Source organism: Pseudomonas sp. B21-056 (assembly GCF_026016325.1).
Lineage (GTDB): Bacteria > Pseudomonadota > Gammaproteobacteria > Pseudomonadales > Pseudomonadaceae > Aquipseudomonas.
The window spans coordinates 3,673,964-3,904,649 of sequence record NZ_CP087203.1 but is presented as its reverse complement, the minus strand read 5'-3'; the positions used below and the strand labels follow the sequence as shown (position 1 = coordinate 3,904,649).

The 230,686-nt window shown below is 61.4% G+C and carries 165 protein-coding genes and 4 pseudogenes (2 of these 169 cut by a window edge); 108 read left to right on the top strand and 61 right to left on the bottom strand.

Annotated elements, in window-relative coordinates; genetic code table 11:
• The 5 genes from LOY67_RS16310 to gloB form a co-directional block, all read right to left on the bottom strand.
• A protein-coding gene (locus LOY67_RS16310) for a microcin C ABC transporter permease YejB (RefSeq protein WP_265063474.1) crosses the window boundary here: on the bottom strand, positions 1-744 show its 5' portion. It extends 330 nt beyond the left edge of the window; 744 of the gene's 1,074 nt are visible here — the first part of the coding sequence; its start codon is at positions 742-744; the stop codon falls past the left edge of the window.
• A 4-nt stretch (positions 745-748) separates the two neighbouring features.
• Positions 749-2,602 carry an extracellular solute-binding protein gene (locus LOY67_RS16305; protein WP_265063473.1) on the bottom strand — a complete coding sequence of 618 codons (1,854 nt, stop codon included), beginning with the start codon at positions 2,600-2,602 and terminating at the stop codon, positions 749-751.
• Complete coding sequence (locus tag LOY67_RS16300; protein WP_265063472.1) at positions 2,599-4,431, bottom strand: extracellular solute-binding protein; 1,833 nt, start codon at positions 4,429-4,431, stop codon at positions 2,599-2,601. Before LOY67_RS16300 ends, LOY67_RS16305 begins: the two co-directional genes overlap by 4 nt.
• A 223-nt stretch (positions 4,432-4,654) precedes the next feature.
• A complete protein-coding gene (locus LOY67_RS16295) occupies positions 4,655-6,115 on the bottom strand; it encodes a transglycosylase SLT domain-containing protein (protein WP_265063471.1) in 1,461 nt (486 codons plus the stop codon).
• 99 nt (positions 6,116-6,214) lie between these two features.
• Positions 6,215-6,982 (bottom strand): hydroxyacylglutathione hydrolase, encoded by a 768-nt coding sequence (gene gloB, locus LOY67_RS16290; RefSeq protein ID WP_265063470.1) that lies wholly within the window; start codon positions 6,980-6,982, stop codon positions 6,215-6,217.
• Between the two features lie 65 nt (positions 6,983-7,047).
• Here gloB and LOY67_RS16285 point away from each other — a divergent pair, with 65 nt between their 5' ends.
• The 4 genes from LOY67_RS16285 to LOY67_RS16270 all read left to right on the top strand — a co-directional run bounded on the left by LOY67_RS16285 (position 7,048) and on the right by LOY67_RS16270 (position 10,245).
• On the top strand, positions 7,048-7,806 hold the full coding sequence (locus LOY67_RS16285) for a class I SAM-dependent methyltransferase (protein ID WP_258624941.1): 759 nt from the start codon (positions 7,048-7,050) through the stop codon (positions 7,804-7,806).
• A gap of 89 nt (positions 7,807-7,895) precedes the next feature.
• Positions 7,896-8,348, top strand: a complete 453-nt coding sequence (rnhA, locus tag LOY67_RS16280; RefSeq protein ID WP_030142629.1) for a ribonuclease HI — start codon at positions 7,896-7,898, stop codon at positions 8,346-8,348.
• Positions 8,349-8,597: 249 nt separating this feature from the next.
• Entirely contained in the window at positions 8,598-9,359 is a 762-nt protein-coding gene (gene dnaQ / locus LOY67_RS16275) for a DNA polymerase III subunit epsilon (protein WP_265063469.1), read from the top strand.
• Between the two features lie 271 nt (positions 9,360-9,630).
• Positions 9,631-10,245 (top strand): GNAT family N-acetyltransferase, encoded by a 615-nt coding sequence (locus tag LOY67_RS16270; RefSeq protein ID WP_265063468.1) that lies wholly within the window; start codon positions 9,631-9,633, stop codon positions 10,243-10,245.
• Here LOY67_RS16270 and LOY67_RS16265 read toward each other — a convergent pair.
• Together LOY67_RS16265 and LOY67_RS16260 are read right to left on the bottom strand one after the other, a co-directional pair.
• A complete protein-coding gene (locus LOY67_RS16265; protein WP_265063467.1) occupies positions 10,211-11,104 on the bottom strand; it encodes a LysR family transcriptional regulator in 894 nt (297 codons plus the stop codon). The two genes, LOY67_RS16270 and LOY67_RS16265, sit on opposite strands and share 35 nt — an antisense overlap.
• A 78-nt stretch (positions 11,105-11,182) precedes the next feature.
• A complete protein-coding gene (locus tag LOY67_RS16260; protein WP_047700962.1) occupies positions 11,183-11,416 on the bottom strand; it encodes a hypothetical protein in 234 nt (77 codons plus the stop codon).
• A gap of 182 nt (positions 11,417-11,598) precedes the next feature.
• Between LOY67_RS16260 and LOY67_RS16255 the strand changes: the two genes are divergently transcribed.
• From LOY67_RS16255 to LOY67_RS16245, 3 genes are all read left to right on the top strand, one after another.
• A complete protein-coding gene (locus LOY67_RS16255; RefSeq protein ID WP_265063466.1) occupies positions 11,599-12,156 on the top strand; it encodes an NADPH-dependent FMN reductase in 558 nt (185 codons plus the stop codon).
• A 250-nt stretch (positions 12,157-12,406) separates the two neighbouring features.
• A complete protein-coding gene (locus LOY67_RS16250; protein WP_265063465.1) occupies positions 12,407-12,757 on the top strand; it encodes a metalloregulator ArsR/SmtB family transcription factor in 351 nt (116 codons plus the stop codon).
• A gap of 34 nt (positions 12,758-12,791) precedes the next feature.
• A complete protein-coding gene (locus LOY67_RS16245; RefSeq protein ID WP_265063464.1) occupies positions 12,792-14,075 on the top strand; it encodes an arsenic transporter in 1,284 nt (427 codons plus the stop codon).
• Positions 14,076-14,207: 132 nt separating this feature from the next.
• Here the strand turns inward: LOY67_RS16245 and LOY67_RS16240 are convergent, their stop codons facing one another.
• Entirely contained in the window at positions 14,208-15,173 is a 966-nt protein-coding gene (locus LOY67_RS16240; protein WP_265063463.1) for a DUF1853 family protein, read from the bottom strand.
• Positions 15,174-15,276: 103 nt separating this feature from the next.
• Between LOY67_RS16240 and LOY67_RS16235 the strand changes: the two genes are divergently transcribed.
• The 11 genes and pseudogenes from LOY67_RS16235 to LOY67_RS16190 all read left to right on the top strand — a co-directional run bounded on the left by LOY67_RS16235 (position 15,277) and on the right by LOY67_RS16190 (position 28,054).
• Positions 15,277-16,167, top strand: a complete 891-nt coding sequence (locus tag LOY67_RS16235) for an NAD(+) kinase (RefSeq protein ID WP_024776985.1) — start codon at positions 15,277-15,279, stop codon at positions 16,165-16,167.
• Positions 16,164-17,138 (top strand): metallophosphoesterase, encoded by a 975-nt coding sequence (locus LOY67_RS16230; RefSeq protein WP_265067778.1) that lies wholly within the window; start codon positions 16,164-16,166, stop codon positions 17,136-17,138. Before LOY67_RS16235 ends, LOY67_RS16230 begins: the two co-directional genes overlap by 4 nt.
• An 87-nt stretch (positions 17,139-17,225) precedes the next feature.
• Positions 17,226-18,575 carry an AAA family ATPase gene (locus LOY67_RS16225; protein ID WP_265063462.1) on the top strand — a complete coding sequence of 450 codons (1,350 nt, stop codon included), beginning with the start codon at positions 17,226-17,228 and terminating at the stop codon, positions 18,573-18,575.
• Positions 18,575-19,060, top strand: coding sequence for a hypothetical protein (locus tag LOY67_RS16220; RefSeq protein WP_265063461.1), 486 nt, complete (start codon positions 18,575-18,577; stop codon positions 19,058-19,060). Before LOY67_RS16225 ends, LOY67_RS16220 begins: the two co-directional genes overlap by 1 nt.
• Complete coding sequence (locus LOY67_RS16215) at positions 19,060-19,983, top strand: tetratricopeptide repeat protein (RefSeq protein ID WP_265063460.1); 924 nt, start codon at positions 19,060-19,062, stop codon at positions 19,981-19,983. The genes LOY67_RS16220 and LOY67_RS16215 overlap by 1 nt, the downstream gene beginning before the upstream one ends.
• Before the next feature lie 21 nt (positions 19,984-20,004).
• The gene (locus LOY67_RS16210; protein WP_265063459.1) at positions 20,005-20,265 is read left to right on the top strand and encodes a YeaC family protein; all 261 of its coding nucleotides are present in this window, start codon (positions 20,005-20,007) and stop codon (positions 20,263-20,265) included.
• Positions 20,262-21,092, top strand: a complete 831-nt coding sequence (locus tag LOY67_RS16205; protein ID WP_265063458.1) for a DUF2797 domain-containing protein — start codon at positions 20,262-20,264, stop codon at positions 21,090-21,092. The genes LOY67_RS16210 and LOY67_RS16205 overlap by 4 nt, the downstream gene beginning before the upstream one ends.
• Before the next feature lie 13 nt (positions 21,093-21,105).
• On the top strand, positions 21,106-23,763 hold the full coding sequence (gene pepN / locus LOY67_RS16200) for an aminopeptidase N (protein ID WP_265063457.1): 2,658 nt from the start codon (positions 21,106-21,108) through the stop codon (positions 23,761-23,763).
• A gap of 364 nt (positions 23,764-24,127) precedes the next feature.
• A pseudogene (locus LOY67_RS28590) lies at positions 24,128-24,199 on the top strand (hypothetical protein); the annotation flags it as partial.
• Between the two features lie 383 nt (positions 24,200-24,582).
• The gene (locus LOY67_RS16195; protein WP_265063456.1) at positions 24,583-25,635 is read left to right on the top strand and encodes a WD40/YVTN/BNR-like repeat-containing protein; all 1,053 of its coding nucleotides are present in this window, start codon (positions 24,583-24,585) and stop codon (positions 25,633-25,635) included.
• A gap of 43 nt (positions 25,636-25,678) precedes the next feature.
• The gene (locus LOY67_RS16190) at positions 25,679-28,054 is read left to right on the top strand and encodes an efflux RND transporter permease subunit (RefSeq protein ID WP_265063455.1); all 2,376 of its coding nucleotides are present in this window, start codon (positions 25,679-25,681) and stop codon (positions 28,052-28,054) included.
• 208 nt (positions 28,055-28,262) lie between these two features.
• Here the strand turns inward: LOY67_RS16190 and LOY67_RS16185 are convergent, their stop codons facing one another.
• The 4 genes from LOY67_RS16185 to LOY67_RS16170 all read right to left on the bottom strand — a co-directional run bounded on the left by LOY67_RS16185 (position 28,263) and on the right by LOY67_RS16170 (position 37,065).
• Complete coding sequence (locus LOY67_RS16185) at positions 28,263-32,960, bottom strand: dermonecrotic toxin domain-containing protein (RefSeq protein WP_265063454.1); 4,698 nt, start codon at positions 32,958-32,960, stop codon at positions 28,263-28,265.
• A 134-nt stretch (positions 32,961-33,094) separates the two neighbouring features.
• Positions 33,095-33,814 carry a FadR/GntR family transcriptional regulator gene (locus LOY67_RS16180; protein ID WP_265063453.1) on the bottom strand — a complete coding sequence of 240 codons (720 nt, stop codon included), beginning with the start codon at positions 33,812-33,814 and terminating at the stop codon, positions 33,095-33,097.
• A gap of 106 nt (positions 33,815-33,920) precedes the next feature.
• A complete protein-coding gene (locus tag LOY67_RS16175; RefSeq protein WP_265063452.1) occupies positions 33,921-34,889 on the bottom strand; it encodes an IS110 family transposase in 969 nt (322 codons plus the stop codon).
• A 439-nt stretch (positions 34,890-35,328) separates the two neighbouring features.
• On the bottom strand, positions 35,329-37,065 hold the full coding sequence (locus LOY67_RS16170; RefSeq protein ID WP_265063451.1) for an IlvD/Edd family dehydratase: 1,737 nt from the start codon (positions 37,063-37,065) through the stop codon (positions 35,329-35,331).
• Positions 37,066-37,258: 193 nt separating this feature from the next.
• Here LOY67_RS16170 and LOY67_RS16165 point away from each other — a divergent pair, with 193 nt between their 5' ends.
• The 3 genes from LOY67_RS16165 (at position 37,259) to LOY67_RS16155 (ending at position 41,317) form a co-directional block, all read left to right on the top strand.
• Positions 37,259-38,581 (top strand): MFS transporter, encoded by a 1,323-nt coding sequence (locus tag LOY67_RS16165; protein WP_265063450.1) that lies wholly within the window; start codon positions 37,259-37,261, stop codon positions 38,579-38,581.
• Positions 38,582-38,730: 149 nt separating this feature from the next.
• Positions 38,731-39,723: an AraD1 family protein gene (gene araD1, locus LOY67_RS16160; protein WP_265063449.1), complete on the top strand. Its 993-nt coding sequence runs from the start codon at positions 38,731-38,733 to the stop codon at positions 39,721-39,723.
• Positions 39,724-39,736: 13 nt separating this feature from the next.
• Positions 39,737-41,317: an aldehyde dehydrogenase (NADP(+)) gene (locus LOY67_RS16155; protein ID WP_265063448.1), complete on the top strand. Its 1,581-nt coding sequence runs from the start codon at positions 39,737-39,739 to the stop codon at positions 41,315-41,317.
• 407 nt (positions 41,318-41,724) lie between these two features.
• Here the strand turns inward: LOY67_RS16155 and LOY67_RS16150 are convergent.
• Positions 41,725-42,872 (bottom strand): IS3 family transposase gene (locus LOY67_RS16150; protein ID WP_265063257.1). Its coding sequence is split into 2 segments (ribosomal slippage): positions 41,725-42,617 and positions 42,617-42,872, totalling 1,149 coding nucleotides; the frame shifts between segments, so codons are not numbered across the junction.
• Positions 42,873-43,163: 291 nt separating this feature from the next.
• Entirely contained in the window at positions 43,164-48,773 is a 5,610-nt protein-coding gene (locus LOY67_RS16145) for a putative Ig domain-containing protein (protein WP_265063447.1), read from the bottom strand.
• Between the two features lie 374 nt (positions 48,774-49,147).
• Between LOY67_RS16145 and LOY67_RS16140 the strand changes: the two genes are divergently transcribed.
• The 3 genes from LOY67_RS16140 to hemN all read left to right on the top strand — a co-directional run bounded on the left by LOY67_RS16140 (position 49,148) and on the right by hemN (position 52,381).
• Positions 49,148-49,591: a CopD family copper resistance protein gene (locus tag LOY67_RS16140; RefSeq protein ID WP_265067777.1), complete on the top strand. Its 444-nt coding sequence runs from the start codon at positions 49,148-49,150 to the stop codon at positions 49,589-49,591.
• Positions 49,592-49,685: 94 nt separating this feature from the next.
• Positions 49,686-51,008, top strand: coding sequence for a coproporphyrinogen III oxidase (locus tag LOY67_RS16135; RefSeq protein WP_265063446.1), 1,323 nt, complete (start codon positions 49,686-49,688; stop codon positions 51,006-51,008).
• The gene (gene hemN / locus LOY67_RS16130; protein ID WP_265063445.1) at positions 51,005-52,381 is read left to right on the top strand and encodes an oxygen-independent coproporphyrinogen III oxidase; all 1,377 of its coding nucleotides are present in this window, start codon (positions 51,005-51,007) and stop codon (positions 52,379-52,381) included. The genes LOY67_RS16135 and hemN overlap by 4 nt, the downstream gene beginning before the upstream one ends.
• Positions 52,382-52,861: 480 nt before the next feature.
• Here the strand turns inward: hemN and LOY67_RS16125 are convergent, their stop codons facing one another.
• On the bottom strand, positions 52,862-53,857 hold the full coding sequence (locus tag LOY67_RS16125) for an aldo/keto reductase (RefSeq protein WP_265063444.1): 996 nt from the start codon (positions 53,855-53,857) through the stop codon (positions 52,862-52,864).
• 115 nt (positions 53,858-53,972) lie between these two features.
• Here LOY67_RS16125 and LOY67_RS16120 point away from each other — a divergent pair, with 115 nt between their 5' ends.
• Positions 53,973-54,896 (top strand): LysR family transcriptional regulator, encoded by a 924-nt coding sequence (locus LOY67_RS16120; protein ID WP_265063443.1) that lies wholly within the window; start codon positions 53,973-53,975, stop codon positions 54,894-54,896.
• A gap of 85 nt (positions 54,897-54,981) precedes the next feature.
• Here the strand turns inward: LOY67_RS16120 and LOY67_RS16115 are convergent, their stop codons facing one another.
• A complete protein-coding gene (locus tag LOY67_RS16115) occupies positions 54,982-56,499 on the bottom strand; it encodes a CoA-acylating methylmalonate-semialdehyde dehydrogenase (protein ID WP_265063442.1) in 1,518 nt (505 codons plus the stop codon).
• Positions 56,500-56,611: 112 nt separating this feature from the next.
• Here LOY67_RS16115 and LOY67_RS16110 point away from each other — a divergent pair, with 112 nt between their 5' ends.
• The gene (locus LOY67_RS16110) at positions 56,612-57,550 is read left to right on the top strand and encodes a LysR family transcriptional regulator (protein WP_265063441.1); all 939 of its coding nucleotides are present in this window, start codon (positions 56,612-56,614) and stop codon (positions 57,548-57,550) included.
• Positions 57,551-57,615: 65 nt separating this feature from the next.
• On the opposite strand, the gene LOY67_RS16105 is transcribed toward LOY67_RS16110, so the two are convergent.
• Entirely contained in the window at positions 57,616-59,226 is a 1,611-nt protein-coding gene (locus tag LOY67_RS16105; protein WP_265063440.1) for an inorganic phosphate transporter, read from the bottom strand.
• 980 nt (positions 59,227-60,206) lie between these two features.
• Here LOY67_RS16105 and LOY67_RS16100 point away from each other — a divergent pair.
• The 8 genes from LOY67_RS16100 to LOY67_RS16065 all read left to right on the top strand — a co-directional run bounded on the left by LOY67_RS16100 (position 60,207) and on the right by LOY67_RS16065 (position 75,690).
• On the top strand, positions 60,207-71,390 hold the full coding sequence (locus LOY67_RS16100) for a filamentous hemagglutinin N-terminal domain-containing protein (protein ID WP_265063439.1): 11,184 nt from the start codon (positions 60,207-60,209) through the stop codon (positions 71,388-71,390).
• A 13-nt stretch (positions 71,391-71,403) separates the two neighbouring features.
• Positions 71,404-71,778 carry a barstar family protein gene (locus LOY67_RS16095; RefSeq protein WP_265063438.1) on the top strand — a complete coding sequence of 125 codons (375 nt, stop codon included), beginning with the start codon at positions 71,404-71,406 and terminating at the stop codon, positions 71,776-71,778.
• 264 nt (positions 71,779-72,042) lie between these two features.
• Positions 72,043-73,236: an IS4 family transposase gene (locus LOY67_RS16090; protein WP_265063437.1), complete on the top strand. Its 1,194-nt coding sequence runs from the start codon at positions 72,043-72,045 to the stop codon at positions 73,234-73,236.
• A 155-nt stretch (positions 73,237-73,391) separates the two neighbouring features.
• On the top strand, positions 73,392-73,595 hold the full coding sequence (locus LOY67_RS16085) for a hypothetical protein (RefSeq protein WP_265063436.1): 204 nt from the start codon (positions 73,392-73,394) through the stop codon (positions 73,593-73,595).
• A 93-nt stretch (positions 73,596-73,688) separates the two neighbouring features.
• On the top strand, positions 73,689-73,835 hold the full coding sequence (locus LOY67_RS16080) for a hypothetical protein (RefSeq protein ID WP_265063435.1): 147 nt from the start codon (positions 73,689-73,691) through the stop codon (positions 73,833-73,835).
• 127 nt (positions 73,836-73,962) lie between these two features.
• Complete coding sequence (locus tag LOY67_RS16075; protein ID WP_265063434.1) at positions 73,963-74,361, top strand: hypothetical protein; 399 nt, start codon at positions 73,963-73,965, stop codon at positions 74,359-74,361.
• Between the two features lie 411 nt (positions 74,362-74,772).
• Positions 74,773-75,063 carry a hypothetical protein gene (locus LOY67_RS16070; RefSeq protein WP_265063433.1) on the top strand — a complete coding sequence of 97 codons (291 nt, stop codon included), beginning with the start codon at positions 74,773-74,775 and terminating at the stop codon, positions 75,061-75,063.
• Positions 75,064-75,135: 72 nt separating this feature from the next.
• Entirely contained in the window at positions 75,136-75,690 is a 555-nt protein-coding gene (locus LOY67_RS16065) for a hypothetical protein (protein ID WP_265063432.1), read from the top strand.
• 147 nt (positions 75,691-75,837) lie between these two features.
• On the opposite strand, the gene LOY67_RS16060 is transcribed toward LOY67_RS16065, so the two are convergent.
• Complete coding sequence (locus LOY67_RS16060) at positions 75,838-76,110, bottom strand: hypothetical protein (RefSeq protein ID WP_024780354.1); 273 nt, start codon at positions 76,108-76,110, stop codon at positions 75,838-75,840.
• Between the two features lie 416 nt (positions 76,111-76,526).
• Here LOY67_RS16060 and LOY67_RS16055 point away from each other — a divergent pair, with 416 nt between their 5' ends.
• The 3 genes from LOY67_RS16055 to LOY67_RS16045 all read left to right on the top strand — a co-directional run bounded on the left by LOY67_RS16055 (position 76,527) and on the right by LOY67_RS16045 (position 80,282).
• Positions 76,527-78,416: an ATP-binding protein gene (locus tag LOY67_RS16055; protein ID WP_265063431.1), complete on the top strand. Its 1,890-nt coding sequence runs from the start codon at positions 76,527-76,529 to the stop codon at positions 78,414-78,416.
• Between the two features lie 178 nt (positions 78,417-78,594).
• A complete protein-coding gene (locus LOY67_RS16050; RefSeq protein WP_265063430.1) occupies positions 78,595-79,833 on the top strand; it encodes a hypothetical protein in 1,239 nt (412 codons plus the stop codon).
• Between the two features lie 11 nt (positions 79,834-79,844).
• Positions 79,845-80,282 (top strand): phosphate ABC transporter substrate-binding protein, encoded by a 438-nt coding sequence (locus LOY67_RS16045; RefSeq protein WP_265063429.1) that lies wholly within the window; start codon positions 79,845-79,847, stop codon positions 80,280-80,282.
• A gap of 4 nt (positions 80,283-80,286) precedes the next feature.
• Here LOY67_RS16045 and LOY67_RS16040 read toward each other — a convergent pair whose 3' ends face one another.
• The 5 genes from LOY67_RS16040 to xylA form a co-directional block, all read right to left on the bottom strand.
• A complete protein-coding gene (locus tag LOY67_RS16040; protein ID WP_265063428.1) occupies positions 80,287-82,659 on the bottom strand; it encodes a putative bifunctional diguanylate cyclase/phosphodiesterase in 2,373 nt (790 codons plus the stop codon).
• A gap of 401 nt (positions 82,660-83,060) precedes the next feature.
• A complete protein-coding gene (locus LOY67_RS16035) occupies positions 83,061-84,197 on the bottom strand; it encodes a sugar ABC transporter permease (protein WP_265063427.1) in 1,137 nt (378 codons plus the stop codon).
• Positions 84,198-85,754 (bottom strand): D-xylose ABC transporter ATP-binding protein, encoded by a 1,557-nt coding sequence (gene xylG / locus LOY67_RS16030; RefSeq protein ID WP_265063426.1) that lies wholly within the window; start codon positions 85,752-85,754, stop codon positions 84,198-84,200.
• Between the two features lie 174 nt (positions 85,755-85,928).
• On the bottom strand, positions 85,929-86,930 hold the full coding sequence (xylF, locus tag LOY67_RS16025) for a D-xylose ABC transporter substrate-binding protein (RefSeq protein WP_265063425.1): 1,002 nt from the start codon (positions 86,928-86,930) through the stop codon (positions 85,929-85,931).
• A 147-nt stretch (positions 86,931-87,077) separates the two neighbouring features.
• Entirely contained in the window at positions 87,078-88,394 is a 1,317-nt protein-coding gene (gene xylA / locus LOY67_RS16020; RefSeq protein WP_265063424.1) for a xylose isomerase, read from the bottom strand.
• Positions 88,395-88,545: 151 nt separating this feature from the next.
• Between xylA and LOY67_RS16015 the strand changes: the two genes are divergently transcribed.
• The 4 genes from LOY67_RS16015 (at position 88,546) to LOY67_RS16000 (ending at position 91,457) form a co-directional block, all read left to right on the top strand.
• On the top strand, positions 88,546-89,745 hold the full coding sequence (locus LOY67_RS16015; RefSeq protein ID WP_265063423.1) for a XylR family transcriptional regulator: 1,200 nt from the start codon (positions 88,546-88,548) through the stop codon (positions 89,743-89,745).
• 77 nt (positions 89,746-89,822) lie between these two features.
• The gene (locus LOY67_RS16010) at positions 89,823-90,155 is read left to right on the top strand and encodes a type II toxin-antitoxin system HigB family toxin (protein ID WP_024780344.1); all 333 of its coding nucleotides are present in this window, start codon (positions 89,823-89,825) and stop codon (positions 90,153-90,155) included.
• The gene (locus LOY67_RS16005) at positions 90,152-90,781 is read left to right on the top strand and encodes a helix-turn-helix domain-containing protein (RefSeq protein ID WP_265063422.1); all 630 of its coding nucleotides are present in this window, start codon (positions 90,152-90,154) and stop codon (positions 90,779-90,781) included. The genes LOY67_RS16010 and LOY67_RS16005 overlap by 4 nt, the downstream gene beginning before the upstream one ends.
• A 52-nt stretch (positions 90,782-90,833) precedes the next feature.
• Complete coding sequence (locus LOY67_RS16000) at positions 90,834-91,457, top strand: SMI1/KNR4 family protein (protein WP_265063421.1); 624 nt, start codon at positions 90,834-90,836, stop codon at positions 91,455-91,457.
• Between the two features lie 756 nt (positions 91,458-92,213).
• Here LOY67_RS16000 and LOY67_RS15995 read toward each other — a convergent pair.
• The 7 genes from LOY67_RS15995 to LOY67_RS15965 all read right to left on the bottom strand — a co-directional run bounded on the left by LOY67_RS15995 (position 92,214) and on the right by LOY67_RS15965 (position 100,642).
• Positions 92,214-93,104: an AraC family transcriptional regulator gene (locus LOY67_RS15995; protein ID WP_265063420.1), complete on the bottom strand. Its 891-nt coding sequence runs from the start codon at positions 93,102-93,104 to the stop codon at positions 92,214-92,216.
• Between the two features lie 140 nt (positions 93,105-93,244).
• Positions 93,245-94,192, bottom strand: a complete 948-nt coding sequence (locus tag LOY67_RS15990; protein WP_265063419.1) for a YiiG family protein — start codon at positions 94,190-94,192, stop codon at positions 93,245-93,247.
• On the bottom strand, positions 94,189-95,850 hold the full coding sequence (locus LOY67_RS15985; RefSeq protein WP_265063418.1) for a J domain-containing protein: 1,662 nt from the start codon (positions 95,848-95,850) through the stop codon (positions 94,189-94,191). The genes LOY67_RS15990 and LOY67_RS15985 overlap by 4 nt, the downstream gene beginning before the upstream one ends.
• On the bottom strand, positions 95,847-97,553 hold the full coding sequence (locus LOY67_RS15980) for a molecular chaperone HscC (RefSeq protein ID WP_265063417.1): 1,707 nt from the start codon (positions 97,551-97,553) through the stop codon (positions 95,847-95,849). Before LOY67_RS15980 ends, LOY67_RS15985 begins: the two co-directional genes overlap by 4 nt.
• 225 nt (positions 97,554-97,778) lie before the next feature.
• Positions 97,779-98,513: an ABC transporter substrate-binding protein gene (locus tag LOY67_RS15975; protein WP_265063416.1), complete on the bottom strand. Its 735-nt coding sequence runs from the start codon at positions 98,511-98,513 to the stop codon at positions 97,779-97,781.
• 16 nt (positions 98,514-98,529) lie between these two features.
• On the bottom strand, positions 98,530-99,870 hold the full coding sequence (locus tag LOY67_RS15970) for a GGDEF domain-containing protein (protein ID WP_265063415.1): 1,341 nt from the start codon (positions 99,868-99,870) through the stop codon (positions 98,530-98,532).
• Position 99,871: 1 nt separating this feature from the next.
• Complete coding sequence (locus LOY67_RS15965; protein ID WP_265063414.1) at positions 99,872-100,642, bottom strand: substrate-binding periplasmic protein; 771 nt, start codon at positions 100,640-100,642, stop codon at positions 99,872-99,874.
• 401 nt (positions 100,643-101,043) lie between these two features.
• Here LOY67_RS15965 and LOY67_RS15960 point away from each other — a divergent pair, with 401 nt between their 5' ends.
• The 34 genes and pseudogenes from LOY67_RS15960 to treA all read left to right on the top strand — a co-directional run bounded on the left by LOY67_RS15960 (position 101,044) and on the right by treA (position 150,857).
• Entirely contained in the window at positions 101,044-102,681 is a 1,638-nt protein-coding gene (locus tag LOY67_RS15960) for a methyl-accepting chemotaxis protein (protein ID WP_413776220.1), read from the top strand.
• Positions 102,682-103,033: 352 nt separating this feature from the next.
• A complete protein-coding gene (locus tag LOY67_RS15955) occupies positions 103,034-104,908 on the top strand; it encodes a TonB-dependent receptor plug domain-containing protein (RefSeq protein ID WP_265063412.1) in 1,875 nt (624 codons plus the stop codon).
• Entirely contained in the window at positions 104,905-105,441 is a 537-nt protein-coding gene (locus LOY67_RS15950; protein WP_265063411.1) for a YfiR family protein, read from the top strand. The genes LOY67_RS15955 and LOY67_RS15950 overlap by 4 nt, the downstream gene beginning before the upstream one ends.
• A gap of 4 nt (positions 105,442-105,445) precedes the next feature.
• Entirely contained in the window at positions 105,446-106,717 is a 1,272-nt protein-coding gene (locus LOY67_RS15945; RefSeq protein ID WP_265063410.1) for a sensor domain-containing diguanylate cyclase, read from the top strand.
• Between the two features lie 277 nt (positions 106,718-106,994).
• Positions 106,995-110,342, top strand: a complete 3,348-nt coding sequence (locus tag LOY67_RS15940; RefSeq protein ID WP_265063409.1) for a PAS domain S-box protein — start codon at positions 106,995-106,997, stop codon at positions 110,340-110,342.
• On the top strand, positions 110,339-110,968 hold the full coding sequence (locus LOY67_RS15935) for a response regulator (RefSeq protein WP_265063408.1): 630 nt from the start codon (positions 110,339-110,341) through the stop codon (positions 110,966-110,968). Before LOY67_RS15940 ends, LOY67_RS15935 begins: the two co-directional genes overlap by 4 nt.
• A 333-nt stretch (positions 110,969-111,301) precedes the next feature.
• Positions 111,302-112,846 (top strand): cellulose biosynthesis protein BcsE, encoded by a 1,545-nt coding sequence (gene bcsE, locus LOY67_RS15930; RefSeq protein WP_265063407.1) that lies wholly within the window; start codon positions 111,302-111,304, stop codon positions 112,844-112,846.
• Positions 112,843-113,037 carry a cellulose biosynthesis protein BcsF gene (gene bcsF / locus LOY67_RS15925; protein ID WP_265063406.1) on the top strand — a complete coding sequence of 65 codons (195 nt, stop codon included), beginning with the start codon at positions 112,843-112,845 and terminating at the stop codon, positions 113,035-113,037. Before bcsE ends, bcsF begins: the two co-directional genes overlap by 4 nt.
• Positions 113,030-114,607 carry a cellulose biosynthesis protein BcsG gene (gene bcsG / locus LOY67_RS15920; RefSeq protein ID WP_265063405.1) on the top strand — a complete coding sequence of 526 codons (1,578 nt, stop codon included), beginning with the start codon at positions 113,030-113,032 and terminating at the stop codon, positions 114,605-114,607. The genes bcsF and bcsG overlap by 8 nt, the downstream gene beginning before the upstream one ends.
• Positions 114,604-114,828 carry a cellulose biosynthesis protein BcsR gene (gene bcsR, locus LOY67_RS15915; RefSeq protein ID WP_265063404.1) on the top strand — a complete coding sequence of 75 codons (225 nt, stop codon included), beginning with the start codon at positions 114,604-114,606 and terminating at the stop codon, positions 114,826-114,828. The genes bcsG and bcsR overlap by 4 nt, the downstream gene beginning before the upstream one ends.
• A complete protein-coding gene (gene bcsQ, locus LOY67_RS15910; RefSeq protein ID WP_265063403.1) occupies positions 114,825-115,547 on the top strand; it encodes a cellulose biosynthesis protein BcsQ in 723 nt (240 codons plus the stop codon). The genes bcsR and bcsQ overlap by 4 nt, the downstream gene beginning before the upstream one ends.
• A complete protein-coding gene (gene bcsA / locus LOY67_RS15905) occupies positions 115,544-118,135 on the top strand; it encodes a UDP-forming cellulose synthase catalytic subunit (RefSeq protein WP_265063402.1) in 2,592 nt (863 codons plus the stop codon). Before bcsQ ends, bcsA begins: the two co-directional genes overlap by 4 nt.
• On the top strand, positions 118,132-120,396 hold the full coding sequence (bcsB, locus tag LOY67_RS15900; protein ID WP_265063401.1) for a cellulose biosynthesis cyclic di-GMP-binding regulatory protein BcsB: 2,265 nt from the start codon (positions 118,132-118,134) through the stop codon (positions 120,394-120,396). The genes bcsA and bcsB overlap by 4 nt, the downstream gene beginning before the upstream one ends.
• Before the next feature lie 5 nt (positions 120,397-120,401).
• Entirely contained in the window at positions 120,402-121,511 is a 1,110-nt protein-coding gene (bcsZ, locus tag LOY67_RS15895; protein ID WP_265063400.1) for a cellulose synthase complex periplasmic endoglucanase BcsZ, read from the top strand.
• Positions 121,499-124,654, top strand: coding sequence for a cellulose synthase subunit BcsC-related outer membrane protein (locus tag LOY67_RS15890; protein ID WP_265063399.1), 3,156 nt, complete (start codon positions 121,499-121,501; stop codon positions 124,652-124,654). The genes bcsZ and LOY67_RS15890 overlap by 13 nt, the downstream gene beginning before the upstream one ends.
• A gap of 37 nt (positions 124,655-124,691) precedes the next feature.
• The gene (locus LOY67_RS15885; RefSeq protein ID WP_265063398.1) at positions 124,692-126,611 is read left to right on the top strand and encodes a diguanylate cyclase; all 1,920 of its coding nucleotides are present in this window, start codon (positions 124,692-124,694) and stop codon (positions 126,609-126,611) included.
• 154 nt (positions 126,612-126,765) lie between these two features.
• Positions 126,766-127,407, top strand: a complete 642-nt coding sequence (locus LOY67_RS15880; RefSeq protein ID WP_265063397.1) for a response regulator transcription factor — start codon at positions 126,766-126,768, stop codon at positions 127,405-127,407.
• Positions 127,408-128,494: 1,087 nt separating this feature from the next.
• A pseudogene (locus LOY67_RS28585) lies at positions 128,495-129,124 on the top strand (methyl-accepting chemotaxis protein); the annotation flags it as partial.
• An 8-nt stretch (positions 129,125-129,132) separates the two neighbouring features.
• Positions 129,133-129,501: a response regulator gene (locus LOY67_RS15870; RefSeq protein WP_265063395.1), complete on the top strand. Its 369-nt coding sequence runs from the start codon at positions 129,133-129,135 to the stop codon at positions 129,499-129,501.
• A 22-nt stretch (positions 129,502-129,523) separates the two neighbouring features.
• Positions 129,524-129,832: an STAS domain-containing protein gene (locus tag LOY67_RS15865; RefSeq protein ID WP_265063394.1), complete on the top strand. Its 309-nt coding sequence runs from the start codon at positions 129,524-129,526 to the stop codon at positions 129,830-129,832.
• A 13-nt stretch (positions 129,833-129,845) separates the two neighbouring features.
• Complete coding sequence (locus LOY67_RS15860) at positions 129,846-132,002, top strand: chemotaxis protein CheA (RefSeq protein ID WP_265063393.1); 2,157 nt, start codon at positions 129,846-129,848, stop codon at positions 132,000-132,002.
• A 52-nt stretch (positions 132,003-132,054) separates the two neighbouring features.
• On the top strand, positions 132,055-133,698 hold the full coding sequence (locus LOY67_RS15855) for a methyl-accepting chemotaxis protein (RefSeq protein ID WP_265063392.1): 1,644 nt from the start codon (positions 132,055-132,057) through the stop codon (positions 133,696-133,698).
• A 4-nt stretch (positions 133,699-133,702) separates the two neighbouring features.
• Positions 133,703-134,227 carry a chemotaxis protein CheW gene (locus LOY67_RS15850; RefSeq protein WP_265063391.1) on the top strand — a complete coding sequence of 175 codons (525 nt, stop codon included), beginning with the start codon at positions 133,703-133,705 and terminating at the stop codon, positions 134,225-134,227.
• Positions 134,228-134,245: 18 nt separating this feature from the next.
• Positions 134,246-135,967, top strand: a pseudogene (locus tag LOY67_RS28580) (MCP four helix bundle domain-containing protein); the annotation flags it as partial.
• Between the two features lie 90 nt (positions 135,968-136,057).
• On the top strand, positions 136,058-136,840 hold the full coding sequence (locus LOY67_RS28575) for a methyl-accepting chemotaxis protein (protein ID WP_413776219.1): 783 nt from the start codon (positions 136,058-136,060) through the stop codon (positions 136,838-136,840).
• An 18-nt stretch (positions 136,841-136,858) separates the two neighbouring features.
• Complete coding sequence (locus LOY67_RS15840) at positions 136,859-137,902, top strand: chemotaxis protein CheW (protein ID WP_265063389.1); 1,044 nt, start codon at positions 136,859-136,861, stop codon at positions 137,900-137,902.
• An 803-nt stretch (positions 137,903-138,705) separates the two neighbouring features.
• Positions 138,706-139,476: pseudogene (locus LOY67_RS28570) on the top strand (methyl-accepting chemotaxis protein); the annotation flags it as partial.
• Positions 139,409-141,469: a methyl-accepting chemotaxis protein gene (locus LOY67_RS15830; protein WP_413776136.1), complete on the top strand. Its 2,061-nt coding sequence runs from the start codon at positions 139,409-139,411 to the stop codon at positions 141,467-141,469. The pseudogene LOY67_RS28570 and the gene LOY67_RS15830, both read left to right, overlap by 68 nt.
• Before the next feature lie 35 nt (positions 141,470-141,504).
• Complete coding sequence (locus LOY67_RS15825; protein ID WP_265063386.1) at positions 141,505-142,311, top strand: CheR family methyltransferase; 807 nt, start codon at positions 141,505-141,507, stop codon at positions 142,309-142,311.
• On the top strand, positions 142,304-142,816 hold the full coding sequence (locus LOY67_RS15820; protein WP_265063385.1) for a chemotaxis protein CheD: 513 nt from the start codon (positions 142,304-142,306) through the stop codon (positions 142,814-142,816). Before LOY67_RS15825 ends, LOY67_RS15820 begins: the two co-directional genes overlap by 8 nt.
• A complete protein-coding gene (locus LOY67_RS15815; RefSeq protein ID WP_265063384.1) occupies positions 142,813-143,874 on the top strand; it encodes a protein-glutamate methylesterase/protein-glutamine glutaminase in 1,062 nt (353 codons plus the stop codon). The genes LOY67_RS15820 and LOY67_RS15815 overlap by 4 nt, the downstream gene beginning before the upstream one ends.
• Before the next feature lie 82 nt (positions 143,875-143,956).
• The gene (locus LOY67_RS15810) at positions 143,957-146,494 is read left to right on the top strand and encodes a bifunctional diguanylate cyclase/phosphodiesterase (protein ID WP_265063383.1); all 2,538 of its coding nucleotides are present in this window, start codon (positions 143,957-143,959) and stop codon (positions 146,492-146,494) included.
• Between the two features lie 365 nt (positions 146,495-146,859).
• Positions 146,860-147,828, top strand: a complete 969-nt coding sequence (locus LOY67_RS15805) for an IS110 family transposase (RefSeq protein WP_265063382.1) — start codon at positions 146,860-146,862, stop codon at positions 147,826-147,828.
• A gap of 1,403 nt (positions 147,829-149,231) precedes the next feature.
• Entirely contained in the window at positions 149,232-150,857 is a 1,626-nt protein-coding gene (treA, locus tag LOY67_RS15800) for an alpha,alpha-trehalase TreA (protein ID WP_265063381.1), read from the top strand.
• Between the two features lie 54 nt (positions 150,858-150,911).
• Here treA and LOY67_RS15795 read toward each other — a convergent pair whose 3' ends face one another.
• Entirely contained in the window at positions 150,912-152,621 is a 1,710-nt protein-coding gene (locus tag LOY67_RS15795; protein WP_265063380.1) for an amidase, read from the bottom strand.
• Positions 152,622-152,990: 369 nt separating this feature from the next.
• On the opposite strand from LOY67_RS15795, the gene LOY67_RS15790 reads away from it, so the two are divergent.
• Together LOY67_RS15790 and arsJ are read left to right on the top strand one after the other, a co-directional pair.
• Complete coding sequence (locus LOY67_RS15790) at positions 152,991-154,001, top strand: ArsJ-associated glyceraldehyde-3-phosphate dehydrogenase (protein ID WP_265063379.1); 1,011 nt, start codon at positions 152,991-152,993, stop codon at positions 153,999-154,001.
• Positions 153,998-155,215: an organoarsenical effux MFS transporter ArsJ gene (arsJ, locus tag LOY67_RS15785; protein ID WP_265063378.1), complete on the top strand. Its 1,218-nt coding sequence runs from the start codon at positions 153,998-154,000 to the stop codon at positions 155,213-155,215. The genes LOY67_RS15790 and arsJ overlap by 4 nt, the downstream gene beginning before the upstream one ends.
• Before the next feature lie 4 nt (positions 155,216-155,219).
• On the opposite strand, the gene LOY67_RS15780 is transcribed toward arsJ, so the two are convergent.
• From LOY67_RS15780 to LOY67_RS15770, 3 genes are all read right to left on the bottom strand, one after another.
• Positions 155,220-155,639 carry a DUF6691 family protein gene (locus LOY67_RS15780; RefSeq protein ID WP_265063377.1) on the bottom strand — a complete coding sequence of 140 codons (420 nt, stop codon included), beginning with the start codon at positions 155,637-155,639 and terminating at the stop codon, positions 155,220-155,222.
• Positions 155,640-155,641: 2 nt separating this feature from the next.
• Positions 155,642-156,079, bottom strand: coding sequence for a YeeE/YedE family protein (locus LOY67_RS15775; protein WP_413776135.1), 438 nt, complete (start codon positions 156,077-156,079; stop codon positions 155,642-155,644).
• A gap of 72 nt (positions 156,080-156,151) precedes the next feature.
• Positions 156,152-156,604 (bottom strand): hypothetical protein, encoded by a 453-nt coding sequence (locus LOY67_RS15770; protein ID WP_265063375.1) that lies wholly within the window; start codon positions 156,602-156,604, stop codon positions 156,152-156,154.
• A 515-nt stretch (positions 156,605-157,119) separates the two neighbouring features.
• On the opposite strand from LOY67_RS15770, the gene LOY67_RS15765 reads away from it, so the two are divergent.
• The 4 genes from LOY67_RS15765 (at position 157,120) to LOY67_RS15750 (ending at position 161,096) form a co-directional block, all read left to right on the top strand.
• Positions 157,120-158,913, top strand: coding sequence for a PAS domain S-box protein (locus LOY67_RS15765; protein ID WP_265063374.1), 1,794 nt, complete (start codon positions 157,120-157,122; stop codon positions 158,911-158,913).
• Positions 158,914-158,915: 2 nt separating this feature from the next.
• Entirely contained in the window at positions 158,916-159,296 is a 381-nt protein-coding gene (locus tag LOY67_RS15760; RefSeq protein WP_265063373.1) for a response regulator, read from the top strand.
• 229 nt (positions 159,297-159,525) lie between these two features.
• Positions 159,526-160,044, top strand: a complete 519-nt coding sequence (locus LOY67_RS15755) for a hypothetical protein (protein WP_265063372.1) — start codon at positions 159,526-159,528, stop codon at positions 160,042-160,044.
• A gap of 101 nt (positions 160,045-160,145) precedes the next feature.
• Positions 160,146-161,096 (top strand): helix-turn-helix domain-containing GNAT family N-acetyltransferase, encoded by a 951-nt coding sequence (locus LOY67_RS15750; protein ID WP_265063371.1) that lies wholly within the window; start codon positions 160,146-160,148, stop codon positions 161,094-161,096.
• Here LOY67_RS15750 and LOY67_RS15745 read toward each other — a convergent pair.
• Entirely contained in the window at positions 161,062-161,991 is a 930-nt protein-coding gene (locus LOY67_RS15745) for a hypothetical protein (RefSeq protein WP_265063370.1), read from the bottom strand. The genes LOY67_RS15750 and LOY67_RS15745 overlap by 35 nt on opposite strands.
• Before the next feature lie 340 nt (positions 161,992-162,331).
• Here LOY67_RS15745 and LOY67_RS15740 point away from each other — a divergent pair, with 340 nt between their 5' ends.
• Genes LOY67_RS15740 through LOY67_RS15725 form a run of 4 tightly spaced genes read left to right on the top strand, consistent with a single transcriptional unit; the run spans position 162,332 to position 167,446 of the window.
• Positions 162,332-162,814 carry a formate dehydrogenase subunit gamma gene (locus LOY67_RS15740; protein WP_265063369.1) on the top strand — a complete coding sequence of 161 codons (483 nt, stop codon included), beginning with the start codon at positions 162,332-162,334 and terminating at the stop codon, positions 162,812-162,814.
• On the top strand, positions 162,808-164,367 hold the full coding sequence (locus LOY67_RS15735; protein WP_265063368.1) for a formate dehydrogenase beta subunit: 1,560 nt from the start codon (positions 162,808-162,810) through the stop codon (positions 164,365-164,367). Before LOY67_RS15740 ends, LOY67_RS15735 begins: the two co-directional genes overlap by 7 nt.
• Positions 164,364-167,240 (top strand): formate dehydrogenase subunit alpha, encoded by a 2,877-nt coding sequence (gene fdhF, locus LOY67_RS15730; RefSeq protein WP_265063367.1) that lies wholly within the window; start codon positions 164,364-164,366, stop codon positions 167,238-167,240. Before LOY67_RS15735 ends, fdhF begins: the two co-directional genes overlap by 4 nt.
• Entirely contained in the window at positions 167,237-167,446 is a 210-nt protein-coding gene (locus tag LOY67_RS15725) for a formate dehydrogenase subunit delta (protein WP_265063366.1), read from the top strand. The genes fdhF and LOY67_RS15725 overlap by 4 nt, the downstream gene beginning before the upstream one ends.
• Before the next feature lie 69 nt (positions 167,447-167,515).
• On the opposite strand, the gene LOY67_RS15720 is transcribed toward LOY67_RS15725, so the two are convergent.
• The 7 genes from LOY67_RS15720 to LOY67_RS15690 form a co-directional block, all read right to left on the bottom strand.
• The gene (locus LOY67_RS15720) at positions 167,516-168,211 is read right to left on the bottom strand and encodes an OmpW/AlkL family protein (RefSeq protein ID WP_265063365.1); all 696 of its coding nucleotides are present in this window, start codon (positions 168,209-168,211) and stop codon (positions 167,516-167,518) included.
• 405 nt (positions 168,212-168,616) lie between these two features.
• Positions 168,617-169,381 carry a Fic/DOC family protein gene (locus tag LOY67_RS15715; protein ID WP_265063364.1) on the bottom strand — a complete coding sequence of 255 codons (765 nt, stop codon included), beginning with the start codon at positions 169,379-169,381 and terminating at the stop codon, positions 168,617-168,619.
• Positions 169,378-169,638 (bottom strand): hypothetical protein, encoded by a 261-nt coding sequence (locus tag LOY67_RS15710; RefSeq protein ID WP_265063363.1) that lies wholly within the window; start codon positions 169,636-169,638, stop codon positions 169,378-169,380. Before LOY67_RS15710 ends, LOY67_RS15715 begins: the two co-directional genes overlap by 4 nt.
• A 364-nt stretch (positions 169,639-170,002) precedes the next feature.
• Entirely contained in the window at positions 170,003-170,284 is a 282-nt protein-coding gene (locus tag LOY67_RS15705; protein WP_265063362.1) for a fructose-bisphosphate aldolase, read from the bottom strand.
• Positions 170,285-170,870: 586 nt separating this feature from the next.
• Positions 170,871-172,010 carry an epoxide hydrolase family protein gene (locus LOY67_RS15700; protein ID WP_265063361.1) on the bottom strand — a complete coding sequence of 380 codons (1,140 nt, stop codon included), beginning with the start codon at positions 172,008-172,010 and terminating at the stop codon, positions 170,871-170,873.
• Between the two features lie 13 nt (positions 172,011-172,023).
• Positions 172,024-172,473 carry a GNAT family N-acetyltransferase gene (locus LOY67_RS15695; protein ID WP_265067776.1) on the bottom strand — a complete coding sequence of 150 codons (450 nt, stop codon included), beginning with the start codon at positions 172,471-172,473 and terminating at the stop codon, positions 172,024-172,026.
• Positions 172,474-172,591: 118 nt separating this feature from the next.
• A complete protein-coding gene (locus tag LOY67_RS15690; RefSeq protein ID WP_265063360.1) occupies positions 172,592-173,380 on the bottom strand; it encodes a nucleotidyltransferase domain-containing protein in 789 nt (262 codons plus the stop codon).
• 237 nt (positions 173,381-173,617) lie between these two features.
• On the opposite strand from LOY67_RS15690, the gene LOY67_RS15685 reads away from it, so the two are divergent.
• Positions 173,618-174,121, top strand: coding sequence for a DUF6998 domain-containing protein (locus tag LOY67_RS15685; protein ID WP_265063359.1), 504 nt, complete (start codon positions 173,618-173,620; stop codon positions 174,119-174,121).
• A 46-nt stretch (positions 174,122-174,167) separates the two neighbouring features.
• Here LOY67_RS15685 and LOY67_RS15680 read toward each other — a convergent pair whose 3' ends face one another.
• Positions 174,168-174,452: a hypothetical protein gene (locus LOY67_RS15680; RefSeq protein WP_265063358.1), complete on the bottom strand. Its 285-nt coding sequence runs from the start codon at positions 174,450-174,452 to the stop codon at positions 174,168-174,170.
• 180 nt (positions 174,453-174,632) lie between these two features.
• Here LOY67_RS15680 and LOY67_RS15675 point away from each other — a divergent pair, with 180 nt between their 5' ends.
• Positions 174,633-175,328, top strand: a complete 696-nt coding sequence (locus LOY67_RS15675; protein WP_265063357.1) for a tRNA (adenine(22)-N(1))-methyltransferase — start codon at positions 174,633-174,635, stop codon at positions 175,326-175,328.
• On the opposite strand, the gene LOY67_RS15670 is transcribed toward LOY67_RS15675, so the two are convergent.
• A complete protein-coding gene (locus LOY67_RS15670) occupies positions 175,309-176,571 on the bottom strand; it encodes an acyl-CoA dehydrogenase family protein (RefSeq protein WP_265063356.1) in 1,263 nt (420 codons plus the stop codon). The two genes, LOY67_RS15675 and LOY67_RS15670, sit on opposite strands and share 20 nt — an antisense overlap.
• Positions 176,572-176,947: 376 nt before the next feature.
• Here LOY67_RS15670 and msuE point away from each other — a divergent pair, with 376 nt between their 5' ends.
• From msuE to LOY67_RS15630, 8 genes are all read left to right on the top strand, one after another.
• Positions 176,948-177,511, top strand: coding sequence for an FMN reductase (gene msuE / locus LOY67_RS15665; protein ID WP_265063355.1), 564 nt, complete (start codon positions 176,948-176,950; stop codon positions 177,509-177,511).
• Between the two features lie 37 nt (positions 177,512-177,548).
• Complete coding sequence (sfnG, locus tag LOY67_RS15660) at positions 177,549-178,646, top strand: dimethylsulfone monooxygenase SfnG (protein WP_265063354.1); 1,098 nt, start codon at positions 177,549-177,551, stop codon at positions 178,644-178,646.
• A gap of 15 nt (positions 178,647-178,661) precedes the next feature.
• Positions 178,662-179,822, top strand: coding sequence for an AMP-binding protein (locus tag LOY67_RS15655; RefSeq protein ID WP_265063353.1), 1,161 nt, complete (start codon positions 178,662-178,664; stop codon positions 179,820-179,822).
• 12 nt (positions 179,823-179,834) lie between these two features.
• On the top strand, positions 179,835-180,617 hold the full coding sequence (locus tag LOY67_RS15650; RefSeq protein WP_265063352.1) for an ABC transporter ATP-binding protein: 783 nt from the start codon (positions 179,835-179,837) through the stop codon (positions 180,615-180,617).
• Positions 180,618-180,684: 67 nt separating this feature from the next.
• On the top strand, positions 180,685-181,566 hold the full coding sequence (locus LOY67_RS15645; protein WP_265063351.1) for a branched-chain amino acid ABC transporter permease: 882 nt from the start codon (positions 180,685-180,687) through the stop codon (positions 181,564-181,566).
• A gap of 11 nt (positions 181,567-181,577) precedes the next feature.
• Positions 181,578-182,645: a branched-chain amino acid ABC transporter permease gene (locus LOY67_RS15640; RefSeq protein WP_265063350.1), complete on the top strand. Its 1,068-nt coding sequence runs from the start codon at positions 181,578-181,580 to the stop codon at positions 182,643-182,645.
• Positions 182,646-182,698: 53 nt separating this feature from the next.
• Positions 182,699-184,024: an ABC transporter substrate-binding protein gene (locus tag LOY67_RS15635; RefSeq protein WP_265063349.1), complete on the top strand. Its 1,326-nt coding sequence runs from the start codon at positions 182,699-182,701 to the stop codon at positions 184,022-184,024.
• 57 nt (positions 184,025-184,081) lie between these two features.
• On the top strand, positions 184,082-184,876 hold the full coding sequence (locus tag LOY67_RS15630) for an ABC transporter ATP-binding protein (RefSeq protein WP_265063348.1): 795 nt from the start codon (positions 184,082-184,084) through the stop codon (positions 184,874-184,876).
• Here the strand turns inward: LOY67_RS15630 and LOY67_RS15625 are convergent.
• The 5 genes from LOY67_RS15625 to LOY67_RS15605 form a co-directional block, all read right to left on the bottom strand.
• The gene (locus LOY67_RS15625; RefSeq protein ID WP_265063347.1) at positions 184,868-185,971 is read right to left on the bottom strand and encodes a sigma-54 interaction domain-containing protein; all 1,104 of its coding nucleotides are present in this window, start codon (positions 185,969-185,971) and stop codon (positions 184,868-184,870) included. The two genes, LOY67_RS15630 and LOY67_RS15625, sit on opposite strands and share 9 nt — an antisense overlap.
• Positions 185,972-187,443: 1,472 nt before the next feature.
• Complete coding sequence (locus LOY67_RS15620; protein WP_265063346.1) at positions 187,444-188,478, bottom strand: HlyD family secretion protein; 1,035 nt, start codon at positions 188,476-188,478, stop codon at positions 187,444-187,446.
• A gap of 6 nt (positions 188,479-188,484) precedes the next feature.
• Positions 188,485-190,038: an MFS transporter gene (locus LOY67_RS15615; protein WP_265063345.1), complete on the bottom strand. Its 1,554-nt coding sequence runs from the start codon at positions 190,036-190,038 to the stop codon at positions 188,485-188,487.
• Entirely contained in the window at positions 190,035-191,504 is a 1,470-nt protein-coding gene (locus tag LOY67_RS15610) for an efflux transporter outer membrane subunit (protein WP_265063344.1), read from the bottom strand. The genes LOY67_RS15615 and LOY67_RS15610 overlap by 4 nt, the downstream gene beginning before the upstream one ends.
• 144 nt (positions 191,505-191,648) lie before the next feature.
• Complete coding sequence (locus tag LOY67_RS15605) at positions 191,649-192,038, bottom strand: response regulator transcription factor (protein WP_265063343.1); 390 nt, start codon at positions 192,036-192,038, stop codon at positions 191,649-191,651.
• A 457-nt stretch (positions 192,039-192,495) separates the two neighbouring features.
• On the opposite strand from LOY67_RS15605, the gene LOY67_RS15600 reads away from it, so the two are divergent.
• The 11 genes from LOY67_RS15600 to LOY67_RS15550 all read left to right on the top strand — a co-directional run bounded on the left by LOY67_RS15600 (position 192,496) and on the right by LOY67_RS15550 (position 208,325).
• Positions 192,496-197,964, top strand: a complete 5,469-nt coding sequence (locus LOY67_RS15600) for an ATP-binding sensor histidine kinase (protein ID WP_265063342.1) — start codon at positions 192,496-192,498, stop codon at positions 197,962-197,964.
• A 127-nt stretch (positions 197,965-198,091) separates the two neighbouring features.
• Complete coding sequence (locus LOY67_RS15595) at positions 198,092-198,700, top strand: lecithin retinol acyltransferase family protein (RefSeq protein ID WP_413776134.1); 609 nt, start codon at positions 198,092-198,094, stop codon at positions 198,698-198,700.
• A gap of 45 nt (positions 198,701-198,745) precedes the next feature.
• Complete coding sequence (locus LOY67_RS15590; RefSeq protein ID WP_265063340.1) at positions 198,746-199,396, top strand: response regulator transcription factor; 651 nt, start codon at positions 198,746-198,748, stop codon at positions 199,394-199,396.
• A 365-nt stretch (positions 199,397-199,761) separates the two neighbouring features.
• Positions 199,762-201,162 carry a GABA permease gene (gene gabP, locus LOY67_RS15585; protein ID WP_265063339.1) on the top strand — a complete coding sequence of 467 codons (1,401 nt, stop codon included), beginning with the start codon at positions 199,762-199,764 and terminating at the stop codon, positions 201,160-201,162.
• Between the two features lie 404 nt (positions 201,163-201,566).
• Entirely contained in the window at positions 201,567-203,288 is a 1,722-nt protein-coding gene (locus LOY67_RS15580) for a type I secretion system permease/ATPase (protein ID WP_265063338.1), read from the top strand.
• Entirely contained in the window at positions 203,281-204,651 is a 1,371-nt protein-coding gene (locus LOY67_RS15575; protein ID WP_265063337.1) for an HlyD family type I secretion periplasmic adaptor subunit, read from the top strand. The genes LOY67_RS15580 and LOY67_RS15575 overlap by 8 nt, the downstream gene beginning before the upstream one ends.
• 2 nt (positions 204,652-204,653) lie before the next feature.
• Positions 204,654-206,003 carry a TolC family outer membrane protein gene (locus tag LOY67_RS15570; protein ID WP_265063336.1) on the top strand — a complete coding sequence of 450 codons (1,350 nt, stop codon included), beginning with the start codon at positions 204,654-204,656 and terminating at the stop codon, positions 206,001-206,003.
• 218 nt (positions 206,004-206,221) lie between these two features.
• Positions 206,222-206,518, top strand: a complete 297-nt coding sequence (locus LOY67_RS15565) for a DUF5629 family protein (protein WP_265063335.1) — start codon at positions 206,222-206,224, stop codon at positions 206,516-206,518.
• Positions 206,505-207,680 carry a lactonase family protein gene (locus LOY67_RS15560; RefSeq protein ID WP_265063334.1) on the top strand — a complete coding sequence of 392 codons (1,176 nt, stop codon included), beginning with the start codon at positions 206,505-206,507 and terminating at the stop codon, positions 207,678-207,680. The genes LOY67_RS15565 and LOY67_RS15560 overlap by 14 nt, the downstream gene beginning before the upstream one ends.
• Before the next feature lie 156 nt (positions 207,681-207,836).
• Entirely contained in the window at positions 207,837-208,016 is a 180-nt protein-coding gene (locus tag LOY67_RS15555; RefSeq protein ID WP_024779691.1) for a hypothetical protein, read from the top strand.
• Between the two features lie 183 nt (positions 208,017-208,199).
• Positions 208,200-208,325 carry a hypothetical protein gene (locus tag LOY67_RS15550; protein ID WP_265063333.1) on the top strand — a complete coding sequence of 42 codons (126 nt, stop codon included), beginning with the start codon at positions 208,200-208,202 and terminating at the stop codon, positions 208,323-208,325.
• 130 nt (positions 208,326-208,455) lie between these two features.
• On the opposite strand, the gene LOY67_RS15545 is transcribed toward LOY67_RS15550, so the two are convergent.
• The 8 genes from LOY67_RS15545 to LOY67_RS15510 form a co-directional block, all read right to left on the bottom strand.
• A complete protein-coding gene (locus LOY67_RS15545; protein WP_265063332.1) occupies positions 208,456-212,097 on the bottom strand; it encodes an AAA family ATPase in 3,642 nt (1,213 codons plus the stop codon).
• The gene (locus LOY67_RS15540) at positions 212,094-213,338 is read right to left on the bottom strand and encodes an exonuclease SbcCD subunit D C-terminal domain-containing protein (RefSeq protein WP_265063331.1); all 1,245 of its coding nucleotides are present in this window, start codon (positions 213,336-213,338) and stop codon (positions 212,094-212,096) included. The genes LOY67_RS15545 and LOY67_RS15540 overlap by 4 nt, the downstream gene beginning before the upstream one ends.
• A gap of 262 nt (positions 213,339-213,600) precedes the next feature.
• Complete coding sequence (locus LOY67_RS15535; RefSeq protein ID WP_265063330.1) at positions 213,601-215,238, bottom strand: BatD family protein; 1,638 nt, start codon at positions 215,236-215,238, stop codon at positions 213,601-213,603.
• The gene (locus LOY67_RS15530; protein WP_265063329.1) at positions 215,235-216,968 is read right to left on the bottom strand and encodes a tetratricopeptide repeat protein; all 1,734 of its coding nucleotides are present in this window, start codon (positions 216,966-216,968) and stop codon (positions 215,235-215,237) included. The genes LOY67_RS15535 and LOY67_RS15530 overlap by 4 nt, the downstream gene beginning before the upstream one ends.
• Positions 216,965-218,044, bottom strand: a complete 1,080-nt coding sequence (locus tag LOY67_RS15525) for a vWA domain-containing protein (protein ID WP_265063328.1) — start codon at positions 218,042-218,044, stop codon at positions 216,965-216,967. Before LOY67_RS15525 ends, LOY67_RS15530 begins: the two co-directional genes overlap by 4 nt.
• Positions 218,037-218,531 carry a DUF4381 domain-containing protein gene (locus LOY67_RS15520; RefSeq protein ID WP_265063327.1) on the bottom strand — a complete coding sequence of 165 codons (495 nt, stop codon included), beginning with the start codon at positions 218,529-218,531 and terminating at the stop codon, positions 218,037-218,039. Before LOY67_RS15520 ends, LOY67_RS15525 begins: the two co-directional genes overlap by 8 nt.
• Complete coding sequence (locus LOY67_RS15515; protein WP_265063326.1) at positions 218,528-219,472, bottom strand: DUF58 domain-containing protein; 945 nt, start codon at positions 219,470-219,472, stop codon at positions 218,528-218,530. Before LOY67_RS15515 ends, LOY67_RS15520 begins: the two co-directional genes overlap by 4 nt.
• Positions 219,473-219,481: 9 nt before the next feature.
• The gene (locus LOY67_RS15510; RefSeq protein ID WP_265063325.1) at positions 219,482-220,441 is read right to left on the bottom strand and encodes an AAA family ATPase; all 960 of its coding nucleotides are present in this window, start codon (positions 220,439-220,441) and stop codon (positions 219,482-219,484) included.
• 318 nt (positions 220,442-220,759) lie between these two features.
• Here LOY67_RS15510 and LOY67_RS28565 point away from each other — a divergent pair, with 318 nt between their 5' ends.
• The gene (locus tag LOY67_RS28565) at positions 220,760-220,999 is read left to right on the top strand and encodes a DUF6124 family protein (protein ID WP_413776133.1); all 240 of its coding nucleotides are present in this window, start codon (positions 220,760-220,762) and stop codon (positions 220,997-220,999) included.
• A 235-nt stretch (positions 221,000-221,234) separates the two neighbouring features.
• Here LOY67_RS28565 and LOY67_RS15505 read toward each other — a convergent pair whose 3' ends face one another.
• From LOY67_RS15505 to LOY67_RS15495, 3 genes are all read right to left on the bottom strand, one after another.
• On the bottom strand, positions 221,235-222,944 hold the full coding sequence (locus tag LOY67_RS15505) for an ATP-binding cassette domain-containing protein (protein WP_265063324.1): 1,710 nt from the start codon (positions 222,942-222,944) through the stop codon (positions 221,235-221,237).
• 30 nt (positions 222,945-222,974) lie between these two features.
• Positions 222,975-224,147: a YcaO-like family protein gene (locus LOY67_RS15500; protein ID WP_265063323.1), complete on the bottom strand. Its 1,173-nt coding sequence runs from the start codon at positions 224,145-224,147 to the stop codon at positions 222,975-222,977.
• A 521-nt stretch (positions 224,148-224,668) separates the two neighbouring features.
• Positions 224,669-225,022, bottom strand: a complete 354-nt coding sequence (locus LOY67_RS15495; RefSeq protein ID WP_265063322.1) for a hypothetical protein — start codon at positions 225,020-225,022, stop codon at positions 224,669-224,671.
• Positions 225,023-225,451: 429 nt separating this feature from the next.
• Between LOY67_RS15495 and LOY67_RS15490 the strand changes: the two genes are divergently transcribed.
• Positions 225,452-230,317, top strand: coding sequence for an NAD-glutamate dehydrogenase (locus LOY67_RS15490; protein WP_265063321.1), 4,866 nt, complete (start codon positions 225,452-225,454; stop codon positions 230,315-230,317).
• A 195-nt stretch (positions 230,318-230,512) separates the two neighbouring features.
• On the opposite strand, the gene LOY67_RS15485 is transcribed toward LOY67_RS15490, so the two are convergent.
• Positions 230,513-230,686, bottom strand: the 3' portion of a protein-coding gene (locus LOY67_RS15485) for a cupin domain-containing protein (protein ID WP_265063320.1). Its footprint extends 231 nt past the window's final position; only the last 174 of its 405 coding nucleotides appear in the window; its start codon lies beyond the right edge, outside the window — the gene reads right to left on this strand; it ends in the stop codon at positions 230,513-230,515.

The following is a 230,686-nucleotide window of genomic DNA, read 5'->3' as shown; positions in this document are numbered from 1 at the left end:
CTTGTTGATCTCATCGAGGAAGCTGTTCTTGGTCAGCAGGGTCATGGTAGCGAAGTTGCCGATCACCAGGGCGGTCACCGGCAGGGCCAGGTGCCAGAAGTAGTCAAGGATCTTGCCGCCCCAGGTCAGTTGGTCGAAATTGTTCGAGGTCAGCCCGCGCAACGGGAACCAGTCGAAATAGCTGCCGCCGGCGAACACCACGATCAGCAGGATGGCAAACAGGAATGAAGGGATCGCATAGCCGACGATGATCGCCGAACTGGTCCACACGTCGAAATGGCTGCCATGCCGCGTGGCCTTGGCGATTCCCAGCGGGATCGACACCAGGTACATGATCAGCGTGCTCCACAGCCCGAGGGAAATGGACACCGGCATTTTTTCCTTGATCAGATCGATGACCTTGGCGTCGCGGAAGAAACTGTCGCCGAAATCCAGGTGGGCGTAGTTCTTGATCATGATCCACAAGCGTTCGGGCGCCGACTTGTCGAAGCCGTACATGCGCTCGATTTCCTTGACCAGCGTCGGGTCCAGGCCCTGGGCGCCGCGATAGGAGGAACCGGCCACCGACACCTCCGCGCCGCCGCCGGCAATGCGGCTGGTGGCGCCTTCGAAGCCTTCGAGCTTGGCGATCATCTGCTCCACCGGCCCGCCGGGCGCGGCCTGGATGATGATGAAGTTGATCAGCAGGATGCCGAACAGGGTCGGGATAATCAGCAGCAGCCGCCGGAAAATATAAGCCAGCATCGGGTTACTCCACGCTCGCCGGGGCAGCGTTGTTCTGTTGTTCGATCACTTGCTTTACTTCATCGGCAGGTTTGGTGTCCGGCTTGACCCACCAGGTGGTCGTGCCGATGTCATAGGTCGGCGTGACTTTCGGGTGGCCGATGTGGTTCCAGTAGGCCACGCGCCAGGTCTTGATGTGCCAGTTGGGGATCACGTAATAGCCCCATTGCAGTACGCGGTCCAGGGCCCGGGCATGGGCGACCAGGTTCTTGCGCGAATCGGCGTTGATCAGTTGTTCCACCAACTGGTCGACGGCCGGATCCTTCAGGCCCATGGTGTTGCGGCTGCCGGGCTTGTCGGCGGCGGCCGACATCCAGAACTCGCGCTGTTCGTTACCCGGTGAGCTGGACTGCGGGAAGCTGCCCACCACCATGTCGAAATCCCGGGAGCGCACGCGGTTGATGTACTGGGATACGTCAACCCGGCGGATCACCAGGTCGATGCCCAGGTCGCTCAGGTTACGCTTGAACGGCAGCAGCACGCGTTCGAATTCGGTCTGGGCCAGCAGGAACTCCAGCACCACCGGTTTGCCCTGGGCATCGACCATCTTGTCGTCGACGATGCGCCAGCCGGCTTCCTGCAGCAATTGATAGGCCTGGCGTTGGTGGTCGCGGATCATGCCGCTGCCGTCGCATATCGAAGGCTGGAACGCTTCGCTGAAGACTTGCTCGGGGATCTTGCCGCGCAGAGGTTCGAGGATCTTCAGTTCGTCTTCGCCGGGCAGGCCGGTGGCGGCCATTTCCGAATTCTCGAAATAACTGCGGGTGCGGGCGTAGGCGCCGTTGAACAGTTGTTTGTTGGTCCATTCGAAGTCCAGCAGCAGGCTCAGGGCCTTGCGCACCCGCACGTCCTGGAACACTGGGCGGCGCAGGTTGTAGACGAAGCCCTGCATGCCGGTGGGGTTGCCGTTGGGGATCTGTTCCTTGATCAGCCGGCCTTCGGCGACGGCCGGGATGTTGTAGGCATTGGCCCAGTTCTTGGCGGTCATCTCCAGCCAGAAATCGAATTGCCCGGCTTTCAGCGCCTCGACCGCGACGGTGTTGTCGCGGTAGTAGTCAGTGGTCAGCACATCGAAATTGTAGAAGCCGCGATTGACCGGCAGGTCCTTGCCCCAGTAGTCCTTGACCCGCTCATAGCGGATCGAGCGCCCGGCCTTCACTTCGGCGACCTTGTACGGGCCGCTGCCCAGGGGGATTTCCAGGTTGCCCTTGTTGAAATCGCGATCCGCCCACCAATGCTTGGGCAATACCGGCAGTTGGCCGAGGATCAGTGGTAGTTCACGGTTGTTCGTGTGCTTGAACTTGAACAGCACCTTGAGCGGGTCTTCGGCGATGACTTCGGCAACATCGTTGTAATAACCGCGGAACATCGGTGCGCCGTCCCTGGTCAGGGTCTGGAAGCTGAACACCACGTCTTCTGCGCGTACCGGATGGCCATCGTTGAATCGGGCTTCGGGGCGCAGGTAGAAGCGCACCCAGGCATTGTCCGGGGCTTTTTCGATTTTCTCGGCGATCAAGCCGTATTCGGTGAAGGGCTCGTCCAGGCCTTGCTTGGCCAGGGTGTCGTAGATCAGGCCGATGTCATCGGCCGGCACGCCTTTGCTGATGAACGGGTTGAGGCTGTCGAAGCCGCCAAAGCCACCCTGGCGGAATATCCCGCCTTTGGGCGCGTCCGGGTTCACGTAGTCGAAATGCTTGAAGTCGGCCGGATATTTCGGCGGCTCGTTGTACAGGGTCACGGCGTGCTGTGGCGCGGCACAGGCCAGCCCGGCGAAAAGCAGGCCGCCGGCCTGCAGGAGCAGGGCGCGTAAAGGCTTCATTGATCTTTCTCCGAAGATTTCAGCCACCACGCGCTCAGGCCCAGGGTGTAGGGCGGCGTGGTGACAAAGGCGAACCGGTTACGGTAGGCCAGGCGATGATAATTCAGATACCAGTTGGGAATGCAGTAGTGCTGCCACAACAGTACACGGTCGAGGGCTTTGCCGGCGGCGACCTGTTCGTCGCGGGTCTGGGCAGCGAGCAGTTTTTCCAGCAGGTGGTCGACCACCGGGTTGGCGATCCCGGCGTAGTTCTTGCTGCCCTTGACCCCGACCTGGCTGGAGTGGAAGTACTGCCATTGCTCCAGGCCCGGGCTGAGCGTCTGGTTCAGGGTCAGCAGGACCATGTCGAAATCGAACTGGTCCAGGCGCTGTTTGTACTGGGCGCGATCCACCGTGCGCAGGCGGGCCTGGATGCCAATGTTGGCGAGGTTCTCGACATAGGGCTGCAGGATGCGCTCCAGGTTCGGGTTCACCAGCAGGATCTCGAAACTCAGGGGCTTGCCGTCGGCATTCAACAGGCGCTGGCCGCTGAGGGTCCATCCGGCCTCTTTCAGCAACCCGAGGGCCTTGCGCAGGGTTTCCCGGGGAATGCCGCGACCGTCGGTATGGGGCAGGCTGAAGGGTTCGGTAAACAGTCGGGGCGGCAATTGTTCGCGGTACGGCTTGAGCAACAGCCATTCGTGGCCCAGCGGCAGGCCGCTGGCGGAAAATTCGCTGTTGGGGTAGTAACTGAGGGTGCGTTTGTAGGCGCTGCTGAACAGCGTGCGGTTGGTCCACTCGAAGTCGAACATCAACCCCAGGGCCTCTCGCACCTTGACCTCGGCAAACGTGCTGCGCCGGGTGTTCATGAACAGGCCCTGGGTCTGGGTCGGGATCTGGTGGGGAATCTGCGCCTTGATCACATCGCCGCGGTTGACCGCCGGAAAGTCATAGCCGTTGGCCCAGTTCTTGGCCTGGTGTTCGATGTAGATGTCGAACTCACCGGCCTTGAAGGCTTCGAAGGCTACGTCGCTGTCGCGATAGAACTCCACCTCCATCCGGTTGAAGTTGTACTTGCCGCGATTGACCGGCAGGTCCTTGCCCCAGTAATCCTTGACGCGCTCGAACACCAATTGGCGACCTGGCTGTACTTTGGTGATGCGGTAAGGGCCGCTGCCCAGGGGCGGCTCGAAGGTGGTGGCCTTAAAGTCGCGGTGTTCCCAGTAATGCTGGGGCAGCACCGGCAGCTCGCCCAAGCGCAGGATCAGCAACGGATTGCCCGCGCGCTTGAAGACGAAACGGATTTTCAGCGGGTTGAGGATATCGACCCGCAGCACTTCCTGGAGGTTGGTGCGGTATTGCGGGTGGCCTTCTTTGAGCAGCGTTCTGTAGGAGAACGCTACATCATAGGCGGTGATCGGCACGCCATCGTGAAACCGCGCTTCGGGTCGCAGGTTGAACACCACCCAACTGCGGTCGTCGCTGTATTCCACGCTCTGGGCGATCAGGCCGTAGCTCGAGGTGGGCTCATCGCCCGAGGGCGCGTACTGGCCCGTGCCGACCATCAACGGTTCGTTCAGCTCGTTGATGCCGTACTGCAGGAAATTGGGCGTGGAAACCGGGCTGCTGCCCTTGAAGGTGTAGGGGTTGAGTGTATCGAAGGTGCCGAATGCCATGACCCGCAAGGTGCCGCCCTTGGGCGCTTGCGGGTTGACCCAGTCGAAGTGGGTGAATCGGGCCGGGTACTTGAGCGTGCCGAATTGTGCGTAGCCATGGCTTTCGCTGATGGTTGCACTGGCGGGGAAACTCAGGGCCAGGCTGATCAGGAACAGGAGGAGGGGACGTATCAAGTCTGGTATCCGATCCAGGCGGCTTGGGCTTTTATGGCCTGTACAGTAACAGCTTGTATCGGCAGGAAAAAGCAGACCCTGTAGGAGCTGTCGAGTGAAACGAGGCTGCGATCTTTCCCCTGCCAGTTGAATCGAGAGTGGACGCTTGAAGAAACAAGATCAAAAGATCGCAGCCTCGCTTCGCTCGACAGCTCCTACACAGCTCCTACAAAACACTGCCCCATCAATGTGGGGAGTAGACCGTCAGCATCTGTCCAGGCTTGAGGGCCTTGCCCATGCGGGGGTTCCAGCGCTTGAGGTGCTGCATCTCGACGTTGAAGCGCTTGGCGACCACGTATAACGAGTCGCCCTGCTGGACCTTGTACTGGGTCTGCGGCTTCTTCTGGTCCTTGCTGTTGGCGGCCACCACGGTGTTGATGCGCTTACCCGTGGACTTGCTTGCCTTGGTGGTCTTGGCGTCCTGCATCACCAGGGTCTGGCCGACCTTGAGCTTGTTGCCGCTGAGCTTGTTCCAGCGTTGCAGGTCCTTGGTCTGGACGTTGTTGGCCTTGGCGATCTGGGCCAGGTTGTCACCACGCTTGACCCGGTAGCTGCGCCGGACGCCTTCCACTTCGCTGTCATCGGCGGTCTCGAAAACCGGTTTGAGCGAGCGCTGGCTGATCAGTTCTTCCGGGCGCATGGTCGACAGGCTGGCGGTCAGCAACTGGGCCTTGGAAGTAGGCACCAGCAGGTGCTGCGGGCCGTCGATGGTGGTGCGTTGCTTGAAGGCCGGGTTGAGCTGGAACAGCTCGTCTTCGTCGATGTTGGCCACCGCCGCGACCTTGGACAGGTCCATGCGCTGGTTGATCTCGACGACCTGGAAATAGGGCTCGTTGGCGATCGGGTTGAGGTTCACGCCATAGGCATCGGGGGCGAGCACCACCTGGGACAGCGCCAGCAGCTTGGGCACATAGGCCTGGGTCTCGGCCGGCAGCGGCAGGTTCCAGTAGTCGGTGGGCAGGCCAAGCTTTTCGTTGCGCTCGATGGCGCGGCTGACCGTGCCTTCGCCGGCATTGTAGGCAGCCAGCGCCAACAGCCAGTCACCGTTGAACATGTCGTGCAGGCGCGTCAGGTAATCCATGGCGGCCGTGGTGGAGGCGGTGATGTCGCGACGCCCGTCATAGAAACGGGTCTGGCGCAGGTTGAAGTAACGCCCGGTGGACGGGATGAACTGCCACAGCCCTACTGCGTTGGCCCGGGAATAGGCCATGGGGTTGTAGGCGCTTTCGATCACCGGCAGCAGCGCCAGCTCCAGAGGCATGTTGCGTTCTTCAAGGCGTTCGACGATGTAGTGCATGTACAGGCTGCCGCGTTCACCGGCACCTTCGAGGAACGAAGGGTTGCTGGCGAACCACAGCCGCTGTTGCTCGATACGCGGGTTGACCCCGGCGGTTTCCTGCAGCTGGAAGCCCTGGCGCATGCGCTCCCAGATGTCCTGGGGTACCTGGGGGGTAGGCTTCTCGCTGAGCCAGACCGGCTTCTGCTTGGCCCGGGCCGCCATGTTCTTCGGCGTGGCCGTGTCGGTCTGAGGCATCTGGCCCGAGCTCTGGCAGCCCGCCAGAATGGCGGACACAGCCACCGCGATGGCTTGAGCCAGGCGGGTCAATGAGGCTGACGGGACGGACCTGCGTATGGATGACGACATTGGCTGGAAGTAAGTTCCGGGCAAAAATGTCGGCCGATTCTAGAAAGCGCACCCCAACAGGTCAACCATTCAGAATTTTTGTATCAGTCGACAGGGACCTTAGAACTTATCTTTCCAGGCCCTCAAGGCCGCAAAAACCTCACTCGGCGTCCCGTTACGCTGGCCGTTCCGTTCGTCTGCTTTTTGTTTAACGGATGTTTCAGCGGTGCGCAGGAATGGATTGGTGAGTTTTTCCAGGGCCAGGGTCGAAGGCAGGGTCATCACGCCGTCGTTGCGTTGCCGGCTGACTTTTTCCAGGCGGGCGGCGATATCCGGGTTGTCCGGCTCCACCGCAGCGGCGAATTTCAGGTTGCTGAGGGTGTATTCGTGGGTGCAGTAGACCAGCGTATCCTCCGGCAGGGCGGCGAGGCGGCCGAGGGAGTGGTGCATCTGCTGCGGCGTGCCTTCGAAGAGCCGCCCGCAGCCGGCGGCGAACAGGGTGTCGCCGCAGAACAGCAGGCCATGGTGGTAATAGGCGATATGCCCCAGTGTATGGCCGGGCACGGCGTAGACATCGAAGTCCAGGCCGAGCACCTTGACCTGGTCGTTGTCCTCGAGCGCTATGTCTCGCGCCGGGATGTTCTCGCTGGCAGGGCCGTGGACGGTGGCGTTCGTCGCATTTTTCAGCGCCTGGACGCCGCCGACGTGATCATGATGATGGTGGGTGATCAGGATGTCGCTCAAGACCCAGCCCGGGTGGGCGTCGAGCCAGGCCTGGACCGGCGCGGCGTCACCGGGATCGACCACGGCGCAACGGTGGCTGGAGTGATCCTGTAACAACCAGATGTAGTTATCGGTGAAGGCGGGCAGGGCACTGATCTGTATCATCGCGGAATTCGCCAAGCGGAAAACAAAGGCGCATCTTAGAACTTCCTGACGCGTTGGAGAATGCAATGACTGACGAAGCGTTCGCTCAGGCCGATCCCGACTGGCTGGCGTTGATCAGCGCGGCCCGTGAGTGGCTGTCCGGCCCCGTCGGGCAATTTTTGCTGGAAGAAGAACGGCGCATGCTCGAAGACGAGCTGGGTCGCTTCTTCGGTGGTTACCTGGTGCATTACGGGCCGTCGGCGCAGACGCCGCCGTCGGCGCCGCAGGTCCAGCGCAACGTGCGCCTGGGCGCACCGCTGCCCGGGGTGGAGATCGTCTGCGAAGAGCAGGCCTGGCCGTTGAGCGAGCACGCCGCCGACGTGGTGGTGATGCAGCACGGCCTGGATTTCTGCCTGTCGCCCCACGGCCTGCTGCGTGAAGCCGCCAGCAGCGTGCGCCCGGGGGGGCATCTGTTGATCATCGGCCTCAACCCCTGGAGCACCTGGGGGCTGCGCCATGTCTTCGCCCACGATGCCTTGCGCCAGGCCCGCTGCATCTCGGCCTCCAGGGTGGGCGACTGGCTCAACCTGCTGGGCTTCGCGCTGGAGAAACGCCGCTTCGGGTGCTATCGTCCGCCGCTCGCGTCGCCCAAGTGGCAAGCCCGCCTGGCCGGGTGGGAGCGCAGGGCTGGCGACTGGCAACTGTCCGGTGGCGGCTTTTATCTGCTGGTGGCGCGCAAGATCGCGGTCGGGCTGCGCCCGGTGCGTCAGGTGCGACGCGAGCCGATGGGCAAGCTGATTCCCTTGCCGATGGCCAAGGTCAATCGTCGCCATATCGAGCCATAACCGTTTTCTGATGGCCTGCCCGGCATTGCCAACCTGGAGGTTGGCGGTCCCGACCGGCAGGCCTTTGCATTTTTTCTGGATGGATGGGCATGAGCGATAGCGTAGAACTTTTCACTGACGGCGCCTGCAAGGGCAACCCTGGTCCGGGCGGCTGGGGCGCGCTGTTGGTCTGCAAGGGCGTGGAGAAGGAACTCTGGGGCGGCGAAGCCAATACCACCAACAATCGCATGGAATTGATGGGCGCCATCCGCGGCCTGGAAGAGCTCAAACGCCCCTGCGATGTACTGCTGGTGACCGACTCGCAGTACGTGATGAAAGGCATCAACGAGTGGATGGCCAACTGGAAGAAGCGCGGCTGGAAGACGGCCGCGAAGGAACCGGTCAAGAATGCCGACCTGTGGAAACTGCTGGACGAGCAGGTCAACCGCCATAACGTCACCTGGAAATGGGTGCGCGGGCACATCGGCCACCACGGCAACGAACGGGCCGACCAGTTGGCCAACCGTGGGGTGGATGAGGTGCGGGGTTACAAGCAGGCTTGATGCAGCCCTGTTTAATTGGGCATGTATACCTTGTGGCGAGGGGATTTATCCCCGCTGGGGCGCGAAGCGGCCCCACCCAAATTTCCTGATACACCGAGATGTCAGGTTTTAGGGTTGCTTCGCACCCCAACGGGGATAAATCCCCTCGCCACAATAAATCCCCTCGCCACAAAAGCTGCGGCCAGCCATTTCCGTGAGCGTGTTACCATCCCGGCTTTTGCAAGCACGCCCGTTGAGAGCTGAACACTGATGGCCAACAGATCTGTTGTACTGGATACCGAAACCACCGGCATGCCGGTGACCGATGGTCACCGGATTATCGAGATCGGCTGTGTCGAGCTGATCGGTCGGCGACTGACCGGTCGCCATTTCCACGTCTACCTGCAACCGGACCGCGAAAGTGACGAGGGCGCTATCGGCGTCCACGGCATCACCAACGAGTTCCTGGTGGGCAAGCCGCGTTTTTCCGAAGTGGCCGATGAATTCTTCGAGTTCATCCAGGGCGCGCAGCTGATCATCCATAACGCGGCGTTCGACGTTGGCTTCATCAACAACGAGTTCGCCCTGATGGGCCAGCACGACCGGGCCGACATCACCCGGCATTGCACCATCCTCGACACCCTGTTGATGGCCCGGGAGCGGCACCCGGGTCAGCGCAACAGCCTCGACGCCTTGTGCAAGCGCTACGACGTCGACAACTCCGGCCGTGAACTGCACGGCGCCTTGCTCGACTCCGAGATCCTTGCCGACGTCTACCTGACCATGACCGGTGGCCAGACCAGCCTGTCCCTGGCCGGCAACGCTTCGGACGGCAATGGGGTCGGCGAAGGCTCGGGCGGCCAGGCCACGGAAATTCGGCGCTTGCCTGCCAACCGTCAGCCCGCCCGCATCATCCGCGCCAGTGAAACTGACCTGGCCGAACATGCCGCGCGCCTGGAAGCCATCGCCAAGTCCGCTGGTGCCCCGGCGTTGTGGACGCAGTTGGTTGAGTCGCAGTCCATGGCGAATTGAGGCAATTCCCTGTGGGAGCGAGCCTGCTCGCGATAGCGGTGGGTCAGCCACCGGTGATGTGACTGACCCACCGCTATCGCGAGCAGGCTCGCTCCCACAAGGGGGTGGTGTCATCGTTTATTGTTCATTTCTCGCCACAATCGTCAGTACCTTCTAACCTGAGGTAACGGCAGTCCAGGGGTAGCCGCTTGATGGGCACAGTTTCGAGAGGCAAAGGCAATGGATTGCAACGCGCCGTTGGTTGGCTCAAGGAATGAGGACGTTTCCCAGTATGCAGTCGGTCATGAATCCCAAACACCCCGGCCTGTCGGTGCGGGTCGTCGATGATGGCTTCGCTGCCTATATCTGGGGCAGTGATTTCAGTTTTGAAGTCGGCGCCTATGGCACTGCGCAGATCGGCCGTGCCGTGAGCCAGTGGCCAGTAACGCCCATTGTCCCGTATCAGAAGTGCTACGGCATCGATCCGGAAGAGTTCAGCAGCTTCCGCGACGCTCCGGACAGTGAAATCTTCATGGCCTACCTGGACGACCAGCCGGTGGGGCATCTGGTGGTCAGCACCAACTGGAACGGCTTCGCCCACATCGACGAATTGGCGGTGCATGCCCCGGCCCGTCGCCATGGGGTGGCCAAGGCCTTGCTCGACGTGGCGCAATTCTGGAGCCGCAAGAAAAAGCTGCCAGGGATCATGCTGGAAACCCAGAATAACAACCTGGGGGCTTGTCGGCTTTATGAGCGCTGCGGCTATGTGCTCGGCGGCATCGATCACCTGCGTTATCGCGGGATCGACCGGCACACCGCCGAAGTGGCCTTGTTCTGGTACCGGTTGTTCGACGATCCGCTGGGCATGTCGGTCAATGGCTCAGCAACGCCTCGGCTTGTTCCGTAACCAACTCCAGCAGCGATTGGAGCGTGGGTGAAGCGGGCGTGCCGGTCAGGCGCAGGGCGTAGAGGCAGATGGGAATGGCAGGCGACACCGGGCATACGTCCAGCCCGCCACCTTTGGCGCCCGAGGCGGTAAAGGGGTCGACGATGGCCAGGCCTTCGCCGGCCTCGACCATGGCGCGCATCATCTGATGGGTCTGCACACGGATCTGGATCACCGGCGCCGGGCGCAGCGCTCCGAGTTTATGGTCGAACGCAGGGCTCAGCGGGTCATGACCGTCCAGGCCTACCAGTGACTGGCCCGCAAGATCCTGAAGCGAAATGTACTTCTGTCTGGGTTGCAGCCAGCCGTGAGGGGCGAGCAATTGCAGTTTGCCCTGGGCGATCATCTGACAATGGATGTCGGGATGTTCAGGGTCATGCAGGCTCAGACCCAGGTCGCTGTCGCGCAGCAGCAGGCTGCGGACGATCTCCCGGGTCGGCTGGCTGAGCAGCGTGCAAGGCGCATCCGGATAGCGGCGGCGCAGGGCGGCCATGCTGCGGGGCAACAATTGCTGGGCCAGTGGCGGGGTGCAGATGATTCGCAGGGGCGGCGCCTGATAGTGTTTCAAGCTGCTGGCCAAGCGCTGCACCGGCTCGAGGGCGTCGTACACGCCCGTGATGCCGTCACGCAGTTCAAGGGCTTCGCGAGTGGCCTGCAAGCGTCCGCGCACGCTGGCGAACAGCATGAAGCCCAGTTGAGCTTCGGCATCGCGCAGGGTCGACTCGACTTCAGCGACCGGCAATTGCAGCCATTCGGCCGCCGTGCCGAGGTGGCCGGTCTGCAACAGCGCCTGGATCACTTCGATGTGGCGTAATCGCATGCAAGAAGTCCATGTGCGGCAGGTGAGCCATTGAATGGCTGAATCCTAACCCAAGTCCGGGCATGACTTCTGCTTATGTCATAAAGCTATTTGTGGTTCGGGTTCGCGCACCAGTTCGATACCGGACTGCACCAGCAGGAACCTGTCTTCATCGAGCTTGCTGACCCGATCACCGATGGCCAGTTTGTAAGTGGTGACAGGCTCCTTGCCGTTTCCGTCCGGCGACGGGGTCGATTCCTGGAATTCATGCACGGAATAGACGCGACCTTCGGCGTCCCGCGCATGAAATTGTCCGACAAGTACTGCTGCCATTGCTTAGAACCTCTGGAAATAGATCACTCGATTTGCGGTTCTGTAGACCCTGCTCATGCGCGGTAAGTTTTCCTACATAAAAAAAATAGTCCAGACGGCAGGTTTTCGGATTCCCGCTGGTCCAATAGTCCGCCCGATCATCTATAAGTAGATTCCCTTTAATCCCTGGACGAGAACATCTAATGAGTAATGTCTATACAGTGGCCGTTTTAGTGGGAAGCCTGCGCAAGGCTTCGATCAATCGCAAGGTGGCATTGGCCCTGGCGGATCTGGCGCCCGCCAACCTGAAACTGGAGATCGTCGAGATCGGCGACCTGCCGCTCTACAACGAAGACATCGATGCCTCGCCCCCGGCGGCCTATAGCACCTTCCGTCAGCGGGTGGGCGCAGCCGACGCCTTGCTGTTCGTCACGCCGGAATACAACCGCTCGGTGCCGGCACCGCTGAAAAACGCCATCGACGTCGGTTCGCGTCCCTACGGCCAGAGCTGCCTGAGCGGCAAACCGGGTGCGGTGATCAGCGCATCGCCGGGCGCTATCGGCGGGTTTGGCGCCAACCATCATCTGCGCCAGTCCCTGGTGTTCCTCGACGTGCCGTGCATGCAGCAACCGGAAGGCTACCTGAGCAATGCCGGCACGGCGTTCGACGAGGCGGGCAACCTGTCGGAATCGGTGAAGCCTTTTCTGCAGAAGTTCATCAATGCCTATGGCAAGTGGGTCGAGCAGCACAAAAAGGCCTGATGTCCCTGACACCTTAGGCAAACAACTTCCTCTGTGGCGAGGGGATTTATCCCCGCTGGGCTGCGAAGCAGCCCTGAAACCAGGCAACGCGGTGTTTCAGGCAGATTGAGTGAACTCTTATGGGGGCTGCTTCGCACCCCAGCGGGGATAAATCCCCTCGCCACAAGGGGGCTTGCAACACAATCGCTGCTTTACTGAATATTCGGGTTTCCATATATTCGTCCTTCGCTTACCCAGACCTTTTTCCGTCATGCCCAATCCCCACAATCCCGTCGATGTCTTCAAGGCCCTGGCCGACGACACCCGAACCCGCATTGCGCTGTTGGTGGCCCGTGAGGGGGAGTTGTGTGTCTGTGAGCTCACCGCCGCGCTGGACCTGAGCCAGCCGAAAATCTCCCGGCACCTGGCGCAGTTGCGGCATGCCGACCTGCTCAGTGATCGGCGGCAGGGGCAGTGGGTCTACTACCGTCTGCACCCACAATTGCCTGCCTGGATCAGCACGTTGCTGGAGCAGGCGTTGGCGGCCAATGCGGTCTGGCTGGCGGCGGACGTGGCGCGTCTGGGCGCGATGACTGATCGTCCGGTGGCGCGTTGCTGCTGATGTCTTTTCAATCCCTCCTGCAAGGCTGTAGTGCATGCTCGTCGCGTCATTGATTTTCCTCCTGACCATTACCCTGGTGATCTGGCAACCCAAAGGGCTCGGCGTCGGCTGGAGCGCGACGTTTGGCGCGCTGTTGGCATTGCTGAGTGGGGTGGTGCAGATCAGCGACATCCCGCTGGTGTGGCAGATCATCTGGAACGCCACCGGCACCTTCGTTGCGCTGATCATCATCAGCCTGTTGCTGGACGAGGCGGGTTTCTTCGCCTGGGCGGCACTGCACGTGGCCCGGTGGGGGCGGGGCAGTGGGCGCAAGCTGTTTGCGTACATGGTGCTGCTCGGCGCCCTGGTGTCGGCGTTGTTCGCCAATGACGGCGCGGCGCTGATCCTCACGCCTATCGTGATTTCCATGCTGCTGGCCCTGCGCTTTTCCCCGGCGGCGACCCTGGCCTTCGTGATGGGGGCCGGTTTCATTGCCGACACCGCGAGCCTGCCGCTGGTGGTGTCCAATCTGGTGAATATCGTCTCGGCGGACTTCTTCGGCATCGGCTTCAACCGCTACGCGGCGGTGATGGTGCCGGTGAACCTGGTGGCGGTGGCCGCCAGCCTGGCGATCCTGCTGTGGTACTTTCGCCGCGACATTCCCCGTGATTACGACCCGCATCAACTGGACGATCCGGCGAGCGCCATCCACGACACTGCTACGTTCTACGCCGGTTGGGCGGTGCTGGTGATTCTGTTGCTGGGGTGCTTTGCCCTGGAGCCCCTGGGCATTCCCATCAGCGCCATTTCGGCGGTCTGCGCCGCGTTGCTGCTGGCCGTTGCGGCGCGCGGTCACAAGATTTCCACGCGCAAGGTCATGAAAGAAGCGCCATGGCAGATCGTGATCTTTTCCCTGGGTATGTACCTGGTGGTCTATGGCTTGCGTAATGCGGGATTGACCGACTACCTGGCCCGCTGGCTCGACGCGTTCGCCGGTTATGGCGTGTGGGGTGCGGCCATGGGCACCGGGGTGTTGACGGCGTTGCTCTCGTCGGTCATGAACAACCTGCCGACGGTGCTGGTCGGCGCGTTGTCCATCGATGCCAGCCAGGCCACCGGGGCGGTGAAGGAAGCGATGGTCTATGCGAACGTGATCGGCAGCGACCTGGGGCCGAAGATCACGCCGATCGGCAGTCTGGCAACGCTTTTGTGGCTGCACGTGCTGGCGCGCAAGGATATCCGGATTGGCTGGGGGTATTACTTCAAGGTCGGGGTGGTGCTGACGGTGCCGGTGTTGCTGGTGACGTTGGCGGCGCTGGCTTTGCGCTTGTCTTTCTAGACCGTAGTGGCGCTATCGCGAGCAGGCTCGCTCCCACAGGGGATCCATGACAAACACAAAATGTGTGTTCACTGAAGATCCATTGTGGGAGCGAGCCTGCTCGCGATGGAGCCCGCCGAGGCGCTGCAAAGCTCAACCATTGCCCGGCACATCCGGCCACGGATCCGCCACCAGAAACAGCCGCTCGGCTTCTTCCCACTCACCCCCGGCGTTTTCACTCAGGCGCACCATCAATTGCGCCGGGGCCATCGGATCCAGTGCCAGTCGCCAGGCATCCAGTTGCCCGGTGGTCCAGGTCTGCTCCGCCGGATAGTGGGCCGGGGCCAACCAGGCGGCGCGGGGCAGGGGTTGCCAGCGGCCTGGCGGGCGCTGGGCGATGAACGCCGGCCAATCCCGCTGGCGCAACCAACTGCCGCGCAGGTGTCTGGGGTGCGCGCCGCTTGGCGGTTCGGCCTGTCCGGGCCAGGGATAGAGCAAGTAGCCCCCCAGCCAGAGCTCGGAGCGAAACAGCTCGAGGCCAGAGGGTTCAATGCCCAGTGCCGCCAAGGCGTCACGGCTTTCCGGGCGCGCCGAGATCGGCAGTTGATGGTCCCGCAGATGGGTCAGTTTGCGGTCGAGGCGGTCATGACAGCCCGGACCCAGCCATTGCGCGGTGTCCCGGCCATCGCCCTGTTGCGGCCCGAGGTACAGCTTGATTGCCAGTTCCAGATGATGAATGCCGTCCTTGTCGCGCAGCAGCAGGTCGAGTTCCCCCAGGGTATGGCCTTCGCGCCGGATCGGCAGGTTTGCGGCGATCAGTTCGATACCCGGCGCGTGCTGCACAGCAAATTGCCACAACCGTTCGTAATAGAGGCCCAGGCGCTGGGTCCGGCCCTGGGACAGCCAGTGCAGCAGCGGGTAGCTGTCGCGGTCCAGTTGCTGCAGCCAATGTTCCAGCCGGTGCGGGTGTTGCACCCAGTCGCTGCCGGTCAGGGGGTGGCGTTGGGGCCAGGGCGTGTCGATGAGCATCGGCGGGGCGAATATCACCCACGCAAGATCGCGCACCTCGGGATGGCGCAAGCGGCGGGGCAGGTCCAGCAGTTCGGGAAACAGGATCATTTTGCGAGCATAGCCTGTAGGGAAGGCTTAAAGAATTTTGTCTATGGGCCGCTTTCGCCCATAATCGGGTTTTTCGCCCGTCGCAGACCCTCGCAGGAGCCCCATGGAGCAATTTCGCAATATCGGCATCATCGGTCGCCTGGGCAGTTCACAGGTGCTGGACACCGTTCGCCGCCTCAAACGTTTCCTCCTGGAGCGGCATCTGCATGTGATCCTCGAAGATACCATCGCCGAAGTGCTGCCGGGCCACGGCCTGCAAACCTCGTCGCGCAAGATGCTCGGCGAAGTCTGTGACATGGTGATCGTGGTCGGCGGCGACGGCAGCCTGCTGGGCGCCGCACGGGCCCTGGCGCGGCACAACATCCCGGTGCTGGGGATCAACCGTGGCAGCCTCGGCTTCCTGACCGATATCCGCCCCGACGAGCTGGAAACCAAGGTGGCCGAGGTACTCGACGGCCACTACCTGGTGGAAAACCGCTTTCTGCTGCAAGCCGAGGTCCGCCGTCACGCCGAGGCCATCGGCCAGGGCGACGCCCTCAACGACGTGGTGCTGCACCCCGGCAAATCCACGCGCATGATCGAATTCGAGTTGTACATCGACGGCCAGTTCGTCTGCAGCCAGAAGGCCGACGGCCTGATCGTCGCCACGCCCACCGGTTCCACCGCCTATGCGCTCTCCGCCGGTGGCCCGATCATGCACCCCAAGCTCGACGCTATTGTGATTGTGCCCATGTACCCCCATACCTTGTCTGGGCGACCCATCGTGGTCGATGGCAACAGTGAGCTGAAAATCGTCGTGTCCAAGGATATGCAGATCTACCCGCAAGTGTCCTGCGACGGCCAGAACCATTTCACCTGCGCGCCGGGCGACACCATCACCGTCAGCAAGAAGGCGCAGAAGCTGCGCCTGATCCATCCGCTGGATCACAATTATTACGAAGTCTGCCGGACCAAGCTCGGCTGGGGCAGTCGATTGGGGGGCAGAGGCGACTGATGCTCGATCCTGCGCGCAGTTACGATCTGATCGGTGACGTGCACGGATGCGCCCTGACCCTGGAACACCTGCTGGACCGACTCGGTTACCACAAGCAGGGTGGGGTCTGGCGACATCCGTCGCGCATGGCCGTGTTCCTGGGCGATATCATCGACCGTGGGCCGCGGATCCGCGAGGCATTGCATATCGTCCACGACATGGTCGTGGCCGGCCAGGCGTTGTGCATCATGGGCAACCACGAGTTCAACGCCCTGGGCTGGAGCACGCCGGCACCGCCGGGCAGTGGCCAGCGCCATGTGCGTGAGCACACCCCGCGCCATGCCCGCCTGCTCAATGAAACCCTGACCCAGTTCGAGCAGCATCCCGGCGAATGGCACGATTTCCTGCAGTGGTTCTACGAACTGCCGCTGTTTGTCGACGCCGGCCGCTTCCGGGTCGTGCACGCCTGCTGGGATGCCGGCCTGATCGAACCGCTGCGCGGCCTGTTCCCGGACGGTCGGATCAACGAACCGTTTCTCCAGGCCTCGGCGCAGGCGGGCAGTTTCGCCTGCACGGTGTTCGACCGTCTGCTGCGCGGCACCGACATGCGCCTGCCCCACGGCCTGACCCTGACCGGTGGCGACGGCCTGACCCGTTCGTTCTTCCGCACCAAGTTCTGGGAAGACGATCCGAAAACCTACGGCGACATCGTCTTCCAGCCCGATGCCTTGCCCGAGCCGGTGGCCCGCACGCCGCTGTCCCCGGATGAAAAGAACAACCTGCTGCGCTACGGCGTCGATGAGCCCCTGCTGTTCGTCGGCCACTACTGGCGCAGCGGCAAACCCGCGCCGATCCGCTCGAACCTGGCCTGCCTGGACTACAGCGCGGTGCTCTACGGCAAACTGGCCGCCTACCGCCTGGACCAGGAAACCCAGCTGGATCCGCACAAGTTCGTCTGGGTCGATGTGGAGCGGCCGGAGGTGGTGAAATGAGCCCGCACTTGTGGGAGCCGAGCTTGCTCGCGATAGCGGCGGATCAGTCGACAACGATTGCCGCGAATGTTTTCTTGAGGATCTGCCATGGATGATTCGACGTTCGACCAACTGGAAGCCGCGCTTCTCGCTGCTCCTGGAAACGTTGCACTGCTGACGATGCTGGTGAAAGCCAGCATCGAGCGCAATGAATACGAGCGCGGACTTGAACTGTTGCCAACCGATCTCGAGCGCATGAGCGACGCCAGGGCCCTCAAGCTGGCAGCGGCCGAATTGTGTATCGCGGCAGGGCAGGCACAACGGGCTCTTCAGTTGATTGAGGGAGACGAGCCCGCCGCTCGGATGCTCAGGGCGAGGGCGCTCGCAGCCCTGGAGCAGCTCAAGGAGGCCCGGGTTGAGTACCGCGCCGCGGTCGATGCCAATCCGGCACTCGAAGACATGGCGCTGTGGCGCCGGTTGAATGTCTCCGTCACTGACTTTTCCGCCGCACAGGGGCGTCCGCGCCTGCGGGTGATTTCCAACGACGACACCGACCAGAGCGAGGTCAAGCGTCTGCTGGTGCCGGAAAAGGAAGTCCTGACCTTCGACGATATCGGCGGCCTGGACGAACTGAAGAAAACCATTCACAAAAAGATCATCCTGCCTTACCAGAAGCCGGGCCTGTTTCAGCGTTTTCGCAAACGGGTCGGCGGTGGCGTGTTGCTCTATGGACCTCCGGGATGCGGTAAGACCATGCTGGCACGCGCCACGGCGGGTGAGTGCAAGGCGACGTTTTTCAACGTAGCTATCTCCGATGTGCTTGATATGTATATCGGCGAATCCGAGCGCAAACTGCACGCATTGTTCGAACAGGCACGTGCCCAGGCGCCGGCGGTGATGTTTTTCGACGAAGTCGAGGCGTTGGGCGGCAAGCGTTCCAACACGCGGGACTCGACCTCTTCGAAGCTGGTCAGCCAGTTCCTGTCTGAGATGGACGGTTTCACCCAGGATAACCATGGTGTATTGATTCTTGCCGCAACCAACGTGCCTTGGTCGGTGGATTCGGCATTCAGGCGCCCGGGGCGGTTTGACCGGGTGCTGTTCGTGCCCCCGCCTGACCGACCTGCTCGGGAAAACATGCTCAGGTTGATGATGCAAGGCCGCCCGGTGGCCGAGGACATCGACTTTGCGTTCCTGGCGAAAAATACCTCGGGCTTTTCCGGCGCGGACCTCGGTGAACTGGTGGAGACCGCGGCTGACGAAGCGATCGAAGAGTCCATTGGCAGCGCCGCCGAGCAACCCATCTGCGACCGGCATTTCAAACAGGCGCTGAAAGAGGTGCGGGCGACGACCCTGGAATGGCTGACCACGGCGCGCAACTATGCACGCTACGCCAACGAAGGCAATCAGTACGACGAGGTGCTGGCGTTCCTCGACAAACACGGGAAGGGCCGCTGATGGCGCAGTACGGTGGGTATCGCATCGAAGACGAACCGCGTCCCGGCAGTCTTGCCAAATGGGCGGTGGCGCCGTTCTGGCCGTTGCTGGGGTTGATGCTCGGCGGTGCCTGGCTGGGCCTGCCATGGTTTGTCTTCAATTCCATTGCGGTAGGCAGCCCGACCCGCGTGCGGGAATGGTTGCTGGCCGCCGCCGGCCTGGTCGGCAGCCTGGTGATCGGCTGGGTGCTGATGCAATGGGTGGGCGCCGGTTATATCCAGAGTCAGGCGCAGATCCAATACGCCTTGCTGATCCTGGTGGTGTGGAAGCTTGCCATCGGCTATCTGCTGTTCATGCAGCAGAACGCAACGATTGAGATCTATCAATATTATGGCGGCGTGCTGAACCGCTTCGGTTTGCCGGTGGTCCTGGTTGGCGCGTTCGTGCTCAAGGGCATGGTCGTCAAGTGGGTGCCTGCCACGCTTTGGTATCTGGTGATGAGTTGATGAATAACGATTATCTGCTGCAACTGGCTTACCAGCGCCTGCAAGCCGATCAGCATGACGGCGCCATCGACACGTTACGCCAACTGCTTGCCAACGATCCGGATTCAGCCGAGGCCCATGCCTTGTTGGCCATCTGCCTGATGAACATGCGTCGGGTGTACGCGGCCAAACGCGAGGTGCAACTGGCGCTGACGCTCGATGCGCAACTGCCGTTGGCCCACTACGCAGCCACCCAGGTCGCCATTGCGTTGCGCAAATTCAAGCTGGCTCAGGAACACCTGACGCAGTTGCTGGATATGGAGCCGATCAACCCGCTGAACTACCGCACGCTGGCCGAGTTGTATCAATTGACCGGCCGCCTGGCACAAAGCCGCGAGCCGCTGGAAAAAGCGCTGGAGCTGGCCCCTGACGATGCAGCGAACCTGGTGGCCATGGCCCGGTTTCATCGCGCCAGCGGTGATCGGGAGCAGGCGTACCGGTTTGCCCGGCAGGCCTTGCAGGCCGATCCGGGAAATACCGCGGCAGTGGTGGTGCTCGGGCATCTACTGCTGCGTGAAGGCGACGTCGAGGGCGCTCGGGAGCATGCCATCTGGGCTTTGCAGGAAAATGCCAATGACCGCGCCGCGCTGCATTTGCTCACCGCCGTCAAGGCCCGCAGCAGTCTGTGGCTGGGAGCATGGTGGCGATACAACAGTTGGATGAGCGAGCGCAGTGCCAGTCGTGCCACCGTGGTGCTGCTGCTCATGTTCGTGGTCTATCGCGTGGTAGTCATCACCCTGACGGCCCAAGGCTATGGGCAAGTGGCCCAGGCCATTGATTGGTTATGGCTGGGTTTTGCCGCGTATACCTTTGCCGCGCCGCAGATGTTCCGGCGTTCCCTGGAGAAAGAGCTGGCGCAGGTCAAGCTGTCCAGGGAATTCTAAATAATTGGAGGTTGTTCAAATATGTCGTCTTTTGCCCAAATGATCGAAAACATCACCCCCGACATCTACCAGAGCCTGAAGCTGGCCGTGGAAATCGGTAAATGGGCCGATGGCAACAAGCTCACCGCCGAGCAGCGCGAGCTGTCCTTGCAGGCGATGATCGCCTGGGAGATCCAGAACCTGCCTGAAGAAGAGCGCACCGGCTACATGGGCCCGCAGGAGTGCCAGTCGAAATCGATCGAAGTGCCGAACATCCTGTTCAAGTCGGATGCAATCCATTGATCGAGATCGGCCGCGGTGCAATCAGCAAGATGTCGGCGCGCCTGGACGGGGCGACCGTTCAATATGCCTTCCGCCTGGGCGATGTCGAGGTGCCGGTCAACCCGTTGATCGGCAGCACGGTGCGCCTGGAGTTCCTTGGCGCAATCCATTGCAGCCACTGTGGACGCCGGACCAAGACCAGCTTCAGCCAGGGCTATTGCTACCCCTGCATGACCAAGCTGGCGCAATGCGATATCTGCATCATGAGCCCCGAACGCTGCCATTTCGAGGCAGGCACCTGCCGTGAGCCGGCCTGGGGCGAGCAGTTCTGCATGACCGACCATGTGGTGTACCTGGCGAACTCCTCAGGCGTGAAGGTCGGGATCACCCGCGCCACGCAACTGCCGACCCGCTGGCTGGACCAGGGTGCCAGCCAGGCGCTGCCGATCCTGCGGGTTGCTACCCGCCAGCAGTCGGGATTCGTCGAAGACCTGTTCCGCAGCCAGGTGGCGGACAAGACCAATTGGCGCGCCTTGCTCAAGGGCGATGCGGTTGCGGTGGACCTGCCGAAGATCCGCGATTCGCTGTTCGAAAGCTGCGCCGAGGGATTACAGGGGTTGCAGGAACGATTCGGCCTGCAGGCGATCCAGACCATAGCGGACGTCGAACCCCTCGAGATCCGCTACCCGGTTGAGCAGTACCCGGCCAAGATCGTCAGCTTCAACCTGGACAAGGACCCGGTTGCCGAAGGCACGCTGCTGGGGATCAAGGGCCAGTACCTGATTTTCGACACCGGCGTGATCAACATTCGTAAATACACGGCTTACCAGCTCGCCGTGCATCAGTAGAAGGATTCGACCCATGCGCACCGAACAACCGAAGATGATCTACCTGAAGGACTATCAGGCGCCCGAGTACCTGATCGACGAGACGCACCTGACCTTCGAGTTGTTCGAGGACCACAGCCTGGTCCATGCGCAACTGGTGATGCGTCGCAACCCCGAGCGCGGTGCCGGGCTGCCGCCGCTGGTACTCGACGGGCAGCACCTGGAGCTGGTCTCGATCAAGCTCGACGACGCCGACCTGGCCTCGGGCGACTACCAGTTGGACGACAGCCACCTGACCCTGCAACCCAAGACCCAGGCGTTCACGGTCGACACCACGGTGCGGATCCACCCGGAAACCAACACGGCCCTGGAGGGCCTGTACAAATCCGGCGGCATGTTCTGCACCCAGTGCGAGGCCGAAGGTTTCCGCAAGATCACCTACTACCTCGACCGTCCGGACGTCATGAGCAAGTTCACCACCACCGTGGTGGCCGAGCAGCACAGCTATCCGGTGCTGCTGTCCAACGGCAACCCGATTGCCAGCGGCCCCGGCGAAGACGGCCGGCACTGGGTGACCTGGGAAGATCCGTTCAAGAAACCCGCCTACCTGTTCGCCTTGGTGGCCGGTGACCTGTGGTGCGTCGAAGACACCTTCACCACCATGACCGAGCGCAGCGTGGCGCTGCGCATCTACGTCGAGCCGGAAAACATCGACAAATGCCAGCACGCCATGACCAGCCTGAAGAAGTCGATGCGCTGGGACGAGGAGGTGTACGGCCGTGAATACGACCTGGACATCTTCATGATTGTCGCGGTCAACGACTTCAACATGGGCGCCATGGAGAACAAGGGCCTCAATATCTTCAACTCCAGCGCCGTGCTGGCCCGCGCCGAGACCGCCACCGACGCCGCGCACCAGCGGGTCGAGGCCATCGTTGCCCACGAATATTTCCATAACTGGTCGGGCAACCGCGTGACCTGCCGCGACTGGTTCCAGCTGTCGCTCAAGGAAGGCTTCACGGTGTTCCGCGACGCCGGGTTCTCGGCCGACATGAACTCCGCCACCGTCAAGCGTATCCAGGATGTGGCCTACCTGCGTACCCACCAGTTCGCCGAAGATGCCGGCCCCATGGCTCACGCGGTGCGCCCGGACAGCTTCATCGAGATTTCCAACTTCTACACCCTGACCGTGTATGAAAAGGGCTCGGAAGTGGTCGGCATGATCCACACGCTGCTGGGGCCTGAGGGCTTCCGCAAGGGCAGCGATCTGTATTTCCAGCGCCATGACGGCCAGGCCGTGACCTGCGACGATTTCGTCAAGGCCATGGAAGATGCCAACGGCGTCGACCTGACCCAGTTCAAGCGCTGGTACAGCCAGGCCGGTACGCCACGGCTGGCGGTGAGCGAGTCCTACGATGCGACCGCCAGGACCTACAGCCTGACCTTCCGCCAGAGCTGCCCGCCGACCCCGGACAAGGCGGAAAAACTGCCCTTCGTGATTCCCGTTGAGCTGGGCCTGCTGGACAGCAAGGGCGCCGAGATACCCCTGCGCCTGAGCGGTGAAGCAGCGGCCAACGGTACGTCCCGGGTGATTTCGGTGACCGAGGCCGAGCAGACCTTCACCTTCGTCGACATCGCTGAAAAGCCATTGCCTTCGCTGCTGCGCGGTTTCTCGGCGCCGGTGAAGCTGAGCTTCCCGTACGACCGTAACCAACTGATGTTCCTGATGCAGCACGACAGCGACGGCTTCAACCGTTGGGATGCCGGTCAGCAGCTGTCGGTGCAGGTGTTGCAGGAACTGATCGCCCAGCATCAGCAGGGCACGAGCCTGGTGCTCGACCCGCGTCTGATTACTGCCTTGCGCACGGTGCTGTCGGACGAATCCCTGGATCAGGCCATGGTCGCGGAAATGCTCTCGCTGCCAAGCGAAGCCTATCTGACGGAAATCAGCGAAGTGGCCGACGTCGAGGCGATCCATGCCGCCCGTGAGTTCGCCCGCCAGCAACTGGCCGACAACCTGTTCGAAGCCCTGTGGCTGCGCTACGAGGCCAACCGCGACTTGTCGAAGCGCACGCCGTATGTGGCCGAAGCCGAGCATTTTGCCCGCCGAGCCTTGCAGAACATTGCGCTGTCGTACCTGATGCTGACCGACAAGCCCGAGGTGTTGAGCGCGACCCTGGAGCAGTTCGACAGCGCCGACAACATGACCGAACGCCTGACTGCGCTGGCGGTGCTGGTCAATTCGCCGTTCGAAACCGAGAAGGCCCACGCCCTGGAAGTGTTCGCGGAGAACTTCAAGGGCAACCCGCTGGTCATGGACCAGTGGTTCAGCGTCCAGGCTGGCAGCCCGTTGCCGGGTGGCCTGGCGCGGGTCAAGGCGTTGATGGAGCACCCGGCGTTCAACATCAAGAACCCGAACAAGGTGCGGGCGCTGATCGGTGCATTTGCCGGGCAGAACCTGATCAACTTCCACGCCGCCGACGGTTCGGGCTACCGTTTCCTGGCGGACCTGGTCATCCAGCTCAACGGTTTCAACCCGCAGATCGCCTCGCGGCAACTGGCGCCGCTGACCCGCTGGCGCAAGTACGACAGCGCCCGCCAGGCGCTGATGAAAGCCGAACTGGAACGCATCCTGGCGTCCGGCGGGCTGTCCAGTGATGTGTTCGAAGTGGTGAGCAAGAGCCTGGCTTGACTCGATTGATCGTTCCCATGCAGGAACACTGATCGTTCCCACGCTCCGCGTGGGAACGCATCTGGTGACGCTCTGCGTCACGCCCCAAAGCGGACGCGGAGCGTCCATGGCTGCATTCCCACGCGGAGCGTGGGAACGATCGATAACCGGAGCGCATCCTGGCGTCCGGCGGGCTGTCCAGTGATGTGTTCGAGGTGGTGAGCAAGAGCCTGGCTTGACTCGATTGATCGTTCCCATGCAGGAACACTGATCGTTCCCACGCTCCGCGTGGGAACGCATCTGGTGACGCTCTGCGTCACGCCCCAAAGCGGACGCGGAGCGTCCATGGCTGCATTCCCACGCGGAGCGGGGGAACGATCGATAACTGGAACGCATCCTGGCGTCCGGCGGGCTGTCCAGTGATGTGTTCGAGGTGGTGAGCAAGAGCCTGGCTTGATTCGATTGATCGTTCCCATGCAGGAACACTGATCGTTCCCACGCTCCGCGTGGGAACGCATCTGGTGACGCTCTGCGTCACGCCCCAACGCGGACGCGGAGCGTCCATGGCTGCATTCCCACGCGGAGCGTGGGAACGATCGATACCGACCCTCGTCTGAAATACAGCCATCACCCCACCGAATACCCCGCCATTCACCCCCCGCGCCAACCCCCCCTGGTTAACAAAAGATAACGCGGCGTCGATTGTCAGGCCTTCCGAAAGCCCGATAGGATAGGTCAGCTTCCGAAGTGGCTCTAGATTGCAGGTTTGCGCCCCGATCGAGTTGCTTACGGCGCCCTGAAAGGTCGAATGGCCTAACAATAATAATGGGGAAAAGGTCTATGAACGAGCCTGTCATGGCCGTGGGTCGCGCCCGCAAGCCGATGCTGCGCCGAGTCGCGTTGCTGGCCTCGGCGTTCTCGCTGCTGGGCTCTGTCGTGCTGTCGGCACCAGCGCTGGCCGTTGCGGCCACCACCACCGATGTCATCTATTCGGTCGAATCGGCCAAGGCCAGCAAGACTCTGATGCTCGATGTGGTCCACGCCGGTCAGCGCCTGGTGGCGGTCGGTGATCGTGGGCACATTGTCTATTCGGATGATCAGGGCAGTTCCTGGACCCAGGCCAAGGTGCCGACCCGCCAACTGCTCACCGCCGTATTCTTCGTCGATGACAAGCACGGCTGGGCCGTGGGGCATGATGCGCAGATCCTCGCCAGCGAAGACGGGGGCAGCACCTGGACCCGGCAGTTCGAAGACCTTACCCGTGAAGCGCCGCTGCTGGACGTATGGTTCAAGGACGCCAGCAATGGCTTCGCCGTAGGCGCCTACGGTGCGTTGCTTGAAACCACCGATGGCGGCAAACACTGGGAAAACGCCAGCGACCGCCTCGACAACGAAGATCAATTCCACCTCAACGCCATCGCCGCAGTGAAAGACGCCGGGCTGTTCATCGTCGGCGAGGCCGGCAGCATGTTCCGTTCCACCGACTGGGGCCAGACCTGGGAAAAGCTCGAAGGCCCGTACGAAGGCTCGTTGTTTGGCGTCATCGGCACCGCCGAGCCGTCGACGCTGCTGGCCTACGGCTTGCGCGGCAACCTCTACCGTTCCACCGATTTCGGCGGCTCCTGGGAGCAGGTCGAACTCAAGGCTGGCCGGGGCGCCCTGGAGTTCGGCTTGTCCGGGGCGACCTTGCTGGCGGACGGCTCCATCGTGATCGTCGGCAACGGCGGCAGTGTGCTGCGCAGCACCGACGACGGCGTGACCTTCAGTGTCTTCAACCGCCCGGACCGGATTTCCGTGGCAGCCGTCACGGCGGCGGGCAACGGCAACCTGGTCCTGGCCGGACAGGGGGGCGTGCGCATCACCACGGCCAACGGCGCTGAACTGAACAAATGAGCCGCGCATATGAGTCGGGCACAATAACAAGAAGGCGGACCCCATGAGCAGTCATCACCAAGACAAGGCGACGTTCCTCGAGCGCCTGATTTTCAACAACCGCCCGGCAGTGATCGTCATTTGCCTGCTGGTCAGCATTTTCCTGTTCTGGCAGGCCACGCTGATCCGTCCGTCCACCAGTTTCGAAAAAATGATCCCCCTCGAGCATCCGTTCATCGAGAAGATGCTCGAACATCGCAACGACCTGGCGAACCTGGGCAACACGGTGCGGATTTCCGTGGAAGCCACCAACGGCGACATCTTCTCCAAGGACTACATGGAGACCCTGCGCCAGATCCATGACGAGGTCTTCTACATTTCCGGTGTCGACCGTTCCGGCCTCAAGTCGCTGTGGAGCCCGAGCGTGCGCTGGACCGAAGTGACGGAAGAGGGCTTTGCCGGCGGCGAGGTGATTCCCCAGAGTTACAACGGCTCGGCCGACAGCCTCGACCTGCTGCGCAACAACGTGCTCAAGTCCGGCCAGGTCGGGCGCCTGGTGGCCAACGATTTCAAATCGAGTATCATCGACATCCCGCTGCTGGAGTCTTACCCGGACCCGCAGGACCAGGGCAAGTTGCTGAAGCTGGACTACCAGAAGTTCTCCCACGAGCTCGAAGACAAGATCCGTCACAAGTTCGAAGCCCAGAACCCCAATGTGCAGATCCACATCGTCGGTTTCGCCAAGAAGGTCGGTGACCTGATCGATGGCTTGATCATGGTGGTGCTGTTCTTCGGCGTGGCCTTCGTCATCACCTTGATCCTACTGTACTGGTTCACCCACTGCATGCGCAGCACCATCGCGGTGTTGAGCACCACGCTGGTGGCGGTGGTCTGGCAGTTGGGGCTGATGCACGCGGCCGGGTTCGGGCTGGATCCGTATTCGATGCTGGTGCCGTTCCTGATCTTCGCCATCGGCATTTCCCACGGGGTGCAGAAAATCAACGGCATCGCCTTGCAGTCCAGCGAGGCGGACAACGCCCTGACGGCGGCGCGACGCACGTTCCGGCAATTGTTCCTGCCGGGGATGATCGCAATCCTGGCGGATGCGGTCGGCTTCATTACCTTGCTGATCATCGACATCGGCGTGATCCGCGAGCTGGCCATCGGTGCGTCCATCGGCGTGGCGGTGATCGTGTTCACCAACCTGATCCTGCTGCCGGTGGCCATTTCCTACGTCGGCATCAGCAAGCGCGCCGTCGAGCGCAGCAAGAAGGACGCAACCCGCGAGCATCCGTTCTGGCGGGCGCTGTCGAACTTCGCCAGCGCCAAGGTCGCGCCGGTGTCCATTGCCCTGGCGGTGCTCGCCTTCGGTGGGGGCCTGTGGTACAGCCAGAACCTGAAGATCGGCGACCTGGACCAGGGCGCACCGGAACTGCGTCCGGACTCGCGCTACAACCAGGACAACAATTTCATCATCAGTAATTACTCCACCAGTTCCGACGTACTGGTAGTGATGGTCAAGACCAAGGCCGAAGGGTGTTCGCGCTATGAAGCCATGGCCCCCATCGATGAGCTGATGTGGAAGATGCAGAACACCGAGGGCGTGCAGTCGGCGATCTCCCTGGTGACCGTGTCCAAGCAGATGATCAAGGGCATGAACGAGGGCAACCTGAAATGGGAAACCCTGTCGCGCAACCCGGATGTGTTGAACAACTCCATTGCCCGGGCCGATGGCCTGTACAACAACAGTTGCTCCCTGGCACCGGTGCTGGTGTTCCTCAATGACCACAAGGCCGAGACCCTGGACCGTGTGGTGAAAGCAGTGCAGGTGTTTGCCAAGGAAAACAATCGCGATGGCCTGGAGTTCATCCTCGCCGCCGGTAACGCCGGCATCGAGGCGGCCACCAACGAAGTGATCAAGGAATCGGAACTGACCATCCTGATCCTGGTGTACATCTGCGTGGCGACCATGTGCATGATCACCTTCCGTTCCTGGGCGGCGACCTTGTGCATCGTGTTGCCGCTGGTGCTGACCTCGGTGCTGGGCAACGCCCTGATGGCCTTCATGGGCATCGGCGTGAAAGTCGCGACCCTGCCGGTGGTGGCGTTGGGCGTGGGGATTGGCGTGGACTATGGCATCTACATCTACAGCCGTCTGGAAAGCTTCCTGCGGGCCGGGTTGCCATTGCAGGAAGCGTATTACCAGACGCTGAAGTCCACCGGTAAAGCCGTACTGTTCACCGGCCTGTGCCTGGCGATCGGTGTGTGCACCTGGATCTTCTCGGCCATCAAGTTCCAGGCCGATATGGGCCTGATGCTGACCTTCATGCTGCTGTGGAACATGTTCGGTGCGTTGTGGCTGTTGCCGGCATTGGCACGGTTCCTGATCAAGCCCGAGAAGCTGGCGGGGCAGCGGGGTAATTCGTTGTTTGCTCACTGACCGGATCAAGGCCAGCACAGAGCCCCTGTGGCGAGGGGATTTAGCGAAACGTCGCACCGCCCCGCTGGACTGCGCAGCAGTCCCAAAAACCTGACACACCAGTGTGTCAGGTTGATTGAGGTGACAGAGTTGGGGTCGCTTCGCGACCCAGCGGGGATAAATCCCCTCGCCACAAGTGCGGTATCTCAAGGCTGCACTTTCATCGCAATCAAGGCGCCAACGGCAAGAACCTGCTCTGCGCCAGCGACTTGCTGATCTGCCCCCGGTGCACGTTCACCACCGCATAAGGGCTGGTGGCCTTGGCCAGCAGTGAGTGGTAGTGCTCCTTGCGTTGTTCCTTGGTCTTGAGGTGCGCGACGCTGAAGTTTTCTTTCGGCGTGTCGGCCGCTTCGTAATGAAAATGCGCATACCAGATCGCAAAGCCGTCACGGTCGTTGATGGCGTATTCCTGGAGGAAGTCCTTGCGGGCGCCTTGCAGGGCCGTGCGATCGCCGAGCCGGGCCACCTGTATCAGGTTTTTCTCGAACAGGAACCGCAGGTTGCCGTCGGTGGGTGGCAGTTTCAGGCTCAGTTCGATACGCACGTCACTGCCCTTGGCGGTCAGGTTGGCGGCAGCGTCTGACAACTGCCGACCCAGTGCCTCGTTTGCCGGGGTGCGTGAGGCTGGCGATGCGGTGAGCGCCCGGTCGAGTTCTTCGGAAAGCGTGCGGAAGTGGCTAGCCTCATTGTTGAGGATTTCCTCGATTTCCTGAGGATGACGGCAGTGGGTCTTGTAGCTTTCAGCGCGGCTCATGCGCTTGTCCAGTTCGTCGAGCAGTTCTCGCCCATGGGCCCGGATCGCCTTGATCGATCGCGTCTGGGGCGCCGGGGTCGGACGGCGTACGTCGACCACATCCCAGACATCCTCGTGGCGCGAATAGGTGGCGAGTACTTGGTTGTTGCCTCCGGAGCGCATTTCGACGACTTCGATTGGCAGGCTCGTGCCGGCGGGTTTCAGGTCGCCGATCAAGACGCCATTGTGGCGGGTTCTGATCAACTTTTTCTGCGGCAGCCCGGCGCCGGTCCTGGGGCGTTTCGGCGTACGCTTGCGCGGTTTTGGCTCGGGTTTGATTTCAGCGGCGAGTTTGCTGGAGACCTCCTGGTAAAGACCCTCGACCAGTTTGACCAGCCTGTCGAAATAGGATTCGTTGATGTCGTCCAGGTAAAGGGCCTTTGTCCCCTTCAACGTATCCAGGGTCTTGCCGTAATGCTCGGTCAGGCTGGTCAGTACCTCGAGTTTTTCCGCCGGGGAGACGTCGTATGTTTGCAGGTCCCAATGGGAGCGCATGTGCTCCATCAATGGCATGAGAATGCGAAGCAGGCGGTTGGGCAGGGCGGATTGCCGGTTTTTCACCGACAGTACGGGGAGTGTTGAGAGCTGCATGGTTTTGCTGCCGATGGCGTTTCTCTCATCCGAGGGACGGTTCCTGGTCAGACGTTCGAACGCCCGTACGCCCGATTCATCGAGGTTCGATAGCCGCTCAAGGTAATCGTCCTTGAGTTCCAGCCAGTGGATCGCCTGGTCATTGATGTCACTCTTGATGTCGAGGAACTTCCAATAGGCGTCGGCGTCGCGGGCGGCAATTTCCCTGATGTCGGCATGCTCTCCAAACTGGGGATGTGCTCGCTGGATGGCCACGCGCTCCCTTTCGACGATCAGGAACGCCTTGCGGGCGTTGTTGATCACGTTTTCCATGAGCACATGCATGTAGCCGGACGGGAAAGCGATGCCCAGGCTGGTACGTTCGGCCGCGCTGTTCGCCAGCGTCAGGTACATCTCGGTCTGCTCCTTGAGCAGGTCATAGAAAATCTTGCGTTTCGCTGCCCGTTGGGCTTCGGTGTAGTTGCTGCCTTCTTCGGTCCGGGTCATGACTTGCTGGGCCACGTCCAGGGCTTTTTGCCGATCGGCATCTTGCGCCTCCAACCGGTTGGATTCGTCGGTCAACTGCTTGGCCCGCTCCAGGTTGACACGCCGCTGTGCCTCCACCCGCTTGGGTGGAGCTCCGCCGAGCAGACGCAGGCGCAAATCCAGGTGCCAGTGTCCGTTTGTATCGACTCGCAGCGGCGGACCGTTCTTGTCGGGGTCAAGTGGATCGAGCGGGTCGACGATGGTTGCACCGCCGCCGGCTTCAGGCGTGACCCGATAGAAGGCATCTTCAACCTTGGCATGCCATTTACTGTCGATCACGTACAGGCCCTTGTAGGGGCCGTTCTCAATCGGTGTGGGCGGGGAAGTGGGACGCGCTACCTGCAAGCGCAACAGCCGCTCCTGGAGCGCCGGCGTCAGGCGACCACTGGCCCTGGCGAAACCGAGGTCCAGGCGCCCGCTGCCGGTATCGGTGTGGGCGTCAGGCAAGGTGACGGTGCCCTCCACGAGGGTGGGCGCCTGCGGTGCAGGCCACTGCTCGGCGATGGCGCGCGGAGCGGGGGGACGCATGGTTTGTTCCTTTATCGATTCGGGCACGGTCGCGCGAGCCGCCGGCCCATGACCGGAGGGCAGCTGGCTCACCAGCAGGGCCAGGTTGACGAGGAAATCGACGGCGGCAAGCTCCCGGGCCACCGGGTCCTCACCGGTCAGCGCCGGAATGTCTTGTTGGGCGCTGGCCATCAGGTTCCAGAGCCAGACAGTAGTCATGGCCGGGCCGCGTAGCAAAGGAAACAGCAAGGTGTTGAACAGCAGGCCGCCGCCTTCGAGCAACACCGCCCAGCGGCTCTCGCTATTGGACACCGAATCCCGGTCGGCCTGGATGACCAGGGCTTGGGCGTTGCAGCCGTAGAGGTACTGCATCAGCTCGCCCTCCTGCAACGATTGCAGCAGCTCGCCGCGGGTATCGTCGATGGCGAGGGTGGCTGGGGCGGGTTTGTCGGGGACACTGAATTCGTCACCGGTGAAGAACCGCACGATGTGGGGTTCCAGGAATCCGCCGTTGGCGTAGATCGGACGTGCGGAGTCAGACAACCAGGTCAGGATGCTGTCCTGCAGGCTTGCGGTGGCGGCGATGGCCTGCAACAGCGCTTCGCGTGTGGGGAACTCTTGCAGCGAGGGCGCGTAGAGCGGTCGATACAACAGATGCGGGCCGATGGCGGTGTCCTGGGCTTCGATGACGAACATGTTGGTGACGATATCGGGCTGGGCCTGGGGCTTGCGCAGCAAACCCAGGTGGCGAATCACCACCGGGCGACCCTCGACTTGCTGGCTCGCCGCGTCGGGTTGCAGGACGGCTTCCAGCAGGCGCAGGCCTTGGCGCGTCATGCCGTTCTCGTGGTTCAGCATCTGCTTCAAGGCCTCGAGCATCAGTTGTGCCGGGAGCTGCTCGGCAAAGATCCGTTGCCGGTTCTGAGCCTGGGGCGACTCGCCGAGTAAGTGCTGTTGCAGATAGCGAGGATAGGTCGCACCAATATCCACCTGTTCGATCAACCCGGTTATAAAACCCGGCGTCAGCCAGGCCGGCAGCGTCTGGCCCAGGTGATGGCTGAGGCTGAAGGTGCCGCTGGGGCGAGCGACGAGATTGTGGATGGCCAGTTCGGTCAGGCTCATCTGCCGCTTCTCGGTAAGGCCGATGGTCCCGGGATAGCCCGCCGAAACGCTGAACGTCAGCAGCACATCGTCGGGCTGGTAGCGGCTCGATGGCAGCTTGTCCGGATTGCTGTCGTTGGCCTGCCGCAGACGGGTGAGCAGGGCGTCGGCGGTAAAGGCCTTGATGTCGTCGATGCCGCTGAAAAAGGTCTGGCCCTGGTGGCGTTTCTTGGCGCTGGCCAGGACCAGGCTGTAGTGCTGGAATGTCGTCTGGTCGACGACGGAGGCGTTTTTCAGCCATTGGGGCAACTGCGGCCCAAGGCGGGCCGAGGTGTCGGGCGAGGGGAGGGGCGTCTCCAGCAGCAAGCGCGCCGGGTCGCTCAAGTCGGTGTAGAGGCGCTTCAGGTCCGGCAGGTCGATCCGGGCCGGCAGTTGCACAGCCTCCAGGTCGGCCAATTGCTGCTCCAGCAACATGGCCGCCTGGCGCTCGAAGACGTTATCGCTGATCTCGTAGCGCTGGCAGGTAATGGTGTCGACGGTGTACTGGTCGGCAATCAACTCGCCCCAATGCTGATTGAAGGCCTCCAGGGAGGCAAAGGACTGCACGGCGCCGCCGGGGCTGCACAGCAGGAACTCGCTGGTGCCGTTCGTGACGCGGACCAGCAGGATATCGCTGCCGACCAACACGGTGCGGGTGCTGCCCTGGGTGAGCCGGGTTTCCAGGTTGTAGGCGTATACCGGTGCCTGTCGGTTGAGACACAAGCGTAGCGCCCGGTCCGGCCAGCGGACGATCTGGTCCAGGGCCGCCCGCGCCGTATCCGTGAGGCCGGGCTGTTGCAGCCCACGAATGCTCAGTGTGTTTCTGAGTACATCGCTGAGCCAGCGCCAGCGGCTGCCCGTAGCGGTTTGTTCGCCGCTGCCGATGGCGTCGTTCCAGTAACGGACCTGCGCATTCTCCAGCCCGATCGGTACGGTCCAGGCCAGTTCAAGTAGCGATTTCCTGATGATCTGCATGTCCAGTCGCTGCTCGCCTGCCCAAACGCGACTTGGCGGGTTGTCGGAGAGAAAACAGTCGAGCTTTCCCCGTGGGCTGAAGTCTGGTGGCGTGCCGGTGGCCAGGTACTCGAGGACCACGGACATCAAAGGCTGGAAGTGCCAGCCGCGTGCGTCTGCATCCGGCGTCGCCAATTGGGTCTTGGAGAGGTCGATCTCAAGCCAGGGATCTCTTTTCTTGAGAGCCTGCTCGAGCAGGTCTTGGGCAACCTGTTCCAGGGTCGGGCGACTGGCGAATTGCAGGCTGACGCGTTGGGCCAAAGCGGGGATCGAGTCGGTGGTGGAGGAGGTGGTCATGAGAAGTCCTTTTCACAAACATGACCGTCGGGATGACGGCGTGAAAAGTATCGACTGCTCTGTCTGGTGCGGGTGGTACATAGATACCACCGCGACTGGGAAGAAGTGTGCCGGGTTTGGCGGCCGGCGGGGGATCAGCTGGGGTCGTTGCCCAATACCACATTCAACGCGCTGCGGGCATCATCCAGTTGTACCAGCGTGGCATGGCGGGCGCCGAGGGCGTCGCGATTCTCGATGGCGGTGAGGATCGCCTTGTGCCGTGGCATCGCCAGTTCATGCAGGTTGGGCCGCTGGTTGGAATGCTTGAGCGCTTCGGCGATGGCCACCGACAGCATGTTGCACAGGTTGGCGAGCAGGTCGTTGTGGGTGGCGTCGGCGATCCGGCTGTGGAAATCCAGGTCCGGTTGCAGCAGCGCTTCGGGCGTCGGTGCCGCGTCCATGCGTTCGTAGGCTTCGCGGATGGAGGCGATGTCATCGTCGGTGGCGAACTGTGCGGCCAGGGCGGCGGCGGCCGGTTCGATGATACTGCGCACGCTGGTCAGCAAACCGAAGAACTCGTTCTGCGGGCTGCTCTGCATCAGCCAGTGCAACACATCCGGATCCAGCATGTGCCATTCCCGACGGGCCTTGACCACCGTGCCCACTCGCGGCCGCGAATACACCAGGCCCTTGGCGACCAGCACCCGCGTGGCTTCACGCAGTACCGGACGGCTCACGGCGTACTCTTCGCACAACAAGGCCTCGGCGGGCAGTTTGTCGTCGGGCTTGAAGCGTCCGGAGACGATTTGCATGCCCAGCTCCTGGACAATGCGCGCGTGCATGCTTTTGCGGTCGGAAGGTTTGCGGTAATCCATGGGCGGCGGCGCGATCTTGTGGAGGAGGTGCTGCGCATGATAGCAGGCGCGGGGAGGGCGGGTCGCTAGTGCGATTTCAAGTAGATGCAGACCCATGTGGGAGATTCTATGGTGCATGACTAGCCTTCAAATGCCTTTCTGGCAGGTATTCGCTCTGATTCTGCAGCAGAGCGAATACTACGCGGGCAAGCTTGCGCGACAGCGCCACCATGGCCTGAGTTGTACTTAGTCCCCGTGCCAGCAACGCCTCATAGAACCCCTTCCATCGCTCCGTGCGCCTTGCCGACATCGCTGCGTTGTGCAGCAGTCGGCGAGCTTCTGGATCACCTCGTTTGGTCAAGCAGCGGCGACCCTGTTTTCGCCCTGATTGCGATATGCGCAGGTCCAGCCCCAGAAAAGCGATGAAGGCATCGGCATTTTTGAAATCCCCCCGCTGAAACGAGGTGAGCAACCGGGCGCCGGTCAACAGGCCAATGCCTTCAACTTTCATGCAGCGCTTGAGCTGACCCAGCAAGCCTGCGTCCTTCAGCTCATCCTGGATCTTTTTTTCGACCAGGGTTTCCAGCCGTTGCATCGCGCCTATCTGGCGTTTGAACGCGGCTTTGAGTAACGGCTCGTTCGCCCAGCTTTGGCTCAGGCTGACACGGGCCTGGACCACAGCCGCACGGCGTCGGAAAAGGCTTACGAGCCGGCGATACAAGGGCGATGGCGGGTTCCAGGGATGCAGTTCCTGGCCTTCGTTCTTCAGGTAACGGGCCAACAGGCGAGCATCCAGTGCATCGGTTTTGGCGCGCACGTTCACGCCTTTGCGGTAGTGACTGAGCTCATAGCCACCGACCATGTAGATCACGCAGCCGGCCTTGTGAGCCAGATCGGCGAACTCCAGGTGATAGATATTGGTGGCTTCGATGGCAATATCCACCTGCATGGACAAGGCCTTGAGCCACTTCTTAATCGCAGTTTTGTTATTGGGGACTATCTCAAGCTGATCGGTTTCGGCGTGATACATCACCAACTCATCCTTGGCGACATCCACACCCACAATCGGCTTGACGAGGGGAATCGGCATTGCCATTGAAAACTCTCCGGGCTAAGGTTTGAACACTTGAAGGGTTCACCCAGAGGCGCAGGCTTGTTCCTATCGTCGGTCTAGGCCAGATGCATTCTTTATCGGCGCTTGGGTGTGAAAGGAGGAGGGGTAAAATCTCCCACGGTCTGTACTGCGGCTAACAGTCAGAAGCGAACCTTGTCCCTCCTCCTCCCTTCAAGTCCTACCATACAAGCGAGCCTGCTCGCGATGACGGTGCCATAGCCAACATCAATGTCGACTGATCTGACGCTATCGCGAGCAGGCTCGCTCCCACATGGGGTTTCGGGACGGTCCGAGAAATCATGTCCGCCAAGAGTCCACTGTGGGAGCGAGCCTGCTCGCGATAGCGGTATGTCAACCACAGTAATAGTGGCTGATACCGCTCCTTCGCGAGCAGGCTCGCTCCCACAGGGGATGGGTGGTGTCAGTGGGAATGTCGTGGCACCTCGGCACCGCGGCAGCCCACCAGGAAGTCGAAGTCGCAGCCCTGGTCCGCTTGCAGCACATGGTCGATGTACAACTGGCGATAGCCGCCCACCAGCAGTTGTTGCGGCGGGGCCAGGTCGGCCAGGCGGGCGGCGAGTTCGGCGTCGGAAATGTCCAGGTGCAAGCGGCCGCTGGCGCAGTCCAGTTCGATGAAGTCTCCTTCCTTCACCGCTGCCAGGGGACCGCCGGCCGCAGCTTCCGGCGCCACGTGCAAGACCACGGTGCCATAGGCGGTGCCGCTCATGCGTGCGTCGGAAATGCGCACCATGTCGGTCACACCCTGGGCCAGCAGTTTGGCCGGCAGGCCCATGTTGCCCACCTCGGCCATGCCCGGATAACCCTTGGGTCCGCAGTTCTTCATCACCAGGATCGAGTTGGCGTCCACGTCCAGCTCCGGGTCGTTGATTCGCGCCTTGTACTCGTCGAAGTTCTCGAACACCACCGCTCGACCCCGATGCTGCATCAGCTCAGGCGTTGCGGCGGAGGGCTTGAGCACCGCTCCCAATGGCGCCAGGTTGCCGCGCAGCACGCAGATACCGCCGTCGGCGCGGATCGGATTGTCCAGGGTGCGAATGACTTCGTCCTGGCCGTAGATCGGTGCGTCCTTGGTGTTCTCGCCGAGGCTTTTGCCGTTGACGGTCAGGGCGTCCGGGTTGGGAATCAGGTTGGCTTCGCCGAGACGACGCAGCACGGCAGGCAAGCCACCGGCGTAGTAGAACTCTTCCATCAGGAAGCGCCCCGACGGTTGCAGGTCGACGATGGTCGGCATGCCGCGGCCGATGCGGGTCCAGTCGTCCAGGTCCAGTTGCACGCCGATGCGCCCGGCGATGGCCTTGAGGTGGATCACCGCGTTGGTGGAGCCGCCGATGGCCGCGTTGACGCGGATGGCGTTTTCGAAGGCTTCCTTGGTCAGGATCTTCGACAGCCGCAAGTCTTCTCGGACCATCTCCACGGCACGCATGCCGGACATGTGGGCCAGCACATAGCGGCGCGCATCCACGGCCGGGATCGCGGCGTTGTGCGGCAGCGAAGTACCGAGGGCTTCGGCCATGCAGGCCATGGTCGAGGCGGTGCCCATGGTGTTGCAGGTGCCGGCCGAGCGGGACATGCCGCCCTCGGCCGCGAGGAAATCGTCGAGGGTGATGGTGCCGGCTTTCACCTGTTCGCTCAGTTGCCAGACCACCGTGCCCGAACCGATGTCCTGGCCCTTGTGCTTGCCATTGAGCATCGGCCCGCCGGTGACGACGATGGCCGGTACGTCGCAACTGGCGGCGCCCATCAGCAGGGCGGGGGTGGTCTTGTCGCAACCGGTGAGCAGCACCACGCCGTCAATCGGGTTGCCGCGAATCGCCTCTTCCACGTCCATGCTCGCCAGGTTGCGGGTCAACATGGCGGTAGGACGCAGGTTCGATTCGCCGTTGGAGAACACCGGGAACTCCACCGGGAAGCCCCCGGCTTCGATCACGCCGCGCTTGACGTGCTCGGCGATCTGCCGGAAATGCGCGTTGCACGGGGTCAGTTCCGACCAGGTATTGCAGATGCCGATGATCGGTTTGCCATGGAACTGATGGTCGGCGATGCCCTGATTTTTCATCCAGCTGCGGTACATGAAGCCGTTTTTGTCGGCGGTGCCAAACCATTGGGCCGAGCGCAGGGAGGGTTTTTTATCAGACATGATCGATTCTCTTATTGTATGACTATATTTTTCCAGATGAAGCGTAACATAAGCGCAATTTACGCGGTTTGGAAGTGTTGTTGGGTAAATAGTAATACTATATAGTCCGGCTCAGTGGAGGGGTTGTCCTGGCGTGCATTCGCGAGAGAAATCCCCCGAGGTTCCATAACAAAAACAATCGGAGACCGGTCCCATGAGCCAGGAATTGCGACTTATCCGTCGCATCACGCTGAAACTGATTCCCTTCCTGATCCTGCTGTACCTGATCGCCTACGTGGACCGCTCTGCCGTGGGCTTTGCCAAGCTGCACATGGGCGCCGACCTCGGTATCGGCGATGCCGCCTATGGCCTGGGCGCAGGTCTGTTTTTCATCGGTTATTTCCTGCTGGAGATCCCCAGCAACCTGATGCTGGAGCGTTTCGGTGCCCGGCGCTGGTTCGCCCGGATCATGATCACCTGGGGCGCCATCACCATCGGCATGGCGTTCGTGCAGGGCCCCCACAGCTTCTATGTAATGCGCTTTTTGCTCGGCGCGGCCGAAGCCGGGTTCTTCCCCGGTGTGCTGTACTACATCACCCAATGGTTCCCGGTGCGCCATCGCGGCAAGATCCTGGGGCTGTTCATTCTGTCCCAACCCATCGCCATGATGATCACCGGCCCGGTGTCCGGCGGCTTGCTGGGCATGGACGGCGTATTGGGCCTGCACGGCTGGCAGTGGTTGTTCATTGTCATCGGCCTGCCGGCGGTGCTGCTGACCTGGCCGGTGCTGCGCTACCTGCCGGACGGCCCGCAACAGGTGAAGTGGCTGGACCAGGCCGAGAAGGACTGGCTGAGCGGTGAACTGAAAAAGGATTTGCAGGAATACGGCCAGACCCGTCACGGTAATCCGCTGCATGCCCTGAAGGACAAACGGGTCTTGCTGCTGGCGCTGTTCTACCTGCCGGTGACCCTGAGTATCTATGGCCTGGGCCTGTGGTTGCCGACGCTGATCAAGCAGTTCGGCGGCAGTGACCTGGTGACCGGCTTCGTGTCATCGGTGCCCTATATTTTCGGCATTGTCGGGTTGCTGATCATTCCCCGCAGCTCTGATCGCTTGAATGATCGCTACGGTCATCTGGCCGTGCTTTATGTGTTGGGCGCCATGGGCCTGTTCCTCAGCGCCTGGCTGTCGGTGCCGGTGCTGCAACTGGCGGCGCTGTGCCTGGTGGCGTTTGCGCTGTTTTCCTGCACGGCGGTGTTCTGGACCTTGCCGGGCCGCTTCTTTGCCGGTGCCAGTGCGGCGGCGGGCATCGCGTTGATCAACTCGGTGGGCAACCTGGGTGGCTACATCGGGCCGTTCGTGATCGGTGCATTGAAGGAATACACCGGCAACCTGGCCTCGGGGCTGTACTTCCTGTCCTGTGTGATGGTGTTCGGCCTGGTGTTGACCGGCGTGGTGTATCGCCTGCTGGAACGCAAGCATGTGCTGCCGGCGGATCAGTTCGCGGCCAGTGCGCGGGGGGCTACGCGCACCTGAGGTTGCCCCGACACCTGTGGGAGCGAGCCTGCTCGCGATAGCGGTGGGTCAGCTTGCATCTTTGTTGAATGTGCCGCCGTCATCGCGAGCAGGCTCGCTCCCACAGGGGGATTTTTGTTGTATTTGAGTTTTGTTTACAGGAGAAAACCATGCGTTTAGTTCAGTTCGAATTGGATAACGGCGAGCGCCGCGTCGGTGTGGTCGACGGCGACCGAGTGCGGGAAGTGCAGTGTGCGACGACCGTGCGTGAGCTGGCGCTGGCGGCCATCGAGGCGGGTGTGAAGCTGGAACAACAGGTCAATGGCCTGGGTTTCGGTGCCGAGCATGATTACCCACGCTTGCTCGCTGAGCTGCGCATCCTGCCGCCGCTGGATCACCCGGACCCGGCGCACCTGCTGGTCAGCGGCACCGGCCTGACCCACCTGGGCAGTGCCTCGGCCCGAGACAAGATGCACCAGCAGGCCGGCGACGAAGCCGCCATGACCGACACCATGCGCATCTTCAAATGGGGCGTGGAGGGTGGAAAGCCCCAGGCCGGCCAGGCCGGGGTGCAACCGGAATGGTTCTACAAGGGCGACGGCAGCATCGTCGTTCGTCCGGGTCATCCGTTCCCGTTGCCGCCGTTCGCCGAAGACGCCGGTGAAGAGCCGGAAATCAGCGGCCTGTACGTCATCGGTCTCGACGGCAAGCCTTATCGCCTGGGCTTTGCGGTGGGCAACGAGTTTTCCGATCACGTGATGGAGCGCAAGAACTACCTGTACCTGGCCCATTCGAAACTGCGCAGTTGCAGTTTTGGCCCGGAACTTCGGGTCGGTGAATTGCCTCAACATCTTTCCGGGAGCAGTCGTATCCTGCGCAACGGCGAAGTGCTGTGGCAGAACGAATTCCTCAGCGGCGAGGCCAACATGTGCCACAGCCTCGAAAACCTTGAATTCCACCACTTCAAGTACAGTCAGTTCCTGCGTCCGGGGGATGTGCACGTTCACTTCTTCGGCACCGCGACCCTGTCGTTCGCCGATGGCATCCGCACCCAGCCGGGGGATGTGTTCGAAATCAGCCAGGCCGAATTCGGCGCGCCGCTGGTCAACGGCATCGCCCCGGTGGACGCGGCGTTCAACCCGGGTACTATCGGCACACTTTGAAAGGAGACTTGCGATGAACCAGATCCTTGGCCACAACTACATCGGTGGGGCGCGCAGTGCCGCCGGCCAGACCCGTTTGCAGAGCCTCGATGCCAGCACTGGCGAAGCCTTGCCGGGTGATTTCATCCAGGCCACGGCGGAAGAAGTCGACGCAGCGGCCAAGGCAGCGGCAGCGGCTTATCCGGCCTACCGCAGCCTGAGCGCGGTGCGTCGGGCCGAGTTCCTCGAGGCCATTGCCGATGAATTGGATGCCTTGGGCGATGAGTTCGTCGCCGTGGTCTGCCGTGAAACCGCGTTGCCCGCTGCACGTATCCAGGGTGAGCGGGGGCGTACCAGCGGGCAGATGCGCCTGTTCGCCAAAGTCCTGCGTCGTGGTGATTTCTACGGTGCGCGTATCGACCGGGCTTTGCCGGAGCGCAAACCGCTGCCGCGCCCGGACCTGCGTCAGTACCGCATCGGCCTCGGCCCGGTGGCGGTGTTCGGCGCCAGTAATTTCCCGTTGGCTTTTTCCACGGCCGGTGGCGACACCGCGTCGGCCCTGGCGGCCGGCTGCCCAGTGGTGTTCAAGGCCCACAGCGGCCACATGGCGACAGCGGAGTGGGTCGCCGATGCGGTCATCCGTGCCGCCGAGAAAACCGCGATGCCGGCCGGTGTCTTCAACATGATCTACGGCGGTGGCGTCGGCGAATGGCTGGTCAAGCATCCGGCGATCCAGGCCGTGGGCTTCACCGGCTCCCTGCGGGGTGGGCGTGCTCTGTGCGACATGGCCGCCGCGCGCCCGCAGCCGATCCCGGTGTTTGCCGAGATGTCGAGCATCAACCCGGTGATCGTCCTGCCTGAAGCGCTGGCGACCCGCGCCGACAGTATCGCTCGCGACCTGACCGCCTCGGTGGTGATGGGCTGTGGCCAGTTCTGCACCAACCCGGGCCTGGTGATTGGTATCCGTTCGCCGCAGTTCACGGCATTCACCCAGCAGGTCGCGGCGCTGATCGCTGACCAGGCGCCGCAAACCATGCTCAATGCCGGCACCTTGCAAAGTTATGGCAAGGGCTTGCAGAAGTTGCTGGCTCATCCAGGCATCGAACACCTGGCCGGGCGTGCACAGCAGGGCAACCAGGCCCAGCCGCAGCTGTTCAAGGCCGATGCCAGTCTGTTGATCGACGGGGATGAGGCGTTGCAGGAAGAGGTGTTTGGTCCGACCACCGTGTTCGTCGAAGTGGCCGACCAGGCGCAACTCAGCGCCGCGTTGAACGGACTGCACGGCCAACTGACCGCGACCATGATCGGCGAGCCGGGTGATTTCCAGCGGTTCAGCGAGTTGACGCCGCTGCTGGAGCAGAAAGTCGGCCGGATCCTGCTCAACGGGTACCCGACCGGTGTCGAGGTCTGTGATTCGATGGTCCACGGCGGGCCTTACCCGGCCACCTCCGATGCCCGCGGCACCTCGGTGGGCACCCTGGCCATCGACCGTTTCCTGCGGCCGGTGTGCTTCCAGAACTACCCCGACAACCTGCTGCCGGAACCCCTGAAAAATGCCAATCCGTTGGGGATCCAGCGATTGGTGGACGGCGTGCCGGGCCGCGAGGCGCTCTGAGAATCGCAGGAAGGCAGCTCCATCGAGGTTTGATGGACTGCCGCCATCGCGAGCAGGCTCGCTCCCACAGTTGTTCCGGGGTGAATGCAGGGCTTGCATACGCCATAGAACCTCTGTGGGAGCGAGCCTGCTCGCGATAGCGGCGGCACTTCAGCCTCGATGCCAACTGACCTGCCGCTATCGCGAGCAAGCTCGCTCCCACAGTGGTTCCTGGGTAAATGCTGGATTGCAAACACCATAGAACCCTGTGGGAGCGGGCTTGCCCGCGATAGCGGCGGCACATTCAGCCTCGATGCCAACTGACCCACCGCTATCGCGAGCAGGCTCGCTCCCACAGTGATCCTGGGTGAATGCAGGATTTGCATATGAGGTGGTCAACTTTTTCCGGACACCTCAATCGGTGTTTTTCAGGCTGCTTGCCGCTCATACTGATTGGGCGGTAAATAGCCCAAGGATGAATGGATTCGCCTTCCGTTGTAGAACCGCACGATGTAGTCCGTGATGTCCTTGATCGCTTCGCCATGGTTGGCGTAATCCTTGCGCCAAACACGCTCCATCTTCAGATTCAAGAAGAAGCGCTCCATGACCGCATTGTCCCAGCAGTTGCCCTTGCGACTCATGCTGCAACGCATTCCATGTCGCGTCAGCAAGTCCTGGTAATCCGTACCGGCATACTGGCTGCCTCGATCCGAGTGTGCGATCAGGCCCGGTTCAGGTTGCCTCTGCGCGATGGCCAGTTGCATCGCACTGCATACCAACTCTGCCCGCATGTGGGGTGCCATGGCCCAGCCCACGATTTTGCGTGAGTACAGGTCCATGACGGCCGCCAGGTACAACCAGCCGCTGCGGGTACGGATGTAGGTGATGTCAGCGACCCACGACTGGTTGATGCGCTCGGGATTGAACTGGCGATTGAGCAGGTTCTCAGCCACCGGAAAATTGTGATTGCTGTCAGTGGTATGAACGAACTTGCGCTTCCAGATCGGGCGCAAATCCTGTTGTTTCATCAGGCGGCGGACCTTGTTCCGTCCAACGGAGACGCCAGTGTCACGCAGCGCTTTCACCAAACGACGACTGCCATAACAGTGTTCATTGGACACGAAGGCAGCCTTGAGCTGAGCGGCAACCGAGCACACAGGTTTTGGCTTCAAACGCCTCTGACGAGCTTCGTAAAACCCCGAACGACTGATCCGCAACACCCGGCAGATACGCGCCACCGGGTAGGCCTTGCATTGAATTTGGTGAACCAACTGGTGGATCACTTCAACTCGCGGGCAAAGAAGGCCGTAGCTTTTTTTAATATGTCATTATCCGTCTTCAGTTCGCGGACTTGCTGTTCAAGCTGGCGAATACGCTGCTGGTCGCTGGTCAATGGTTTGCCAATCCCCGTACCGCCCGACTGCTCGGTTTGATACTGCTGAACCCAGCGGCGCACGGCGGTGTCGCTCAGGCCTAAATCGGTACAAACCGAGTTCACGCTCAGACCTTGATCAACAATCATCTTGCAGACCTTCAGCTTGAACTCGGCGTCGAATTTTCTGTATTTCTTAGTCATGGAATATTCCTCAATGGGTGTAGTTTCACCCATTGAGGTGTCCGGGGCCATTAGACCAGCTCAATACACCACAGAACCCTGTGGGAGCGGGCTTGCCCGCGATAGCGGCGGCACATTCAGCCTCGATGCCAACTGACCCTCCGCTATCGCGAGCAGGCTCGCTCCCACAGTGATCCTGGGTAAATGCTGGATTGCAAACACCATAGAACCCTGTGGGAGCGAGCCTGCTCGCGATGGCGGCGGTGGATGCGCCGCCGCCATTGCAGTCAGAGCCCAGCCCTCACATAACGTTCACGCCGTAAAGTCGCTGGCATGCAGCTCCTTGACGCCGACCAGTTCGAACTCGAACTCGGCGGTGGCGTCGGCGTCGACGCTGCCGTAGAGGATGCCGTCGGCAAAGCGCAGTTGGCCGGTGGCGTTGGTGGTGTCGAAGGCGTTGCTGCCGATGAAGGTGAAGGCATCGATATGGGCGGTCAGTGGGTTGGCGTCCAGGCCGGTGAGATCCAAGTGGTCCAGCTCGGTGCTCTTGAAACCGTTGATCACATCGCGCAACGCGCCGGTGCCCATGTCTGTCAGCGCACCGAATGCGTAGGTGTCCGCGCCGGTGCCACCGGTGAGGTTGTCGGTGCCGGCCCCCCCGATCAGTCGATCATCCCCCGAGCCACCCACCAACGTATCGTTGCCCGCACCGCCATCGAGGATGTTGCCGGCGCTGTTGCCGGTCAGGGTGTCGGCGTAGGCACTGCCGGTCAGGTTCTCGATGTTCTTCAGCGTATCGAGGCCCGAGCCTGCGGTGTTCTGTTGCGCGGATGTCGAGAGGGTCACGGTGACCCCGGCCAGTGCCTGCTCGAACGACACCGTGTCGTTGCCATCACGGCCATCCAGCACGTTGTTACCGGCCCCGGCGAACAGGGTATTGTCCAGCGCATTGCCCGTACCATTGGCCGCGTCGGGGGTGTCGATGTACAGGTTCTCGACGTTGCTGGCGAGGGTGTAGGCCGCCAGGCGGCTGTGCACGCTGTCGATGCCCCCGGTCAGCGGATTGCTGTTGGTTTCGATCACGGCATCGCCGGTGTTGTCGACGTAGTAGGTGTCATCGCCGTCGCCGCCGCTCATGCTGTCGTTGCCGGCGGCACCGTCGAGCACGTTGTCGGCGATGTTGCCGGTGATGAAATTACGCCGTTCGTTGCCGGTGCCATCGATGTCCGAGACGCCGGTGAGCACCAGGTTCTCGAGATTGGCCCCCAGCGTCCAGCTGACCGAGGCCTTGACCGTATCGATCTGCGAGGCCGAGGTGTTGGTTTCCACCACGCTGTCGAACGCGTTGTCGACCACGTAGATGTCATTGCCATCGCCACCCGTCAGGCTGTCGGCGCCCAGGTCGCCATCCAGGGTGTCGTTGCCCGAGCTGCCCACCAGGGTGTCCGCCTGGTCGGTACCCGTGATCATCCCGCCCTGGTTGGCGTGGTCGAAGATGTCCTGCACGCTGTTGTTGTCGTTGGGGTTGCCGTGGAAGCCCAGGTCATCGGCGATGTAGTCGGCCAGGCGTTGGCCGACGATTTCCGCCGACTCCTCGTGCAGATGCCAGACGTCGTCGGGATAGACCAGCGGATCGACCTCGTAGCGCAACGGCAGGTCGGTGTAGTCCACCGCCAGCTTGACATCGGCGCGCTCGGCCGCCATGGCTTCCTGGGCGGCGCGGACATAGCCGACCCCTTCGACAATCGCGGCGATCTTGTCCTCGGCGTAGCCACGGGCCCGCGCCGCGTCCTGCTCGTAGTGACCGGTTTCCATCAGGTACACGCTGAAGTTGCCTAACTGGGCGTGCAGGTAGTCGAACACCTTCAGCGTTGCGGCCTTGTAGGCCGCGGCCGCTGCCTGTTTGTCAGTGGCCCGGGCGATCTCCTGGGCGCCTTCCTCGCCCTGGCCCCAGATGATGCCCATGGTGACGTTATCGATGGCCTTGAGTTCGCTGAGCTGGTCCTTCAGCAATGTCACGGCACGCAACAGCGCCGGCCCGGGCTGGTTGGTGTCGGTCAGCCACCAGCACAACTTCAGTTCTTCGGGGCTCAGTGTCGACAAACCAGTGACGGTGCTGCCGCCCACCGCGATGTCGATGCCATTGCCGTCGGCATCGGTGAACTGGCTGCGCACATCGTAGGTGGTGTAGCGGTCCAGGTCCTTGACCAGCATCGAGGTGCCGGACTGATCATCATCTTCGGTCATGCGCAGCAGGCGTGCATTGGATTGGCCGAGGGTCGGCAGGTAGAGGATGTCCTGCTGGGCGCGCTCGCCGAACACGAAATCACTGGCGGTCAGGGTGTTGAGGTAGTTGCCGTTGAGGGCGATCTCGAAGCGGTTGCCATCGGCATCGGCTTCGGCGGACTTGATGTAGGTCTTGTCGCCGGCCGAGTTCAGGGTCATGTACAGCGTGCCGTTGGTGCCGTCGCCGAGGCCGGTGAAGCCCAGGCTGGAGACGTCGATCTTGTCCACGCCCGCAGTGAAGTCATAGACCGTGTCGGTGGCCGTGACGCCGCCGGTGTCGTAGTCGCGGTAGCTGTCGAGCACGTTGGTGTAGCGGAAGGTGTCGGCGCCGTCGCCGCCGTACAGTGAGTCGCGTCCGGCGCCACCGTCGACGATGTCGGCGCCGGTGCCGGCCTTGATCGTGTCGTTGCCGCCCAGGCCGAGGATCAGGTCGGCGCCGGCCGTGCCATTGAGGGTTTCGGCACTGCTGGTCCCGGTGATGGTGTTGGCCGGTGCGTCGGCCACCACCAGGGCGAAGTTGTCACTGACCGAGGCACCTGAAGGATCGGTGGCCTTGACCAGCACGTCATAGTTACCGGCTGCGGTGTTGGTCGGCGTGCCGCTGAAGGTCAGGCTGGTGGCATTGAATGTCAGCCACGCGGGCAGGGCCCTGCCGTCGGCGAGGGTCGCGGTGTAGGTCAGTGCCTCCTGGTTGGCGTCGGTGAAGCTGTCGTGGGCCACGGTGTAGCGGAATGGCGTGCTTTCACTGGCACTCTGGTCGAGGAGCGGGATGGCCACCACCGGCGCCACGTTGCCAGGCGTGTTCTGGTCGGCGAACACGAAGTGGCTGGCCGTCAGGCTGTTGACCAGGTTGCCCGCCAGCGACACTTCGAAGCGGTTGCCGTTGGCGTCGACGGTTAGGTCCTTGAGATAGGTGCGGTTGGACGACGCGCTGTAGGTCACTTGCAACGTGCCATTCAAGCCATTGCCCAGGCCGGTGTAGCCGAGCGCGGCGACGTCGATCTTGTCCGCGGCTACGTCGAAGTCGAGGATCTGGTCACTGGCGCTGGTGGACCCGGTGCGATAGCTGTCGAGCTTCGAGGTGAAGCGGAACACATCGGCGCCCGCGCCACCGGTGAGTTTGTCCACCCCGGTACCACCGACCAGAATGTCGTTGCCGGCCCCGCCATTGAGGGTGTCATTCCCGGCGCCACCGAACAGTTGTTCGTTGGCTGCGGTGCCGGTCAGGGTGTCGTTGTTCGGCGTGCCATTGATGACGACGGGGGCGGGCACGTCCTGCACGGCAAGGGTGAAGCTGTCACTGACGGTGGCGTTGCTGCCGTCCGTGGCGGTGACTTGTATGGCGTATGTGCCCGAGGCGGTGTCGCTTGGCGTACCGCTGAACGTGCGCGTGGCCGCGTCGAACACCAGCCAACCGGGCAGGGCGCTGCCGTTGGCCAGTTTGGCGGTGTAGCTGAGGCTGTCGTTGTCCGGGTCGCTGAAGCTGGTGGCGGGCACCACGTAGCTGAACGGCGTGTTCTCGGTCGCGTTCTGGTCCAGCAGCGGCGTCGCCAGCACCGGCGCATGGTTGGTCGGCGACGTGGTGGCGAACACGAAATTGGCGCTGGTCAGGGTGTTGAGGAAGTTGCCGTCCAATGCCACTTCGAAGCGGTTGCCGTTGGCGTCGGCGGTCAAGGACTTGATGTAGGTCTTGGTGCCGGCGCTGTTGAGCACCAGGTACACGGTGTCGTTCTTGCCGTCCCCCAGACCGGTGAAGCCCAGGGCCGACAAGTCGATCTTGTCGGAGGCGACATTGAAGTCGGTGATCAGGTCGCCCAGGTTGACGCCGCCGGTGTTGTAGTTGCGGTAGCTGTCCAGGCGGTTGGAAAACACGAAGGTGTCCGCCCCGGCGCCACCGGTGAGGGTGTCCATGCCGGCCCCGCCGTCGAGCTTGTCGTCACCCGCGCCGCCACTGAGGCTGTCGTTACCGGCCAGGCCCAGCAGGGTATCGGCCGAGTCGCTGCCCGCCAGCGAGTCGTTGCCGCTGGTGCCGGTGACCACCCGGTTGAAGATGAAGTTGCTGGCCGTCAGGGTGCTGGCGAGGTTGCCGGAGAGAATCAGCTCGAAGCGATTGCCGCTGGCGTCGGCGTCGAAGTCCTTGATGTAGGTGCGGTCGTTGCTGGCGCTGTAGCTGACCTGCAAGGTGCCGCCACGGCCGTTGCCCAGGCCGGTAAAGCCCAGGCCGGCGAGGTCGATCTTGTCCTGGGTGACGTCGAAGTCGGTGATGGTGTCGTCGAAGCTGGTGGTCGCGTTGCGGTAGCTGTCGGACTGGCTGGCGAAGCGGAACGTATCGGCGCCCGTGCCGCCGGTGAGTTTATCGAGGCCCGCGCCGCCCACCAGGATGTCGCCGCCGGCTGCGCCGTTGATCGTGTCGTTGCCGGCGCCGCCGTAGAAGATCTCGCTGGCGCTGGTGCCCAGCAGGGTATCGTTGCCGGCCGTGCCTTGTACGGTAGTCATCGGTTCCGTGGCGCTGACGTAGCTGCCATCGCCATAGATCAGCGTGGCGCCCTTGCTGGTGTGGCTGATGGTGTTGGCGATGATCGCATTGCGATCGGTGCCGTCTTCGTTACGTTCGGCAACGCCATAGGTCGACAGGTTGCTGCCGCTGATGAGGTTGCCCTGGATCGTGTTATCGCTGCCGTTGAAGTACTTGCCGGAAACGCCCTGGGTGTCGTCGTAGGACTGGATGATGATCTCGGGGACGGCGCCACCCAGGGAATTGTTGTTGAGGGTGTTGTCGATGATCTCGACGTGGTTGCTGCCGTAGATGCGGATCCCGGCGCTGGCGTTATCGTGGATGTCGACGCCCGTGACCGTCACGTCGCTGGACAGTTTGACCAGCACCCCTTCGGCGCCATTGCCGTATACCTCGCCACCGGTGATGGTGATGTTGCTGGGGGAGGGGATGTTCTCGCTGCCGCGCTGCACCACGATGCCGTTGCCGCCGTTGTCATAGGCGACGTTGTTGGTGAGGGTGAAGTCGTGGGTGCTGGTGACGACGTTGAAGCCGTGCCGGTCGTTGTCGTAGGCGACGTTGTTTTCGAAGGTGCTGTCGCTGAGGAAGTCGGCCACGAAGCCGTCCAGGCCATTGCCGTGGGACACACTGTTCTTGATAACCATGTTGACGGTCTGCTCGTGGGGGTCGAAGCCGTACCCGGAGCAGTCCTTGATCTCGACGCTGTCGATGGTGACGTTGGAGTCGTAGCCTTCTTCGCCTGGGATGTACCCGTTGAACCAGCCGTCGATCTTGCCGGTGGTGTGGTCGCGGTTGCCGTCGATGGTGAGTTGGCTGATGCCGAAGTCATGGGTTTCTTCGCCGTAGGCGGAGCGGATGATGCCGGTGATCTTGGTGTCGGAGCCGTCGGCCACCTTGACGGTGGTTTCGCCCATGCCGTCGCCATACAGATGCACGTTGCTCTTGAGCATCAGGCAGCCATCGGAAGGTTCCTCGCCTGCCGAAACGATGTAGGTGCCGGCCGGCACATACACCTGCCCCCCGCCTGCCGCTGCCGCCGCGTCAATCGCCGCCTGGATGGCCGCGGTGTCATCGGTAATACCGTCTCCTTTGGCGCCAAAATTTTGTACGTTGAAAATCATGAGCTTATCTCCGTATCGGGCTGGAACCACGGTAGATGCCAATATTCCATCGGCGACCTCAGGGTTATGACCCGGCGGAGCGTGAAAGTTGTGACCGCATATCGGGGAAGAGTCAAAAAGCTGAACTAACGGATCAGCGGTCGGGAACCCGATTCCAGAAAGTAACGTTCCGTTGACGGTGTTCCCCTGTGGGAGCGAGCCTGCTCGCGATGGCAGCGGCATAATCAACATCAATGCAAGCTGATCCACCGCTATCGCGAGCAGGCTCGCTCCCACAGGGGATCGGCATTTAGGGCTTTGTTGATTGGCATCAACCTCAACACCTGTCCCGGGCGGTAGCCTCGAATGAAGCTACCGCCATGACAGAGAGCCCCATGATTTATCCGCTGCTCCTGACCCTGCACCTCTTCGCCGCCCTGGTGTTCATCGGCACGGTGTTCTTCGAGGTGCTGTTCCTGGAGAGCATCCGCCGGCAACTGCCCGCCAAGGTCATGGTGCTGCTCGAGCAAGGCATCAGCCGCCGTGCCCGTCAGTTGATGCCCTGGGTGTTGCTGGTGCTGTTCGGCGCGGGTGCCGCGATGGTCTGGCTGCGCTACTGGCCGCTGTTGATGGCACCGTTGCACTCATCGTTCGGTGTGCTGCTGGGGTTGAAGATCCTGCTGGCGGGCAGTGTGCTGGGGCATTTTCTCTGGGCGATGTGGTTGTTCAGGCGCGGACGCATGAACGCCCGTTACGTGCAGATCATCCACACCCGGGTGTTCCTGCATCTGGTGCTGATCGTGCTGTTGGCCAAGGGTATGTTCTATGTCACCTGGTAACGGGACGGCGTGGGTTCAAGGCGCTTGATACAGGTCAAGGTGGCGTGACGGGCGAAGCCGGACAATATCCCCGCGCAGCCACTCGGAGATTGTCATGTTCGACCCGCTACACAAATTCCACGGAGGCGTCGGCTCCCTCGATCTGCTCCGGGGCTTGCGCCACAGCCGTCAGAAACGGCGCCCGCTGTCGCTGTCGGTGCATCTGCCATCGCGCCTGAGGCTGGCGTCGTGTTCGCCCCTTGCCAGCGTTTGCCAATGCGCGGAGATCGACGTCTACCTGCAATCGCTGATGTACGAGATGGGCCTGGTCGGCTGCCACCTGGGAGCAGGGCGGCGGGTCGATCAGTTCTGGTTGACCGGCGGCACCCCGGTGATCGTCCATTTGCAGCGGTTGATGGGGGAGCTGCGCAGGCGCTTCGACTTTTCCGAAAGCGGCGACCAGGGCATCGAGCTGGACCTGCATCACACCGACTGGTCGACCATGGGCCTGATCCGTGACCAGGGCTTCACCCACGTCAGCATCGGTGTTCCCGACATGGGCGCAGACCGCGACTTGTCAGTGGATTGTTACCAGAACCCGGCACCGATCCATTCGTTGATCGACGCGGCGCGCACCTTCGGCTTTCGCTCCATCAGCATTGACCTCGGTTATGGCCATGCCTGGCAGACACCCCACAGCTTCGCGCTGAAGCTGGCCACGCTGATCGAACTGGAGCCGGACCGGCTGCGTGTTTTCGACTATGCCCGGGCGCCTCATCGCTACCGTTCGACCAACGCCGCGATGGCCGGCAGCTTTTGCAGTCAGGCCGACAAAGAGGTCATGCGCCGGGTCAGCTGCGAACAGGTGATTGGAGCGGGGTACCACTACATCGGCCAGGGCCTGTTTGTCCGGGCCGACGATGACCTGGCCGTCGCCCAGGAGCATGGCCGCCTGCACCATAACTGCCAGGGATTTACCCGGCATGGGTGCTGTGATCATGTGGGATTCGGGCTGGCGGCCATCACGCAGATCGAGCATCTGTATGCGCAGAACACCGAGGATCTGGTGCAGTACCGCCAACAGTTGGGCGCTGGGCAGTTGCCGATCTGGCGTGGGTGGCGCTGTGAAGGAGGGGATCAGGTCAATGCGGCGGTGACCGAACAGCTGTCCTGTGATCTGGAACTGGACATCCCGGCCATCGAGGCGCGTTTCGGCCTGGTTTTTCGCGAGCATTTCGCGTCGATCTGGCCGCGACTTGAGGCCTTGAGCGTCGACGGGTTGATCGAATTGTCGAGCCGCTTCATCGGCATCCTGCCGGCCGGTCGGTTGAGCGTGGACGCGATCTGCAATCTGTTCGACCCGGGCCCTGACGATGCAGCCGCCGTGCCCTTCGAACCGATACTGCCCCGGCCTTTTGAAAGGTTGAATCCATCATGAACGCCTTATCCGTTTTCAATCGTGCCCTGGTCGAGAAATACGATTGCCCCGGCCCTCGCTACACGTCCTATCCCACGGCGCCGCAGTTTCACCAGGCGTTTGCCATGGATGAATACCGTGAGGCTGCCCGGCGCAGCAACCAGGCGCCGGTGCCCAAGCCGTTGTCGGTGTACATCCATATCCCGTTCTGCCAGAGCCTCTGTTACTACTGCGCGTGCAACAAAATCATCACCCGCAAGACCCATCGCGCCGCCGAGTACCTGACGTACCTCAAGCGTGAAATCGCCCTGCAAGCGAGCTTGTTCGACCGCACGCGCAAGCTGACCCAACTGCACCTGGGGGGCGGCACGCCGACCTACCTGACCCACGAGCAACTGGCGGAGTTGATGGCCTGCCTGCACCAGTGGTTCGACATGGATGACAGCGACGCCCATGAGTTTTCCATTGAGGTCGATCCACGCACCATCGCGGCCGAACAGCTCAGGGGACTGCGGCAGTTGGGTTTCAACCGCCTGAGTTTCGGTGTCCAGGATTTCGATGCCCGGGTGCAAGCCGCCGTCAATCGGGTACAGAGTGAGGCCCAGGTCGCGGAGTTGGTGACAGCGGCCCGTCTGGCGCGCTTCAAGTCCGTCAGCGTCGACCTGATCTACGGTTTGCCGTTGCAGACCCTTGCCAGTTTCGATGTCACCCTTGCCCTGCGTCCCGACCGGATTGCCGCCTACAGCTATGCGCACCTGCCGCAGCGGGTGAGGGCGCAGCGGATGATCCGCCCCGAAGACATGCCGCCGCCTGCGCGCAAGCTGGAGTTGCTCGAGCTGATCGTCAACCGGCTGACCGAAGCCGGCTATGTCTACATCGGCATGGACCACTTCGCCCTGCCGGACGATGAACTGGTGCGTGCCCGTGGCCAAGGTACCCTGCAGCGTAATTTCCAGGGCTATTCCACCCATGCGGACTGCGACTTGATCGGCCTGGGTGTGTCCTCGATCGGCAAGGTCGGCGACAGCTACAACCAGAACGTCAAGGAGCTGTCCCAGTATTACGCCCGTTTGGACCAAGGCCTGCTGCCGGTGCAACGCGGCTATCGCCTGAGCGACGACGACCGTTTGCGGCGGGAGGTCATCAGCGAGTTGATGTGCCATGGACGGGTCGATTTCGGCCGGATCGAGGCCGCTCATGGTGTTTGCTTTACTGAATACTTCACCGATGCCCTGGCCCGGCTCCAGGAGCAGGTGCGCGACGGGTTGCTGCAGATCCGCCCTGACGCCCTGGTGCTGTTACCTCAAGGGCAACTGATGATGCGCAGCGTCGCCATGGCCTTCGATGCCTATCTGGAAGCCGCCCCGACGGTCCAGTATTCGCGAACGGTTTGACCCCACTTGAGCCAGTGGCGAAGCCCTCTGCTTGCATCGATGTTGGACGTGTCGCCGCCATCGCGAGCAGGCTCGCTCCCACAGTTTTACGACGGTGTTCACAGGAACCATGTACACCCCAAATCCCTTGTGGGAGCGAGCCTGCTCGCGAAAGCGGTGGGTCAGCCTGCATCGATGTTGGATGTGTCGCCGCCATCGCGAGCAGGCTCGCTCCCACAGTTTTACGGTGGTGTTCACAGGAGCCGTGTACACCCAAATCCCTTGTGGGAGCGAGCTTGCTCGCGAAAGCGGTGGAGCAGCCTGCATCGATGTTGGATGTGTCGCCGCCATCGCGAGCAGGCTCGCTCCCACAGTTTTACGGTGGTGTTCACAGGAACCATGTACACCCCAAATCCCTTGTGGGAGCGAGCCTGCTCGCGATGGCGGTGGGTCAGCCGCAAGTGATATCAGCTATGCCACCGCCGTCAAAAAGCCCCGCACTCACCCATCCAGCAACGACATCGTCCGGGCATCGTATCGCGCGCCCGCGACTGCCTCGTTGGCGCCGAAAATCTCATCCAGCTGGGCCAGTTCGTCGGCACTCAGGACCACCTCTGCCGCCGCCACATTACTCTCCAGATACCTGCGTTGTTTGGTTCCTGGAATCGGGATCACATGGTCGCCCTGGGCCAACACCCACGCCAGGGCCAGTTGCGAAGCGCTGATGCGTTTGTTCGCCGCCAGGGCCTTGACCCTGTCCACCAGCACCAGGTTGCGATTGAAGTTTTCTGCCTGGAAGCGCGGGTTGAAGCGGCGATAATCATCGGGAGCGAAGTCTTCCGGGGTCTTCAGCTCGCCGCTCAGGAACCCCCGACCCAGCGGGCTGTAGGCGACAAACGCGATACCCAGGCGGCGGCAGGTATCGAGCACGTCATTGTGTTCAGGCTCGCGGGACCACAATGAATATTCGCTTTGCACCGCTGCCAGTGGATGCACCGCGTGCGCCCGCTGGATGGTTTCGGCGCTGGCTTCGGAGATGCCGATGTGGCGGACCTTGCCGGCCTTGACCAGCTCGGCCATGGTCCCGATGGTTTCTTCGATGGGCACCTGGGGATCGATGCGGTGTTGGTAGTAGAGGTCGATGTAATCGGTATCCAGACGCTTGAGGCTGCCGTCGACGGATTGCCTGACGTATTCGGGACGGCCATTGACGCCGCGGGCATGGGGATCGCTGCTGCGCACCAGGCCGAACTTGGTCGCCAGGTAGAGGCTGCCGCGCTTGCCTTTCAGGGCCCGGCCGAGAAGTTCTTCATTGGTGTGGGGGCCGTACATGTCGGCGGTGTCGAACATCGTCACCCCCAGCTCCAGCGCACGATGCAGCGTGGCAATCGACTCTCGTTCGTCGACGCCGGTGGTGTAGAAATCCGACATGCCCATGCAGCCCAGGCCGATGGCGGAAACGTGAGGGCCTTGGTGGCCGAGTTGACGGGTTTTCATGATGTTGCTCCTGAAGATGAATGACACCTTCAGTCTCCAGTAAACGATTGCGTGGATAAATCCGTGAATATTGGTTTAACTATTCGTGATTTCTGAATAGTAAGGCGAACCAAATATGGACCGTTTACAGGCCATGCAAGTGTTCAGGCGCATTGTCGAACTGGGTGGCTTTGGCAAGGCTGCCGATGACCTCGAATTGCCCCGGGCCACCGTCAGCCTGCTGATCCAGCAGCTCGAAGCGCACCTGGGCGTGCAGCTGCTGCAGCGCACCACGCGACAGGTGCGCGCCACGCTCGATGGCGAAGCCTATTACCAGCGCTGCGGCCAACTGCTCGACGATCTTGAAGACCTCGAAGGTTCGCTGTCGACGCAACGGAGCCAGCCTCACGGCACCTTGCGGGTGGACATGCCCATCGCCTTCGGTTGCAGCTGGATCCTGCCGCGCCTGGCGGATTTCTATCGGCGCTACCCGGCGCTGCAATTGGACATCGGCTTCCACGACCGCCAAGTCCATCTGCAGCGCGAAGGTGTGGACTGCGCGATCCGCGCCGGCAACATCACCGACCAGGCGCTGGTGGCGCGGCCCATCGTGCGACTGCACCAACTGACCTGCGCCAGCCCCGACTACCTGGCCCGCTCGGGCACGCCTCGGCAACTGGAAGATCTGGCTGCGCATCGCGCCATCCGCTTCGCTGCCGGCAATGGCCGATATTTCCCATTCGAATTCGAGGTGGCGGGGCAGGTGCGCGAGTTGCAGATGCCGGGCGAACTGACCGTCAACAATGCTGACGCCTACGTCAGCGCCTGCGAGGCGGGCTTCGGCTTGATCCAGGTGCCGCGTTACCACGTGCAGCGGCAATTGGCCGAAGGGAGGTTGGTACAGGTGCTGAGCGAATACGCGCTGCCGCTGTGGCCGATTTCAGCCGTGTACCCACCGCATCGACAGCTGTCGCCACGGGTGCGGGTGTTTATCGACTGGGTGATTGAGGTGTTGCACGGGGAAGCGGATCTGCACGGGGAGTGGATGGTGAAAATCTAGTGTGGACATGACCGCGCCAATGCCGACGGTTCCTGGCGCCCACTACCGGAGTCGTTGCGCCAGGGACACGATCAAGGCGCGCTCGCTATTTCGCGGTCGGCATCACGAACTCGGCACCCTTGTCGATACTTTCGGGCCAGCGTTGCATGATCGACTTCTGCTTGGTGTAGAAGCGCACGCCTTCTTCGCCATACGCATGCATGTCGCCGAACAGGCTGCGCTTCCAGCCGCCGAAACCGTGCCACGCCATGGGCACCGGGATCGGCACGTTGATCCCCACCATTCCGACCTGGATGCGCCGGCTGAACTCCCGGGCCACGTTGCCGTCGCGGGTGAAGCAGGCGACGCCGTTGCCGAATTCGTGTGCGTTGATCAGGTCAACGGCTTCCTTCAAATCGTTGACCCGCAGGCAACCCAATACGGGACCGAAGATCTCGTCCTTGTAGATGCTCATGTGCGGCGTGACGTGGTCGAAGATCGTGCCGCCCAGCCAGAAGCCATCCTCGCAACCTTCGCCGGCCTCAGTACCCTGGAAGTCGCGACCGTCGACCAGCATTTGCGCGCCTTCGGCAATGCCTTGCTCGATGTAGCCGCTGATGCGTTGGTGCGCCGCTTTTGACACGATCGGGCCCATTTCGGCCGTCAGGTCCATGCCGTTGAGAATCTTCAGTGCCCGGGTGCGCTCCACCAGTTTCGGCATGACTTTGTCGGCAACGTCGCCGACGAACACCGCTACCGAAATCGCCATGCAACGTTCGCCAGCCGAGCCGAAGGCCGCACCGATCAGCGCATCGACGACCTGGTCGATGTTGGCGTCCGGCATCACCACCATATGGTTCTTCGCGCCGCCCAGGGCCTGCACGCGTTTGCCGTGGCGGGCACCGGTTTCGTAGATGTAGTTGGCGATCGGCGTCGATCCGACAAAGCTCACGGCTTTGACGTCGGGATGATCGAGCAGCGCATCGACCGCTTCCTTATCGCCCTGCACGACGTTGAACACGCCGTCCGGCAAACCGGCTTGCTTGAACAGGTCGGCAATGAACAACGACGGTGACGGATCGGTCGGGCTGGGCTTGAGCACGAAGGTGTTGCCCGCCGCGATGGCGACCGGGAACATCCACATGGGCACCATCACCGGGAAGTTGAACGGGGTGATGCCGGCCACCACACCCAGCGGCTGGCGCAGGGTCCAGTTGTCCATGCCGGTCGACACTTGTTCGGTGAAATCACCTTTCAACAGCTGAGGCATGCCGCAGGCGAACTCCACGATGTCGATCCCCCGGGAGACTTCGCCCTGGGCATCGGTGAACACTTTGCCATGCTCTGCGGTGATCAACCGGGCGAGCTCGTCGCGGTGTCTGTTCAGCAATTCGAGAAACTTGAACATGACGCGGGCACGGCGTATTGGCGGCGTGTCGGCCCACTGGGGGAAAGCGTCGGCGGCTGATTGCACGGCGGCGTTGACCTGATCGACACCGGCCAGGCCCGCGCGGCCGGTGACCGCGCCGGTGGCTGGGTTGAAGACGTCTTGCGAGCGCCCGGACGTATTCGGGACGTGACGACCGTGGATGTAGTGATCGATTGGGGAAACAGGGCCAGTCATGCAATCTCTCCGATGATGGTGGTAGGAACCATCGGGAGTGTAGGAAGGGTGCGAAAGCTCGCCTAGCCGTCTAAGATTGAACTCATTGTTCACATCGGCAAACAATCACTCTATGAAAAAGTCACCCCTCGACATCCCGTGGAACCAACTCCATTGGCTCACCGTGTTGTCGGAGCAGGGTAGTTTCACTGCGGCGGCGCGTCGTTTGGGGGTCAGTAAGGCGGCGATGAGTCAGCACATCGCCGAACTGGAATGGCAGGCAGGGATTGCCCTGGTGCAGCGAACCACGCGCAGCGTGCGGCTGACGGATGCCGGCCGTGGCCTGGTCGAGGAAACCCGCACGGCGTTCGGCGCGATCGCCCATAGCTTCGCGAGCGTGCAGGACCTTGCGCAAACGCCTCGGGGGTTGCTGCGTATCACCGCCCCTGTCGCATTGGCCCGGCAGCAACTGGTTCCCAGGCTGGCGACGTTCTTCCAGGCGTATCCGGAAATCCGCGTTGAACTGTCCATGTCGGACAACATCAGTGCCCTGGCGATGGAGGGATTCGACCTCGCCATTCGCCATACCCAGACCCCGCCGGACACCCATGTTGCCTGGCCGCTTTGCCGCACGCGCACGCTTCTGGTTGCCAGCCGCGAGTACTTGAACCGTCGGGGCGCTCCTACTGAGCCCCATATGCTGGTCGATCAGGATTGTCTCTACTATCCCCGCCAGGATCAGCCGGCCTGGCATTTCGTGCCAAGGAACGCGGCGCCCGATCATCCGCGTACGACGGTGCCGGTCACCGGCGTATTTTCCGCCAACAACAGTGAAGCGTTGCGCGAGGCGGCGCTCTGCGGGTTAGGAATCGCCTTGCTGCCGGACTTCAGCGCGCAAACCGCATTGCGTGATGACACGCTCGTCGAGGTGATGCCCGACTGGGAATCGACCGGGGCTTTCGCTTCGCACTTGTTTGCTATCCGCCCTTACTCCGCCCATGTGCCACGGGCGGTGAGTGTATTTGCGGCCTGGCTGCGGGAGACGTTTGCGCAGGGATTTGTGGCGGATTGAGCATTTTTGAGGCTGTAGCCAGCTCCTGTGGCGAGGGGATAAATCCCCTCGCCACAGGTCTTGCATCAGAACAATTTGGTCAGCAACCAATAAAGACTGCCCGACAACAGAATCGCCGCCGGCAACGTCAACACCCAGGCCATCAGCAGATTACGGATCGTGCGCATCTGCAATCCCGAGCCATTGGCGACCATGGTCCCGGCCACCCCTGAAGACAGCACATGGGTGGTGGAGACCGGCAAGCCGAACATGTCGGCGGCGCCGATGGTCAGCATGGCGACGGTTTCCGCCGATGCGCCCTGGGCGTAGGTCAGGTGGGTCTTGCCGATCTTTTCGCCCACCGTCACCACGATCCGCTTCCAGCCCACCATGGTGCCCAGGCCGAGGGCGATGGCCACGGCGATCTTCACCCACAGCGGAATGAACCGCGTGGAATTGTCGATCTGTTGCTTGAACAGTTGCAGCTTGCCGCTGGTGTCGGCATCGAAGTTGCCGACTTTGTTCTTGTCCATCAAGCGGATGGTTTCGCTGGTCAGGTACATGTCGTTACGCACGTTCCCCACGGCTTCGGCGGGCACTTTGGCCAGCGAGCCGTAACCCTTGACCTCGGCACCGATGGCGCCAGTGAGGGCGGCGAGGGCAGGCACCAGTTGTGGCGTGGCTTCCTTGCTGCGGACGAAGTCGGAGAGGACTGTCCGGGGATCTGCCGGTGCCGGTTGCGGTGCGCTTTTTACCAGGGCCTGCTGGGTCACTTCGGCCACGGCGGCGAACTGCAACGCCTGGTCGGCAGGCATGGTGCGGTTCAACGCGTACGCCATCGGCAGGGTGCCCACCAGGATCAACATGATCAGCCCCATGCCTTTCTGGCCATCGTTGGAGCCATGGGCAAACGACACGCCGGTGCAGGTCGCGATCAGCATGCCGCGAATCCACCATGGTGGCGGCGTATGACCTTCCGGAGCCTTGTACAGGGCGCGGTTCTTGACGAAGGCGCGCAGCGCCAGCAACAACAACGCCGCACAGCCGAAACCCACCAGGGGCGAGAGCAGCAGCGCGTAACCGACCTTGGCCGCCTGGGCCCAGTCCACACCGCTGGTGCCGTCACGGCCGTGCATCAGGGCATTGGCCACGCCGACGCCGATGATCGAGCCGATCAAGGTGTGCGAGGACGAGGCCGGCAGGCCCAGCCACCAGGTGCCGAGGTTCCACAGGATCGCCGCGATCAGCAGGGCGAAGATCATCGCGAAACCGGCCGACGAGCCGACTTGCAGAATCAGCTCCACCGGCAGCAGGGCGATGATGCCGAAAGCCACCGCACCGCTGGACAGCAGCACCCCGAGAAAATTGAAGAACCCCGACCAGGCCACCGCGACATTCGGCGCCATGGAGTTCGTGTAAATGACGGTCGCCACGGCGTTGGCGGTGTCGTGGAAACCGTTGACGAACTCGAAGCCCAGCGCAATCAACAGCGCCACGCCGAGCAGCAGGAACGGCGTCCAGGTGGTGACCACCGTGCCGAACTCGCCCATGTCACGCACCAGGCTGTAGGCGGTGAACAACAGCCCGGTGGCCAACACTGCGAAAAATACGATCAGGGTCAGCGTGCTCGGCTTGCGGTTGAGCTGCGGCCTTGAGATGGGGCTTATTGAATCTGAGACGAGGGTCGGGGTGGTCATGATGACATCCGGTTCGTGGAGGAAACGCGGTTCCGGCTCTCTTTGCCACTGCAAAAGCTGCTTGTGGTGGATGTACTGCTGCCGGCGTGGCGCAAGGGTTGGGTTGTGAGTAGCGACGGAAATGCTATTCACAATTTGTTACGAGATGGTGACCGGGTTTGCTGTGAAGCAGCTGACTCAGATACGGGCATTCCCATAAACCATGTCCACCCGAAATCCCCTGTGGGAGCGAGCCTGCTCGCAATAGCGGTGGGTCAGCTTGCATCAATGTTGAATGTGCCGCCGCCATCGCGAGCAGGCTCGCTCCCACAGGGGATCTGAGGTGTACACCGAATCTGTGAACACCCGAAAACCTGTGGGACGAGCTTGCTCGCGATAGCGGTGGGTCAGCTTGCATCAATGTTGAATGTGCCGCCGCCATCGCGAGCAGGCTCGCTCCCACAGGGGATCTGAGGTGTACACCGAATCTGTGAACACCCGAAAACCTGTGGGACGAGCTTGCTCGCGATAGCGGTGGGTCAGCTTGCATCAATGCTGAATGTGCCGCAGCCATCGCGAGCAGGCTCGCTCCCACAGGGGATCTGAGGTGTACATCGAATCTGTGAACACCCGAAAACCTGTGGGAGCGAGCTTGCTCGCGATAGCGGTGGGTCAGCTTGCATCAATGCTGAATGTGCCGCAGCCATCGCGAGCAGGCTCGCTCCCACAGGGGATCTGAGGTGTACACCGAATCTGTGAACACCCGAAAACCTGTGGGAGCGAGCCTGCTCGCGATGACGGCATTCCTGACAACCTCTGGTTTTCCGACGAACCTTTCCCTTTTGCTCAATCAGAAGTTGACGCCAAAATGATGGCTCTTTACCATCGCGCCACTATTTTGATGGCACTTCCTTCGCCCACACCCGAAGAGCTCGGATTCCCTGACCGAGCGCGAAGCGCCGCGCGAACCTCTTTTAAAGTTGTTGCAACGAGACCTGATCATGGACGACCGCCAACCTTCTGCTGCCCACACAAACCGCGACCTGTTCTGCGGCATGCCCAAGCGCGGCCTGGCGTTCCTGCTGGCGAACGTCATGTTCTGGCAGCCGATGTGGGCCCAGGCCGATGGCATTGTGGTCAGCGCACCGGGCTCCAGCCTCGGTCAGGCAGGCAATGGCATGCCCATCGTCAACATCGCCGCGCCCAACGGCAGTGGTCTTTCCCATAACCAGTTCACCGAGTACAACGTCGGCACCAATGGCGTCATCCTCAACAACGCCACGTCCCGCACCCAGTCCACGCAACTGGGCGGGATCATCCTCGGCAACCCGAACCTCAACGGCGCGGCCGCGCAAACCATCCTCAACGAAGTCAACGGCGGCAGCCCGAGCCAGTTGCACGGCTATACCGAAGTGGCGGGGCAGTCGGCCCATGTCATCGTCGCCAACCCCTATGGCATCACCTGCAACGGCTGCGGCTTCATCAATACCCCGCAAGCGACCCTGACCACCGGCAAACCGATTGTTGAAAACGGCCAGGTGAGTCGCTACCAGGTCGACCAGGGCAGCGTCACTGTCGAAGGCGCAGGCCTCAACGCGACCAACGTCGACCGCTTCGAAATCATCACCCGCAGCGCCAAGATCAACGCCGAGATCCAGGCCAGGAACCTGACCATCGTCGCCGGCCGCAACGACGTCGACGCCGCCACCCTCAACGCCACCGCCCGCGCCGACGACGGCAGCGCCAAACCGCAACTCGCCATCGACTCTTCGGCCCTGGGCGGCATGTACGCCGGGGCGATCAAACTGGTGGGCACCGAGGCCGGTGTCGGTGTGAAACTGGACGGCAAGCTGATCGCCAGCGGTGGCGACATCCAGCTCGACGCCAACGGTCATTTGAGCCTGGCCGACACCTCGGCCACGGGCGCGGTCAACGTCAAGGCCGCCAGCGCCAACATGCAAGGCGCGGTCTACGGGGCCAACGTCAACCTGCAAACCAGCGGTGCACTGGACGTGCAGCAGAACATCGCCGCACGGGACCGGATCAGTTTGAGCAGCGGTGGGCAGTTGACCAATAACGGCGTCATCGAAGCCGGGGTCAATGCCGATAACACCCGCAATGCCACGGGTGATGTCAGCCTCACCGCGCAGAATTTCGACAACAGCGGCAAGAGCGTGATCGCCAGCCGCAACTTGACGGCCACGGTGGCGCAAACCCTGAACAACCAGGGTGGGACCTTGAGCGCCGGACAGGTCAGCACGGTAAAAGCCGGCACCCTGGACAACCAGAACACTGGCCGGGTACTGAGCAGCAATACGCTGACTGTCACCGCCGACACACTGCTCAACACCCAGGGCACCGTCAGCAGCAATGGCAACCTGACGGCCAATGTCGGGCAGTTGAATAACAACAGCGGTCAGCTCAGCAGCCTGGGCAATATCACGGTACGCGCCGCCTCGCTGGATAACAGCGCAGGGCGTTTGCTCGCGGATGGCACACTCACCGCCAGCATCTCGGCCCAGTTGCTCAATCAGGCGGGTTTGCTGTCATCGATCGGCCTGCTGACGCTCGACGCGGGGACTCTGGACAACCGGCAAGGCTCCCTTTACGCACAAAAAGGGTTGAACCTGGATCTGCAGGGGCAATTACTCAACGCTAAAGGCAGCGTGAGAAGCGACGCCACGGCCACTGTCAAAGCGGCCGAGATCAATAATGACGCCGGTCAGTTGGCGAGCATTGGTGCGCTGAACATCGACAGTGCCGGCACCTTGAGCAATCTGGGCGGCAGCGTAATCAGCAACGACACGCTGTCATTGAAAGCGGGGCAGGTGAATAACGCCTCCGGTCGCATTGCCAGTGCCAAAGCCCTGGATGCCAGTGTCACCGGGCTGGATCAACAGAGCGGCGAGCTCTTCAGCAATGCCCGTCTCACCCTCGACCTCAACCAAGGGTTGCTGAATAACCAGAGCGGCCTGATCAATACGTCGGGTGCGCTGCTGCTGAGCAACCTCAAGGACGTCAACAACCAGAGCGGCGAAATTTCCAGCCAGCAGGCGTTCACTGTCGCGGCGCAGAACCTGGATAACCGCGGCGGCAAGCTGCTGAGCAATCAAGGTCTGGTGCTGAAGACGGCGCAACTGCTGAACAACGCCCGGGGTGTGATTTCGGCGGCGTCGCTGGACAGCCACAGCGCCAACCTGGACAACAGCGACGGCCTGATCAGCAGCCACAACCAACTCGACCTGACGGTTGATACGCTGCTCGACAACCAGCACGGCTCGGTGATCGCCGACGGTGCGCTGCTACTGGTCGCCGATCGCCTGGACAACCGCACCGGCAGCATCGCCGGCAAGACCGGACTCGAGGCCACCCTCGGCGCCTTCGATAACCGCCAAGGCACGCTGATCAGCACCGACGCCTTGACACTCAAGGCCAGCAGCCTCGACAACCGCCAGGCGGGCCTGATCGGCGCGACAAAAGCGCTGGATCTCAACGTGGACGATCTCGACAACCGTGGCGGTGAACTGACGGGCAATGCAGACGTCACGCTGGTCAGCCAGCACCTCGACAACAGCGATGGCGGCCAGGTAAACGCCGGGCAGATGCTGAAGCTGACCGTGGACGCCTTGCTCAACCGCACCAAAGGCCTGCTCAGCGCCAAGACCGGCCTGACCCTGGATGGTGGCGCCCTGGATAACAGCGGCGGCTTTCTGAGCAGCCTACAGAACCAGCGCATCACCCTGAGCCGCGACCTGATCAATACCCAGGGCCAGCTCAGCAGTGAAGGTACGTTGAATGTCACCGCAGCCAACCTGAGCAACACCGGCGGCAGTCTGTCCAGTGCGGCGGATCTCACTGTGCAGAGCCTGGGCTCGCTCGACAACCAGGGCGGTGAACTGGTCACCGACGGTGCGTTGCTGTTGACCAGTCAAACATTGGACAACCGCCAGCAGGGCACCATCAGCGGCAAAGGCGCGGTGAGCGTTACCACCGGCGCTTTCAACAACAGTCAGAAGGGACGTCTCAACAGCGGCAGCACGTTGGACCTCAAGGCCACCCAAGTCACCAATCAGGACGGCGGACGCATTGGCAGCCAGGGCGCGTTGACTGCCGCTGTGTCCGGCCTGGACCAGCAAGGCGGCCAACTCTTCAGCAACACCGCCCTGACCCTGGACCTCAACCACGGCCAGCTCAACAACCAGGGCGGCCTGATCAACGCACCGCTGCTGGTCCTCAAGAACCTCAAGGCCGTCAACAACGACGGCGGCGAGATCTCCAGCGCCCAGGCGTTCACCCTGGCCGCACAAAGCCTGGACAACGACAACGGCAAGTTGCTGAGCAACCAGGCCCTGACCCTGCGCATCGACAACGCCCTGACCAACCTCAAGGGCCTGATCGCCGCCGCTGCGTTGGACGTCGAAGCCGCGAGCCTCAACAACAACGGCGGCACCCTGACCAGCCGCGCCAACCTCGACCTGGCCCTCAGCGGCCCGTTGAATAACCAGAGCAACGGGCTGATCAGCGCCACCGATGCCTTGACCATTGCCACCAGTGGCCTGAACAACCAGCAAGGCTCGCTGCTGGGCAGCGCCATCGCCATCGATTTCGGCGCCGCCACCGGCGACCTCAACAACAGCGCCGGTCTGATCACCACTGCCGGCATTCTCGACCTCAAGCACCTGCGGGACCTGAACAACCGCAATGGCGAAATCTCCAGCAGCCAGGACCTGACCCTGAGCGCCCGCGACCTGGACAACAGCGCCGGCCAACTCATCAGCAACGGCGTGCTGACCGTGGGCGCCCGTGACGTCATCAACCAGGGTGGTTTGCTGTCCGGTTTCAAGGGCCTGGGCCTGACCGCCGCGAGTCTGGACAACCGCAACAGCGGCACCTTGTCGAGCCGCGACGAAGATATCGGCGTCACCCTCAGCGGGGCGCTGCTCAACGGCAATGCCGGCGCACTGGTCGGCAAGAAACAACTGACCGTCAGCGCCGCCAGCCTGGACAACGGCGGCGGCATTCTCTCCAGCGGTGGTGAGCAGACCCTGACCGTCACCGGCGGTTTGCTCAACAACGCCCAAGGCGGCCTGATCGACAGCGGCGCCGCCTTGGTCATCAACGCCATGACCCTGGGCAACGCTGGCGGCACCGTCAACGCCCAGAGTGCCCTGAGCTTCACCGGCACCAACCTGGATAACACTGGCGGCACCCTGGTCGGCAACGCCGCCGTGACCCTCGACCTGCTCGGCGCCCTGACCAACACCAACGGCAAGCTCGCCAGCGTCGGCCCACTGCGGGTCGAGCGCGCCACACAGATCGACAACCAGGGTGGCCAGATCGCCAGTCAGGGCCTGCTCACGTTGCTCACCGCCGGCCTGGACAACCGCAACAAAGGCACCGTCGCGGCCAATGATCAACTCATCCTGACCAGCACCGGCACGGTACAGAACGACGCCGATGGCCTGATCTACAGCCAGAACGGCGGCGTGCAGATCGGCGCCGCCAGCCTCACCAACGGCAAGGGCACCGTGCAGAGCCAGGGCGCCATGACCCTGACTGTCACCAACGACATCGACAACCAGAGCGGTCGGATTCAAGCCAAGGCCGGCGACCTGATGGTGGTCGCCCGTCACTTGGACAACCGTGGCGGCGTGCTCGCCAGCCTGCAAGGCTTGCTCACCACCCAACTGACCGGCGTGTTGAAAAACGGCTACGACCTGAACAACAACCGCCAGGGCGGCATCACCCAGGCCCAGCGCCTGAACCTGACCGCCCTGGGCGGCCTCGACAACTACGGCGGACGCATCTCGGCGCAGACCGGCGATGCCATCGTCAACACCCGCAACTTCGATAACCGCAACGGCGGGCTCTATGCCAAGGGCAAGGTCAGCGTCACCGGCAATGATTTCGACAACAGCGGCGACAACGACGGGCAGATTGCGGGTAGCCAGATCGATCTGGACCTAACCGGGGCGTTGAACAACCGCCTGGGTATCATCGAGAGTGACAGCACCCTGGCGATCAAGGCGGCGAGCCTGGATAACCAGACCGGACAGTTGCGGGCGCTGGGTGCCAGTGGCAAGACCGATTTTCAGATTGGTGGGTTGTTTGATAACCGCAACGGGACCCTGGAAACCGCCAACACTGAATTGAGCCTCGGTGTCGGTAACCTGCTCAATACGGGTGGCAGCGTCCTGCATGTTGGCAGCGGCAACTTTGGCATTGCCACCCACAACGTCATCAACGCCGGCGGGAGCTTTGTCACCCGCGGTGCGATGACGCTTAGCGCGGATAGCTGGACCAACAGCAGCGTGCTGCAAGCCGGCACGCTGAGTATCAACGTCAATAACTTCACCCAGACGTCGACCGGGCAATTGCTGGCTTCCAGCAGCCTGATTGGCACAGGTGGCAACTGGACCAATGACGGTGTGATCGCCAGCGATGGTGGCTTGGAGTTGCAACTCACGGGTCGATACAGCGGAAATGGCCGGGTCACCAGCCTGGGTGACATGACGGTGGATGCCGCTTCGATCGACTTGAGCAGCGTGGCAAGTATCACCGGCGGTGGAACCACAACGATTGGCGGGCGCGGTGGCCTGGGTAGCCTGAACAATGATGGGCGGCTTACATCGGCTGGCGCGTTGAACATCAATGCGGGCACGGTCACTAACCATGGGACGATTGCTGGTGCAGATGGGTTGAAGCTGACGGCTTCTACATTGCTGAACGATCAAGGTGGTTTTTTGTTCAGCGGTGCGGATATGAAGCTGCGGGTGGGGAGTTTGACCAACCGTAAGTCGGATGTTTATGCGCTGGGTGATATTGATATCGCGCTGAATGATCAGGGAGGGCGCTCGGCGTTAATGGAAAATGATTCGGGCACGATGGAGAGTGGTCGGGATTTTTCTATTAATGCGGATTCGATTATTAATAAGTGGGGGGAATTTAAGACTGAGGCTGAAGTGTATTCTTCGGCGATAGGGTTTGGTTGCTATGCATGCAATGCTCTTCCGAGCTATGGGAATGATCGGCAGCCGGCCTCGTATTATGTATATGAACAGAAATACAGAGTAATGGTTTCGGGAGATGTAAGTTCCAAAGCCGCTTCATTGGCGACTGCTGGAAATTTGGTTGTTAAAGGTGGATCATTTTTGAACTCTAATTCATCAGTGTCTGCCGGAGGTAATGTAAATATTTCCGTGAGTGACTTTGAGAATACTGGCGCAGCGCTGGGGGATTATGTAAGTAAGAAGTATTATTCATATGATGAGCCTACTTATAGGAATATGGCTGATCTTGTAATATACAACATATATAATGATGCTGACTATAATGGTGGTATGCATTTTTGGAATGCGGCAGGCGTAGAGTCGACTACCTATACGCAAATACAGGGAAGTGCGTCGAAACCGTCTGAGAATGAATATTTTCAGCGATTTGGTCCGATTTCTATAAATATCGGCTTACTTGCAGAAAGGGTTCGCACCGAAATTAAGTTTACAGAGTCTAAGTACTCAACAGGTATACGAATTGAGTTGCCTGATTTCATCAAGAGTTTTACACCGTTCGATCAGGTAGTTGTCTCATCTACATCGTCCGATAACATGGTGCCCGCCATCATCCAAGCTGGCGGCAACGTCTCCATCACCGCAACAGACAAAGTTACCAATGGCGTCGAGCGCCCATTCTCTGCCGGTATCTTAGCTTCACCACGTACCGCCACTACCACAGCGTCAGGATCAGGCAGAACCACGGTCGTCACCCTCAACAGCCAACTGCCACCGGACTTGGCCCAACAACAAATAAACCCCCTGACGCTCCCAGGTTTCACCCTCCCAACCGGCCAAAACGGCCTGTTCCGGTTGAGCGGGCAGGGTGTTAGCGACGCGTCATCCCAGACTCCGAGCGTATCGCAGAACTGGACCATCGGCAGTGCCAACATGGGCACATCGGCCCGTCCAACCGGCTTCCCAGCCGCAAATACGCGCACTCTCCAGGTCGCAGATGCCACCCAGATTTCCGCCACCAATCAACAGTTGCAGCTATCGAATGGCAACAGTGCCGGCGCTTCCACTATTCCGGTTACCGGAGCCTCGGTCAATGCGCCTGTATCCGGCCAGACCCTGACACGGGTCACGGGCCTGCCGAGCTCAACCGTCTCCTCGAAGCCTCACAAATACCTGATCGAGACCAACCCGGTCCTCACCAATCTAAAACAGTTCACCAGCTCGGATTATCTGCTGACGCAACTGGGCTATGACGCCGACACCAGCGCCAAGCGCCTGGGCGACGGCCTGTTCGAGCAGCGTTTGATCCAGCAGGCGGTCACCGCCCGTACCGGCCAGCGCTTCATCGACGGCCAGACCACCGACGAAGGCTTGTTCAAGTACCTGATGAACAACGCCATCGCCAGCAAGGACGCCCTCAACCTGTCGATGGGCGTGACCCTCTCCGCCCAGCAAGTCGCCGCCTTGACCCACGATATCGTCTGGCTCGAAGAGCACGAGGTGAACGGCGAGAAAGTACTGGTGCCCGTGCTGTACATGGCCAATGCCAATAACCGGTTGGCTGCCAACGGCGCGCTGATCCAGGGCTCGGATGTCACGCTGATCGCCGGCAAGGACCTGAACAACGCTGGTACCCTGCGTGCCAGCAACAACCTGGCGGCCACGGCCGGCAACGACCAGGTCAACAGTGCTCTGATCGAGGCCGGTAACCGTCTGGACCTGCTAGCCGGTAACGACATCATTAACAAGGCGGGCGGAGTCATCGCGGGGCGCGATGTCAGCATGACTGCGATTGCCGGTGACGTTATCAACCAGCGCATGGTGACCGGCACCGACATACGCTACAAGGGAGAAAATGCGCACAGCGAGTATGTCGACAGCGGGTCTCGAATAGAAGCTGCGAACGACCTGACCGTCAAGGCCGCGCGGGATTTCGTCAGCACGGGCAGCACCTTGCAAAGTGGTGGCGACACCACGATCACCGCCGGTCGGGATGCTTTCATCGCGGCCGCCGAACAGCACAACAGCGTTGTGGCCGGCGCCAAGAGCAGCAACGTTACCCAGTACGGCTCGGATCTGACGGTGGGGCGTGACCTCTCTGTCCAGGCAGGGCGTGATCTGGCAGTGGTTGCCAGCCAGATAGAGGCAAATCGGAACATCGATTTCGGCGCAGGCGAAAACCTTACGGTGGCTTCGGCCGCCGATGAAAGCCATTCGTATTCCAAGTCGAAGAAAGTCACGATACAGGAAGATCACGTCAAGCAAATTTCCAGTGTCGTGAGCGCGGGGCAAGACGTTACTTTCAATGCCGGCAAAGATATGGCGCTGATTTCTAGTCGAATCAATGCCGGCAACGAGGCCTACCTGGCAGCGGTTGGACAACTCGATGTACTGGCGGCCCAGGACACGGATTACTCGCTGTATGACAAAAAGAAAAAGGGCAGTTGGGGGCGCAAGCAGACCAGACACGATGAGGTGACCAAAACCATCAACCTTGGCACCCAGATCACCACGGGGAGTGATCTGACGCTTGTCAGTGGTGGTGACCAACGTTATCAGGTCGCGAAGCTTGAAAGTGGCGCGGATCTGACGCTGAGAAGTGGCGGAGCCATCACCTTCGAGGGCGTCAAGGATCTGAGCCAGGAAAGCCACGAGAAGAGCAATAACAGCCTCGCGTGGAATTCCTCGAAGGGTAAGGGGCATACCGACGAAACCTTGCGTCAGAGCGAATTGATCAGCAAGGGCTCCCTGGCGATCACCGCCGCCAAGGGCGTGCATATCGACATCAAGCAAATTGACCAGAAGACGGTCAGCCAGACCATTGATGCGATGGTTCAGGCGGACCCTCAGTTGGCCTGGCTCAAAGAAGCCGAGCAGCGTGGCGATGTCGATTGGCAGCGCGTGAAAGAGGTCCACGACTCCTTCAAATACAGCAACTCCGGCATGGGCACGGGGACAATGCTGGCGGTGGTTATTATCGTGACGGTACTGACGGCGGGTTCGGGAACTGCCGCTACCGTTGGCGCCAGCGCAAGCGGGGCCGCGACGGCTGTGGGGATCAGTGCGACCACCGCCGCGGCGATTGGTGCGGCCGCATCGGCAGCCTACACCGCTGCCGTGGTCCAGTCGGTAGTCAGTACGATAAACAACAAGGGCAACTTGGGTGCGGTCCTCAAGGATGTCACCTCGACGGAAAGCCTCAAGGGGTATTTGACCAGTGGGCTGGCTGCGGGTTTTGCATCGGGTGTTCTGGATAAGGCGTTCGGTGTTTCCGCCGAAAATGCCAGTAAAGCGACCCACGGCTTTGAACTGGCCAGCACCGATGGCCTGACCAAGTTTGTCGGTTACACCTTGGCTGAAAAGGGCTTTGGTGCGGTCACCAATACCGCGATCAATGGTGGCAGCCTCAAGAACAATCTGGCGCAGGCCAGTATCAGCGCGGCCGCGGATGTCCTGTCGGCCTCCATCTATAACCGGTTGGGTACCCAGCTGGAATTCACCGGGATTCCGGCCAAGGTTGGTGCACATGCGATTGTCGGTGGGCTGATCGCGGAAGCGGCCGGAGGCAGCTTCCGGACTGGGGCCTTGGCAGCTGGTGCCAATGAGGCGTTTGTCGCCGCGGTCGGCGACAAGATCTTCGTGGGGGACATGCATGATCAACTGCTGGCAATGACCTCGCAATTGATCGGCGTAACGGTCTCGGCAGCCGCAGGCGGCTCTGATAAAGAACAGGAAGTGGCGGGCTGGGTCGCCCAACAGGCCACCAAGTTCAACAGCCTCGACCACCCAACCGCCGAGCGGTTGCTTAACGAACTGAAGGCCTGTAAGTCCGGCAGAAATTGCACCGAAGCGAAGCAGCGCGACCTGATAGGCAAGTTTGAAAAGATCTCGGCCGAACGTTCGCAGTTGATCGACCTGTGCGAAACCCGGGCCTGTGTCGAAGGCCTGAAAGCCAACACCATTGCCATGGACGACCCGGTTGCGCAAGAGTTGCTCAGCTTCTACCGGAACAAGGTCTCCTATGACATGGTAGGGATGCTGGTGGGCAATCCAGGGCTGATTGCACAACCGGCCCAAGGGTATGACCCTTGGGGAAATACCTATGTGACCGATGACCAGATCATCACGGCCAAGTACATCAAGGAGGGTTGGTTGACGCCCGCCGAGAGCGCCAATCTCAAGGAGTGGGAGAACAAGACCTCCTGGCTGGACGATGCGGCAGGTCGCAAACTCAGCGTGGCCGAAAGAGCCGCCATGATCAGCAACATGGGCAATACGTTGCTGACCGAGGGGTGGGGGACCAAGGTTGTTGCGGGCGTTGGTAAAGGCGGGAAAACCGGCAATGGTGTGTCGACGGATGCCGATGGGCTCGGTGTGAATCCAGGGGCCGGAAAAGGACCGTGCTGCTTCGCTGCCGGCACCATGGTCGCCACCCCTTCGGGTGCCAAGGCGATCGAAACGCTCAAGGTTGGCGACACCGTCTGGAGCAAGCCTGAAAACGGAGGTGAGCCATTTGCGGCCGCCATTCTAGCGACCCACAAACGCTCCGACCAGCCTATCTACAAGCTCAGACTCACGAGCATCCGTAAAGACGGTGCGGCTGAGAGTGAAACGCTGCTGGTAACGCCGTCGCATCCGTTCTATGTACCGGCAAAGCATGACTTTATTCCCGTTATTGACCTTGAAGCGGGCGATTTGCTCCAGTCTTTAGGGGATGGTTCAAGCGAGAATGTATCGACACGGGTCACGTCGCTGGAACTGTTTCAACCGCAAGGCAAAACTTACAACCTCACGGTCGATATCGGTCATACGTTCTATGTTGGTAAACTGAAAACATGGGTACACAACACTGGGCCATGTCCGATAAATACTCGCTTTATTGAAGGCGCAACAGTTGTTGATCAAAAAACAGGAAAAGTCTACCAAGGTACTGTGGATCTGGGTCCGACATTAGATCGGATAAAATCAGGTGGTTCCTATCCGCATAAAAACGATGGCTCTGTATTTAAGAATAACGGAGGGGATCTGCCAGTGCAGCCTGCGGGGTACTATAAGGAATATGTGCATCCTTCTCCTGGCATCTCAGGGCCTGGGCCGCAGCGTATAGTTGTTGGAAAGGGGGGGGAGATGTATTATACGTCAGATCATTATAAAACCTTTATTTTAATAAAGAATTGAGAAGGAGTTGCAAATGCTACCTTTCGTTTTTACAGAGCAGGCGCCTTCCTACGATTCGGCCAAGGTGTTTTATGTCAGGGTTGATCCTGGTATAGGCGTGTCGGATGAACTTATTAAGTCGTTGTATTATTTGCTATGGTTTCCGGGGTATTTTGGGTTTAATTGGGACGCGTTATATGATTGCTTGAGGGATTTTGAGTGGATTCCTTGCCATAAAATAGTGGTCTTTCACGAGGCTTTACCTTCATTAGATAGAAAAGAACTGAAAATATATTTGGAGATTCTGCGTGATTCAGTGCTTGATTGGCATGGTGATGATGCACATGAACTTGAAGTGGTTTTTCGCTGTTCCGATAAAATGAAAATCGAAGATATCCTAAAGGGGTAGATGCGAATTGTGGCGGCCTAATTTTTCAAGGGGAAATGGTCACTGCCACGCTGGAGCGTGGGAACGATCGCAAGTGTCTGCGGTAGCAGGACGATACCGATGCCTTCCAGCGCCGCATTCATCAACGGAAAAAGGGGACGAAAAAGGGGACAGATTCTGAGGGATCCCCGAATTTTCTTACGCAAAATCAAGAAGTTGGAATATTGAAGAGACCTGCATGAATCGGCAGCTTGTGTTGCACCACACAAAACAAGATCCCGACCCATGCAGGCCATCCGATTCTTACACAGCGCGCTCGCCCAGGCACTTCCCGATGTTCATTCTCATCGTCTGAAAACGTTGATGTGTTGTGTCAGCGCTTTACTCCGAGGACGTCGGCTCACTCTGACGGGGCTTGGTCGATTCTTGCCGAGCAAAGCCTATCCCAAACACACCATCAAGCGAGTGGATCGGTTGCTGGGTAATCGGCATCTGCGAACCGAGCGCCCGTTGTTCTACTGGGTCATGCTGCGAGCATTGCTGGGCTCGCTGAAGCATCCGTTGATCCTGGTTGACTGGTCACCTATTGATGCGGCTGGAGAGTTCTTTTTGTTGCGCGCTGCCGTCCCTTTGGCAGGACGTTCGTTCCCGATCTACGAGAGTGTTCACGAACGCGAGGGTTGTCCGAAATATCAAAAACGACTGCTACAAACGCTGGCCGAAATGCTCCCCAAAGACTGCGTTCCGATCCTTGTGGCTGATGCAGGTTTTCGCCGGCCATGGATCAAAGCCGTCGAAGCGCAAGGCTGGTATTACGTGGGACGTGTACGTAATCGGGATCTCTACCGAAACGACGCAGACACTTGGCTACCCGTTAAAAGCCTCTACGCTTTGGCATCGTCCTCACCGAAGTCACTGGGACGGATCGAGATGACCCAGAGCGCTCCGCACATCATTCATCTGTATTGCGTTAGGCATTCGGCAAAGGGTCGCAAACACCAGCGTGTCACCGGCTCAATTGCCAAAAACAAACTCAGTAGGCAATCGGCCAATCGTGAACGAGAGCCCTGGTTGTTGGCCAGCAACCTGCCGGAAGATCAATGGAACCCATCGAAAATCGTGGCCATTTATAAACAGCGCATGCAGATAGAAGAAGGCTTCAGGGATGTAAAAAGTGAGTATTTTGGGGTAGGCATCATTCGCCATCGGAGTCGCTGCCCACGCCGAATCGAAGTGCTTTTGCTGATCTCGGCTCTGGCTAATTACATCATTTGTTTAACGGGGTTGCAGGCCCGCGAGGCGGGTCATGAGCGCCGATTTCAAAGCAACAGCCTTAAACGCCGACGAGTGCTATCGCTTTGGCGGCTGGGCTTGGAATACTGGCGCAGCGGACGCGGCTCAAATTCTCGAAGCACCTTGGAGAGGCTTGAGCACGCGCTGCGCGCAGAGGTACATCAAGAGGCGCAGGCATTGGAGTAGATTTGTGGGGATCCCTCAGAATCTGTCCCCTTTTTTCATAGGAATGCAAATAATATTACTGCAAAAAATCGTGTTGAGCTTATGCAGAAAATTTTAGATAACTGGAATTAAAAGACGCCATGAAAATAAGCTGCATCAATGGAACATCTGAAGTCATGCTGCTTATTATCGAGCCTTGGGCTGAGGAATACTGTCTTGATCCCGGAGTGTCGGTTGATGTCGTGGGGCAAGGGGGGGCAGTTGATGGAAGTTTTGAAGTGGAGTATTTCGATAAAGGAATAATTTTTTATGGTTGGGAAGGTAGCGTGGTTTCAGTGTTTATAAATGGTCAAGAGGTCATCCCGAGCCCACAAAATTAATTTTTTGGTGCAAAATAAATACCTAAGGAATTAGGTAAAGTGTTTTTTGATGCAGCTAATGGTGTAGGAACCATCTACTCTCCAAGAGTCACCATGAGCGGAAGTAAAATAACATTTGATGAGTTTGCGATAGGGACTTCGAAAGGATTCATCGGCGTTGGTGCTGATGGGGCCGCTGAATTAGCAGGACCATTGAAGAAAATGCTTGCTTATGCTCAGTCCCAGTCGCAGGAAAGCTAAGGAAAAATTCTGATTAACACTATCAAAACTACTTGTCCCAAGCTTTGAGCCTTCTGGGGGATGCATAGCGACCTGTCAGAGTAATTTTTTCTGCTGGCTTGAGGGATTTTTTAAAAGGAGTTAGACAATGAGGATTCGTCGAACACTTAAAAAAAGGATGAGAAATGTTGAGGCCTTAGGTCGTGGGGTCTTTTATGAGGAAGCTGAAGAGGGTGAAATTTTATTTTCTACTGAAATAGAGGGTGGAAGGTTGAATGTATATGTTGACGGTTTTGTCTTTGGGAATGATGAGGTTGCAAATAAGTTGTTGTTTGCTGATATTTCTAGTATTGAAAGTCACCTGGGTGTAGAACTTTTTTCGAATGCGAGTCGCTCGGGGGACGTTGATTTTTACGTTCCCTTAGATGTGAAATGTGGCTTCTCTAATTTTGCGTTATTTTTACCATTCTTGACTTATTCTAATGTTATGAATATTTTGGTTGGGCTTCGAGAGGATTGGATGAGGCAGATATCTCCTAAAGTATAGTTGGCGCAAAAGCAACAGCGGAAGCTCCCAAGCCAGCTAGCCTTGCCACTATTACGGACGAAATAAGGCTGATCCTTACCATCCGGATTGGCAGCTTTACGTGGGTAATTAGCCGAGAGCGGTTGGGGCGGTTATTGTTAGCGGTGGTGCAAAAAAAGGGACCAAAAAAGGGGACGGATTCTGAGGGATCCCAATGTCTAGTCCTGAAATAGGTATACACCTGTTTCAGGACTAGACATTGATGAAAACACGTCGATTAGCAAGGGCTGAGGTCAGGAAGAATGGGCATCCGAAGAAGGTTAAGTAAGTGCCGTTCAAATCTGTCCCCTTCTTTGATCTTTGAGAATATTAAAGATCCATTTGGCGGTGCTCAATATAAGATGGAAGTTGAGCGGTTTAAGGAGGTTTGGAATGGTCGCTCCGTTTTTAGGCAGTAGTGTTTTCGTTTGGTTCATGGTTTACTCGGAAGTTACTTGTGAAATGACCTATGTTTTTCTGGTTGATGGTATTGAGTTTAGTCTAGTGGGAAGGCTGTATGAGAGTGGAGGTATAAGGGGAGTTGAATGCAGTGATGAATTGGAGGTTTTTTTAATGTCGCTTATGCCGTTTGATCATGGGGTGTCTAAAAAGCTGTCTGCGATATCTTGGGGCTACGTCGATGGTGGTTGTGTTGAACTTCCCATTTCTCTAGTTGCTTTGTAGAACGGCGCACACACACAGGGCATCTCCGTCTTAGCCTCCACACGCTCTAAATTAATCACCTAAGGATAACCAATGCGTCATTTCTACTCGTCTCTCCTCCTATCAACAACAATGCTTCTATCCGCTTGCAATACAACACCCTACGACAAAGCCACGATCTACTACGACCGCACGCAGTTCCCTTCGCAACTTGTCAAAGATTATCCTGAGCTGACCGATCCCATCCTCCAGCACGGTCGTTGTTCCTTGGTTGTTTCAACCCCAGGCTCGAATACGGGCACCTATTATTTCTGCACCTATGCGCTGAACTCCAAGGGGCTTTATATGCAGGGATGGGACGCCAAGGCGATGAAATACGTCGAAATCGCCCATGTAGATCTAACGGCGCTGAAAGAAATTTCGTTATATACCTTCGTGCGGACCAAGCAGCTCCAACTGACCGAGGAGCGCCGTCAGTTGGCGCTCAGTGCATCCATTGACGAAGGGGGGTATGTCGATGGAGCGGCCACGGAAAGTCTGTTCGAAAGCATCAAGCGCAAAGGCGTGCCGGTGGTGGAAAGCCAAGGCATGATCAACCCACCCGCGCCGCCTTCGCCGATGATCATTCCTGTCGTTGTTCCTAGGTAATCGAAACGGGGAAAACAGGGACAGGCAAATCTGTCCCTGAGGGCTCCCCGAATGTTCTTACGCAAAATCAAGAAGTTGGAATATTGACGAACCGCCAGTACATACTGCCTGAGAGTAAAGCGGACGACCTTCAGTCGCCCGCTTTGATTATTCGGCAGCCAGCTCCCGCAACCGCCTCCCAATCACATCCATCACATCACACCCATCGCGCAGCGCTATCGTCAGCATTTTGCAAAAATCAGATAGCACCACCGTATCCGAGCCGATCTCTGAGCGAAACGCAATATTCTCCAACACCTGGGTCACGCTACGAATACGGTAGTCGGCAGTTTCGAAGAGGACATCGAGCGGCGCTTCGGTGTCGATGAGCAGGGTTGCGGGGGTGCAGTCGATGCCAGTGATGGGCATGTATCTAGTCATATTAAGAGCCTCGGTGAATGGATGACTCTCTGTTGTTCAGGTCGCCAAACCTGGCCGCCATTTAGGCGACGAGCAAATACTGGCCTCCCTCTCAAAGCACCACAAGCCTCCACTTTCCGACCTTCACGTAGGATTTCGGCCTACCTCCTGTTGGCATTGGCTAAGGGTTGCGTAGGACCAGCCAAAGAACGCGACTGCTGCGCAGTCGAGCGGGAGCAAGCTCCCTCGCCACAGGGTGGTGCGGTCTTTCCGGAGTCCAGGTTCGATGACCAGAACCGGGCTCGCCCACCGAATTTGTGATCTATAGTTTCCCCCAAACCCATCGGCAACCTGCCTCGCATGGACGCCGCAAGAGTTCCTGGCATCGCCTGGGTGCCCGCTAACCTGAAGTGCTGATACAACGCAGGGAGCACAGCATGTTGTTTCAACGGCCAGATGGACTGAGGTTGGCCTCCGGTATCACCCCGTCAACGGACACAGCGTCCGGGGCCATGGGGCGGTTTTTTCGGCGTGGGCTGGGTCATATCAAGGAAGCCTACGTGCTGTTCCCGTTGCTGGCGGTTCTGCTGTTGCTGGCGATCTGGATGACGACGTTCTACCTCATCAACAGTGAGCTGGGGCGTGCCAGGTACAACGCCGCCACGGTCAGCCAGGAGATCAGCGCCACCTACGAAGCGCAGATGTTGCGGGCGGTTCACGAAATCGATCAGACCCTCAAGCTCGTCAAATACACCTACGAGGCCGAGGGTAAGCGCAATCCGCTGCCCCGGCTCAAGGAGCGGGCGTTGTTGCCGCCGGCCCTGTTGTTTGATGTGAGCGTGGTCAATGCCGACGCAAAGCTGGTGGCCAGCACTCGGGCGAACGAAACGGGACCGATCAGCGACCCGGATGAGCTGCGAACGTTGCGCAACAACGACACGCTGTTGATCAGCCACCCCTGGAAAGACCCTTCGACGGATGAATGGCGGCTGCGTTTCAGCCGTCGGCTCGACGCGCCGGATGGCTCCTTCTCGGGTGTCGCCAGGGTCGAGGTCGATGCGGCGTATTTCGCCAGCAGTTATGACACCTCGAAACTGGGGGACCAGGGTGTGCTCGGGCTGTTGGGCACCGATGGCGTCTTTCGGGTGCGGCGCACCGGGGAGTCGATCGAGGCCGGCGATGCGGTCGATTATGCGGCGTTGGTCCCGGACAGCGAGGACACCCAGGCGCAACTGTTGACCAACAGTTGGGACGGTGTGCGGCGCTACACCAGTGCCCGTCAGCTCTACGACCTGCCCCTGGCGGTGATTGTCGGGTTATCCGAGGAGGAACAACTGGCCGCCGTGACCGGGCAAGCCCACACCTATCAGTGGCGGGCCGCAGGAGGCAGCCTGCTGCTGGTGTTTCTGGTGGCGTTGCTGAGCCGGATGAGCTGGCAGCTCGCACAAAGCCGTTTGCGCACCGCCGAGGCCCAGACGCAACTGGTGGCGGTAGCCCGTCAGGCCGGCATGGCCGAGATCGCTACCAACGTCTTGCACAATGTCGGGAACGTGCTCAACAGCGTGAATGTCTCCGCCGAAGTGCTGACGCAAAAGCTGCGCACCAGCAAGGCCTTGGGGTTGAGCAAGGCGATGCAGTTGATGAACCAGCATGCTGCGGACCTGGGCCAGTTCCTCTCTGAAGACGATAAGGGCAAGCTGCTGCCGGGGTATCTGAATCAGGTGACGGAAGCCTTGGCTGTCGAACAGAAAAGCATGTCCGATGAACTGGAGCAACTGGCCAAGAGCATCGATCACATCAAGGAAGTGGTCGCGGCCCAGCAGTCCTACTCGGGCGTTTCCAGTCTCTGCGAGAGCGTCCAGATCGAGCCGTTGATCGAGGACGCGTTGCGCATGAACGCCGGCATCATCACGGCCCGCCGGGTCACGGTGCAGAAGGATTTTTCCGCAATGCCCGCCGTGCAACTGGACAAGCATCGAGTGCTGATGATCCTGGTCAACCTGATCAAGAATGCCAGCGGTGCGATGGTCAACATGTCGGATCGACAGCCGCTGATTACGCTTCATACCGAGCTGACGCCGGAGCAGAAGCTGATCATCCAGGTGATCGACAATGGGGAAGGGATTGCCGAAGAAAATCTGACGCGAATTTTTGCCCATGGCTTCACCACTCGCAAAGAGGGCCATGGGTTCGGCTTGCACAGTTGTGTCTTGGCGGCGATGGAAATGGGCGGTGTGCTGAGGGTCCAGAGCGAGGGGCCGGGGCAGGGCGCCACGTTTACTCTGGAGTTGCCCATCAAGGGGGTGGGCCAGGCGACCCTTGCATGATCCGGGCACGCTGGATTATGTCGTCTACAATTCGCTCATGGTATTGAGCCGGCGTCATAAGGACTGGAACGAATGGTGGCAATTCCTTCAGGCAACCCTTCAGGCAATCTCGAACAAGGTCCCAGCGCGTTAGCCTGCCTGGATGGGTGGGTTCTCCTGTCGAGGCTACACTGACTCCATGGCGCCCAGACTCCATCCGCTGACCCTGGCCCTGATGACGCTGTATGCCTGCACGGCAAACGCCGCCGACGCCAATGGGCCGACGTTTTCCGTGAGCAGTTTCGGCACGGTAGGCGTGGTTCATTCCAGCGAGAAGAAAGCCGATTACACCTCCAGCATCTACAAGCCCAACGGCGCCGGACACGCGCGCAATTGGAGTGCCGATGTCGACAGCCTGATCGGTGCGCAAGTGACGGCACGCTTCACCCCGGAACTCTCGGCGGTGGTGCAGGTGATTTCGGAGCAGCGTTACGACAACAGCTACCGTCCCTACGTCGAATGGGCGAACTTCAAGTATCAGGTCACGCCCGATTTCAGCCTGCGTATCGGCCGCACGGTGCAGCCGGCCTTCCTGTTCTCCGACACCCGCAAAGTCGGCTACACGCTTCCCTGGGTGCGTCCACCGGGGGAGGTCTACAGCATGATCCCCGTCACCGCGACCGATGGCATGGACATCAGCTACAGGCTGCACATGGGCGATATCATCAATACCGTGCAAGGCAACGTCGGGCAGAGCACGGTCCGCATGCCCAATGACGGGGGCGAGACCCGGGCCAGGGGCTCGTGGGGCGTTTCCAACCTGACCGAATACGGTGCCCTGACCACGCGCATCACCTATCAGCACACGCGCTTGACCTACGAGCCGTTCAATCCGCTCTTTGATGGTTTCCGGCAGTTCGGCGAAGAAGGCAACGCCATCGCCGACCGCTACGACACCAAGGGCAAGGACTTCAATTTCGTCGGCGTCGGGGCCATCTATGATCCCGGCGACTGGTTCGTCATGGGCGAATGGGGGCATTTCAACAGCCATGCGGTGTTTGGCGAGATGAGTGCCTGGTACGTCAGTAGCGGATACCGGATCAACGCGTTCACGCCCTATGTCACCTACGCGCGGTCAAAAACGCTGAGCGCAACGTCCACCGACGGGCTGGACGCATCAACGCTGCCACCGGACCTGGCAGATGCAGCGGGGGAACTCAACGGGACGCTCAACGCCGTCCTGGGCTCCGGCACCCGCCAGCAAACCCTGTCTCTTGGTGTACGCTGGGATTTCACGAAAAACATGGATGCCAAATTGCAGTACGACCACACGCGCCTGGGTGATAACACGACGGGCCCGCTGACCAATTTCCAGCCGGGTTTCGAGCCGGGCGGTTCGTTCAGCGTGCTCAGCCTCGCTGTCGATTTTGTCTTCTGATGAGGCCGATCATGCGGTTTCTCAAGCGCACCGGACGCGCCGTGGCAGGAATGACCTTGTATGCAGCCAGCACGTTCGTCATGGCTGATGTGGTGGTGGTCGTCTCGGCGACCAGCCCGGTAAAAAACCTGGCGGATAACCAGGTGGCGAATATTTTCCTCGGCAAGACCAGTCGTTTTCCCGAGGGCGGACAGGCCATTCCGATCGACTTGCCTGAAGGCTCCGCTGTTCGCGATGAGTTCTACACCACCTACACCGGCAAATCCGCCGCGCAACTCAAGACGCACTGGTCGAAGATCATTTTTACCGGTCGGGGCCAGCCTCCGGAGACGGTTTCAAACGGGGCGGAAGTGAAGAAACATGTCGCCGGCAATCCCGCTGCCATCGGCTACATCGATGCGCGTGAAGTGGATGGCAGCGTCAGGGTCTTGCCGTCCGATCCGCAATGAGCACCTACACGTCTGTGGCGGGGCGTGCTGCCTGTGTTTGCAGCAATGTCTTGAACTGATCGGCAGGTACCGGCTTGTTGAAGTAGAACCCCTGGAATTCGTCGCAGGCATTGTCCCGCAGGAAATCGGCTTGCTCCTTGGTTTCCACGCCCTGGGCAACCACGGTCAGGCTGAGGCTCCGGCCCATGGTGATGATGGCCTCGGTCAAGGCTTTGTCTTCCGCCACGCTGGTGACATCGCGGATGAATGAGCGATCGATCTTGATCGAGTCGAGCGGGAACTGTTTGAGCGCCGAGAGCGAAGAGTAACCAATGCCGAAGTCATCGATGGCGATCCGGATATTCAGTTCCTTGAGTCCGGTCAGTACCTGCAGGGTTTTCCGCACATCCTGCATGAGCAGGCTTTCGGTGATCTCCAGCTCCAGCAGGTGGGCGTCCATGCCGGTGTCTGCCAGTATCGTCGCAAGGTCGCTCAAGAGATGTTCATCGACAAACTGACGGGCCGTCAGGTTCACAGCGATGCACAGGTGCGGCAGGCCCTGTTGTTGCCAGGCCACGTTCTGCTCGCACACAGTCCTGAGCACCCACTTGCCGATGGGCACGATCAGGCCGGTTTCTTCGGCCACCGGGATGAACTGCATGGGCGCCACCAGCCCCAGGTCAGGATGTTCCCAGCGCAGAAGGGCTTCCATGCCGGTGATCTGGCCACCGCGAATGTCCCGCTTGGCCTGGTAGTGCAGCCGGAACTCATTGCGCTCCAGTGCATGACGCAGGCCCAGTTCCAGGGTCTGCCGTTCCAACGACTCCGCGTTCAGTTTCTCGGAGTAGAACTGGAAGGTGTTTTTCCCTTGTTGCTTGGCCTGGTACATCGCGATATCGGCGTTTTTCTTCAGGGTCTGTTCGTCCAGGCCGTCCCGGGCAAAGAGGCTGATACCGATGCTGGCGGTGACACGAAACTCCTGCCCTCGAAGATTGAAGGGCCGGGCAATCGCCGCAAGGATCTTCTGGGCGGTGGTCGCCACATACTTTTCATCCGACAGTTGTGGCAGCAACACCACAAATTCGTCACCGCCCAGCCGGGCAACGATATCGCTCTCGCGCAGGCAGGCCTTGAGGCGGTTTGCGACTTCTTGCAGCAACTGGTCGCCGGCATCATGGCCGAGGGTGTCGTTGATTTGTTTGAAACGGTCAAGGTCAAGGAACAGCACGGCCATTTGTCGCTGGTAACGATTGGCTTCGCGGATGTGTTGAATCAACAGTTTGCTGAACAGGCTGCGATTGGGCAGCGCCGTGAGGGCGTCGTGATAGGCGAGGTATTCGACGCGTTCGGCATAGGCCACCTTGGCTTCGGCGGCCTGTAGCCGGCTTTGCGCAAGCTGCCAGCTCATCCGGCTCAGCAGGCCGGCCAGGAGCACCAGCAACAGGCTGGCCCCGGCCGTTCGCCGCAGGTAGGTCTGGGCTTGCCGGTTCACCGCAATCAGTTGTTCTTCTTCGGACAAGCCGACAATCACCGCCAGGGGCAGGTCATAGAGCTGACGGACACTGGTATAGCGCCGCACCCCGTCCCAGCTATTGGTCAGCAGCAATGTCTGGATGTCCTCGCTGTCCGGGACCAGCGCCCCGTAGTCGACTGCATCGCCAGCCCGGATCGATTCCCCGGTGCGCCGCACCCGGAAAACGCCGTCGGTGCCCAGCAGCCCGAGCACGCCCCGGTCACCGAGTTTCGCGGCGTCGTAACTGCTGGTGAAATATGCGGCATCGACGTCGACCCTGGCGACACCCGAAAACAAGCCATCCGAGGCGTTGAGGCGACGGCTGAAGCGCAAGCGCCACTCCCCGGTCAAAGGGTCCTTCCAGGGGCGGCTGATCAGCAGCGTATCGTTGTTGCGCAGTGTCCGCAGCTCATCCGGGTCGCTGGCAGGTCCCGTTTCGTTCGCCCGGGTGCTGGCGATCAGCTTGGCGTCGGCGTTGACCACGCTGACATCGAACAGCAGCGATGGTGGCAGCAGCGCCCGCTCCTTGAGCCGGGGCAGCGGGTTGCGCTCGCCCTCGGCCTCGTAGGTGTATTTGACGAGCTTGAGGGTCTGGTCGATCTCACGCACCGCACGCAGTATCTGCGCTTCGTACGTGGCGCCGATTTCCTGGCTGACCGTTGCTGCGTTGCGCTGGGCACGGGTCTGTTCGACCTTGATGAGGTACAGGGTGGCGGACCAGAGGGCAAGCAGGAGCAGGACGGACAACAGCGGAAGCAGGATATAGGCTTCCCTGAGGTGGCCGAGCCCATACCGGAAGGCAGGGCTCGTTTCCTTGGCGGTCGTATCTGCGGATGCCGTGATACCGGGAGCCAGTCTCAGTCCACTTGTCCGTTGGATCGACATGATGTGCTCCCTGAATGACACCGGCGCGTCCGTGCGAAAAAAACATCAATTGATTAGAGGGAAACTATAGACCAGATATTCCCCTTGTTCCGCATGAGCCAGCGGGGCGGTGCGACGTTTCGCTGAATCTTCTCGTCAGGGGACAATGCTGTTGACTTAGACTTGGCCCGATTCATTGTGGCGAGGGGATTTATCCCCGCTGGGCTGCGAAGCAGCCCCCCTCAACCCGTCTGACACACCGCATGCTCAGGTTTTGGGGGCGCTTCGCGCCCCAGCGGGGCGGTGCGACGTTTCGCTAAATCCCCTCGCCACAAGTTCATCTACTTTGCACCCCAGCGGGAGCAAGCTCCCTCGCCACGGGTGGAGAATTCCTACAAGATTTTCAGAAGGCTAGGCCCCCATCAACGCCGCCCCACCCGGGTACTCACGTCCACCCAAACCGCCAGCACCAGAATGCTGCCCTTGACGATCATCTGCCAGTAGCTGTCGACGTCGAGCATCGACATGCCGTTGTCCAGGCTGGTAATGACCAGCGCGCCAAGAAGAGCGCCATAGACAGTGCCCGAGCCGCCGCGCATGGAGGTGCCGCCGATGAAGCAGGCGGCGATGGCGTCGAGTTCGCCCATGTTGCCGGCCGAGGGTGAGCCGGCTGCCAGGCGTGCGGTGTTGACCAGGCCGGCGAGGGCGCACATCACGCCCATGATGCCGAAGATCCACAGTTTTACGGCCTGCACGTTAATGCCGGACAGGCGCGTGGCCTCCATATTGCTGCCCACCGAGTAGACGCGTCGTCCGAACACGGTCTGGCTGGTGACGTAGCTGAACACCCCCAGCAGGACCAGCAGGAGCAGCACCGGAACCGGAATGCCGTCGTAGCTGTTGAGGGTATGGACGAACCCCGCAAGCACCGCGCCAATCGCCACCACGCGCAGCACGTCACGCACCAGGGAGTGTGCCGCCAGGCCATGGAGTGCACGGTTGCGGCGCTGTTTCCAGGTCAGGAAAAGGGTGAGGGAGAACAGCAGCACGCCCAGCGCTATACCCACGCTTTGCGGCAGGTAGCCCTGGCCGACGTAGACCAGCTCCGGCGACACCGGGGCAATGGTGGTGCCGCCGGTAATGCCCAGCAGGATCCCGCGAAACGCCAGCATGCCGCCCAGCCCCACGATGAACGACGGGATGCGCAGGTAGGCGGTCATGAAGCCATTGGCCAGGCCGATGACCAGGCCGCACAGGGCAACAAGGCTAAGACTCGCAAGCAAAGGTATGTGATAGACCACATCGAGAATCGCCGCCAGGCCACCCAGCAGCCCGAGCAATGAGCCCACCGACAGATCGATTTCGCCGCTGATGATCACCAGCACCATGCCGCAGGCGAGGATCCCGGTGATGGACATCTGCCGCAGCAGGTTGGACAGGTTGCGCGGGGTCAGGAAGCCGCCGTCGGTCTGCCAACTGAAGAACAACCAGATGATCGCGACGGCGATCACCAGCGCGAGCATTTTGTAGCGGGTGAAGAGTTGTTTGACCTGATTCATCTACGCGGACTTCCGATCATTATTGTTATGGCCATCGGGATGGCTGAGCGCAGCAGCGAGCACTTGTTCCTGGGTGAGTCCGTGGTTGACGAAGTCGCCACGCAACTGGCCTTCGCCGATCACCAGCACGCGGTCGGAAACCCCCAGCACTTCGGCCAGTTCCGAGGACACCATGATGATCGACACACCCTGGGCCGCCAGCGCGCCCATCAGCTTGTAGATCTCGTACTTGGCGCCGACGTCCACGCCACGGGTGGGTTCATCGAGAATCAGCACGCGGGGTTGGGTCAGGAGCATCTTCGCCAGCACGGCTTTTTGCTGGTTGCCGCCGGAGAGACTGGTGATCGGCAGGAACGGGCTCGCGGTCTTCAGATGCATGCGCGAGATTTCCCTGTCGATGCTGCCCAGTTCGGCTTCGGCGTCGATGCGGGTCAGCTTCGAGAAATTCTCCAGCACGGCAAGGGTGATGTTCTGGCCGACGCCCAGGTCCGGAATGATCCCTTGGCGCTTGCGGTCTTCGGGAACCATGCACAGGCCGGCGCGGATCGACTTGAGGGGCGTGCGGGTGTCGATCGGCTTCCCATCCAGCCAGACTTCACCCTCATGACGCCCGGGGTAGGCACCGAACAGCGCCGACACCAGTTCCGTGCGACCGGCACCGACGAGCCCGGCGACGCCGAGGATTTCACCGCACTTGAGGGTGAACGAAATGTCGTCGACCCGTTTGCGCCGGGGGTTATCGACGTCGTAGCAGGTGATGTGGCGCGCTTCGAAAATCACCTCGCCGATGTCATGGGGTTCGGTAGGGTAGAGGTTGCTCATTTCCCGCCCGACCATCTGGGTGATGATCTGTGGGATGTCCATGTCGGCCATGGCGGTGGTCGCGATGTGCTTGCCGTCGCGGATCACCGAGATGGTGTCGCACACCGCCGCCACTTCATCGAGCTTGTGGGAGATGTAGACACAGGCAACACCCTTGGCCTTGAGGTCACGGATGATGTCCAGCAGCACCTCGATTTCCGAACGGGTCAAGGCCGATGACGGCTCGTCGAGGATCAGCAGGCGCGCCTGTTTGTTCAATGCCTTGGCGATTTCCACCAGTTGCTGGTAGCCACCGCCGTACTGCGATACCGGGAGCGAGACGTTCATGTCTGGCACCTTGAGTTCCCGCATCAAGGCTTCGGCGCGATGGATCATGGCCGGGTAGTTCATGCGCCCGCCGGGCAGGGTCAGTTCGTGGCCCATGAAGATGTTTTCGGCCACCGACAGGTCGGGTACCAGGGTCAGTTCCTGGTGAATGATGACGATCCCGGCGGCTTCGGTTTCGCTGATGGATTGTGCCTTGAGCGGCTGGCCGTCCCAGAGGATTTCGCCGTCCCAGGTGCCGTATGGATAGACCGCCGAAAGGACTTTCATCAAGGTGGATTTGCCGGCGCCGTTCTCACCGCACAGGCCGACGCATTCCCCCGGCCGGACCTTGATGTCGATGCCATTCAGGGCTTTGACACCGTCGAAGGTTTTTACGATGCCGTTCATTTGCAGCAGGTAGTCGGACATGGCAAGGACTCGTGAAGAAGGACTTACACATAAGCTTGCCGGTCAATTCCCTGTGGGAGCGAGCCTGCTCGCGATCGCGGTGGTTCAGCGTGCACCAATGTTGAATGTGCTGCCGCCATCGCGAGCAGGCTCGCTCCCACAGGGACTGTGTTTGACTGACCGGTGGTGTTCAGCTTATTGCCCGGCGATCTGCGCCTTGCTATAGAAGCCGTCTTTTTCCAGCAAATCGATGTTGTCCTTGGTCAACGGGGTCGGGGTGAGCAGGATGGTGTCGACTTTCTTGCTGCCGTTGTCGTACTGCGAGCTGAAGGAAGGTTTCTCGTTACGGGCCAGTTGCACCGAGAGCTTGGCGGCTTCGGAGGCGATCAGCTTCAGGGGCTTGTAGACCGTCATGGTCTGAGTGCCATCGATCACCCGCTTGACCGCTGCCAGGTCGGCGTCCTGGCCTGAGATCGGCACCTTGCCGGCCATTTTCTGCGCCGCCAGGGCCTGGATCGCGCCGCCTGCGGTGGCGTCGTTGGAGGCGACGATGCCGTCGATCTTGTTGTTGTTCCGGGTCAGGGCGTTTTCAACAATGCTCAAGGCTTCGGTAGGGTTCCACTCCTTCACCCACTGTTGGCCGACGATCTTGATATCACCCTTGTCGATGGCCGGCTGCAGCACCTTCATCTGGCCTTCGCGCAACACCTTGGCGTTGTTGTCGGTAGGGGCGCCGCCCAGCAGGAAATAGTTGCCCTTGGGCGCGGCTTTCAGCACGCCGCTGGCCTGCATTTCGCCGACCTTTTCATTATCGAAGGAGATGTAGGCGTCGATGTCGGCGTTCAGGATCAGCCGGTCATAGGACACCACCTTGATCCCGGCCTTCTTCGCTTCGGCGACGGCGTTGGTCAACACGGTGGCGTTGAACGGCACGATGACGATCACATCGACGCCGCGGGAGATGAGGTTTTCGATCTGGGAAATCTGCTTCTGCTCGTTGGCATCGGCGGATTGCACGAAGACCTTGGCGTCCATTTTTTCTGCCGCCGCAACGAAGTAATCACGGTCCCGGGACCAGCGTTCCAGGCGCAGGTCGTCGATGGAAAAACCGATCTTCGGGTGCGCAGCATCGGCCATGACCGGAAGCGACAGCAGGGCCAGGGCGCTGGCGAGTAACGTGCGTTTTACATTTTTCATTGTGGTGCGTCCTTTTATTTTTGTTTGAAAGACACTGCCTGACGATGAGCGTGATGCCGGTAGAACTGTAGAGAGTCGCGAGGCGCTGCGGGCAGAGTTTTGTCGCGAGAATGTAACAGCCTCGCTGCGCCGGCTAACTCGACTGGGTCAGGGGTAGATGAACCGATTGACGACGCCTTCGAGCATCTCCTGCCGGCCGCTGACCGCTTGCGGATTCAGCTCGTTGACGAAGGCATGCTCGGCCAGCGAGGCGAGGCTGAACTTGCCCGCCAGCACCGCTTGACCGAACGGCTGCTGCCAGCCGGCGTAGCGTTGGTCCTTGAATTGCTGGAGCCGGTCGTTCTGTACCATGGCGGCTGCGCGCTCCAGGGACAGGGCCAGGACGTCCATCGCTGCAACATGGCCGTGGAACAGATCGAGCTCGTCCACGCTCTGGCGACGAACCTTGGCGTCGAAGTTGAACCCGCCATTCTTGAAGCCGCCGGCCTTGAGGATTTCGTAGGTGGCGAGGGTCATTTCCTCGACGCTGTTGGGGAACTGGTCGGTGTCCCAGCCGTTCTGCGGATCGCCACGGTTGGCGTCGATGCTGCCGAAGATCCCCAGCGAGGTGGCGGTGGCGATCTCGTGATGAAAACTGTGCCCGGCCAGGGTCGCGTGGTTGGCCTCGATGTTGACCTTGATCTCGTTTTCCAGGCCGAACTGCTGCAGGAAGCCGAAGACCGTGGCGCTGTCGTAATCGTATTGGTGCTTGGTCGGCTCCTGGGGCTTGGGCTCGATCAGCAGGTCGCCCTTGAAACCGATCTTGTGCTTGTGCTCGACCACCATGCCCATGAAGCGGCCCAGTTGTTCGCGCTCGCGCTTCAGATCGGTATTGAGCAGGGTTTCGTAACCTTCACGACCACCCCACAGGACGTAGTTGGCGCCCTTGAGGCGCAAGGTGGCATTCATCGCGCTGAACACCTGGGCGGCGGCACAGGCGAACACTTCCGGGTCCGGGTTGGTGGCGGCGCCGGCGGCGAAGCGCGGGTTGCTGAAGCAGTTGGCGGTGCCCCACAGCAGCTTGATCCCGGTCTGTTCCTGATGGCGTTCCAGGTGGTCGATCATCAGTGCGAAGTGGTTGCGGTATTCCTTCAGCGAGCTGCCTTCCGGGGCGACATCGGTGTCGTGGAAGCAGTAATAGTCGACGCCCAGTTTGGAGAAGAATTCGAAGGCTGCTTCGGCCTTGCCGATGGCCAACTCCATCGGGTCACCGGCGTGTTGCCAGGGGCGCTTGAACGTGCCGGCACCGAACACATCGGAGCCCGGCCAGACGAACGTATGCCAGTAGCAGACCGCCATGCGCAGGTGCTCGCGCATGGGTTTGCCGAGGACGAGCTTGTCGGCGTCGTAGTGGCGGAAGGCAAGGGGCGAGTCGCTGGCGGGGCCTTCGTAGCGAATCTTGTCGACACCGGGAAAGTACGGCATGGCGATTTCCTTTTTATTCTTGGTGGTGTCTCGATACTAACGCTGGCCCTGCGAGCGATGATTATGAAAATCACCAGGGGGCAGTTCGATTTTGTATTGAGCTTCGACGTTCGCGCGCCTAGTCTGTGTTCACCGGCCCAGGGTGAAAACAATGAAAACCATCCCCCCCGTCCACCGCATCGCGCTGTTGTTCAACGGCAGCAAGATCTACGACCGCGGCATCATCAGCGGTATCGGCAACTACCTGAGCAGCACCCGTGCATCCTGGGACCTCTTTCTGGAGGAGGACTTCCTCTGCCGGCTGAAGGGGATCGAGCGCTGGCAGGGTGACGGGATCATCGCCGACTTCGACGACCCGCTGATCGGCGAGGCGTTGGCCGGAATCCGCTTGCCCGTGGTGGCGGTGGGCGGTTCTTATCAGGATGAGCGCGCCTATCCCAAAGGCATTCCCTATGTCGCCACCGACAATTTCGCGTTGATGAAGCTGGCCTACGAGCACTTGATCGAGGCCGGCCTCACGCGCTTTGCCTGCTTCAGCCTGCCCGAAGCACAGGCCAACCGCTGGGCCCAGGAGCGGGAAAAAGCCTTCCGTTCGTTGGTGCAGCGCGATGGCCTGCCGGCCGAGGTCTATCGCGGCATGGGCACCAGCGCGCCGCTCTGGGACAGCGCCGTCGAACAGCAGATCGCCTGGTTGCAAAGCCTGCCCAAGCCCATCGGCATCATCGCCGTCAGCGATGCCCGCGCCCGACAACTGCTGCAAGCCTGCCTGACCGCCGGCATCGCCGTGCCGGAGCAAGTGGCGCTGATCGGCATCGACAACGATCCGCTGACCCGCTGCCTGACCCGAGTGCCCCTGAGCTCGGTGATCCAGGGCACCGAAACCATGGGCCGCACCGCCGCGCGCCTGCTCCACCAGATGCTGCACGGCATGCCATCGACGGGCACCCAGGTACTGATTCCCCCCGACGCGATCAACGTACAGGCCTCGAGCCTGCATCAACCGTTGGGTAATCCCTATGTCATGCAGGCGCTGCTGTTCATCCGCCAATACGCTTGCCAGGGCATCAAGACTGCGCAGGTGGCGGGGTATGTGGGGGTGTCGCGGTCATCGCTGGAAGCGCATTTTCGCAAGGAGCGGGGATGCAGCGTGCATGATGAGATCTTGCGGTTCAGGTTGGCGGCGGCTGCCAGTGGGTTGCAGAAGACGGATTTGGCGATTGCTGACATTGCCCGCAATTGCGGCTTCAAGTCGGCGCAATATCTGCACACAGTATTTCGTCGGGAGTTTGGGTGCACACCGAGGCAGTATCAGCAGGAGGAGCGCGACCCTTCTCCGGGGCGCGCCCTTTGAACTTCACCATTGCCGAAAAATTCCGGTTGTGAAAAAACACAACTGGAGTAGCATCCGGCTCAAGGACAGGGAAGCCCATGGATATACTCAAGCCATCACGTTTTGACGCCGCCGCCATTTTGTACCCGAACGACAAGGCCGGGCTCGATCGCTGCCGGCGCATGCTGAAGATGGCCCGTCCGACAGCATTCGCGGACCTGCAGAAACTGTTCGGTACCCACGGTATCGACCTGTTCAAGCCGAGAGCCACAGCGAATTGGGTCGTGATTGACGTAGGTGGCAACAATCTCAGGGTGATAGGGGGTGTCCACTACATCCGCCAGAAATTCTACGTCAAACACATCTGCACACATGCCGATTACGACGTTGCCAACGTCTGGTATGCAAGAAACAAAGGAGTAAAACGATGAGCACAGTCCGGAATGACTTTCAGACCGTGATCGCAACGCTTGGCGAGCTGCACGCGGTGCTGGAGCGTCTGCGCGGTGAGTTCGTGCATGGCATCAGGACGCCTGTCGAGTATGAGCGTGCGACCGATCTGCTCGATGAACTCACCGATGGACGTGAACTGAGCAAGGTCGAGGAAAAGATCCTCGTCGAGCTCGAAGACGAAATCCTGGCCTACCAGCGCGACTCCGACCAGTTTCGCGAAGCCAACGCCGCTTTTGAAGCAACGTGTACCCCCGTGCAATTGATCAGGGACCTGATGGAGACGCTCGGGCTCACCGGTTCGGACCTCCCTGAAATTGGTGACAAGACGGCGGTGTCCAAGGTGCTGAGCGGAGATCGTCCCATCAGTCACAAGATGGCGTATGCGCTGGCACAGCGGTTTGCGATGGAGCCGGGTGCTTTCCTGTCGGCAGCCCCGATAAAGGCGACCCCCATTGAAACCGCTCGCCCTGCGACCAGGAAACCCGCGACGTACCGCCTTCGCGCCGAGCCGCTGGCCGCACATTCGGCAACAGAGCCAGGTACCGCTGAGTACAAGGTGACCGCTTCCAGGAAGCGCAAGCCGACAGGCAAGGACCCGGCCTAGTGGTCTGTTCAGTGCGAGTGCCACCTCCACACAACGCCCCTGTGAGACCTCAATGACTGAATACCACGGATTGATCCTCGAACGAACCCGTGCAGGCGCCACGGATCGCGCCATCTCGCAACTGGAAACCAGCCTTGGCGCCTGCCTGCCGGAGGACTACCGGCAGTTTCTCAAGACCTGCAACGGCGCTTGCGTGGAATACGATGTCGTCGCCACCTTGGCCAATGGCGATGAGGAACTGCTGAGCTTTTCGCTGTATGGGCTGGATCCGGAAAAAGAACACGAGTCCAACCCTTTTGAGCTGGAGCAACTGCGGGTGGAACCCGGCTTCCCCGCGACCGGACTGCTGCCAATCGGTCGCGATGGTGGCGCAAGCCTGTTGCTCCTGGACCTGCGGGAGGGGCGCCAGGATGTGGGGGCGATGGTCGCAGGCTTACCCGCCTGGACCGGCCGCCGCCAGCAAGGCGATGAGTACGTCGTGCTGGCGGATTCCTTCACCGGCTACCTGGATTCGCTGCATCTATCGCACGAGCGGATCGAGGAGCATATCAATCACTTCATCATCAGCCCTGGCAGTATCGAGGCGACATTGGAGTGGCTGGATAAAGGCAGCTCGGGATGGCGGGAGCGTTACCGGGAGCAGTGGAATGCAAGGGTTGTGGACAGGCCGATCTGAGGCCCAAGTCCCCTGTGTGCGAGCCTGCTCGCGATAGCGGTGGGTCAACTTGCATCGATATGGGATGTACCACCGCCATCGCGAGCAGGCTCGCTCCCACACTTTTTTCGGGCGTTCACGGGTTCGATGTACGCCATAAGTCCCCTGTGGGAGCGAGCCTGCTCGCGATAGCGGTGGGTCAACTTGCATCGATATGGGATGTACCACCGCCATCGCGAGCAGGCTCGCTCCCACACTTTGCTCGGGCGTTCACGGGTTCGATGTACGCCACAAGTCCCCGGTGGGAGCGAGCTTGCTCGCGATAGCGGTGGGTCAACTTGCATCGATATGGGATGTACCACCGCCATCGCGAGCAGGCTCGCTCCCACACTTTTTTCGGGCGTTCACGGGTTCGATGTACGCCACAAATCCCCTGTGGGAGCGAGCCTGCTCGCGATAGCGGTGGGTCAACTTGCATCGATATGGGATGTACCACCGCCATCGCGAGCAGGCTCGCTCCCACACTTTTTTCGGGCGTTCACGGGTTCGATGTACGCCATAAGTCCCCTGTGGGAGCGAGCCTGCTCGCGATAGCGGTGGGTCAACTTGCATCGATATGGGATGTACCACCGCCATCGCGAGCAGGCTCGCTCCCACACTTTGCTCGGGCGTTCATGGGTTCGATGTACGCCACAAGTCCCCTATGGGGGCGAGCCTGCTCGCGATAGCGGTGGGTCAGCCTGCATCAATCTTGAATGTGCCACGCCTGGCAGTTGCTCATCGCAATTGAGTTGGCGGCGATTGCAACGGCACATAAATGTCCGTCTGCCACTGGTCCTTCGGCGTCTCCGGGTAAACGCTCAGGTAGTGAAAGAACAGCGGCTGGTCACGAAGCTCTTCTCCACTGTTCGGGAGCCAGTCGCGGTAGATCGGGTAGATGCTCTCGCTGATGAGATCCGTCGAGCCCACGTGTCGCACCACGGCGCAGCGGCCGCCGGCGATCAGGGCTTCGCGTATGCCGAAGGTGTTCGGTGTGACGGCCTGGTGGATCTCACCGCAAATGGCAAAGCGAAACTCTTCCGGCGGCGTGGTATCGGGGTTGGTAAAGGGAATGCCAAAGGTGCGGCTCGATGCCACCGGCGATTGTCCGCTCTGCATGCGCCACTGGATGAAGTTGCGCACGCTTTCATCGAGAAGCTGTGTCGGACCGCGATGTTCGAGTGCGGCGACCCTGACTTCGGGAAAGTCCACGATGTGTAATTGCATGATGACGCTCCTGGAAAAGTGGGGGATTTCAAACGCCGCATTCCAGACCTGCCAGCTCGGTTGCTGCCTGAATGTACTCGGCGCCACGCCGAACGCCCGCTTGAAGGCCCTGCTGAATGCCTCGGGGCTTTCGAAGCCGGCATCGAAGGCCGCTTCCAGCACCGCATAATCGGCATGCGATGCCAGGCGATTGGCCGCACGACGAAGGCGCATCAGTTGCACATAACGTGCGACAGGCACGCCCATGTACGCGGTGAACTGCCGATGGAAGTGAAACGCCGAGAAGTTCGCCACCTGGCTCAGCGTGTTCACCGACAGTTCATCCTCGAGGTGGGCGTCGATGTAAGCGAGTACGCTGTTGAATCGCTTTATGTAGGCAGCATTGGTCGATTGGGCGGGCACCGGGCAAAAGCTCCTGGAAGGACGTTGAGCGATAGGATCGGTGATGCCGATGGGCGTCCGCCTAGCCGTACTTGCTCAAGCTTGCGAACGTGGCGAGGGAGCTTGCTCCCGCTGGGCTGCGCAGCAGCCCAAACACAGAATCAATACTGCTTCGCCACCGCCAAGTTGTACCGCGACTGCAACTCGTCATAACCGGCCCGGGCTGCGGCCAGGTCCTGATTCAGCTCCGCCGCGTCGGCTCCAGAAGCCCAGTGCTGTTGCAGGCGATCGAGGGCGGCAAGCCATTCCTCGGCCGTCAGGCTGATTTTGCTCCAGACGGGTGGGCCACCATTGGCCGAACGTAAACGGGGCAGCGCCCGTACGAAGTTATCTGCATCCGACCAATGGGTTGCCAGGGATTGATGCATGGCGAACAACTGTTGGGGCGTCAGTGATGCGCCGTTGGTCATCGCGTCAAGGGCATTGATGGTCTGGCGTGCGCGGATCATGAAGCGCAGCGTGTACCAATGCTGGTCGTGTCCCAGGCGCTCTTCGATGGAGGCCAGTTGCTCCTCGCGAACGAGTATTTGCGGATGCTCCAGAGCTTGGCGCAAAGGTATCGCCTGGTCGCGGGTGCCTTGCAATTGCAGCTCCAAGGTCCGTCCTATGGGGTCAAAGGGAGGCTGGTCTTGCGCTCGAGTTGCGAACCAGCGTTCGGCGGCTTCAGCCTTTGGACGCAGGTTGTCATAGGCCCTGAGGTAATTTTTGGCAAGGTATTGCAGGCTACCCGGTTCGCCACCGAACCATGGATAGCAGGGCGAGGGCTGTACAGCCTTCGGCGGATTGATGTTGGCGGAGCCCATGCCAAAGCCGACAAAGCTCCTCCAGAACGAATTGTTTTCCCGGGATTGAGCAACGAGGTTGCGGTAATCGGTGTAGCGCTGTTCCAGCAGGTCCGCGCCATCCACCAGGCAGGTGTTTATTTGCTGGACTTCCAGCCAGCGCGAGCGGGTCTCATTGTCGATATGCGCCGGATCTATCTGTTTGACCAGCCAGCCCAGGCTCAACAGCACTATCACGGCAGTGGCGAACGCTCGGCTGCTGATCATGGTTGACCTGCCTTGGATGCCTTGAACGCATGCCACTGGTCTGCGGACAGTTTGGACGGGCAGGGTGACGCGGTGAGCTGGCGGGCGGCACAGGTTCGCTGGGGCCAGGACTGCAATCCTTCGTTCGCGGCCAGCGGCGCGTTTCCAGCCAAGGCGTTGCACAGCAGGGCCATGGGCACGAGCATGCCCAGGAATACGCCGATGAGGACGTCTCTGGGCACCCGTTCACAAATTCGGGAAAGAAAAGAGGTGCAACGATCGCAGACGGCTTTCCCGCTCAGGGCCGCCAGTACGGCGAGGCTATTGAAGTAGGCCACTGCCCCGAGAATACCGCCCGCCAGGTAGATGACGCCGCCCAGCAGCCCGACCCAAAGGCTGTCGCGGATCGGCAGCGGGGCGGGTCGTCGCAGGCTCAGCCAGTGGCCCAAGCGTGCGTGAATCTTGCGGTCCAGGCGCCAGGCGATGCGGCTCAGCGGTTTGCAGACTGTGCGGAGTCCCCAGGCGATGATGCCGAGCGACAGCGTGCGAAGGAGCATGTCGACCACGCTGGTATAGAACGAACCGCCCAGGCGGTATTCCAGGAACCAGCTCATGCAGGCGGACGTGCTGAGGATCGCCAGCGGCACGGCCAGGACCGGTGCTCGTCGCCGCAGCGGCCGCCAGTTGTCCGGGGCCAACTGAGGCATCTGGTACAGCAATTGTGGGTAGCGAATCTGAACGGTGAGATACAGCGCTTCGCAAGCCTCCCAGTCTGCGTCACTGAACGTCATGCTCAAGCGCACCCGGGCGTCTTCGTCGAGTGTTCCAAAGAGCATGCGCGCCGCCTGGGACTCGCTACTGTCGAAGAGTTCGGTGAGGCGCCGTTGCTGTTTGAGGAACATGTCGCAATGGCTGCGCGCCTGAAGTTGACTCCACCAAGGCTCGGGGCAGGCGTTATGGTGACCGGTCTGCTTCCAGCCCTGTTGCGCACAAATGCCGACGAACAGTTGCTCAGACCAGCCCGGTACTTGCAGGAGCGCGATGGCCAGGCTCTGGTTCAACCATTGGCGTGCGTCCAGGCCCTGTAGCCAAGGGCTGGCAGCCAGTTTTCGAGCCAATTCGAGGAAGCGTCCGGTGTCGGTGCAAGCCGCATTCAGGTGAGCCCCGGCCAGCTCCATGAGCCTGCCGCGCAGGTGTTCGATGGCGGCACGGGGCAGATCCTCGTGTTGCCAGGGCGTCAACCAGTGCAGTTGTTCAATGGCGGCCTCGGCGAGATCGTAGTTATCCTCGTCGACCAAGCAACGCTGCAGCAAGCCCTGTTCGAATTCCCGCTCGCATCCATAGAGGCGCGCCTGGGCCAGACGCTCGGCGAGGTTGGCCGCCGTGATCGCTTCAAGGCATTGCACAGCCAGGCGCTGGGCCGGGGAGGGACCCTGTGTCTCAAGTGGCTGTGACGGAGGCTCCCACTGGGGCACATCGAAGGGCAGTGGTTCGACACCTATCTCCTCCTGCTGCTGCCATTCGCTCCACTCCAACGCCTGCTCATAAGCCTCACGCAACCGCTGGAAGCCCTCGGGGTCTTCGTCAGGCCGATGGCGCTTGAGCAGGCTTGCATACTGGCGCTTGACGCTGCGCTTGTCGGCATCGGTCGGCAGCCCCAATATCTCCCAGCAACTCATCGCCAGACATCCTGCTCCAAAGCTTCGAGCTGCTCGGAGATCTGCATCCGCAGGGCGCGGATGTCGTGCAGTTCCTGGGTGTCGAGCATCTGCGCAAAACGCGTGGCCAGGTCATCGACCTGATGGCGCAGCTCACCACGGCTTTCCTGATAGAGGCGTTCAAGTCGTGCGATCAACAAGGTGTTGGGTTGCTCGTCACGGGGATGGATCTTCAGCGACTCCAAGGCCTTGAGGCGTTGGGCGATTTCCTCGTCGTTGAGCACGCCGGCGTTGTTGGCGATCACCAGATTGCGCCGTTCCCCGGTCTGGACGGTCTGCGCATCGGCTTCCAGCAGGCCGTTGGTGTCATAAGTGAAGCGCACGTCGATACTCACTTCCCCCGCGGGCATGGGCGGCACGGGTATTTCCAGCTCGCCCAGGAGAATGTTTTCGCTGACCTGGCGGCTCTCGCCCTGATACACCTTCAGCAGGACGACCTTTTGCTGGTCACGCAGGGTCACCACACGCTTGACCTTGCTCACCGGCACCACGCAGTTGCGCTCGATGATCGGCAGGTAGTGACCGGTTTCAAGCTTGTTGCCGTACTCGACCGAAATCTCGATACCCATCGAATACGGGCAGACATCGGTGAGCACCACTTCCTCGAGCGCTGCGTCGCGGCTTTTCAGCCCAGCCTGCACGGCGGCACCCAAGGCCACGGCTTCGTCAGGGTTGAGCTGGATCGACGGGAAACGTCCGAACAGGCTGGCCGTCAGCTTGCGAACCAGCGGCATGCGGGTGGTGCCGCCGACCAACAAGACTTCGTCCAGCTCACTGGCGCGGATGCGTGCGTCGCGCAGGGCCGTTTCGATGGGGGCGCGAAGTCGAGTGAGCAGCGGGGCGTAAAGTTCGGCCATTGCCGCCTGGGTGTATTCGTGGCGCCATTCGCGATCCCCGTGGCGCACCGAGAATGTGGCGCTCGGCTCATGACCCAGGGCTTTACGCACGCGCTCGGCCTCGCGGCGCAAGCGGCTGAACAGTTGCGCATCGTCCAGGGGCACCGGGCCGGCGGCAGAGCCCGCCTGGGCGGCCACGAAAGCCTGGAGCAGCAACGTGTCGAAGTCTTCGCCGCCAAGGTAGTTGTCGCCGGCACTGGCCCGTACTTCCATCACGCCTTCGAACAGCTCCAGGATGGACACGTCGAAGGTCCCGCCGCCGAGGTCGAAGACCAGGAACGTGCTGGCGTTGTCGCGCTGGTGCAACCCATAGGCGAGGGCGGCGGCGGTGGGTTCGTTGATCAGTCGTTCGACCTTGAGCCCGGCCAGCTCACCGGCGATGCGCGTGGCTTTGCGCTGGGCATCGCTGAAATAGGCCGGGACGCTGATGACGGCTTCCTCGACCGGCTCGCCGAAATGCCGCTCGGCGTCCTCGCGCAGGCTGCGCAGGACCATGGCCGACAGCTCCTCGGCGCGGAACTGGCGGTTGCCGAGCGTGGTGAGGCGGGCGCTGCCCATGTAGCGCTTGAACAGCGAGGTCGTGACCTGTGGGTGGGTTTGCAGCCGTTCCAGCGCCGCGCGGCCGACCATCATCCGACCTTCCTCGTCCAGGCCTACCACACTGGGGGTCAGCCACTCGCCGAGTGCATTGGGTACCAGCTGTGCGGCGCCATCGCGCCATGCTGCGATCAGGCTATGGGTGGTGCCCAGGTCAATGCCGACAATCATGTCCGTCAACTCTCCTTAGTCGTTGCTTGGCGATGGCGTTGCGTGCGGGGCAGCTAGCGTATCAGACCTGTAGCGGCGAAATGGTGGAAACCTTTGGGGGGCTGACCTGATGTTAGTCCAGCCAGAACCCTGTGGGAGCGAGCCTGCTCGCGATGACGTCAGTCGATCCAACATCAAGGCCAGCAGATCTACCGCTATCGCGAGCAGGCTCGCTCCCACGGGGCTTTAACGCTCCTCGCGCATGATCCGCGCCACTTCCCCCGAAGCTTCCAACTGCTCGAAAGCGCGCTGGGCCCGGGCGACGGTCTCATCCGGCGTGCTCAAGCTGAAGGCCATGAAGACGCGGGCAGGGCGGTCATCGAAGGAGTAGACCTCCTCCAGGTCGGCGAACGCCACATGCTCTTCGTCGCAGATGATCCGCGCGGCGTTTTCCGGCATCGGCAAGAGCTGGACCTGGTGGTTGAGCAGTTTCTGGAAGTTATCGCGACGGTCCGCCGAGACCACCAGCCGGGTAAACCCCTGCTGTTGCATGAGCAACTGCTTGGAGTCGTTACGCACCACGCCCACGGTGTAGAGCTTGGCATCCTCAAGGTTGCCCAGGGTGATGTCGCGGCGCTCGCGCAGCTTGTAGAGCTTGATGGTCACCCGTTCCAGCTCGCCCACCCACTTGAACAACGACTCGCGCAGCACCGTGCGGTCCATGGGGTAGATCAGCACATTGGGCTCGTGCAGGGCCTTATCGTAAGCCCGGGCCCAGGGGTACAGCAGGATATGGTGATCGGTCAGCCCGGCTTTGTTCAGGGTTTCCTCGACGACGTGGGTGCCGGGCCCGACGACCTTGCCTTCGCGCGGGTACGCGTACAGCGAGTCCTCGGTGACCACTTCGATCCCCTCGGCGTGACTGTGCAGGCTGGTCAAGGCCGCGAACAAACATAAGCAGAACGTCAGGCGGTAGTGCATACAGGCCTCACTGATGTTAGAGGGCAACGCGATTGCGTCCTTGATGTTTGGCCCGGTACAACGCCTGGTCGGCGCGTTGCAGCAGCAGGTCGAAGTGATCCATGGCCTGCGGGTCCAGCTCGGCAACGCCGATGCTCACGGTGACGAAGGGCGACACCGCCGAGCCGCTATGGGGCAGTTCGCGCCTGGCCAGGCTGGCACGAACCCGTTGGGCGGCGTCGTAGGCCTGTTCCGCGTTGATGTTGGGCAGCACCACGACGAACTCTTCGCCACCGAGCCGGGCGGTCAGTTCGCCAGAGCGGCCGAAGACGCCGCGCAGGGTCTCGGCGATTTGCTGTAAGCATTGATCGCCCTGGATATGGCCGTAGGTGTCGTTGTAGACCTTGAAGAAGTCGACGTCGCACATGAGCACCGACAGTGGGGTTTTATGGCGAAGGGCACGGCGAAACTCGACTTCCTTCAGCTCATCGAAATAGCGGCGGTTGGGCAGCCCGGTCAACGCGTCGTGACGTGACAGGGCCTCGAGCGCCTGGTTGGCCGCCTTGAGTTCGGCGGTGCGCGCCTCGACCAGCTCGGCCAGTTGATCACGACTGGCCTCCATGGCCAGTTCATCCAGGCGCTGGCGTTCCAGGTGAGTGTGGAGGTTGTCCTGGAGTTCGTTGACCTGGGATTCGAGCAGGCTCAGTTCGTCCTGGCGACGCACCGAGCGCTGCAGCTTGAAGTGCTGCCTGAGGGTCTGCGGCGTGAGTTGGCCCAGGTGCCGGGCGATATGGATGACGTGTACGGTCACCAGGCGGTTGAACATGGTCATCACCAATCCGGCCAGCAACAACGACTGGATCACCTGGGTGATGACGATGCTGCGGGCTTCACCCCAGAGCCGCTCCCACAGCAGGTTGTTATCGCCCTCGATGATCAGTTCGCCGACCTTTTCGTTGGCGCCTTCGTAGGGCTGGGCGACGAGTTCACGATGCAGCACCGGCGCCGGACCGGACATGACGACGGTGTAGCGATTGAGTTCGATGATCTCGGGCGATTGGCCGGGCCGCAGGATCTTGAGCACCACGCGGCCCACCGGCGCGGCTTTTGCGACGCTGGAGAGTTGTTTGCCCAGGGATTCCCGGTCCAGCTCCCAGATGGCATGGGACAAGGTGTTCTGGAACACCTGGTCGATCAGGACCAGTTCCGAATTCATTTCCGTCAGGTTGTTTTCCCAGGCGAGCCAGGTACGCAATGTGACCATTGCCAGGGTAAACAGCAGGCAGAACAGCAATGTCGCGAGTACCAGGCGCCGCCCTAGCGAGCTGAACGCCTTGATCTGTGGTTGGGTGGATGGGGTCTCGGAGTTGCGCGCCATGTCACAGCCATTTGCGCAGAATGGCATCGTAGACGCCGTTGCGGCGGATGGCTTCCAGACCGGCGCGGAATTTCTCCACCGTTTCGACCGGTGTCCTGCGACTGAACGCCATGCTCAGCGCTTCATCGCTGCTCAAGTCGGAAATCGGCAGTGAACGAACCAGCACCTTGGCCGGGTCTTCGCCGTTCTGGCGAACCAGGTACTGTGCGTTGAGCTCGTTGGAAATCCACATTTCCACATGGTCGACCTTGAGCTTGCGGTAGTTGTGCTCGTACTTGGTGCTTGACTGCAATTGTTCGCCTACGCGAAAACCCTTCGAGATCAGGTACTGCTCGCCCACGTCCTGGTTAACGGTAGCGATCTGGTAGGCGCGGGCTTCGTCCAGCGAGTTGAGTTTTACCGGTCGGTCAGCCAGCGAATACAGGTACCAGTGGGTGGGGGCAATGGCCCCCACCCACTGGAACAGCGATTCGCGCTCAGGAGTACGGGCGATGGAGTAGATCAGCACATTACTGTCGTTGAGCGCCAACTCGTAGGCCCGTGCCCAAGGCATGGACTGGATCGGCGCCTGTACGTTGATTTCCTTGAGCACGGCCTGGACGACCTCGGTGCTCATGCCGGTCATCCGTCCATTCTGCGTCATGTTGTAGGGTGGCAGTTCTTCCGTAACGATGCGCAGCGCAGGCTCTGCCGCGGCATTCGGCGAGAATCCGCTTGCAGCCAGGAGCATCAGAACGCCGAACACCAGCAAGCGGTCAAGCGACAGAACCATCGATAAATACTCTATGAAACCGGCAGGAGACGGTGGGCCGGAAAGTCCTCTACTCGATAGTTATCGGCTGGATTGCCTCAGGCTTGAGTGTCGCTCGTCGCTGCAGGATCAGGACTTTGAGGCGTGCACTCATAGTAGGGGAATGCCTGTGCGCGGTAGTCCTGATACTTATTGAAAATCAGCATGGGATGATTGTCAGTCTCTTGCTCAATTTGCAGTATTGATCACAGTCTGGCGATTTCTGCCCCCCCATAGCAGGGCGCGGGAGTCAAAGGTGGAATACGCTTGAGCCTTGCGTTGTCTCATTCCCGATCCTTCTGCCTGTACTACGCTCCAAAAGTTGCCCGGTCTATATATAAGGACGGGTTGTCGTGGCTTATTACATGTTTCTTGAGGTGTATATGGGTTCAAGGTTTGGTGTCGGGAAAAAGTTGGGCCTTGGGTTTTCCTTTGTCTTGGTCCTGGCGATTGTTTCCATCTTGCTCGCGATGAGTCGGGTGAGTGAAATTAAAAACATTCTGACGACAATCAATGACGTCAATAACGTCAAGACCCGCTATGCGGTGAATTTTCGCGGCAGCGTGCATGATCGTTCGATCGTTCTGCGGGATATCCTGTTGATCGAGAATGTCCAGGAGATTCCTCCTGAAATCGAGAAAATGAAAACGCTGGCCGCGAACTATGCCGAGGCAAGCATCGGTATAAACAAGATGTTCTCGACCCGGTCGGATATCACCGCCGAAGAGCGACAGGCGCTTTCAGCGATTGAAAGCGATCAGGCGAAGACCCTGCCGCTGGTCGAAAAAGTCATCAACCTGCGAATGTCCGGGCAGGCGCCCCAGGCGTTGGCGCTTCTGTTGGGTGAAGCCCGCCCCGCATTTGTCGGATGGTTGAAGTCGATCAACCAGTTGATCGATCTGGAAGAGCGGTTGAACAAGAGTGCGGCGGCTCAGGCACAGAGTGTCGCGGCGACTTTTAACCAGCTCATGGGGTTGCTTGCCCTCGGGATCATCGTCGTGAGTGGCGTCATGGCCTGGCTGCTGACCCGCAGCATTACGCAGCCGGTCCGGCAGGCTTCCCGGTTGGCTCAGGACATCGCCGCCGGCAACTTGACCGGTGTGGTCACGTTCACCGGCAAGGACGAACTGGCCGACCTGCTCAATGCCCTGGTCGGCATGCAATCCAGCCTGGGTGGCACTATCAGGCTTATCTCGGACACTGCAGATAAAGTTGCGACTTCCGCCGGGCAGATGCAGGCGGTGACCGAAAAGAGTACGGCGCACATGCATAAGCAGAGCGAAGAGGTCATCCAGGCCGCTACGGCGGTTAACCAGATGAGTGCGGTCGTCGACGATGTCGCGAAGAACGCGGCGTCAGCTTCAGACGCTTCGATCATGGCAAGTCGATCTTCCCAGCAGGGTCGGGAGCGTGTGCAGGCAACAGTCGGTGCGATCCAGAACATGGCCGATGAGTTGGACCGGACTTCGGTGTTGGTCGTGGGGCTGGCGGATAAAAGCCGGGAAGTTGGCCGGGTACTGGATGTGATTCGCAATATCGCCGAACAAACCAACCTGCTGGCGCTTAACGCTGCTATCGAAGCGGCGCGGGCGGGGGAAAGCGGTCGTGGTTTTGCCGTGGTGGCGGACGAAGTGCGCGCATTGGCGCACAGGACTCAACAGTCAACCGTCGAAATCGAAGCCATGATTTCGGGCATCCAATCCAGTGTCGATGGTGCAACCCATTCGATGGCCGAATGTACCGTGCGTGCGCAAAGTACGCTGTCGACGGCCGGCTCTGCGGGTGCTGCCCTGGATGACATTGCCCAGGCGGTGGAATTGATCTCCGATCGCAACAGGCTTATTGCCAGCGCTGCCGAGCAGCAGGCGCAGGTAGCGCGCGAAGTCGATCTCAATCTGATCAATATCCGTCAGTTGTCCATGCAGTCTGCCGAAGAAGCCGGACACTCCAATGTCGCCAGCGGCGAGCTGTCGAAGCTTTCCCAAGGGTTGCGGGACACGGTGTCGAAGTTCTCGACATGATCACTGCATGGGTTCCTCGCCACGCCACCCGATCCTTGTAGGCTTCCCCCTACGCAAGTTAGGTGTCGGCCCAGGCCAATATAGGCTTGGGCCGATGGTGCTTCACTCCAAAACAAGGCAGTCTGCCACCATCTCTTTTGCCGAGCGCTGTGCTGTGAGTCATCAGTCGCGCCGCGCACTTTCACCGCAAAAGACAAACATCCGTGACATCGGCCTTCCCTGAAGCAGGATCGATCCGCACACCGAGACTTCAGCGCCAAGGCCGAGAGAGTCAAGCCCAGACATGCCATCGCCACTCCACGATCCGCCGTCATCCCGGCCTGCATTGCAGGGCTTGCGTGGATCGCTCTGCGTGTCGGGTCTATGGCTGGTGTCACAGGTGGCGGTCGCCCAGGACCTGACCAGTGTGCCCTTCGAGCAGTTGCTCGAAACCAAGGTCGTCGGCGCGGCTGAGTTTTCCCAGCAACTCACCGACGCACCGTCGGCCGTCTCGGTCATCACCGCCGAGGACATACGCCGTTTCGGCTACAGGACCCTTGGCGAGATCCTGAACAACATGCGCGGCCTGAATGTCGGCTTTGACGGGGCCTACTACTATCTGGGTGGTCGCGGCTACGGGGCGCCAGGCGATTACGCCGGGCGTGTCATGCTGCGGATCGATGGCCAGCCTGTCGCCGACAACATTTTCAACCAGCTCTATCTCGGCGAGGACGGCTTGCTCGACACCGAGATGATCGAGCGGGTCGAGTATGCGCCGGGCCCGGGATCGGCGCTGTACGGCAATGGTGCGTTCCTCGGCGTAATCAATGTCGTGACACTCAGGGGGCGCGATCTGGAGGGCGGCCAGGTTGCCATGACCACTGGCTCGAGCGGTGATCGCAAGGTCCGCACCAGTTGGGGCACGCGGCTGGACAACGGTGCGGAATGGCTGGTTTCGGCCTCGGCATCCCAGGCCGACCTGCCGGACATCCAGCTCACCGAGGATGTTCTTCGTGATGACATGGGCGCGCATCGTCTGTTTGTCAAAGGCTCGCAAGGCGCCTGGAGTGTCGAGGGAGCCTTTGTCGAGCGTAAGCAGCAAGAGCTGACGATCCCGCTGGGGGCCGATCTGAACTTTTCCGATCAGAACGACTTCCTGAAGCTCGGCCACGATGCCGACTTCGGCAGCTTCCGCACCTCCGTTCGGCTCTCCCATGGTGGTTACGCTTATCGCTATGCCTATCGCGAACCCATTGACGATGGACGCCGCTTCACTGAGGACATCACTGCCGATGGTCGTTGGTGGGATCTGGAGGGAACCCTCAGCAGCGTTGCCTTCAGTGGGCACCGCCTGGTGCTGGGCAGCGAGTATCGCGACGACTATCAACAGGACCAGCAGATACGCCGGTATTTCCCCCGACGTGATGAGCATTTTGAACATCACACCTGGAGCTCGTCCCAGACCTTCAGCCTGTATGCCCAGGATGAGATCGCGCTGCATCAGGACCTGAGCCTGAACCTGGGCCTGCGGGCCGACCAACGCAGTGCCGAAAACTCGCAGACGCGCACCAATCCGCGGACCGCGCTGGTCTATACCGGCCTGGCACACACCAGCCTGTCGCTGTCCCATGGCAGTGCTACCCGCTTCGCAAGCCGCAACGAGGTCACCTTCAGCGAACTCCCCAGCGTCGAGTCGGAGCGGGTGACTACCACCGAGTTCGTGGCTGATTATCGTCAGGGTGATTTTCGTCTGCTCAGCACCTCCTATCGCTACCGCATCGACGATCCGATCAGGCGTTTCGGCGAGCCGGTGCTGGAGTGGATCGACACCCGGGGTACCGAACTGGAGGCGCAATGGCAACTGGGGGATGTTGAGCTACGGGGCAGCCACACCTGGCAGCACTCGGAGGACGACCTGGGTCGCGAGTTGATCAATTCACCGCGTAACCTGACCAAGCTGCAGGTGTCGATGCCTGTGGTTGGCGAGCGCTTGCGAGCAAGCCTGGCAGCCCGCTACGTGGGCCAGCGCCTGGTGGGCCCCGAGACCAGCGCCGCGGGCTACGCGATAACCGATCTCACCTTCACGAGCCAGGGTATCGTGCCGGGTGTGAGTGTCACTGCCGCCGTGCGCAATCTCTTCGACCGCCGCTACAAGGATGCCGCGCTCTTCGAACTCGAGAACGATGCTGCATTGTCCGAGCGCGGCGAGCGTAGCGTTTGGCTCACCCTGGGGTACGCGTTCGAATGAAGACCGCCGCCCTCCACATACTTGCCCTCATCACCCTGTGCCTGTCCAGTCACATGGTGAGAGCCGATGTCGAGGGGGTGGACGAGCGCGCCATGAAGGCGGCCTACCTGTACAACTTCGCCCTGTTTGCCCAGTGGCCGACATTGCCTGCCGCCGATTTCCAGTTGTGCGTGCTCGGTAGCACGCAACTGGACGCGGAACTCGTCCGCCTGCAAGGCAAGCGTGTCCAGAATGGCCTGCCGATCCGCATGCGCTGGGTGTTGCCCAACGACCCGCTTACCGGCTGCCAGGTGCTTTATATCGACGAGCACAACCGTCGGTCTCTCGATGCGTTGTTGAACCAGCTTGCCACGACGCCGGTGCTGACCATCACCGACGCGGCGGGCTTTGCCGACCGGGGCGTGATGATCGAGATGCGACGACAGGAGCAGCGCATCGTCTTCGACATCAACCTGATCGCGGCGCAGCGCGCGCACCTCAATTTCAGCTCGCGGCTGCTCAAGCTCGCCAGTTTCGTGGCCTACAGGTCCTAGGTCTATGCCTCGTATACCTTTCAAGGACCGACCGCTGCGGGACAAGCTCACCCAGACGGGCTTTTTGTTGACGACCGCGGCGATCATGCTCCTGTTGGTCACACTGCTGGCTTATCAACTGGTCATGCAGCGCCGGGCACTGGTCGAGGAGATGCGGGCCCATGCCCTGGTGGTCGGCAGCAATGGCGCGGCGGCGATCATGTTCGGCGACGCTGATGAAGCCTATGAAACACTGGCTTCCCTCAAGCACATTCCGGACATCACCTGGGCGGCGTTCGTGCTGCCCAATGGGCAGGAACTGGCGGTCTATCAGCGCGAGCCGGTGGAGCCGGGCGAGAATCACACCGGCGCCGAAAATATTGGCTGGTGTTCGTTATTGGTCCGCCTGCCGGTGGAGCTTCATGGACAGTTCATCGGCAATATTGCGGTGCACGCGAGCCTGGCGTCCCTCTACCATCGCCTGGCGTTACAAGCCATGTTCGGCGCTTTTGCGGCCATCGTGGCGCTGTCCCTGTCCCTGGTTTTTTCGCGTCGGATCGCGTCAGGCATCGTGCGGCCGTTGCTGAATCTGGTACACCTGACCGAGCAGGTGCGCTCCGAGCAGGACTTCAGCCTGCGGGCCACGGTATACGGCAACGATGAGACCGGGCGTCTGGCTCGCAGCTTCAACGACATGATGGTGCAGCTCGAGCGTCACGATGAAAGGATCAGCGCCGAGTTGCAGCAGCGTCGGCTGGCCGAACAGCAGCTCAATCAGTTGGCCTATCACGATCCGATCACCGGCCTGTACAACCGGCACTACTTCAAGGAAAAACTCGAGGCGGCAGTGATGGGGGCGCTGCGCTACGGCAGCTCTTGCGCGGTCATGTTCATCGACCTCGATGACTTCAAGATCGTCAACGACACCCTCGGTCACGAGACTGGCGACCAGTTGCTGATCCTCGTTGCCGAGCGTCTGCGCGACACCTTGCGCAGCAATGACGTGGTGTGCCGGATTGGCGGTGACGAATTTGCGATCATCCTGGAAAACGGTCCCGGCGCCGACCAGGTCAAGCGGGTTGCCGCCAATATCGTCAGCGCGCTGTCCAGTCCTTTCAATATCGGCGGCCGGGAGATCAATGTTGGCGCGAGCCTGGGTATCAGCCTGTGTCCTGACCATGCATCGGACACGGCCAGCTTGTTACGCAATGCAGACAGTGCCATGTATCGCGCCAAAGGCAGCGGCAAGAACAACTACCACTTGTACGAGCCGGAAGCGGAAAACGACCAGCCGTGATGCTGGTCGAGGATCAAGCGACAACCTTGTGGGAGCAAGCTCGTTCCCACAGGTTTTGTGCCTTGACCGACATCGTCTATCCCTTCATCGGCATTCCCCCTCCCTTCGCCTTAGGTCTTATGACAAAAGCCCCATCGATGCAGCATAATCGTCCGACTATTGTTGTACCCACTTGCGTCGCCAGCAATCGAGTCGCCGACAAGTCCCTTGCTCCATAAGCAATGATGAGCGAACACAGATGATGCTCTCTATGGAAACGGACGCTTCAAGCCCAAGGATGGTGCACCCCCGACTGTTCGAAGCCACCTTCGACATGGTGTCCTGCGCCTTGGTCCTGTTGGATGGCCAGGGCCGGATATTGAAGGTCAATGGCGCCTTTGCCGAGCTGTTTGGCTATGCCGGGTCGGAACTGACCGGTAGCCACTTTCAAGGGTTGCTCCATGGCACTGAAGGCGAGCGCTTGCAAACCATGCATGGGCCGGACTTGTCGACCTGGTTCGCTGACCGGTCCGTTGACCTGCGCTATCGCCACAAGGACGGGGGGCTGTTGGTCGGACGCAGCCGGCTGACCGTCGTCGACGAGGTGTTGCTCGCTGAAATCGTCCCGCTTGAAGTTCCCCAGAGCCTGGGCAGGTCCATGGAGCAGAATCAGTGGCTGCAACGTATCGTGGAGACCGCGCCAGGCATCATTGGCATCTTTCGCTTGAGCCCTGATGGCGACGTTTCCATGCCTTGGGCATCGCCGGGTTACGAAGAGTATTATGGCGTGACCCCGGACGAGCTGATGCGCGACGCGACGATCCTGTTCGAGCGCATTCACCCCGAGGATGTCGCCCGGGTCCAGGCGTCGATCGACGCATCGGCGCGGACGCTGTCTCCCTGGCAGTGTGAATACCGGGTGCACCATCCGGTCAAGGGCGAAATCTGGCTCGAAGGGCGGTCCCGACCGACGCTGGAGGCGGACGGTTCGATTATCTGGTTCGGTTTCCTGCTGGACATCAGCGAGCGCAAACGTATGGAGCAGGCCTTGCTGGAAAGCGAGGAACGCCTGTCCCTGTTGGATTTCGCCCTCAGCCATGTGCACGAGGCAGCGTTCCTGATCGACCGTCAGGCGCGCTTGCGCTACGTCAATGACGAAGCTTGTCGCAGCCTGGGGTTCAGCCGCGCCGAACTGCTGGGCATGACGCTGGAGGAAATAGATCCGGACTGGACCAACGAGCAGATACTGGCTGACTGGAACGACGCGCCAGAGCATCCGCCGCAAATCATCGAGAGTCGTCACCAGGGCCGGGACGGCCATGTCTTTCCGGTGGAAATCAGCGTTGCCTACCTTGAAATCGACGGTCAAAGCTACAGCCTGGAACTGGCCCGTGACATCTCGGAACGGCGGCGCTTGCAGGCTGCCCGGCAAGAAAGCGAAAGACGCTATCGGGAGGTTTTCGACAATTCATCGGACTGCCTCTATCTGCTGGAGGTGGTGCAGAACAATCAGTTTCGTTATATCGAGGTCAACGCTGCCTTCGAACGCTCGTCAGGGCTGGATCGCCATCAGTTGATCGGTCGCTGTCTTGGCGATGTGGTGCCGGAGGCGGGTAGCCGGGTCATGGCGGAGCTCATGAATTGCCTGGCCCTTGGCGAAGTCACCGAGCGTGAGGCTGAACTCGACCTGCCGGCTGGGCGCATCGCCCTCCATTCGACCTTCGTTCCGGTACGCGACGAACAGGGCAACATCTATCGCATTGTCGGCATCAGTCGCGATATCAGCGAGAGCAAGCGGATGGAGACGAGGCTGCTGACCAGCGAGCAGCAGTTCCGTGCGCTGGCGGAGAACTCGCTGAACCTGATCATCCGCTACGATCTCGACTGCCGACGTACCTATGTCAACCCGGCCTTCGAACGAGGGACCGGTATACCGGCCGCCCGTGCGTTGCAAATGCCCCTTGAGGAGCGCTGGACCGCGAACATGCCGGTGGCGCAGTACCAGGCGTTACTGCGCCAGGTGATAGCCACCGGGGAACCGGTGGAAACCGTGCTCGAGTGGCCGAGCGGCGGGGATGGGGAAGTCGCTGTGCACGCCATACAAATGATCGCCGAGCGGGGTGCGCAAGGCGCGGTTGTCAGCGTCCTCGCCAAGGGCTACAACATCACTGCGCTGAAACACCATGAGCGCCTGCTCCTCGAGAGCGAACAACGTTACCGGGAGATTTTCGACAACTCACCGGATAGCATGTTCTTGCTGGAGGTCGCCGCAAAGGACAGCTTCCGCATCATCGAAGTCAACCCGGTCCTGGAACGCAGGTTGGACCGCGAGCGCGCTGAGCTGGTCGGCAAGACGATCGAACAATCGCTTTCACCGTGTGCCGCCGCTGCGTCCATCGCACGGTATCGTCGATGCGTGGAGAGCGGTGTTGCGATTGATGAGGAAGTCGAGTTCGAGCTGTCCAGCGGGCTCGAGGTTTTTCATCTGACGTTGATTCCGATACGTTCCGTCATTGGGCGCGTTCAACGGATTGTCGGTATCTGTCGCAACATCACCGAACGCAAGCGCGCGGAGCGTATCCTGCATACCCGCGAACAGGAATTTCGCGCCCTGGTGGAAAACACCCCGGATGTCATTGCCCGTTTCGATCCACAGTGTCGCTTTCTCTATGCCAACCCGGCGGCACAGCAGATGCTGGGTCGGTCGCAGATGCATCTGCTCGCCAAGACGCCCAGCGAGGTCTCGCCGCTTTCCCGGGCTGCGCGATCGTTCCAGCGCAAGCTCGAACACATCATCCGAACCGGCGAAGCCAGCGAAGCGGAATTTATCCTGGATGCGGCGGTTGCCCAAGGCACGGAAGCCGCCTGCTATCAGGTCCGACTGGTGCCCGAATGCGATCAGTCCGGCAGGCTCGTCAGCATTCTCACTGTGGGCCGCGACGTCAGTGCCAAGCGTGCCGCCGAACGACGCTTGAAGGATTCCCATACACAACTACGCCTGCTCTCCAGTCACCGCGAAAGCACCCGTGAGGAAGAGCGCAAGCATATCGCCCGGGAAATCCATGACGAACTGGGTCAACAGCTTTCTGCCTTGCGCATGGGCATTTCCTTGCTGCGCCTGCAATTCGGTGCCGAGCAGCCGCTGCTGGTGGATCGGGTCCAGGCGCTAATGATCCGGGTCGATGAAATCATCCAGGTGGTGCGCAACGTCGCTACCAGTCTGCGACCTTCGGCGCTGAACATGGGCCTGACTTCGGCGCTGGAATGGCTGGTTTCCGAGTTCAGCCAGAACACCGGTATCGACTGCCGGCTGAGCGCGCCGCCGACTCGACTGCTGCTCGATGATGAACGCGCCACCGCGATTTTTCGGGTGATCCAGGAGTCCCTGACCAATGTCAGCCGGCATGCTTGGGCCAGTCGGGTGAGCATTCATCTCCAGCACGATGCCGAGCGCCTCCTGATTGAAGTGTGTGATAACGGCAAAGGCTTCGACCCCAGGCAGTTGCCCAAAGGTACGCTGGGGATGCTCGGTATGCGTGAGCGCGGCCACATGTTTGGCGGTACGGTTACGATTGATAGCACACCCGGGCAGGGTACACGCGTGCGGGTGAACATTCCCTTTCAAGCAGGTCCAGCGCCCTTATGATTCGAATGATGATTGCCGACGATCACGCCATCATGCGCGAAGGTCTGAAACAGCTGTTTGCGTTGGCCGGCGACCTGCGTGTCGCCGCCGAGGCGGAAAACGGTGCCGCATTGCTCGAACAACTACGCCAGAGTGACATCGACCTGCTGCTGCTCGACATGAGCATGCCCGGCATCTGCGGCGACGATCTGGTGGCGCGGGTCCGTAGCCACTATCCACAACTGCCGATCCTGGTGCTGAGCATGCACAACGAAGTGCAGATCGCCCAGCGTGCGTTCAGGGCGGGTGCATCGGGTTACCTGACGAAGGACAGCGACCCCGAGGCGCTGCTGGCGGCCGTTCGCCGTGTAGCGGCGGGCGGGCGCTATATTGACGCCGGCCTGGCTGAACAGATGGCTTTTGCCGCCAGCGGCCTGGGTCCGTGCAATCAACATGATGGGCTCACCGATCGGGAATTGCAGGTCATGCGCCAGCTCGCCAAGGGCTTCAGCGTCTCGCAGATCGCCACGGAGTTGGCCATCAGCCACAAGACTGTCAGTACCCACAAGGCCCGGCTGATGGAAAAGATGGGCTTCACCAGTACGGCCGATATCGTCCGCTACGCGATGAGCCAGCGGCTGCTCTGAGCAAACACTGAGCTTCATGCCGTGCCCCTGTGGATCAGGGGTAGGGCAATTCCTATCAGGGTAGGCGAAATGCCTGCACAAAATCAGCCGGAGACCGATGGCTCATCGCCCTGATGGACTGCATCATTTGTTGGCGTTTTGCTATCGCTGTCTCCGAGCCAGACGCAATTCTTGATCTGTAAGGCCGACCGGCCAACGCGCGCTGGATGCCAGCCGTGAGCTTCTTTTAGTCATCAACACCAGGCACGCAAGTAATCGCGCTTGGTCGGGTTTCTGCGGGCGAAATTCGCAACGTGGTCAGTTTGTCCGAGTGAAAGGGAAGGGGTCGTACGCTTGAGTCATGTTTCCTTGGCTATCCGGGGGCTTCCGGATGAGCAGTTGTCGATGCGTCAAGGAGGACTGTACTGGGTGTCCGTCGACCGTAGCCGCGATCTCGAAACGCTTGCACTGCAAGGCCTGATGGCATTGCCTGAGCAGCATCGGGCCAGTCTGATATGGTCCGGTCTTTATCCTGAGCAGTTGATGGGTTCGCTGCAAGAGCGATCCGACTGCGCGCAGTGGCGTCTGTTCGAAGTGCCTGAAGGTGTCATCCGCTTGGCTCTGCAGTCGCTGCCAGGTGAGTTGAAGCGTGCGCGGACGGCTCCGGGTAGCCTGCTCCTGTTGATGCTGCCGGCGAGCAGTTGGCAAACCTTCGATGCTGAGCGCTTGCAGCACTGGTGCAGCGCAATGAGGCGCTGGCTAGGCGAGCGGCGTTGCACGCTCCTGGTGTTGTGTCATGGGCAGGCTCCGCAGCTGCATGCCGAGTTGATCCGCCTCAACGAGCATCTGTCCGGGTTGGCGCAGCTATATCGGCGTGATGGCGGTATCCACTATCAATCGCACTTCTGGCGCAACGACCTGGGGGTTTGCGGTGCCCAGCTATACGAACTCGACCTGCTGGCCTCGGGCTTTGGCCTGACCCGGGACGAACAGGCCAGGCCCACGCCCACCCGCACCGATGATCAGCGTGTCTACCTTGCCCAGCGCTCGGTGCTGGAAAGCACCTCGGCGCTCTCCCGGCAATGGAAGGTCTTCGAGCGCCGCATCGACCTGTTGCAACAGGCTTCACAGGCCCGCGCCGCGAGCGTACTGGTCGCCGTTGAAAGTGACCAACAGGTGGAAGTGCTGGCGCGGGATCTGTACGCGCTGCGCGAACGCTGTGGCAGCGCACTGAAAATCATCGTGCGGGAAATGGAGCCCTGCCTGCGCTATCGCGACGAGCGCCTGCTGATGTCCTGCGGGGCGAACATCATCGTGCCGTTTGGCATCCCGTTGTCGCGCTTCTTCAGCCTGGTCGACAGCGTGCAGGGGCAGGTCTGGAACCGTAGGCGCTCGGGCGCTGACCTGGAGGCGTTGCTCAAGCGCCTGCGCGCCCCGACGATGCGCGGTCTGTTGTCCCCGCGAGAATTCCTGTCGGCGCTGGACCAGATCTACGGTGGCGCGTCCGGCGAAATCGAACATCAGTTGCTGCGCTTGCAACCGCCACCCTCGCTCACGATTGAACAGTGCCTGTACCAGGTCAGCCTGCGCCGCTTCGGCGACATCGCCACGGTGGTGGAGGGCGTGTTCTATGTCTTTCTGTTCGCGTGCCGCAGCGATGGCCTTGAGTCGGCACTGGGCAACATCTGCCGCCTGCCCTGGCGCAGCCTGTTCAGCGATTGCCGACCCCTGGTCGAGTTGGCCGAGTTGCCGCGTGCCGCGTTCCTTGAGGCGACCCATCTGCCGAGCGAGTTTCACTTGGCCCCAGAGCGCGCCGAGGCGACGACACGGGCGCGAACCGACCTGAATGCCTATACACCAAGGCGAACCAGCCTAGCGATTACGGACTATTGCGAATGAGTTATCACGAATTACTCCAGGTCATTGCCGCGAGCAGTTTGCTGACACTGGCGCTCACCTTGCTGCTGCGGGCTTTCTGGCGCCAGGGATGGGACTGGCTGCAATCGCTGCTGCCGCCTCGCTACCTGAAGCCTCGTCCTGTGCTTCGTCGCGCCTCTGCGCCTGTGCCGCCGAGTGCGCCTCATGAGTAGATTCGAGTCAGAGCTCCCGGCAACGGTATCGCGGACCTGGCCCGGCCTGGGCCACTGGAACCTATATTTCATGCTCAAGTTCGCGTTGCAGTGGGGTGGGTACCTGAACCTTCAGGTATTGCCCAATCTGTTGTTCGCGGCCTTTTTGCTGATGCCGCTGGGCAGCCGCTTCGGTGCCATTGCGCGTCGCTCGATTGCCGTGCCGGTGGCGGTGGTACTGCTCTATGGTGATACCTGGCTACCCTCGTTGAGTCTGTGGACGGCGTGGCCCGCTGTGACGGGTTTTTCTTCCGCTCATTTCCTGGCGCTGGCCGAGCGCCTGATCGACTGGAACCTCGGTGGCTGGCTGTTGGTGCTGGTGGTGGCGTATGCCTATATCCACCCTTGGCTGCGAATGACCACGTTGAGTCTGGCCGGCCTGGTCTGGTTGAGCTGCAGCAGCCTGCTGGGGTCGACTCCGACGGTCAGCCGGCCCGACACGGCGATCGACAGCTACCTCCAGCAGTTCTACGCCGTGCAGGCGGAGCGACGGGTAACGTTCAGCCCGTCGACCGCTGCCGCCCAGCCCTTCGATCTGTTGTTCATCAACATCGACTCCATGGCCTGGGACGATCTGGAACTCAGCGGTCTGCGCGAGCATCCGTTGCTGCGGCAGATGGATGTGCTGTTCGACCGCTTCAACTCGGCCGCCTCCGAGCGAGTGCCGGCCACGCTTCGGCTGCTGCGCGCCGGCTGCGGCCAGACACCGCTGCGCCAGCTCTATGCGCCGGCGGACGAATCCTGCCTGCTGTTCGAAGAGCTGGGCAAACAGGGATTCACCGGCGAAACCCTGCTCAACCATACGGGCCAGCAAGAGGGCTTTCTCAACGCGGTGCAGACCTTGGGCGCGGTGCCTGGCCCGGAGACCAATCTCAGTCATTTGCGGCCCATGCTGTCGGGTCAGGATGGCTCACCGATATTGCGCGATGGCGAGGTGCTGGACCTCTGGTGGAAGCTCCGGCAACAGCAGCCCGAGTCGCGGGTGGCGCTGTTCTACAACACGCTGACGTTGCACGAGGGTAACCGGATGGTGACGGCCGATGGCGGTACCCGTCGCGCCGACTACAAGGAGCGGGCCCAGACGCTGCTGGACGACTTGAATGGCTTTATCGCGCAACTGGAGCTGAGCGGTCGCAGGGTGGTCGTGGTGATCGTCCCGGATCACGGCGCGGCCCTGCGCGGCGACCGCATGCAGTTGCCCGGCATGCATGGGATACCCAGTCCGTCAATTACCCAGGTGCCAGTCGGCATCAAGCTGATCGGCATGGGACGTAATCCTCGCTCCACGCCTTTGCACATCACTGAAACGAGCAGCTACCTGGCCCTGGCGCAGATCATCGACCGACTCTATAGCGCGCCATCCCGGGCCGACGACCTGCAACCGGACTGGCAACCGTTACTGGCGCAACTGATGCAAACCCCTTTGGTGTCCGAGAGCGAAGGCAGCGTCGTGCTGGACTACGCCGCAACGCCTTATGTACGGATCAAGGAGAAAAACGCGTGGCTACCTTACCGTCCGGTGACCCAATGACTACCCGATACTCGATGCGCTCGGAGCGGGCCGATGACATCGCCCGGTTGAAGGCCGAGTTGCAATTGCCGGCCCTGAAATACATTGATGTATCGGTTCAGAGGGCATTGCGACGTGCCTTGCAGCGCTGGCCTCTGCTCGCCGAGTTCGAGCAGGCGCAACCATTACCCAGCGTGCAAGCGGCACCGGCACAGCCGGATGAAGCCCAGGTGAGCGCGTGATTACCCTGGGCTTGCACGGGGTGCGCGGCGGCACTGGCAGCAGCTCATTGCTGGCGGCGCTGGGATACGCTCTGCATACCCTGGAACAGCGTGTACTGCTGGTGGATATGTGTCCGGACAACCTGCTGCGCCTGCATTTCAACCTGGCGGTCGCGCAAACCGGCGGCTGGGCGCGGGCCTGGCTTGACGGCCAGGACTGGAAGGGCGAGTTCTGGGAGGTCGCGCCGCACTTGAGTCTGTTGCCCTACGGTCGTGTTGTCAGGGCCGAGCAACAGCAGATGGAGCAGGAGCTTCGCCAGCAGCCCGGGCTCTGGGCCCGCCGCATCAGCGCCCTGGCGGCGAATTTCGACTGGATTCTGTTCGATCTGCCCCAGCCCTCGTTCAGGCATGAAAGTGCGGTGTCCTGCCAGTTGCAGATTCAGGTGATCGAAGCCGATGCGGCCTGCCATGTCCTGCTGCAACAGCAGGAAGAACGCACGGATTACCTGTTGCTCAATCGTTTTGATCCGGCCAGCCAGATCCAGCGCGACCTGATGTTGCTCTGGCGCCAGCACTATGATGGGCGGCTGTTGCCGGTGACCGTACACAGTGACGAAGCGATGCGCGAGGCGCTGGCCTGCAAGCAGCCGGTGGGCCGTTATGCGCCTCGCAGCCTGGTGGCCCAGGACGTGCTCAGCCTGGCGGTCTGGTGCCAGAGCCGGCAAGGGGCGCCGGCATGATCGCGCGCGGGTTTCCTTACCGGCAGTTGCGTGACGAGCACGGTTGCGCGCCGTTGGTCGCGCTTATCCTCGCCTTGTCGAGTGCCCTGGCCTGGTCGGTGTTGCGCCTGGAGTCCGCGGCCTGGCGCCGGCTGCTGGACCAGCGCCAACGCTGGTATCCACAGTTGGCCGACAAGACACCGAGCCTCGGTGACCCGTTGCGTTACGTCCTGCAAACCGTCTGGCTGCTGCTGATACGACCTGTCGCGCCGGCGCAACGCCCGAGCACCTGGGCCTGGTGGTCGCGTGTCGTCGCGTCCTATCGGGTCTTGCGCAGCCGGATGAGAAGGGGACTCGAGCAACAGGCCCGACGTATCCGTGATCACTCGCGGGTGAACCAGGGGGTGCACTGGTGGAAAGGCCTGGAACGGCACCGGCAATGGTGGCTGGGCGGTTTCATGTTCGCGCAATTGGTGCTGCTGACGGTGTTGTGCATCACTGAACCATTCGGCTATCTCGAGCAACTGGTCTTCGGGCTGCTGCTCTGGGGGTTGGCCATGCTGGTGCGGGGCATCCCGGGGCGTTTCGCGACGCTGTTGATGGTGGTGTTGTCCAGCATCGTCTCATCCCGCTACCTGTGGTGGCGCTTCACCTCGACGTTGAACTGGGACCAGCCCCTGGACCTGCTGTGCGGCCTGGCGCTGCTGGCGGCGGAAACCTATTCCTGGATCGTGCTGATCTTCGGTTACATCCAGACCTGCTGGCCCTTGAACCGCGAGCCGGCGCAGTTGCCCGACGATAGCCGAAGCTGGCCCACGGTCGATCTGTTGATTCCTACCTATAACGAGGACCTTTCGGTGGTGCGAGGTACGGTCTATGCCGCCATGGGCATCGACTGGCCGGAGGAAAAACTGCGCATTCATATCCTCGACGACGGCAAGCGTGAGAGCTTCCGCCAGTTCGCGGCCGAAGTCGGGGTCGGCTACATCATTCGTCCGGACAATCGCCATGCCAAGGCCGGCAACCTCAACCACGCCCTGGGCCAGATAGACGGCGAACTGGTCGCGCTGTTCGATTGCGACCATATGCCGGTTCGCTCGTTCCTGCAGCTGACGGTGGGCTGGTTCCTGCGCGATCCGAAACTGGCATTGGTGCAGACGCCCCATCACTTCCTGTCGGCCGATCCTTTCGAACGCAACCTTGCGGTGTTTCGCAACAGGCCGAACGAAGGCGAGCTGTTCTATGGGTTGATCCAGGACGGCAATGACATGTGGAACGCCGCGTTCTTCTGCGGCTCCTGTGCGGTATTGCGTCGTTCGGCGCTGGATGAAATCGGCGGGTTTGCGACGCAGACCGTCACCGAGGACGCCCATACCGCCTTGCGCCTGCATCGTGCGGGATGGAACTCGGCCTACGTGCGCATTCCCCAGGCGGCCGGCCTGGCCACCGAAAGCCTGTCTGCCCACATCGGCCAGCGTATTCGCTGGGCCAGGGGCATGGCGCAGATCTTTCGTACCGACAACCCGTTGCTGGGCAAGGGCCTGACGGTGTTCCAGCGGATCTGCTACGCGAACGCGATGATGCACTTTCTCGCCGGTTTGCCGCGACTGATCTTCCTGGTCGCCCCGTTGGCTTTCCTCCTGCTGCATGCCTACATCATTTACGCCCCGGCACTGATGATCCTGCTGTACGTGTTGCCGCCGATGGTCCACGCCAGCCTCACCAACTCGCGCATGCAGGGTCGCTTCAGGCAGACCTTCTGGGGCGAGGTCTACGAGACCGTCCTGGCCTGGTACATCGCCCGTCCCACCACGGTGGCACTGTTCAGCCCGAACAAAGGCACCTTCAATGTCACCTCCAAGGGTGGCTTGATGGAGCATGACCGGTTCGACTGGAAGATCGCTCGTCCGTATCTGATCCTGGCGGGCCTGAATATCCTCGGGCTGATTTTTGCCTGCTGGCGTTTTTCCACGGGGCCGGCCAACGAAGTCGGTACGGTGCTGGTGAGCTCCCTGTGGGTGATCTACAACCTGTTGATCCTGGGCGCGGCGGTGGCGGTGGCGGCCGAAGTCCGCCAGGTACGCCAGACCCATCGCGTGCAGACCCGGTTGCCGGTGTCGGTACGCCTGGAGAGTGGTCATTGCTATCCGGGCACGTTGCTCGACTATTCCGATGGCGGTGTCGGCGTGCAGGTCGATGTGCCGTTGTCGCTGCCGGTCGGCGGGCGTATCGGCTTGCTGATGCAGCGAGACTCCCGCGAGTTCCTGTTTTCCGGCCAGGTCAGCCGCAGCCACAAGCAATTCATCGGCATCAACTTCGCCGAGTTGTCCACCCGCCAGAAAATCGATTTCGTGCAATGCACCTTCGCCCGCGCCGATGCCTGGTTGAACTGGGGCGAGAACTATGTCCCGGACAGGCCGCTGTATAGCCTGATCGATATCTTCAAGTTGGGTGCCAAAGGCTACTTCCAACTCTACGAATATCTGCCGTCGTGGGTCCGGCGCATCGCTGGTCCACCCCTGCGGCTGGTGGGGTGGCTGTTGAGTTACCTGCCACGGATGCCGTCCTCGTTCTTTCCATCTTCTTCACGGTCATTGAGTCCCCTATGAGTCGCTATTTCAGTAGATCCCTGGTTGCCGGCGTGGCGCTCCTGATCGTCGGCGCTGGCGCCCAGGCGCAAGGCCTCGACGTACCCCCCAGCTGGAGTAACACCTACAGTTTCGGGCAACTGGGTCACGACAACGACAGGCTGCTGCTGGGTATTCTCGACAGCGAGCAGATCGAGTTCTCGTTGCGCCGTGACCGGATCGCCAGTGATGCCACGTTGCGGTTGGAGTACACCCCGTCGCCGGCATTGCTGCCGGTGCTGTCGCACCTGCGGGTCTACCTCAATGACGTGCTCGTCAGCGTGCTGCCCATCGAGAAGGAACAGCTCGGGCTCAAGACATTGCGCCAGGTGGCCCTCGATCCACGTTTGATCACGGACTTCAACCGGGTACGCCTGGAGTTTGTCGGTCACTACACCGATGTCTGCGAAGATCCGGCCAACAATGCGCTGTGGGTCAATGTCGGCGAACGCAGTGAGATCGAGTTACGCGAGCAAGCGTTGTCGCTGCAGAACGACCTGGCCTATTTCCCCTTGCCATTCTCCGACACCCGGGGGCAGGGCAAGCAGATGGTGAGCATGGTTTTCGCTGCGTCGCCAACCCTGGGTGAGCAACGGGCGGCGGGCGTCCTGGCCTCTTATTTCGGTAGCCGGGCCGATTGGCGCGGGATGCGTTTCCCGGTGCTGTTCGATCGTCTGCCCGACAGCGAAGGGGCGGATCCGGCCACGCCTGCCATTGTGTTTGCCACCAACGACCATCGTCCGCCCTTCCTGGCTGACCTGGAGCGGTTCCCCAAGGTCCAGGCACCGGTGCTGCAGATGATTGACAATCCGCAGGCGCCTTACAGCAAGGTATTGCTGGTGCTCGGTCGCGACGATGAGGACTTGCTCGTCGCGGCCCGTGCGTTGGCGTTGGGCGGGGATCTGTTGCGGGGCTCACGGGTAACGGTGGACAAGGTCCAGCAACTCAGGCCACGGCAACCCTACGATGCGCCCAACTGGATTCGTACCGACCGTGCGGTTCGTTTTGCCGAGCTGATCAGCTATCCCGAGCAGTTGCAGACGAGCGGGCTGCGGCCGGCACCGATCAACCTCGACCTGAACCTGCCGCCGGATCTGTTCGTCTGGCGCAGCCAGGGCATCCCTGTGCAGCTCAACTATCGCTATACCCCCAGCCTGGTCACCGATGAATCACGGCTGAACATCAACCTCAATAATCAATTCATCAGCAGCTTGCCGCTGCCGGGCAGCGATGGTTCGAAGTTGCAGAAGCTCAGGCTGGCAGTGCTCTCCACTGACCCGGCCAATCCTGAAGAGGAGGTGTTGGTTCCTGCACTGAAAGTCGGCGAGCGCAACAACCTGCGCTTTGATTTCAACTTTGCCAGCACTTTGGGCAGTGCTCAACGCGACCATTGCCAGACGACCCTGCCGGCCAGCAACCGGGCGGCCATCGATGAGGCCTCGACCATCGATCTGTCCGGTTTCCACCACTTCATCGCCATGCCGGACCTGAAGGCTTTTGCCCGCAGCGGTTTTCCGTTCAGCCGCATGGCTGATCTGTCGGAAACCCTGGTCATGCTGCCGGCCCAGGCCAGTGCGGCGCAAATCAGCACCTTGCTCGAAGCCCTGGCAACGATCAGCGCGCGTTCGGGGGTGCCGGCGCTGAACCTGCAGTTGTCCTCCGATTGGAGCCTGGCGGCCCGGACGGATGCCGACCTGCTGGTGTTGGGGGCGATGGGCGCGGGTGTCGGCGACAGTCCGGACGTGAACCTGATGCTCGATCACCTCAAGGACTGGTTGCTGGAGCCTTCCAGCCAGACGCTCAACGGTTCCTCGGTGCGTGCCGGGCAGCTCAATGATATTCGCAACCAGGCGGCCCATCGGGTCGAGGTCTCGGCTCAGGCGCCGATTGCCGCGTTCGTCGGCCTCAAGTCGCCGTTCCATGAGCAGCGCAGCATTGTCGCGCTGCTGGCCAACAGTGACGGCGATTACCAACTGCTGCGCGACACCCTCGCGGACAGCCGGAAAATGGCTGACGTAGCAGGCTCCGTGGCCCTGGTGCGCAGCAGTGGCGTGGAAAGCCGCCAGGTCGGCGAGCAGTACTTCGTCGGGCATCTGCCCTGGTGGTTGTTGCTCTGGTTCCACCTTTCCGAGCATCCGGTGTTGCTGGCGGCCACGGTGGTGCTGATTGTGTTGCTCATCGCCTTCATGTTGTGGCGCTCGCTGAGCTGGATCGCCCGGCGGCGATTGATGGGCCAGGAATGATCCGGATGAAGGGTTTCGTGGTGCTGCTGTTGACGCTGAGTATCGTCGGCCCGGCAAGCGCGGCGCAGTGTGGCTGGCCGGCCTGGGAAAGCTACAAGCAGGCGTTGCTGAGCCCTGACGGCCGCGTGATCGATGCGTCCACCGAGCAGCAGGTCACGACCTCGGAAGGGCAGAGCTACGGCCTGTTCTTTGCGTTGTTGGCCAATGATCGGGCGACCTTCGCCCGGTTGCTGCGCTGGACCCGGGACAATCTGGCCGGCGGTGACCTGGCTCGCCAGTTGCCGGCCTGGCAATGGGGGCGTGACAAGGATGGGCGCTGGCAAGTGCTCGACCCCAACAATGCCAGCGATGCCGATCTGTGGATCGCCTACAGCCTGTTGGAAGCCGGAAGGCTATGGCGTCGACCCGAGTATGAAAAGCTGGGGCTCGATATGCTCTGGCTCAGCGCGGCGCAGAGCGTGCGCCAACTGCCGGGCCTTGGCCTGATGCTGCTGCCGGGAGGGCAGGGTTTCGACAGTGCCGACACCTGGCGCCTGAATCCCAGCTACCTGCCACCGCAACTGCTGGCGCGTTTTGCCCAGGTGGCGCCGGTCTGGGGCCAGCTTGCGGAGAATGCTCAACGGTTGCTGACGCAAGGCTCGCCCCAGGGTCTGGCCCCCGACTGGTTACTGTGGCGACGCGGGCAGGGCTGGGCCGTCGATAACGTGACGGGGCCCAAGGGCAGCTACGACGCGATCAGGGTTTATCTGTGGCTCGGCATGCTCGCCGAGGATGCACCGGGCCGGGCCGGGTTGCTCAAGCATTTCCAACCCATGGCAGACCTGACCGCTCGCCGGGGGGCGGTGCCGGAACTGCTCGACACCCAGAGCGGCGCCGACACCGGCAAAGGCCCGGTGGGTTTCTCGGCGGCACTGTTGCCCCTGCTTGCCAGTGCACCTGACGGTGCAGATACCTTGAAGGTGCAGCGTGAGCGGCTGCGTCAGGAACCGCCCGCGCCCGACGCGTATTACAACCGCTCGCTGCTGCTGTTCGGCCAGGGCTGGGATGAGCGGCGCTATCGCTTTGACAAGAACGGACGGTTGCTACCGGTTTGGGCCCCTGCATGCAAAAAATAAGTGGATGGGCGTTGTTGCTGGGTTGCCTGTGCGGCCCAGCGTTGGGCCAGGCGGCAGGCCAGGTCGATCAGCAACAGCGGTTCCTGGAGCAGATGCGCGTCGGCGAAGCACTGTATCGCGAAGACCTGGTGCGGGATGCATTGGCACGGCTGAACCTGATCGCCCCCGACCTGCCACCCGTGCTGGTCGCCGGGATCCGCCAGGCCCTGCTGCAAAATGATCAGGCGCGGGCCGGGCTGTTGCTGGAAAGATTGCAGCGTCAGGCGCCGGACTCTCCGGAGTGGGTCCAGGCACGAAGCCTGATGAAACTGCAAAGCGCCAACGGGCAGAAAGACTTGCATCAGGCACGGGCGCTGGCGGAAGCGGGGAAAGCGCAAGACGCCGTCGGGGTGTATCGACAACTCTTCGGCGATGCCCCGCCGGACCTTGGCAGTGCCCTGGAATATTGGCGGGCCCGCGGCGCCGTGGCTGGTCAGCAGACAACGGCCATCGAACAGTTGCGGGTACTGGACCGTCAGTATCCGGGGAACGCAGGGCTGCAAGTGGTGCTGGCCAATCTGCTGTTCGAGCAGAAAAAGGACGCCGAGGGCCTGGCGATCCTGCACCGCCTGGCGAATGATCCGTCGGCGAGCAATACCGCTGCCGAGCAAGAATACAACTACCTGAGTCGTCAACCGGTCAGCCCCGCGGGCGTGAAGGGTTGGCAGGATTTTCTCGCTCGCTACCCTGATTCATCCCTCAGGAACAAAGCCACCGGGCAACTACAGCTCCAGCAACAGCGAATTGCCGATCCGGCGTGGCGGGTCACGGTGAAGCCGCCGCCGTACGTCGACCCTTACTGGAGTCTGTTGCGCCAGGGTGATCAGGCCATGCGGCGCAAAGACCTGGTCGGTGCCGAGAAAGCCTACAAGCGGGCCGGTAGAGTGAAACCGAACGATCCCTGGGCGTTGGTCCGGCTGTCTACCGTTGCCCAGGCCAAGGCTGATGACATTGCCGCCGAGGCTCTGCTGTTGCGGGCGCACCGATTGCAACCGGCAAGCGCGCCTGTGACACAAGCGCTGGTGGGTTTCTACCAGGCGCACGCACCGCAGAAGCTGGAAGCCTTTCTCGATACGCTGCCACCCGCGCGGCAGCGTGAATTCGCTGCATTGCGCCAGCGCCTGGTCCTGGCGCGGCTGAGTGCCCAGGCTGATGCGGCCGAAAAAAGGGCTGAGTGGGCGCAGGTCAACCACTTGCTGATCAAGGCCCGGACGCTCGATCCGAACGATCCGTGGCTGGCCTTTCGGTTGGCCAAGGCCCAGCAGGCGCTGGGGCAGACCGGCGCGGCGGATGACACGTTGCGCGACCTCATGCAGCGTCAGGCCCATAACCCCGAGGCGCTTTACGCCCATGCCCTGTACCTGTCCGGCAATGGCGCTGACGGGGCGGCACTGGATGAGCTTGGGCGCATTCCGAAATCGGCCTGGAACCAAGGGATGCGCGATCTGGATGACCAGATACGCCATCGCCAGGCGTTGCAACAGGCCCGACAAATTGCCGAAACGCAACTGGGCTTGATTGAAACCTTGATCGCCAAGGGTCAGACGCATTCGGCACAGCAGAAGCTGGAACAACTGACCGAGCCACCCGCAGAGCCCGACTATCGACGACGCCTGGCCAATGCCTGGGCCGCCGTGGGCAACGTTGAAAAGGCCAAGGCTCTGTTCACGCAACTGCTGGACGCAACCCCGAATGATGCGCTGGCGTATCGCGACGGCGCCCGGTTGATAGCGAAAGAGCAACCGCAACGGGCGCTGGATCATTACGCACACGCCATGGCCGCGGCGGGACTGCTCACGCCGGTCGAGGCCGATCCGCGGGATGACCGTGCGATGACCCTCGCCAGCCGGAAGAAGGATGCCGACGATTGGCTGCCGGGCAGCCTGCGCAGTGATGTCGACAGGTTGTATCAGCGGCAGAATCCGACGGTGAATCTCTACCATGACTACACCTGGCGCAATGACGACAACGTCCCGGGTCTTTCCGACCTGACCACCCAGACCACCATCCTGCGCATCGACGCGCCACTGGGCGAAGGCCAGGGTTTTGTCCAGGCCGAGAATGTCGATCTGGATGCCGGTCGTTTCGACACCGATGCCGACGGGTTGCATCGGGAACGATTCGGTACCTGTGCGATTCGCTTGCGTAACCGAGCGACGGGAGTGGTGCAGCCCAACGGGTGTCCTGGCGATACGCAAAGCGCCCGCGGCAATGGGTTGGCGATCGGTTGGCATGACGATCACTGGGCGCTGGATGTCGGTCATTCCCCCGAGGGGTTCGAGGTGTCGAACTGGCTGGGCGGCGTCAGCTTCGCCAGCGACTGGAACACCCTGGGCTGGAAGCTGACGGCATCCCGTCGGTCAATGGGCAATTCGCTGCTGTCCTACGCCGGGGCGGTCGACCCGGTCACCGGTATCCGTTGGGGCGGCGTCACCGCCAATGGCCTGACCCTCGATCTGAGTCACGACACCGGTGGCGTGGACGGTGTCTGGGCCAGCCTCGGTGCTCATTGGCTGCGTGGCGAAAACGTCGCCGACAACCAGCGGCGCTCGGCGATGGCCGGCTATTACTACAAGCTGATCGAGCGCGCCGACGAGCGACTGCGCACCGGCCTGACCGTGATGTACTGGGGCTACGACAAGGACCTGAGCGAGTACACCCTGGGGCAGGGCGGCTACTACAGTCCACAGCAATATTATTCGATCGGTGTTCCGCTCAATTACGCCTGGCGCAATGCGCAGTGGTCGGTGCGGCTGGAAAGCTCCCTCGGCTGGGCCTACGCAAAGACCCGCGCCAGCGAGCTCTATCCCCTGGACGGCGAGGCGGCGCAATGGCTGAACAGCGTTGAGCAGGCCGGCTTCGATATCGCCGATGACCGCACCAAGGGTGCCGCCACCACCAGCGGCGCCAACGTGCGCCTGCAGGGGTTCGTTGAGCGGCGTCTCTCGGATCATCTGGTGCTGGGTGGCGGGTTGACCTGGCAGCACAGCGAAGACTACGCGCCGAGCCGTGCGCTGTTGTATCTGCGCTATACCTTCGACCCATGGCAGGGCAACCTGCCTTTGCCGGTCGAGCCGATAACGCCCTATGTGGATTGGCGCTGAGCGCAGGGTCGTCGAAAAGTTGAAAGGAGACGCTGAAATGGTGCAAACAGAGCCGGGATTCAAATCCAGCAAGGGGTCACTCACATCCCGAGCCTTGCGTCTGGCCGTGGTGCGGATCGGTCTGGTGGCATTGTGTGCCGGGGCGGTTTCTTATTATGTGAACATGTATTCGCTGGAGACGGCGGCGACCACGCAACTGCTGCTGTCGACCGAGCAGACGTTGCAGCGCGAAGCCCTGCCGTTCGATGAAATCAAGGATTTGCAGCGCAACTTCCTGAATGAATTCAAGGACACGCTAGCCCGGCCAGGCATGGCGGCCACCCTGGCGCAGGACTTCGACCGGATCTTCTACCGTCACGAGGACGGCTCCTATACGCAGCGTCCGATGCTGTTCGAAGGCGAACCCCTGCCAGACGGCCGTCGGTTCGCCGGCATGTCAGCCACCTACGCGCCCGACATTCCACCCAACGATGATGTCAAGGCACGGTTTGCCCTGTCTTATATCCTGTCCCACAAATACGGTTCCAGCGCCCAGGGGCGGCTGTTCAACTTCTATGGCGTGGTGCCGGAGAAAGGCTTCCCCATCTACCAGCAGGCGGATATCGCCAAGGTCTTCACCTATTCGGGGCCGGATGCCCTGAAGCTGGAAACCTACGAGTTCTACGAGCGCGGCTTCGCGACACCCGGCAACGAAACCCTGTTCACCCGTATGTACTGGGATGCTTCCAACAATGCCTGGATGACCACGATTGCCACACCTGACGTGGCCGATGCCTCCGGCAAGCACCAGATCCTGGCCTGTGTCGATGTGCTGCTCGATGAACTGATGAAGCGTACTGCCAAGCCCTTCGTGAACGGTGCCTACAGCACCATGTTCATCGCTGATGAGGACGGCACCCTGGTCTACTACCCGGGCCAGATGGACCAGGTCAAAAGCAGCGAAGGCAAGGCTTCGATTCGCTCGCTCAAGTTGACCGGCGACTATCCGTTGCTCGAGGCTGTTGCTTCACTGACGCCCGGCCAGGCGAAAGTGGTGCAGACCCGCGACGACATTGTCGCGATGGGCATCGTTCCCGGTACGCCCTGGGTCCTGGCCGTGCACTTTCCCCGGGCGCAGATGATCCCGGCGATTTTTGACAACCTGCTCATCGTGATCGCTCTCGGGCTTCTGACCCTGCTGGTGGAGATCTTCATCCTGCGCTCCATCCTGCAGAAGCAGGTGGCTATTCCTCTGTTTCGGCTGATCCAGGCCACGCGCTCGCTCGGTCTGTCCAAGGAGCGCCTGAGCCGTGACACCTTGCCGATCCGTTCCGCCGACGAGATCGGTGAGCTGGCCCGGGACTTTGCCAAGATGGCGGAGAGGATCCAGGATGCACAGGAACAATTGGAGCTCAAGGTCAAGGACCGTACCGCCGCACTCGAGGAAGCCAATCGCCAACTGGTCGTGCTGAGTACGACCGACGGCTTGACCGGCATTGCCAACCGCCGGCATTTCGATGAAACACTGGTCAACGAATGGCGTCGCTCGGTGCGGGCGGGAACGCTGCTGTCGCTGATGCTGGTCGATGTGGATCACTTCAAGAAATACAACGACCATTACGGGCACCAGGCCGGTGACGATTGCCTGCGCAGCGTCGCCAATGCGCTCAAGGCTCACGCCCAGCGGGCGGGCGACCTGGTGGCGCGTTATGGCGGCGAAGAGTTCGTGCTCATCACCACGACGCCCAACCTCGACACGGCGCTACAGCATGCCCACGCGCTGGGTAAGTCCGTGGAAGCCATGGCGCTGCCCCATGCCCTGTCGCCGTTCGGCGTCGTGACCGTGAGCATTGGCCTGGCGGTCATGGTGCTCATGGACGAGCGGACGGCACAGGATCTGCTCAAGCAAGCGGACCAGGCCCTCTACAAGGCCAAGGCCCAGGGACGCAACCAGGCCGTTCTGGCAAACATTGTGTAACCCTGCACGGGTAGGCATTCGCCTACCTGTGACAGTGGTTTCCTACTGAAAAACCAGCGCCCCCTGATAGATGGCTGAGTAACGCCCATGCCAACCTGAATTCGATGTACCCCTGCCGCTTACCCGGCTCGTTCAGTCAGCGCGTCCATTATCCATGAGCAAAAAAATCCGTCTGTTGGTTGCCGATGACCACGCCATCATGCGCGAGGGCTTGAAGCAGCTCTTTGCCCTGGCGGGTGACCTGCAGGTCGTGGCCGAAGCCGAGAACGGTGCCATGGTGCTGGAGCGGTTGCAGCGAGGCGGCATCGACCTGTTGCTGCTCGATATGAACATGCCGGGTATCAGTGGCGCTGATCTGGTGACGCACATCCGTGCTCACTATCCAGATCAGAAAGTGTTGGTGCTGAGCGTGCACAACGAACCCCAGATCGCCCAGCACACCCTCAGGGCCGGCGCCACCGGTTATCTGTGCAAGATGTGCTCGCTGCCGACCCTGCTGGATGCGGTCCGGCGTGTGGCCGGCGGGATGCGTTTCATCGATCCGCAGATAGCCGAACGCATCGCCCTCGAAGTCAGCGGGTTGAAACAGCAATCCCATCAGCACACCCTTACCGAGCGTGAATTCCAGATCCTGCTCCTGTTCGCCCGTGGCGCCAGCGTGACCCGTATCGCCGAGACGCTGAGCATCAGCCACAAGACCGTCAGCACCCATAAATCGCGGCTGATGGAAAAGATGGGGTTTTCCAGCAATGCCGAGATTGTGCGCTTTGCCGTGAGCCAGCGCCTGATTGATTGATCGGGCTGGCGCAAACCAGGCAAACACTGAAACTTCTGTGGGAACGAGCCTGCTCGCGAAGGCGGCCTGACAGCCGACCTGGCTCTTTCGGGTGTACGCCAATCCTATTGTGGGAGCGAGCTTGCTCGCGAAGGCGAGCTGACAGCCGACCTGTTTCTCCCGGCTGCATCCGATTCCCTGTGGGAGCGAGCCTGCTCGCGATGGCGGCAGTAAAGTCGCTATCGATTCAATCTGGCTCTCCGCTATCGCGAGCAAGCTCGCTCCCACAAAGTCCAGCGGGCTGATGGGTACCTCGCGTCTTCCGTCTACAGGCATCACATCAGGTAGGGAAATGCCTACCTACATCGCTGTGGAGCCTACCCAAAAACCAGCAACGCCCGATGGTTGCTTGCGCACCTGCCCGGCATCATCAGCGAATGGCATTTTGCCTGCTTCTTTGACGCAAGGTTTTTGACGCAAGACTACAAGCGTCCGCATCTGCTGGCAGGTCCGGTCACGGACGGAGAGTTTACATTTGAGCGCAACAATCGAAGCCCCCAACCCTGCACCCGGACTGCCCTTGGCGGTCCTGGCATTGTCGCTACTGGGCGCCGCCAGCGTATTGGTGGTCGGTGCGTTGGACACCCTGTCCATAGGGCTGGCCGTTCTGCTCCTGGCAATGGGCACGGCTATCGCCCTCTACTGTCATTCGCACCACCGTGCCCTGCGGCAGGCCCTGGAGTCGGTCGGCAGAACATCGATGGCGTTGACGGCCCACGCTGAAACTTCCACCAGCCGCGACGGCCTGGAATCGGTGTGCCGCGGTGTGTTGCCGGTCTGGTCGGGGCAGATCGAGGTCGCCCGCAGCCTCACCGAAGACTCCATCACGTCGCTGGCTGCGCGTTTTGCCGACATATCCCTGCGGGTCGAACGTGCCGTTTCCAGCACGCGAGAGGGTGCCGACGAGGAGGGTGGGCTGGTCGAATTGTTCGGTGCCAGTCAGCGTGAACTCGACGACATCGTCGCTTCGCTGCGTGCCGCGCTGACGACCAAGGAGACACTGCTGCACGAGGTGATGGCGCTCGCAGGCCTGACCGAGCAGTTGCAGTCGATGGCCCTGGACGTTGGCAATATCGCCAAGCAGACCAACCTGGTTGCCCTCAATGCCGCCATCGAGGCGGCCCGTGCCGGTGAAATCGGTCGCGGCTTCGCCGTGGTGGCGGATGAGATTCGCAAGTTGTCCAGTCTCTCCGGCGACACCGGCAAGCGCATCGGTGAAACCGTGGACACCGTGAGCTCGGCCATTGCCAACACCTTGGCGATTTCCCGCCGGTATGCCGAGCAGGACGAGGCGACCGTGAACAACTCCAGCGAGGTCATCGAGCAGGTGATCCAGCGCTTTCGCAGTGCCACCACCGAACTCTTCGATTCCTCCCATGAGCTGCGTCAGGAAAGCCAATCCGTCGGCCGGGAAATTGCCCAGGTGCTGGTCGACCTGCAATTCCAGGATCGCGTCAGCCAGGTGCTGAGTCTGGTCCGCAACGACCTTGAAAAACTGCATGACAGCCTTGCCCAAGGTCTGCGCGACGGTGGCGCGGGGTCTGCATTGACGCCGCTTGACGCCGACGCCTGGCTGGAGCAACTGGCCCGCACCTACACCATGCCCGAGCTGCACGACGTGCACCGGGGCAAGGGCCAGGGTGCCTCCAGCAACGAATCCGAAATCACTTTCTTCTAGGAACCACCATGGCCAAGACCATCATGATCGTCGACGACTCCGCCTCCCTGCGCCAGGTCGTCAGCATTGCCCTGAAAAGCGCCGGTTACGACACCGTCGAAGCCTGCGATGGCAAAGACGCCTTGAGCAAACTCGACGGTCGCAAGCTGCACCTGATCATCAGCGACGTGAACATGCCGAACATGGACGGTCTGTCCTTTGTCCGTGCAGCCAAGCAGTTGCCGGCCTACAAGTTCACCCCGGTGATCATGCTCACCACCGAAGTCAGCGACGCCAAGAAGCAGGAAGGCCAGGCGGCGGGTGCCAAGGCCTGGGTAGTCAAGCCCTTCCAGCCGGCACAGATGCTCACCGCGGTTTCCAAACTCGTACTGCCGTAAGCCGACCTGGGGTCCGAAGCCAATGAGCAACGCCGTTCATCAGCGCATCGCCATCGAGGGCGAGCTGAGCATCTACACCGCAGCCGAATGGAAAAAACGCCTGGACGACCTGATCGGCGAGGGCGGCGACCTGGACCTCGATCTGAGCGCCGTGCAGGAACTGGATACGGCCGGATTGCAACTGTTGATCATGGCCAAGAAAGCCGTCTCTGCCCGCAGTGGACAATTGCGCCTGAGCAATCACAGCCATGCGGTGCTGGAAGTGTTCGCGCTGTGCGGCATGGCTGCGTTCTTCGGCGACGCAATCGCGTCGCAACCGAACTGTCTGTGAGAGGGCTGCGACCATGAACCTGGATGATGCCCAACAGACGTTCATCATTGAAAGCCTCGAACTGCTGCAACAGATGGAAGACGCTCTGTTGTACGTCGAGAATGCCCCGGACGACCCCGATACGATCAATGCGATTTTTCGCGCTGCGCACACCATCAAGGGCTCGGCCGGCCTGTTCGGCCTGGACGACATCGTGGCCTTCACCCATGTCGCCGAAAGTGTGCTGGACCGCGTTCGCGACAGGCAGTTGCATTTCGATAAGGTGTTGATCGCGCTGTTCCTGCAGGTCTGCGATCACATTGGCGTGCTGGTGAAACTGGTGGCCGATAACAACCGGCCGGCGGCGCCATCCGTGCAGGGCGATGGTGCCCGTCTGCTCGGCGAATTGCGAGAGCTGTTGGGCGAGGCTGCGGTACCGGAAGACAGCGTCATGGCACAGCAGGGCGCTGCGCTCCCGGCACATGAGCCTGGCGATGAAGACCGTGACGACACCGTGGAAAGCGATCACTGGCACATCTCCCTGCGTTTCGGCCGCGACCTGCTGCGCAACGGTATGGACCCGCTGTCGTTCATACGTTACCTGGCGACGCTGGGGCGCATCTGCAACATCGCGACCCTCACCGACAACCTCCCGGACGCGCTGGAGATGGATCCGGAAAGCTGTTACCTGGGCTTCGAGATCGGCCTGCACAGCGATGCCGACCAGGCCACCATCGAGGGCGCTTTCGAGTTCATCCGCGAAGACTGCCAGGTGCATATCCTGCCGCCGCGCAACAATACCCAGGAATACCGGCAACTGATTCAAGCGCTGCCGGAAGAGAATCTGCGCCTGGGCGAGATTCTGCTCATCCGCTGCGGCACGCTCTCGGTCACCGAGCCGGACGATGCAGCGCCTGAGCAGGCTCCCGATCCGGTGCCGGTTGCCGCGCAGCCTATGCCCGCCATGATCGCTGAGGCTCCCTCGAAGGCCCAGCCGTCGGCCAAGGACAACGGCAAGAAGGAAAACAATCTGATCCGCGTCGATGCCGGCAAGCTCGATCAGTTGATCAACCTGGTGGGTGAATTGATCATCGCCGGCGCCAGTGCCAACCTCGCGGCCCGTAATGCAGGCGCCAGCGAGCTGGTGGAAGCCACCGCGGTGCTCGCGCGTCTGGTGGAAGAAGTCCGCGACTCGGCATTGACCCTGCGCATGGTGCAGATCGGTTCCACCTTCAACCGTTTCCAGCGTGTGGTGCGCGACGTTTCCAAAGAGCTGGGCAAGGACATTCGCCTGGACATCAGTGGCGGCGAAACCGAGCTGGACAAGACCGTGGTGGAGCGCATCGGCGATCCACTCACGCATCTGGTGCGCAACGCCATGGACCATGGCATCGAGCCCGCCGACGTCCGTGTGGCCCAAGGCAAACCGGCCCAGGGCACCCTGAGCCTGAACGCTTATCACGACGCCGGCAGTATCGTGATTGAAGTCGCCGATGATGGCGGTGGCCTGAACAAGGCCAGGATCCTTGGCAAGGCTATCGAGCGTGGCCTGGTCAGCGAGGGCCAACACCTGGCGGACAAGGACATCTTCAACCTGATCTTCGAGCCTGGCTTCTCCACTGCGCAGCAGATCAGCAACCTTTCCGGTCGCGGCGTCGGCATGGACGTGGTCAAGCGCAACATCACCGCCCTGCGCGGTAGCGTCGAGCTGGACAGCGTCGAGGGGCAGGGCACCACGTTGCGCATCCGCCTGCCGCTGACCCTGGCGATCATCGACGGTTTCATGGTCAGCGTCGACGGCGCCAGCTACGTGATCCCCCAGGACATGGTGGTGGAGTGCATCGAGCTGCCGGCCGACGACGGGCTCGACTACCTCAATCTGCGCGGCGAGGTGCTGCCATTCATCCGCCTGCGGGAGTTGTTCGCTATCGAAGGCATGCCACCGCGCAGGGAGAACGTGGTGGTGGTGCAGTTCGGCGGGCAGCGCGCCGGGCTGGTGGTGGATCGCCTGCTGGGTGAGTTCCAGACCGTGATCAAGCCGCTGGGCAAGGTGTTCGGGCAGATCGGCGGGATTGGCGGCTTCACCATTCTTGGCAGCGGCGAAGTGGCGCTGATCCTGGATGTTTCAGGGTTGGTCAAGCAAGTCGTGGGCAGGCGACAGCGGGCCGTCTCTGACGGTTGGCGTTCGTGACGTGCGTTGCCGTAGATATCCCTCAGTTATCCAATAAAAAAGAGAACCCATGATGAGCACTTCTTCCAGTATGAGGGTCGGCACCAAGCTCGGTCTGGGCTACGCCGGCATGCTTTTGATGATGTTGATGCTGGCACTCAGCAGCATGAACGGTCTGTTCAACGTGCACATGATCGTGGACGACATCACCGGCAATGCCTACCCGAAGGTTCAGATCAGCAACGACATCAGCAGCGGTGTGGTCGACACCAGTACCACGCTGCGCGATCTGATCCTCAAGACCGATGAGCCAGCGATGAAACAGCTTCGCGATCAATTCCTGGCGACTCGCAAGGAACAGTCTGCACGGATGGACAGGCTGGAGAAGTTGCTTGACAACCGGCAGGAGCAGGATCTGTTCAATAGTATAAAAAGTGCTCGCGCGAGTTATAACCAGAACGTGGATCGCGTGGTGGAGCTGGCATCCGCCAACGTGAACGACCAGGCCAGCGAGGTGCTTTATGGTGACCTGGCGCGGGCACAGGCAGATTACGCCAAGCTGGTCAGCGACATGGTCGAGCTGCAGGAAGCGTCTTTCTCTGATAATGACAAGCAGGAGCAAGCCGAGTACGACCGCACGCGGCTGATTTCCTTCACCCTGCTTGGCGTGGCGCTGGTTATCGGTATCGGTCTGGCACTCTGGATTACCCGCAGTCTGGTCCGGCAGTTGGGCGGTGAGCCGCAATTCGCCGCCGACATCACCCGGCGTATTGCCGAGGGCGATCTCAGCGTAACGATTCCTCTGCGTAATAACGATACCGGTAGCCTGCTTGCGGCCATGAAAGGCATGGTCGACAAGCTCTCGCAGATCATCGGTGAGGTACGTGGCTCAGCCAATGCCTTGAGCAGCGCCTCGGAGGAGGTGTCCTCCACTGCGCAATCAATGAGCCAGGCTTCCAGCGAACAAGCCGCCAGCGTCGAAGAAACCTCCGCGTCGGTGGAGCAGATGTCCGCCTCCATCGAACAGAACACCGAGAACGCCAGGGTCACCGATGGCATGGCCGGCAACGCCACCAAGCAGGCCCGTGAGGGAGGCGAGGCGGTCAAGGACACGGTTGCCGCGATGAAGAGCATTGCCGAGAAGATCGGCATCATCGACGACATTGCCTACCAGACCAATCTGCTGGCGCTCAACGCCGCCATCGAAGCCGCTCGCGCCGGCGAGCATGGCAAGGGTTTTGCCGTGGTCGCAGCCGAAGTGCGCAAGCTGGCCGAACGCAGTCAGGTCGCCGCCCAGGAAATCGGTGAAGTCGCCAAGGGCTCGGTGGCACTGGCTGAGCGTGCCGGCAGCCTGCTCGACGAGATCGTGCCCGGCATCGCCAAGACCAGCGAACTGGTGCAGGAAATCGCCGCCGCTTCGCAAGAACAATCCAGCGGTGCGGGCCAGATCAACACGGCGATGAACCAACTCAACCAGATCACCCAGCAGAACGCCTCGGCTTCCGAGGAACTGGCCGCCACCGCCGAGGAAATGAGCGGGCAGGCCGAGCAACTGCAACAGCTGATGAGCTTTTTCACCCTCGCCGGCAATGGCGAAAACGAACGCAACCTGCGCAGCAGGCCCACCGCGATCGCACCTGCGCCGATGCCGGGCCGGGCGACCGCCAGCCTGCGCGAATCGGCCGTGCCGGCCGGTTTCGTACGTTTCCAGGATTGATGCGATGAACCAGGCGAGCAAGATGAAAAGCCCCGACAACGTGCCGGAGACCCGGCAATACCTGACCTTCACCCTGGCCGGCGAAACATTCGCCGTGGGCACCCTCAGCGTCAAGGAGATCATCGAATACGGCCAGCTCACCGGCGTGCCGATGATGCCGCCGAGCATCCGTGGGGTGATCAACCTGCGTGGGGCCGTGGTGCCGGTGATCGACCTGGGTGCACGCTTCGGCGGCCGGCAGACCGAGGTCGGTCGGCGCACCTGCATTGTCATCCTGGAAGTGGACCACGCCGACGAACAACAGGTGATCGGTGTGCTGGTGGACGCGGTGAACGAAGTGCTGGAAATCGCGCCGGCCGACATCGAGCCGCCGCCGGCCTTCGGTGCCCATATCCGTACCGACTTCATCCAGGGCATGGGCAAGGTTGGCGGACACTTTGTCATCCTCCTGGACATCGGCCGGGTGCTTTCGGTGGATGAACTCGCCGTGTTGGCCCAGGTTGCCGGGAGCCCGACCACCAACGAGTAAGGCGACACCCCGTTAGCAATGCGCTCCCTGTCACTTAGAAATGGAAAGACCATGTTCAAGAATATGCGTGTCGGCGTTCGCCTGACCCTTGGTTTCACCGCCGTGCTGACCCTTACCGCCATGCTCGCCTATATGGGCATCCAGAGCATGCAAGACATCAAGGGTGACCTCGACGAAGTCTCCAGCCTGCGCCTGAACCGCATCCTGCAGGTCGCCACGCTGCGTAACCAGATGAATATCGTCGCTCGCACCAGTCGCGACATCGTCCTGACCAGCGATGCGGAGCGCAACCGCAGGGAAGGCGAGCGTCTTCTGGCGGCCCGGAGCACGTTCGACAAAGTGCTCAACGACATGGAAAACGGCGTGTCCACGGACGAAGCCAAGCAGATCTCGGCTGAGATCCGTGCGCGTTTCCAGAGTGCTGTACCGCTGCTGGACAAGGCGTTGAAACTGGCCGCCGACAACCAGCATGAAGAGGCCGGCGATGTCCTGACCGGCGAGGTGACAGCAGCGCAGGATGCTCTGTTCAGGGCGCTCGACGCGATGATGGCCTACCAGCAACGTAAAACCGAAGAGGCCGTCGGACAGTCCGCACAAAACTATAGCCGCAGCGTCCAGATGATGCTCGCCTTGTTGGGGAGCGTCATCGTGTTGGGCGGGTTGATCGCCTTCATCATCACCCGCTCGATCACGCGCCCGCTGCACGATGTCATGACCGCTGCCAATCGCCTCGCCGAAGGCAATCTGAGCAAGGGCAGCAGCAGTGATCGTCGTGACGAGACCGGTTTGCTGGGCAATGCTATCCAGCGCGCCTGTACCGTATTGCAGACGCTGATGGCCGACATGAACCGCATGTCCGCCGAGCACGACAAGGGCGATATCGACGTACAGGTCGACACCTCCCAGTACCGCGGGGCCTACAAGGACATGGCCGAAGGCGTCAACACCATGGTGCGCGGCCACATCGCCGCCAAGCAGAAGGCCATGCAATGCGTCATGGAGCTGGGCAACGGCAACCTCGATGTGTTCCTGGAACAGTTGCCCGGCAAGAAGGCGTTCATCAACGAGGCCATCGAAACCACGCGCCAGCAGTTGAAGAACGCCGCGGCCGCCGCCGATGTCGCGACCAACCTCAAGACCACCCTGGACAACGCGTCGGTCAACGTGATGATGGCGGACAACGACGGCATCATCCGTTACATGAACCGTTCCACCGAAGCCCTGATGCGCTCGTCCGAAGCCAATATGCGCAAGGTGCTGCCGCAGTTCAGCGCGGACAAGATCATCGGCGCGAACTTCGACATCTTCCACAAGAACCCCAGTCATCAGCGCAATCTCTTGAGCAGTTTGCGCGGCACCCACGTCGCCCAGGTGCCGGTCGGCGACATGGTCTTCAGGCTCAGTGCCAGTCCGATCTACAACCCCGATGGTGCTCGTCTGGGCACGGTGTTGGAGTGGATCGACCGCACGGCGGAAGTGAACGCCGAGCAGGAGATCGTCAACGTGGTCGCGGCCGCCGCCGCAGGGGATTTCTCCGGGCGTGTGGCGAGTGAAGACAAGACCGGCTTCTACAAACTGGTGGCCGAAGGCATGAACCAGATTGTCAGTACCGCCGACAACGCGCTCAAGGATGTGCTGCGTGTCCTCAACGGCCTGGAACAGGGTGATCTGACCCAGGGGATCGACAAGCAGTACCAGGGCACGTTCGAAGCCCTCAAGAGCGCGGTCAATAACACCATCACCACGCTGTCGAGCATCATTGGTGAAGTCAACAGCACCACCGGGCATATCGCGTCGGCCAGCGAGGAGGTCAGTTCCACCGCGTTGTCCATGAGCCAGGCTGCCAGCGAGCAAGCCGTCAGCGTTGAAGAAACCTCCGCGTCGGTGGAGCAGATGTCCGCCTCCATCGAGCAGAACAGCGAGAACGCCCGGGTTACCGACGGCATGGCCGGCAATGCCGCCCGGCAAGCGGTCGAGGGCGGTGAGGCTGTCAAGGACACGGTCCGGGCGATGAAGAGCATCGCCGAGAAAATCGGCATCATCGATGACATCGCCTACCAGACCAACCTGCTGGCCCTCAACGCCGCCATCGAAGCTGCCCGCGCCGGCGAGCATGGCAAAGGCTTTGCCGTGGTCGCCGCTGAAGTGCGCAAGCTGGCCGAGCGCAGCCAGGTCGCCGCCCAGGAAATCGGTGAAGTGGCCAAGGGTTCGGTGGCATTGGCCGAACGCGCCGGCAGCCTGCTCGACGAGATCGTGCCTGGCATCGCCAAGACCAGCGACCTGGTACAGGAAATCTCCGCCGCCTCCGAGGAGCAGTCCACGGGGGTCAACCAGATCAACACGGCGATGAACCAGCTCAACCAGATCACCCAGCAGAACGCCTCGGCCTCCGAGGAACTGGCCGCCACCGCCGAGCAGATGCGCGGCCAGGCCGAGCAACTGCAGCAGCGGATGAGTTTTTTCAGCCTGGACCATCAGGATGAAAGTGAGCGTGGGGTCTCGCCAATGGCCTTGAACAAACCTTCCGCGGTTGCGGCCCAGCCTGCGCTCAGCCGGGTGGCCGGGACCCGAGGCTCGGCCTTGCCGGCCGGTTTCGTGCGCTTTCAGGAATGACCAAGGTGAGTATGTGTAATGAAGCGTTTTAAGGGGGGCGTCATGCTTGGCGGTAGTGTCGCCATGCTGTCGCTGCTGGTGGTGCTGTTTGCGCTGATCAGTGAACTGGGGTTGTCGTTCTGGCTGTTGCTGGCGGTTGCCCCCGGTTTGGTGATGTTGGTGAGCATCGTGATCCACTACCGGCGCCACCCGTCTTGCGAAGTCAACCCTGGTCCACCCGGCGAGCCTCTTTGCGAACCTGCTCCCGATAGTCTTGAGCGGTTCCAGCGCAGTACGATGGAGCAGCTTGCCGATATTTCCGCCGTTCTGGGCAGCCAACGGGTGACGCCCATGAAGGCGGGGCCGGTGGCGGCGCAATGGGTGGTCGCCAATGAGGCTGAGGCGCCGGCCAGCCCTCGGATATCCAACCCTGCCATTGCAACGCAACCTGATACGAACCCGGCGCAGGCGTTCGCCGATCTGGCGGACAAGATGCAGTACCTGGCGAATCTGACCACGCATATGCTGGAAAGAAGCCAGACCCTCAACCGCACTGTCGTCGAGCCGCGAGTGACCGTAAAGAACAGCACACTGGACAGCCAGTACCTTTCCTTCACACTCGACGGCATGGCCTTCGCGGTGAGCATGTTGCATGTACACGCCCTCATGGAGGCCACTCAACTCATTCCCAAGCCTGACCGGCCAGCGCAATCTCGCAGGGCGGTGAGGCTGGGCAGTTCATTGGTGCCGATCATTGACCTGGGCGTGCACTTCGCCGGGAAGCCCGTCAATATCGGGGCGAGCACCAGCATTATCGTGGTCGAAGTGCCGGTGGGCGATCGTTGGCAACGGGTCGGCCTGGTGGCCGACATGGCTGGAAGAATCCTCAATATTCCCTGGGGGCAGATCGAAGCACCTGTAATGTCGGGCGACGGGGTGGGCGACGAGCTCGTCCTTGGCATCGCCACGGTCAACAATCACAGAGTGACGCTGCTGGACATCGAGCGAGCCTTGCTGGTGAGTGAGTCCGGCGTGCTGCGCACATTGCCTCGGCCAGCAGAACAGCAAGAGTTGCCAACATGAGCCTGCGCCTGCGTCTTTTCCTGCTGGCCAGTGTGAGCAGCCTGCTCTTGCTGGTTCTCGGTGCCGTCGCCCTGTATCAGATGCAGAGCCTCAAGAACACCTTGGTCGACAGCCTCGACGCTTTCGATCAACAAACCCATATGTTGATCGACATCGAAACGGCCCACAGTCATTTCAAGACGCAGGTCCAGGAGTGGAAGAACATTCTTCTGCGTGGCCAGGACCTCCAGGGCTTCGAAAAATACCAGAGCCGTTTCGCAGAGGAAGAGGGCCGGGTACAGGCGCTGCTTGGCAAGGTGCGGGAGCAGTTGCAAGCGCAGCAGCTCGACGGCAGTGAAGTGGCAAAGTTGATCGATCACCACGCCGAACTGGGGCGACGTTATCGTTTGGCGCTGGACAGCTTCGACCCGCAAGCGGTGAATCCGGGCCAACTTGTCGACCGTCAGGTCCAGGGCATCGACCGTTCCACCAGCGACGGATTCCAGGCGCTCGTCGCGCAGGTCGAGGCGCGGGTGCAACAACAGGCGGCACGGGAAACTGTCCTTGCCGAGGCGCACTTTACCCATATGCGCAACTTTTCCATGGCGCTGATACTGGCCGGCCTGATCAGTGTCCTGATCCTGGCTGTCGGGGTAATCCGCCGCCTTGGCAAAGGCCTGCGGGCGGCCATGGGCAGTGCCCGGCATCTGGCCGAGGGCAAACTGGACTTTGAGGTGCAATACACGGCCAACGATGAGTTGGGCGAGTTGTTGAGGTCCATGCAGGATACCGGCGGACAGCTCAATCGCATCATTGGCGAGGTGCGTGATGCCGCGCATGCCCTGGCCGGTGCTTCGGAGGAAGTGTCGGCTACCGCGCAATCGCTCAGCCAGACCGCCAGCGAGCAAGCCGTCAGCGTCGAAGAGACCTCCACCTCGGTGGAGCAGATGTCCACCTCCATCGAACAGAACACCGGCAATGCCAGGATCACCGAAGGCATGGCCGGCAATGCCGCCCGGCAAGCCATCGAGGGCGGCGAGGCGGTCAAGGACACTGTCCGGGCGATGAAAAGCATCGCCGAGCGGATCGGCATCATTGATGACATCGCCTACCAGACCAACCTGTTGGCCCTCAACGCCGCCATCGAAGCCGCCCGCGCCGGCGAGCATGGTAAGGGCTTTGCCGTGGTCGCCGCCGAAGTGCGCAAGCTGGCCGAGCGCAGCCAGGTCGCGGCCCAGGAAATCGGTGAAGTCGCCAAGGGCTCGGTGGCGCTGGCTGAACGCGCCGGCAGCCTGCTCGAAGGGATCGTGCCCGGTATCGCCAGGACCAACGAGCTGGTGCAGGAAATCGCCGCCGCTTCCCAGGAGCAATCCAGCGGCGCGGGCCAGATCAACATAGCGGTGAACCAGCTCAACCAGATCACCCAGCAGAACGCCTCGGCCTCCGAGGAACTGGCCGCCACCGCTGAGGAAATGAGCGGTCAGGCCGAGCAACTGCAACAACTGATGAGCTTCTTCACCCTGAGCGATGCCTCGGCTCCAAGCCTTGCGAATTCCTTCAAAACGCGCCGAGAGGCCACCTATGCACGTACTTGATCGATTGTCTTTACCCGGCAAGTTTTCAATGCTGGCGTTGCTGTGCCTGGCGCTGATCGCTGCGCCGACTTCGTTGTATGTGCTGGGCGCCTTGAGTCAGAGCCGTCAGGCAGTGCAGGAAGCTCGCGGCATGCAGCCGGTGCAGGAATTGTTGCATCTGGTGCAACTGACCCAGCAGCATAGCGGCCTTGCGTCCGCTGTGCTGGGTGGTAACCGTGGACTGCTTGACACCAGGCAGAAGAAACAGGCCGAGGTGGAGCGCGCCTTCGAGCAAACCGAACGGGTGTTGAATCAATCCCAGGTTCCCTCCAACCTCGTGGATGCGTTTGGACAGGTGCGCCGGCAATGGGGCGAACTGGCCAGGCAGGTCTCGGGCGCGACCATCGACGGTTCGCAAAGCCTGGCGGCCCATGCCCGGTTGATCGCGGCCGCTCTGCAAGTCGAGGATGGGCTGCTCGATCATTTCGAGTTGTCGCTGGACCCGATCTTCGAAACCTATTACCTGATGAGCGGCACGATGGTTGACCTGCCGCAGACCGGCGAGTTGCTTGGACAGTTGAGTGCCACCGGCGCCCTGTATCTGGCGCAAGGGCAGATCCAGCCGGAGCAGCGTGCGAAGCTGAGCAGCCTGACGACCCAGGTCCTGGACAGCTTTGACCAGTTGAACCGCGCGTTCACCAAGGCCAACGCCGCCAGCCCTGAGTTCAATGCGCTCTTGAGCACGCCCCTGGCAACACTGCGCCCCCAGGTCGAGCAAGCGTTGAAGCTGACCGACACCCAATTGATTTCGGCCAGCGAACCCGGTTATCCGGTGGCCGACTACATCGCGACCTATGCCAGGACGGTCGACGCGTTGTATGCCTTCAACCGGCCGGCGTTGGCCGCGCTCGCCGCTGCGCTCGAGGCACGCCGTGACGGTGCCTGGCACGACATCCTGTTGATGTGCGCCGGCCTGTTGGTGATGTTGCTGGTCGGTGCGGTGCTGGCAACCTCGATGGTGCTGCGGCTGCTCAAGCAGATGAGCGTGGCCTTGCAGGCCGCCGAACGTATCACGGCGGGCGATCTGAGCCATCCGGTCGATGCGCTCGGTATGGACGAGCCGGCGCGCTTGCTGCAAGCCTTGCAGCATATGCAGGAAGGATTGCGCGAGACCGTCAAGCGCATCGTGAACTCCGCCAGGCGCCTGGCGTCGACCGCCGCAGAGTTGAGCACCGTGACCCAGGACGCCAGCCATGGCCTGACGCGACAGAGCGGTGAGCTGGACCAGGCTGCCACCGCCGTCACCGAGCTGACCAGCGCCATCGAGGACGTCGCACGCAATGCCGTCTCGGCTTCCCAGGTGTCCGAATCTGCCGACCAGTGCTCCCACCAGGGCCAGGAGAGTGTCGGACGTACCGTCGGTGCCATCGAGTCCCTGGCCGGTGATATCGAGCACACCACCGATGCCTTGCAGCATCTGGCGCGGGAGATCGGCGGCATCACTTCCGTGCTGGATGTCATTCGCGGCATCGCCGAACAGACCAACATGCTGGCCTTGAACGCCGCGATCGAAGCGGCGAGGGCGGGGGAAAGCGGGCGCGGTTTTGCCGTGGTGGCAGACGAAGTCCGGGCACTGGCGCAGCGGACCCAGGAGTCAACCCGGCAGATCGAGAGCATCATCGGCTCGGTCAAGACCGGCAGCGAGCAAGCCCTCGGCGCCATGCAGAACAGCAACGGCAAGACCCGCGACACCCTCGAAGTCGCGCGCGAGGCGGGCGCCGCCCTGGGCGCCATTGGCGCGGCCATCGTGCAGATCAATGAACGCAGCCAGAGCATTGCCAGCTCCACCCAGGAGCAGTCCCATGTGGCCCGCGAGGTCGACAGCAATCTGCTCAACATCCGCGACGTTTCCACCCAGGCGGCCAGTGCGGCGAACCAGACCCACGCGTCGAGTCGCGAGCTGGCGGGCCTGGCCGACGAGCTGGATGCCATGGTCAAGCACTTCATTGTCTGAGGGTCTCATGAGTCGACCGCGAGGAATCCGTCGGGATGAATAACCTGGTGCTCTCCGATAAGGAGTTCGCGCAATTTCGCGACTTGATCTTCGAGATCGCCGGTATCCGCATGTCCGACGCCAAGAAGCCGCTGGTCAGCGGCCGCCTGGCTAAACGCATCCGCCAGCAGGGGTTGTTCAGCTACGGTGACTATTTTCGCCTGCTGCTGAGCGAGCGCACGGAATTGCAGGTGGCGGTGGATCTGCTGACCACCAACGAAACCTATTTTTTCCGCGAACCCAAGCATTTCGATTTCCTGCGTGAGCGGATCCTGCCGGAACTGGCCAGTCGCTCCACGTTGCGCATCTGGAGCGGTGCCTGCTCCAGCGGCGAGGAACCCTACAGCATCGCCATGACCCTGGCCGACGTGCTGGGCAACCGTCCCTGGGAAGTGCTCGCCTCGGACCTCAGCCTGCGGGTGCTGGAAAAGGCCCGAGGCGGGCTGTACCGCATGGTCGATGCCGAGGATATCCCGCGACCGCTGCTGGCCCGGTATTGCCTCAAGGGGGTCGGCGAGAACGCCGGCAGCCTGCTGATCGAGCCGGCCCTGCGTAACCGCATGACCTTTCGCCAGGTCAATCTGAATGCGACATTGCCCGACCTGGGCCAGTTCGAGGTGATTTTCCTGCGTAACGTGATGATCTATTTCGACCTTGAGACCAAGCGTCAAGTGATGCAGCGTCTGCTTCCACTGCTGAGGCCGGGCGGCTATTTCATTGTCAGCCATTCCGAGAGCCTGAACGGCGTCTGCGACGGGTTGAAGGTCGTTTCTCCATCCATTTACCGGAAGCCTCATGGGTAGACTCGAGAGCATCGTCGAGATTTTTCTGCAACCGGGAGAACTGTATTTCGGTGATCGTCATACGCGTATCCACACTTTGCTGGGCTCCTGTGTGTCCCTGGTCTGCTGGCATCCCGAGCGGCGGGTCGGTGGCATGTGTCACTTCATGCTGCCGACCCGACCTCTTTCCTCGGCAAGCAGGTTGGACGGGCGTTATGGTGACGAGGCCATCGAGCTGATGTTGCGCCAGTCCCGCCGTCATGGCGTCGCACCCATGGAGTTGCGCATCCACCTGTTCGGTGGCGGCGACATGTTCCCGGGGATGGACAGGGAAAAACACAGTCAGGTGGGCCGGAAAAACGTTGAAGCTGCCCGCCAATTGTTGCAGGCCCACGGTCTGACCAGCAGTGGCGATCATGTTGCGGGGGTTGGGCACCGCAGCCTGATCTTCGATCTGTGGAGCGGGCAGATTGCGCTCAGGCATATTTCACCTACGCTGGACATACGCCAGGGTAGACGCGCATGAAGCCCATCAAGGTAATGATCGTCGATGATTCCGCAGTCGTGCGTCAGGTACTCTCCGCCATGCTCGCCGAACACCCGCAGATCGAGGTGATCGGTGTGGCTGCCGATCCGCTGTTCGCGTTGGAGAAAATGCAGCGCCAGTGGCCTGATGTATTGGTATTGGATGTGGAAATGCCGCGCATGGATGGCATCACGTTCCTGAAAAAACTGATGGCCGAACGCCCGACTCCCGTGGTGATCTGCTCGACCCTCACCGAAGCCGGTGCCCAGACCACCTTGCAGGCATTGGCGCAGGGTGCGGTGGGCATCGTCTGCAAACCCCGCTTGGGGCTCAAGCAGTTTCTCCACGACGCCGCCGATGAACTGGTCCGGGCCATCCAGAGCGCGGCACGGGCCAACCTGCGGCGCCTTGCGCCCCAGGCTGCGGTCAAGACGCCCGCTGAGGCCGCATTGCCGGCTGTCGGTCACGCCATGACGCAGACCACCGAGACACTGGTCGCCATCGGCACTTCCACCGGCGGTACCCAGGCCCTGGAGGCCATACTCACGCGCCTGCCACGGGTATGTCCGGGCCTGGTCATCGTCCAGCACATGCCGGAGCGCTTTACCGCGGCGTTTGCCGAACGCCTCAATCAACTGTGCCAGATCGAAGTGCTCGAAGCGCGCCACGGCGACCGGGTCATGCCGGGGCGGGCGCTGATCGCGCCGGGCGGGCGGCACATGCAACTTACCCGCAGCGGCGCCCAGTATCAGGTGGAAGTGCGCGACGGCCCGCTGGTCAGCCGGCATCGTCCCTCGGTCGACGTGCTGTTCCGCTCCACGGCCCGCGTGGCCGGCGGCAATGCCCTGGGCATCATCATGACCGGCATGGGCGACGACGGTGCCCGTGGCCTGAAGGACATGCGCGACGCCGGCGCCCGCACGGTGGCCCAGGACGAAGACAGTTGTGTGGTCTTTGGCATGCCGAAAGAGGCGATCAAGCTTGGCGCGGCGGAACGGATCCTGACGCTCAATGATATTCCCGCAGCGATCCTGTCCGGTGTGGCCGGCTGGCGCTGAAGACAACCTTGTACCCCACCCGATCCGGAAAGCGTGTATCAAGTGCGACAACTGTCCTGTGAAACAAACCGAGGTAGCGAACATGACTGACCAGCTGCCCTTGAACCGCCCGCTCGACGACAGTGCTCCCGACGGGCAAGCGGATACCGATGCAGAGCCGTTGCTCAACGACCAGTCGGCATTTCGGACCCTGGCCGAGAATACGCCGGATACGATTGCCCGCTATGACCGCCAATGCCTGCGCATCTATGCCAATCCGGCCTTCGCCCGCATCGCCGGCGTCTCCGTCTCGGCCCTGCTCGGCAAGAAGCCCAGCCACCTCAGCAATTCCCCCCAGGTGCTGGCTTACGAGGCGGTGTTGATGAAAGTGCTGCACAGTGGCCAGCCTGACGATTACGAGTTGGCCTGGCCGGATGCCGACGGTCGCCTGGTTACCAGCCATATCCGCATCGTTCCCGAACGGACGGCCAATGGTGAGGTGGTCAGCGTGCTGGCGGTGGGGCGCGATATCACACCCTTGCGGCGTACCGAGCAGGAGCTGCGGATCAGGGAGCAGGAGTTCCGCACCCTGGTGGAAAATTCGCCGGACGTCATTGTGCGCTATGACCGGGACGGCCGGCGGGTCTACATCAACCCTGCCTATGAGCGCTTGTATGGCATTGCCGCCGAAAAGGTCCTTGGCACCCTCAGTACCCACGGCAGTCCGCTGCCGGACGGTGTTTCGACGCGTTATCACGAGGGCATCCTGAATATCTTGCGCGGTGCCCGGCCCGAGGCGGTGGAGGCCACCTGGACCAAGGCCAATGGCGAACAGATCGTCCAGCATGTCCAGGCCGTGCCGGAGTTCGACCAGCATGGCCAGGTCACCAGCGTGCTGACCATCGCCCGCGACATCTCCGCGCTCAAGGACACCGAGCAACGCCTGGAGCAGGCCGAGGCCATGGCGCGCCTGGGGCATTGGCAACTGGACCACCAGCGTGGCACCTTGCGGCTGTCGGCTGAGCTGTGTCGCATGCTCGATCGGGCACGGGGCTGGGCACCGTGCCCGAAGGATATCCTCGCGCTGATTGTGCAGGAAGATCGTGGACGGGTACTCAGGAGCATCCGCCAGGCTGTCTCCCAGCGCAGCACGTCCCTGGCGCTGGAATATTGCGTCATGGTCGGCGAAGAACGCCTGCACCTGCATTCACGGCTGAGCGTGGAGTACGCCGCCGACGGCACGCCGCTGCAAATGCTCGGCACCGCCCAGGATGTCAGCGAACTGAAGGCCTACCAGACGCGCCTGCACACCCTGGCGTTCTACGATGCGCTGACCGAGCTGCCCAACCGTGAGCTGTTCAAGGAGCGCCTGCAGCACGCGTTGATCCAGGCCGATCGCAGTGGTCGCCAGGTGGCGGTGGGGATTCTCGACCTCGATAACTTCAAGGTGATCAACGACACCCTCGGTCACGGCGCCGGTGACGAGTTGCTGCGGGAGGCCGCCATACGCTTGCGCGACTTTCTGCCCGGAACCGATACCGTTGCACGCCTGGGCGGGGACGAGTTCGCGCTGATCCTGCCCCAGCTCGTTCCCTCCCTCGACCTGGAAGACCTGGGCAGGAGAATCCTGCAGGCGGTGACTGGCATCTACCAGATTCAGGGCCGGGAGATCTTCGTCTCCGGCAGCCTCGGCATCGCCCGCCATCCGGTGGATGCCGATAACATTGTCGAGCTCCTGCGGTATGCCGATTCGGCCATGTACTACGTCAAGGCGCGCGGACGCAACAACGTTCAGCTCTACTCGGCGCGGCTGACCCAGCAGACCACTGAGCGTCTGGCGATGGCGGCGAGCCTGCGCCATGCGCAGCAGAATGGCGAACTGGCGCTGCACTATCAGCCGCAGATCGACCTCGCCAGCGGACGCCTGATCGGCGCCGAAGCGCTGTTGCGCTGGAGCCATCCGCAGCATGGGCAGGTTCCGCCGGACACATTCATCCCCATTGCCGAGGAAACCGGGTTGATTGTCGGTATCGGAGAATGGGTCCTGGAAAATGCCTGTCGCCGCGCCGTGGCCTGGAACCGTGATGGTCGCAGCCCGCCGCTGAAAATGGCCGTCAACCTGTCGCCACGGCAGTTCCAGATGAACGATTTGCTGGCCTCGATCCGCCGGATCCTGGCAGATACCGGCTGCGAGCCGGGCTGGTTGGAGCTGGAGATTACCGAAGGCCTGCTGCTGGACAACAACATCCTCGTCCAGGAAACCCTCGAACAGCTCGATGCCATGGGCATTTCCATTGCCATTGACGATTTCGGCACCGGCTATTCGGCGCTCAGCTACCTGAGTCGCTTGCCCATCGGAACACTGAAGATCGATCGCTCCTTCATCCACGACATCGAACACAACCGCGACAGCGCCGAACTGGTCAAGGCAATCATCTCCATGGCCCACAGCTTGCGCCTCGCGCTGGTCGCCGAAGGCGTCGAGGAGACTTCCCAGCAAGCGTTCCTGCAGTCCTACGGCTGTCACAGCGCACAGGGTTGGTTGTACGGCAAACCCATGCCGCAGGAGGATTTCGGCAACTTGCTGATGCTTGCAGCCGATGAACCCCGGGCGGTGCAGGCGCCCGATGCGAATCAATGATCCACCGCTATCGCGAGCAGACTCGCACCCACCGGGGATCTGGGGTGAACGCTAGATCTGTGAACGCCCGAAAAAACTGTGGGAGCGAGCTTGCTCGCGATGGCGTCGGCACAGTCACCATCTGAGCCAGCTGACCCACCGCTATCGCGAGCAGGCTCGCTTGTATGGTAGGACTTGAAGGGAGGAGGAGGGACAAGGTTCGCTTCTGACTGTTCGCAGCAGTACAGACCGTGGGAGATTTTACCCCTCCTCCTTTCACCCAAGCGCCGATAAAGAATGCATCTGGCCTAGACCGACGATAGGAACAAGCCTGCGCCTCTGGGTGAACCCTTCAAGTGTTCAAACCTTAGCCCGGAGAGTTTTCAATGGCAATGCCGGTTCCCCTCGTCAAGCCGATTGTAGGTGTGGATGTCGCCAAGGATGAGTTGGTGATGTATCACGCCGAAACCGATCAGCTTGAGATAGTCCCCAATAACAAAACTGCGATTAAGAAGTGGCTCAAGGCCTTGTCCATGCAGGTGGATATTGCCATCGAAGCCACCAATATCTATCACCTGGAGTTCGCCGATCTGGCTCACAAGGCCGGCTGCGTGATCTACATGGTCGGTGGCTATGAGCTCAGTCACTACCGCAAAGGCGTGAACGTGCGCGCCAAAACCGATGCACTGGATGCTCGCCTGTTGGCCCGTTACCTGAAGAACGAAGGCCAGGAACTGCATCCCTGGAACCCGCCATCGCCCTTGTATCGCCGGCTCGTAAGCCTTTTCCGACGCCGTGCGGCTGTGGTCCAGGCCCGTGTCAGTCTGAGCCAAAGCTGGGCGAACGAGCCGTTACTCAAAGCCGCGTTCAAACGCCAGATAGGCGCGATGCAACGGCTGGAAACCCTGGTCGAAAAAAAGATCCAGGATGAGCTGAAGGACGCAGGCTTGCTAGGTCAGCTCAAGCGCTGCATGAAAGTTGAAGGCATTGGCCTGTTGACCGGCGCCCGGTTGCTCACCTCGTTTCAGCGGGGGGATTTCAAAAATGCCGATGCCTTCATCGCTTTTCTGGGGCTGGACCTGCGCATATCGCAATCAGGGCGAAAACAGGGTCGCCGCTGCTTGACCAAACGAGGTGATCCAGAAGCTCGCCGACTGCTGCACAACGCAGCGATGTCGGCAAGGCGCACGGAGCGATGGAAGGGGTTCTATGAGGCGTTGCTGGCACGGGGACTAAGTACAACTCAGGCCATGGTGGCGCTGTCGCGCAAGCTTGCCCGCGTAGTATTCGCTCTGCTGCAGAATCAGAGCGAATACCAGCCAGAAAGGCATTTGAAGGCTAGTCATGCACCATAGAATCTCCCACCGGGGATTCGAGGTGAACGCTAGATCTGTGAACGCCCGAAAAAACTGTGGGAGCGAGCCTGCTCGCGATGGCGTCGGCACAGTCAACATCCCTGCAAGCTGACCCACCGCTATCGCGAGCAGGCTCGCTCCCACCGGGGATTCGAGGTGAACGCTAGATCTGTGAACGCCCGAAAAAACTGTGGGAGCGAGCCTGCTCGCGATGGCGTCGGCACAGTCAACATCCCTGCAAGCTGACCCACCGCTATCGCGAGCAGGCTCGCTCCCACCGGGGATCTGAGGTGTACGCCGGATCTGTGAACGCCCGAAAAAAACTGTGGGAGCGAGCCTGCTCGCGATGGCGTCGGCACAGTCAACATCTGAGCCAGCTGACCCACCGCTATCACGAGCAAGCTCGCTCCCACAGGGAATCTGAGGTGTACGCCGGATCTGTGATCGCCCGAAAAAACTGTGGGAGCGAGCCTGCTCGCGATGGCGTCGGCACGGTCAACATCCCTGCAAGCTGACCCGCCGCTATCGCGAGCAGGCTCGCTCCCACCGGAGATCTGAGGTGAACGCTAGATCTGTGAACGCCCGAAAAAACTGTGGGAGCGAGCCTGCTCGCGATGGCGTCGGCACAGTCAACATCTGAGCCAGCTGACCCACCGCTATCGCGAGCAGGCTCGCTCCCACCGGGGATCTGAGGTTAACGCTAGATCTGTGAACGCCCGAAAAAAACTGTGGGAGCGAGCCTGCTCGCGATAGCGTCGGCACAGTCAACATCCCTGCAAGCTGACCCACCGCTATCGCGAGCAGGCTCGCTCCCACCGGAGATCCGAGGTGAACGCTAGATCTGTGAACGCCCGAAAAAACTGTGGGAGCGAGCCTGCTCGCGATGGCGTCGGCACAGTCAACATCTGAGCCAGCTGACCCACCGCTATCGCGAGCAAGCTCGCTCCCACCGGGGATCTGGGGTGTACGCCGGATCTGTGAACGCCCGAAAAAAACTGTGGGAGCGAGGTGAACGCTAGATCTGTGAACGCCCGAAAAACTGTGGGAGCGAGCTTGCTCGCGATGGCGTCTGCACAGTCAACATCCCTGCAAGCTGACCCACCGCTATCGCGAGCAGGCTCGCTCCCACAGGGGATCTGAGGTGTACGCCGGATTTGTGAACGCCCGAAAAAACTGTGGGAGCGAGCCTGCTCGCGATGGCGTCGGCAGAGTCAACATCCCTGCAAGCTAACCCACCGCTATCGCGAGCAGGCTCGCTCCCACAGGGGGGCTGAGGTGTGCTCCGGATTTTTGAACGCCCGAAAAACTGTGGGCCGGCGCCATCGGACCAGCGATTTAAATGAACCCAGTGTCATTCCCACCTGTCACTCGTTTGTCCAGGAACGACAACAGGGAGTCCACTGATGCGACCTTTGCATTTCACCAGCCTGTCCTTCGCCGTCGTGCTTTGCGCGGCCTGTTCCAGTCAACCGCCGGCAACATGGAGCTACGCCGATACCCAGGGACGGGCCAACTCGCCGCCTGACCAGGCCTACCCGGAGCTGTTCGAAGCGGTGCAGCGCGGTCAGGTGTTTACCGACCAGAAACACTTCGTCGACGCGCTGCCCAACCGCGACCCGGCGCAGATCCGTGCCGATTACCTGGCCCGCCGCGACAGCGCCGGCTTCGACCTCAAGGCCTTCGTGAAGGACAATTTCACCGAGTCCGGTCAAGCCGAAAGCCCGGCGCCGAAACCCGGCGCGCCGATCCGCGAGCACATCGACCATCTCTGGCCGGTGCTGAGCCGAACCTATCGGGAAGTGCCCCGGTACAGCAGCCTGCTGCCCTTGCCCCAGCCTTATGTAGTGCCGGGCGGGCGTTTTCGCGAGATGTATTACTGGGACTCCTATTTCACCATGCTCGGTCTCGAGCAAAGTGGCGACAAGGCCCAGGTGCGGCAGATGGTCGATAACTTCGCCTACATGATCGACACCTACGGCCACATTCCCAATGGCAACCGCACGTACTACCTGAGCCGCTCGCAGCCGCCGTTCTTTGCCTACATGGTGGAGTTGCAGGCGCACATCGAGGGTGACCAGGCCTACAGTCGATACCTGCCACAGTTGCAGAAGGAATACGCCTACTGGATGGCCGGCGCGCAGACCCTCAAGCCTGGCGCGGCCGCCCAGCACGTGGTCAAGCTGGCGGATGGCAGCGTGCTCAATCGCTACTGGGATGCCAGCCCGACGCCTCGGCAGGAGTCGTGGTTGCAGGACGTCAAGACCGCCGAGCAGACGCCGGACCGGCCGAAACAGGAGGTCTGGCGTGACCTGCGTGCCGGTGCCGAAAGCGGTTGGGACTTCAGCTCCCGCTGGCTGGGCGACAGCAAGGACCTGACGACAATACGTACCACCTCCATCGTGCCGGTGGACCTGAACAGCCTGATGTATCACCTGGAACGCACCATCGCCAAAGGCTGCGAGACCGTCCAGAACGTGCCCTGCGTCCAGACCTACGGCCAGCGCGCCGACCAGCGCCAGCGTGCCATCGAGCAACACTTATGGAAGGCCGATGGCGGTTATTACGTGGACTACGATTGGCTGCTGAAGCAGCAACGTCCCAACCTGACCGCCGCGACGCTGTTTCCGCTATACACCGGTCTGGCCTCAGCCGAGCGCGCAGATCGTACTGCCGATGCTGTACGCGCAGGCTTGTTGCGTCCGGGTGGCATCGCGACCACCCAGGTCAGCAACGGTCAGCAATGGGATGAGCCCAATGGCTGGGCGCCGCTGCAATGGGTGGCGGTGGAAGGTTTGAGCCGGTATCAGCAAACCGCGCTGGCGGAGCAGATCGGTACGCGCTTCCTGCAACAGGTGCAGAATCTCTATCGTGACGAAGACAAGCTGGTGGAGAAATACGACGTGTCCGGCGCGGGGCAGGGTGGCGGCGGGGGCGAATATGAGTTGCAGGATGGCTTCGGCTGGACCAACGGCGTCACGCTGAAGTTGCTGGAGAAATACGCCCCAGGCGCCGAATCCGGCGGTCATTGATGGCCTTGTTTGGGGACGTCAGGGTGACGGGGAAAGCCCCGTCACCCTTTGCTTTCAGCGAGTCGACAACGGCGGCGTACGCGGCGGTACCAAGCGTTTCGATCCGATGGACTCGAATGCCGAGGCCAGGCGCAGCAGCTTCGAGTCGTCATAGGCAGGACCGGCAAACGTCAACCCGACCGGCATGCCGATGTCCGCCATGACGCCCATCGGCACCGTGACGGTAGGCACGCCCAGGTGGCGGATGGCGAGGTTGCCGTTGGCGACCCAGACGCCGTTGCTCCAGGCGATGTCGGCAGAGGCCGGGTTGACGTCGGCGTCCGCCGGCCCGACGTCGGCGACGGTGGGGAAGATCACCGCGTCGAGTCCAAGCTGCTTCATCCAGTCTTCAAGGTCGATCTGACGGGTCTTTTCCAGCCCCCGCAGGCCGTCCGGCAAGGTCGGGATCTGGTTCCAGGGCGTGATACCGCGTTCGGCCATTTTCACGTATTCGTCCATGCCGGCGGCCAGGTCGTCCTCGCGGTTGGGCAGGGTGCCCGGGTCGTGAGGGAAGATCAGCGGGCCGTTCACGTCGGCCAGACGATTGAGTTTCGGATCACCGTTGGCCCGCAGGAAATCATCGAACGCCCAGGCCGACAGGTCCCACAGTTCGTGGTGGAGGAATTCCTTGGACACCAGGCCCCGGGTAAACACCGTCGGTGCGCCGGGACGGTCGCCCTCGCAGTTGGATACCAGCGGGAAATCCACCTCGACCACTTCGGCGCCACAGGCTTCGAGGGCTTTGCGGGCTTCCTCCCAGAGTGCGATCACCGACGGCCGGGTGATGATGCGTTGCCCGGTCGGACCGCCGATGCCGGGCGCTTCGGCCGTGCCGGCGTCGGGATCGGCGTTGATGTACATGCGCGGAACGCCGAAGCGGATACCTGCCAGTGCTGCAGAAGTGGCGGCGAGCGCCGGGTAGGAGGCGGGCCGCACGGTGTCGACGCTAGGAATGGGCACCCAGGGTTGCAGGCGCCACAGGTCACCGCGTGTGTCCGAGTCCTGGGCGACCACCACATCCAGTACTTCGAGCAGATCGGCCATGGTCCGGGCGTAAGGCACGACCACGTCCATCGTCGGCGTCAGCGGCCAGTTGCCGCGCACCGAGATCACGCCGCGCGAAGGCGTGTAGGCACACAAGCCATTGTTCGAGGCCGGGCCGCGTCCGCTCGACCAGGTTTCTTCGGCCAGGCCGAATGCCGCGAAACTGGCCGCCGTTGCAGTGCCGGCGCCGTTCGAGGAGCCCGATGCAAACGGTGCGGTGAGATAGTCGCCGTTGTACGGGCTCTCGGCACGGCCATACACGCCGCGCTGCATGCCGCCGTTGGCCATGGGCGGCATATTGGTCTTGCCCAGGCAGATCGCCCCGGCACCGCGCAGCCGCTCGATGGTGAATGCATCGCGGTAGGCAATCAGGTCCTTGAAGGCGGGACTGCCGGAGGCCGCGCTGAGGCCCTTCACCAGATAACTGTCCTTGGCGGTGTAGGGAATGCCATCGAGGGGACCCAGCGTCTTGCCCTGGGCCCGACGGGCATCGGACGCCTGTGCCTCCTGCAACGCCTCGGGGTTTCGCACCACGACTGCGTTGAGGGCGGTGGACGTGTCCGGCCCATCGTAGGCCTCGATCCGGGCGAGATAGGCCTGGACCAGCTCTACCGCTGTTGTCTGCCCGGATTCGAGCGCGGCGCGCAGTTGGGCAATGGAAACTTCAGTGATTTCAATCATGTTGTTATCGCTGCGGATGACGAGAGATGGAGGTTGGACACCCTGGGCCTCTCAAAATGGATTCTCATTCGATTGCCGCGCACTTTACTACGAGAGAGTGGCTGGAGGGTTCTCAAATCAACCACAGCACATTCGACATTGATGCAAGCTGGACCACCGCTATCGCGAGCAGGCTCGCTCCCACACTGGAGCTGCGGTGTATGCAGTATTTATGCACGACGCGGAACCCTGTGGGAGCGAGCCTGCTCGCGATGGCGGCGGCAACTGACCCACCGCTATTCCCAGTCCGCACCCGCGTGCAGCCAAGAGGGCTTCCCAATGCATACGGGAAAACATATATTCGGTTTTTCGCATATGGGTTCAGACAGCATGACGATCAAAGTGGGCATCAATGGTTTTGGCCGGATCGGTCGCCTGGCGCTGCGGGCCGCCTGGCATTGGCCGGCGTTCGAGTTTGTGCAGGTCAACGACCCGGCCGGTGACGCGGCCACCCATGCGCACCTGTTGAACTTCGATTCCGTGCACGGCCGCTGGAACCACCAGGCCGAGGCAGCCGGCGACGACATCCTTATCGAGGGCAAGCGGATCAAGGTGACGGGCAACAAGAACATTGCCGACACCGACTGGTCAGCCTGCGATCTGGTGATCGAAGCCAGCGGCAAGATGAAGACCGTCGCGGTGCTTCAGGCCTACCTCGACCAAGGCGTGAAGCGTGTCGTGGTCAGCGCCCCGGTGAAGGAGAAGGGCGCGCTGAACATCGTCATGGGCGTCAATCACCACCTGTTCAAACCCGCCGAGCATCCCATCGTCACCGCCGCGTCCTGCACCACCAACTGCTTGGCACCGGTGGTCAAGGTCATCCACGAAAAGCTCGGCATCCGCCACGGCTCGATCACCACCATCCATGACCTCACCAACACCCAGAGCCTCCTCGATCAACCCCACAAGGACCTACGCCGCGCCCGTGCCTCGGGCATGAGCCTGATCCCCACCAGCACCGGCTCGGCTACCGCCATCGCGGAGATCTTCCCCGAGCTGCGCGGGCGCCTGAACGGTCACGCCGTGCGCGTGCCCCTGGCCAATGCTTCGCTGACCGATTGCGTCTTCGAGGTCGAGCGAGCCACCACGGCCGAAGAAGTGAATCAACTGCTCAAGGACGCTTCCGAGAACGAATTGAAAGACATCCTCGGTTTCGAAGAGCGGCCCCTGGTATCCATCGACTACCGGACCGACCCGCGCTCATCCATCATCGATGCGCTGTCGACCCTGGTCATCAACGGCACCCAGGTCAAGCTCTATGCCTGGTACGACAATGAGTGGGGCTATGCCAACCGCACCGTCGAGCTGGCGCGGATGGTCGGTCTGGCCGGGCACCCATGAAAACCCTGGCGGCTCTCGCTCCAGAAGTGCGGCAATACCTGCTCGTCACCGGCAACTACTGGGCTTTCACCCTCACCGACGGCGCCTTGCGCATGTTGGTGGTGCTGCATTTTCACGCGTCGGGCTATAGCCCGCTGCAAATCGCTGCGCTGTTCCTGTTTTACGAACTCTTCGGCGTCATCACCAACCTGGTGGGCGGTTATCTTGGTGCCCGGTTGGGTTTGAACCGCACCATGAACATTGGTCTGGGCATGCAGGTGCTGGCATTGCTCATGTTGACGGTACCGGACGTGTGGCTGACCGTTCCCTGGGTGATGACCGCCCAGGCCCTGTCCGGGATCGCCAAGGACCTGAACAAGATGAGTGCCAAAAGCACCCTCAAGCTGCTGGTTCCCGACGGACAACAGGGCACGCTCTACCGGTGGGTGGCGATGCTCACCGGCTCGAAAAATGCCCTCAAGGGCGTGGGCTTTTTCCTCGGCGGCGCCTTGCTGGCTTCGATGGGGTTCAGCGGGGCGCTGCTGGCGATGGCCACTGCATTGGGACTGATCTGGATCGGCAGCCTGATCCTGCTGAAGCAGGACCTGGGCAAGGCGAAGGCCAAGCCCAGGTTTCGCGACCTGCTGTCCAAGAGCCGCGCGATCAATATCCTCTCGGCGGCGCGGATGTTCCTGTTCGGGGCTCGCGACGTCTGGTTCGTGGTGGCCTTGCCGGTCTACCTGAGCAGCGTCTTTGCCTGGGACTTCTGGAAGGTCGGCAGTTTCCTCGCCGCCTGGGTGATCGGCTACGGCCTCGTGCAGTCGTTCGCGCCTTACATCACCGGCAAGAAACGTGGGCATGTACCGGACGGTCGCGGCGCATTGCTCTGGGCGCTGGCACTGGCGGGCCTGCCTATGGCGATTGCGCTGGGCCTGGACAGCGGCCTGTCGCAACCGGCGGTGCTGCTCGGCGGGCTGGCAGTGTTTGGTGCGTTGTTCGCGGTGAATTCGTCCTTGCACAGCTACTTGATCGTGTCCTATGCCAAGGAGGACGGCGTGTCGCTGGACGTGGGGTTCTACTACATGTCCAACGCCATGGGCCGATTGATCGGCACGCTGCTGTCCGGCTGGGTGTATCAGGTTCATGGGTTGCAGGCCTGCCTATGGATCTCCAGCGGCTTTGTCCTGCTCGCCGCGCTGATTTCCATCGCATTGCCCCGTCACGCGGATCATTGAGATTTCAAGGGCGCCGGCGGTTTTCCAGAACAGAAAACACCGCCATGCCCGCCAGCATCGCCAACGTGAAGACAATGACCTGCCAGTGCCCGGTCAACAGTGTGGTCACGGCGGGGCCGGGGCAGATGCCCGCGATGCCCCAGCCGACGCCGAACACCAGGCTGCCGCCGATCAGGCGCCGGTCCAGTTCGCGCTTGACCGGTAACTGCATCGTGGCTCCCAGCAGCGAGCGCGATTGTCGGCTGGCCCAGGTCAGCGGACCGATGGCGACGCCAATCGCCCCGAGCATCACCAAGGCCAGGGACGGGTCCCAGGCGCCGCTCAAATCGAGGAAAGCCAACACCTTGGTCGGATTGGTCATGCCCGCCAGGAGCAAGCCGAGACCGAACAGCAGGCCAGCGATGAACGCAATCAACTTCAGCATGTTCAAGCTCCCAACCCATGGCGCAGGACAAACACGGTCACGAAGCCGCAGAACATGAAGCACACGGTGGCGACCATCGACCGCGGCGAGAGCCGTGAAATGCCGCACACCCCATGGCCACTGGTGCAGCCCGAGCCGTAGCGGGTGCCAATGCCTACCAACAGGCCTGCGACCACCAGCCCGACCCCGCCGGTCTGGAATTCGATCCGTGGCGCAAGGGCGAACAAACCCCACACCAGCGGCGCGACAAGCAGTCCCAGGAGAAACAGTACCTTCTCGCCCGCACCCTCGCGGCTGCGCTGCAAAAGGCCGCCAATCAGGCCGCTGACGCCGGCAATACGCCCATTGGCGACCACGAACAGGCTGGCAGCCAAGCCGATCAATGCGCCGCCTGCCAGGGATGACCAGGGTGTGAAGTTCAGCCAGTCGATGCTCATCAAGCTTCTCCGATCAGTGTTCCGGGCCGCTGTAGTGTACTTGCGATATTGCCCATGGCTGCAGTCGATGTTCTGTCACCGGCCGTTTACCAGAAACACCCCGTCCGTCGGTTTGAGCATCCATTTCGCGATGTCCACACCCAGTTTGCGAGTCAGTCCTTCCATCGCGCTGCATTCAGTGGTTTGCGCCGTGATGCCGGAGTGTGGGGTGTGCATCTGGCGCTGCGCTGTGAACTGCGCTGCCGGCAGCCCAGGCCGGTCAAGCACGGCACGAATGACCACGATGGTTGGGCCGCCGGCGCTGACGGTCACGATGTCGATGATCTCGATCTTCAGCGAAGGGGTGGCACCCATGCCGGCACCCGGCACGGAGAGCACGGATTTATGCCGCGCTTGCAGTTCCTCTTCCACCGCCTGGCGCAACGGGCCCGGCACGCCGCACGCATCATCGGACTCAGACAGCTGGATGCCCCGGTAACTCCCATACACGATCGGCGGCACCATCACGGTGTTGTGGGCAGCAGGCAAGGAAGGCGTTCGCTCACGCATTTGGGCATGTGACCCACAGGCAACCAGGAGGGCGCTTAGCGCTATCGCGATGCCTGTGCCGCGCGCGGATGTTCTTGTTTTCATGGTTTGACGAGGGGAGTCGTGGAGGCTGCGAGCATTGTCTGGCGTCACGCTGATATGAGCCTTACGTCAATGGGGCCAATGGGTGGAGGCCAGGTTTTTCGCCCGGCAACCGGGTGATGTGAGACGGGAGAAGCTACCACCCTACAAAACCATTTTGAAGCAACTGCTCGAAAGAGGCCGCCAGGACTTCACGCTCATCACGATCGGCTGCGTTTTTGAGTGCAGAACGGTTGTACCAAGTTAACCTGAACTCGTACGACGATTAGGGATCTAGACTCCATTGTAGCTGCATGCAAGATACCCCCACCTGACTTCAGAGTGCGTTGTTCGAGCCGGCACTGTCGACACGGGCATACGCATGGGGCGATGGACAGCAAGGGCAGGTTAGCCAGGTGGATCGAGGATCACTGATGTCAAACGTTGAAGAACTCCCCAGGGAAACACTGGTGCCGAGCGAGTACGAAAGCCTCGTCTCGATTGGTGCGAACGCGCTCGAGGCGATTCCCGGTGCGGTGTATCTGTGCGACCACGAAGGTTGGCTCGTCAGGTACAACAGTGAGGCGGCTGAGCTGTGGGGGCGCAGGCCGGAACTTGGGGTGAACGGGGATCGCTTCTGCGGTTCCCATCGCTTGTTCTTGACCGACGGTACGCCGTTGGCGTTCGAAGATTGCCCGACCGCCTCGGCGCTCAAGACGGGTGTTGTGACGCGCAACCAGGAAATCGTCATCCAGCGCCCGGACGGATCGCGATTCGTGGCGCTCATGAACATCCGGGCTTTGAAAGACCGGCGAGGGGTCATCCAAGGGGTGATCAATTGCTTCCAGGACGTCTCTGCCCAGCACGCCATGGCCGCGGAGCTTCGACGCAAGAGCGCCGACCTTGAGGACTTCTTCGAAAACAGCGCCGTGGGCCTGCATATCGTCAGTGGCGAGGGCATCATCCTGCGTGCCAACAAGGCCGAGCTGGCCCTGCTGGGTTATTCGGCAGAAGAATACATCGGCCGTCACATCACCGAGTTTCATGTCGATGAGCCGGTCATTGGCGACATTCTCAATAAACTGGGCAGTGGCGATTGCCTGGAGAACTACCCGGCGCGCTTGCGGGCCAGGGATGGCTCCATCAAGCATGTCACGATCACCTCGAATGGGCGGTTCGAGGACGGAAAACTCTTCAACACCCGATGTTTCACCCTTGACGTCACCCTCGCGCAGCGAATGGAAAACCAGGTTCGCGAGAGCGAACGGCATATGCGCAATGTGCTTGAAGCACTGCCCGCGGCGGTCTATACCACCGACGCGGAAGGCCGCATCACCTTCTACAACCGTGCGGCGGTCGAATTGTCCGGGCGCACCCCCGAGTTGGGCGACATGTGGTGCGTGACCTGGAAGCTGTTCAACACCGATGGAAGCCCGCTTCCCCACGACCAATGCCCCATGGCGGTGGCGTTGAAGGAGAACCGGGCGATTCGCGGTGCCGAGGCTATCGCCCAGCGCCCGGATGGCACCCGTGTGCCGTTCAACCCTTATCCCACGCCTCTCCATGATGCCGATGGCAACCTGGTGGGCGCGATCAACATGCTGGTGGACATTACCGAGCGCAAGCAGGCGGAAAACCGCCAGAAGACCTTGATCGACGAGCTCAATCACCGGGTCAAGAACACCCTGGCCACGGTGCAATCCCTGGCGGCCCAGACCGCACGCAATGCAGACGATGCCAAAGACGGCTACCGGCGGTTCGAAGCCCGGTTGCTGGCGCTGTCGCGGGCCCATGACCTGCTGACGAAACGGCATTGGGAAAATACCCCCCTGGACTCCCTGGCCAATGAAGTGCTGATGCCGGTCTTCGGGCTCGAGCCCGATCGCATCACGATCGAGGGCGCTTCCATCGACGTCGGCACCCGGGTGGCGCTCAACTTCACGATGACCCTTAACGAACTGGCAATCAACGCGCTCAAATACGGCTCGATGTCCGTCGAAACGGGCACGCTTTCGGTAACCTGGGACCTGCAGCCCCAGCCAGACGGCACGTTGCTGACCCTGGACTGGCGCGAACAGGGCGGACCACTGGTGGCCCGACCGGAGCGCGAAGGGCTGGGCTCGCGATTGATGAAGCGCTGCATCGAGCGCGACCTGGGAGGCAAGTTCGACCTGAGCTTCGCCCCGGAGGGGGTTTGCTGCCGTTTCTCGTTTCTGATCGGAGCCTAGGCATGGCTCCATTCGCTGGAGTCAGGGTGCTCGTCGTCGAGGACGAAGGCGCGATTGCCATGTTGATCGAGGAAATGCTGGAAGACTTCGGCTGTGAAGTCGTGGCCTCGGTTGCCCGGCTCGCAACGGCACAGGACCAGGCAAGCGCGGCGCTTATCGACCTGGCTATCCTGGACGTCAACCTGGCCGGCGAGCGGGTTTTTCCGGTGGCCGAGATCCTGCGCAATCGCGGCATCCCATTCCTGTTCAGCACTGGATACGGCGCCAGTGGTGTGCCGGGCGAATTCGCCGGGTACCCGGTCCTGCACAAGCCGTTTTCGGAAAGCGAGTTGCTGCAGAGGATGACTTTGGCGTTGCGCAATCGAGCGTCGACGTCGGCCTGATTTCCCTCCGTAAGCTGACCCAGCGCAATCGCGAGCAGGCTCGCTCCCACAGTTTTCCGAGGTGTTCCCAGAAGCAGCGTCCACCGCCAATCCCCTGTGGGAGCGAGCCTGCTCGCGATTGCGGCGGCACATTCAACTCGCCCGTGGTCGGCTAATGACAGGCTAATCAACCATGCTGTCGATGCGCTAATATCCGCGCTCACCTCCCGTACCTCGGACTTTCTCCTTCATGAAATTGCACCTGCTTACTGCCAGTTTATTCCTTGCCTGCACCCTGACTCACGCCGCCGAGCCGAAGTCCCTTCCAAAACCCTTGGAGGAACAGGTCAGGCATCTGGTGGCGCTCCTCAAGGACAGCTACGCCACGGGCTACCCTGAAGCGACGCTGATGCAGACGCTGGATACTGGAGAGGACAGCGAGGTAACGCTCGCGGTATTCACCATTGAAGGTTTCGGCATGGGCAACAATTACAGCCAATACCTGGCGGCTTTTACCCCTGAAGAAAACGAAGAAGGCAAGCAGCATTACAACTTGCTGGACGTGGTTCGCATCGGTGGCGATAGCTGGCGTTCGATCGATAAGCTGGACGCCAGACTGGTCAGCGATCCGGCGGGTGAGCAGACCTTGATCGATATTCCGGTCATGGAAAATACCGACGACGATGCACCGAATTTTCCTAGCCGGGCGGCCACCATTCACCTGTCGCTGGACGGGGCACAGTCGCTTCGGTTGGTGGAGTTGAAGTAGCGGCGTTTTGTCAGGACCTCGAAAACACCTCTTTTCATGTCCAGGTTTTTGCATTGGTTGTGCTATACAACCAATTGCACGTTTCACCTGAGGTGTATTCCATGGACCAATCCCCGCAAGGCCTGATCAACCACATCCGTTCGGCGTCGCGCCTCATGGTGCGAGAATTGGGATTCATGAATGCCACGCTGGCGGCTACGGCGTATCCGCCGTCCTCCGTACACGCCATCGTCGAGATCGGGAGCCGAGAGGTGCTGACGGCCGCCGAGCTGGTCGAGCTCCTTGGCCTGGAAAAGTCCAGTGTGAGCCGCATGGTTCGCAAGCTCATCGGGGCGGGTGAACTCGAAGAAGTTCTCAATGAGGCTGACGCGCGCTCCAAGCACCTGCGACTCACTGCGCAGGGCGTCAATACCCTGCGCTCCATCGATCGCTTCGCCACGCAGCAGGTAGAAACGGCCATGTCTCACTTGACCGAGGAACAACGCCGGACAGTCCGTGAAGGCATCGCTCACTATGCTGTCGCGCTGCGCGCACATCGACTCGGTACTGAACTGTCATCCGCGGCGCAACTGGACATTGCCCGCGGCTACCGCCCCGGCATCATCGGCCGCATTGTGCAGATGCATGCGGACTATTACGCCCGGCATTCGGCTTTCGGTCAGCCGTTCGAAAGCCTGGTGGCCTCGGACATGGCCGAGCTGATGGGACGTTTGCACAACCCGCGCAATGAGGTCTGGGTGGCCCTGGAGGGTGAGCGCATTGTCGGTTCGATTGCCATTGACGGTGAAGGCGAGGGTGGTGAAGCGATCCTGCGTTGTTTCATTCTCGACGACTGCGCTCGGGGCAAGGGCGCAGGCAGGCGGCTGTTGGCCGAAGCCATTCAGTTCTGTGACCAGTGGAAGTTCCCTGCAACGAGACTCTGGACATTCCAGGGGCTCGATGCGGCTCGCAGGTTATATGAAGATTTCGGTTTCAGGTTGGAACATGAGCAGGAAGGGCAGCAGTGGGGGCGGCGGGTCATGGAACAGTGTTTTGTGCGCCCTTTTTTGTAAGGCCGTCGACGCTCATGTTGCGCTCGATGATGATCGAGTCATTGGGGATTTCCAGACGGATTGCCGTATCCACGGTGCGCATTTCTATCAGTGTCGAGTTGCCAACCCCGCGGAACACCACAGTCGCATTTTCAAAGGTTTTATAGTCCTGCAAGGGTGAGTCCTTGGGTGCGGGTAACAGGTTGGCATAAGGCGGCTTTACCAGAATCGTTGCTCGTTCGATGCGTATCTTTGCGAGACTCATGGCGGTTTGCAGCAAATCCGAGGTGACCCCGCCCATGAGGATGGGGGTCAGAATGATGAGTCCGGCAGCCATCGCCCTGATTCTTTTCAGGTGTTTCACATCGACGCGGGCGTCGTTGTCGAAAGGCTCGGTGTCGACTGTCTCCAGAGCCGATCCGGCCTTTATTTTTCTGTCCTGCATCAGGAAGGTCGAATAAACGATGTACTGAAAAATCGGCAACAGGATGAGGGGGATATGCTCAATGGGATGTTTGCGCGCAAGAAAATAAATGGTCACTACGCCACAAATGCCGAAAAACACCGTCAGGAAGGTTATTTTTTCCAGTTTCAGTTCTGGTTTGGACTTTTCAGCGCTCAATATCGTCTTGAGCCAGATGAAAAATCTCAGCACCGGTACGAACACTGGCGCAAGCAGTACGCCCGCAGCCGTAACGGAAGCCGAAAAATAAAGGCAGATGATCCCGAAACAAAACGCAGCGACCAAAAACAGCAGGCTGTCGCCGATGGAGACACCTTGCGGGTAATGGCCATTGCTGAGCAGGTAGCTGACGATGCACGTTCCGCCGGTGATCAAGCCGGCTTTCGCGGCGAGGGAAAGCAACTTCGTTGCGAGATCAATCTGCTTTTCGAGTTCGCTCGTGGTGTCCCGCATCCTGCGTTTCTCATGAACTATTTCAATGATTGGGTTTAGAGCCGTTTTCGCCAATGTGCAAGTCACCCGCAATCGGTTATAAGTCGGGTTCTAATGGAGCGCGGGCGACTTTTCACCCCAAGTCGCTTTCAGAACGCGTTTTGTCGTCCATGTGCAATTGCCAGTCCCCGGGAGTGGCAAGCTGTAAGGATGCCCCGGATCAGGCGCACCAAGATGCCTGACCGGAGAGCGAGGAGGGCGACCGGATAACCACGCTTCCGTGACGTGGCCGGACGCCGCAGCCAAGACTCCGAACGACTGCCTCATTGAGCAGTGTCGTTCGAGATGCCGAGGTAAGTTTATGCCCGATGAGACGCTTCACCTGCCTCTGATTCAACGTGTATTGGAGCGCGAAAAGGACACCCCCGGTGCCTTGCTGCCGATTCTTCATGCCATCCAGGAGGGCTGCGGGTACGTTCCCGATGCGGCCGTCCCGGAAATCGCCCATGCCCTCAACCTCAGCCAGGCTGAAGTGCGCGGGGTGATCAGTTTCTACCACGATTTCCGTACCACGCCGCCCGCGCGCCATACCTTGCGCCTTTGCCGGGCGGAGTCCTGTCAGAGCATGGGGGCCGAACAGCTGGCTGCCCAATTGCGCGAACAACTGTCGCTTGACGATCACGGCACCAGCGCCGATGGCAGCATCAGCCTGCGGCCGGTCTACTGCCTGGGTGCCTGTGTCTGCTCGCCGGCCCTGGAACTGGACGGCCAGTTGCACGCGCGGCTGACACCTGAGCGCCTGCGCGAACTGGTCAATGGCTGTCTGGAGGAAGGCACATGCTGAAGCTCTGCATTCCCCGCGATTCGGTAGCCCGTGCCGTCGGCGCGGACTCGGTGGTCGCTGCCCTGATGCGCGAGTCCGAGCGTCGGCAGTTACCGCTGGAGGTGCAGCGCACCAGTTCCCGTGGCCTCTATTGGCTGGAGCCGCTGCTGGAGCTGGAAAGCGCCAACGGCCGGCTGGGCTTCGGTCCCGTCACACCGGCGGACGTGCCTGGGTTGCTCGACGCCCTGGCAGGCGACCCCGGTAACCATCCATTGGCCCTGGGGCCGGTGGAAGAAATTCCCTATCTCAAGAGCCAACAGCGTCTTCTGTTCGCTCGCGCCGGTATCACCCGGCCGCTGTCCCTGGACGACTATCGCGCCCATGGCGGCTTCCAGGGCCTGGCTCGCGCGCTCCAACAGGATGGTGCACAAGTGGTTGCCAGTGTGCTCGACTCGGGCCTGCGCGGCCGGGGCGGGGCGGCATTCCCGGCCGGCATCAAGTGGCGCACCGTGCGCGATGCACCGGGCACGCAGAAGTATGTGGTGTGCAACGCCGACGAAGGCGACTCCGGCACATTCGCCGACCGCATGCTGATGGAAGGCGATCCGTTCCTGCTGATCGAAGGCATGATCATTGCCGGTATCGCTGTGGGCGCGACCATGGGCTACATCTATGTGCGCTCGGAATATCCGGACGCTGTCGCTGCCTTGAACGACGCCCTGGTCATCGCCCGCGAGGCCGGCTACCTGGGCGCCGACGTGGCGGGCAGTGGCCGCACCTTCGAGCTGGAAGTCCGGGTGGGGGCGGGTGCCTACATCTGTGGCGAGGAAACCGCTCTGCTGGAGTCCCTCGAAGGCAAGCGTGGCACGGTTCGCGCCAAGCCACCGTTGCCCGCGCTGCAAGGCTTGTTCGGTCTGCCGACCCTGGTTCACAACGTGCTGACCCTGACCTCGGTCCCGGTGATCCTGGAGAAAGGCGCGCAGTTCTACCGCGACTTCGGCATGGGCCGTTCCCTGGGGACGATGCCGTTTCAACTGGCTGGCAACATCCGCCGCGGTGGTCTGGTGGAGCGCGCCTTCGGCCTGACCCTGCGGGAACTGGTGGAAGAATACGGCGGTGGTACCGCCACTGGCCGGCCGCTTAAGGCCGCCCAGGTGGGTGGCCCGCTGGGCGCCTGGGTGCCACCTTCGCAGTTCGACACGCCGTTGGACTATGAAGCGTTTGCCGCCATGGGCGCGATGCTCGGCCACGGCGGTGTGGTGGTGGCCGATGACAGCCTGGACATGGCGCACATGGCCCGTTTCGCCCTGCAGTTCTGCGCCGAAGAATCCTGCGGCAAATGCACGCCGTGCCGGATCGGCTCCACCCGTGGGGTGGAAGTGGTGGACCGGCTGCTCGCCAGCACCGATGCCGGTGCCCGTCAGGAACAGGTCCTGTTGCTCCAGGATCTCTGCGACACCCTGCAATACGGTTCGCTCTGTGCCTTGGGTGGGATGACCTCCTATCCTGTCGCCAGCGCCCTCAAGCATTTCCCTGCCGACTTCGGTATGGCGACCACGGAGGCCGAGCAATGATCAACATTTTCGATCCCGCCAGCGATATCGACCTGGGCACCCCGGCCCGCGAAAGCGAGGTGCAGGTCAGCCTGAGCATCGACGGCCGCGAAATCAGCGTTCCCTCCGGCACCTCGGTGATGCGCGCCGCAGCCTTGCTCGGCACCACCATCCCCAAACTCTGCGCCACCGACAGCCTGGAACCGTTCGGTTCCTGCCGCATGTGCCTGGTAGAGATCGACGGCATGCGCGGCTATCCGGCCTCGTGCACCACACCGGTCACCGAAGGCATGGTGGTACGCACCCAGACCTCCCGACTCGCCGGCCTGCGGCGTAACGTGATGGAGTTGTACATCTCCGACCACCCGCTGGACTGCCTGACCTGTTCGGCCAACGGCAACTGCGAATTGCAGACGGTGGCGGGGCAGGTCGGCCTGCGTGAAGTGCGCTACGGCTACGAGGGTGACAATCACCTGGCCGAAACGAAGGACGTTTCCAACCCTTACTTCGACTATGACCCGAGCAAATGCATCGTCTGCAACCGCTGCGTGCGGGCCTGCGAGGAAACCCAGGGCACCTTCGCGCTGACCATCACCGGGCGCGGCTTTGACTCGCGGGTGGCGGCCGCCGGCGGTGACAACTTCCTCGACTCCGAATGCGTCTCCTGCGGCGCCTGCGTGCAGGCCTGCCCGACGGCAACGCTGATGGAAAAAAGCGTGGTGGAGATCGGCCAGCCGGAGCGTAGCGTCATCACCACATGCGCCTACTGCGGTGTCGGATGTTCCTTCCGCGCCGAAATGAAAGGCGACCAACTGGTGCGCATGGTCCCGGACAAGAACGGCCAGGCCAACCACGGCCATTCCTGCGTCAAGGGGCGTTTCGCCTGGGGCTACGCCACCCACCCGGATCGCATCACCAAGCCGATGATCCGCAAGCACATCAACGATCCGTGGCAGGAAGTCAGCTGGGACGAGGCCGTCAATTACGCGGCCAGTGAATTCCGTCGCATTCAGCTGAAATACGGACGCGATTCCATCGGCGGCATCACGTCCAGCCGCTGCACCAACGAAGAAACCTACCTGGTGCAGAAACTGGTGCGTGCCGCCTTCGGCAACAACAACGTCGACACCTGTGCCCGGGTCTGCCATTCGCCGACCGGTTATGGCCTCAAGCAAACGCTGGGCGAGTCCGCCGGCACCCAGACCTTCGATTCGGTGATGCTGGCCGACGTAATCCTGGTGATGGGCGCCAACCCGACCGACGCCCACCCGGTGTTCGGCTCGCAGCTCAAGCGGCGTCTGCGCCAGGGCGCGCGGCTGATTGTCATCGATCCACGGCGCATCGACCTGGTGGATTCGCCCCACGCCCGCGCCGACCTGCACCTGCAACTTCGCCCAGGCACCAACGTGGCGATGCTCAATGCACTGGCCCACGTGATCGTCACCGAAGGCCTGGTCAACCAGCCTTTCGTCGACGAGCGCTGCGAGGTGGCGGATTTCGCCCGCTGGCGTGACTTCGTCAGCCTGCCGGAGAACGCGCCCGAGGTGCTGGGCCCGGTGTGCGGCGTGCCTGCCGAGCAGATCCGCGCCGCCGCACGGCTCTACGCCACTGGTGGCAACGCGGCCATCTACTACGGCCTCGGTGTGACCGAACACAGCCAGGGCAGCACCTCGGTGATGGGCATCGCCAACCTCGCCATGGTCACCGGTAACATCGGTCGCGAAGGCGTCGGCGTGAACCCGTTACGCGGACAGAACAACGTGCAGGGTTCCTGCGACATGGGCTCGTTCCCCCACGAGCTGCCCGGCTATCGCCACGTCTCCAACGAGACGGTACGCGCCCAGTTCGAACAGGCCTGGAACGTCAGCCTGCAACCTGATCCGGGGCTGCGCATTCCGAACATGTTCGAGGCGGCGCTGGATGGCTCCTTCAAGGCGCTGTATTGCCAGGGTGAGGACATCGCCCAGAGTGATCCGAACACCCAGCACGTCACCGCGGCCCTGAGCGCCCTGGAATGTGTGGTGGTGCAGGACATCTTCCTCAACGAGACAGCCAAGTTCGCCCACGTATTCCTGCCGGGCAGTTCGTTCCTCGAGAAGGACGGTACCTTCACCAACGCCGAACGGCGCATTTCCCGCGTGCGCAAGGTGATGGAACCCCTGGCCGGCAAGGCCGACTGGGAGGCCACCGTGGCCCTGTCCGAAGCCCTGGGCTACAAGATGGACTACAAGCACCCGTCCGACATCATGGACGAGATCGCCCGCCTGACGCCGACCTTCACCCGGGTCAGCTACGCCGAACTGGATCGCCATGGCAGCCTGCAATGGCCGTGCAATGACGAAGCGCCGGACGGGACGCCAATCATGCACATCGACGAGTTCGTGCGCGGCAAGGGGCGCTTCATGCTCACCGGCTACGTGCCGACCGAAGAGAAGGTCAACAGTCGCTATCCATTGCTGCTGACCACCGGGCGTATCCTCAGCCAGTACAACGTGGGGGCCCAGACCCGGCGCACCGACAACGTCGCCTGGCACGAGGAAGACCGTCTGGAAATCCATCCGACCGATGCCGAGAACCGCGGTATCGTCGAGGGCGATTGGGTCGGCATCGGCAGTCGTGCCGGGCAGACAGTGCTGCGTGCCAAGGTTTCCGAGCGAGTGGCGCCAGGGGTGGTCTACACCACCTTCCACTTCCCGGAATCGGGTGCCAACGTGATCACCACCGACAACTCCGACTGGGCCACCAACTGCCCGGAATACAAGGTGACGGCGGTGGAAATCGTGCGGGTCAGCCAGCCTTCGGAATGGCAGAAACGCTACCAGGCCTTCAGCGATGAACAGGGGCGCCTGCTGCGTGAACGCCGTCAGGCCGAGAAAGCCGAGGTGCGCCGATGAGCACCGAAAGCCTGATCAAGATGGCCAACCAGATTGGCCAGTACTTCTCCAGCGAGCCGGACAAGACACTGGCCGTGAACGGCGTGCGTCAGCATATCCAGAGTTTCTGGACGCCGGTCATGCGTAATCAGCTGATGAAATGGCGAGTGGAGAACCCTGGCGATGAGTTGCACCCTCTGGTGCAGGCGGCATTGACGGAGTCGTAGCGCAAAGGTTCGGTGCGCAGCCCCGGCCGGGGCTGTGCACCGTTCTGCGGCCACAGAGGGCTGCTGTGGTCAGAATTTGTAACCCAGCCCGACCATGTACACGAAAGGGTCCACCTCGACATTCACCTTGGACCTGACCCCAAGCGTTGTATTGCTCACATAGGCATCGGTCTCGATGTCGATATAGCGCATCTGTGCGTTGAGCATCAGGCGATCGGTGAGCATGTAGTCTGCGCCCACCTGGGCCGCCCACCCCCATGAATTGCTGGCATGAAACGAGTCGAATCCCGCGGCGCTGGCGCGGCTGCCGACGCTTTCATCGTAGAACCAGGTGTAATTGATACCGACGCCCAGATAGGGCTGGAAGGCAGCCTTGTTGTTCAGCGGGTAGTAGATCAGGCTCACCGTGGGTGGCAGGTGCTTGAGGGATCCCAACTTGCCATCGGCCACGCCGCCGGAGGTGCCGGAGATATTCACGTCGTGCTCGAATGGCGTCGCCGCCAGCAGCTCGACGCCCAGGTGGTCGGTAATCATATAGGCGAAGTTAAGGCCAAGCTGGGTATCGCTATTCAGGCTCGCCTTGCCGCCCAGGTCGGTACCGGCGAGGCTGCCGCGATCAACCCGCACGCTCGAGCTGCTTTCCCGAGGGTCGACGGTCACGGCCCCCGCACGGATCAGGATATCGCCGGCTTCGAAGGCCTGGGCGGTCGAGGCCGACATCACCCCGATCAACAGGGCGGCGTTCAGAACATTCAATTTACGCATGCATCACTCCACAATTCGGACGAAGGACATCCAGCTCGAACCGCTGACGGGTCCAGCTGATGCCGGGAGATTCGAGTATCGAAAACCCCGGGGGGATGAACATCGGCCGATTGGCATAGTGCAGAGGGGTGATGTGTTTCAGTCCTTGTCTGCCCGCGGGAAGGGCTGAGGGAAGGCCACAAGTCTTTCATTCCCCGCCAATCCCTGTGGGAGCGAGCCTGCTCGCGATGGCGGTGGGTCAGCTCAGGATGATGTTGGATGTACCGACTCATCGCGAGCAGGCTCGCTCCCACAGGGGGTATGCCACCCTCTGTGGCGAGGGAGCTTGCTCCCGCTCGGTGGCGCAGCCGCCGTAAAATCGGAGTAAGCAGTGTGCCTGGAGAAATAAGGCGTCTGGCTTGCCTCTCAGTTCTCTGATTCTTGAGAGGATTGAATGCCGGAAGGCCGCGTCCGATAGGTTTTGTAGATCTGTTGGACTTCGGGATTGTTCAAACTCTCGTACGTGATGTCTTCTTTGTCCAAGCCATCCAGGCCTTTGATGCCATTAATGGTTTCTGGCCATTCATCACGGCTTGATATATCCACTACGAAGGGTTTTAGATAGTGATCAAGATATCCTTGGCAAGGTTCTCGAATTTCGTCGCTGAGGGCCCGTAAGTAATCATCCTTGCTTGTCCTTGACCAGTCGATAGCAAACCTGGCCCGATAGCAGAGCTCCATGAATAGCAACAATATTGTGCGTCCATTACCGTCCAGAAAGGGATGTGCAAAAGCGAGTTGGCCCATCACCTCTCCAGGGTGGTCCCTGAAGCGCTTTTTGTCTGCTGCCAGCCTGAGCGCATAGTCGACAGACAGCTTGATGAGGTCCGGTCGTTCGAAGGCGGTGCTGCGGGGATCATCATGGGACCCCTTGAAAACCGCGAGGTGAGGTACCAGTTCGTTCCGATCTTTCCCTGCCCAGTGATAGAAGCCAGAGAACAGGGTCTCGTGAACTTTGAGCACAGCTTTGTAATCGATAACTTTTTTCTTGGAGAGATAAGCAAGAGCATCCTCAATGCTCAACTCGAACGAAAGATGCTCTGACTCTTTTACTTCAGTGGGGTCTTTAAGTTGTAGCGAATTCTGAAGGTATCCAGCTGTTTCGAAATCGCCGAACGGGTCAAAGTTCATGCGCTACATTTCTTGGCGCGTCTCTTCTCCTGAAGATAACGCCCCTGCAGCGACAGAGTCTCAGATTTGCTCAGCACGCCTTTCTTCTTGAGATTGACGAGCAATTGTTCAACACCATCCAACTCGACGATATCGCCAGCCAGACGGGTAATGGTCACAGCCATACGACTCATGCCGTCAAGCTCAGCAGTGACCTTATGGGCTTTCGCAAGCTTGCGGACTTCATTTGCGACACTGGCAGTAGCTGTTTGGGTCATTTGAAAGTCCTCCTATGTACGCCAAAACCATAGCACGACGCTGGTTTTTTGTCTTCGCAGGCTGAGCGATGGGGTAATGTCCCCAGACCCGAAAGTCTCTCAAGCGCAACTGCCATAAAACCGGGGCATGCGGTGTGCCTGGAGAAGAGAGGCGCCTGGCTTGGGGCTGCCTCGCAACCCAGCGGGAGCAAGCTCCCTCGCCACGGGTGGTGATTCCTACGAGATTTTCGGACGGTCAGTGCCGCCAGGAGCACCCGGATTTCTGTGGGAGCGAGCCTGCTCGCGATGGCGTCGGGTCAGGCTGCATTGAGGCTGAATGTGCCACCGTCATCGCGAGCAGGCTCGCTCCCACAAAATGCATGGCTTAGCTTTCGAGCCCGCGCCGTTCAATCACCCCAAACACATCCGCCACATCCTGCACCAGGATCCGTGCGACGTTGGTGACGGTGTTGACATCGTTCGTTGCCGAGTCCCGCAGGCTGGCACAGGCCATTAGGCTCAGGTAGTCGAGCGTCGCGTGCAGGCGTTCGCTGATGCAGGCATGGAGCTCGGGGAGCGGAGCTTGGGTGTCGATCAGCAGGACGGGGTGGGTGGTTGCGATTTGGGTGAGAGGGGTGAAGCGGTTGGATGGTTGGTTCGTTGTCATAAGGCTGTATTCCTTCCAAAAAGAGAGAATTGCCACCTTTCTGCTGCGAAACAAATGGGTGGCAGTTGCGTGCGGGTTCGCAGACCGGTGAAGGAATAAACCCGGCAGACCCGAAAGTCTCCCACGCGCAACCGCCATAAAGTGAACGCAGGCAAGTTTGCCTGAATTTTCATTCGACGGTGCATTCCTTCTAATGTCGGGCTGCGAAACCCTGCCGCCAAACCAGCGACGGATCCAACTATAGAAGTCGATTCCGCCAGCAACAACCGGCCTGTAGGACGCCCTCGATCCCCTGTGGCGAGGGAGCTTGCTCCCGCTCGGTGGCGCAGCCGCCGTAAAACCTGGGCATGCGGTGTGCCTGGCGAAATGAGGCGCCTGGCTTGGGGCTGCTTCGCAACCCAGCGGGAGCAAGCTCCCTCGCCACGGGTGGTGATTTCCTACGAGATTTTCGGACGCTCAGTGCCGCCACGAACACCCGGATTTCTGTGGGAGCGAGCCTGCTCGCGATGACGGTGGCAAATTCAATTTCAATGCAGACTGATCCACCGCAATCGCGAGCAGGCTCGCTCCCACAGAGGCATCAGCGTTATCTCAAGGCCCGAAAGAACGCCCGGATATCCGCCACCAGCAACTCCGGCTGCTCCAGCGCCGCAAAGTGACCGCCGCGTGGCATCGTGGTCCAGCGCTCGACCGTACAACACCGCTCCACCCAGCTTCTTGGCGGCATGGGCAGTTCCTTGGGAAACAGCGCGACCCCAACCGCAGGCTGAACCCGCTCCCCGCTGTTGAATTGCAACGGTCGCTTGCTGCCCTCCACGTACTGACGAAACGATGAGCCAATGCATTTCGTCAGCCAGTAGAGCGTCACGTTGGTCAGCAGCCAGTCACGGTCAATGGCTGGGTCAGTATCACACCAGGCCAACAGCTTTTCCCCCATCCAGGCTAACAACCCGGCCGGTGAGTCGTTCAGACCCACGGCCAGGCTCTGGGGTTTGGTTCGCTGGAGGTGGGCGTAGGCGCCTTCGGCATCGCCAAACGCGGCGGCGCGCTGGAGGAAAAGCCGTTCTTCCTCTGTCTGCGGCGGCTCGGTTTCACCCAGGGGAGGGCGGTAGGAGCCCGGAATGTAGTTGAGGTGAATGCCAGTCACCTGCTCGGGAAACCGCACCCCCAGCCAGATCGAGACACCCGCGCCAATATCCCCGCCTTGGGCGCCAAACCGGTCATAGCCCAAACTGGCCATCAACCCATGCCACACCCCGGCAATCTCATGAGGCCCCATGCCCGCTTGCATGAACGGCGCCGAAAAGGTGTAGCCCGGCAACGATGGCACCACCACATGGAACGCATCCGCCGGATCGCCACCGTGGCTGGCCGGGTCCGTCAGCAATGGAATGATGCGCTGCATCTCGATGAACGAACCGGGCCAGCCATGGGTCAGCACGAGAGGCATCGGATCCGGCCCGATACCCCGCTGATGGACAAAGTGAACCCTTTGCCCGCCGATGCTGGCGACAAACTGCGGCAAGCGATTGAGCTCGGCTTCCCGGGCGCGCCAGTCGAACCCGGTCGACCAATAGGCGAGCAGATCGCGAAGCACGCCCATGTCCATGCCTTCGCTCCAGCCTTGATCGGGCAATGGCTCGGGCAGTCGTGTGTTGCGAAGGCGATGGCGCAGGTCTTCCAGGTCGCGCTCGGGGATGTCGATGGAGAAGGGTTCGATGAGCATGGTCTTGGACTGGCTACGTTGTCGGGGTTAGTGACTTCACATGTGTAGCAAAATCATCCCGTATTGTCTGGAACCCACAGCGAAGGTAAAACGCGGCTCCCTCTGGCGTGTCCGTGGATAGGCGTACTGCACGAAACCGCTGGGTTGCATGTTCCAGAAGATGATTGACCAGGAACCTACCCACATTCTGACCTCTTGATGCACGCGCGACATAAACCCTGCGCAACCTTCCGGTGTCTGATCCGGCATAGGGATCATAGGAAAGGCCACCGACAGCGATCAGTTGATCGTCGCGAAAGACACCAAAAAATCCCTCGCCGGACCGATCAAATTGGTTCACGCCGCTTTCCCACTCTGCAATCAAGCGCGTAAGGAACCGGAAACCTTCCGTAACCGCTTCTGCTTCCAACACCTGAACGCCAGGAGAAAGCGCGCAGATCGGCTGTATTGACAGTCTGTTCATAACCGATTCGTCGTTGCGGTCTAGGGTTGCCTGTTGACCGAAGGTGTGATCACACACCGTCGTCTTGTTGGTTGCCCGCATCCTGCCTCAATACGGGAATATGGAAAAAGGCTGCTCATCATCCCCAGGTTTCTTCCAGCACTGAACGAAACAGCGCTGACAGCAAGGGTTCGACTTCTTTGCGTTCGCTACGGGTCGGCTTGATGGCCTCAAGACGAAGCAGCTCGCGCTCGATGAACTGTTGGATGGGCATGACCTGTGGGGACAGCCCCAATTCTGGAGATGTGCGTTTGATTGCCAGCAGGTCGTCGATCGCACTCTGGAGTTCTGATTGCCCCTCGATGACCGTTCGCAGCGTGTCAAACTCAATGGGAGCAGGTGTATTGAATTGCTCCAGCCATCGCACCGATAACAAGGGTCGCAGCACGTAAAAGTATTTTTTCAGCGGCACTTGAGGAGCCTGCAGATACCCCCGGTAGTTGGTCTTGGCCATGCTGCGATAATGGTAGATACCACTCTCGACCGAATACACCTGTGGCAGCAGGGCTTTGGCTCGTTCGTGAAAAGATCCTGAGTGCTCATAGATAATGGTGGACTGAAGCCATTCGACGAAGCCTGGATTGGACTTCCAGAACAGTCGCAATGCCTTGCGCAGGTCCCAGCCATTGATGTCCATGTCGTCGACGATGGGGTATTCGATGACGTCGCGTCGTTCCTCGAGTCCGACAGAGAGGTACCATTCAGGCTTGTTGACGTAGATGAAACGGGCGTCGTAATCGCTATTGGGCGAGGCAAACCCCCAGGCACGACTGCCTGACTCCACGGCGAGTAGGACCTTCACTTCATGCTCACTCTCAGCACGACGAAGACGACTTCGGACTTCTTCCTGGACGACCACTGAAACCATGAGCAAACTCTAGATCGGATGATGTTGACCGCATCCTACCCATTTATGCCGGAGGCGCACAAACAAAGGCTTCCCAACCGTCTTTTCAGGCGCTTGAGCAGCCTTGGCCATAATTGTTATTACTCCGCAGCCTTGAGCGTATTGATCTGAACAGATCTGAAGTCGGCAGCGCTGCGGTCCAGATCATCGGTGCTTCACAATAGACATTTGGAAATTGCCGTAAAGGAGAAGGATTGAATGGATGGAAAAGAGCCCGTATTGCAGTTACCCGAGGTAATACGCGATTTATGGAGGGCACAACAAGCACTGGTTAATCACTATTCGAGTACGAGACTGAAGTTCACTCTCGACGGGCGTCTGGTGGGAGACATCGCAGAAGCCTTGGCACTGGAGTACTTCGACCTTGTGCTGCCACCTAAACGTACAGGTGGCGTGGATGCGTTGACTCGAAATGGAAGGACCGTGCAAGTGAAGGCAACGGGTAGGATCAATTCAGGACCCGCTTTTACGCCGGGAGTGGGTTTTGCCGACCACCTGCTCTTTTTCAGGATCGACTTCACGTCGAACACTGCATCGGTGGCCTATAACGGGCCAGAGGCTCCTGTCCGGAGCTTGTTGCCTAAGGAAGACTGGAAAGGAACGAAGGTGATCGCCCTTAGGGACGTCCAGAAACTGGCTGCACAGGTAATCCGTGAGGACTTTCTTCCATTTAGATCCTTCATGGACGAGAGAGCACTGTAAAGGTGAGGTTTTCGACGGGTACGGCCTGCTAACTTATGACCATTGCTCAGCCACAAACGCGATACCGGATCTCCCGATCAAACGAGTCCTCGGGGTTCTCATAAGCCTCAAGCGTTTCCAGGAATCCCATCTGCTCCAGACCCGCCAGGTCTTCGAGCGCCCATCCAAACGGAAAGTCGCTGGAGACGTTTTCGCCTTGGCACTCAACCCAGTGGTAGACCCCGAAAGGGACGTAGCCGAGCCACTCTGACTGGTAGACGATTTCGTCGGATTTGCCGGCTTTCACCGCCGCCATGATCAACTCTTTGATGATTGCTTGACGGTCATTCATGGTGACTTCTCATCTCGTTTATTGGCCTGCCGGTGAGCCAGGACCGGTTATAGGGGCGGACGCCGCTGTTGTCAAAGCCACGACCCTGGTCGCATAAATTTGAAATGCACCGCGTTGCTCGCCAGAATCGCTGCCCGATCCGGCCAATGCTGTCGGACGTTTGGGTGAGAGGGGTTGCGGTTGAACGAACAGACATTGTCCATGCGCCTGGAGCGGGTGGCGGCGCAGGTGCCGGTGGGGGCGCGCCTGGCTGATATCGGCTCGGATCACGGTTACTTGCCGGTGGCGTTGACGCGCCGTGGCGTCATCGTCGCGGCGGTGGCCGGGGAGGTGGCGATGACACCGTTTCGCTCGGCCGAACGGACGGTGCGCGAGAATGGCCTGGAGCGGTGGATCAGCGTGCGTTTGGCTGATGGTCTGGCGGCAATCGAGCCGGGAGACGGGATCACGGCGGTCAGCCTGTGTGGCATGGGCGGGGAGACGATCCGCGACATCCTCGAGCGCGACAAGTCACGCCTGAACGGCCAGGAGCGCCTGATCCTGCAACCCAACGGCGGCGAGCAGCCACTGCGCCTGTGGTTGGTGGAAAATGGCTACCGCATTCTCTGCGAGGAAGTGCTGCGGGAGAACCGCTTCGACTACGAAGTCATCGTCGCCGAGCGCAGCGGGCCGGTGACATACACCGCCGAGGAGCTGTACTTCGGTCCGCTGCTGATGCAGGCGCGCAGCCCGGCCTTCCTGGACAAGTGGCAGCGCAGGCTACGCCAGAAACACAAGACCCTGGCGAGCTTCGCCCGGGCACGGCAGGCCGTGCCCGGGGAAGAGGTACAGGACGTTGCCCGGCAAATCCGCTGGATCACCGATTTGCTGCGTTGAGCTCGCCTTTCGTCCCGCCACCAATCTGCCAGACATACGGCGGCTCCGTCCCGTTGATCTGCCAATCGCCAATGATGCGTTCCTTATAGATCAGCGGGTTGTGCGAGGCCGCGGTGCGAGCATTTCGCCAATGGCGGTCGAGGGCTTTTGCGCTGCTGGTGGCTGAAGCGCTGAGTGCGTTGAACAGGTCGCTGGTGGCGCGCAGTATCAGGTCGGCGATGACGACCTGGGCCTGGGCCGATTCCAGTTCGGCGGCGACGTTGGCGTGATGTTCGGTATCGGCGTCGTGGCTGAAGCGGCTTTCATAGGCATGTTGCGAAGCCTGCGCCGCGCGCAGGGCGGTGGCTTCGGCGGCGTAGACCTGGGCCGAGGCCTTGCCGACCACCTGCTGCACCTGCACGTCCTGGCTGACCTGACTGGCGTTGCCGGTGCTGAAGATTCGTGTGCGTTTCTGCACCTGCTCGGTGATGTCGCGGACCGCTGCGCGGCCAGATCCGGTCAGCACGGCCAACAGGACCAGTTGATAAAACGCGGTCTGGTATTTGAAGCGAGTGGAAAAGTCGATGAGGTTTTCTGCCTCGACCACGGCATTTTCGAACACCGACGTGCCGCTGCCGGTGGTGCGTTGGCCGAAGCCGTCCCAGTCATCGCTTTGCCTGACGCCCGGTTGTTGTACGCGGACGGCAGCGATCACGTCGGTGCCGTTGTCGTCACGCTGGGCATACAGGTCGATCCAGTCGGCGAAAATGCTGCCGGTGCTGTAGAACTTGGTGCCGTTGACCACCCATTGCTCCCCCTGACGGGAAACCCGGGTACCGACCTGGCCGATTTTCACCTCGCCGACTTCGGTCCAGGCATTGCCCACCAGTTCACCGGCCACGAAGCGCTTGAACCATGTGTCCTGGGTACTGCCGGCATGGGCGTTGAGGCGGTCTTCGACAAAGGCGAAATGACCGCGCAAGGCCTGGGGCAGGTTGGAGTCGGCTTCGGCGAGTTCGATCAGCAGTTGCAACAGTTGCGGTAACGAAGCACCGGCGCCGCCATGTTCGACGGGTACGCGCACGGCGCCGAAGCCTGCTTCCTTCAGCCATTTCACCTGCTCATAGGGCAGGCTGCGGGACTGTTCACGCTCCAGCGCGCCGGCCTGGATACGCGCGAAGATCGGCCGAAAACGCTCGGCCAGGGCCTGATAGTCGGTGCCGGTGGAAAGGCTATGGGGCAGATGCTGTTGCTGTGCGGTCATGACGAAGTTCCTTCTGATGACGAGAGGGCGGACAGGAAAGAGCCTGTCGCTGCAGCACTGGCATTGCACGCTCCATGCCCAACGCCGAAAGCCCCGTGGAATCGGGGTTTGATACTGGTGTTCGAGTGAAAGAGCTGTCGCCCTGCGGACAATGTGTTGCTTGGCTGTATGCCTGCCAACAGTTGCCATCGTCAGCCACGACACCCTCGGTGTTGGCAGGGCAACAGCCGATCAACAACCTGTCCGTCGGGCGACAGTGAAGATGATTGCCAGTTTCTACTAACTTATTGATTAATAAAATAAAAATGAGTTGGCATGGTTGCTGCTCCTGACCTTGTGCAGATGCTGGTAAGGCATCAAGGACACAGGGTGAGAGATGAGCAGACAATTCAAAGTAGTGGCGATATCAGGCAGCGTGCAGCGACCGTCCCGCACGTTGGTCCTGCTCCAGGCACTGGTGGAAAGGCTCGGGCAGCAATTGCCGATCGAGGTGCGCCTGATTGAGTTGGCCGAAGTCGGTCCTGGGTTCGCCGGCGTGTTGCGTCGTGAAGTGTTGCCCGCCGCCGTGCAGGATCATCTGCGCGCCATTGAAAGCGCCGATCTGCTGATCGCCGCAAGCCCGGTCTATCGGGCGTCGTACACGGGGCTGTTCAAGCACCTGTTCGATTTCGTTCATCACGAAGCCCTCAGGAACGTCCCCGTGCTATTGGCCGCCACGGGGGGCTCCGAGCGCCATGCCCTGGTCATCGATCATCAGCTACGCCCGCTGTTCGGGTTTTTCCAGGCCCTCAGTCTGCCGGTTGGGGTCTATGCCACTGAGACCGATTTTACCCACTACCGGATCTCCAGCACCGAAGTGCTGGAGCGTATCGAGCGTGCTGTCGAGGCGGCGTTGTCGAGCCTTGCCTCGGATGCCCGGCGCAATACCAGCGCCGCCTGATCATCCCTTCCTTTCAACGAGCTGTGGAGTACATGCAATGAGCCAGGACACGATCAAGTTTGCTTACTGGGTACCTAACGTCAGCGGCGGGCTGGTGGTCAGCAAGATCGAGCAACGCACCGACTGGGGGATCGACTACAACCGCAAGCTGGCCCAGATCGCCGAGGAGGCCGGGTTCGACTACGCCTTGTCTCAGGTGCGCTTTACCGCCGGTTATGGCGCCGAATACCAGCACGAATCGGTGGCCTTCAGTCACGCCTTGCTGGCCGCCACCACGCGCCTGAAAGTTATCGCGGCGGTGTTGCCGGGGCCATGGACGCCTTCGGTGCTGGCCAAGCAGATTGCAACCATCGATCATCTGACCGGCGGCCGAGTCGCGGTCAACGTGGTGTCCGGCTGGTTCAAGGGCGAGTTCACCGCCATTGGCGAGCCATGGCTGGAGCACGACGAACGCTATCGCCGCTCCGAAGAGTTCATCACCGCGCTCAAGGGCATCTGGACCACCGACAATTTCACCTTTCGCGGTGACTTCTACCGCTTCCATGACTACACCCTCAAGCCGAAGCCCTTGCAGCAGCATCCGGAAATCTTCCAGGGCGGTAGCTCGCGTGCCGCACGGGACATGGCTGCGCGGGTTTCCGACTGGTATTTCACCAACGGCAATACGGTGGAAGGCGTCAAGGCCCAGATCGATGACATTCAGGCGAAAGCCGCTGCCAACCACCACAAGGTCAAGGTCGGGATAAACGCTTTTGTCATCGCCCGCGACACCGAAGAAGAGGCGCGTGCAGTCCTGGCGCAAATCATCGATCAGGCCGACCCGGAAGCGGTGAATGCCTTTGGCGACGCGGCCAGGCAGGCCGGCAAGTCGAGCCCGGAAGGCGAGGGCAACTGGGCCAGATCCAGTTTCGAGGACCTTGTGCAATACAACGATGGCTTCAAGACCAACCTGATCGGTACACCCCGGCAGATCGCCGAACGGATCGTGGCGCTCAAGGCCGTGGGCGTCGATCTGGTGCTCGCGGGGTTCCTGCACTTCCAGGAGGAAGTCGAGTATTTCGGCCGCAAGGTCCTGCCGCTGGTGCGTGAGCTGGAGCAACGCAAGGTGGCGACCAGAACAGCGGCAGTCGCTTAGGCGCGGGAGACGGACATGGGTACGCTCACCAACCTGCCCGACGAGGCGCCGTCGAGTTTGCCCCAGTGGCTGCAGCACCAGGCGCGGCGACACGGTGCGGACGTCGCCCTGCGTCATAAGCATCTGGGCATCTGGCAGGTGCGGACCTGGGGGCAGGTGGCCGAAGAGGTGCAGCGCCTGGCGGATGCCTTGCAGGCCCGAGGCTTTTCGGCGGGCGCGACGCTGACCATCATCAGCCGGCCCAGGCCGCAGGCGCTGCTTGCGGCACTGGCGGCGCAGTGGCTGGGCGGCGTAGCGAGCCTGTTCGATCCGTTGGAGCCGGCCACCGGACAAGTGCAACTGCTTGGCACTCTGCAGCCGGACTTCGTACTGGTTGAGGGCCGCGAGGAGATCCTTCGCCTACAAGCGGCACAGGTAGTCGCCCGTGTGCTGGTTTACCTCGATAAGCGTGGCCTGCCGGAATCGATTCCATTCGTTCAAGCGCTGGATTATGCCGCGCTGATTGCCCAGCGGCCTGTCGCTGAACGAGCGCCTCAAGGACTTGGGCAGGAAACCGCATTCGTGTTCTATCGCCAAGGTGCGCAGGCAATCGAACAGCAACGCCTCAGTCACGCCGAGCTATTGCAGGAAGGCCAACGGTTGGTGGCGCGCGAATCGCTCGGGCGGCAGGAAGAAGCGCTGGTCGCGCGAGGGTTCGCTTCAGGCGGGCAAGCCCGCTATCTGCTGGCGCCTTGGCTGATCGCCGGTTTTCGCCTGAACTTTCCAGAGAACCTCGCCACCCGTGATCGTGACCGACGGGAACTGGGCCCGACACTGGTGGCCGGGACGCGGGAAACCTACGAGCGTTTGCACGGGTACGCGCTGGAGCGTTTGCCGGAACCCGGCAGTTGGTCCCGCAAGTTAGTGAACTGGGCGTTAGCAACGGAACCGGGTGTGTTGCAACGGCATCTGGGGGGCTGGCTGGTACGGCGACCACTGCGCGACGTGCTGGGGTTTACCCGCACCCGCGTGCCCCTGTTGGTGGGCGATACCTTGCGGGCCGAGACCCGGGTGTTCTTCGAGACCCTGGGAATCCGGGTTCGCCACTGCAGCGATTCGGTCGAATGGACGTCGCCGGTGAGTACCGCAGAGAACGTCACCGAGGACTGGATCGAACGCCAGTCGCAATGGGCTTGAGAGGTGTGTTCCATGACTGAAACGAGCATCGTGAATTTGCTGGAACTGGAACAGGTGTCCCTGTCATTCAAAGGCGTCAAAGCGGTCACCGACATCAGTTTTCGCGTTGTCACCGGTGAGATCTGTGCCTTGATCGGCCCCAACGGCGCCGGCAAGAGTTCGCTGTTGAATGTCATCAGCGGTGTGTACCAGGCCCAGAGCGGGCGTATCCGTTTTGATCGGAAAGAGTGGCGCAGGGTGCGCGCCCACGATGCGGCCGTGCGCGGTATCGCCCGGACGTTCCAGAACATCGCGCTGTTCAAGGGCATGAGCGTGCTCGACAACGTCCTGACCGGACGCAATCTCAAGCGTCGCAGCACCTGGATCGAACAGACCCTGCAAATCGGTCGAGCCCGGCGCGAGGATGATCGCCAGCGTGAAGCGGCGGAGCGGGTCATTGAGTTCCTGCACTTGCAGCCCTGGCGCCACGTGTCGGTCGGCACGTTGCCCTATGGCTTGCAGAAACGGGTAGAGCTGGCCCGTGCGCTGGCGGCGGAGCCTCGGCTGTTGCTGCTGGATGAGCCCATGGCCGGGATGAATGCCGAGGAGAAGCAGCAAATGAGCCGTTTCATCGTCGACATCAATCGCGAACTGGGCACCACCGTGGTGTTGATCGAGCACGACATTGGCGTGGTCATGGACATCAGCGACCACGTGGTGGTGCTGGATTACGGTCGCAAGATCGGCGACGGCGCGCCCGAAGCGGTACGGCAGAACCCCGAGGTCATTGCGGCTTACCTGGGCACACGCCACTGACATCGGCTATTCGAGGCTCTCCCGTCGGGGAGGGCAGGCAGGTTGCGCCCGCAGAACAGGAACAGGCATGGAATTTTTCTTTGAAGTACTGATTGGCGGGCTGCTGGCGGGGGTGATGTACGCCCTGGTCGCCATCGGTTTTGTACTGATCTACAAGGCCTCCGGCGTGTTCAATTTCGCCCAGGGCGCGATGGTGCTGTTCTCCGCGCTGACCTTTGTCAGCCTGTTGGAGCGCGGCGTGCCGTTCTGGCTGGCCTTTCTTGTCAGCCTGGCGGCCATGGTGTTGATCGCGGTGGCGGTGGAGCGCGTGGTGCTGCGCCCGCTGGTCAATCGTTCACCCATCACGCTGTTCATGGCCACCCTCGGACTGTCCTACGTCATCGAGGGATTCGCCCAGGCGCTGTGGGGCGCCCAGGTGCATGGTTTGGAGCTGGGCATCAGTGACGAACCCCTGGAGCTGGGCGGGATGCTGTTGTCGCAGTTCGACATTTTCGCCGCGCTGACAGCGGCATCGCTGGTGCTGCTGTTGTCCTGGCTGTTCAACAAGACCCGACTGGGGCTGTCGCTGCGAGCCGTGGCCGACGATCCGCTGGCGGCGTTGGCCGTGGGCATCCGCTTGCAGCGGGTGTGGGTGGTGGTGTGGTCGGTGGCAGGGTTTGTCGGGCTGGTCGCCGGCCTGCTCTGGGGCGCCCGCCTGGGGGTGCAGTTCTCGCTGTCGCTGGTGGTGCTCAAGGCATTGCCGGTGTTGATCATCGGTGGCTTCACCTCCATCAGCGGCGCGATTGTCGGCGGGCTGATCATCGGCGCCTCGGAGAAGCTGGCGGAGGTGTACCTGGGACCCATTATCGGCAGTGGCATCGAGAACTGGTTTCCCTACGTGCTGGCGCTGCTGTTCCTGCTGGTGCGCCCGGCGGGGTTGTTTGGCGAACGTGCCATCGAACGGGTCTAGGAGAGAACAACATGTTTTATCGAGAAGCAGGCCAGTTCAATACACGCTATGCCGAGGGCCGTCGCGTCTTCGCCTTGCGCCAGGATCGCCACGGGCTCGCCGCGCTGTTGCTGTTTGCCTTTGTCGGCGTGCCCTGGATTGGCAACGACTACTGGCTCAGCGCGATTCTGATTCCGTTCCTGGTGCTGTCCCTGGCCGGGTTGGGACTCAATCTGCTGACCGGTTATGCCGGGCAACTGTCGCTCGGTTCGGCAGCGTTCATGGCGGTCGGGGCCTTTGCCACCTACAACCTCGAAGTGCGTGTCGCTGGCTTGCCGTTGTTGTTCAGCATCGCTTTGGGTGGGTTGGCGGCGGCACTGGTGGCGGTGCTGTTCGGCTTGCCGAGCCTGCGTATCAAGGGTTTCTATCTGCTGGTTTCGACCCTGGCGGCGCAGTTCTTCGTGACCTGGGCGCTGACCCGGTACAGCTGGTTTTCCAACAACAGTGCCTCAGGCGTGATCAGCGCGCCGCGCCTGGAGGTACTGGGTGTGAACCTGGACGCCCCGAGCGGTCGCTACCTGTTGACGCTGACCGTGGTGGTGGCGCTGTTCTGGCTGGGCAAGAACCTGGTGCGCAGCGAGCTGGGGCGCAACTGGATGGCGGTGCGCGACATGGACACCGCCGCGGCCGTCATCGGTATTCAACCGGCAAAAACCAAATTGCTGGCCTTCGCCATCAGCGGGTTTTTCCTGGGAGTGGCCGGCGCGCTGTGGGCCTTCGCCTACCTGGGCACCGTGGAGCCCCATGGCTTCGATCTCAATCGGTCTTTCCAGATTCTGTTCATCATCATTATCGGCGGGCTCGGCAGCCTGCTGGGCAACTTCCTCGGGGCGGCGTTCATCGTCCTGTTCCCCGTCCTGCTCTCGAACCTGGCGTCGCTGCTGCCCGGCGGGCTGATCGACGCCGGTCAGGTGGAAAACCTGCAGAAGATGCTCTTCGGCGCCCTGATCATCCTGTTCCTGATCAAGGAGCCAGAGGGCCTGGCGCGCCTCTGGCAGCGCTGTCGCGAGCGCATGCGGCTGTGGCCGCTGCGCTACTGAACGCCGCACGAATTAACCACACAGGTCACTGGCTACACCCTAAGGAAAATCCAATGTTCAAACGATCTTTCGCGAGCAGCCTGGCGCTGGCCCTCAGCCTCACCGTCGCGGCCTTTACCGTCCAGGCGGACAACGAGCAATACTTCCCGCTGCAAAGCTATCGCGTCGGCCCCTATGCGGCCGGTGGCACCGGTTTTTTCGGCGGCTTCATCGACTATCTCAAATACGTCAACGCCAACGGCGGCGTGAACGGCGTCCAGTTGACCTGGAGCGAATGCGAAACCGAATACGTGGTGGAAAAGGGCGTCGAGTGCTACGAGCGCCTGAAGAAAGGCTTGAACGGTGCGCCAGCGGCGGCCACCAACCCGCTGTCGGTGGGCATCGCCTACGCCACGCTGGAGCGTTCGACGGCCGACAAACTGCCGTTGATTACCATCAACCACGGACGCACGGACTCCACCGATGGCAGCGTGTTTCCCTATGTCTTCCCGTTGCAGTTGAACCCTTATTCCGAAGTGTCCGCGATCATCAACTACATCGGCCAGCGGGCCGGCGGGCTGGATAAACTCAAGGGCCTGAAGATCGTCACTCTGTACCACGGCTCGCCCTACGGCAAGGAGACCAACGAGGTCCTGCAAACCCTGGCCGACAAGTACGGCTTTTCGCTGACCTTGCTGGAGGTGCCGCACCCAGGCAACGAACAGCAGTCGCAATGGCTGAACATCCGCCGGGAAAAACCCGACTGGGTGATCCTGCGCGGCTGGGGCGTGATGAACCCGGTGGCGCTGAAGACCGCGCAGAAGGTCGGCTTCCCGGCCGATCGCATCATCGGCAATATCTGGAGCAATTCCGAGGATGACGCCGCACCGGCCGGTGCCGCCGCCAAAGGATTCATTGCCATTACCACTCATCCTTCGGGTACCGATTTCCCGGTGCTGCAAGGCATCAAGCAGCAAGTGGTCGATACCGGTCATGGCGACCTGGCCGATCCCAAGCGTTTCGGCACCGTGTACTACAACCTCGGCGTGGTCAACGGCATTCTTAACGTTGAAGCCGTGCGTATCGCACAGCAGAAATTCGGCAAGCAGCCGTTGACCGGTGAGCAGGTGCGCTGGGGGTTCGAGAATCTCAAGCTCGACGACGCTCGACTCAAGGAACTGGGGGCGTTGGGGTTGGTGCAGCCGTTGCAACTCTCGTGCTCGGACCACGAAGGTGGCGGGGCGGTGCGCTTCCAGCAATGGGACGGCGCGCAGTGGAAACTGATCAGCGACTGGGTCCAGGCCGACCGCGCCTTGCTGCGGCCGATCATCGAAGCGTCGTCCCATCAGTACGCCCGGGAAAAAGGCATCACCCCGCGTGACTGCAACAAGGAAACCTGAGGCAACCCGACGATCCGGGCGCTTGCGTCCGGTGGTTCCGCGAAGAGGCGAAACAGCATGGCGACGAACGTGCCGATCCTGCAGATCGACGATATTGAAGTCTTCTATGAACAGACCATCCTGGCCGTGCGGAGCGTGTCGCTGAACGTCGCGAAAGGGCAGGTCGTGGCGTTGCTGGGCGCCAATGGTGCCGGTAAGAGCACGACGTTGAAGGCAGTCTCCAACCTGGTGCGTGCCGAACGGGGCGAAGTGGTACGGGGGCGGATTGTGTATCAAGGGCGAGAGGTGACTCACAGCGCTCCCCACACCTTGGCGGCGAACGGTTTGGTGCAAGTGCTGGAAGGTCGGCATTGCTTTGCCCAATTGACCGTGGAGGAAAACCTCCTCGCTGGCGCCCTTGCGCGCCAGGTTCCGCGGCGCCAGCTCCTGGCCGATCTGGAGTGGGTCTACGGCCATTTCCCGCGCCTGAAACTACGCCGCAGCATCCCCGCCGGCTATACCTCGGGCGGAGAGCAGCAGATGATCGCGATAGGACGGGCGCTGATGGCCAAGCCTCAGCTGGTCTTGCTGGACGAACCCTCGATGGGGCTGGCACCGCAGATCGTCGAGGAAATCTTCGAAATCATCCGCCAGCTCAATGAGCGTGATGGCGTCAGCTTTCTGATCGCCGAACAGAACATCACGACGGCGCTGCGTTACGCCCATTTCGGCTACGTACTGGAAAGCGGTCGCGTGGTCAGTGAAGGCCGTGCTGACCAACTGGCGGCCCGCAGCGACCTGCATGATTTTTATCTGGGGGCACGCAATGGGGCGAGGGCTCCATCCTCAAGCGTCGGCGCGGGATCAGGTTGAAAGGTTGATCACCTGGCCGTTGTGCGTGCTCAGCGCCGGACGGCGTTTGCTGACTACCAGCTCACCGATCCTGATCAGCAGCGTGCGCGTGACATTGCGGCTCAGGCCCAGCAGGGCGGCGGTGTGGACCTGGTTGCAGTTGGCGTATCGGTAGGCTGCGCGCAACAGTGCCGTTTCGACCTTCTCATGCAGATCGCCATGCTCTTGCTCGAGCAGCTTTTCAAAGGCCTTTTGCAACAGCGCCTCCGCATTGAGAGGGGGGCTCTCCGGTGCTGCGTCCTGGCGGTCGATACGAAAGTTGGACAAGTGCAGATCCTGGACGCCAATCAGCTGATTGCGGCAGATCAGCAGGGTGTGATGGATGACGTTTTCCAGCTCGCGGATATTGCCCGGCCAGGCGTAATCAAGCAGTTTGCGCTGCGCCTGCGCATCCAGCGCCACCTCGCCGTAACCCAGCCTGCGGCTGTACTCGGCGATGAAATGGCGTATCAACGGCAAGATGTCACCGGGGCGCTCGCGCAGCGGTTTGAGAACGAGGCTGACCACATTGAGACGGTAGTAGAGATCTTCGCGAAAGTGGCCGGCGTTGATGGCTTTTTCCAGTTGCACATTGGTGGCCGCCAAGACGCGCACGTTGATCTTGATGCTCTTGCGCGAGCCCAGGCGGACCACTTCACGTTCCTGGAGCACCCTGAGCAGCTTGACCTGGATCGGCAGTGGCAGATCACCGATCTCATCCAGGAACAAGGTGCCGCCGTCAGCTTCTTCGAACCAGCCTGCCTTGGCGGTCAATGCACCGGTGAACGCGCCTTTTTCGTGCCCGAACAGCTCGGCTTCCACCAGCGTCTCGGAGAACGCCCCACAGTTGACCGCAACGAACGGCTTGCCCTGGCGGGCGCTGAGATTGTGTATGTGCCGGGCGACCAACTCCTTGCCCGTACCGGTTTGGCCGATGATCAGCACACTGGCGTCGCTGGGTGCCACTTTTTGCAAGTGAGCCAGCAGGGCCTGGGAGCTCGGGTCTTCAAAGACTTGGGCCGTGGCACGAATCGACGTGGCCAGGCCTGGTGACGGGGGAAGTGTGAGCAGTTGCATGGCGGTGGCTCGTCAAATGAGATCGCAGTGGGTCAAAGGCTTGGATCAATCTAAATGATCTAAAAAATGTTCAATAAATACTTTTTTGTTATTTGCTTAAGGTTTGGCCTTCTTGACGCCGAATGCAGGCAGGCCCGACGCCTTCGCGAGCAAGCTCGCTCCCACAGTGGGTTTGCAGTGGATGCAGGATTTGTGCATGACCCCGAACCCTGTGGTAGCGAGCCTGCTCGCGATAGCAGTGGCACATTCAACAAGGATGCAGGCCGGTCCGACGCCATCGCGAGCAGGCTCGCTCCCACAGTGGGTTTGCGGTGGATGCAGGATTTGTGCACGACCCCGAACCCTGTGGGAGCGAGCTTGCTCGCGATAGCGGTGGCACATTCAACAGGGATGCAGGCCGGTCCGACGCCATCGCGAGCAGGCTCGCTCCCACAGTGGGTTTGCGATGGATGCAGGATTTGTGCACGACCCCGAACCCTGTGGGAGCGAGCTTGCTCGCGATAGCGGTGGCACATTCAACAGGGATGCAGACCGGTCCGACGCCTTCGCGAGCAGGCTCGCTCCCACAGTGGGTTTGCGGTGGATGCAGGATTTGTGCACGACCCCGGACCCTGTGGGAGCGAGCCTGCTCGCGATAGCGGTGGCAGATTCAGCAGGGATGCAGGCCGGTCTGACGCCATCGCGAGCAGGCTCGCTCCCACAGTGGGTTTGCGGTGGACGCAGGATTTGTGCACGACCCCGGACCCTGTGGGAGCGAGCTTGCTCGCGATAGCGGTGGCACATTCAGCAGGGATGCAGGCCGGTCCGACGCCTTCGCGAGCAGGCTCGCTCCCACAGTGGGTTTGTGAGGTGGACGCAGGATTTGTGCACGACCCCGGACCCTGTGGGAGCGAGCTTGCGCGCGATAGCGGTGGCACATTCAACAGAGATGCAGGCAGGCCCGACGCCTTCGCGAGCAGGCTCGCTCCCACAGCGGGTTTGCGGTGGATGCAGGATTTGTGCACGACCCCGGACCCTGTGGGAGCGAGCTTGCTCGCGATAGCGGTGGCACATTCAGCAGGGATGCAGACCGGCCCGACGCCTTCGCGAGCAAGCTCGCACAGTGGGTTTGCGGTGGATGCAGGATTTGTGCACGACCCCGAACCCTGTGGGAGCGAGCCTGCTCGCGATAGCGATGGCACATTCAGCACAGGGATGCAGGCCGGTCCGACGCCATCGCGAGCAAGCTCGCTCCCACAGTGGGTTTGCGGTGGATGCAGGATTTGTGCACGACCCCGAACCCTGTGGGAGCGAGCTTGCTCGCGATAGCGATGGCACATTCAACAGGGATGCAGGCCGGTCCGACGCTATCGCGAGCAAGCTCGCTCCCACAGTGGGTTTGCAGTGGATTCAGGATTTGTGCACGACCCCGGACCCTGTGGGAGCGAGCCTGCTCGCGATGAGGGCTGTGTGTTCGACATCGCCGTCACGGATCATCCACGGATACGAATGTACGGCGTGACCGACATCCCCACTCGCAATTTCGCCGCCGCCGGTTGGTCAGGGTCGATGTGGATGCGCACGGGCAGGCGTTGGACGATCTTGGTGAAGTTGCCCGTGGCATTGTGGGGCGCGATGGCGGAGTAGCTGGCGCCGCTGGCCGGGCCCAGGCTTTGCACTGTTCCTGCCAGTGTTTCGCCCGGCAGGGCATCCACTTCGATATCCACGGCCTGGCCGGTTTGCACGCGGGCCAGTTGCGTCTCGCGGAAGTTGGCGGTGATGTAGACGGCATCGAGCGGGACAATCGCGAGCAAGGGTTTCCCGGCGTTGACGAACGCACCGACGCGCACGGATTTCTCCCCGATCGTGCCACTGATCGGCGCGGTGATGCGGGTATAGGACAGCTTCAGTTCGGCGATGGCCTGCGCGGCCTGGGCGTGGGCGAGGGCTGCCCTGGCTTGTTCCAGGTCGGCCTTGAGGATGTCCACCTGCTGCCGGGCCGCCTGCTGGCCGGCTTGGCTTTTTTCCAGCCCCGCCTGTTGCACGCTCAACTGCGCCTCCGCCTGTTGCTGTGCCTGCACGGTGCCCGAACCGTCGGCGGCCAGGTTGCGGTAGCGGGCGTGATTGGCCTTGGCCAGCTTGAGCGCGGCGTCGTCCGCAGCGACTGCGGCCTGGGCCTGGCGTATGGCGGTTTGCTGTTGGATCAGGCGGGCTTCCAGGCTGGCGATACCGGCCTGGGCGCTGGCGACCTGGGCCTTCGCCACGTTCACCGTGGCGACGAAATCCCGGTCGTCGATGACCGCCAGCAGATCGCCTTTCTTCACCGGCTGGTTGTCTTCGACCAACACCGTTTCAACCGTGCCCGACACCTGCGGCGCCACCGTGGTGAAATCGGCGTGGACATAAGCATCGTCCGTCGATTGGGTCGAGGCGCTGGATTCGGAGCGATTAAGATAGAAAACGCTGCCGATGGCCACTGTGAGCAGCAGCACTGCACTGAGGATCCGGGCTTTCTTCGGTAAGGCCATGATGAGTTACCCGTGTGAGGGAGAAGGAGGCGTCAAGACAGGCGCCGGGATGTAGGTCAGCCGCAGCACCAGGGGAATCATCAGCAGTGCCAACACCCCCAGCACGCGATAGGCATCGGCGATGGACAGCACCAGCGCCTGCTGGCTGACGATGCCCATCAGCGATGACGGCTCGGGCACGACAAGGGCATTGCCGGCCAGGGCCGCTTGATCCAGCAACATTTCCCCATGGAAACGGCCGCGCACGGTCATGAGCTGACCGATCACCGCCGCGCCGAACAGTGAACCAAAGGCCCGCAGCGTGTTGATGGTGCCGGACACATAAGGGCCTTCGGGGGGCTGCACCACGCTGGTGATCAGGAACAACATCGATACCACCGCCATCGGTTGTCCGAAGGCCTGTAGGGTTTGCGCCAGGACGAACTGGTCACGGTTCCAGTCGGCGGTCAGTTGTGCTCCGCACAGACACGCCAGGGCGATCAGCAACAAACCCGAGGCGAACACGATGCGCGCATCGACCCACTTGCGGTACAGCAACAGCGCCACGACAGGCCCCAGCACCAGTTGCGGCAACGCGACAATCAGCCCGATCGAGGCCATTTGCAGCGGACGATAGTTCTGCAGCGGGCCGAGATAACTGGCGGGTAACAATGAGCTGGACATCAGCACCACCAGCAACGACAGGAACAGGGTGCAGCCCAGGCCCAGGTTGCGGCGTCCGAGGATCTGCAACTTGATGAATGGCGAGGGGTGGTACCACTCGGTCAACAGGTACACCGCCATCAAGGTCAGGCCCATCACCAGGGATGTTGTAATCAACGGCGAGTGAAACCAGTCCAGGCGCACACCCTGGTCCAGCGCGACGGTGATCAGGCCGAGCGCCGGTACACCGCACGCCATGCCGGACCAATTGGCCTGGCGAAAGCGCGGAACCTGGACGGGCTCCCGGGGCAGTCCCCAGGCGATCAGGCCGGCGGCGACGAGGGCCAGGGGAATGATCTGCCAATACACCCAGCGCCAGTCGTGCAGCCCATCCGTCCAGCTTCCGGCCAGCCAGATCGACAGGTTGGGCGCGAAGGTCGCGGTCATCGCATACAACGCCAACCCGTACAGCCGGATGGCCGGCGGCAGGAATTTGAGGGCGGCCATCATCAGCAAAGGGATCGTCGTACCGCTGGCGATGCCTTGGGCGAAACGCAAGGTCAGCAGCAGCTCCAGGTCGTGAATGAACGGCAGGATCAAGGCGAGCAGGGTGCAGGTGCCGAGCATCCACAGCTCGAAGCGACGCAGCGACAGTGTCAGGGCGAACCACGCCGAAAAGGGCATGGCGATCAGCTCACCGGCGCTGTACGCGGTGGTCAGCCAGGAGCCGTCGTCGAAGCCCAGGCCCAGCGCCCCCCTGACATCCGCCAGCGCCAGGGCGCCGACCCGGGTGTTCAGCCCGGCCATCATGGCCGCGAGGAAAATGCCGACCAGGCCGACCAGCGGGCGAATGGCAGATTGGACCTGGGGCGCCTGGCCAGTCGCTACGCCGACCGGCGACACGGCGGCGACGTTCATTGCCCGCCCTCCGGATCCCAGCCACCACCCAGGGACTTGTAGAGATTGACCACGGTGAGCGTGGCATCGGTCGTGCTGGCGTTGAGGCGGGTCTGACTGGCAAGCACGTTGAGTTGTGCCGTCAGCACGCTCAGATAATCGGCGGCGCCTTGCTGATAGCCGCGCTCGGCCGCATGCAGTGCCTGCTGGTTCTGCTCGAAGGACACCTGCAGTTCGTCGTGCTGGCGCTGTTGGGCGGCCCAGGCATCCAGGGCGTTGTCGACTTCATGCCAGGCGCGCAGCACCGTTTTGCGGTAGGCGAGCGCGGCGCTTTTCTGCCGTGATTCATTCAGCTCCAGGCGCTGGGTCAGCCGACCGCCCTGGAAGATCGGCAAGTAAACCGTCGGGCCGATGGAAAAGATGCGTGAATCCCAACTGCTCAGGTCCCCACTGTTGAAGGCTTCCACGCCGATGCGTCCCTTGAGGCCGATCCGTGGATAGAAGTCGGCCTTGGCGACGCCGATGTCAGCGGTCGCGGCATGCAGCCGTGCTTCGGCGCGCAGGATGTCGGGGCGCCGGCGGGCCAGTTCGGAAGAAACGCCGACCGGTATGTGGCTGGGCAGCGTCGGCAAGGGCATCTCCGGGCCCAACTGGGCGTCGAGCGTGCGGGGTTGCTCGCCCAGCAGCAACGCCAGTGCGTTCATCTGGGCATTACGGCGCTGGCCCAGTTCCGGCAGCAGGGCCTTGATCGTCGCCAGTTGCGCGCGGGCGGTCGCGGTTTCGAAGTGGGTGGCGACACCATTGCGTTCGCGGCTTTCAGCCAGGCCCAGGGTCCGTTCGGCGACGGACAGGTTTTGCCGGGCGATATCCAGCTGCGCCTGGGTTCCACGCAATTGCAGGTAGGTGCGGGCCACTTCGGCGGACAAGGCGACCCGGGCGGCTTCGCGGTCATACACCGTGGCTTCCAGGATCGCGGCAGCACCTTCACGGGCACGTCGGGCCCGGCCCCATAGGTCGATCTCCCAACTGGCATCGAAGCCAAGCTGCCAGAAATTGGTCGCCCCGGTAGGAGCGCCCAGGGCGGCGAACTTGCCGTTTTCACTGAGGGCCTCGCGGGTGTAGCTGGCGTAGGCGCCCACGTTGGGTTGCAACTGCGAAGAGGTGATACCCAGTTGCGCCCGGCTTTGTTCAATGCGCTCGGAGGCCATTTGCAGATCGAGGTTGCCGGCCTGGGCTTGTGTTTGCAGTTGGGCGAGCGTCGGGTCGTTGAACAGCAGCCACCATTGGGCTGGAACCGCGGCGCTGGACATGGGGGGAGCGCCGGCATGCTCGGGCCGGGGTGTCAGTTGCAGGGCGTCGAGGTCGTTCCCGGGTTTCATGAAGTCGGGGCCGACCATGCAGCCCGCCAGGGAAATGGCCCCCATCCCGATTAGGCCGATACTGAATCGTTTCAGGATGCGGTGGGGTGACTCGAAAAATGCCGACATAGCCAGTTCCCCGCAAGATTCACGGGCGAGTCGCCCGCCGTGAGTCCATGCTATTGGGAGTGGCTTACGGGCGCACTTCTACATCGGTTCAGAAAAACCATACGTCAGTGGCGGCAGACTATACGAAGGTATGAGTGCAGAGGGTCAGTGCCGCTGGCTGAGGGCGGTTTCGATACATTCCAGCAGCCGGTCGGCCTCACAAGGCTTTGGCAGACAGGCAATCAGTCCAGGGGTGCCGGCGCCCAGGTGGGACACTTTCCCGGGGTAGGCGGTGATGAATATGGTGGGGATCTTGAAGCCCATCGCGCCGAGTCGCTCGTGCAGCTCCACGCCACTCATGCCCGGCATCTGGATGTCGGAGACCAGGCAGTTCGTCCCGGCGGGGCCGGCGGTGTCAAGAAAGTCCAAGGCGCTGCAATAGGTGCGAACGTCGTAGCCGCTGGAGCGCAACAGGCTCTTGAGGGCGGCCCGAACGGATTCGTCATCGTCGACGACTGCAATGGTTTGCGTGGTGCCTATCTGGGTGTCTTCCATAAGGGGTCGCTCGTGACAGCGCCTGTCGTGAATTACACGATACGCGGTCTCGCAAGGCGCAGAAGTATACCTACGTATAACTAGTTAAGACCAAAGGGTCGTTCCGTCCTGTTCAATGAGTCCGGTCCAGCCCGGCCCAACGGAAATAGCTGTGAAGGGCTTTCGCCAGGCGTTAATCTACAGGCCGGTGACACGACTCGTTTCGTTCCGTTCCCGACGGCAACGTGCGCAGCCCGATTCATTGTGGCGAGGGGATTTATCGAAACGTCGCACCGCCCCGTTGGGGCGCGAAGCGCCCCCAAAAACTGAGCATGCGGCGTGTCAGACAGGTTGAGGGGGACTGCTTCGCAGCCCAACGGGGATAAATCCCCTCGCCACAGGTCCATCTACTTTCTTAAGTGAGCAGCATTGCGGTAGATGACCCACGATTTATTGTTCCCGTGCCCTGGAAAACAGCATGCAAATACTATGGGACGATGGTGAGCGTACCTTCTGTCGGCAACTGCGTTCGGGCGCGGAGGGCAAGTATTCTGTGCTGGTTGCCCGGCCCGCGGGCGAGCAACCTCGCCCCGGCTGCCTGGGCCGCCTCGCCCATGAGTTCGGCCTGAAGGACGAGCTGGAGAACACCTGGTCGGTGCGCCCCCTGGAAATGCTGCGCGAAGGCGCCCAGATGCACCTGGTGCTCGAAGACCCGGGTGGCGTGCCGCTCATGCAACTTTTGATCGCACCCATGGAGACCGCCACGTTCCTGCGGCTTGCCGTGGGCATTGCCGTGGCACTGGGCAAGCTGCACCAGTGTGGCCTTGTCCATAAAGACATCAAGCCCAGCCATATCCTGGTGAACTGCACCGACGGCCAGGCCCGGCTCACCGGTTTCGGCCTGGCCTCGCGCTTGCCCCGGGAACGACAGGCGCCCGAGACCCTGGCCGGCACGCTCGCCTACATGGCCCCCGAACAGACCGGTCGGATGAATCGCTCGATCGATTCGCGCAGCGACCTTTATTCCTTCGGCGTCACCCTCTATCAGATGTTGACCGGCTCGCTGCCGTTCACCGCGTCTGACCCGATCGAGTGGGTGCACTGCCATATCGCCAGGAAAACCCTACCCCCCAGTGAACGGGTCGCAACCGTTCCCGAGATGCTTTCCCAGATCGTCATGAAGCTGCTCGCCAAGACCGCCGAGGAGCGTTACCAGACGGCTGCCAGCGTCGAGCACGACCTGCGGCGATGCCTGGCGGACTGGCAACAACTGGGCCACATCAATGCCTTTGCGCTGGGTGAACATGGCGCGTCGGATCGGTTGCTGATCCCCGAGAAACTCTATGGTCGTGAGCAAGAAGTCGACACCCTGGTCGCCGCGTTTTCGCGGATCGTGCGAAGCAGCTCACCGGAACTGGTGCTGGTCACAGGTTATTCCGGTATCGGCAAGTCTTCGGTGGTCAACGAGTTGCACAAGGCGCTGGTGCCGCCGCGAGGGCTCTTCGCCAGTGGCAAGTTCGATCAGTACCGGCGTGATATTCCCTACTCGACGCTGGTGCAGGCGTTCCAGAGCCTGGTGCGCACGCTGTTGGGTAAGAGTGACGCAGAGCTGGCGAGGTGGCGTGACGCCTTGCAGGAGGCACTGGACACCAACGCACGGCTCATGACCGACCTGATTCCCGAACTCAAGTTGATCATCGGCGAGCCGCCGGCGGTTACATCCCTGGATCCCCAGCAGGAGCAGCGCCGCTTCCTGCTGGTGTTCCGGCGCTTTATCGGTGTGTTCGCCCGCGAAGACCATCCGCTGGCGTTGTTTCTCGACGATTTGCAGTGGCTCGACGCGGCGACCCTCGATCTGCTGGAGGATTTGCTGACCAGCAGCGATGTGCGGCATCTGATGCTGGTCGGTGCCTATCGCACCAACGAGGTGGATGCCACGCACCCCCTGGTCGCCAAACTCCAGGCGATCCGAAGTGCGGACGGCAAGGTCAGCGAGATCACGTTGATGCCGCTGACCAAAGTGCATATCGAGCAGTTGATCGCCGAGGCGCTTCATGACGAGCGCCCACGTATCGAGCCCCTGGCGCAATTGGTGCTGGATAAAACCGCCGGCAATCCGTTTTTCGTGATCCAGTTTCTGCAAGCGCTGGCCGATGAGCAGTTGCTGACCTTCGATCATGCCGCCCGCCAGTGGTGGTGGGATCCGGATCGCATCCATGCCAAGGGTTATACCGACAACGTCGTGGATCTGATGGTTGGCAAACTGGTCCGCCTGCCCATGGAGACACAGCAGGCGCTGCAGCAGCTTGCCTGCCTGGGTAACGTCGCCGGGATCAAGGCGCTTTCGACCGTCCTGGGACTCCCCAAGGCGCAGGTTCGGACGGTCCTGTGGGACGCGATTCGACTGGAACTGGTCGAACGGCTGGATGGCGCCTACGGGTTTGTCCATGACCGTATTCATGAGGCCGCCTATTCACTGATCCCCGAGCATTCACGTGCCGAGGTCCACCTGAGAATCGGGCGGCTGCTCGCCGCACAGACGTCGTCACAAGGTCGGGACGAGGCGATCTTTGAAATCGTGGGGCAGCTCAATCGCGGCGCCGCATTGCTCACCGACCAGGGTGAACGCGAGCAGTTGGCGGAATTCAACCTGATCGCCGGACAGCGCGCCAAGGCGTCGACGGCCTACGCTTCGGCGCTCAACTACCTCACGACCGGCACCCAGTTGCTGGACGATGACTGCTGGGCGCGTCGGCATGAACTGATTTTCGCGCTGTCGTTGAACAGGGCTGAATGCGAGTTCCTGACCGGGCAGCTCAGCATGGCGGACGAGCGCCTGACAGCGTTGGCCAAGCGCGCAGTGACCGTCATCGAGCGCGCCAGCGTCGCGTGCCTGCAAATGGACGTGTACCTGCTGCTGGATCGCAGCGACGGCGCGGTCGAGGTCTGTCTCGCCTACCTGCGGCATGTGGGTATCGAGTGGTCGGCCCATCCGGGTGACGATGAGGTGCGTCGTGAGTACGACCGTATTGGCTCGTTGTTAGGGGGGCGGGCAATCGAGGACCTCATCGATTTGCCGCTGATGGAGGACGCGCCATCCCTGGTGACGGTCAATGCGCTGAGCAAGCTCTTCCCGCCGGCTTTGCAGACCGATGCAAACCTGACGGACCTGTTGATCTGCAAGGCAATTACCTTGAGCCTGGAGTGGGGCAACTGCGACGCTTCCTGCGTGCTCTACGCCAACCTGTTCAGGGTCGCCGGTCGGCGGTTTGGTGACTATGAGGTGGGCTTCCGGTTCGGTCGGCTGGGTTGCGAACTCGTTGATCAACGCGGCCTGAAGCGATTCGAAGCCAGCACCTACCTGTGTTTTTCGAACTTTGCCGTGCGCTGGATGAAACCGGTGGGGCAATGCCGCGACCTGTTGCGTCGTTCCTTCACGGCGGCGAACCGGATCGGTGATCTGCCATATGGCGCCTATGCGGGAAACAGCCTCACCTCCGATTTTCTCTTCGCCGGCGAGCCGTTGTCCGAGGTACAGGATGAAGCCGAGCGGGGACTGGTATACGCCAGGAAGGTGCGCTTCGGGCTGGTGACTGATTTTATCGCCACGCAACGGGTTCTGATCCGGATGATCCGGGGCTTGACGCCGACCTTCGGTCGCCTGGATGACGGCGATTCGAACGAGTCGGGTACCGAAGCACATTTGAGCAGCAATCCCGATCTGGCGTTGGCTGAATGCTGGTACTGGGTTCGCAAGCTACAGGCCCGCTACATGGCCGACGATCCGGACGCAGCGATGGAAGCCGCTGCGAAGGCCGAGCAGTTGCTCTGGACGTCCCACTCGTTCTTCGAGGAAGCCGAATATCACTTCTACAGCGCACTGGCCCGGGCCGCTTGCTGCGATAGTGTCTCGGCGGACGAGCAGGCGCAGCACTTGCTCGCCATGGCAACCGACCACCAGTGGCTTGAGGGCTGGGCCCGGCAGTGTCCGGAAAATTTCGCCAGCCGTGCGGCCCTGGTTGGTGCCGAGATCGCCCGGGTCGAGGGCCGGGTGATCGATGCCGAATTGCTCTACGAGCAAGCCATGGAAGCCGCCCTGGCGAGCGGTTTTGTTCATGTCGAGGCGCTTGCCAATGAGCTTGCCGCGCGTTTCTACCGGGCGCGGGGCTTCGGCAAGATCGCCCGCGTTTATTTGCAGGATGCCTGTTACGGTTATCTGCGTTGGGGTGCCGATGGCAAGGTGCGGCAACTTGAGGACAAGTACCCGGCGCTCAGGGCCGAAGAACCTGCGCCCGGCCCGACGACAACGATGGCTACACCGGTCGAGCACCTTGACCTGGCCACCGTGCTCAAGGTTTCCCAGGCCGTGTCGGGCGAGATTGTCCTGGAAAAACTGATCGACACGGTCATGGGCACGGCGATCGAACAGGCCGGCGCCGAGCGTGGGCTGCTGATCCTGTCCCAGGACGGTGAGCACCGGATCGCTGCGCAAGTGACCGCCGATGGCACCACCACTCAACTGCGCAATGCGCCGGTGAGCGCGGCGCTGTTGCCGGAGTCGGTGCTTTATCACGTCCTGCGCACCCGCGAGAGCGTGGTGCTGGACGATGCACTGGTCGAGGCCCCGTTCGCCACGGACCCCTACGTCCGTCAGCAGCACGCCCGTTCGATCCTGTGCCTGCCGCTGACCAACCAGGCCAAGCTGGTCGGTGCGCTGTATCTGGAAAACAATCTGGCGGCCCATGTGTTCAGTCCCAGCCGGATCGCCGTGTTGAAGCTGGTGGCCTCACAGGCCGCCGTGTCCCTGGAAAACGCCCGCCTGTACCGCGAGGTCGCCGAGCGCGAAGCGAAGATCCGCCGCCTGGTGGACGCCAACATCATCGGGATTCTCGTCTGGCATGCCGACGGGCACATCATCGAGGCTAACGATGCGTTCCTGCGCATGTTGGGTTACCAGCGAGAAGACCTTGCCTGCGGCCTGCGCTGGAGAGACCTGACCGTGCCGGAGTTCCAGGAGCTCAGCGACCGCTCGTTGGCGCAGGCGCTGTTGACCGGACACACCCGGCCCTACGAGAAGGAATACTTCAGGAAGGACGGCAGTCGCTTGCCGGTCATTGTCGGCCTGGCCTTGTTCGAAGCGGGCAGCAATGAGGGGGTTGCCTTTGTACTGGACCTGACCGAGCGCAGGCAGGCGGAAGAAAAAATCCGTGAAAGCGAACGCCGCTATCGTGAGGTGCAAACCGAGCTGGCCCATGCCAACCGCGTGGCGACCATGGGGCAGTTGGTGGCTTCGATTGCCCACGAAGTCAACCAGCCGATCGCCGCCGCGATCCTCAACGCCAATGCGGCGTTGCGCTGGTTGAACGCCCAGCCACCCGAAATCGAAGAGGTCCGCCAGGTACTGGAACGCCTCATCCTCGATGCCAATCGAGCGGCGGATGTGCTTGGCCGGATCCGTGGACATATCCGCAAGGCACCGCCGCAGAAGGGCCCGGTGGACATCAACGCGGCTATCGAAGAGATGATCGAGTTTACCCGTAGTCAGATCATCAAGAGCGGCGCCTCGATACAGACGCAGTTCATGGACGGCTTGCCCTTGATCGAAGGTGACCGGGTAGAGCTGCAACAGGTGCTGCTCAACCTGATCATGAATGCGTTGGAGGCCATGGGCAGTGTCAGCGAAGGCGAGCGGCACCTGGTGATCTGCGCGACGCTGGGCGAGGCGGGTTGTGTGCTCGTCAGTGTCAGCGACACGGGCCCGGGGTTCGCCTCGCAAAGCACCGACCTGGTGTTCACCTCGTTCTATACCACCAAGCCCACCGGCCTGGGCTTGGGGCTGTCGATCTGTCGCTCGATCATCGAGGCCCATGGCGGTTGCCTGCGGGCCATCGCCAACCCACCGCGGGGCGCCACTGTACAATTCACGCTGCCCATCGTGCGCCCGTGAGGGCGCCGGTTTAATACTTAGGTTTAGGGGCCGCATATCAATCGGTCACGGGAACCAACCCACGTACAAATGAAACGCGATAAGCCCCGGCGATATATTCCCCATCAAGGACTGCGGAGAATGTGTCGTGAACAACTTGACCGCCAGAGCAGCAGAACAACTGTCATCCCTTCGTTCGATCGCGCTGATTTGCATGGCGCTCATCACGACGAGCGCTTTCTACCGTTTGAGCATGCCGATCGCCGAGAGCCACAGGCCCGCCGAACCGCGCCACTGCAATCAGCGGTCGGCGCACCTGGTAGATGTTTCATTGCGGCCGGTCGATGTCCAGCAGCCTGCGGACCAGGTGCCGATCGGCGCACACCTGATCAGCCCGCGTCGGTTCTACTTGCATCACGGGATCTACCTGGGTGGGGCGGACGTCGCCCATTACTCGGGGTTCAGTGGCTCGCTCCGGCCGGGGCCTATCGAAGTGACCGATCTTGAGCATTTTGCCAACGGCAAACCGGTCTGGGTGCTCCAGGAGCCCTGCAAATACTCCAGCGAAGAAATCGCCGATCGGGCGCGCTCCAGATTGGGTGAAAAACAGTACAGGGTGCTGTTCAATAACTGCGAGCATTTCTGCAGCTGGTGCGTCAGCGGAAAAAGCTACAGTGCCCAGGTCGACGCCTGCTTCCATCGCCCCCATGATCTGTTCGCGTTGATTTCGGCGCTGGAGCCGCACTTGGTGGCCTAGTGGCCTGTGCTACAATTTTTTTCCGTCCACCCAAGAGGAACGCGCATGAACGGTAGTCCCTCATCCCATGATCCGGGCAGCAAGGATTCCATGGTGTTCGTGGTGGATGACGATGCCTCCATTCGCGATGCGTTGAGCAATCTGTTGCGTTCGGTCGGGATCCGCGTCGAGACGTTTGCTTCCACCGCGGAGTTTCTTCAGCAGCCGAAGACCGATTGCGCCAGTTGCCTGGTGCTCGATGTACGACTGCAGGGGAGTAGCGGCCTGGACTTCCAGCGCTGGTTGGCGGAGTCGGATTCGAATATTCCCATCATCTTCATCACCGGCCACGGCGACATCGAAATGTCGGTCAAGGCGATGAAAGCCGGCGCCGTGGATTTCCTGGCAAAACCATTCCGTGAACAGGACCTGCTGGACGCGGTGACCGCCGCACTCCAGGCCGACATCAAGCGTCGCGAAACCCAGCAGCAATCGGCCGACCTGCATGCCCATTACCAGACACTGACCGCCCGCGAAAAAGAAGTGATGGCTTTTGCGGTCAAGGGCCTGATGAACAAGCAGATCGCGGGGCAGATGAACCTCAGCGAAATCACCGTGAAAATCCACCGCGCTCATGCGATGAAGAAAATGCACGCCAAATCGTTCGCCGACCTGGTTCGAATGGCCGAATCCCTGGGGGCCGGGCCAGGTCACTGACCCCGGATTTAGTCGACTCCCCGCAACCCCCTGTGGGCGAGCCTGCTCGCGATAGCGGTGGGTCAGCTTGCATTGATATTGAAGTGCAGCCGCCATCGCGAGCAGGCTCGCTCCCACAGGATTCAGCGTTATCCCCGTTTATTGACTCCCCGCAAACCCAATGCGCGTTTTAGTGCGAACGCTCTGGAATGCCCCTCGGATGACCGTGGTATGGCCAAATGCTACGCCATTTATGACGAGATCAGGCACAAAAGCAGCGCTTACAGATAACTCGGCCGGCAAGTTAGACGGGTAACGTGGCGCACCGTTTCTGCGTAGCGTCTGTTCTTCGGTACGTTCAATGTCGATCACAAGAGAATAAGAAAATGACCAGCCCCAGTTTCAAGGATTCGAACGGCCATCTGGCACAGGGCTTCAAGCCTCGTCATGTCACCATGCTGTCCATTGCCGGGATCATCGGCGCAGGTCTGTTCGTGGGCTCGGGGCATGCCATTGCGGCGGCGGGTCCGGCGGTGCTGCTGGCCTACCTGTTCTCCGGCCTGCTGGTGGTGCTGGTCATGCGCATGCTCGGTGAAATGGCGGTGGCCCGTCCGGACACCGGCTCGTTCTCCACCTATGCCGACCAAGCCATCGGACGCTGGGCCGGTTTCACCATCGGTTGGCTGTACTGGTGGTTCTGGGTCCTGGTGATCCCCATCGAGGCGCTGGCCGCCGGTCATGTGTTGAACCAGTGGTTTCCGTCTGTTGATGCCTGGTTGTTTGCTTCGGTATCGATTGTGGCCCTGGCGGTGACGAACCTGTTCAGCGTGTCCAAGTACGGCGAGTTCGAGTTCTGGTTCGCGATGGCCAAGGTCGTGGCGATCATCGGTTTCATTTCCCTGGGGTTCGCCGTCCTGATGGGCTGGATTCCCGAGCGCGAAGCCAGTGGCCTGAGCCGCCTGATGGAAGAACACGGCGGCTTCGCACCCAACGGTTTGTCGGCGGTGGTCGGGGCGTTCATCACCATCATGTTCAGCTTTATCGGCACGGAGGCGGTGACGATTGCGGCGGCCGAATCCGATAATCCGGCGCAGAACATTGCCAAGGCAACGCGTTCGGTGATCTGGCGCATTGGTGTGTTCTATCTGCTGTCGATCTTCGTGGTCATTTCCGTGGTGCCGTGGAACGATCCGCTCCTGGCTTCGGTGGGGTCCTACCAGCGGGCGCTGGAACTGATGAACATTCCCCATGCCAAGTTCATGGTGGATGCCGTGGTGCTGATCGCGGTGGCCAGTTGCATGAACTCCTCGATCTACATCGCCTCGCGCATGCTGTATTCGCTGGGACGACGTGGCGATGCGCCGAAGACCGTGAGGGTGACGTCGGGGGACGGCGTCCCACGGACGGCGGTGATTGCCAGCACTGTGCTGGGTGCGGGTATCACGCTGTTCAGCTACTTCATGCCCGCCGGCCTGTTCCAGTTCCTGCTCGCCAGTTCCGGCGCCATCGCGTTGCTGGTGTACCTGGCGATTGCCATCTCCCAACTGCGCATGCGCCGGTTGCTGCGCCGCCAGAACGTCGAACTGACGTTCCGCATGTGGCTGTTTCCGTGGCTGACCTGGCTGGTCATCGTGTTCATCTGCGCGGCGCTGGCGGTGATGATGGTGACACCCGAGCACCGCAGCGAAGTGAGCTCGACCCTTGGCCTGGCGCTGATCATTTCCTTTATCGGGCTGGTGACATCGCGGCAGCCGCGGCAGGTGGAGAGGGCGGCTTCCCTGGGCTAGCCACAGGGAAAAGCTAGATGAAACACTTGTGGCGAGGGGATTCATCCCCGTTGGGCTGCGCAGCAGCCCTAATACAGTGCATTCAATTTGCCTGAGATTCCGAGTTGTCTGGTTTTGGGGCTGCTGCGCAGCCCAGCGGGGATGAATCCCCTCGCCACAGGAAGCGTTCCATTCCCAATCTGTTTCACCCCTGAAACACCTTCCTGAAGTCAGGCGCTCCGCCTGTCACCCTGCCTGTAAACCCTATCTGCCGATCTGGCACTAACCCGTTCGAGCGTTGTCATTAATGGGCGCCCTAGCGGCGTCACGTCAGCGGTATCGATGGGCTTTTCGAATGCCTTTGGGCAAAAAACTCGCGATGGATTGCGTCCTGGACCGACTATTTCTTTGCGGGTTGCCTTGCTATGGGTTTGCTACTCGATCCGCGTCATGACATCGATGCCGCGCTGTTGAGCTACCGCCGGGTGTTCTGGTCCCTGGCGCTGTTCAGTGGCGTGATCAATCTGCTGGTGCTGGTGCCGTCGCTCTACATGATGCAGGTGTACGACCGGGTCCTGACCAGTCGCAACGAAACCACCTTGTTCATGCTGACCCTGATCGCCCTGGGCCTGTTCATGTTCAGTGCCTTGATCGAGTGGGTACGCGGCGAGGTGATGATCCGCATGAGTGCGGGGCTGGACGATGCCCTCGGTGAGCGGGTGTTCGATGCCGCGTTTGCCCGCAGCCTGCGTGAGCACAACGCCAACCCGGCGCAGGTGCTCAGTGATCTGGCGACCTTGCGGCAACTGATCACCGGGCAGGGCCTGATCGCCTTGCTCGATGCGCCGTGGCTGCCGATCTTCCTCTTGGTCGCGTTCATTTTTCATCACTGGTTCGGGGTGCTGACCCTGGTGCTCGCCCTGGTGCTGATCGGCCTGGCGCTGTGGGGCGAGCTGGCGACCCGCACGCGCCTGGGCGAAGCCAACCGATTGGGCGTGCAGTCGGCCGCCTACGTCAACAGCACGTTGCACAACGCCGAAGTCATCCAGGCACTGGGCATGCTCGGGCCGTTGCGCCAGCGCTGGAGCCTGCTGCAGCAACGCATCATCGCCGCCCAGGCCCATGCCAGTGACCGCGGCGCCCGTATCACCTCGATGACGCGTTTCGTGCGCATCTCGGGCCAGTCGCTGTCGCTGGGGCTGGGGGCGTTGCTGGTGCTGGAAGGGCAGTTGTCGGCGGGCATGATGATCGCCATGTCGCTCCTGCTGGGGCGTGCCTTGGCGCCAGTGGAAATCGCCATCGGCTCGTGGAAACAGTTCAATGCCGGGCGCCAGAGCTATCAGCGCCTGAGCCTGCTCCTGGCCCAGCATCCCCGCGATCGCCTGCGCATGCCGTTGCCGCCGCCCACCGGGGCGGTGCGTCTGGAACAGCTGTACGTCGGCCCGCCCGGCGCCTCGCAGCCAATCCTGCGGGGGATCAATTTTCATCTGGAGAAGGGTGAGGTGCTTGCCGTGGCGGGGCCCAGCGCCAGTGGCAAGTCCACCCTCGCCAGGGCGCTGGTGGGTGTATGGCCTCCCTTGGGTGGATCGGTGCGCCTGGACAACGCCGAGATCAGCCAGTGGTCCCATGATGCCCTGGGACCTCATCTTGGGTACTTGCCGCAGGACATCGAACTGTTCGACGGCAGCGTTGCCGACAACATCGCCCGCTTCGGCGAACAGGATGCCGACAAGATCATCGCCGCCAGCCGTCACGCCGGTATCCACGAGATGATCCTGAGGTTTCCCAAGGGGTATGACACGCCGCTGGGGCCGGGCGGGCTCGGTTTGTCCGGCGGGCAGAAACAACGCCTCGGCCTGGCCCGCGCACTGTATGGACGCCCGTCGCTGATCGTGCTCGACGAACCCAATTCCAACCTCGATGAAGCCGGCGAACTGGCGCTGCTGCAGGCCATCGCCGTGCTCAAGGCTGCCGGCAGCACGGTGGTGCTGATCACCCACCGGCCCAGTGTGCTGGCGATGGTCGATCACATCCTCGTGCTCAAGGACGGCATCCAACAGGCCTTCGGCCCTCGCGACCGGGTACTCAAGGCGTTGATGCCTGGTCCGCGCCCGGCCGCGGTGAGGGAGGCCGGCGAAGATGCGTGATCTGGCCCCAGGCACACAAGCGTATAGCGAGCATGGGCTGAGCGTGCGCAGCGTCAGTGCGTTGCCCGGCGCCAATACCGATGCCGGCGGTGCGGCGCGGTATGGCGTGGGTTTCCTGGTGCTGGCCTTGGGCGGTGCGTTGCTCTGGGCCTGTCTGGCGCCGCTGGACCAGGGTGTGGTCGGCAGTGGCACCGTGGTGGTGGCGGGCGAGCGCAAGGCGGTGCAGTCGCTGGTGGGCGGCGTAGTGGAAAAACTGCTGGTGAGCGATGGCGATCGCGTCAGCCAGGGCCAGTTGCTGGTGCAGCTTAATATCGTGCAGGCCCAATCGCAGCTGGACGTGACCCTGGGCAAGCTGCTCAACGACCGCAGCATCGAGGCGCGCCTGATTGCCGAGCGCCTGGGCAGCGCCGAGATCCAGTGGCCGGCGGACCTGCTGGCCCGTGCCGACGAGCCACGGGTCAAGGCGGCCATGGCATTGCAGAGCCAGTTGTTCCTGAGCCGTCGCGCCGAACTGGGCAGCCGCTTGCAGATCATCGAGCACGAAGTGGCGGCGCTGGAGCAACAACTGCTCGGCTACGAAGGGGTCAAGCGCAACTACGACGCGCAGATGCGTTTCCAGCGCCAGGAGCTGGAGGGCCTGCGGGACCTGGCGCGTGAAGGCTATGTCCCGCGCAACAAACTCTTCGAGGCCGAGCGCAACGCCGCTCAACTGGCCGGTCAGATTGCTTCCGGGATCGGCGATGTCGGCAGGACCCGCCAGTCCATCAACGAGAGTCGGCTCAAGGCCTTGCAGGCGCAACAGGAGTTTCGTCGCGATGCCGAAACCCAACTCAGCGAAGTGTCCGCCGAAGCGGCGGGTTATGCCGATCAGATCCGTGCCTTGCAGTTTGAAGTCGACAACGGTGCCATCCGTGCACCGGCGGCAGGGCAGGTCATGGACGTGAACATTCACACGGAAGGTGGCGTCGTCCAGGCCGGCCAGACCCTGATGCAAGTCGTACCGCTGGATGCGCCGATGGCGATCACCGCGCGGTTCGAACCGCTGATGGCCAACAAGCTGCGCCCGGGGCTGCCGGTGCATGTGCATTTCACTGCGTTGCAGCGGGTGGACACACCGACGGTGACGGGCACGGTCACGACGGTGTCGGCGGATCAGTTGATCAATGAGCAGACGCACCAGCCGTACTTCTCCGCCAAGGTCGAGATTCCCGCCGACACCGTCGCCTCGCTGCAGGCCGCCGGCCTGTGGGTGCGCCCCGGCATGCTCGCCGATGTCACCGTGGTGACCGGTGAACGCACCCTGATGAATTACCTGATGAAACCTCTGCGCGAACGCTTGCTTGCTGCCTTCAAGGAGGAATGAGCATGACTGACCGTCGGCTTTATCGCTCCGGCATGCTGTTGAGCCTGTGCACCAGTTGGGTGGTGATCAGCCCCGCGTGGGCCGCCGAAGGGGGCCTGAGCCTGACCGATGCCTACGATGCCTCACGCCTGAATGACCCGACCCTGCAATCGGCCACCCATGCCTTCGATGCTTCCCGGAACGAAGAGGACATCGGTCGTGGCGGTCTTTATCCGCAGGTATCCTTGACGTCGCGCTACGGTTACGGCGGACGCACCGATGGCGGCGACGACAGAAGCTACGTCAACAGCAACGACTACCAGGCGAACAGCGTTACCCTCGCGGCGCAACAACCGCTCTATGACAAGGCGCGCTGGGCGGCTTTTCAAGAGGGCAAGGCTCGCGGGCAACTGGGCATCCAGATGTTCGATGTCGCCGGCCAGACCTTGTACGACCGGGTTGCCAAAGGGTATTTCGATGTGGCCCGGGCGGAGAATGAAATCAAGTTGATCGCCCAGCAGAAGGCCGCCATCAATGGCTTGGTCATCCAGAGCAAAAAGCTTTACCAGGGCGGCCAGGGCGCGATCACCGACATCGACGAGGCCCAGGCACGGCTCGATCTGGTCGAGGCCCAGGAGGCCGAAGCCCAGGCCCGTCGGGTGGCGGCGTTGCGAGCGTTGTCCGGCCGGGCCAGCGTGCCCATCGACGATATCCAGCCGATGCGCGAGGAACTGCCCCCCGGCAGCCCGATTCCGCCGGAGCAGGACCTGGGTTACTGGACGGCCATCGCCCGTGACGCCAGCCCCGAGCTGGCGGCCCGGCTGGCGGCGGTGAAAGTGGCCGAGGCCCAGGCCGACAGCCAGCGCGCCGGGCACTATCCGAGCTTGTCGCTGACCACTCAGTTGACCCGCCGCGAAACCCGTCAGTATCAGGAGCTCGATCCGCGCCAGGACACTTATTACGTGGGCGTGCAGCTGGATATCCCGTTGTATCGCGGCGGCGTGGTGCGTGCCTCGGTGGCCAAGGCCGAAGCGCAACTGGCCGGTGCCCAGTCGGACTATGACGTGCAGCGCCAACAGTTGGCCGAGAACATCGAGACCGATTACCTGGGGGTGGTGGCCGGGTTCGCCAAGAGCAAGGCCATGCAACGCGCGGTGGAGTCCAACCAGCGGGCGCTGACCTCGACGGAAAAAGGCTTCCAGGGCGGCGTGCGCTCCACCGTGGACATCCTCGACGCTCAGCAACGGGTATTCCAGGCTCGTCGAGACCTGCTCAACACCAAGCTCGACATGTTGCAAAGCTATGTCAGCCTGCACACCCACACCGGCCAGATGAACCGTGCGGTGTTGGAACAGGTGCAGGGGTTGTTCTGATGTTCCGGGGTGGGGCAGTTGCATTGATGCAGGATGTGCCACCGTCATCGCGAGCAGGCTCGCTCCCACAGGGATCTATGGTGTACGCGGGACCTGTGGGAGCGAGCCTGCTCGCGATGGCAATGGCACAGCCAACACCGCTTTCGGAACTTGATAGCCCAAGGCCAACTCCGACATTGAGCTATCATGCTCACTTTCCCAGCGACCGACCGATTCCCATGACTGCCGTAACCGACACCCTGCTGTACGCCCTCGACACCTGCGACATGCTGATCATCGACGGGCTGCACGCCTTCGATTTTTCCCTCGACGAACAGGACCAGTTGCATGTCGAGTGCATGAACGGCCGCACACTCGCGCATTGGCGCTTCACGCCTGCGCAGATGCAGGCCGCGACGTTCGACCCGGCTACCAGACACTGGATCATTTCCAGCGATTCGGGCGACCACCACCTGGAGTGCGTGGAAGCGGTCAGCGGCCACGACGATGAGGATGATGAACATGAAGATGCGTAGCCTCTGGCCACTGTTGATGGCCGGCAGCGTGGGGGCCATGGGCATGCAGGCCAACGCCGATGAGCATTACCCATTGCTGGTGGGCTCCTACACGGCGGGCCAGAGCCAAGGTGTCTACCGGCTGCAGTTCGACAGCCGCACCGGCCAGCTCGATGCCAAGCCGTTGCAGGTGATCAAGACAGACAACCCTTCATGGCTGACCCTTTCCCCGGACATGAGCCGCCTGTTCGTGGTCAACGAGAACGGACCCGGGCAGAAGGATCCGGTGGGCAAGGTCAGCAGTTATGCCATCGACCCTGCCACCCACGCTCTGAGCCTGATCAATCAGGTGCAGTCCCTGGGCAATGAGCCGACCCATTCCAGCCTCAGCGGCGATGGCCGGCATCTGCTGGTCAGCAACTATTCGGTGCTGGAAGATCCGGGCGGTACGCTTGCGGTTCTGCCCGTAGGGGCCGATGGCAAGCTGTCGCCTGTCGTGCAGTTGAGCAGTCACCAGCCGAGCCGGGTCAACCCCGAGCGGCAGATGTCGGCCCACGTGCATTCGGCGGTGTCTTCGCCCGACGGCAAATATGTGTTCGCCAACGACTTGGGGGCGGACAAGGTGTTCGTCTACCACTACGATCCCAAGGCCAATCCCGAGCAGCCGCTGACCGCCGCCGATCCGGCATTCGTGCAATTGCCGCCCGGTAGCGGGCCACGCCATCTGCTGTTCAGCGCCGATGGCAAGCACGCCTGGCTGACCCTGGAAATGACCGCGCAGGTCGCGGTGTTCGATTACCAGGACGGTCGCCTGGTCCAGCGCCAACTGGTTGACCTGGCAGCCGGCAAGCCGCAGCCGGCGCGGGCGGCGGCAGCATTGCACGCCTCGAAGGATGGCAAGTTCCTGTACGTCAGCAACCGTGGCACCAGCAACGAAGTGCTGGTATTTGCCATCGACCCGGCTGCCGGCACCCTGAAAGAACTGCAACGCCGCTCTGTGGAGGGCGACCACCCGCGTGAGTTCAGCCTCGATCCGAGCGGGAAATTCCTGCTGGTTGCCAACCAGAAGAGCAATCAGATCGTGGTGTTCGAACGCGATCCAAAGACCGGCCTGCTGGGTAAAACGGTGCAGAAGTTGCCGATGGATGCACCGAGCGACGTCAAGTTCATCCAGCCTCGATAGGTTGCAGGCCCCGTATGGCGGGGTCTGTGCGGTTGTATCAACGGGACTGATATTGGCTAGCATTGCAAAGCATTTCTAGACGAGACGCCTCGGCGCGTAAGTTTGCTTCACGGCCCAACCGGCCAAGCCAGCCAACTGAATCCGAGGAATACCGCCATGAACCTGAACCTCTTCTCCATCATCGCCGCCTCCGCCATCTCAGCCACCGTGGCGCTGCCAGCCAACGCCAGCATCGAGATCAGCGACAAGAAGAATCGTACCCAGAGCTACACCGAGAAATACCTGCAACAGAGCGCCAATTTCTACGCTGCACTGGATCACAAAACCCAACACTGAACGCCTGATACCGACTGAAGCCTGCGATCTTTTCGTCTTCCTATAGAGAGAAAAGATCGCAGGCTTCGTCATTTTCGCGAGTCGCTTCAGAATGTTCTGAAAAATCCCGCTGTAATATCACATAGCCATGTGTTTAAATTTGACGCTGAAAAATTGACTCCTTCTCCCATAAGGATCGACACCATGGCGATGCGTCTGGCAATGATGCTGCTGTTTCTCTATTCCGCCCCGATCGTTTCGGCTGCCCAGCCGGTGCCGGGCGAGCCGGAAGTGGCTCGTGAGCGATTACTGAGTCTGCTTCAAGACTGATCGGGTCAGCCAAGCCACAATCCCTGTGGGAGCGAGCCTGCTCGCGATAGTGGTGTGTCAGCTTGCATCAATGTTGACTGTACCGCCGCTATCGCGAGCAGGCTCGCTCCCACAGTGGCGTTCAATAGCCTTATTTCACCTCCACCGTACTCAACCCATTCCCCTGACGCTGCACCCGGATCTGCACTGGGATCCGTTCGTGCATTTCCTGCACATGGGAAATCACCGCCACCTTGCGGCCTTGGGCCTGCAAGCCGTCGAGGGCGTCCATCGCCAGTTGCAGGGACTCGGGGTCGAGGCTGCCGAAGCCTTCGTCGATGAACAGCGACTCGATTCTCAGCGTGCTGGACGCCATCGAGGCCAGGCCCAGTGCCAGGGCGAGAGAGACCAGAAAGGTTTCACCCCCCGACAATGAATGCACCGAACGCAATTCATCGCCCATTTCCGTATCCAGCACCAACAGCCCGAGCATGCTGCCGCCGCGCTTGAGCCGGTAGCGGCGCACCAGTTGCCGCAGCTGGACGTTGGCGTGGTGCACCAGCAAATCGAGATTGTAGGCCTGGGCCAGTTTGCGGAAGCGGTCGCCGGTGGCCGAGCCGATCAGCGCATCCAGCCGGGCCCAGCGTTGGTACTCGGCATAGGCCTGCTCGATTTGCAGGGCCAGGGCCTGGTTGGCGTTCTGTCGGCGTTGGTCTTCAGCCTGTTCGGCACGCAGCTCGGCGCAACGTTGTTCGCTGGTGGAAAACTGCTGCTGCAAGTGGGCGAGGGCGTCGGTCAGTTGTTCGGGCGACAGGTTGCCGTTGTGCTGGGCCTGATGATTCTGCAACCGCTGTTCCCGTTCGGTCAGCAGCACGCGGGCCTGTTCGATGGCTTTTTCACTGTTGAGCAATTGCTGGCGCAACTGGCCGACCTGTTGCTCATCGAGATTGAGCAGGGCGTCGAGGGACGCGTCGTCCAGTTCGGGGTGGGAAGCGCGCCAATGCGCAATGCCGGCGGCCAGTGCCTGGTGTTCGGCCTCCAGGGATTGTGCCTGTTCCTGGCGGGCTTTGAGTTCGGCGGCCAGTTGCACCAGGCTGTTGCGCAGTTCGTGCAATTGCTGATTGGCCGCCGCCTCGGCAGTGCGTGCCTGTTCCAGGGCCTGGTCGAGTTGTTGTTGCCACTGTTCGGCGCTGCGGTGTTCGCCGAGCAGTTGCGAGAGCTTTTGCTGGCAGGCCTGCTGTTGTTCGGTCAGAACCTTGAGTTGCTGTTGCGCCGACTCCAGTTGCTGGACGCGGCTCTGCTGGCGATCCTGCTCCTTCTCCAGGGTCTGCTGGCGCTGGAGCTGTTCGCCGAGCTCATCGCGCTGCTGTTCCAGTTGCTCCAGGCGTTGGGCAATCTGCTGGTCGAGCTGCATGAAGGTCGCGGCGGGCTCGGTGCGCAGGGCTTGCAAGGTGTCTGCCGGCAACAGGGCGCTGAAGTGGCTCAGTTCCTCGTCCAGGCGTTGGCGATCGCGGTCCAGTTCCTGCTGCTGATTGCTCAGGTGCAGTGACGCCTGCTGGCTCGCCGTTTCAGCGTTGCGTAGGTGTTGGGACAGGCGGGCGGCATCCTGTTGTAGGGTCAGCAGGGCGGCTTGTCGCTGCTCGTCCTGGGCGATGCGCTGGTGTAGTTGGCTGTTCTGCTGGGTCAGCCAGGCGTCGCGCTTGACCGTGTCATGCGCCAGCAGTTGCGCGGCCAGCGGATGGGCTTCCAGGCTGGGGGCGAGGTTCTGTTGCTGGGCGGTGAGTTGTTCCTGTTGCTGTTTCAGCTCCTTGAGCTGGGCAATGACGCCGCTGTATTGCGCACGCAGGTCGATGACTTTTTCATTGAGCAGGTCGACGGTTTTGCGGGCGCTGGCCTCTTCGTGTTCATCGTGGCGCCCGAGGCTTTGCAACAGCGCTTCAGGTTGGTGATACGGATGCTCGACGCTGCCACACACCGGGCAAGGCTGGTCGTCCTGGAGCTGCGCACGCAACTGCTCGACGCTTTCGCTGCGGGCCAGCCGTTGGCGCGCCAGCAGTTCGCGGGTCACGGTCAGGGTCTGTTCGGCAACCGCCAGTTCGGCCTTGGCTTCGCCGCCTTCGCGCACCAGTCGGTCGCGCTCCTGCAATGCCTGTTGCTGGCGTTGTTCAAGCTCGGCACCGCGTTTGTCCAGCTCCTGCTGGCTGGCCCACAACCGCGTCAGATCCTCGAAGGCCCGTTGTTGCTTGCGATTGTCTTGCAACAGATTGCCGAGCAACTGGATCTGTTCGGCCACCGCTTCGGGTTCGGCGCCAGCCTCCTTGTAGAGCACTTCCAGTTCTTGCCGACGGGTCACCAGTTCCTCGGCGGCACGTGTGGCGCTGTGCTCCAGTGCAGCGAGTTCGGCCTGGCCCTTGTTCAGCCGATTGCCGATCAGCATCAATTGTTGGAGGCGATCACGGTAGGCCTTCCAGGCATCGCTCAGCGGCGCGAGGTGGGTGCTTTGTTCAAGCTCGCTGGCGATGCGCTGTAAGCGTGCCGCCACTTGGTTTTGCTGCTCAAGCAGGGTGTCGATCGTGCGCTGGCCGTCGGTGCAGGCCAGTTGCGCCTGCTCCTGGCGTTCGGTGCCCTGATTGGCCTCCATGATCAGGCGGGCGAGGGTGCTTTGTTCTTCGAAGGCCTGGCGCAGCAATGGCGCGCTGTCGGTGTTTTGCTGACGGGCAGAGGTCAGTGCCAGTTGGGCGGCGACCAGGCCTTTTTCCAGTTCCGCCTGTTGTTCGTTCAGGTCGACCTGCTGCTGGCCGAGCTGCCGGACCTGCACCGCCAAAGGTGCGAGGAGCCGGGTCAGTTCCGCCTGGCGGATGAACTGATGGCGCTGGGGCGCGAGTTGCTCCAGGCGGGTGAGTTTCAAGCGCTCGTCCGCCAGGGCGTTCCAATCGGCCTGGGCTAGCTGCAGTTGTTCGGCGGCGCTGGCGTGTTCGTCCTGCAACTGGCGCAGGTCCCTGAGCCAGGCATGTTGCAGTTCTAGCTGCTTGAGTTGCGCCTGTTGGGTCTTGAGCTGTTGCTGGGCTTCGTTGAAGCGCGCGTCCAGCTCGGCCCGCGCCTCGGGAGGCAGCGGCGTGACGCCGGTGGCCTGGTCCTGCAACTGCTTGTGGCTTTCCTTGGCTTGTTTGGCCTTGTCGAATGCGCGGCGGCCAAGGCGGGTGTACAGCGCGGTGTCGGTGAGTTTTTCCAGCAGCTCGCTGCGGTCGTTGTCATCGGCCTTGAGAAAGGCGCTGAATTCGCTCTGGGCCAATAGCACAGCGCGGGTGAACTGCTCGAAGTTCAGGCCCAAGGCCGCTTCGAGTTGAGCCTTGTATTCACCTTTCTGACTCGCCAGCAGTTGGTCGTTGTCCAGGTCCCGCAGGCTCTGGCGACTGGCCTGCAGCTTGCCGCCGGCCTTTTCCCGGGCGCGATTGGCTTCCCAGCGGGCCCGATAACGGCGCCCGTCGATGCCGCGGAAATCCACTTCGGCGTAGCCATCGCCGGTGCCACGACGCAACAACGTGCGTGGGTCGCCGGTGGCGATTTCGCCGTCGGCGTCCGGCACCTTGGCATCGCGCCCGGTGTTGTTGAGGCGCGGCACGGCACCGAACAACGCCAGGCACAGGGCATCGAGCAAGGTGCTTTTGCCGGCGCCGGTGGGGCCGGTGATGGCGAACAGACCGGCGCTGGCCAGAGGCTCGGCGGTGAAGTCGATGTCGAAAGGACCGGCCAGGGAGGCGAGGTTCTTGAGGCGGATCGCGAGGATCTTCATGGTTGCTCGCTCTCCATCTGTACGTCTTGCAGCAGCACGGCGAAATCCTTGAGGGTCTGCTCGTCCACTTCGTTGCCGTAAGTGTCCTGCCAGGCCCGGCTGAAGAGTTCCTGAGGGCTGAGTTGATCCAGTTCGATCAGTGCGGCGGCGTCATCGGCGCTTCCAGCGTTGCCATTGCCCGCATATTCGGCGGCGATCCGCACCAGCCGCACGGCTTTGCCTTGCAGGGCGGTTTCCACCTGGTTGCGCAGGTCCGGCTGGGGTTCGTCGAGGCGCACCCGCACTTCCAGCCAGGGTTGGCGCTGGACGTCGGCCAGCAGGTCGATGTCCGGCAGGTCCTTGAGTTGCGCGAGGATCTCGGCCAGCGGCGCCGGGCCCAGGCGTTGCAGGTTGACGGCCCGGGGGATCAGCCGTGGCTCGACCTTGACCAGGGTGTCGCCGTCCAGGGTGACGTCGAGGATCTGGTGCTGGTAACCGATCTCCGAGAACGACAGGGGAATCGGCGAGCCGCTGTAGCGGATGCGCTCTTCGCCGTTGACCTTCTGCGGCTTGTGCAAGTGGCCGAGGGCGACGTAGCTGATGCTCGGGCCGAAGAGGCTGGCGGGCAGGGCTTCGGCGTTACCGATAATCAGGCTGCGTTCCGAATCCTCGGACACCGAACCGCCGGCCATGTGCGCATGACTGATGGCGATCAGCGCCTGGCCCTTTTTGCGTTTTCCGTTGGCGGCAGCGATCAGCCATTCGTGGACCTGACCGATACCGCGCAGGTAGTCGTCGCCCAATTGCGCGCCGGTGACTTCGGCGGGGCGCAGGAACGGCAGGGCCAGGCACCAGGTCTTGATCTTGCCCTTGGCGTCGGGCAACGGCAGCAGCAGACGTTCGACGTCCAGTTGTCCGTCGTCCAGCCACAACACCCGGCCGAGGGCGTGGGTGCGCAGGCGTCGCATCAGCGGCGCGGGCAGCTCGATCCGCGAGCCGGAGTCGTGGTTGCCGGCGATCATCACGATGGTCAGGCTGGCATGCTGTTCATGGGCACTGACGATGAAATCGTAGAGCCGCTCCTGGGCTTTGACCGGCGGGTTGACCGTGTCGAAGATATCGCCGGCGATCAGCAGTACATCGGGTTTTTCGCTGGCCAACTGGCGCAGCAGCCACTCGAGGAAACACGCGTGTTCGAAATCGCGCTCCTGGCCGTGCAGGTTTTGCCCCAGGTGCCAGTCGGAGGTGTGGAACAGACGCAAGGCAAACTCCAGAAAACAGGTGATGGCCGCGTGAAAAAAGGCGGCTGGAAGGATGCAGAGTTTACTGGGAAGAACCGATCCTGTGGCGAGGGGATTTATCCCCGTTGGGCTGCGAAGCAGCCCTAAGTACTAACGCCTCGATACACCAGACAGATTGAGTCGATTGTTTTGGGGCTGCTTCGCAGCCCAGCGGGGATAAATCCCCTCGCCACAGGAGTTTGTACAGTTTTAGTCTCTGGCAGACCGACATTGCCCTGTCAGGCTATTTCGGGTAGAGCGGCGGCAACCCGCTGTCACCCAACGGGTCCTGGGAGCGTTCTGCGGCGGGAATGGTGCGAATGGCGCGCCACAGGTCTTCGCCTTGCCAGTGCTGGCCGGTTTCGCTGTAGAGCGCGCCGTTGAGGCCATCCAGGGCGTCGGACAGTGGCACGAAGCGCGCCGCCATGTCGGCCAGGGTTTCCGGCTGTTGGCGGGCCCAGGCGTCGAGGGCCTGGCGGGTGGCGTGGGGGTCGTTGGCCAGACAGGTACGCTTGAGATCGTCGAGCAGGGTGCGTGGACTCGGTCCGGCCTGGGCCGTGCGCAGGACCGCCGGCTGCGAGCGGGCGCGCCACCACAAGCCGAAGCCGAGCAGTGTCGTGCAGGTCAGGAAAAACGAGCTCAGTTGCCAGTACCACAAGGTTTCGCTGTCAACGGTGGTCACGACCTGAGGCGTACCCGTTGGCGTATCCACCATCAGGCTCGGGTTGTTTGCCACTTGCAGGGTTCGCGCCGGCAGGCTGGTGCGGTCCAGGTGATTTTCCAGGGTGTTCCACCAGACCACTTCCACCGGCGGCAGCTCGATGGTACCGCTGCGGTTCGGCACCAGCGCCTCGCGGTCTTCACGGCTGCCGACCAGCCCGCGTTCGCTGCTGCGGCTGCTCAGCACCGGCTGGTCGGGATAGCGCCGCAAGCCGTTGATTTCCGTGGCCGGCAGGGGCGGCAGTTGAGCACTGGCGAGGCCTTCGGCTTCCAGGGTCAGGCTGCGGGTCAGGGAGTCGCCCACCTGACTGTGGGTCGGTTCCGGGCTCCAGCTCTCGCTCAAGGACAGGCTGCGTGCCGGCAGCCATGGCACATCGGCCGGGTAGCTGGCCGGCTTGGGATCGACGGTCAGCAGCAGTGGCGTCGAGCTGACGTGCATCAACTGGCCGGGTTTCGGTCCCGACGGCGCCGCGTCCTGGGCCACTGGCTCGACCAGGGTGGCGCTGAATGTCTGGGCCGGGATCGTCAGTTCGCCGCTGCGCTGCGGGTAGATGCCGTAGCGCAGTTCGATCACGCCGTGGCGCACGTCGTTGATGACTTTTTCATAGGTGCGGGACTCGCCCAACTGCTCGGTGCGTGCATCGGGGATGTGCAGGGGCGTCAGGCTACTGTCGTCGTATAGCGACACGGAATGATAGATGCGCAGGGTCAGGATCGCCTGGGCCTGCACATACACATGGCTCTGGTCGAGGCTGGCCTCGATAAATACCGGTGCCAGGGTCCCGGCCGCATTGCGGGTTTCGCTTTCGATCACTTGCAAGGTGATCGGCTGGCTGGCCACTTCGCCCAAATGCATGGCGGGGATCACCACGGTGCCGCTCTGGCGTGGCAGCAGGGTCACGATCCAGCGCGTGGTGGCGCGGTTTTCGCCGTCCAGGGTGGTCAACTGGTTGACCTGGCGGGTGCCACGCACATCGAACAGCGCCTGCAGCGGGCTCAGATCAGGCTTGCCGAACAGCGTGGCGTCGTTGGATTCCAGGGTCAGTTCCACCGTTTCCCCGGAGTTCAGGCGGCTGCGATCCACGCTGGCTGTCAGCTGCGCAGCCTGGGCGGCGCCGATCCAGAGCAGCAAGACAAGGAACTGGACGGTGAAGCGGATCATTGGGTTTTTCCCTGGGCCTGATGGCTTTGCTGTTCATACCAGAATTTACGCCTGAGCAGTTCACCCGGATTATCCGGGATCTGGCGCAGCCATTGTTCCAACGCCTGATGCTGCTCTTCTTCGTTGCGCTGGCCGGCGGCGGGGCGCAGCGGTGGGGTGGTGCTCTGTTCGTCGGGCAACTCGCTGCCCGGTACGTCCTGGGCGCCCGCCACAGGCTTGTGGGACGCCTGGGTTTCATCCGGTGCCGTGGTTGCCTCGGCAGGGGGCGACTCGGTTCCCGAAGATTGCGCTGGCGTACCGGCGTTCGGCGCTTGCTCGGCGGGGCCCGGCTCCTCGTTTTCGGCAGGCTTGGGTTCCTCCGGCGGCGGTGCCTGCTCTTTCAACAGACTTTCCACCAGGGCCTTGTTGGTTTGCGCCGGGCGCAGGTCCGGTTGCAACTCCAGGGCCTGTTCATACGCATCCAGCGCGGCCTCCAGTTCGCCACTTTTGGCCAGCGCGTTGCCCCGATTGTAATGCGCGCGGGCGTCGCTGCCTTCGGCAAAGCGTCGGGCGGCCTCGCCATAGGCACCGGCTTCGTACAGGGCGACCCCTTGCCATTGGCTGTCTTCGAAGTGGGTGGCGGCCTCGGCCGGGCGTTTCTGCTTGAGCAGATGCTGGCCCTGCTGGTCGGGGCGCAGCCACAGGTCCTGGAATTCGAAGGCATGACCGGTCTGCGGCAGGGCGAACAGCAGCGGCAGGCAGAACAGCCAGCCTCGACGCCCGGCGCAGGCGGCCAGCAGCAACAGTGGCAGGAGCAACCAGTAGCCCTGGTCGGCCCAGGTGTCCAGGCGCAGGGTCTGACCGTCGCTGCGCAGGTGGCGCGGGCCGGCCAGCAGGCCCAGGCCGCGCAGGTCGCTGTCGTCCAGGCGTGCCGGGCGATAACGGCCATCCAGCTCATTGGCGAAGGATTTGAGGCTCGGGCTGTCCAGGCGCGGCAGCAGGATCGCACCTTGCTCATCCTTGAGGTAGCTGCCATCGTTCTGGGCCACCGGTGCGCCTTCCCGGGTGCCGATGCCGAGCATCAACAAGCGCGTGGCGGAGCCTTCAAGCACCTGGTGGATGCCTTGGCGTTCCTGCTCGTTCAACGACGAACCGATCCACAGGATCCGACCATGTCCCAACCCGCCCTGGTCCAGCAGGGCCATGGCCTTGTTAATCGCCAGGTCGGCGCGATGGCCACTTTGCGGCATGATCGAAGGCGCCAGGGCCTCAAGCAGGTTGGCGCTGGTGGACAGGTCGTCGGACAGCGGCACCAGGGTATGGGCGCTGCCGGCATAGACGATGATCGCGGTCTGCGCATCGCTGCGGTTGTGCAGCAGGTCCAGCAGCTTGCGCCGGGCCTGTTCCAGACGCGTCGGTGGGAGGTCGGTGGCGAGCATTTCCGGCGTCAGCTCCAGCACCACCACCAGCGGGTCGGCGGGTTTCTGGCTGGTCTGTTCGACCCGCGCCCAGCTTGGTCCCAGCAATGCCAGCACCATCAGCACCCAACCCAGGCCCAGGGCGATCCAGGGCAGCCGGCTTTCCCGACCGCTGCCGCCACTGAGCAGCACGGCATGGAACGCCGGGGGCAGGATCATCTGCCAGCGGCCCACCCGTTTCTGCCGGTGCCACAGTTGCCAGAGCAACCAGCCCAACAGGGGCAGCAGCAACACGAAAGCGGGGCGCAGCCAGTGTGGCCAGAGAGCGCTCATCGACGCCTCCGCAAACGCAGGCGCTTGAGGCGTTGACGCCATTCGGCGTGATGAGACGGTTGGAACAGCGGTTGGCTGAACAGTCGTTGCAACGGGTTGTCCGGCCAGCGTTCCCGGGCCACCAGCAACATGCTCAACAACAGCGCAACGGCCAACGGCCATTGATAGAGCGCCTGGGCGGGGCGGGCCTGGGTCGGTTGCTGGGTCACCGGTTCAAGCTGGTCGAGGGTGGTCTTGATCGCCAGCAACTGCTCACCGTCCTGGGCGCGAAAGTAGCGGCCGCCCGTGGCCTGGGCGATGTCCTTGAGCGTCGGCTCGTCAAGGTCCAGGCTCGGATTGACGCCGAGAAACCCCGCGGTGCCGCTTTGCTCCGGATCGGCACCGATGCCGATCGGATAAATCTTCACGCCTTCGTCGGCGGCCAGCCGGGCGGCGGTCAGCGGGTCGATTTCGCCACCGTTGTTGGCGCCATCGGTGACCAGGATCAGCACGCGGCTGTGGGCCGGACGCTGGCGCAGGCGCTTGAGGGCCAGGCCAATGGCGTCGCCGATGGCGGTGTTCTTGCCGGCGATGCCGATGCGCGCTTCGTCGAGCCAGCGCCGTACCGTGTGGCGGTCGAACGTCAGCGGCGCCTGGAGATAGGCCTGGCTGCCGAACAGGATCAGGCCGACCCGGTCGCCTTCGCGGCTTTCGAGAAAATCCCCCAGCATATGCTGGACCAGGCTCAGGCGGCTGACTTCTTCGTCCTTCCATTGCATGTCGGGAAAGTCCATGGAGCCGGAGACATCCACCGCCACCAGCAGGTCACGGCCGCTGGCGGCAATCGGCAGCGGCTCGCCCAGCCATTGCGGGCGGGCGGCGGCAATCAGCAACAGCAGCCAGAGCAGGATGAACGGTGCCTGTTGCCGCCAGCTCGGCAAGTGGGTCCGGGCCCGACGCCCGACGAGGCCTTCCAGGTCCTCCAGGAAACTGACCTTGAGCATCGATTCGCCGCTGTCGGCCGCCGGCAGCACCAGGCGCATCAGCCAGGGCAGCGGCAACAGGGCAAAGACCCACGGCCAGGCGAACTCAAACATGCTTGCGAATCCAGATTTCAACGGCGTGGGTCAAGCCGGCAATGGCCTTGTCATCCAGCTTGCACTCGGGCTTGTAGGCACCTTCCACCAGCACCATCCAGCGGGTCAGGCCGGCCGCCGGGCAGCGGTTATCCAGGAAGGCCAGCCACTTTCGCCCATTGAGAGTGTGACTCTGGCTGTAGGGGTAGTGGTTGCGACACAGGCGCTTGAGCAGCCCATTGAGCTGCTGCAGCCAGGCGCCGGCCGGTGCGCCATCGTAGGGTTTGGGCAGCAGCGCGAGTTCGGCCAGGGCGGCCAGGCGCACCGGGTCCAGGGGTTGCTCGGCGCGGGTGATGGCGCGCTTGGCGGGAAGGAAGCGGCGCAATTGCCACAAGCCCAGGCCCAGCAGCGGCAGCAACACCAGCAGCAGCCACCAGCCCGGCGCGGGAGGCCAGAAACCGACGGAAGGGGGCGCTATCAGCGGCTGCAACTGATCGAGGCTGCTCATCGGCTTTTCCCCGCCCGGCCGGGATTCAGGTATTCGCGCAGTTGTTCGACCATGTCGCCCTGGGTGCTGAGGGGCAACATCAGGATTCGCAGCTTCTGTGCCAGCCACTCCCAGCGTTCCTGACGTGCCTCGGCCTGGGCCCGATAGGCCTGGCGCAGGTCGACGTTCAACGTGTCGAGTTCCAACTGCGCGCCGCGCTGGGCGAAACGCAGCAACCCGGCAGCGGGGAGGGCGTGGTCCAACGGGTCCGACAGCGGCAGCAGCAACAGGTCGCAATGACGGGACAACAGGCTCAATTGCTGCTCGGCGCTATCGGACAGCGCACGCTCGTCGCAGATCACGATGACCAGGCTGCCGGGGCGCAGCACTTCGCGGGCCCGGCGCAGGGCGACACCGAAAGACTCGCGGTCCGGCTCGCCGTCGGTGTGCAGCGACTGGTTGACCCGCACCAGGCGATTGAGCAGTTGCAGCAGGCTCTGTTTGCTGCGCCGTGGCTTGACCTCGTAATGGGTGTTGTTGCCGAACACCAGCCCACCGACCCGGTCGTTATGCCCCAGCGCGGCCCAGCCGATGAGGCTGGCCGCCTGGGCGGCAAGCACCGACTTGAACACCTGCCCCGAGCCGAAGAACAGCCGATGGCTTTGCTCGATCATGATGAAGATCGGCCGTTCCCGCTCTTCATGGAACAGTTTGGTGTGGGGTTCCTGGGTCCGGGCGGTGACGCGCCAGTCGATGGTGCGCACATCGTCGCCGGCCTGGTAGACCCGCACTTGATCGAAGTCGACCCCACGTCCACGCAGCTTGGAGTGGTGCAGACCGATCAGCGGGCTGCGCTGGCCCGGCGTCGAGAACAATTGCACTTCGCGCACGCGATGGCGCATCTCGATCAGCTCCGAAAGGCTGACGCGGATGCCCGGTGCGGGCGACGGTGGGTTATTCATGACTCATGCTCAAGCGACAGCGACGACGTCGAGAATCCGCTGCACGACCCGGTCCTGATCGATGCCGGCGGCTTCCGCTTCGAACGACAGGATGATGCGATGGCGCAGCACGTCGAACAGCATGGCCTGGATGTCCTCCGGGCTGACGAAATCGCGTCCGGCCAGCCAGGCGTGGGCACGGGCGCAGCGGTCCAGGGCAATCGAACCCCGTGGGCTGGCACCGTAGGCAATCCACTCGGCCAGTTCCGGGTCGAACTTGGCCGGGGTACGGGTCGCCATGACCAGTTGCACCAGGTACTCCTCCACGGCGTCGGCCATGTACAAACCGAGGATTTCCTTGCGGGCGGCGAAGATCGCCTGCTGGCTTACCCGGCGCTCCGGCGTGGTTTCGCCGTGCAACGCTTCGCCCCGGGCCTGCTGCAGGATACGGCGCTCCACCGCGGCATCCGGGAAGCCGATCTTGACGTGCATCAGGAACCGGTCGAGCTGGGCTTCGGGCAGCGGATAGGTGCCTTCCTGCTCGATCGGGTTCTGCGTCGCCATCACCAGAAACAGCGGCGACAGCTCATAGGTGCTGCGCCCGACGCTGACCTGCCGCTCGGCCATCGCTTCCAGCAAGGCTGACTGAACCTTGGCCGGGGCGCGGTTGATTTCGTCCGCCAGCACCAGGTTGTGGAAGATCGGCCCCTGCTGGAACACGAAACTGCCGGTTTCCGGACGGTAGATTTCCGTGCCGGTGATGTCGGCGGGCAGCAGGTCGGGGGTGAACTGGATGCGATGGAACTGCGCTTCGACGCCTTCGGCCAACTCCTTGATGGCCTTGGTCTTGGCCAGGCCCGGCGCACCTTCCACCAACATGTGGCCGTCGGCGAGCAGGGCGATGAGCAGGCGCTCGATGAGTTTCTCCTGGCCGAGGATCTGCGTTGAAAGAAAGGTTCGCAGCGCAAGCAGCGCTTCACGATGTTCCATCGGTGACGGTTCCTGGAAAGGGTGGCCCAGGGCATTCGGATAACGCCGGGGCTGGGGGCGTTACTTTAATGCATGGCGGGGGGTGGCGACTAACGGGATTTTGATCGGGTGTTCACAATTGTGATCGGTTGGGGAACATGGTGGGGGTGGGCTTGATCCCGCTTGGGCTGCAAAGCACGCACAAAACGGAGGGGTGTTTATCCGGACGTAGGAGCGCTCTGGAACAGGCTACGTTGTCTTGCGCCGTTGCCTACAACTGCGCCAGAATCCGCCGGCTTGTGCGCCTGGGAAGCAGGTTCTATCGTTTCCGGGTCGCTGATGAATCAGCGATCGGGTTTGGTAGCCCGGCTTTTGACTTGGTGCACAGCCCCTGTAACAGAGGCCTTTTCGGTATCTGTGTTATGGCAGTCATGCGCAGGGCGTCTTCGGACGCGCCGGTTCTCCAAGTCACCGGTCTACCAACCCGCGTATGGTCGCCACCTTCGTTTGGTCCTAGGCATCCAACAGCTGATCGAATTGGGTAGCCTGCTGGCAAACCGCGCACTGGACAACATATGAGACGCGTCAGCCGACATAGCCTGTGACATTCCTTGAATCCTGGGCTCACCGCAAAACCTGTGGGAGCCGAGCTCGCTCGCGATGGCGGCGGTACATTCAACATAGATGGAGCCTGACCCACCGCTATCGCGAGCAGGCTCGCTCCCACAGGGGCAAGGGGTGAGCGCAAATTTTCCGGCTGACCCCGGACCTTGTGGGAGCGAGCCTGCTCGCGATGGCGGCAGCAAAGGCGCTACTAATGCCGGATCTCATCCAGCAACAATTTAACCGCTGGCCTGCTCACCAACTCTGGCCACGGGCCATCATCCACGATCGCTCCGCCGTCCATGACGATGACCCGATCAAAGCGGTGCAGATGGTCGACATCATGGGTGACGCAGATGAGCCCGCGATCGGCAAAGACATCGAACAACAGATCCCAGAGGGGGGCGGTCAAGCGGGGTTCGATCGAGGCACTGGGTTCGTCAAACAGATTGAATTTCCCAGGTTTGTTGATCAAGCGCAGCAGTGACAGGCGTTTGGCTTCGCCGCCGGAAATATTCGCTGCATTTTCGCTGATGTGCCGCTGTGCGATCAGGTCCTCGAGTTGCAGGCGCCGTATGGCTTGGTCCAGAAATGGCGATACCCTGCTCCCAAACAGCACTGATCTTTCAAAAAAGCCCTCCAGAAACCGCGGTTGTTGAGGACAGTACCTCACGGCATCCAGGTGTGCTTGAGGGGTTAACATTGAAACCGATGTGGCGTCGATGCTCAGTTGATCTCGGGTCGATTCATCAAGCCCGGCCAGTATTTCCAGAAGAGTGGATTTCCCCGCGCCGCTTGGGCCCGTGATGGCCACCGATTGATCTTGAGAAAATGTTAAGGATCTTTTGACGGACAGATGAAGTGCTCCTTTTTCGGTCACAGCGCATCGGGCGAGTTTCAGTATTGAAGCGCGTTGAAAGTCGAGGTTGGTTTGTCGTTTGCAATGATCGAAATCCGGCAGCGATAGCAAACTCTGAAATTGACACTGATCTGCAAGGAACTGATCCATGACGCGATAGCCTTCGGTCAGGGTGGCGATATTGAGCAAATAGCTTCCAGCAATGGAAAAGATGGCGACTAATTGCCCTACGCTGATATGGGGTTGGCTTGACAGTTGATCCATGACTCCCCAACTGAGCAATCCGCCCGTGGAAAGGCTTATGAACAGAATCTTAGCGGTGCTCAACAGACCGCCAGAGGACGCCGCTGTCACCGTGGCGCTGGCGTAGAGTTTGAAGGCGTCATTCAATGGTTGTATTGCCGTAGGCTCGGCGCGTTCCAGCTTTATTGCTTTGCCGGCATTGAGTGTGCTGTACAGTTGAGCGCTCAATTCGTCCTCCTGTTCATTGACTACATCAATGTGTTTCCTGCGCCAATTGATGATTTTGTAAGTGACAATCAAATAAACAATTCCGAGCCCGGTCATGCCTAGAAAAATCTCGCTCCCTCCCAAGTAAAAGAAAGCGCCACCAACGATTATGAATTCCAGGCACACGGGAAGGCCGACGGTAGCAAGGAATGTCAGCAACCTCTCGTGGGCAGTGATGCCACGCTCTACTGATTTTATGAAATGACCGATTCTCCACGTATGGAATAATGCAAACTCTTTGCGCATGAGGCTCGTGATCCAGTCAATAGAGGCGGTCATGACGATGTGCTGGACCAGTCTGGATAGGAAATGGATTTGCAATGGACTGATAATGGCGTGAATGCAACCGGCGACAATCAGGCCAGACGTCAGTGCGAACAGCGTGGTGGGGGCTACATATGGGGCATCGTGTAAGGAGTCGATGATGATTCCAAGCAGCAATGGCGGGGCGAGCACAATGAGTTTGAGCGCTATGATTGTTGCGATGGTCGATACCAGTAGTGCTGGATGTTTTTTGTAGGCGCTTTTGATCATTGCTTGAATGGTGTTCATTCGCTCGCTCCTGGTTGGTCTCGCGATAGTTCAACCGAGTAACACGTGTTGGGGTACAACCAAGCGCCCGTTCCGAATGATATTGAAACGCTCGGATCCTGGGACGTAAATTTGAGTGACGATGCTGCGATCTGAGAAGTGGGATACGGTTCGGTGGAATATTTTTTTACCGACTTTTGACAGCGTTTTCTGCAGGGTATGTAGTTGAGATGGGACGGTTTCGACGTGGTCGTGTAAAGGGCAGTCGAGTATAGGGAGTCTCAAACTCCTCACAGGCGCAAAGTCAATTAGGTTTTTCAGGTGGTTTGATTGCGACAGAAGGTCTAAGGTTTTACTGTCTACCAATTCTTCGGTGGCGCCATACAGCTCCTCGGACTGGAACTGTTCGGTAACTGCTCTCTGAATGGCGGTATGGATGTTCAGCGAACAACCCGCGCCAATCGGTGACAGGTGATAGACCCCTGGACCCCCTTTGGGAAACGCCACTGCGAAGTAAACAGATAGCACGTCCTTGATAATAACGATCTGTAGCCCACCCGAAGCCTCTAGAGCGGAGGGGTGGTTTAGCAACGCTGTTTCAAGTAGTGCTCTAGAAGGGGCGTATAACTGGATTTTTGGACCGAGCCCGCAGACGGCCATAAAAAAGAGAGAAAGGATATGTCTTTCTATGACTTCCTGAGTGCCATGGAGTAGCGCCTCATTCTTTGTACAGCCATAAGCGATTCCTGAATTGGATGAGTAGCGGGATAGAAATTGCAGTGCAGCACTGTCGCCTTCGCAAATATTTTGTGCTGCGCCAGGGCAAAGCAGAGCGCATGGAGCAAATAGCTCTTTATCTTCGCTTAGCGATGTCAACCTGTAACATTCAATTGGCTCCTGACTACGCGGCAAACTAGTGAAGAGACCATCCTTTTCGACCATTTTTTGATTGGCAATTAGCTCGGATTGATACCACGTTGGATCCTCAGCAGAGGGATGAAAGGTGCTGAAGTGCTCAATGCTTTCTGCCAGCGCACCTATGAGTGAGTCCGAGCCCTTGCCCGCACCCGATTCGATGAGATTGTTATCGCGGTCAAAAAGTTCGGCTGTTGCCACTAGTTTGGATGGCGTGGTGTATTGTGCTGTTGCGCTGAATCCCAGCATGTGAATGGTGGACATGATATTGAATAGCGCTTCGGCGGATGTTAACTCGCGTTCGGACATGGGACCCTCCCTGTTTTTATGGGTGCCGAAAGAAAAAACCTTTCGGCACCCTCTTGCTGGACTTAATCGGTCACTGACTTAATGGGTCAGTGAGGCGAAAAAGTTGGCTTCGGTTACTAGAAGACCTTTGGCGAAGCCCAGTGCATGAGACAGGCCATCGAAGGTATTTATTTCAGAGCGTTTGTTACCCATGTCAATTACTCCTTTTTAGGTTGTTTAGTGTCGCGAAGCGATCACCTAACTTGCGTGCTTTTTCGCAAGTGAGTAATTAATAGCAGTAGGCTCTTGGGCAGGCTATGGTGCAACTTCCGATGCTGAAGTAGGTTTGTTCTTGGCGCTCGGTAGGATGGAGATGTAGGAATCTGCGTTTTTGATAAATTGTCGCTTTTGCTTTTCTATTTCATAGGGTTTGGGTGTTTATGTTTTTCGGGGGAGGGTTAGCGGCCTGGCAAAATGGGGAAACAGGTAGAGACGGCTTAGCCCGCGAGGTGCCCTCCCAGGCACCGCCGCCACCGCTGACATCAAAGCTGACTGATATAAGTCCCCGTCCCCTTGAGAATATTCCGCAACGTTAATTCCACCTCAGCCAAATCCGCCGCATCAGTGTCATGGCTGATCTCCAGCACATCATCCCCATTCAGAGCATCGGCATCCGCCGCCGCAATTTCAATCAGCAAGCGGGTCGGGCTGAGGGTGACCTTGACGCCGTCCAGTGTCGACGGCTCGCCGTCCAGGGCGATTTCCAGCGCGTCTTCATCGGGGTAGCGGGTCATCAGGAACATTTCGCCCTGCAGGCTGTGGCAGCACAGCATGGCCATGTTGTCTTCTTCGTCGTCGCACGGGTTGGCGATCAGAAGGGCGGTGGTCATTTGCATCGGGACGGCTCCTGGCTCGATGAGCCTTACAGGTGCGAAAACGCGGATTTTGCCAGCCTGGGGGATTTACTGCGACCACATGCTTGATCCGTGCGCGATTTCACATCACGGGGTGCCGATTGCTCCCCAGGCTGCTAGGGTTGTTCGATGCATACCGACTGCATAGCGAGCCGATGACCGAATATGTCGCAGCGCTGCAAGCAGGGGCCTTGTCGCACTCGTTAAGCTGCGCAACGGATGCGCGCTTGCATGGGCGTTTCCTGCAGATGCCCATGACATGGAAATGGAATGTGACCTGCGGGTCTTGTCCAGCTTCACCCACCTGTCGTCCTGTTTCCTCTGCCCGAGAATCAGGAACAGGATGGCCGGCAGCCGGAAAGGGGCTGCATGACGCTTCCATCAATAACAAGCCCAAGCGGAGTACCACAGATGGCGTTCTTCACCGCAGCCAGCAAAGCCGACTTCCAGCATCAACTGCAAGCGGTACTGGCGCAGCACATCAGTGAACAGGCACTGCCACAAGTGGCGCTGTTTGCTGAACAATTCTTCGGCATCATTTCCCTCGATGAACTTACCCAGCGCCGGTTGTCCGACCTCGCCGGCTGCACCCTGTCCGCCTGGCGCCTGCTTGAGCATTTCGACCACGCGCAATCGCAGGTTCGCGTCTACAACCCCGATTACGAACGTCACGGCTGGCAGTCGACCCACACCGCCGTGGAAGTGTTGCACCACGACCTGCCGTTCCTGGTGGACTCGGTACGTACCGAGCTGAACCGCCGCGGCTACAGCATCCATACCCTGCAGACCACCGTGCTGAGCGTGCGTCGCGGCAGCAAGGGCGAGTTGCTGGAAATCCTGCCGAAGGGCACCCAGGGCGAGGGCGTGCTGCAAGAGTCGCTGATGTACCTGGAAATCGACCGTTGCGCCAACGCCGCCGAACTCAACGTCCTGAGCAAGGAACTTGAGCAGGTATTGGGCGAAGTGCGCGTGGCCGTGGCTGATTTCGAGCCGATGAAGGACAAGGTCCAGGAGATCCTCACCAGCCTGGACAACAGCGCCTACGCCATCGATGCCGATGAAAAAAGCGAGATCAAGACCTTCCTGGAATGGCTGGTCGGCAACCACTTCACCTTCCTGGGTTATGAAGAGTTCGTGGTCCGTGACGATGCCGATGGCGGCCATATCGAGTACGACCCCGAGTCGTTCCTCGGCCTGACCAAGCTGCTGCGCGCCGGCCTCACCGCCGATGACCTGCGCATCGAAGACTACGCCGTCAACTACCTGCGTGAACCGACGCCGCTGTCGTTCGCCAAGGCTGCGCACCCGAGCCGTGTACACCGTCCGGCTTACCCGGACTATGTGTCGATCCGTGAGATCGACGCCGACGGCAAGGTGATCAAGGAATGCCGCTTCATGGGCCTGTACACCTCCTCGGTGTATGGCGAGAGCGTGCGGGTTATCCCGTACATCCGTCGCAAGGTCGCCGAAATCGAGCGTCGTTCGGGCTTCCAGGCCAAGGCGCACCTGGGCAAGGAACTGGCCCAGGTGGTCGAAGTGCTGCCCCGAGACGACCTGTTCCAGACCCCGGTGGACGAGCTGTTCAGTACCGTGATGTCCATCGTGCAGATCCAGGAACGCAACAAGATCCGCGTGTTCCTGCGCAAAGACCCGTACGGCCGTTTCTGCTACTGCCTGGCCTACGTGCCGCGTGACATCTATTCCACCGAAGTGCGCCAGAAGATCCAGCAAGTGCTGATGGAGCGTCTGAAGGCCTCGGACTGCGAATTCTGGACGTTCTTCTCCGAATCGGTACTGGCCCGCGTGCAATTGATCCTGCGGGTGGACCCGAAGAACCGCATCGACATCGATCCGCTGCTGCTGGAAAAAGAAGTGGTGCAGGCCTGCCGCAGTTGGCAGGACGACTACGCGAGCCTGGTCATCGAGAGTTTCGGCGAAGCCCAGGGCACCAATGTGCTCGCCGACTACCCGAAAGGCTTCCCGGCCGGCTACCGTGAGCGCTTCGCCGCCCACTCGGCCGTGGTCGACATGCAGCACCTGCTGGGCCTGAGTGAAAAGAACCCGCTGGTCATGAGCTTCTACCAGCCGTTGGGCCAGGTCGGCCAGCGCGAGCTGCACTGCAAGCTGTACCACGCCGACACACCGCTGGCGCTGTCCGACGTGCTGCCGATCCTGGAAAACCTCGGCCTGCGCGTGCTGGGTGAGTTCCCGTACCGCCTGCGCCACAACAACGGCCGCGAGTTCTGGATCCACGACTTCGCTTTCACCGCCGCCGAAGGCGTGAACCTCGACATCCAGCAGCTCAACGACACCTTGCAGGACGCCTTCGTCCACATCGTGCGCGGCGATGCCGAGAACGATGCGTTCAACCGCCTGGTGCTGACCGCCGGCCTGCCATGGCGTGACGTGGCGCTGCTGCGTGCCTACGCTCGCTATCTCAAGCAGATCCGCCTGGGCTTCGACCTGGGTTACATCGCCAGCACCCTGAACAACCACACCGACATCGCTCGCGAGCTGACCCGGTTGTTCAAGACCCGCTTCTACCTGGCCCGCAAGCTCACCGGCGAGGACCTGGAAGACAAGCAACTGCGCCTGGAACAAGCGATCCTCACGGCACTGGACGACGTCCAGGTGCTCAACGAAGACCGCATCCTGCGTCGCTACCTGGACCTGATCAAGGCCACCCTGCGGACCAACTTCTACCAGACCGATGCCCAGGGCCAGAACAAGTCCTACTTCAGCTTCAAGTTCAACCCGCACTTGATTCCCGAGCTGCCGAAGCCGGTGCCCAAGTTCGAGATCTTCGTCTACTCGCCACGCGTCGAAGGCGTGCACCTGCGCTTCGGCAACGTTGCCCGTGGCGGCTTGCGCTGGTCCGACCGTGAAGAAGACTACCGCACCGAAGTCCTGGGCCTGGTAAAAGCCCAGCAAGTGAAGAACTCGGTGATCGTGCCGGTGGGCGCCAAGGGCGGCTTCCTGCCGCGTCGTCTGCCGCTGGGCGGCAGCCGGGACGAGATCGCGGCCGAGGGCATCGCCTGCTACCGCATCTTCATCTCCGGCCTGCTGGACATCACCGACAACCTCAAGGACGGCGCCCTGGTACCGCCGGCCAACGTCGTGCGCCATGACGACGATGACCCGTACCTGGTCGTGGCGGCCGACAAGGGCACCGCGACCTTCTCCGACATCGCCAACGGCATCGCCATCGACTACGGCTTCTGGCTGGGCGATGCCTTCGCCTCCGGCGGTTCGGCCGGCTATGACCACAAGAAAATGGGCATCACCGCCAAGGGCGCGTGGGTTGGCGTGCAGCGCCACTTCCGCGAGCGCGGCATCAATGTCCAGGAAGACAGCATCACCGTGGTCGGCGTGGGCGACATGGCCGGCGACGTGTTCGGTAATGGTTTGTTGATGTCCGACAAGCTGAAACTGGTCGCGGCGTTCAACCACCTGCACATTTTCATCGACCCGAACCCGGAACCTGCCAGCAGCTTCGCCGAACGTCAGCGCCTGTTCGACCTGCCGCGTTCGGCCTGGACCGACTACGACACCAGCATCATGTCCGAAGGCGGCGGTATCTTCTCGCGCAGCGCGAAAAGCATCGCCATCACCCCGCAGATGCAGGAACGCTTTGACATCAAGGCCGACAAGCTGACCCCGACCGAACTGCTGAATGCCTTGCTCAAGGCGCCGGTGGACCTGTTGTGGAACGGCGGTATCGGCACCTACGTCAAGGCCAGCACCGAAAGCCACGCCGATGTCGGCGACAAGGCCAACGATGCGCTGCGTGTGAACGGCAACGAACTGCGCTGCAAGGTCGTGGGCGAGGGCGGCAACCTGGGCATGACCCAATTGGGTCGCGTCGAGTTCGGCCTGCATGGCGGCGCCACTAACACCGACTTCATCGACAACGCGGGCGGCGTGGACTGCTCCGACCATGAAGTGAACATCAAGATCCTGCTCAACGAAGTGGTGCAGGCCGGCGACATGACCGACAAGCAACGTAACCAGTTGCTGGCGAGCATGACCGACGAAGTCGGTGGTCTGGTGTTGGGTAACAACTACAAGCAGACCCAGGCCCTGTCCCTGGCGGCCCGTCGCGCATTCGTGCGGATCGCCGAATACAAGCGCCTGATGAACGATCTGGAAGCCCGAGGCAAGCTGGACCGTGCCATCGAGTTCCTGCCGACCGAAGACCAACTGGCCGAACGTGTCGCGGCGGGCCATGGCCTGACCCGTGCCGAGCTGTCGGTGCTGATCTCCTACAGCAAGATCGACCTCAAGGAAGCGCTGCTCAACTCCCTGGTCCCAGACGACGACTACCTGACCCGTGACATGGAAACCGCGTTCCCGGCGACGCTGGTGAGCAAGTTCTCCGAGGCCATGCGTCGCCATCGCCTGAAGCGCGAGATCGTCAGCACCCAGATCGCCAACGATCTGGTCAACCACATGGGCATTACCTTCGTTCAACGGCTCAAGGAGTCTACGGGCATGAGCCCGGCGAACGTGGCGGGCGCCTATGTGATCGTGCGGGACATCTTCCATCTCCCGCACTGGTTCCGTCAGATCGAAGCCCTGGACCACCAGGTGTCGGCCGATGTGCAACTGGAACTGATGGATGAGCTGATGCGCCTGGGCCGTCGTGCGACCCGTTGGTTCCTGCGCAGCCGTCGCAACGAGCAGAACGCTGCCCGCGACGTGGCTCATTTCGGTCCGCATCTGGCGGCGTTGGGCCTCAAGCTCGACGAGTTGCTGGAAGGCCCGACCCGCGAAGGCTGGCAGACCCGCTACCAGGCCTACGTGGCCGCCGGAGTGCCGGAGTTGCTGGCGCGCATGGTTGCAGGCACCACGCACCTGTACACCTTGCTGCCGATCATCGAGGCGTCCGACGTCACTGGCCAGAACGCCGCTGATGTGGCCAAGGCCTACTTCGCCGTGGGCAGCGCCCTGGACATCACCTGGTACCTGCAACAGATCAGCGCGCTGCCGGTGGAAAACAACTGGCAGGCCCTGGCCCGCGAAGCGTTCCGCGATGACGTCGACTGGCAGCAACGGGCGATCACCATCTCGGTCTTGCAAGAGGGCGACGGTAGCCAGGACGTGGAGACCCGCCTGACGCTGTGGCTGGAACAGCACCAGGACCTGGTCGAGCGTTGGCGCGCCATGCTGGTGGACATCCGTGCCGCCAGCGCCACCGACTACGCCATGTACGCGGTTGCCAACCGCGAACTGCTGGACCTGGCGTTGGCAGGTCAGACGGTCGTGACGGCCAACTGATCCGGCGTTGAATGAAAAAGCCCCGCATTGAGAGATGCGGGGCTTTTTTTTGTGCGCGGTTCATGTCGAAACACCGATCTCCCTTGTGGGAGCGAGCCTGCTCGCGATAGCGGTGGTCCAGCCAACATTATCGTCGACTGACCCGCCGCTATCGCGAGCAGGTTCGCTCCCACAGGGGAAGTCTGTTGTAAGCCGTTAGTTTTTCAGAGGGATCAACACCGCTTCTTTCTCACCCATCACCATGAACACCAGCAGTTTCGCCGGCTCGGTCGCGCTGGCGTTTTTCGAGACCAGGTGCTCGGAACCCGCGGCCTCGTACCAGAACTCGCCGGCCTTGTAGGTGATCGCCGGCTCGCCTTTGACCTGGGA

Coding starts and splice junctions, on each gene's coding strand:
- LOY67_RS16305 (WP_265063473.1), bottom strand. CDS start 2,602: ATGAAGCCTTTACGCGCCCTGCTCCTGCAGGCCGGCGGCCTGCTTTTC.
- LOY67_RS16295 (WP_265063471.1), bottom strand. CDS start 6,115: ATGTCGTCATCCATACGCAGGTCCGTCCCGTCAGCCTCATTGACCCGC.
- gloB (WP_265063470.1), bottom strand. CDS start 6,982: ATGATACAGATCAGTGCCCTGCCCGCCTTCACCGATAACTACATCTGG.
- LOY67_RS16285 (WP_258624941.1), top strand. CDS start 7,048: ATGACTGACGAAGCGTTCGCTCAGGCCGATCCCGACTGGCTGGCGTTG.
- rnhA (WP_030142629.1), top strand. CDS start 7,896: ATGAGCGATAGCGTAGAACTTTTCACTGACGGCGCCTGCAAGGGCAAC.
- dnaQ (WP_265063469.1), top strand. CDS start 8,598: ATGGCCAACAGATCTGTTGTACTGGATACCGAAACCACCGGCATGCCG.
- LOY67_RS16270 (WP_265063468.1), top strand. CDS start 9,631: ATGCAGTCGGTCATGAATCCCAAACACCCCGGCCTGTCGGTGCGGGTC.
- LOY67_RS16265 (WP_265063467.1), bottom strand. CDS start 11,104: ATGCGATTACGCCACATCGAAGTGATCCAGGCGCTGTTGCAGACCGGC.
- LOY67_RS16260 (WP_047700962.1), bottom strand. CDS start 11,416: ATGGCAGCAGTACTTGTCGGACAATTTCATGCGCGGGACGCCGAAGGT.
- LOY67_RS16255 (WP_265063466.1), top strand. CDS start 11,599: ATGAGTAATGTCTATACAGTGGCCGTTTTAGTGGGAAGCCTGCGCAAG.
- LOY67_RS16250 (WP_265063465.1), top strand. CDS start 12,407: ATGCCCAATCCCCACAATCCCGTCGATGTCTTCAAGGCCCTGGCCGAC.
- LOY67_RS16245 (WP_265063464.1), top strand. CDS start 12,792: ATGCTCGTCGCGTCATTGATTTTCCTCCTGACCATTACCCTGGTGATC.
- LOY67_RS16240 (WP_265063463.1), bottom strand. CDS start 15,173: ATGATCCTGTTTCCCGAACTGCTGGACCTGCCCCGCCGCTTGCGCCAT.
- LOY67_RS16235 (WP_024776985.1), top strand. CDS start 15,277: ATGGAGCAATTTCGCAATATCGGCATCATCGGTCGCCTGGGCAGTTCA.
- LOY67_RS16225 (WP_265063462.1), top strand. CDS start 17,226: ATGGATGATTCGACGTTCGACCAACTGGAAGCCGCGCTTCTCGCTGCT.
- LOY67_RS16220 (WP_265063461.1), top strand. CDS start 18,575: ATGGCGCAGTACGGTGGGTATCGCATCGAAGACGAACCGCGTCCCGGC.
- LOY67_RS16215 (WP_265063460.1), top strand. CDS start 19,060: ATGAATAACGATTATCTGCTGCAACTGGCTTACCAGCGCCTGCAAGCC.
- LOY67_RS16210 (WP_265063459.1), top strand. CDS start 20,005: ATGTCGTCTTTTGCCCAAATGATCGAAAACATCACCCCCGACATCTAC.
- pepN (WP_265063457.1), top strand. CDS start 21,106: ATGCGCACCGAACAACCGAAGATGATCTACCTGAAGGACTATCAGGCG.
- LOY67_RS16195 (WP_265063456.1), top strand. CDS start 24,583: ATGAACGAGCCTGTCATGGCCGTGGGTCGCGCCCGCAAGCCGATGCTG.
- LOY67_RS16190 (WP_265063455.1), top strand. CDS start 25,679: ATGAGCAGTCATCACCAAGACAAGGCGACGTTCCTCGAGCGCCTGATT.
- LOY67_RS16185 (WP_265063454.1), bottom strand. CDS start 32,960: ATGACCACCTCCTCCACCACCGACTCGATCCCCGCTTTGGCCCAACGC.
- LOY67_RS16180 (WP_265063453.1), bottom strand. CDS start 33,814: ATGGATTACCGCAAACCTTCCGACCGCAAAAGCATGCACGCGCGCATT.
- LOY67_RS16175 (WP_265063452.1), bottom strand. CDS start 34,889: ATGGCAATGCCGATTCCCCTCGTCAAGCCGATTGTGGGTGTGGATGTC.
- LOY67_RS16170 (WP_265063451.1), bottom strand. CDS start 37,065: ATGTCTGATAAAAAACCCTCCCTGCGCTCGGCCCAATGGTTTGGCACC.
- LOY67_RS16165 (WP_265063450.1), top strand. CDS start 37,259: ATGAGCCAGGAATTGCGACTTATCCGTCGCATCACGCTGAAACTGATT.
- araD1 (WP_265063449.1), top strand. CDS start 38,731: ATGCGTTTAGTTCAGTTCGAATTGGATAACGGCGAGCGCCGCGTCGGT.
- LOY67_RS16155 (WP_265063448.1), top strand. CDS start 39,737: ATGAACCAGATCCTTGGCCACAACTACATCGGTGGGGCGCGCAGTGCC.
- LOY67_RS16145 (WP_265063447.1), bottom strand. CDS start 48,773: ATGATTTTCAACGTACAAAATTTTGGCGCCAAAGGAGACGGTATTACC.
- LOY67_RS16140 (WP_265067777.1), top strand. CDS start 49,148: ATGATTTATCCGCTGCTCCTGACCCTGCACCTCTTCGCCGCCCTGGTG.
- LOY67_RS16135 (WP_265063446.1), top strand. CDS start 49,686: ATGTTCGACCCGCTACACAAATTCCACGGAGGCGTCGGCTCCCTCGAT.
- hemN (WP_265063445.1), top strand. CDS start 51,005: ATGAACGCCTTATCCGTTTTCAATCGTGCCCTGGTCGAGAAATACGAT.
- LOY67_RS16125 (WP_265063444.1), bottom strand. CDS start 53,857: ATGAAAACCCGTCAACTCGGCCACCAAGGCCCTCACGTTTCCGCCATC.
- LOY67_RS16120 (WP_265063443.1), top strand. CDS start 53,973: ATGGACCGTTTACAGGCCATGCAAGTGTTCAGGCGCATTGTCGAACTG.
- LOY67_RS16115 (WP_265063442.1), bottom strand. CDS start 56,499: ATGACTGGCCCTGTTTCCCCAATCGATCACTACATCCACGGTCGTCAC.
- LOY67_RS16110 (WP_265063441.1), top strand. CDS start 56,612: ATGAAAAAGTCACCCCTCGACATCCCGTGGAACCAACTCCATTGGCTC.
- LOY67_RS16105 (WP_265063440.1), bottom strand. CDS start 59,226: ATGACCACCCCGACCCTCGTCTCAGATTCAATAAGCCCCATCTCAAGG.
- LOY67_RS16100 (WP_265063439.1), top strand. CDS start 60,207: ATGGACGACCGCCAACCTTCTGCTGCCCACACAAACCGCGACCTGTTC.
- LOY67_RS16095 (WP_265063438.1), top strand. CDS start 71,404: ATGCTACCTTTCGTTTTTACAGAGCAGGCGCCTTCCTACGATTCGGCC.
- LOY67_RS16090 (WP_265063437.1), top strand. CDS start 72,043: ATGCAGGCCATCCGATTCTTACACAGCGCGCTCGCCCAGGCACTTCCC.
- LOY67_RS16085 (WP_265063436.1), top strand. CDS start 73,392: ATGCTGCTTATTATCGAGCCTTGGGCTGAGGAATACTGTCTTGATCCC.
- LOY67_RS16080 (WP_265063435.1), top strand. CDS start 73,689: ATGAGCGGAAGTAAAATAACATTTGATGAGTTTGCGATAGGGACTTCG.
- LOY67_RS16075 (WP_265063434.1), top strand. CDS start 73,963: ATGAGGATTCGTCGAACACTTAAAAAAAGGATGAGAAATGTTGAGGCC.
- LOY67_RS16070 (WP_265063433.1), top strand. CDS start 74,773: ATGGTCGCTCCGTTTTTAGGCAGTAGTGTTTTCGTTTGGTTCATGGTT.
- LOY67_RS16065 (WP_265063432.1), top strand. CDS start 75,136: ATGCGTCATTTCTACTCGTCTCTCCTCCTATCAACAACAATGCTTCTA.
- LOY67_RS16060 (WP_024780354.1), bottom strand. CDS start 76,110: ATGACTAGATACATGCCCATCACTGGCATCGACTGCACCCCCGCAACC.
- LOY67_RS16055 (WP_265063431.1), top strand. CDS start 76,527: ATGTTGTTTCAACGGCCAGATGGACTGAGGTTGGCCTCCGGTATCACC.
- LOY67_RS16050 (WP_265063430.1), top strand. CDS start 78,595: ATGGCGCCCAGACTCCATCCGCTGACCCTGGCCCTGATGACGCTGTAT.
- LOY67_RS16045 (WP_265063429.1), top strand. CDS start 79,845: ATGCGGTTTCTCAAGCGCACCGGACGCGCCGTGGCAGGAATGACCTTG.
- LOY67_RS16040 (WP_265063428.1), bottom strand. CDS start 82,659: ATGTCGATCCAACGGACAAGTGGACTGAGACTGGCTCCCGGTATCACG.
- LOY67_RS16035 (WP_265063427.1), bottom strand. CDS start 84,197: ATGAATCAGGTCAAACAACTCTTCACCCGCTACAAAATGCTCGCGCTG.
- xylG (WP_265063426.1), bottom strand. CDS start 85,754: ATGTCCGACTACCTGCTGCAAATGAACGGCATCGTAAAAACCTTCGAC.
- xylF (WP_265063425.1), bottom strand. CDS start 86,930: ATGAAAAATGTAAAACGCACGTTACTCGCCAGCGCCCTGGCCCTGCTG.
- xylA (WP_265063424.1), bottom strand. CDS start 88,394: ATGCCGTACTTTCCCGGTGTCGACAAGATTCGCTACGAAGGCCCCGCC.
- LOY67_RS16015 (WP_265063423.1), top strand. CDS start 88,546: ATGAAAACCATCCCCCCCGTCCACCGCATCGCGCTGTTGTTCAACGGC.
- LOY67_RS16010 (WP_024780344.1), top strand. CDS start 89,823: ATGGATATACTCAAGCCATCACGTTTTGACGCCGCCGCCATTTTGTAC.
- LOY67_RS16005 (WP_265063422.1), top strand. CDS start 90,152: ATGAGCACAGTCCGGAATGACTTTCAGACCGTGATCGCAACGCTTGGC.
- LOY67_RS16000 (WP_265063421.1), top strand. CDS start 90,834: ATGACTGAATACCACGGATTGATCCTCGAACGAACCCGTGCAGGCGCC.
- LOY67_RS15990 (WP_265063419.1), bottom strand. CDS start 94,192: ATGATCAGCAGCCGAGCGTTCGCCACTGCCGTGATAGTGCTGTTGAGC.
- LOY67_RS15985 (WP_265063418.1), bottom strand. CDS start 95,850: ATGAGTTGCTGGGAGATATTGGGGCTGCCGACCGATGCCGACAAGCGC.
- LOY67_RS15980 (WP_265063417.1), bottom strand. CDS start 97,553: ATGATTGTCGGCATTGACCTGGGCACCACCCATAGCCTGATCGCAGCA.
- LOY67_RS15975 (WP_265063416.1), bottom strand. CDS start 98,513: ATGCACTACCGCCTGACGTTCTGCTTATGTTTGTTCGCGGCCTTGACC.
- LOY67_RS15970 (WP_265063415.1), bottom strand. CDS start 99,870: ATGGCGCGCAACTCCGAGACCCCATCCACCCAACCACAGATCAAGGCG.
- LOY67_RS15965 (WP_265063414.1), bottom strand. CDS start 100,642: ATGGTTCTGTCGCTTGACCGCTTGCTGGTGTTCGGCGTTCTGATGCTC.
- LOY67_RS15960 (WP_413776220.1), top strand. CDS start 101,044: ATGGGTTCAAGGTTTGGTGTCGGGAAAAAGTTGGGCCTTGGGTTTTCC.
- LOY67_RS15950 (WP_265063411.1), top strand. CDS start 104,905: ATGAAGACCGCCGCCCTCCACATACTTGCCCTCATCACCCTGTGCCTG.
- LOY67_RS15945 (WP_265063410.1), top strand. CDS start 105,446: ATGCCTCGTATACCTTTCAAGGACCGACCGCTGCGGGACAAGCTCACC.
- LOY67_RS15940 (WP_265063409.1), top strand. CDS start 106,995: ATGGTGCACCCCCGACTGTTCGAAGCCACCTTCGACATGGTGTCCTGC.
- LOY67_RS15935 (WP_265063408.1), top strand. CDS start 110,339: ATGATTCGAATGATGATTGCCGACGATCACGCCATCATGCGCGAAGGT.
- bcsF (WP_265063406.1), top strand. CDS start 112,843: ATGAGTTATCACGAATTACTCCAGGTCATTGCCGCGAGCAGTTTGCTG.
- bcsG (WP_265063405.1), top strand. CDS start 113,030: ATGAGTAGATTCGAGTCAGAGCTCCCGGCAACGGTATCGCGGACCTGG.
- bcsR (WP_265063404.1), top strand. CDS start 114,604: ATGACTACCCGATACTCGATGCGCTCGGAGCGGGCCGATGACATCGCC.
- bcsA (WP_265063402.1), top strand. CDS start 115,544: ATGATCGCGCGCGGGTTTCCTTACCGGCAGTTGCGTGACGAGCACGGT.
- bcsB (WP_265063401.1), top strand. CDS start 118,132: ATGAGTCGCTATTTCAGTAGATCCCTGGTTGCCGGCGTGGCGCTCCTG.
- bcsZ (WP_265063400.1), top strand. CDS start 120,402: ATGAAGGGTTTCGTGGTGCTGCTGTTGACGCTGAGTATCGTCGGCCCG.
- LOY67_RS15890 (WP_265063399.1), top strand. CDS start 121,499: ATGCAAAAAATAAGTGGATGGGCGTTGTTGCTGGGTTGCCTGTGCGGC.
- LOY67_RS15885 (WP_265063398.1), top strand. CDS start 124,692: ATGGTGCAAACAGAGCCGGGATTCAAATCCAGCAAGGGGTCACTCACA.
- LOY67_RS15880 (WP_265063397.1), top strand. CDS start 126,766: ATGAGCAAAAAAATCCGTCTGTTGGTTGCCGATGACCACGCCATCATG.
- LOY67_RS15870 (WP_265063395.1), top strand. CDS start 129,133: ATGGCCAAGACCATCATGATCGTCGACGACTCCGCCTCCCTGCGCCAG.
- LOY67_RS15865 (WP_265063394.1), top strand. CDS start 129,524: ATGAGCAACGCCGTTCATCAGCGCATCGCCATCGAGGGCGAGCTGAGC.
- LOY67_RS15860 (WP_265063393.1), top strand. CDS start 129,846: ATGAACCTGGATGATGCCCAACAGACGTTCATCATTGAAAGCCTCGAA.
- LOY67_RS15855 (WP_265063392.1), top strand. CDS start 132,055: ATGAGCACTTCTTCCAGTATGAGGGTCGGCACCAAGCTCGGTCTGGGC.
- LOY67_RS15850 (WP_265063391.1), top strand. CDS start 133,703: ATGAACCAGGCGAGCAAGATGAAAAGCCCCGACAACGTGCCGGAGACC.
- LOY67_RS28575 (WP_413776219.1), top strand. CDS start 136,058: ATGAGCCAGGCTGCCAGCGAGCAAGCCGTCAGCGTTGAAGAAACCTCC.
- LOY67_RS15840 (WP_265063389.1), top strand. CDS start 136,859: ATGAAGCGTTTTAAGGGGGGCGTCATGCTTGGCGGTAGTGTCGCCATG.
- LOY67_RS15830 (WP_413776136.1), top strand. CDS start 139,409: ATGCCTCGGCTCCAAGCCTTGCGAATTCCTTCAAAACGCGCCGAGAGG.
- LOY67_RS15825 (WP_265063386.1), top strand. CDS start 141,505: ATGAATAACCTGGTGCTCTCCGATAAGGAGTTCGCGCAATTTCGCGAC.
- LOY67_RS15820 (WP_265063385.1), top strand. CDS start 142,304: ATGGGTAGACTCGAGAGCATCGTCGAGATTTTTCTGCAACCGGGAGAA.
- LOY67_RS15815 (WP_265063384.1), top strand. CDS start 142,813: ATGAAGCCCATCAAGGTAATGATCGTCGATGATTCCGCAGTCGTGCGT.
- LOY67_RS15810 (WP_265063383.1), top strand. CDS start 143,957: ATGACTGACCAGCTGCCCTTGAACCGCCCGCTCGACGACAGTGCTCCC.
- LOY67_RS15805 (WP_265063382.1), top strand. CDS start 146,860: ATGGCAATGCCGGTTCCCCTCGTCAAGCCGATTGTAGGTGTGGATGTC.
- treA (WP_265063381.1), top strand. CDS start 149,232: ATGCGACCTTTGCATTTCACCAGCCTGTCCTTCGCCGTCGTGCTTTGC.
- LOY67_RS15795 (WP_265063380.1), bottom strand. CDS start 152,621: ATGATTGAAATCACTGAAGTTTCCATTGCCCAACTGCGCGCCGCGCTC.
- LOY67_RS15790 (WP_265063379.1), top strand. CDS start 152,991: ATGACGATCAAAGTGGGCATCAATGGTTTTGGCCGGATCGGTCGCCTG.
- arsJ (WP_265063378.1), top strand. CDS start 153,998: ATGAAAACCCTGGCGGCTCTCGCTCCAGAAGTGCGGCAATACCTGCTC.
- LOY67_RS15780 (WP_265063377.1), bottom strand. CDS start 155,639: ATGCTGAAGTTGATTGCGTTCATCGCTGGCCTGCTGTTCGGTCTCGGC.
- LOY67_RS15765 (WP_265063374.1), top strand. CDS start 157,120: ATGTCAAACGTTGAAGAACTCCCCAGGGAAACACTGGTGCCGAGCGAG.
- LOY67_RS15760 (WP_265063373.1), top strand. CDS start 158,916: ATGGCTCCATTCGCTGGAGTCAGGGTGCTCGTCGTCGAGGACGAAGGC.
- LOY67_RS15755 (WP_265063372.1), top strand. CDS start 159,526: ATGAAATTGCACCTGCTTACTGCCAGTTTATTCCTTGCCTGCACCCTG.
- LOY67_RS15750 (WP_265063371.1), top strand. CDS start 160,146: ATGGACCAATCCCCGCAAGGCCTGATCAACCACATCCGTTCGGCGTCG.
- LOY67_RS15745 (WP_265063370.1), bottom strand. CDS start 161,991: ATGCGGGACACCACGAGCGAACTCGAAAAGCAGATTGATCTCGCAACG.
- LOY67_RS15740 (WP_265063369.1), top strand. CDS start 162,332: ATGCCCGATGAGACGCTTCACCTGCCTCTGATTCAACGTGTATTGGAG.
- LOY67_RS15735 (WP_265063368.1), top strand. CDS start 162,808: ATGCTGAAGCTCTGCATTCCCCGCGATTCGGTAGCCCGTGCCGTCGGC.
- fdhF (WP_265063367.1), top strand. CDS start 164,364: ATGATCAACATTTTCGATCCCGCCAGCGATATCGACCTGGGCACCCCG.
- LOY67_RS15725 (WP_265063366.1), top strand. CDS start 167,237: ATGAGCACCGAAAGCCTGATCAAGATGGCCAACCAGATTGGCCAGTAC.
- LOY67_RS15720 (WP_265063365.1), bottom strand. CDS start 168,211: ATGCGTAAATTGAATGTTCTGAACGCCGCCCTGTTGATCGGGGTGATG.
- LOY67_RS15715 (WP_265063364.1), bottom strand. CDS start 169,381: ATGAACTTTGACCCGTTCGGCGATTTCGAAACAGCTGGATACCTTCAG.
- LOY67_RS15710 (WP_265063363.1), bottom strand. CDS start 169,638: ATGACCCAAACAGCTACTGCCAGTGTCGCAAATGAAGTCCGCAAGCTT.
- LOY67_RS15705 (WP_265063362.1), bottom strand. CDS start 170,284: ATGACAACGAACCAACCATCCAACCGCTTCACCCCTCTCACCCAAATC.
- LOY67_RS15700 (WP_265063361.1), bottom strand. CDS start 172,010: ATGCTCATCGAACCCTTCTCCATCGACATCCCCGAGCGCGACCTGGAA.
- LOY67_RS15695 (WP_265067776.1), bottom strand. CDS start 172,473: ATGAACAGACTGTCAATACAGCCGATCTGCGCGCTTTCTCCTGGCGTT.
- LOY67_RS15690 (WP_265063360.1), bottom strand. CDS start 173,380: ATGGTTTCAGTGGTCGTCCAGGAAGAAGTCCGAAGTCGTCTTCGTCGT.
- LOY67_RS15685 (WP_265063359.1), top strand. CDS start 173,618: ATGGATGGAAAAGAGCCCGTATTGCAGTTACCCGAGGTAATACGCGAT.
- LOY67_RS15680 (WP_265063358.1), bottom strand. CDS start 174,452: ATGAATGACCGTCAAGCAATCATCAAAGAGTTGATCATGGCGGCGGTG.
- LOY67_RS15670 (WP_265063356.1), bottom strand. CDS start 176,571: ATGACCGCACAGCAACAGCATCTGCCCCATAGCCTTTCCACCGGCACC.
- msuE (WP_265063355.1), top strand. CDS start 176,948: ATGAGCAGACAATTCAAAGTAGTGGCGATATCAGGCAGCGTGCAGCGA.
- sfnG (WP_265063354.1), top strand. CDS start 177,549: ATGAGCCAGGACACGATCAAGTTTGCTTACTGGGTACCTAACGTCAGC.
- LOY67_RS15655 (WP_265063353.1), top strand. CDS start 178,662: ATGGGTACGCTCACCAACCTGCCCGACGAGGCGCCGTCGAGTTTGCCC.
- LOY67_RS15650 (WP_265063352.1), top strand. CDS start 179,835: ATGACTGAAACGAGCATCGTGAATTTGCTGGAACTGGAACAGGTGTCC.
- LOY67_RS15645 (WP_265063351.1), top strand. CDS start 180,685: ATGGAATTTTTCTTTGAAGTACTGATTGGCGGGCTGCTGGCGGGGGTG.
- LOY67_RS15640 (WP_265063350.1), top strand. CDS start 181,578: ATGTTTTATCGAGAAGCAGGCCAGTTCAATACACGCTATGCCGAGGGC.
- LOY67_RS15635 (WP_265063349.1), top strand. CDS start 182,699: ATGTTCAAACGATCTTTCGCGAGCAGCCTGGCGCTGGCCCTCAGCCTC.
- LOY67_RS15630 (WP_265063348.1), top strand. CDS start 184,082: ATGGCGACGAACGTGCCGATCCTGCAGATCGACGATATTGAAGTCTTC.
- LOY67_RS15625 (WP_265063347.1), bottom strand. CDS start 185,971: ATGCAACTGCTCACACTTCCCCCGTCACCAGGCCTGGCCACGTCGATT.
- LOY67_RS15620 (WP_265063346.1), bottom strand. CDS start 188,478: ATGGCCTTACCGAAGAAAGCCCGGATCCTCAGTGCAGTGCTGCTGCTC.
- LOY67_RS15615 (WP_265063345.1), bottom strand. CDS start 190,038: ATGAACGTCGCCGCCGTGTCGCCGGTCGGCGTAGCGACTGGCCAGGCG.
- LOY67_RS15610 (WP_265063344.1), bottom strand. CDS start 191,504: ATGTCGGCATTTTTCGAGTCACCCCACCGCATCCTGAAACGATTCAGT.
- LOY67_RS15605 (WP_265063343.1), bottom strand. CDS start 192,038: ATGGAAGACACCCAGATAGGCACCACGCAAACCATTGCAGTCGTCGAC.
- LOY67_RS15600 (WP_265063342.1), top strand. CDS start 192,496: ATGCAAATACTATGGGACGATGGTGAGCGTACCTTCTGTCGGCAACTG.
- LOY67_RS15590 (WP_265063340.1), top strand. CDS start 198,746: ATGAACGGTAGTCCCTCATCCCATGATCCGGGCAGCAAGGATTCCATG.
- gabP (WP_265063339.1), top strand. CDS start 199,762: ATGACCAGCCCCAGTTTCAAGGATTCGAACGGCCATCTGGCACAGGGC.
- LOY67_RS15580 (WP_265063338.1), top strand. CDS start 201,567: ATGGGTTTGCTACTCGATCCGCGTCATGACATCGATGCCGCGCTGTTG.
- LOY67_RS15575 (WP_265063337.1), top strand. CDS start 203,281: ATGCGTGATCTGGCCCCAGGCACACAAGCGTATAGCGAGCATGGGCTG.
- LOY67_RS15570 (WP_265063336.1), top strand. CDS start 204,654: ATGACTGACCGTCGGCTTTATCGCTCCGGCATGCTGTTGAGCCTGTGC.
- LOY67_RS15565 (WP_265063335.1), top strand. CDS start 206,222: ATGACTGCCGTAACCGACACCCTGCTGTACGCCCTCGACACCTGCGAC.
- LOY67_RS15560 (WP_265063334.1), top strand. CDS start 206,505: ATGAAGATGCGTAGCCTCTGGCCACTGTTGATGGCCGGCAGCGTGGGG.
- LOY67_RS15555 (WP_024779691.1), top strand. CDS start 207,837: ATGAACCTGAACCTCTTCTCCATCATCGCCGCCTCCGCCATCTCAGCC.
- LOY67_RS15550 (WP_265063333.1), top strand. CDS start 208,200: ATGGCGATGCGTCTGGCAATGATGCTGCTGTTTCTCTATTCCGCCCCG.
- LOY67_RS15545 (WP_265063332.1), bottom strand. CDS start 212,097: ATGAAGATCCTCGCGATCCGCCTCAAGAACCTCGCCTCCCTGGCCGGT.
- LOY67_RS15535 (WP_265063330.1), bottom strand. CDS start 215,238: ATGATCCGCTTCACCGTCCAGTTCCTTGTCTTGCTGCTCTGGATCGGC.
- LOY67_RS15530 (WP_265063329.1), bottom strand. CDS start 216,968: ATGAGCGCTCTCTGGCCACACTGGCTGCGCCCCGCTTTCGTGTTGCTG.
- LOY67_RS15525 (WP_265063328.1), bottom strand. CDS start 218,044: ATGTTTGAGTTCGCCTGGCCGTGGGTCTTTGCCCTGTTGCCGCTGCCC.
- LOY67_RS15520 (WP_265063327.1), bottom strand. CDS start 218,531: ATGAGCAGCCTCGATCAGTTGCAGCCGCTGATAGCGCCCCCTTCCGTC.
- LOY67_RS15515 (WP_265063326.1), bottom strand. CDS start 219,472: ATGAATAACCCACCGTCGCCCGCACCGGGCATCCGCGTCAGCCTTTCG.
- LOY67_RS15510 (WP_265063325.1), bottom strand. CDS start 220,441: ATGGAACATCGTGAAGCGCTGCTTGCGCTGCGAACCTTTCTTTCAACG.
- LOY67_RS28565 (WP_413776133.1), top strand. CDS start 220,760: ATGAATCAGCGATCGGGTTTGGTAGCCCGGCTTTTGACTTGGTGCACA.
- LOY67_RS15505 (WP_265063324.1), bottom strand. CDS start 222,944: ATGAACACCATTCAAGCAATGATCAAAAGCGCCTACAAAAAACATCCA.
- LOY67_RS15500 (WP_265063323.1), bottom strand. CDS start 224,147: ATGTCCGAACGCGAGTTAACATCCGCCGAAGCGCTATTCAATATCATG.
- LOY67_RS15495 (WP_265063322.1), bottom strand. CDS start 225,022: ATGCAAATGACCACCGCCCTTCTGATCGCCAACCCGTGCGACGACGAA.
- LOY67_RS15490 (WP_265063321.1), top strand. CDS start 225,452: ATGGCGTTCTTCACCGCAGCCAGCAAAGCCGACTTCCAGCATCAACTG.